Origin of the sequence: Paucibacter sp. KCTC 42545, from assembly GCF_001477625.1 — a bacterium.
Taxonomy (GTDB): domain Bacteria; phylum Pseudomonadota; class Gammaproteobacteria; order Burkholderiales; family Burkholderiaceae_C; genus Paucibacter_A.
This window is the reverse complement of sequence record NZ_CP013692.1, coordinates 2,281,035-2,511,720: the sequence shown is the minus strand read 5'-3', so window position 1 is coordinate 2,511,720 and position 230,686 is coordinate 2,281,035. Positions and strand designations below refer to the sequence as shown.

The window sequence follows — 230,686 nt, the reverse complement described above, 5'->3', positions numbered from 1 at the left end:
GCCTGATGTTCGCCCGCAGCCGCGCCGACTTGTTGGCCACGCTGCCCCCCGCCTTGCTGCAGCTGCGCAAGGTGAGCATGAGCGCGCAGCAGCAAGATGCGCAGGCCAGCCTGTGGCAAGGCCTGCGCCGTGCGGTGCAGCGCTGGCAGCGCAGCGACTATGTGTCTGACGCCGAGTTGCTGCAGATCACCCTGCAGCTGCAAGCCCTGCGCCGCGTGGCGATCAGCCCGCTTTTGCTGGCTGGCGCTGTTGCTGATGCCTCTGCTGTTGCCTCTGCTGATGGCGCTGATTTGGCTAGCCCCAAGCTGGCGGCGGTGGTCGAGGTGGCGCGCGAACTGCTGGGCCGCGCCGCGGCGCGCTTGGTCGTGTTCTGCCAGTGGGACGATGCCTTGGCTTTGGCAGTGGCGCCTTTGCAAGCGGCCGGCTTCAAGCTGCTGCATCTGCAGGATGGCCAGAGCCTGGTGCAGCGCCAACATCAAGCCCGCCGCTGGCGCGATGACGCCAGCCTGCAAATCCTGCTGTGCAGCGATGCCGCAGCGGCCGGTCTGGACCTCCATATTGATGCAGCAGGAGAGGGCGCTGCGGCGGACCTCGGCCTGGGCTTGATCAATCTGGAACTGCCCTGGGGCGAAGCCTTGCTGGAGCAGCGCCTGGCCAGCGTCAGCCGCGAAGACTCGGCTGGCTTGCCGATGATTCAGCTGATTGCGCAGCCGGGCCTGGAGCAGCAAATGCTGCTGGCGCTGGATCGTCTGCCCGAGCTGCCCCCATGCAGCCTGGACGGCGATATCGCCCGCCGCTTGATGCAAGGCGAGGAGTTGCGCGCCTTCATGCAGGCGCTGGCTTTGATGCTGCCCGAGGCTCAGTAAACCGCATTGGGTCTGATGGCCGCCAAGCCCGCCTTGGCCAGCCAAACAGGCCAAGGGCAGCAGCAAGCCCCAAGGCCCCCGAGCGTGCAGAAATGCGCGCTCGGGGGCCTTGTCGTCATCTGCTTGTAAAAAAGTCTCCCGTGGAAACCCTAGTGTGCTATAGTTGCGGTCTTGCCTGGGGGTCATGACACCCGCTCTGTTCCAGGTAATTCGTACGTCTCCTCTGACCTATGTTCAGGCCGCTGCCCAAGTTCTTCATTTAAGAAGCTTGTGCGCAGTGACAGCAAACACATTCATATTGAATGCTTTGCTGAGCACCCTCACCGGGTGATGCGCTGAGCGCCCTTCGGGTTCGGTCGGCGGCGATGCCGTCGCTTTGACTGTTCCCCCGGCGCCGCCCCAGGCACCCATCGGCCAAGCTTTGCTTTGCCGATCTCGCAAGACCTGGCGCACGACGCGAGCTTTCTCCCAGCGACATTATTGGCTTGATGCGCCTCCATCATTGGCGTACTCAAGCATGTGCGCTCGTCTGCAATATTGGCAGGCAGGGCACAGCCATGTTGAAAGAAGTTATGACATTTGAAAATCTAGGCCTGCACGAGTCCATTCTGCGTGCCGTCAAGGATTCCGGTTACGAAACCGCGACTGAAGTTCAAACCCTGGCCATCCCCGCTGGCATCGCTGGCAAGGACCTGATGGTTTCCGCCCGCACCGGTAGCGGCAAGACTGCAGCTTTCACGCTGCCCGCCCTGAGCAAGATCATTGCCAGCCGTGCCGTTCAGCAAGAGCGTGTGCGTGGCAAGAACTACGGCCCCCGCGTGCTGGTGCTGTGCCCCACCCGTGAGTTGGCCATGCAAGTCGCCAAGGCTGCTCAGACCTACGGCCGTCATGTGCCCGGCCTGAAGATCGCCACCGTCTTGGGCGGCATGCCTTACGCCCTGCAGATCCGCCAATTGAGCGGCCCGCTGGACATCCTGATCGCCACCCCTGGCCGTCTGATGGACCACCTGCAATCCGGCAAGTGCGTGCTGGACAACGTCGAGACCCTGGTGCTGGACGAAGCTGACCGCATGCTGGACATGGGCTTCATCGACGACATCAAGTTCGTGGCTGACCGCATCCCGGCCGAGCGCCAAACCGTCATGTTCAGCGCCACCTTCGCTGGCCATGTGGGCCGCTTGGCTCAAGACCTGATGCGTGACCCGCAGCGCATCGACGTGGCTTCGCACACCGACACCCACGAGAACATCACCCAGCGTCTGCACTGGGCTGACAACAACAACCACAAGGACCAGCTGCTTGAGCATCTGCTGGCCGACAAGGATGTTGACCAAGCCCTGGTCTTCACCAGCACCCAGCGTGACGCTGACTGGCTGGCCGAGCGCCTGCAAGAGCTGGGTCATGCCGTGGCCCCGCTGCACGGTGGCATGCCGCAAGGCCGCCGCAACCGCGTGCTGATGGCTCTGCGCCGTCACGAAGTGCGCGTGCTGGTTGCCACCGACGTGGCCGCCCGCGGTATCGACGTGCCCACCATCAGCCACGTGATCAACTACGGTCTGCCGATGAAGGCTGAGGACTATGTTCACCGCATCGGCCGTACCGGCCGTGCTGGCCGCTCCGGCCTGGCCGTGACCCTGGCCACGCGTGATGACGTGTCCATGATCCGTCGCATTCAGCAGTTCACGACTCAGACCATTCCTTCGGCACAAATCGAAGGCCTGGAGCCTAAGACGCAAGAACCGCGTATCTTCCCGCCTCGGCCCGCTGGCGCCGGTGGTTTTGAAGACCGTGGTCCCCGTCCTGGCTGGGGCAACAAGCCTGCCTTCGGCGGTAACAAGTTTGGCGGCGGCGGTGGTAACAAGTTCGGCGGCAAGCCCAGCTTCCATCGCGATGGCGGCAAGCCTTTTGTGCGTGAAGGCGGCCCGCGTCCGGAGGGCTTTGCTCCCCGTGGCGGCGACTTCCGTCAAGATGCCCGCCCGGCCTTCGGTAACGACCGTCCTGCCTTTGGCAATGACCGTCCTGCGTTCGACCGTGGCAATGACCGTGGCGGCTACGACAACCGTGGCGGCCAAGGCGACAACCGTGGTTTCGCACCCCGTAACGATCGTCCTGCCTTCGGCGACAAGCCGGCCTTTGCTCCCCGCAATGACCGTCCTGCCTTCGGCGACAAGCCCAGCTTCGGCGGCGATCGTCGCCCAGGTGGCTTCGATTCGCGCGGCCCCAAGCGCGCCGGCCCGCCGAGCGGCGCCCCGCGTCGCAGCGGCTTCGGTCGCTGATAAGATTGCCTCCTGAAGGTTGAGAAAAGCCCGCGCAAGCGGGCTTTTTTTCGTTGGAGGATGGCACTCTTGTTGAGTGAATTGAGGCGATGCGAGGCGTGGCAATGCGATTTGAAGGACTGCTGAGTCAATGGGACGATGCCAAAGGCTATGGCTTTATCACCCCCCGGGACGGTGCGCCCAAGCTCTTCGTCCATATCAAGGCCTTCGCCCTGCAGCAAGAGCGGCCCCGGCAGGGCATGGCCCTGAGTTTTGAGGTCGGCCACGATGCCCAAGGCAAGAAGCGCGCGCTCAAAGTCCGGCCCTTTTCCACCAAGGCGCAGGCGCCCAAGCCTGTAGCGGCGCGGCGCAGCGCCAATCATTTGTGGTTGGTGCCGGTTTTTGCTGCGTTTTATTTGGCCTGCCACATCGCCTGGGGCCTGCGGCCCGGCGTGTGGGGTTTGTATATGGCGCTGAGCATGGCCACTTTCATCGTCTATTTCGGTGACAAGCGAGCCGCTGCGCGTAACCAATGGCGGGTGGCGGAAAACACCTTGCATCTGCTGGCCCTGGCCGGCGGCTGGCCCGGGGCCTTGCTGGCTCAGCATCTGCTGCGGCACAAGTCCGCCAAGCCGGGCTTTCGGCGGGTTTTCTGGTTCACCGTGGTGGCCAATTGGCTCTTGTTCGTCTTGATCTGCTCGCCATGGCTGCGGGCCTGGTGGGAGCGGGGATAATCCAATCTATGCGGGAGCCCAACCACCCAGCGAGCGAAGACGAAGCTCGCTTTGAAGATTTTTTTCGCGATGCCGCTGCGCCCAATGAGGCGCAGCTCCTTTGGCAACTAGAACGGCAAGACGCCTTGACGGCAGCGCTGCGCGCGCTGTTTCACGGCCCGGCCAGCTTGGTCAAGCTGCGGGTGTGGGTGTTCATGGAAGTGATGGCCATGCCGGCCTCGCGCATCAGCCGCGAAACCTTCAATCTGCACTTCCACATGCTGCGCGACGAGCCGCTCGAATTGGTGCTCAAGCGCCTGCGCGAGGCCGAGCTGCTGCTGTGGGATGCCTCCAATCAGCAATACGGCGTCACGCCCCTGGCCCAGCAGTTGCTGGGCGTGCTGACGCCCCTGGTCACGGCCAGCGCGCAAGACGCCGACCTCAGCGCCTTGCTGACCAATGTCACCGGCGCCCACCAGCTGGGTACCCTGGACGCGGCGCAGCTGCAGCATTTGCAGGCCCAGCTCTCGCGCTTGTACGACGAGTTTGCCGACGCCATCGCCAGCGGTTCCGAGTTCCATCTGCGCCGTGCCCGCCAGCGTTTCGGGCGGGCGCTCAGCTTGGTGGAAAAGGCCAGCGAAGCGCTTTCGGCCATCATGGTGCAGGCGCAAGAGCAAGGCAATGCCAAGCTGGAGCGGCTGGCGCGCGAATTGGGCCTGGCGCAGGCGCGCTTGTTGGCCATGGCCAGCCAGTTCAACCGTGCGCTGCAGCAGGCCGATCGCCAGCGCGTCACGCTAGGCTCCACCGGCATCACCACCACCGATGTGCGGCGCTGGTTGCAGGGTGTGCACTTCTTGGAAAACCTCAGCTTGGGCGCTTTGTCGCGCCCGGTGCATCCGATCTTTGTGGCCCAGCATGAGTTGCTGGACACCACCGAGGCCGAGTTCGAGCGCGACCGACCCAAGCCGCCCGTGCCCGAAGCCTTGCCCAGTGCGCAGGCCGCCGCCTTGGGCGAGCTTGCGGTGATGAGCCTGCCGCCCGAGATGGGCTTGATGCAGGCCTTGCTGGCGCGCTGGAGCGAGGCCGGTGAGGTCGAGCAAGACCTGGCCCCCGCCGTGCTGGGGGGCAGTTATGCCCGCGCTTCCTACCGCGCCCAGCTGCTGCCTTTGCTGGGTGACCCGCAGGCCCAGCATTTGAGCGGCGCCACCGGCGATATGGCGCGCCAACCTTGGCGCGTGCACTGGTCGGCCGAGCAGGGTGAGATTGACGACGAGCACATCGCCTGGATGAGTACCGGCGTGCTGCGCAGCACCGCCGCTGCTGCCGACCTGGCGCTGCAAGAGAAGAACGAGGACAAATCCGAATGAGTAGTAGTTCAGCCCTGGACGATGCCGCCGCCTTGGCGGCGCAGTTACTGGCGCGCCGCTGGCTGCCGCGCAGCCACCCGCTGGTGCGCCGTGCCTTGATCGACACCGATATCTGGACCGCTTTGGGTGAGCGCCTAGCCGCCGTGGGCCTGCGGGTGATCGACAACCTCTACGCCGACCACATCAGCCTGGCCATGCTGCGCCCGGCGGAAGCCGCCGTGTTCGGCGAAACCGGCCTGGCCGCCAACAACAATCTGGACTTGCCGCGCGACGGCGTGGCCTTGCTGGTGGTGCTGTGGTCGCTGATTGTGTTGCCCAAGCGTCAGCGCCAGGTGGCTCGCGCCGAGGCCAAGGAAGAAGGGCAGGGCGAGTTCTTTGCCACCGACAAGCCGGTGCCCATGGCCATCAGCGTCAGCCCGACGATTTCCTACCGCAGCCTGCTGGCCGACTTCGGCAACCAGCTGGGCAAGAAGATGCGCCTGGACTCCAACCTCAAGCTGCTGGAGCGCAACGGCTTCATCACCCGGCGCGGGGAAGACATTGCCGAAGGCCCGCTGCTGGACTTGCTGCTGGACTACGACACCCTGGCGCCGCGCATCCTTGATGGCGCGCTGGGCGATGTGCTGGCGCGCAGCACCGACCCGCTGGTGGCGCCGGCCCTGGCCACGCTGCGCCAGCCGGAAGAAGTAGAAATCCAACCAGAATCCGATAGCGAGTCCTGATCGATGTTTCACCTGCAATCTCTCGAACTGCTGCATTGGGACTACATCCAGCGCGTCACCATGCCGCTGGACGGCGCCATCATCACCATCGCCGGCCCGAACGGCTCGGGCAAGACCACGCTGCTGGATGCGATGCGTACCTTGCTGGGTCTGGAATGCTCGGGCGGGCGCACCTACAAAACCTATGCCCGCCACGCTAACGCCGAAACCGCTTGGCTGCGCGCCTTGGTGGACAACCGCCCGCGTGGGCGCCAGAACAGCTCGCGGCCCTTTGCCAGCTCGCTGCTGTATGCCGATCAGGTGACCCTGGTCTGCCGCATCGAGCGCCATGGCGGCGACTGGCAGCGCCGCTACATGATGCTGGACGGCGTGGCCGAGGTGGAGGCCGTGGCCGAGAAGGGCGAGAAAGACTGGATGGGCATCGAAGCCTGGCGCCGCCGCCTGGAAGCTGCCGGCCTGACCCGCGCCATCGGCCGCGTGCTGGCTCTGGAGCAGGGCCAGACCGACCGCCTGTGCGAGCTGAGCCCGAAGGAATTGCTGCGCCTGGTGTTCGAGGTGTTTGGCGACCAAGAAGTGCTGGACCGCTACGACCAAGCCCGCAGCCATCAGCAGCATCTGCTCAAGGAAGTGGAGCAGGCGACGCATGAGCTGTCGCATACGCAAGCGCAGCTGTCTGATTTATCTAACCGCGTCACCAGCTACCAGCAGTACCAGCTGCGCCTGCGCGAGCGCGAGCGCCTGGCCACCGAGGTGCTGCCGGTGCTGCAGTGGAGCGAAGCCCGCCAGCGCACCGCCCAGGGCCTGCGCGAGTTGCATCGCCAGCGCTTGTTCGCGCGCGCCGACGAGAACACGCTGGCGCAGCGCCGCGCCGATCTGCTCAAGCTGTTTGAAAGCTCGGCCCAGGCCAAGACACGCCTGAGCGAGATCGAGCAAGAGCGCAAGCAAAATCGCCTGGCCTTCGACGCCGCCCGCGAGGCCGAGCGGCCGATGGAACTGCTGGCCAAGCGCGAGGAAGAGCTGCGCACCCTGGCCGCCGTGGAAGCCGATGCGCAGGAGTTGGCCCAGCGCGTGCAGGACTTGAGCGGTCGCCAGCACAGCCTGCGTGAAAGCTTCACCCGCGCCAACGACCAAAGCAAAAAGGCTCAGGCCGCGCTGGAAGCCCTGAGCGGCCAGCGCCTGCCGCCGCCGCCGGTGGAAGTGACACGCTTCCGCCGTGCGCTGGACGATGCCGGCATTCACCACCATGTGCTGGCCGATTGCATCGACATTGCTGACGAGGCCTGGCGTGCCGCTGCTGAGGGCATGTTGCGGCCCTCACGCTGGGTGGTGGTGCTGCAAAACGCCAAGGACGAAGCACACGCTTTCGCCCTGGCCTCGCGTGAGCGCTACCGGCATTACGTGGTGGCCGAAGCTGAAAGCTTGCCCAGCTCGGTGCCGCCGGACTCGCTGCTGGCCGCGCTGAAGATCAATGCCAAGCTGCCGGCCTGGTTGCTGCGCCAGCTCGGCGCCATTCGCCGCGTGAAGGACACCGAGGCCGGCGCCAAGGCCGGCGGCGAGTGGATCACGCCCGACGCCTACTACCGCGACGGCCGTGGCGGCCGCAGCCTTTGGGTGGAGCCGCGTGAGTTCCAGTTCGGCGTCTCCGCGCTGGAATCGCGCCGCAAAGCGCTGGAAAGCGAGCTGGCCCGTTACGACGCCGAGCTGACCCGCCTGGCCAAGGAACAGGCCGAGGTGGAGCGCCAGTTCAAGGACGCGCAACGCGCCGCCCAAGGCCACAAAGCTGCCCAAGAGCTGGGTGAACGGGCGGATGAATTCGCCGCCTGCCGCGAGCGCCTGCCCGCGCTCAAGCAGGCCCGCATCGAGGCTGCTACCCGCATGTCGGCCTTGGAAGCCGAGCATGACCGCGCGCTCACTCAGCACACCCGCAGCGAACGCGATTACGAGTCCGCCCAGGCCTCGCTGAAAGCCAGCGAAGACAATGTCGGCCGTGTGCAGCGCGAGCATGGCGCCCGCCGCGCCGAATTGGCCCAGGCGGCCAAGGCCTCGAAAGTGGCGCGGGCCAACTTCCCCGCCAGCTGGGTGCAGGCGGCCACCGTGCAAGCCTTGCGCGATGAGTTTGAAAACGCCAAGCAGGCCGAAATTGCCGGCCGCCATGTGCAGGCCGAGCTGGACAATGGCGTGTGGGAAACCGACCCGCAGGTGCAAGACCGCCACGCCCGCATGAGCGTGGCCGTGCTGGAACAAACTGCCCAGCTCGACGACCGACGCGCCAGCAATGAGATGGCCCGCATCGCCGCCTTCAATGCCCGCGAGCGCTATATCGACGTGCTGCGCGCCACCGTGCGCCGCTACAAAAAGAATGTGCAGGAGCTGGGCGAGCTGGCCGGTGTGATCGCTGTGGCCGAGTTGCCGCATCTGGACAACGACGATATGGTCTTGGCGCAAGCCGGCCTGCAAGTGCGCTTCAACTTCGACGGCAAGGGTGAGGTTGGCCTCAACGACGGCGAAGCCTCGGGCGGCCAGCAGGTGCTCAAGAGCTTGATCTTGTTGGTGGGCCTGATGAAGGACGATGACAGCGCCGGCGGCTTCGTCTTCATCGACGAACCCTTTGCCCACCTGGATGTGCGCAATATTCAGCTGGTGGGTCACTTCCTGCGCTCCACCCGTGCCCAGTATTTGCTGACCACGCCCATCACCCACAACGTGGAAGTGTTTGAGCCCTCCGAGATCACCTTGGTGACCAGCAAAAAGGCGCGCGGCGAGCGCTGGGCGCCGCCCATCGCGGTCTTGGCGCGCCGGGCGGAGAAGTCGGTTTACGACTGAGCCGCGGCTCAGTCCTTTCGCCTCCCTTCGCCACACCTCGCCTCGCCCCGCATGTCCCGCGCCGCCCGTTTACTGGAGCTGATGCAAGCGCTGCGCCGCCACCGCCAGCCCGTTGCCGGGGCGGCGCTGGCGCAGCAGTTGGGCATCAGCCTGCGCACCCTGTATCGCGACATCGCCACCTTGCAGGCGCAGGGTGCGCAGATCGAGGGTGAGGCAGGGCTGGGCTATGTGCTCAAGCCCGGCTTTGTGCTGCCGCCGCTGATGTTCAGCGCCGATGAGCTGGAGGCCTTGGTCTTGGGCTCGCGCTGGGTGGCGGGCCGCGCTGACGATGCCGCCTTGGCCGAGGCGGCCCGCAACGCCTTGTCCAAGATCTCCGCGGTCTTGCCGCCCGAATTGCGTTTTGAGCTGGACAGCGCCGCCTTGCTGGTGGGGCCGGGCGAGGCCTTGCCCGGTGGTGATTCCGTGCAGGCGGGCTTGCGCTCGGCGCTGCGCAATGAGCGCAAGGTGTCGCTGAGTTATCGCGACCTGCAGGGCGCGGCCAGCGAGCGCATCGTCTGGCCGTTTGCCTTGGGCTTCTTTGATTCGGTGCGGGTGCTGGTGGCCTGGTGTGAGTTGCGGCAGGCCACGCGGCACTTCCGGCTGGACCGCATCGCCGCCATGCAGGTCTTGCCGGAGCGCTACCCCCGCCCGCGCCAGGCCTTACTGGCCGAATGGCGCGCGCAAGAAGGCATTGCGCCGCAGTAGTGGCCTGATGGGCTCAGCCCGCCCACTCAAATCGTCGTGCGCTGCTGTCAGAAATTGACAGTGCTGGTTTTTACGATGCATGCAGGTCCACAAGCTGTGGTCGCTTCCACATCCCCATCAGGAGTGCATCGCATGAATCAGCAGCCCAATTTCGTTCTGCTCTACGTCGCCAGCCCGGCCGAGAGCGCCGCCTTTTACGCCCGCCTGTTGGGCCGCGCGCCCGTCGAGGTCTCGCCAGGCTTCGCCCTGTTTGCGCTTGATACAGGCCTGAAACTAGGCCTGTGGGCGCGCCAGGAGGTGGCGCCCGCTGTGGAGGGCGCCGCGGGCCATGCCATCGGGGAGTTGGCCTTCGCCCAAGCCTCAATCGCCGACGTTGATGCCATGCACACCACGTGGCGCCAGCAGGGCATTGCCATCATTCAGTCGCCCACGGCGATGGACTTCGGCTACACCTTCACCGCCATCGACCCCGACGGCCACCGCTTGCGCGTGTACGCGCCGGGTGGGCAATGAGGATGGCGGCGCGGCAATTGCCCCAAAGCGCTTGTCTGCCGGGTTTTGAGTTGCCGGTGATGGACGCTAAGCCGGTAGCGGTTCAGCCGCTGGCACCTGCGCACACGCCAACGCCCAGTTCACCGCGCTGCTGGATTGCTGTCGCCAGCGCCGAACATGTGCGGCTGGGACGGGCTCAGGGCTTTATGCAGGTCTGCCACGGCAAAGCCGCGCCGCTGCGGCGTTTGCGCGCTGGCGACCGGGTGGCCTATTACTCGCCCAGCCGCCAGTTCGGCGGCAAGGACAAGCTGCAGTCCTTCACCGCCCTGGGCCGGGTGCTTGAGCGCCCGCCCTATGCCTTTGATATGGGCGGCGGCTTTGTGCCGTTTCGCCGTGATGTGGTTTGGCAAGAGGTACGGGTGGCGCCCATTCAGCCCTTGCTCGACCGGCTTGCGTTTTCACGGGGGCAAAAGACTTGGGGCTATCAACTGCGCTTTGGTCTCTTCGAAGTTAGCGCGCAGGATATGGACTTGATTGCTGAGGCGATGGCGGCTGCGGTAAATGGGCCATTCGCGTCCATGGCGGGCCGACATACGGGATTCGGCTGAACACCTGCTGCCGGCTCGTCTGCGCGGTCAGGGCTATGCGATCAGGGGCTGCCCAGGCTGCTGTTCAGCAGTTCGGCCAGGCGCCGCGCGGACTGGGCGAGTCTTTGAACCACCGTCGTCCTCCATTGCGCGGGATAGCTCGCATCCATGTCGTGGCCTTCCGGATAGAAGCCAGGGCTGCGCATCAGGCGGCAAGACTCTTCTGCCCAGTCTTTGGGTGCACCGCCGCCGAGCGGGGTCTCCGCCCGCACGGCTGACCGCAGCGCGGCGCGGCCCCCCGGCCAATTGCGAATAAGCCCTGAGTCCCACAGTGCGTGCATATCGGTGTCTTGCCCAAATGCTTGCACGGCATACAGCCTGCCGCGCTTGTCATCGGCATAGCCGCCGTGCAATGGCTGGTGGATGTCTCCCACAAAGTGAACCAGGTATTTCAGCGCCACCAGTCGCTGGGCGTCAGGCGCCTTTGAGTGCAGGATGGCGGTCTGGCGTTCGATGGCCGAGACAACGCATTGCCCCTCGGGGCACAAAAACGCTGCCTCATAGCGGCAGTCATTGCCGCGTGGAAAGCTGACGGTGTGCCACTTGGTGTCTGCCGACGACCGCACCTCATCGGCCCAGTTCGCCACCGAGGCCAGCGTGGCGCCTGGCTCGCGTGCGAGTAAGCGGGCGGCCTCCGCCATGGCCTCAGGGCTCAGCTGAGACTCTGCGAGGCTGGCGACCAATTTGTGCCCTTCAACACCCCAGGCGCGTGCCTGCAGCGAAGTCATGGCCGCAGCCCAAAGCACGAGATGGGCGAGGGCCTTGGCGAGCGTGTGGGCGCCGCGCCATGCCTGTTGGCGCACATCCGCGGCCAGGCCAATCCGCATTGCCTGGCCGTCATTGCCCAGGCTGATGGCCGCCTTGCGCACGCTGGGCTTGTCTGCATTGAGAAAATGGCGGCCTTCTCGCGAGAGCAGGGTCCGCTTGATCTCTCGTGCTGAGTTGGCAAGCTTGTAGTGCCAGAAGTGCCCGGTGCGCAGATGCTTGCCCAAAGTGTCAGTGACCCGATCAAGTGCTGAGGGTTCGTCGAGTCGAGGCTTGTTCATCTTCTTGAAGCAGTTTTGGGGCGAGGGACGGTGTGCGCGCGGCAAAAAGGGTGCGGCGGTTTGAGTCAGCGGGACATTAGACTCATGCGCGATTAGGACACTGGCGGCGCATGCCCCGCCACGGCCGCTCGACTCAATCGAATCATTTTCCAACACACTCTTCCTATCAGGAGCCCACAACATGCCTTTGCCGTCCAACCAGGCCGACGCGAGCAACACGAACGAGCCGGCCGGCAGTGGCTTATCCACTGGGTTTGGCCGTTGGGCTGCGGCCTTGTCCTCGCCGATCGAGGGCAAGATCGTGCTGGGCCCCAACTGGTTTGCGTCCGTCATGGGCACGGGGATCATTGCCGTGGCTGCGGCCCTCTTGCCCGTGAAGTTTCCTGGCTTGTTCCTCATCGCCTCGGTCGCCTGGGCGCTGTCCTTGCTGCTCTTGCTGGTCTTGCTGGTGGTGATTCCCGTGCATTGGATTCGGCAGCCCCAGACCTTCAAGGCCATTGCCAACGACCCCATCTCGATCCAGTTTTTCGGCGCGCCTCCAATGGCCTTGATGACCGTGGGCTCAGCCACCTTGCTGGTGGGCTCGCACTATCTGGGCAAAGAAGTCGCGCTGGCCATCGATGCCGTGCTGTGGACCGTAGGTACGCTGCTGGGCTTCATCACTGCGGTGTCCGTGCCTTACCGGCTGTTTACGCAGTTAGGGGTCAGCAATGATGCGGCATTTGGCGGTTGGCTGATGCCGGTCGTTCCGCCCATGGTGTCGGCGGCCGCTGGCGCCTTGCTCATACCCTTTGTGGAGTACGGGGTCTGGCGCGAAAGCATGCTGGTGGTTTGTTACGGGCTGTTCGGCATGAGCTTGATGGCGTCATTGATCATCATCACCATGATCTGGAGTCGATTGGCCCATTTCGGATCCTCCGGCTCGGCGCGGGTGCCCACGCTTTGGATCGTGCTGGGCCCGGTGGGGCAGTCCATCACGGCGGCGAGTGGCTTGGGCATGGTCGCTACCATCGCCATCCCTGAACCCTTTGCCATGGGCTTCAAGGCCTTCGCGCTGGTGTACGGGATACCCATGTGGGGCTTTATCTGGCTCTGGTTGCCGATTGCCCTATTGCTCACCCTTCGCGCCCGCAAGAAGCAAATGCGCTTTGCCCTGACCTGGTGGTCCTTCACCTTTCCCATCGGCACCTGTGTGACGGGAACTAGCCAGCTGGCGCACAACACGGGCTTGCCGCTGTTCCAGTGGGCGGCAGTCGTGCTGTTTGCCTTTTTGCTGTCGGCTTGGCTTTTGGTGCTGATCAAAACCGCCCAGGGCTCCATCAGTGGGAAATTGCTGACCCCGCCCATCGCCAGCCCGTCGCCCAAAGCCATCAAGGGCTAGCGGCGCTGTCAGGGAAGTGGCGGCTTGAAGCTGCGCTTGCGCACAGCGGCACCTGCGCCGCTGCCGCTGTCGGCGGCGACGGCGTCTTCCGTCACCAGCGTGCGCTCGGGCGTGCAGCGCAGTGAGGCAAAAGTGGCGGCCAGTTCGGTCTTGAGCTGCTGCAGTTGCGAGATGTGGGTATCGATCTGCGCCATCTTGGTCTGCAGCTGTTGCTCGATCTCGGCACGGTCCAGCTTGCCCTGCGCCAACAGGGGCAAGATGGCGCGAATCTCTTGCAGCGAAAAACCCAGGGCCTGGGCGCCGCGTATGAAGCGCAGCTGCTCGACCTGGGCGGGCGCATAGCTGCGATAGCCGTTTTCCTGCCGCGCCGCTGCCGCCAGCAAACCCTGCTTCTCGTAGTAGCGCACGGTGTCGGTGGAAGTCTGGCAGGCCCGGGCCAGCTGGCTGATGTTCATGGCGGTGATGAAAAAAGTGCGGGGGCGACTTGACCTTGGAGCATAGACCAATCTTTAAGCTTGGAATTCGTCGTCTCCAACAGACGTCTCCGACAGCTTTTAGGCAAGCCGCCCATGCGAACAATCCTCTTCTTCCTCGTGCACCTATTGATGGCCACAACGGCGCTGCTCAGCCCGGCAAACGCCGCATCAAACCAGGCGCAACGGCCCCCCGAGATCGGCTTTGCCATCGTCAAAACCTCGCGCGTCGCGGTGATGGAGGGGCTGCTGGTGCCGGGCGGCAGTTTCAGCAAACAGATCGACTCCAACTTCTCTGCTTTTTTGATCAAGCACAGGGACGAGTACTTGCTGTTCGACACCGGCATGGGGCGGCAGATTGAGCCGCAGTACCGTGCCGATATGCCGCTGTGGTGGCGGCCATTTTTCAAGTACGAGGCGCCTGTGCTGCCGGCCCGCGAGCAACTTGAACGCGCCGGCATCCCGCCCTTGAGCCGGGTCATTCTGAGCCACAGCCATTGGGACCATGCCGGCGGCATCTTGGACTTTCCGGAGGCGAAGATTGGCGTGGCCGCCGCTGAGATGGACGTGATCAAGCACCCGACGCGCGGCCCCGGCGGCAGCTGGGCCTCGCAGATCGGCAGCGCGTCCATTCAATGGGAATTGCTGAAATTCCAGCCGCAGCCCTATCGCGGCTATGCGCAAAGCCTCGACCTGTTTGGCGATGGCACGGTGGTTCTGGTGCCCATGCCCGGCCACACGCCGGGTTCAATCGGCATGTTCTTGACGGTGGACAGCGGCCAGGTCTACTTCTTCATCGGTGACGTGGCCTGGACGGTCGACGCCGTCAAGGCCGGCGCGCCGAAGTTCTGGGCCGCCGCCGCCCTGGTGGACTGCCATGCCCAGCAAACGCAGAGCAGCCTTGAGCATTTGCGGGACTTGATGCTCAAAGACCCGGCGTTGGTGCTGCTGCCGGCGCACGACAGCGCCACGCAAGATCGCTTGGGCTATTTCCCGCAGTGGATCAAATAGACGCAGCGACGATGGCGTAACGCCGGGCGGGCTCAGGTCCGCCGCGCCTCAAACAGTTCTAGTTGCTCGAACGAAAACTCAGCAGGAATTTGAGGGCTTCGCTTTTGGGATTCACGATCTTGGAGGCGTCGTAGTTGGGGCTAAAAAAGGGGATGCACTCGGGATGCTCCGTCAGCTGGCTGTGGCTCAGGATGCGCAGGCCCATTTTCCAGGCGGAGAAGTCGCGCTCGGCGATGGGCTCACGGAACAACACCATCACATCGTGGTGTCTTCGGTCCCTGTGGATGCGTGCCATCGTCTCGTCCAGCGCGGCGGGGCTGCCTTCCAGAATCTGCAGAAAATTGCCGTCGCTGTACAGCAGCATGCCCGTCACCCCATGGGCGCCGTTGAGGCGGGCGGCTGACTCAAGCAAGCTCTTCAAGGCTTGCTCGCTCAGCAGGCCAGTCGCAGAACTGACATAGGCCAGGTGTTCCAGGGACATGGCAATGACTCCTGTTGAACTCGCGTCGCCACCAACTGGTGAAGACCTGCAGGCAAGACGATCTGGCATGTGGCCAGGTGCAGCGCTCTGTTGGACTCAGTCCGCGAGTCGCTCAATATACCCATGCATCAAACAGCGCCTGCAAGCTGCGGCCGGCCTTGGCTTCCATCGCTGCTTGCAGATCGCTGGTGCGCACCTGGCGGCCGGCATGGCTTTGGGTGTAGTGCTTGAGGCCGGCCCAGAAGGTGGCCTCGCCCAGGTCTTGGCGCAGGGCATGCATGAAGAGCGCGCCCTTGCTGTAGTGGATGGCGCGTTTGAGGCTGAGGTGGGGATAGTCGCCGGGCCAGCTCAGGGGCTTGTCGAAACCGGCGTCCTTGGCGCGTTGCCAGCCGCGGGTGGCGATGTCCATCTCGCGTTGGTAGGCGGCTTCGCCCCAACGTTGCTGCTTCCAGGCGGCGGTCATGAAGACGGTGATGCCCTCGTTGAGCCAGAACCCGCTCCAGCGCTCGCAGCTGATCAGCGTGCCCCACCACTGATGTGCCAACTCATGGGCAATGACCCAGTCCTCCTGCTCGGTTTCCAGAATCGGATCCAGCATGCGGCGGCCGATCAAGGCATAGCTGCTGGCCTCCTGGGCCACGCCGCCGGGCAGCAGCAACTGGCTGTAGCTGGCGTGCGGCAGCGGCAGGCCGGCCTTGGCGCTGAAGAAGGCCAGCATGGCGGGCGTGCTTTTGAACTTGGCCAGCAAGGATGATGCGGGTTGATCGGCCAGGCCCAGGTAGTGCAGGGTGGTTTCGCGCGGTGCTAGGCCTTCTTCGCCATCTCTGCCATCGCGAGCCGGGCTGACTTGCTGGGCATGGGTGAAGTGACCGGCCGCAAACCCCAGGGTGTAGAGCGGATAAGGCTGCGTTTGCTGCCAGCGTTGCAGGCTTGGCGCACTGGGCGCGTGGGTCGGCGTGATTGCTTGGCCGCTGGCCAGGGAACTCATGCCTTCGGGCAAATCCAGCGCCACACTCAGCGAGGCGCGGCCGAGGTCTGAGCCCACGCAGGGCAGCCAGCGGCAGGTGTGGAAGGCGGTGTAGACATAGTCGGCGCCGAACACCAGGCCTTCGCCCGCCCGTGCGCTGTAGTCCAGCGTCAGGGTCAGGTCTTGCCTGGCGGCCAGATCGGGCGGTAGCGTGATCGTCCACGCGCCGTCTTGCTTGTTGGCGGGCAGGGGCTGGCCGTTGACCGAGGCGGATTGGATGTCGAGTTCGGGCGCGTTGAGCCGCAGCAGTGTGTTGGTTTCGGAGCTGGCGTCGGGGGCGCGCTGCAAGCGGACTTTGGCTTGCGCGCTGACGGTTTGCTGCTTGAAGTCGGGGCGCAGCTGCAAGTCATAGCCATGGGCTTGCCATTGAGATTGGGCGTGGGCTTGGGCGGAGGTGGCGAGAAGAAGAACTGCGCTCAGACAGCTGAAATAGGGGGCAAGGAACTTGGGGGCGCGTGGCGTCATCGGCAGCTTGTTGTTGGCGGGGTGGTGAGGTGCAGGTCGTTTCAGTTTCTCGCATGCGTGACGCGGAATTCGGCCACGCCGGGGATTTCGTGCACCCGGCTGGCGAAGCGGGTCAGGGTCTCGCCACCAAAATTGCGTTTGGCGGTGCAGACAAAACGCCATTCTTCGCGCCCGCCCGTCAGTTCGATGCTGAGCGAGCCCGGCGCGAAGCGGAAGCCCAGATCGTTGGAGAACTTGATCAACTCAGCCTGCTGAAACTTGCGCTGCGGCTCGCCCCTGAGCATCACCGCAATGGCCGGGTGCGACGGCAGCAGGGCTTCCAGTTTGGCGCCCCACATCATCAGGCTGGCGCAGAGCAGGGTCAGCATGATGGCGGCGAAGTAAAAGCCCATGCCCAGCAAAATGCCGATCGAGGAGGCGGCCCAGAGCGAGGCGGCGGTGGTCAGGCCGCTGATATTCATGCCCTCCTTCATGATGACGCCGGCGCACAGAAAGCCGATGCCCGTGACCACGCCCTGGATCACCCTTGTGGGGTCTGCCAGCGGCGGCGGCAGGCTGCCGCCTTGCAAGCCGCCGTACCACTGAAGCGGATAGGCCAGCAGGATGATCACGCCGGTGGAGGCCATGCAGACCAGTGCATAGGTGCGCATGCCGGCGGCGCGGCCGTGGTAGGCGCGCTCGTAGCCGAGCACCAGGCCCAGCACCATCGCGCCGACAAGATGGAAGAGCATCAGCACATTGGCCTGCCATTGCTCGGCGGTCCAAAAACGCATCAGGTGCTCAAGGTCGAGCAGGTTCATCAAAGGCCTCCTGCGTTGGCTGCATTAGCTGCACTAGCGGCTTTGATGCTACGCCCGTGCGGGGCCTGAGCGGGCAGAAAAAAGGCCCCAAATGGGGCCTGTTGTGCATGTTGCAGTGCGTGCTGTCATGCGCGCACCGTGTGCCCTGCCGACTTAGACGGCCAGCAAGTCCACTTCGAACAGCAGTGTGGCGTTCGGGGGGATCACGCCGCCGGCGCCGCGGGCGCCATAGCCCAGCTCGGCCGGGATCACCAACATGCGGGTGCCGCCAACCTTCATGCCTTGCACGCCCAGGTCCCAGCCCTGGATGACTTCGCCTTCGCCCAGGCCGAAGCGGAATGGGTCGCCACGGTCTTTGCTGGAGTCGAACTTCTTGCCGCGTGCGCCGTCTTTGTAGAGCCAGCCGGTGTAGTGCACGGTGACGCGCTGGCCGGCCTTGGCCTCGGCGCCTTCGCCCAGTTTCGTATCTTCGAGTTGCAGGCCGCTGTCCAGCGTGGTCAGGTTCAGCGTGATGGGCTCATTGCCACCGCTCACGCCCAGCAGTTCCACTTCAAAAATCAGCGTGGCATTGGGTGGGATCACGCCGCCAGCGCCGCGCGCGCCATAGCCCAGCTCGGGCGGGATCACCAGGGTGCGCGCGCCACCGATCTTCATGCCTTGCACGCCTTCGTCCCAGCCGCGGATGACCATGCCGCCGTCTAACTCGAAGTTGAAGGGCTGCTTGCGGTCCTTGCTGGAGTCGAACTTGGCGCCCTTGACACCGTCTTTGTACAGCCAGCCGGTGTAGTGCACGCTGACGTCATGGCCAGACTTTGCTTCTTTACCGTCGCCGACCACGGTGTCTTCGAATTGCAGGCCGCTGGGGCTGGTGTTCATCGCTATTCCTTTAATGCGGAGCCATCCCGAGGAAGGAGGGATGGCGAGGCGGGCATCATAAATCCTCGCCAGGCATTGAGGGCCTGGGCCAGCACATCGCCCAGCTCGGTGGCGTGCACTTGCAGGCCCAAGTGACCGGCGGCGGTGCGCAGGGCGGCGGCCGGGTCACGCAGATCCAGGGCGGCGGCGCCGTTTTGTTTGGACAGCTTTTCGCCGTTCTCGCCCAGCACCAGAGGCGTGTGCAGATAGCGCGGCCGGGGCAGGCCCAAGAGCTCTTGCAGGCGGATCTGGCGCGGGGTGTTGTCGGCCAGGTCCTGGCCGCGCACGACATCGGTGATGCCTTGCTCGGCATCGTCCACCACCACGGCCAGCTGGTAGGCCCAGAGCCCGTCGGCGCGTTTGAGCACGAAGTCGCCCACTGCCTGGCTCAGGTTTTGGGTTTGCGCGCCCAGGCGACGGTCGAACCAGTCAATCTGCAAATCCTGGCAGGCTTGCTGATCGGCCGTGCTGAGCAAGCGCCAGGCGCGCGCCGGGCGGCCTTGCAGGCCGTGGCGGCAGCGGCCGGGGTAGACCAGCTCGCCATGGCGCTGCGGGCTTTGCTTTTGCATCTGGGCGATCTCGGCCCGGGTGCAGGCGCAGGGGTAGGCCCAGCCGGCTTGCTGCAGGCGGCTCAGGGCTTGCGCATACAAGTCGCCGCGCTGCGATTGCCACAGTGGCGGCGCGTCGGCCAACAAGCCGCATTGGCTCAGCTGCTGCTGGATCAGCTCGGCGGCGCCGGGTGGGCAGCGCGGGCCATCTACATCCTCGATGCGCAGCAACCAACGCCCACCGTGGGCGCGCGCATCCAACCAACTGGCCAGCGCCGCGACCAGGGAGCCGGCATGCAAGGGGCCGGTGGGCGAGGGCGCAAAGCGGCCGACGTAGGGCATGGCGTTCGGTAAAGCTGCAGTGAAAGCGGTAGTCAATGCGGCAGGCCGGCTCAGAGAATCAGCCCTTCGTGCTGTTCCAGCAGCGCCCGTCGGGTAGTGGGGCTGGCCAGCTGTTGCAGCCACCAGCTCAGCGCCCGGCCCGGGGCTTGGCCGCCATTGGCATTGCTGCGCCAGGCGTAATGGGAGGGGAAGCTGCGCCGGCCCTGGTCGGTGGCCATCTGCACCAAGCGGCCAGCTTCCAGATGGCGGCGCACCATGGTGGCGGGCAGATTGCCGCAGCCCAGGCCGCGCAGCAGCGCCTCGAGCTTGGCGGCCATGCTGGGCATGGTCAGCACATCTTGGCCCGGCATGACGTTGAAGGTCATCGGCGCCAGGCTGCGCGCGGTGTCGGCCACGGTGATGACGCGGTGGGCCGCAATCACCTCGGCCGTCAGCGGCTGCGCGGCTTTGGCCAATGGGTGATGGGGGGCGACGCAAAACGCCATTTCCAGATCACCAATCAACTCGCACTGCACGCCGGCGGTGGGTGGCTGCGAGGAGGTGCCAATGGCCAGATCGGCCTGGCCGGAGGTCAGTGCCTCCCAGGTGCCCGACAAAACCTCGGTGCGCAGCTTCAGGCGTGTGGGCGGCGCGGTGCGCTCGCCGGTGGCGCTTTCGCAAGGCAGTTGGTAGAAGGCGTCAATCAGGTCGAACAAGGCGCGTTTGGCGATGGCGTCATCCACCGCAATGGTCAGCTCGCTTTCCCAGCCGGTGGCGATGCGGCGCACCCGGTTGGCCACAGCGTCCATTTCACCGAGCAGGCGGCGGCCTTCGATCAGCAGTTCCTGGCCCGCGGCGGTCAGCACCGCTTGGCGCGAGCTGCGGTCGAACAGCAGCACATCCAGGGCGTCTTCCAACTGCCGCACGCTATAGGTCAGGGCCGAGGGCACTTTGCCCATCTCGCGGGCGGCGGCCGCAAAGCTGCCGTTTCGCGCGATGCTGTCCATCATGGCCAAGGCTTCCGGCGAGAGGGCGCGGCTCTTGGGGGTTTGTGAAAGGCTGTGGGACATGGAGGTGCTGCTGGAGGCCATACCTTCATCTTATTTGAATGTAGTCATCAAGCGGCTGCAGCCGCCACCCGGGTGCGCAAACCTACAGTGAGTTCATCGCAACACGCGCTGACAAGCAAGCAAGCGCAACAAGCTGGAGGCCACAAGCCATGATCGAACTCATCAAATCATCTGAACGCGGCTACGCCGATCACGGCTGGCTGAAGTCGCACCACAGCTTTTCCTTCGCCGACTATCACCACCCCCGGCGCATGGGCTTCGGCGCTTTGCGTGTGATCAACGAAGACCGCATCGCGGCCGGCACCGGTTTTGGCACGCACGGTCACCGCGATATGGAAATCATCAGCTATGTGCTGGCCGGCGAGTTGGCGCACAAGGACAGCATGGGCAATGGCCAGGCGAATGCCCAAGGCGCAGGCCATGCCGACGGTGTGATCCGCCCCGGTGATGTGCAGCGCATGAGTGCCGGCACCGGCGTGATGCACAGCGAGTTCAACCACGCGAAAGGTCAGGAAACGCATTTCCTGCAAATCTGGATTCAGCCCGACCAGCGCGGCATCAAGCCCAGCTACGAGCAAAAGCACTTCCCTGTGGAGCAAAAACGTGGCGCGCTGCGCCTCGTGGCCTCACCGGACGGTGCCCAGGGCTCCGTGCAGATCAATAGCGATGCCCGCCTGTACGCCGCCTTGGTGGATGGCGCCGAGCAGCTGAGCCTGCCCTTGGCCTCCGGCCGCCTGAGCTATGTGCACCTGGTGCGCGGCAGCTTGCAAGTCAATGGCCAGAGCCTGAGCGCTGGTGATGCCGTGCAACTCAGCCAAGAAGCTGAAGTGCAACTGAGCCAGGGCGTTGACGCCGAGGTGCTGGTGTTCGACCTGGCAGCGTGATCAAGGTACTTCCCCTTCAACCCAACCCAACTCACTCTGAGAGTAGAACCATGAGCAAAATCGTTGTTGTGTTTCACAGTGGCTACGGCCACACCAAGAAGATCGCTGAAGCCGTGGCGCAGGGCGCCGATGCCAGCTTGGCGGCCATCGACGCAGAAGGCAATTTGAGCGAAGCGGACTGGGCCAGCCTGGCCGCCGCCGACGGCATCATCTTCGGCACGCCCACTTATATGGGTGGCCCGTCCTGGCAGTTCAAGAAGTTTGCCGACGCCTCCAGCAAGGTCTGGTTCGGCCAAGGCTGGAAGGACAAGATGACGGCCGGCTTCACCAACTCGGCTTCGCTCAACGGTGACAAGTTCAATACCGTGCAGTACTTGTTCACCCTGTCGCAGCAGCATGGTGCAGTCTGGGTTGGCGCGGGTGTGTTGCCCTCCAACAGCAAGGCCGCGACCCGCGACCTGCCCAATAGCCTGGGCTACAGCACCGGCTTGCTGACGAGCACACCTTCGGACGCTTCGGTGGACGAAATGGTGCCCGGTGACTTGGTCAATGCCCATGCCTTCGGCCAACGTGTGGCCGCGGCCGTGGCGCGCTGGGCGAAGTGATTTAAATAGTGCTGTAACAGGCACTGTGAGAGACGTCTTGAGCAGCGTCTGCGCGCTGCCTCAGCCTGTTGGCGCCAGCAGGCCTTGATGCGTGGCAACGCTATTCAACAAGGCCTGCCCAAGGCGCTCAGTTTTGCAGGGCGCAGCCGTTCTCGCAGCCTTCGCCGAAATAGTTCAGGCTAGGTACTTTGGACTTGGCCTTTGACGTTGATGGCTTATGGACGTCTGACTTCATGTTCTTGCGCTTGAAGGCGGAGCAGTCATAGAGCGAGCCATCGGCGCCGGGCGCGTCCATGCAGTTCGCGTAATTGATGTCGCCAGCGCTGGCCATGCCGGCGGAGGGCGGATGACGCTCCATTTGCCGTTGTATCGCGAGGCCGGCCGCGTCGCTGGGCGGTTTTGCTTGGGCGATCGGCGCGTTGCCGACAAGCAGGGCAAGGGCGGTGAGGGAGTGAATTGCAAGGCGTACGACTGACATGGCAATCTCCTGATTCAAAAGCACTCGCCGACAAGCGGGGGCTTTGAACAAGGAGAATTCTTAAAAGTTCAGCTGCCGCCGTACAGGGAACTAGTTACGCCCGATTGTTCTTGAATTCCACGGATGTTCACTCGTCAAGCCCTAACGAGCGCCTTATGCGGGCCGGCAAAGCCGTGCTGGTTTTGGCCCAATGCGGGCAGGCCTAGCTGAGCACTGTGGCCATGCCGGCGCATTCATCTCGCCAGCCATTTGGATCTCACCTCAAGTTCAATTTGAGCGAATACGCCGCTAGTAAAGTTGAGGGCATGAAAGCATTGCTCACTGTCCTGAATTTTTTGCCCGCCGTTGACTGGCTGGCCCTGCTGGTGTTTTTTGTCGGCTGGATTGGCTACGCCGCATTTGCCAAGCGGCAGAGCCAGTTCGAAGGCACTTTGCTGGCCGCCACCAATCGGGAACGCCGCCGCTGGATGCTGCAAACCACCTACCGTGAGGTGCGGGTGATCGACGGCGTGGTGGTGCAGAACCTGTCCACCAGCCCTTCGTTTTTTGCCTCCACCACGATTCTGATCATCGGCGGCTTGCTGGCCAGTTTGGGCGCGAGTGAGAAGGCGACCGAGCTGGTGCATGAGCTGCCATTTGCGGCCCGCACCTCTAACCTGGTGTTCGACCTCAAGCTGGTGCTGTTGATCGGCATTTTTGTCTATGCCTTTTTTCGCTTCACCTGGAGCATGCGCCAGTACACCTTCGGCGCCTTGCTGGTGGCGGCTGCGCCGTCATCTGAGGCCTTCATCGAGCAAAACCTGTCCCGCGAAGATTTCGCCGACCGCGCCGGCCGCCTGATGGGCATGGCCGCCGAGACCTTCAATGACGGCCTGCGCGCTTACTACCTGGCCTTTGCCGCCATTGCCTGGTTCTTCTCGCCCTGGGCCTTCATGGCCGGCACCTTGGGCGTGCTCTTCGTGCTGTATCAGCGCGAGTTCCGCTCCGATGTGCTGGCGGTTTTGCAGAGCGACGAGCCGCGCAGCCAGAAATGAAAACTGCCCGCCTGGTTGAACAGGCGGGCAGTGGTGGTGAGTTGGCAGGGGCTTCAGCTTTACTTGACCGATCCGAGCTGCTCCAGCTTTTGTTGGCGCAGTGCTTCACGCGCAAATTCCTGGTCAGCCGGCGTGACGGGCTGCGCGCCCTTGCGCGGCAGGCGCGAGCCGGTGACATAGGACTTGTCGTCAAGATTGCTGTCGCTGTTCACGGCGACAGCGGTGCTGCTGCAAGCCGACATCGCGGCCGTGAAAACGGCCAGCAGGCTCAGGCCGATAGCCCGGTGCTTGAGAATGTTCATATTCATTACCCTCGATGAATGCAGTCTGCGCCCTTGGATTTCGGCAAGTGGGGCTGACAGACTCTGACTGGGACCTTGCTGATTGTTCGTGGATTTTGTCCGCGAACACAGGGCCCCGTCAGCACGGGTAAACCTAGGCCACAGCCTAGGGATTTACTTCAAACCACCGCTCAAAAACTGCTGCAAACGCTGACTTTTCGGCTTGAGCAAGACTTCGCGCGGATTGCCTTCTTCTTCGACCCGGCCCTGGTGCAGGAACAAGGTGTAGTTGGAGACTTCACGGGCAAAGCCCATTTCGTGGGTGACCACAATCATGGTGCGGCCTTCCGCGGCCAGGTCACGCATGACCTTGAGCACCTCGCCCACCAATTCGGGGTCCAGTGCCGAGGTGGGCTCATCAAACAGCATCACCTCGGGGTCCACGGCCAGGGCGCGGGCAATGGCCACGCGTTGCTGCTCGCCACCGGAGAGCTGCGCGGGGTAGACATCTTTGCGATGCGACACGCCCACCCGCGCCAGCAAGGCCTCGGCCTTGGCAATCGCCTCGGCGCGCGGCTGGCCCAGCACGTAGATGGGGGCCTCAATCACGTTCTCCAGCACCGTGCGGTGACCCCAGAGGTTGAAGTTCTGGAACACCATGGCCAGGCGCGAGCGCCAGTGCTGCAATTGCTTGGCATCGGTGGCTTTGAGGCTGCCGTCGCGGTCGCGCGCGAGCTTGAGTACTTCGCCATTGAGCGAGAGCTTGCCCTCAAAGGGTTGCTCCAGCAAATTCAGGCAGCGCAAGAAGGTGCTCTTGCCCGAGCCGCTGGAGCCGATCAAGGTGATCACATCGCCTTTTTTGGCCGACAGGGAAACGCCCTTGAGCACCTCGCGCTCACCGTAGCGCTTGTGCAGGTCCTCAACAATCAAACTGGCAGTCATGGTTTTGCTTCTCGTTCTTTCAAGCACTCAGCAGCTTGCCGGTGCGCGTGGCTTCTTTGCCGGCCACCTTGGCCACGTTCATGCCGGCCGTGGCAAAACGCAGGAAGTCGCGGGCGAAGAAGAGGCCGTCCACCGGGCTCTTCAGCTCGGTCACGGTGGCCGAAATGGGGCAGATCACATGGGCCAGCACATCGCCGGCCTGCACCGTTTCACCGACCTCACGCAAAAAGCTCAGCACGCCGGTCGTCGTGGCCTTGATGGGCATGCTGCCGGCCAGGGGGCGGGCGTCGCCCACGGCTTCGGGAAGAGCCGGGCTGTCACCACTGATCAGGCCGCGATGGGCCAGGAAGTCGATGATGTTCTGGGCATCTTGCTCGGCCAGCGTGTGCGTCACATCGACGGCGCCGCGCAGTTCAACCGTGACCGACAAGCAGGCTTGCGGAATGGCAAAGCGCTCGCCGAACTTGGCTTTGAGCTTCCACCAGATTTGCGAGCAGGCTTCGTCAAAGGGGTTGTCGCCTGAATCCTGGGCCAGCAGGGTGACGCGTGAGCGGAGGAAGCGCGCCAGCGCATCGCACTCGGGCCAGCAAGGCGTTTCGGTGTAGAGGTGCATGACGGCCTGAGCGTCGCAATGCAGATCGAGCACGATGTCGGCATCGCAGCTCAAGCTCATCAAGATGCGGCGCTGTGACTGCAACTCGGTGTGGGCCGGCGAGGCGTCCACGGCTTTTTTTAGCTCACGCCGTATCACTTTGACGTTATGCGCGGCGTCACCGTTCAACTCGGCTTCGACAGCTGCCGCCACCGCTTCGGTTTGCTCGGGGTAGTGGCGGTTGAAGTTCTCGCCCGTCTGGGTCTCGAAGCGGCCCATATGCATGTACAGCAGATGCTGGGACAAGCCGATGGGGTTGGCCATGGGCACCAGAATCACTTCGCCGCTGATGCGGCCAGCGGCCTGCAGGGCGTCGAGCTTTTTGCGCAGGTGGTAAGCCACCAGCATGCCGGGCAATTCGTCGGCATGCAGCGAGGCCTGGATATAGGCTTTTTGCCCGCCTGTTTGACCGTAGTGCAGCGAGATCAGCTCGCGTTGCGTGCCGGGGGCGGGGGATATCAGGCGATGGGTTTGGATGGCCATTTTCGTTTTCAACGGGGCATCAGGGGCTTGAGCCATTTGGCCTCGGCCTTGTGGAACAGCGCCACCAGGACCAGGGTCAGCAGGAAGTAGAAGCAAGCCGCGGTGATGAAAGCTTCGAAGGGGATGTAGTGGGTGGCGTTGACGCGCCGTGCCGCACCGGTGAGGTCAAGAATCGTCACGATGCTGGCCAGCGCCGTGCCGTGCAGCATGAAGATGGCCTCATTGCTATAGGCCGGCAGGGCGCGGCGCAGGGCCGAGGGCAGCACGATGCGGCGGAACATCACCCAGCGGCTCATGCCGATGGACTTGGCCGCTTCGATCTCGCCCGCGGGCAATGCGCGGATGCTGCCGGCAATGATCTCGGTGGTGTAGGCGGCGGTGTTGAGCACAAAGCTCAGGCAGGCGCAGAACCAGGCCGAGCTCAGATAGGGCCAAAACACGCTCTCGCGCACCGCCTCGAACTGGGCCAGGCCGTAGTAAATCAGGAAGAGCTGTACCAGCATTGGGGTGCCGCGGAACACATAGGTGTAGACCCAGATCAGGCGCGAGATCCAGCTGCCCTGCAGGCTGCGTAGCACGGCCAGCGGAACGGCCAACAGCAGGCCCAGGCCCAGGCTGATCAGCAGCAGCTGCAGCGTGGCCCAGGCGCCGCTGAGGTAGAGCGGCAGGTTGTCGATGATGGTGTCGAAGGCAATCACAGCACACCTCGGCGCACGCCAGTGGAAAAGCGCTTTTGCAGCCAGTTGAACAGCAGTTCCGACAAGCTGGTGAAGGCCAGATAGATCAGCGCGACTGCCAAGTAGAAGACGAAAGGCTCGCGGGTGGCGCCGGCCGCTTGCTGGCCGCGCGTCATCAAGTCATGCAGGCCGATCACCGAGACGATGGCCGTGCTTTTGATCAGCACCAGCCAGTTGTTCGACAAGCCCGGCAAGGCATGGCGGAACATCTGCGGGAAGGTGATGCGCCGGGCGATCTGCCAGTTGCTCAGGCCAAAGGCCAGGCCAGCCTCGCGCTGCCCGGGCGGCACGGCCAAGAAGGCGCCGCGGAAGGCTTCGGTCAGGTAGGCGCCGAAGATGAAGCCGATGGTCAGCACACCGGCCACATAGGGATTGATGTCGATGTAATCCTCATGCCCCATGGCCATGGCGATGCTGTTCACCGCGACTTGGCCGCCGTAGAAGATCAGCAGCATCAGCACCAGGTCCGGCACGCCGCGGATCAGCGTCGTGTAGAGCTGGGCGACGCCGCGCGCCAGCCGCCACTTCGACAGTTTGGCCAGGGCGCCCAGCAGCCCCAGAATCATTGCCATCGCCAAAGAGGCCAGGGCCACGCTCAGCGTGACCCCAGCGCCCTCAAGCAGGCTGGGTAAAAAGCCATGCAGCATGTTTAAACGGAATTACTTCTTCTTGATGGAGATGTCGTAGTCGAAGTACTTGTCGTTCAACTTCTTGAAAGTGCCATTGGCTTGCGCGGCAGCGATGGCCGCGTTGAACTTCTTGGCCAGCGTGGCTTCATCAGCCTTGCGCATGCCGACGCCGGAGCCAACGCCGAAGTACTTCACATCGTCGTAGTCAGGTCCGATGAAGGCGAAACCCTTGCCTTCGGGCTTCTTCAGGAAACCAAAGTCGGCGGCCGGGGTGTCGGCCAGGGTCATGTCAATGCGGCCGGACTTCAGGTCCAGAAACACCTGGTCCTGGGTTTGGTAGCGCACGATTTCGCTTTGCTTGAAGATGGCGGCGGCATAGGCCTCGTGGATGGTGGCGCTTTGCACACCAATCTTCTTGCCCTTCAGGCCGGCGGGGCTGAGGTCGAACTTGGCACCGGCCTTGGCAACGAAGCGGCCGGGCGTGTTGTAGTAGGGGTTGGAGAAGGCGATGGCCTTCTTGCGCTCGTCGGTGATGGACACCGAGGCGAAGATGGCGTCAACCTTGCGCGCTTGCAGGGCCGGGATCAGGCCGTCGAAGTCTTGCTGCACCAGGGTGCACTCGGCCTTCATCTCGGCGCAATAGGCCTGCACCAATTCGATCTCGAAGCCTTTGAGCTTGCCGTCGGCGCCCACTTCGGAGAAGGGCGGGTAAGCGCCTTCGACACCGATGCGGATTTTCTTCCAGTCCGGCGCTTGGGCCTGGACGCTGAAAGCGCTGCAGGCCAGCGCGGCGATTGCGGTAAGGGCGATCAAGGTACGGCTTTGCATGGGATTTCCTTTTGGGAACATGAGGAACATGGGGAACACAAGTATCTACGCAAGTCAGGGCAAGATCTTGCAACGGTGACGCGCGATTTCCCTTAGGGTTTGAGCGTAGTCAGGAAGGAAAGTACGGGTGCCAAGCTGGCTTGCGGGTCTTCTTGCTGGGGCGTGTGGCCCAAGCCGGGCAGCAGGGCGAGGCGGGCGCCAGGAATGTCTTGCACAAAGTCCTGGGCGAATCGCGGCGGAATGAGCCGGTCTTGCTCGCCCCAGAGAATCAGCGTGGGCATGCGCAAGCCCTTGATCTCCGCGCTGCGGCTGCCGGGCGTCATCTGGCTCAGCCGCTGCCGCAAGGCTTCGCGGTTGCCGCTGCGCAGGGTCAGTTCGAAAAAGCGGTCGATCACCTCAGGATTGGCGCGGTTGGGATCACCGTAAACGGCACGCACGCTGCGCGCCACCAGGGCGCGTGGCAACACCACATCACCTAGGCGATTCAGCACCGGCGTGCGCGCCAGGGCAAAGCCCAGGGGCACGTCCAGCGGCGCCATGGCGTAGCCGGCGGCATCCACCAGAATCAGCGCGCGCACTTGCGTGGGGTGATCCAGGGCATATTGCCAGGCCAGCTCACCGCCCAGCGAATTGCCGGCCAGCACCACCTCGTTGACGCCGAGTTTTTTCAGCAGACGCTGCAAAAAGGCCAAATAGGCCTCGTTGCGATAGTCTTCCTGCGCGGACGGGCCCGTCAGGCCGAAGCCTGGCAGATCAACCGTGATCACGCGCCGTTCGGGCAGTTGCTTTTGCAGGCGCTCGACCCAGCCGGCCCAGGTGTGCAGGCTGTCCGAGGTGCCGTGCAGCAAGAGCAAGGGCGTGGGGTCACTGCGCGGGCCAACATCGCGCAGATGCACCAGTTGGCCTTGCAACTCGATGAATTCCGAGGGCGGCAGCGCCCAGCGCTGGACCAGGGTTTCCAGCGGACGGTCCGGGGCTTTGGTGGCGGCAAAAGCCAGGGCTGCCAGCATCAAGGCGATGCCCAGCAAGCGCCAGCCACGGCCTTCGTTGGCGGGCGCCTGTCGCGGTTCAGCGTCGGGGTGGTTCGGCACCGGGTCAGTGGGCCGAGTCAGCGGCCTTGGCGCGGTGCGCTTCCGAGGCCGGGCGGGCAATTTCGGTGGCCGGCGCCAAGCCAGCGTCCAGCGCTTCGCGTTGGTCGAAGACAAAACAGCTGCCCTGGTAATGCGGGCCGCCGGTCTCTTCGAAATACTTCAGGATGCCGCCTTCGAGCTGATAGACCGGGCCGTCCAAATCTTGCTGCTGCAAGTAGATGGCCGCCTTCTCGCAGCGGATGCCTCCGGTGCAAAAGCTCACGATGGTCTTGCCCAGCAAGTCTTCGCGGTGCGCTTGCACGGCGGCGGGGAACTCGCTGAATTTGTCGATGCGCCAGTCGATGGCGTTCTCGAAAGTGCCGTAATCCACTTCGAAAGCATTGCGGGTGTCCAGCGTCACCACCGGCCGGCCTTCATCGTCGTGGCCTTGATCCAGCCAGCGCGCCAAGGTGGCGGCCGGCAGGGCGGGCGCGCGCGGCAGGGCGTCGGGCCGGATGGCGGGGTGGTTCATGCGGATGATCTCGCCCTTGACCTTGACCAGCAGCTTTTTGAAGGGCACGGCCGCGCTCCAGCTTTCCTTGGGCGCCAGGTCGGCGAAGCGCTCGTCTTGCTTGAGGGCATCCACCCAGGCGCGCACCTTCTCGCCGGGGCCGGCCAGAAACAGGTTGATGCCTTCCTCGGCCAGCAGCACGGTGCCTTTGAGCTCCAGCGCCTGGGCGTGGGCCAGCAAAGTCTCACGCAGGGCGTGGCAATCCGGCAGGCCCACGAACTTGTAGGACGAGATGTTCAGAACGGGGAGGGAGGCGCTGTTGTTTTCCATGGTCAGGGGTGGGATTGTAGGCAAGCCCCCGCGCTCTGCTTTGGAGCGGCGGCCCAAATATCGCGTCCAATACGGCGATGGACGCACAAGACATCAACGAAAAACGCCTGACCGAACTCGAAATCAAGGCCAGCTACGCCGAAGACTTGCTGGAACAGCTCAACGAGGTCGTGGTGCGGCAACAGCAGCAAATCGAGGCCTTGACGCGCGAACTGCTGCAGCTGCGCGAGCAGCGCAATCACAGCGGCGATGGCGGCGCGCCGGGCTTTCGCAGCCTGCGCGACGAGCTGCCCCCGCATTACTGAGCGGGGGTATGGGTCGGCGTATTCGTCAGGCTTTCGCGGGCGGGCGAGCCAGATACACGCCCAGCACCGCCAAGCCCATGCCCAGCAAAGCTTGGCCGCTGAGCGTTTCGCCAAATAGCAGCCAGGCGAATACCGCCGTGAAGGGCGGCACCAAATAGAACCAGCTGGCGGTGTTGACGGCGCTGCCGCGGCGCACCAGCCAGTTCAGCAAGCTGATCGCCCCCAGCGACAACACCAGGGTCAACCAGCCCAGCGCGAAGATGAATTCGCCCTGCCAGTCCACCCGCATATCTTCCGTGGCCCAGGCCAGCAGGCCGGTCAGCAGCGCCGTGGGAATGAACTGCGCCACCGCGCCGCTGCGCCAGTCGAAGCTGGCGCAAAACGACTTCTGATAAATCAACCCGAGCGTGATGCCCAGCAGCGCCGCCAGCGCGGCCAGCAATGCCGGCAGGCCAAAGCCGGTGCCGATCTTGCCCGCCACCACCATGGCCACGCCCACAAAGCCCAGCATCAGGCCCAGCCATTGGTTGCGGCTAACCCGCTCTTTGAGCAGCAGGCCGGCGGTTACGGCCGTCAGCAAGGGCTGCAAGCCCACCACCAGGCTGGTGACACCCGCCGGCAAGCCGCGCGAGATGGCGATGAAAACGCCACCGAGGTAGACCCCGTGAATCAGCAGTCCGGCAATGCCCAGGTGCAGCCATTGGCGGCCCGTGCGCGGCCAGGGCGCGCCGGTGGCCAGCGCGAGCAGGGTCATCAGCAGGACAACCGCCAGGTAGCGCAGCAGAAGAAAGGTCAGCGGCGGCGCATGCGGCAGGCCTAAGCGCGCACCGATGAAGCCGGTGGACCACAGCAGCACAAAGCCTAGCGGGAGTAGGGTGGTGGTTCGGTTTGTCGTCATGGTTGCGCTGACTTTGCTCAGCTCCTGCCGCTTGGTTCGGGGTGCCTGACTTGCTGGCCTCGCGGCTTGGTGCGAGGTGTGTGTGGCCTTTGGGGGCGCTAGGGTGACGCGGCGGCTTACTTCACCACCAGCTTGTGAATCAACTCCGGCGTCGAGGCGGCGCCGTACTTCTTCATCAAGCGGGCGCGGTAGACATCCACCGTGCGCGGGCTGATTTCCAGCTTCTTGCCGATGGATTTGCTGGTCAGCCCTTCGATCAGCAGGGCGGCAATTTCGCGCTCGCGCGCCGTCAGCTCGGCCTTGATTTGGCGGTGGGCCGACAAATCTTCAAAGCTCCAGATGCCTTCAGCATGTGGGTCGGCCGGGTTGATGGCCCGACCCGAAACATGGCACCAGAAGAGCTGGCCCGCTTGTGGGCCGGCCACGCGTTTCATCACCCGGTCGTCGGCGTAGAAGCCCTGCGCATCCAGGCTGGCAACGATGCGCTCCCCGGTGCGCTGGAACTCCATCAGGCTGGGGTAGAGCACCTCGAAACTCTGGCCAATCAGCTGCTCGCGTTCGGCGCCGAACATGGCCAGCAGCTGGCGGTTGCAGTCTTTGATCAGGCGTTTTGCGGAGAGAACCAGGCCGATGGGCGCGTGGTCAAAAGCGGTGCGGTAGTCCAGCGGCATGGGGCGTAATCAAAGCAGGGCGTAGGTGGTGGTGGATTGGGCGGCCAGGCGGCCGTCCGGGTTGGCAATATCGATGCTGCCAAAAGCCAGGCTTTTACCACTGCGCAAGACGCGCGCCGTGACGATGCAGTGATCCGCGCTGACCGGGCGCAAAAAACTGGTCTGCAACTGCACCGTGGTCATGGGCCTGAATTCGCCCAGCTGCGCCATCATCGCCAACACCATGGCCGTGTCAGCGGCCGCCATCGCCGCCTGTCCGCACATCACCCCGCCCACATGCACCAGCGCTGGGCCGACGGGCAGCCGCAGCTGAATGCCCTCGGCATCGACACTGATCACCTCCAGGCCTAAGTCCACGATCCAGGGCGCGAAGATTTTGGGGATGGCATCTTGCAGGTCTTGGGGGTTCAAGCTCATGGGGCGGTCCAATTGAAGGCGGTACAAAACAGGGGGCAAGGCCTTGCACCTTGTTGTGCGCCAGCATCTTGCCAGCAGATTGGGCGCCTCGTTTCGCTGTGGCGAGTTTTGTTTCCTGCGCGGTGCTGCGAGCGCGACGGCCGACCGTGCCAACGCTCATGCTGCTGAGCCCGCAACCGTCCCCGCATCCCGGCCCTAAAGCCCGCACTCGGCGGGGCCTGGGCTGAGTGTGGCGGTCGCAGTGTGTGCGCATATCGCACGAGGTTTGGGCTGAGCTGGCGGCTGGCGGTTGTCTGTGTCGAACCTTTTCGCTCGGCCTGGGAATGGCCAGGACATTCACAAAACCGTCTTAATTAAGGCGTGTGTGCAGCCAAATCTTTGCTGAAACGACGAGCGGTTTTTCTAATCGGAAGGTTCGGCTCTGGGTGGAGTTTGATCGCAAGGCCATGCGAGTTTGCGAGGCTTGGTCAAGGTGGCGTGAGGAATCAAATTCATTTCGCGAAAAGGAACAATAAAGCACGTGTTTCATCACCGAGTTGCAGGGCTTGCACAACAGGGGCTCAGTTAACATCCCAAGGGGAATATTCCATAGATTTGGCAGCTCAAAACGGCTGCTGAGGGTGTGGATGAAGGCGAGGCTTCGATTTTGAATTGCCGCGAACGCCGAGCTCGGGCAATGTAGGGGCTTGGTATTGACCTGGAGCGTGAGTTTTCAAGTTCTGAGAATTAAAAGAATGTTCGTGCGTTGCTGGCTTGAAGCCCGGAACGAGGGCTAAAAAAATACTGTGCCGAACTCGAATATGAGTTCGGCCTATGTTGGGAGGGCGCGCCTGGCTGGGTGCGCAACTGCAGATATGAATAAGCGTTTGGCCCTTGCGGCCGTTCAATGGTCGGTGGCTGCTTGTGTTGTTGCCGCTCCGATGTGGGCCTTTGGCCTCCCCGCCGCTTACACGGCCTCCTCCCAGTCGGTGGCCAATGGCAGTGCCGTCTTGCAGCTGACCTTGCCGCAGGGGCGTTTGACCCAGATGCTGCCCTCAAAGAATGGCGGCGGTGTGCGTTTGACGCTCAAGCAAGTGGAACGTGCCGATCTGGACGGCATGGTGCGCCAGCTGCTTGCCGTACCGGCTTTGGTGAAATCGGCGCGTGCCGATGTGCTGCCGAACCAGGATGCGGTGCTCTGGGTCGAGTTCGCGCCGACCTATCAATTGATCGACCAGACGCTGACCACGTCGGCCGCGGGGCTGTCGCGCTGGGACTTGCAGCTGCAGGCTCAGGCGCCTTTGAGTGTCGCTGTTGCCGCCGCCCCTGTTGAGCTGCGCGAGCTGCGTTTGGCCGCGCGTGATGATTTGCTGGATATTCATCTCTCTGGCAGCGCTGAGCTGGCGGCCGAGGTGTCCGTGCTGGACCAGCCTGGACGCTTGGTGCTGGAGTTCCCTGGGGCCAGCATGGCCTCGGTCGAGCGGCTCGCCAGCCAATTCCAAGCGCCGGCCGTGCCACTCTTTGCACGCGTCAGTGCGGCTCAGCAGGGCGGTGTTCCGCGCTTGGAGTTCACCTTCCACGAAGACGTCGATTTGGTGGATAGCCTGGGTGAGGTGCGCGACGGCAAGGGCCTGATTCGCATCAGCTTGGCGGCAGACCGTGCCGTGGCTCAGGCCCGGCTGGGGGCCGGTGGCGCTGCTAACGATGTGCAACTGCGCAGCATTGATGCCAAGCTGTCAGGCCGTGCCATTGAGCTGAGTTTGCCCGGAGTGCCGGTCTCGCGCCTGCAGTCCTATGCGCTGGACGAGCCGCCGCGCTTGGTGGTGGATGTGCTGGGCTGGCGGCCTGACCAAGTGCGCGACGCCGCCGCCCGCTTTGTCTCGCCGCATGCCAGCATTGGCGCGCTGCGGGTGGAATCCAGCCGTTTGGGTTCGGCCCGCCTGGTGTTTGATTTGACCGCCGCCGCGCCCTTGCTCTCGCACGGTGCCGCTGGCGCGGACCGTTACGCGCTGGCCCTGCGTTTGCCGAGTGCTGCCGCCCCCGCGTTTGATGCCGGCAAAGCGCGCCCGGCAACGTCCTTCGCGCGCCGAGACGAGCGCCTGGATCCCAAGGCGCCGGTGGTGGTGGTGCGCCCCTTGCTGCTGCTGCCGCCTGAGCAGCGTGCGCCAAGTGCTGAAGACAATAATGGCTTGAGCCGCTTGTACTGCTCTGCCCTGGACCGGGATCCCAAATACCTCAGCGCCAAAGCAGACTTCGACATTGCCCAGCAGGCCGTGCCCCAGGCCCGTGCCGCCTTGCTGCCGACGGCGTCGATCGACTATCAAAAGTCCTATCTGCGTCAGGATATTCAGCAGGCTTCGAACATCACCTTCCCCACTGGGGTGACGCGTTATCCCAGCGCCAATTTGTCCTTGACCATCACCCAGCCGCTGCTGCGTTTGCCGGCGGCGATCAAGTACAGCCAGGCGGGCCTGTCTATCGATCAGTCTCGCTTCAATCTGCTGGCGGCCGAGCAAGAGCTGATCTTGCGTGTGGCCAGCGCCTATCTGAATGTCCTGGCCGGCACCGACGGTGTGGATCTGGCACAGGCCGAGCGTGACAGTACCGAACGTCAGTTCGAGCTGGCCAAAGCCCGCAAGTCCACGGGCCTGGGCAATGTGCCCCAGCTCTTTGAAGCCGAGGCTCGGTTTGCGCAGGCGCGGGCGCGTGAGCGTGAAGCGCGCAACCGCTTGGAAGACGCAAGGCTGGCGCTGAAGGAAATTGTGGGCGATGAACCTGGCGAGTTGCGCGGCTTCAAGGGCGACTTTGCGCCGACGGAGCCCATGCCTGCCGAAGTCGGCCCCTGGGTCGGCGCGGCGCTGGAGCAAAACCTGGCCTTGCAGGCGCGACGCCTGTCCGTCGAGATTGCTGCTTTGGAAATCCGCCGTCAGCAAGCCGGCTATGCGCCCAGCATCAACTTGGTGGCATCGACAGCCAATCAAGACACGGGTGGCTCGCTGTTCGGTCGCGGTCAGCGCTACAACAACTCCGAGATCGGCGTGCGCGTCAACGTCCCGCTGTTCGAAGGCGGCATGACCAACTCCTTGGTGCGTGAGGCCGTGGCCCGCAAGGAAAAAGCCCTTAACGAGCAAGAGCAGGAACTGCGCCGCAGCGACCGCCTGGCTCGAACCGCGTTCAACGGCGTGCTGGCCAGTGTTGACTCGGTTGAGGCGCTGCGCAAGGCCGTGCTGGCGCAGCAAAGCGCGCTGGAAGCGCGTGAGGAAGGGCTGAAGTCCGGCCTGTTCAATCCCATCCAGTTGATGGATGCCAACCGCCTGTTCTTCACCGCCAAGCGTGAGTTCTTGCAGGCCCGTTACGACTACTTGCTGAACCGCTTGAAGCTCAAGCAGGCGGTGGGTGTGCTGAGTCGTAACGACTTGGATGATTTGGGTGCCTTGCTGCAAGTGCAGTGACCACCTGATGGCGCCGCCCACGTCAGGGCGGGCAAGATCAGTCGCGGTGGCCTCATGCCACTGGGACGCTAGGGATAAGAGAGCGGCGCCACACCAGCTGGCCGGTGCGGCGACTTCAAACAAGATTCAGCGGGATTGACCAGTGAACAACTCCTCCACCAAGTCCAAGCGCAAGTTCAATGCAGCCCAACTCTTGCGCCAAGCGCTGGGCGTCAGCCGCCTGAGTGTGCCGGCGCCTAGCCGCCAGCGCCGTCTGCATATCGAGGCGCTGGAGCCGCGCCACTTGCTCTCGGGGGAGGGCTTGATCCTGCCGCCAACGCCAGAACGCTCGGCGCTGGAGGCCCAGCAGCTGCAACTGCCCATCGAGCACTTGCTCCAGCAAGTGGCAGCCAGCACGCCCGGCTTCACCGGCGATGCCTGGCGGCCCGGCCAGGGCGCGGTGCACGCCGCGCAAAATGTGCAGAGGGCCGATGAGGTGGTGTTTGTCGACCCGTCGGTGCAGGGCTATGAGGCCTTGCTGCAAGACGCGCTGGGCCAGCGCAAACCGGGTCAAGCGGCCAAGGTTGAAGTGGTGGTGCTCGACCCCCAGCAAGACGGCGTGCAGCAGATCAGCCAATGGCTGTCGCAGCGGCAGGGCTTGGCGGCGATTCACCTGATTTCGCACGGCGAAGACGGCCGCATTGGCCTGGGCCGCGGTGAACTCAATGCCGACAATTTGGCGGCGCAAGCGGACTCGCTGCAGCAGTGGCGCTCCGCCTTGGCGGCGGATGCCGACATCTTGGTCTATGGCTGCGATGTCGCGGCCAGCGCACGCGGTCAGGCTTTCATTGAGCAATTGGCGGCGCTGACTGGCGCCGATGTGGCGGCGTCCAGCAATATCACCGGCGATAAGAACCATGGCGGCGACTGGCTGCTTGAGCGCCAAACCGGCCAGATCGACGCTCAAGCACTGTTCAGCGCGGGGCAAACCTACGCCGGCCGCCTGCAACTGAGCGCGGCGACGCTGACCCTGAACGCCGGTGTGCAAGCGCAGATGCTGGCGGTGCTGGCGCAGGTGGATGCCAATGGCACTCAGGCCCTCAAGCACAGCTTGATCAACACGGCCTTGCCGGGCTTGAGTGAGAGCGTCAACCAGTTCATTGGCCTCAGCAGCCAGAGTGGCGCAGGTGCCACCACCACGCTGTTCGGTCTGCAGACCGCGGCGCAAAGCTATTTCAGCAGCCAGGGCGCAGCGTCGACGCTGGACGGGCTGAGCACCGCCCTGCAAGCCGCCGTCAAGGCCAAGACCAATGCGATTCAAGCCGGCAAGAGCGGGCAAGCCTGGTCGGTGACGCTCACCCCCACATTTGATGCCGCTGCACCCGAGGTGGTGGCCGGCTTCAAGCTGGCGATTGACCTGGACTGGACCCGAAGCAATCAGAACTTCACGCTCAACTGGAAGTTGGGCGCCGTTGACAAGAGCGAGGCCTGGACCGGCACTGCGCAAGCTGGCGTGCACATTGCCCTGAGTGCCGGCTTGGTGCTGGACGGTGTCAATGTCAACACTCAGCCCGCGGCCTTGCCTGGCTTGGCTGCGCCCAGTGCGGCGCAAAGCTTCTTCAAACTGGAGCGTTGCGAAGTCAGCCTGGAGCTGACACCGACGGGTGCCAATACTTTCCATTTGCAGGCGGGCGTGCAGACCGCGCTGCGCGATCCGGACAATAGCGACAACAAGGGCCGCCTGACCCTGGCCGACATCGGCGGCCAAACAGCCGCGCAGCTGCAATTGCCGCAGATCACCGCCAGCATCGATGGCGCAGCCTCGGGCTCGGGTTTCTTCGGCAAGGTGGTGGGCGGCGCGCTGACCCTGCAAGCCTTCAGCGACAGCAATCTGGACGCGACCGGCAATGGCTTGAAGGACGTGTTCGACGCCGGCAAGCTGCTCGGCGGTCAGCTCGATTTGCAAGACAGCCTGAGCCAAGTGCTGCCCTTTGCCGACACCGGCATGGCCAGTTTGCTGAAAACCTCCGACGGCCGCAGCCTCGGCGATGTGCTGGCTTTCAAGACCCTGCAGGGCACGACCGTGCTGGACGACTATCTGGCCGAGGCGGGCAGTAAGACGCTCAGCGGCTTGCTGTCCCGGCTGCGTGACTATCTGACCGCGCAAGGCCGTTACAGCCAGCTCGAGGCCTTGGTGGCGCCGGACTTCAGCACCGACTTCATGGACATCCTGGGCAGCGGTGCGCGCTCCGGCAGCAAGGTGATGCTGGAGCTGGGCTTGACGCTGTCGCGCGATTTCACGCGGCGCTTCACCTTCAAAGACAAGCTCCAACCGCTGGGTCTGGACTTCCTGCCCGGCAGCGCCGTGCCACTGAACGCCACCGTCCGCCTGGGCTTGCGTTATGACACCAGCGCAGCCAATTCGCTGGAAATCACCCAGCTCGACGCGCGTGTGCGCAGCACCGGTGCGCTGGATGCGGCCATGTCCCTGGGCATGCTGGAGGCGCGCGCCCGTGGCAGCCTGAATTTTGATACCGGCACCCTGGAGATGCGTGCTGGCCACAGCCTGGCTTCAAACCCCTTCTTTTCGGTGCAAGGCGGCATTGCCTCGGCCTTGGCGCCGAGCGAGATCTTGTCCGTCAGCAGCGCGAATTTCGACCCCAACAGCCAGGGCAATTGGGCAGTCAAGACGGCGGCCCAGGTCACGGCCTCGGCCAGCTTTGATATTGAAGGCGTGATCGGCGCGGGCGCCAACGGCAGCACCAGTTTCAGCACGCTGGAAGGCGGCACGCCCCACGTGGACATCAGCTTCAACGGCGGCAATGCGGCGCTCTGGTCTGAGGTTAAGAGCAAGCCCTTGCAAGTCAGCAGCAGCAACTTCGTCAAGCTGCAGGCCTTTGCCGCGCTCGATGCCAAGGCACTGACGCAAATGATGCAGGACCTGGGCACTTATTTGCGCCAGCTGCGCGATGCCGGCCCCTTCGATGCCGTGCTGCCCTTTACCGACAAGCGCTTGGGCGAGGTGCTGGACTTCAGCAAGCTCTTCAACCAGGTCTTGAACGAGAAGCTGCAGAACAATGGTGGCGCCACCCTCGTCGGTGGCCGTCTGATCTCGCCGGTGTTGCCGGCCGACACCAGTTTCGATCTGCAGATCCAGCGCCCCGGCGACACCGCGCCGACCTTGGTGAGCGTGGGCGTGCGCGCCTCCGAGACCAGCGGCTTCACCCATATCAATCAGCTCGCCGAGCTGATCAACCGCAAGCTGGCCGCGGCGCTGGACGGCAATCTGCGCTGGCAGGCCGACCAGGCAACGGCGCAAGCCATCGTCACCCAAAGCCTGGCCGGCGGCCTGGCGCTCAACAGCGCTTTGCGTAGCAACGAAGAGCAGCGCATCGACCTGCTGGTGGCGGGCGGTAATTTCAGCCTCAAGCTCGGCAATGGCACGGCAACGTCTATGTTGTCGGTGCTGTCCAGCAGCATCGAGGTGCAGCAAGCGCTGGAGTCTTTGCCCGAAATCGGCAAGGGCAATGTGCTGGTCAGCGGTGGACCTAAGCACTACATCGTTTCATTCGTGCGCGAGAAGGCCGGGCAGGCGATGGACTTGCTGCAGGCCAGCCTCAGCGACACCAGTGCGGCCAATGCCGGTGGCTTGGTCGATGTGATCAGCAGCAATCTGGGCACGGGCAGCGACGGCAATGTCTGGGGCCGCCTGAACATTGTTCAGGCCCGCCCGGGTGTGGATCTTGACTTGCGGGTTTCGGCCACGGCCGGTGCCAGCGTCAGCGAAGTCACCGCCGGCAAAGACACTGCCGATGCTGTCCAGCGCCTGACCTTGGTGCATGCGGGCGATGGCAGCTCCTTCATTCTGGGCGGCAAGAAAGCCGATGGCAGTCCGTTCACGACCGCCGCGATCAGCCGGCCCGGCAATGCCGGCACCTGGAGCCAGCCGATTGCGGATGCGCTCAATGCGGTTTTGGGCGCCGGCTCGGTCAGCGTCAACCCGGTGGCCAGCGACACCATCAGCGTCAATCAAGGCGTGCAGGTGTTTGACATTGTTTTCAGTGGCGCGGCCGTGGCCAAGAAGGCGCAGGCGCTGCTGGCCGTTGATGGCCGCGGCATCCTGGCCAAGCTGGAGGCGCAGGGCGCTTTGACCGTTTTGAGCCCGGCGCATTTGGCGGTGGGCAATACGCCGGCGGGCAATGAAGTCCAGCGCCTGATGCTGGATCAGGCCACGGCGGGCAGCCTGGGCTTTGGCGTCACGGTGGGTGGCAAGGTGTATGAGTCCAACCCCGTCAGCTGGAGCGTGCTGCAAGGCGCCGGTAGCGAGGCCGCGTTGAAGACCGCGCTGGTGGACATGTTCCGCCAATGGGACGCCAATTTCTCGGCTGACAGCCTGCAGGTCAGCCAAGTGGCCGGTCGTACATCGACCTGGGACATCCAGTTCGCCGGCCCCTGGGCCGGTGGCGCCGGGCCCGCGCTCAAGCTCAATCTGAGCGGCCTGGTCGGGCCGGCCAGCAGCGGCTTCAAGGCCCTGGACAGTCTGGGCTTCTCGCTGGCCGGACAGGACAGCCAGGACAACCGCAGCAGCAGCTTCCGCAGCTTCAATGAGCTGATGCAGCGCTTCCAGCAGGCTGTCAATGAGAGCCTGGCCGGCACCGGCACCAGCTTCTCGGTCAATCCGCGCTTCGATCCCACGAGCACCAGCCTGCTCTTCGATCTGGACTTGCGTCCGGCCAGCAGCACCGAAGCTGTGCGCCTGCAGCTGCAAAGCGCTTTGGGCAATCTCTCGGGCATCAGCACTCAAGCCGCGCTGGAACTCAGCAGCAAGAGCTATTTCAAGACGACGGTGGGCATTGATCTGCGCCAGGTCAACGGCTTCTCGCTGCGGGCCGGCGGTGCTTATCAAACCACGATCAAGTCCACGGCCGATGCCCCGGCGCAGCTGCCTATCGTTCTTGGAAATCCCGACGCCCATTTTGGCCTGAGCTTTGACGGTGAGCGTTACGACTTCACCTTGGCTTGGGCCGATACCACGGGCAATGCCACTGCGGAGGATATGCGCGCGCAGCTGCAGACGCTTCTGAACGGCCGCGCGGTCGCAGGGGGTGGCGTCCTCGCCAGCCTGGGCTTTGCCAAGGTGGGTGATGCAGTCAAGGTGCGCCTGGATGGCAAGAAGCTGACCCTTGTGAGCCTGGCCGGCAGCGATGCCTTCCAGCTGAGCATCCCCTCGGACACCGATCCGATGAGCGCCGCCTTGGGCTTCAAGCCCACGACCATGTACACCCAGGTCAAAGCGGTCAAGCTGCCCGAGACCGGGCGCCTGAGCGCCAATGCCAATTTCGAGCTGGTCTTTGACCAGTCCGGCCCGGTGTCGGTGACGGTGCTGCGTGACAGCGGCAACGGCACGCTCAAGGATTTGCTGGACGACATCAACGCGAGCCTTGCGCAGACCGACGTCAGCGGCCACACCTATCTTGGCGCGGGTGGCAAGGGCTTCAGCAATCTGGGCCAGTTTGTGCGCGCGGCCCTGGTGAACAACCAGATTGAGCTCATCAGCACCAGCCGCAGCATCGCCTCGCTGCAGATTCGCGCCAGCGGCGCTGATCCGGCAACAACCGAGTTGGGCTTCACGCCCGGCCAGTTCGCCCGCACCGGCGGGGCCGAAGTGTTCTTGCAAAACGCCAGCCTGGGTGGCCAGTACAGCGCCGTCGTTCACGGCCAGCTGGGCAATAACGCCGCCGTGCTGGACCAGGCCGGCCGCGCCCGTCTGGGTCTGCTGGACCTCACGTTCGGCGCGCTCAAGGCCGACTACCAAGGCAGCCTGAGCTTCCAGCTGCGCAATGGCGTCAATGGCCAGCCGGCTGATCGAATCAGCCTGAACAGCTTGTTTGATGCCGTCGCCGCGCAAGACATCCAGCTCGGCCTGGGCAGTTCTTTGAGCACCAATGACACCAGCGCCGGCTTGGCCGCCACGCTGACCCCGGCCTCGGCCGATGGCCGTCTGCTGCGCGATGTGGGTCTGCAAGTCACCATTGGCGCCTTGCGCCTGGATGTGGTGGTTCGCCAAGCCGATGCCGCTGGCAATACCAGCCTGGCCGACTTGGCCGCCGATGTCGATGCGGCCATCCATGCCGCCGTGCTGGCCAAGCTGGGCAACGATCCTTATGCTGGCCATGCCTTCGTCGGCGTGGACAGCGCGAGCAAGAACAAGCTGAGCTTTATTGCCGCCACCTCCACCCTGAGCTTGGCGCAGAACGCCGCGCAGATGCTGGACGCCAGCACCGGTCGCCTGCTGGTGGACTTGCCCTTGACGCTCACCCAGGGCAGCACTCAGCTGAACCTGCTGGTGAATGCGGCCAGCACCGCGGGCAATAGCACGATGGCGCAGCTGCTTGACAGCATCCGCACGGCCGTGGCCGAGGCCGCACGCCTGAAGATCGCCAACACCAGCGATGCGCAAACCCTGCGTGATCTCAACATCATCCTGGCCCGCACGGTCCAGCCGATGGCGGTGGCCGATGGTCTGCTGCTGACCGGCAGTTCCGGCCTGCTCAGCATCTCGCGCAATGAGAGCGGCTTGGCCGCGACGGCTCCCTCCCTGGAGCGCAATCCCGAGAAGTTCTACAACAGCGCCAATGGCCAGTTATTGCAGGACTTGACGCTGGAGGCCGTGTACGACGGCGCCAAAGTCAGCTTCACGCTGAGCGTGGCGGAAAGCCAGTCGCATCAGTCGATGGACGACCTGCTGGCCTCGCTCAATACCAAGCTGCGCGCCGCCCTGGTGGCCGCCAAGACAGCGGCTCAGGGCGATGTGGCGCTAACAGCTAAATTGGACGGCATGCAGGCGGCGCTGGACGGCCTGCCCATGCAAGTCAGCGGCAATCAGCTGCAATTGCAGAGCGACCGCGGCCTGAGCCTGGCCAGCGGCACGCTGACGCTCACCAATCTCGACATTGTCGGCCGCGCCTTGCTGGCCGATTTCATGAGCAGCCCGGTCTTCGCCAATGGCGCTGGAACGCCCGGCAGCAGCCCGGTCGCGTCCCTGACCCTGGGCAATCTGGCGGTGCTCACCCCCGCTGGTGTGAACACCACGGTCACAGCCGGCACCACGCTGGGCGTGACGGTCAACAATCTGGTGGCCGCCCTCAGCGGCGAGGCCAATCGCGCGGACACCGTGCTGGTGCCGACCGACGGCCTGGGCCAGCTGACGGCCTTGAGCCAGATGAATTGGGGCAATCTGGTGGGCGACCTGAGCCTGCTGCCGCACTTCATCGGCGACCTCGCAGGCATGGGCAAGTTCGGTGAGTTGGGCCGCCTGGTGCCGCTGCTGGGCAGCAGTCTGGGTGACTTGTTCGGTCTGAAAGATCTGTTCGCCAAAGTGGTGTCGCAGTTGCAAAAGCAAAGCAGCGGCAGCCTGCAGGACATGCAGGCCTTGCTGGCCGCTGCCTTCGGCGCCAGCGCTGGCGATATCCAACTGGGGCTCGATAACGCGGCCGGCGCCGAGGCGCTGACCATCCGCCTGCCCCTGACGCTGAACATCAACCAAAAGCTGCCGCTCAAGCTGCTGCTCAAGGACCCCGATCTGCTCAAGCTGCTGAGCCCGGCGCAGCAAACCGCGCTGGCGAATCTGGCTGGCAACTTCAATCAGCTCAGCGATGTGGATGGCTCGGCGCTGATGACCGTCAGCGGTAGCTTCCGCCTGAATTTGGCGCTAGGCGTGGACCTGTCCAGCGGCGCCAATCGCGGCAAGCTCTTCCTCTACGACCATCGCGCCGACGCGGCCAAGACGGCCACGCTGGATGATGACAGCGGCACCTTCGCTACCTTCAGCCTGACGGCGGTTGGCGAGAAGATGGCTTTCGACAGCAACCAGGGCCTGTACTCCCTGGCTGTGCGCGACGGCTCCGCCTCGGTGGTGGAGAACGCGAACTGGCAACTCAATGCCGGCGACAAGGCGAGTGATGCCGATCGCCTCTATCTGAGCCCCAGCACGCCTTTGAGCGCTGACAGTCTGGCCAGCATCAAGAAGGACGCTTTCGACGTCTGGGTGGACAGCGCGAGCAATGCCAAGGCCAAGCTGCCGATGCAGCTCTTGCTGTCCGATGATCTGGGCCAGTTGGCGATCCAGAACATTGAGGGTTTCGTCAACCCCATGCCGCTGGGCACCCTGGAGTTGAACTTTGCCAATCTGGCCAAGGGCTTCGCCTTCATCGGTGGCGACACCTCCCAAGGCCTGATCAACGCCCAGGTGCTCGAAGCGGCCAAGCCGCCGCGTCCGCCCAGCACCGGCAATGGCTCGGGCAACACCACGCCCGAAGGCGCGCCGGTGGATACGGCCGATGCCCGGCCGCCCGGCAGCAACCTCAACCCTTACCAGGACAGCACGGCTGGGCAGGGCAGCAGCACCTCGGGTGCACTGCCAGGCGGCCAAGCGCCGGGTAACACCTCGCCTTGGGGCTCGGGCGGCAGCAATCCCAGCTCGGCCGGTTTTGATCTCAGTCTGGTGCTGCCGAATCTGAAGAACTGGCAGAGCGTGATCACCAGCGTGATCGAGAAGGCCGGCGGCGGTGCGTCCACCGACGACAAGCCGATCAACTACTCGCTGATCTTCCTGCTGCGCGACCCGACCATCATCGTCAACACGGTCGACACCTTGCTGGGCACGGTGCAAAAAGGCCTGGACGCTTTCAGCTCGGTGCTGAATCTGCCCATCATCGGCGACAAGCTCAGGGATGCGACGCAATTCATTGCCGACCTGCGTGGCAATCTGATCGATGCTTTGAAGGACGCGCTGAGCTCCGCCGTGGCGGAGTACGGTGGCCTGGACAATGCTCTGCGCATGTTCTTGTTCAAGCAGCTGACGCTGGACACCAACGCGGACGGCATGATCAATGCGATCGATCTGGCCGCCAACCCCTTCCGCAACTTCTTGCAGGACTACAACGGCGACGGCAAGGTCACGGCCGACGATGTGGTGGTGGAGTACATCGCCGGGCCGCAGCGCCCGCTGGACCCGCGCTTGGCCAAGTATCTGGGCGTGGAGCAGGGCAATACCCAGCTGGTGATCCCGGCCATTTTGCCGGGCCAGCGCACGGCCTGGGTGACGGCCGGCGTCAACACACCGGTTTGGGAAACCGACAGCAACGGCACGCCCTTGCTGGACGGCAATGGCGCCAAGATCCCCAAGCTCAATGCCGATGGCTCGCAGGTTTACACCCAGACCGCCGGCAATGTGGTGATGGACGCCAGCCTGCGCAAAATCGTCGACGATGTGGTGGGCGCCATGACCAGCTCCGGCGCCACGCTGGAGGCCCTGTTCAACAAACTCAAGGCCACGAACGAGGACTTCAAGAAGAACGGCTACCCCGACACCATCGAGAAGATTGCCGAGTTCGTGGTGAAGGCGGCGGCGGACGTCAACAAGTCGGGCTACAACTACGACGCGCTGCTGCGCGACCTGTTCGGTGGCAGTGTGGCCATGGCCGCGGCCAAAGAGGTGGCGAAGAAGTTCAAGCCCAGCGATGCCGCCAAGCAGGACGCGGCCGACACGCTCAAGCGCGACTTCGCCAACGGCAGCTACGACATTCCCGCCACCTTGCTCAATGAGTTCAAGCAAGCGGTGTTCAAGCGCGCCAGCACCATGGCCACCAATGTGGCCCTGGGGCAGAGCAGTGCCATCCAGTTCCGCATGAAGCTGGGGCAGACCTACACGCCCAAGCTGGATCTTGGCTTTGACATCGGCATGCCCGGGCTCAACCTCAAGCTCGACGGCGGCCTGGATGTGCGCCTGGGCTGGACCTTCTATCTGGGCTTCGGCGTTGATATCAACGACGGCTTCTACGTCGTCACCAATATGCCTGGCACGGCCGGCATCGGCGAGCTGACCAATCTGAAGAATGACGGCACGGTGGATGCCAGCCGCCCCTTCGTCAGCAATCCGCTGGACGCGCACATCAACAACCTCTGGCTGGTGGGCAAGCCCACGCAGGCCAATGCGGTCAAGGAGTTGTAGTTCACGCTGGACGCCTACCTGAAGGGCGGCAATAACGGCGGCCCGGCCTCTTTGAATGCCGAGGTGCTGACGCTCAACGGCACGCTGACCGACAACTGGGACGGCTGGATCCGCGACAACGACGGCGGCATCTGGGGCTCGGGCGTCAACAGTGTGACCGGCCAGCAAATGCAGGCCAACTATGGCCGCACCGAAGAACTGTTCCGCGGCCAAACGGGCAAAGACGGTTCGCGCACCCAGTTCCACGGCGCCTTCTCGGTGGACTTGAAGGATAGAGGCCTCTTCGGTGTGGCGGCGCTAAGCACGCTGACCAATGGCCGGCTGACCTATTCCGACCTGCGCGCTGGCAAGCTCAGCGACCTGGTGAAGGTGGACTGGGCCGCGCAAGCCCAGGTCAATATGCATATGAAGCTCGGCAGCTCGCTGGGCGAAAAGGGCTATCTGCCCGAGGTCAAGGGTGATCTGCATCTGACCTGGCAAGACAGCAGCAAGAGCGCGGTGGCCAAGAAGATCGATGGCTTCTTCGCCGAAGGCTACGACAAGCTGATTCACTACCAGCCCAGTGTCTGGATGACAGACATGTATCTGGACGCGGGTACTTTCTTCTCGCAGTTCCTGCAGCCGATTGTGGGTGTCGTCAATCAGGTCACCGGCCCCATCATGCCGGTGATCGATGCGCTGACCACACCGATCCCGGGCCTGAGCGAATTCATGGGCCGAGACTACAGCGCGCTGGATCTGGCCTCGGACATGGCCAAGATCTCGGGCGGCAATGCCAAGGTCGACTTCGTCATTGCGATGGCGAACATGATCAAAGTGCTGCAAAACCTGCCGAACTCCGACGGCCTGCTGTTGCCGGTGGCCAAGTCCATGATCATCATTGGTCAGCAGGATCGCAAGCTGAACTTCGGCGCCAAGCTGCCGGTGCCTGATGTCACGGTCAAGCTGCCTTACAAGGAACTGCCTTCGGTGCATGTTGATGCCGGCGACGGCAGCACGCATTTCGACCTGGACTGGGGCGTGGGCTTTGACAAGGACCTCAAGCTCAGCGAGGCCATCAAGGGCAATCTGCCCAACTTCAGCTTTGACTTCAAGCTCAGCGCCGATGCCAAGGTGCCCGCACCTTACGAGACCTGGAAGGTCATCGACTTCACCATTCCTGGCCTCAAGGACACCACCGGTGCCGATGCCAAGTTCAAGATGGAGATCGGGGTTGGCTGGCAGAACCTGAAGGTGTCCGACATCTTGAGCGGCAATATTGCGCCGCAGTTCGACGTCAAGGTCACTTGCTCTGACATCAACTTCAATCTGCGCACGCTGCCGCCGCTGCAGATCAAGGTGCCCAAGATCACCGCTCGCGTGCTGGGGCAGGACTATGAGTGGACCATCGCCGGCGCTGACGCTAACGGGTACTTGAATGTGGAATGGGCCGGCCCGCTCAAGCTGCTGCAAGACAATAACTTGCCGCGCTATCAGATCGCGGATCTGAGCGGCGCCTCGATTGCGCTGCCGGAGATCAAGCCCTTCTTGCTGCCGGTGGAATTCAAGCCGATGACGGTCCATTGGGACTTGATGGGCAAGGAGCATGTCTGGAATGCCTTCGACCTGAGCGCCGCGGCGACCAAGTTCAACACCACCTATGCGCGCCTGATCGACTTCAGCTCGGGCCAGAAGATCAGTGTGGCTCTGCCTGATGTCTGGTTGCCGACGCTGAATCTGCCGGACTTCCTGCCGGACTTTGACTTCAACCTCCCGGATTTGAGCTTCCTGAAGAACCTGATCCCCAGCATCTCGGTGCCGGATCTGCCTGGCCAGGTCTCCATCGGCCCGGCTCAAGGTATGGCCAACTTCAAGGCAGCCTTGAAGAAGCCAGGCAGCGCGCTGAAGTTCCCGGTGCTCGACGATCCGCTGGGCGCAGTGATCAATATGCTGAGCGGCAAGCCAGCGGACTTGATGACCTTCACCCCGCCCAAGCTCGAGGTGGACGTTGGCTTCCGCCAGCAGTTCCCGATCTACCCGCCGCTGTTCGGCGGGCTCAAGGGCGAGATCAATCTGAAGGCCAATCTGACCTTTGGTTTCGATACCTTCGGTATTGCCCAGTTCCTCGATAGCCACAAGATTACCGACATCTTCAACGGCTTCTATGTCGGCGACAACATCGTGCGCGGCAAGGACATGCCCGAAGTGGTGCTGCAGATGAAGCTGGCCGCTTTTGCCGAACTCAACGGCGGCATCATCCGCGGCGGTGTCGAAGGCGGTATCCGCATGATCGGCACGGTTGACCTCTACGATGAGAACCGGGACAACAAGTTCCGCGCCTCGGAGATCATTGCGGCGGCCTCCGACGATCCCTTCGATGTGGTCGAGATGCATCTGAAGGGCACGGCCTATATCGCGGCCTACCTCGACGTCTTCGCTTTGGTGAAGTATGTGCGGGTGTTTGAGTACACCTTTGTCGAAGCCACGCTGTTCGAGTGGGAGCATGACCCTGCGTCCAAGAAGCCCGTGCTGGGCTCCATGGACGGCGATGTGCTGACCCTGCATATGGGTTCGGGCACGGCCGGTATCGACGGCAATGCGGCCATCGACAAGAGCGCGGCCGACCGCAAGCGTCGCGACACCACCGACGGTAACGAAGAATTCACGCTGACCGAACAGGGCGGCCTGAAGGTGTCCGCCAAGCTGCCGAATGGCAAAACCTATGACAAGACCTTCGCCGGCGTGCGCAAGGTCAAGGCCTATACCGGCGCGGGCGACGACAAGATCGATGCCTCGGCCCTGTCTGCCAGTGTTTCCGTGCTGTTCGTGGCGGGCGGTGGCAAGGACGTGCTGATGGGCGGCGCGGGTGACGATGTGCTGATTGGCTCTCTGGATGGTCAGGCCACCTTGTACGGCGGCGGCGGCAATGACCGCCTGATCGCCCGCGGTGGCGTCACCCAGATGGAAGGGGGTGACGGCAACGACACCTACCGCTTCCTTAATGGCTGGGGCCAGGCCACGGTCAGCGATGCCAGCGGCGCCAATGTGCTGGACTTCAGCGCCCAAACCCAGGGCGTGGTACTGAACGACGGCCTGCATCAGGTCAGCCAAGGTGCCAACAATGCCAGCTTCAGTGCCAGCGATCGCATCGATCTGGTCAAGGGCGGGCAGGGCGCCGATTTGGTGGACTTCTCAGCCGACCAGGCCGATCTGCTGATCACGCTCACCGGCATGAATGCGGGCTGGGTCAAGAACTCGGCCAGCGGCATGGTGCAGACCGGCCTTGTGGCCGGCCAGGCGCAGACGCTGGCCGGTGATAACGCCGGCTTCGGCTACAAGTTCGAGGGCATGGAGCACATCATCGGCGGCCGCGGCAGCGATGTCTTCCGCGTTCGCGATGGCGCAGGCGTCAGCGGCAGCCTGACTGGCGAGTCCACGCAGGGCGATCTGCCCAATCAGCGCAATACCTTGGATTTCTCCGAGTACCAGCGCGGTGTCACCGTCAATCTGGAGGGCAATAGCGCCTTCGGCAGCGGTGGCCTCACCAATATCACGGTGCGTGGCTTCCACAATGTGTTTGGCGGCGCTGGCAATGACCGCCTGACCGGTGACGGCCGCAACAATCTGCTGGTCGGCAATGGTGGTGCCGATGTGCTGGAGGGCCAGGCGGGCAACGACTTGCTGATCGCCGACAACTTCCTCAGCTACAAGAACGAGGCGGCCAAGCCCAATGGGTTGGTAGCGATCAGCGACTATCTGAGCCTGCAAACCGCCGGCGGCCTGGCAGGCTTTGGCATGGCCGGGCAGAGCGTCAACCGCACCTGGATCTGGAAGGGCCAGACGCTGGAGAACCTCAGCCTGAGCAGTTCAACGCAGACGCTCAAGGGCGGCAGCGGCGACGACATCCTGATGGGCGCTCTGGGCTCAGACACCTTCAATATCGGCGGCACCGGCGAAGGCAATGACACCATCATGGGTGACCTGGGCCAGATCGTGGTCGACTTCGAGTCACGTCAGGCCTTGTTCGCCAAGACCTTTGGTGGCCTAGGCGGCAGCGCCGACACCATTTACTTGGGTGGCGGCAGCAATCTGGTGCTGGCGGGCAATGGTGGCGACACCATCGTCGGCGCAGACACGGCCAGCAGCAGCAACATCATCCTGGCCGATAGCGGCGAGGTCAGCTTCAAGCGCGCCCTCAATGCCAAGGGCAAATGGACCTTCACCGAAATGGACGGCTTCCAGCACATGCTGGACTACGCCACCAGCGTGGTGGGCGAAACCGGCGGCAATGACACCATTACCTTGGCCAATGGTTCGGCCCTGGTGATCGGCGGCGCGGGCAAGGACCAGATCGGCTTCTCGGCCGGATCTTCGACCGCCAAGAACTTCCGCTTCATCGCCGGTGACCACGCCCGTGTGGAGACCGACGCCCGCGGTGGCGTCAAGGCCTTCTACAGCCTGGATACGCAAGCCTCGACCGGCGGCGACGACCTGATCATGGTGGGCGACCCGCGCGACGCCTCCGACCGTTTCCTGGGCAGCAATTTCATCATTGCAGGCGTGGGCAGCGACACGGTGCTGATCAGCGCCGGGCTTGACGCCGCGACCGGTGCCTACACCTATGGCCGCGCCCAAAGCAGCGATGTGATCATTGGCGACAACGGCCGCATCGAGCGCTATGACAGCGTTCCAGCGGCCGGCGGTGTGGCGGCTCTTGGGAACCAACTCAAGAGCGTGCAGTCCACGGACTTTGCCGACGCCAGCATCCCTGCCAAGGACCTGATCGTCACCGGCAATGGCGACAAGACCATCATCGGTGGCGCAGGCGAAGACACCATCACGGTGGCGGCCTATGGTGCCGACGCAGTGGTGGGCTCGCCGCAGTCTCAGGCCATGCGCTTGATCGCGGGCGACAACGCACGCTTCAGCTTCGATACCGCGGGCGGCATGACCGAGATGGTCTCCACTGATTTGCGCGCCGAGACCGGCGGCAATGATGTGATTCGCATCGGCAAGGTCGGCAGCAGCACGGCGCTGGGCCTGAACTTTGTGATCGGCGGCATGGGCAGCGACGATATCTTCATCGCTGGAGAGATAGACGCCAACACCGGCCGGGTCATGACCGGCACCGGCCTGAGCGAAGACGTGCTGATCGGTGATAACGGCCTGATTCAGCGGGCCGCGTTGAGCAACAAGATGCTGCTGGTGCGCTCCACCGAAACCGACAAGGGCGGCAACGACCGCATCGTGACCGGCAACGGCGCGCAGGTGATGTTGGGCGGCTTCGGTAGTGACTTGCTGCAAGGCGGCAGCGGCACCGCGATTGCCATCGGCGATAACGGCGAACTCATCTACGACCAACTGGCCAAGAACGGCGTGCTGCGTCAGGCGCGCAGCATCGATGAAGCCATTGGCGGCAATGACACCCTGGGCTTTGGCGAAGGCTATAAGCTCTTGATCGGCGGCTTTGGCCGCGACTCGGTCGAGGTCAGCGCCACTGGCCAAGGTGTGGCGGCCGACTTGGCCTTCGTCACCGGCATTGCGGGTCTCATCAACACCACGGGTCTGAATGGTGCCGCCTTGAAGGCCGCGCAAACCGAGAACCGTGGCCGCACCGGCCGCTTCGTGGCCGGCGACAACGCGCGGGCCTTGTTCGATGCCAAGGGCGGTTTGATCGAGTTCGGCGCCACGGATGCCATCAGCGCTACCGGCAGCGACGATGAAATCATTCTCGGCGCGCGCGACACCACGGCCGACCTTGGCCTGCAAGTGGTGATGGGCGGCATGGGCAGCGACCAGATCAGCGTGCGCTCGGGTAGCCGCAGCGAGGACGTGATCTTCGGTGACTCGGGCGAGTACAAGCGCCAAGCGCTTGGCTACGGTGTGCTGGCCATCAACAGCCTGGCGGCGGACAAGGGCGGCGACGACCGCATCAGCACCGGCGCCGGTCAGAAGATCGTGCTCGGCGGCATGGGCGGCGACCGCATCGATGTGGCGACGCGTGAGCGCAGCGACAACAGCATCGTGCTCGGCGACAGCGGCGCGCTGGCCTATGACCCCACCGGCAATGGCAATCTGCAAACCGTCAGCAGCCGAGAGCTGGGCTTCGGCGGCGACGACCTGATCACCTTGGGCGCCGGTGAGATCGTGGTGCTGGGCGGCTATGGCCGTGACAGCATCAAGATCAATGCCGACAGCCGCAATATGCGGGTGGTGGTGGGCGATAACGCCGACCTGCGCTTCTATGCTGGTGCCACACCGGACGAGCGCAGCCTGGCCGATTTGGTTAGCTCCGACGCCAGCATCTCCACCGGTGACGGCGACCTGATCCAGGTCGGCGTGGCCGGTGCTGACCAGGCCGATATGGGCGAGGCCATTCTGGTTGGCGGCATGGGTGCGGACCTGATCAATGTCAGCGGCCGCAGCGCCAAGGTGGTGATGGCCGGCGATAACGTCGAGTTGCATCGCCATGCCAATGGTCAGTTGCTTTCCATTAGCAGCTTGGGCCTGGACCAGGGCGCAGGGGACATCCTCAGCACCGTGGCAGGAGATGTGGTGATGATTGGCGGCGTCGGTGGCGACACCATCCGCGCCGGCAGCGGCAATAGCCTGGTGCTGGGCGACTCGGGCCGTTTCGTTTTCGACGCCTCCGGCTCCGGTGCTTTGCGCCAGGCCATCAGCCTGGGTCTGGCCCTGGGTGGCAATGACGATATCGCCTTGGGCAATAGTGGCGCCACTCAAGACGGTGACAAGGTGGTGATCGGCGGCGGTGGTGCCGACACCATCCTGATCCAGTCGGTGCGTGGCTCCGGCAATTTGGCCGAACCGCGCCCCAGCGCGGCGGCCAGCCCCGAGCGTGCGGTGGCCGGCGATAACGCCGCGTTGCAGTTCGACAGCGCCGGCCGCTTGACCGACTTCATCACCCTGGATGCCGACCCCGCAACGGGCGGCAATGACGACATCCAGATCGTCATGAGTGGCTCGGCCCTCAACCCCACGGCCTTGACCGATGTGAACATCGTGGCCGGTGGTGTGGGCAATGACCGCATCACCGTCACCGGCGCCAGCCGCAGCCGCGATGTGATCAGTGGCGATAACCTCGAATTCCATCGCACCGATGGCAGCGCGGCCGACCCGGCGCGGCGCTATCAAAACCTCTACGCCGAGGCCATTTACGGCGCGGTGGGCGGCGATGACGAGATCCGCATCGGCGCGGGCGAAAAGATCGTGCTGGGCGGCGCCGGCAATGACAAGCTGGAAACGCAGACCCAAGGCGGAGATGACTACAGCGTCATGCTCGGCGATGCCGGCAGCGTGGTGTTTGAGTCTGACGGTTCCGGCCGCCTCAAGCAGATCTTCTCCACCCAGCCGCTGGTGGGCGGCAATGACCGCCTGCAAGTCGGCGGTGGGCGCAGCTATGTGCTGGGCGGCCGCGGCAGCGATGTGATCACAGTCAACGCCAGCGATGCGCAACGCCGCATTCTGGTGGGCGACAACGGTCAGATCGACTTCCTGGCCGGTCAGCCCAGCTTTGTGCAGAGCACCGGGCCGGATGTGGCCGACATCACGCTGAACGTCGACACCTTTGTGCTGCCGGCCACCGGCAGCCAGGTCTTGCTGGGCGGCAATGGCCTGGATCAACGCCTGGGCGGTGTGGCCGCGCGCGACATCCAGTTGCCAGGCAATGGCAGCATCGATTTGCGCGACCCGCTCAACACGGTCATCAGCGTGACGGTGTTGGGTGAGTACGGCGAGCTTGGCCTCTTCGGCCGGCCGCTGACCAAGCCCGATCCGAACAGTGGCGGCAGCAATACCGACCCCATCACCGGCAGCCCCAGCGGCGAAGGGCAGGTGGGCGAGGACGACCAACTCAGCGCCAGCGGCAAGCTCGGCCTGGAGGCCTTGGGCGGTGGCGCAGCCACCTTCCCGGTGCAGACTTTGGTGGGCCAGTACGGCCGCCTGAGCTTGCTGGCCGATGGCAGCTGGACCTATGTGCTGGACAACGCCAGTGCGCAAGTCCAGGCGCTCAAGAGCGGCGAAAGCCGCCTGGACAGCTTCATCGTGCAAACCCTGGACGGCAGCAGCACGGTGGTGAGCATCACCGTCAAGGGTCAGGATGACGAGACCCTGTTCGGCGGCGACTTGCAGGCAGGCCTGAGCGAAAACCAGGCCGCGGCCTTGTCGGGCCTGATCAGCTTCAGCAATGCAGACGCTGGCTTGCTGCTCTTGCAGATGCAGCAACGCCGCACGGCTTACGGCCAGTTCTCGCTGACCGAGGGTGGCGCCTGGACTTATGTGCTCGACACCGCATCCGCGAGCGTGCAGGCCTTGTTGGCAGGGCAGCAGGTCGAAGACACGATCGAGTTGCGTGCCAGCAATGGGACGGTCAGCGTGCTGCGCATTCGCATCACCGGCGTCAACAACACGCCAGTGATTGGCGGCAGCCGGGATGCCGTGGCCGTGGATGGCAGCACCCAGCCGGTGGGCGGGCAGCTCACCGTGCTGGATGCCGACGCGGGTCAAAGCCTGTTTGTGGCCAAGCGCCAGAACAGCGCCTTCGGCCAGTTCAGCTTGGCGGCTGACGGCAGCTGGCAGTACCAGCTGGACGCCAACTCCACAGCACTGCAAGCCTTGGCCGAGGGTGAGGAGCAACTTGACCGCTTCGACGTCTTCAGTGCCGATGGCGCCAAGACCCAGGTCGTGATCACGGTGCGTGGCATCAACAATGCCGCCCTGATAGGTGGCGACACCAGCGCGGGGCTCAAGGAAGACAGCCGTGAGGCGGCGCGCGGCCAACTCAGTATTGCCGATGCCGACACGGCTCAGAGCCGCTTTGTGGCGAGCCAGCAGCGCAGTGCTTATGGCCAGCTCAGCTTGCAAGCTGACGGACGCTGGGTGTATCAGCTGGATGCGCAGTCGCCCGCGCTGCAAGCCCTGATTGAGGGCCAGCAGCAAGTCGATCGCTTCGAGGTTCGCAGTGTCGATGGCAGCGTCGTGGCGATCAGCATCAGCTTGACCGGCGTGAACAACGCCGCGCAGATAGGTGGCAGCCAGACCGGTGTGGCATTGCAGGGCGACAGCCAGGCGGTGCGCGGCCAGCTGAGCGTGGTGGATGCGGATGCTGCGCAGTCAGCCTTCCGCGCCAGCCAACAGCAGGGCGTGTATGGCCAGCTGCGCCTGGCGGCGGATGGGCAGTGGCAATACGTGCTGAATGCCGAGTCCAGCGCCGTTCAGGCCTTGCGCGAAGGCGATCTGAAGCAGGAGCGCTTTGAGTTGTTCAGCCTGGACGGCAGCGCTGTGTCGGTTGCTATCGATGTGCGTGGCACCGTGTCGCGTCAAGTCGATGTGATCGCCCGCGAACTGGAGCAAGCGCGCAATGAGGCGGGTGATGCGGCGAGTTTGCTGCAGGCCGGCTCGTCCAGCGCGCAGCGCGGTGGCACTGTGAGTGGTGCTGCTGTAAGCGGTTCACCGAGCCAGGCCGCCCAGCAACTGAATCAGGAGATGGGCAGCTTGCTCGGCAATCAGGCCGCGGCGCAGCCCGGCGCGGGCGCTGCTGTGGCGCTGGACTTGTTCCAGGCCTCCAGCGCGAACGCGATGGGCCAGGCTTCCCCGACCGCGTTTGAGCGCGTGCAGCAAACACTGCGCGCCGCCGAACTCAGCAGTCCGCTGCAAGAGCGTGGCGAGCAGAGCGTCTTGGGTCTGTCCGCGAGCGAGTCGTCTGAGCTGGCGTCTGCGGTGGCTTCGGTCGGTGCAAACGCGCCCCTGGTGACGAGCTATGCCTTGGGCGCGCAGCTGTTCTGGAATGCTCAGACCGCGGCTCAGTCGGGTGCTCGTGTCAGCCTGGATGCTTTGCGCGCTCACGCCTTCGAAGGCGCTTACCAGGCCGCGACGGCTGGGACGGCTGGGCTGGACGAGTTGCAAACCGCGACGGGCGGGGCCACTGCCGAACTGCTTGGTGATAATGCGCAGCCGCTGCGGGACGGGGCGGCTGAGTCAAGCTCGCCCGAGACCGATGCAGCTGCCCTTGGCCCAGCTGCGGCTTTGCCGAAAGGTAGCAAGGGCGACGCCGCCGCGGCACCGCGGGCAGCGGCCGATACGCAAGCCTTGCTGGCTGCGGGCTTTGGCCTGGCTGCACTGGCGCGGCCGGCTTCCGCCGCAGCAAGCACCACACCGAAAGTGCGCTGGGATGTCATGCCCGGCGGCGCCTCAGCCGGGCAGCGCAAACCCAGTGCAAACAGCCGTTTTGGCAAGTAAGGCGCGGCAGAGCAGCGCCAGGCTTGATCACTTTTATTACCGAAGAAACGAGAATTTTTGATGAGTAACGAGAACAAATCTCCCGTCGAAGCCATGCCCCAAATCACCTGGGACGATTCCAAGATGGAGACCACCTACGCCAATGTCTGCAATGTGCTGGGCACGCGCGAAGAAATCATGCTGCTGTTCGGGGCCAATCAAGCCTGGCAGACGCAGCAGTCCGAGGTCAAGGTCGCTTTGTCCAACCGCATCGTGCTGAACCCCTATGCCGCCAAGCGCCTGATGACCTTGCTGGAGCTGGGCTTGCGCGAATACGAAACCCGCTACGGCGAACTCAAGCTCTGAAGACGCAGATGGCTAGCCCAAGGGCACTCGCGCAGGCGAGCGCCCGCGGCGGCCGATTTCCCTTTCTTTTCTGACGGTCTTCATGCTCGCGTCCTCTTCCTTCGTCGCCGCACCGGTCTGGCAATTGCTGCTGGACGGCCCTCGTGCGGGCGATCGCCAGGCCTTTCACGCGGCCTGGCTCCACACCCTGGTGCAAGGCCTGCAGCCGGGTGTCAGCGAGGCCGTGCTGGTGCTCGACGGGCGCCATCTGGACGCGAACCCGGGTGAGCTGCAGCCCGCCGCGCTGTGGCCTTTGCAACAAGCCCCCAGCCCGGCGCTGACCAGTTTGTGCGAAGAGGCCCTGGCCGTTCGCATGCCGCTGAATCGTCAAGGCATGTTGGCCATGCCGCTGCTGGATCAAGTGGGCGTGCAGGCGCGAGAGCCGGGCGCCGCTGTGCCGGTCTTGCACGGCGTGGTTGGCTTGGTCTTCCCGGCCGGGCAGGTGCCGCGTCATGCGCAAGACTGGTTGCGCTGGGGCTTTGGCTGGCTATTGGGTCAGGGTCAGGGGCTTGCAGGATCTGGCGAACGTGCAGACCTTGGCGAGCACGAGCAGGACGCCTTGCGCGAGCGCATGCTGCTGGCCCTGGAGTTGCTGGTGGCGGTGCTGAGTTGCAGCGACCCCCAGGCCGCCTGCAACACCGCCGTGAACGAAGCCGCGCAGCGCCTGGGCTGCGACCGCGTCTCCATCGGCTTTGGCAACGGCCGACGCGTGCGTCTGCAAGCCCTGTCCAACGCGGCGGACTTTTCCCGCCGGCTGGACCTGGCCCATGCCATTGAGGCCGCCATGGATGAGGCTTGCGATCAAGCCTGCCCGGTTCTCTGGCGTGGCGAGCAGGTGGGCCAAAGCGACCCTATTTCTCAAGCCGCGCCGGATCAAGCCACCGCCGTTGTGCACCGCGAGCATCAACAACTGGGCCGCGGTTTCGGCACGGACACGCTGCTGTCGGTGCCCTTTTTCCAGCCCAAGGAAGCCGAGTTGGGCCGTCACGCTTATGGCGTGATCTTGTTTGAATGGGCGGGCAAGACGCCCGATCCCCTGAGTTTGCAAATGGCCGAGGGCCTGCCGCCTTTGCTGGGCCGGCTCTTGCTGGAAAAGCGCCATGCCCGGCGCGCCTGGTATTTGCGCTGGCGCGATGGCATCGAGTCGCAGGCGCGTGCCCTGTTTGGCCCGCGCCATGCCTTGCGCAAGCTGGGTGCTTTGGGCTTGGCGGTGGCGGCGCTGTTCCTCGCCACGGCCACCGGTCCTTTCCGCGTGGCGTCCCATGCGGCGCTGGAAGGGCAAGTCCGCCGCGTGGTGGCCGCGCCCTTTGACGGTTTTGTGGCCAGCTCCCTGGTGCGTGCCGGTGATGTGGTGCGGCAGGGCCAGGTGATGGCCTCGCTGGATGATCGCGATATGCGCCTGGAGGCTGAGAAGTGGAGCAGCCAGCAAACCCAGTACGCCAAGCAGGCGCAAGAGGCGCAGGCGCAGCACAGCCTGGCGCAGATTCAAATTTCGATGGCGCAGATTGCTCAGGCCGCTGCGCAGCGCCGCTTGTCCGAGGCCATGGCCGCACGCAGCGCCATTCGCGCGCCGCTGGACGGCTTGGTGGTCAGCGGCGACCTTTCGCAAAGCCTGGGTGCGGCGCTGAAGAAAGGGCAAAGCCTGTTCGAGATCTCGCCGCTGGACGCCTACCGCGTGATCTTGCTGGTGGATGAGGCCGATGTGGACTTGGTCGCTGTGGGGCAGCGGGGCGAGTTGATGCTGACCGCCATGCCCGGCCGCACCTACCCCTTCACCGTGCGCTTGCTGACGCCGGTTGCCCAGGCCAAGGACGGCCATAACCAGTTCCGCGTCGAAGCCGTGCTGGACTTGCCGCCCGAAGCGGTGCGCCAAGCCCAGCTGCGGCCCGGCATGGAAGGCTTGGGCAAGATCGATATGGGTGAGCGCCGTTTGGTTTGGATTTGGACCCACCGCATGTCGGACTGGTTACGTCTGAAGCTGTGGCAATGGTTGGGCCTGTGAGCAAAGCATGAGCTCAAGCCTGTTTTCATCCGCCTGGTATCGCGTGGCCGAGATGCGGCCGCAGCTGCGCGGCCATGCCCGTCTGACCCGGCATCACTACCGCGGCAAGCGCTGGTATGTGCTGCAAGACCAGGCCAGCGGGCGCTTCATGCGCCTCAACCCCGAGGCGCATCGAATTGTTGCGCTGATGGACGGGCAGCGCACCCTGGCGCAGATCTGGGCGCTGTGCTGCGAGAACCTGGGGGATGCGGCGCCGACGCAAGACGAAGTCCTGCAGCTCTTGACCCAGCTGCATCAGGCCAATGTGCTGCTGAGCGAGCGCAAGCCCGATTTGGAGGATTTGGACACGCGCCGGCGCAAGCTCGGCTGGGCGCGGCTGAAGCAATACCTGGGCAATCCGCTCTCGCTGAAATTGCCGCTCTGGGATCCGGATCGTTTCTTGAGTGCCGTGGCCCGCTGCCTGCCGGCCGGGCTGCTGCCCTGGCTGGGCCTGGCGTGGTTGGCCCTGGTGGGCTCGGGCCTGGTGGGCGCGGCCTTGCACTGGGAAGAACTCAGTGCCGACATCAGCACCCGCATCTTCACCAGCGAAAACATATTGCTGCTGGCCGTGGCCTTCCCGGTGCTGAAGATCATTCACGAGCTGGGTCATGGCCTGGCGCTCAAGCTCTTCGGCAACAGTTGCCATGAAATGGGGCTGATGTTTCTGGTGGCCGTGCCTGTGCCCTATGTGGACGCCAGCCAGTCGACGGCCTTGGTGTCCAAGCGCCAGCGCATGATCGTGGGCTTGGCCGGCATGATGGCCGAAATGGCGGTGGCCTCGCTGGCCTTGTGGCTGTGGGCGCAGGCGCAACCGGGTGTGGGCAAAGCCTTTTTGCATCAGGTGTTGGTGGCCGCCGGCGTCAGCACGGTGATCTTCAACGCCAATCCCTTGCTGCGCTTTGACGGCTATTACGTGCTGGCGGACTGGTTGGAGATCCCCAACCTCGGCCAGCGCGCCAATCAATACCTCGGCCATTTGATCAAGCGCCACTTGTTCCGCATCGGTGCGGATCAACCCGCCACCCAGTTCCATCCCCCGCTGACGCAGCGCGAGGCGCCTTGGTTGCTGAGCTATTGCCTGGGCTCTTTCGTCTACCGCATGACGGTGGCCGTGGCCATTGTGCTGATGGTGGCCCAGCAGTTCTTTTTTATCGGCGTGCTGCTGGCGATTTGGTCGGCCTGGGGCACGGTGGGCGCACCGCTGGTCAAGCACCTCAAATACCTCTGGGCCCATCCTTCCTTGGACGGGCGGCGCGGCTGGGCCTGGACGCTGAGCCTGGGTTTGACTTCCGGCTTGGCGGCGATCGTTTTCCTGGTGCCCGTGCCGTCATGGACCAATACCGAGGGCGTGATCTGGATGCCCGAGCAATCCCGCGCCCGCGCCAGCCATGCATGTTTTGGCACCGAGCTTTTGGTGGCGCCCGGCGCCCAGGTGGCTGCCGGGCAGGCGCTGCTGGGCTGCAGTGATCCTGAGTTGGACGCACAGCTGGCGCAGGCCGATGCCAAGCGCCGGGAGATCGAGGCCCGCCTGGCCCAGGCGCAGGCCATGGATCGCCTGCAAGCCCAGGTGCAAGAAGCCGAGTTGCGCCATGTGCGCCAGCGCCTGGCTGATTTGCGCCAGCGCCGCGAGCAGCTGGCCATTACCAGCCCGGTGGCCGGGCAGTTTGTGATGGCTTCGCCGCAGGACTATCCAGGCCGCTTCTTTGAGCGGGGCGAGCAACTCGCCTATGTGCTGCAGCCGCGCAGCTTCAGCTTGCTGGCCGTGGTGGGGCAGGGCGATGTGGATCAGGTGCGCACCCGCACCAGCCGCGTGGAGCTGCGCAGTGTTGAGAATGTCGGCCGTTTATTGGCCGCCAGCCTGGACCGCGAGGTCCCTGCGGCCACCAACCAGCTGCCCAGCATGGCCCTGGCTTTGCAGGGCGGCGGCAGCATTGGTCTTGACCCGGCCAAGGATCAGGCGGGCCAGGGCCCGCAAACCTTGAACAGCCTGTTCCAGTTTGAATTGCGCTTGCTGGGCAATGAATTGCCCAGTGCGGTGGGGCAGCGCGTGCATGTGCAGTTCGTGCATCCGCATGAGCCGCTGGCGCGTCAGTGGTACCGCCCGCTGCGTCAACTCTTCCTTCGTAGTTTCGCCACCTGATGCAGCGCACCCAGCCTTTTGCGCTCGGCTTCCGGGCCGATCCTTATGCACAGCGCCGCGACTGGGGTGAGATCTCCGTCTGGGACCGTACGGCCGACTGGTGCGCCCGACATCTGCTGCGCCGCGATCAGTTGTCGGCACGCAGCTTGAACCGTTTTGTTGCCGCCGTTCATCGCGCCTCGGCAGAACTCGAAGGACTGCCCGCTGAAGCTTGGCGCGCACAGATCGCGGAGTTGCGCCTGGCCCTGGGGCGCCAAGGCTTTACGCCGGCGCTGTGCGCCAAGGCGTTTGCGCTGATTCGCCTGCAGTCCCAGCGCAGCCTGGGCCTGGCGCATTTCGACACCCAGCTCAAGGGCGCTTACGTCATGCTGCGCGCCCGCGTGCTGGAGATGGACACGGGTGAGGGCAAGACGCTCACCGCCAGCCTGGCCGCCGCAGCCGCCGCCTTGGGTGGCTTGGCGGTGCATGTGATCACGGTGAACGACTACCTGGCCGAGCGCGACCGTGACAGTTTGCGCCCGCTGTACGAGGCCTTGGGCTTGAGCAGCGATGTGGTGCTGGAGGCCATGGACGAGTCCGCACGCCGCCTCGCCTACCGCGCCGACATCGTCTACTGCAGCAACAAGACCGTGGTGTTCGACTATTTGCGCGACCGCCAGCATCTGGAAGAGCGCATGCAGGCTCTGCCCATGGCGCTGGCGCGCATGCTGAACCTGCAAGGCCAGCGCCCCACCACCTTGCGCGGCCTGCACTTCGCCATCGTCGACGAGGCGGACAGCATCTTCATCGACGAGGCGCGCACGCCGCTGATTCTGTCGGCCCAGCGTGCCGACCCTGCCGCTCAGGCCTATGCCATTCAGGCCATGGCGCTGGCCGAACAGCTGCGCCTGCCTGAGCATGCGTTTTTGGAGGCCGGGCAGGTCCGCTTGACGCCGGCCGGTCGCGATCACTTGCGCGCCTGCCTGCCGGTCTTGCCGCCGGTCTGGCATGCGCCGCTGCGCAGCGAAGAGGCGGTGCTGCAAGCGCTCACCGCGCTGCATGTCTATCAACGCGATGTGCATTACATCGTGCATGAGGGCAAGGTGCAGATCGTTGACGAGAACACCGGCCGGGTGATGGCGGATCGCTCCTGGGAGCGCGGCCTGCATCAGATGGTGGAGGTCAAGGAAGGCGTGGACCAGTCTGCCGCGCGCGAGACCCTGGCGCGCATCAGCTATCAGCTCTTCTTCCGCCGCTATCTGCGTTTGGCCGGCATGACCGGCACATGCCGCGAAGTGGCGGCCGAGATCGAAGCGGTGTTCGGCCCGGCCGTCACCCGGGTGCCGCCACGCAAGCCCTCTTTGCGCCAGGCGCAAGGCGAGCAGCTGTTGGCGACGATGGCGCTGAAGTGGGAAGCCGTGGCGCAAGCGCTGCGGCGGCGCCTGGCGCTGGGTCAGCCGGTACTGGTGGGCACACGCTCGATCGCTGCCTCGGAGGCACTCAGCGCCGTTTTGCATGCGCATGGTCTGCCGCATGTGGTGCTCAATGCCAAACAGGATGCCGACGAGGCCGCCATCGTCGAGGCTGCCGGCCAGGCCGGGCGCATCACCATTGCCACCAATATGGCCGGGCGCGGCACGGATGTGCCGCTCAGCGAAGCCGCACGCGCAGCGGGTGGCTTGCACACCATCCTGACTGAGCGTCATGACAATGCCCGCGTTGATCGCCAGCTGATCGGTCGCTGTGCCCGCCAGGGCGATCCCGGCAGCTGGGAGGCCTTGCTCAGCTTGGACGATGAGTTGCTGGCGCAGCGCCCCAGCCGCTTGCTGGACACGCTGCGCCAGGTGCTTTTGAAGCACCCGGGTCAGCGCCAGGCGCAGCGCCTTGGCTTGTGGCTGTATCGCCGCGCCCAGGCGCGCAAGGAACGTGAACATGGCCGCGTGCGGCGCAATCTTTTGAAGACCGACTTCCAGACCCGGCAGTCGCTGTCGTTCAGTGGACAAATGGAGTAGTGATGATGAATTTGCCGACCCCTCAGGGTCATGCTTCCGCCAGTGCGCTGGCACCAGCTTTGCCGGGCGCTCAAGTGCTTTCGCGCAGCCTGGCGCTGCTGGCACTGGCTGTGGGTTTGTCTTTTGGACCTACGCCGGATTCGCAGGCGCAGCCGATGTTGAGCCCGGCGGATCTGGCCCGGCTGAATGCGGCCGGGGTTGCAGCGCCTATGCCTATTGCAGAGACCTTGTGCCTGATCGAGCCCTCGCAAGAGGTCAATGTGGGCACGCCGGTCGATGGGGTGCTGGAGGGCATTTATGCCGACCGCGGCGATATGGTTCGTGTCGGCCAGGTCTTGGCGCGCTTGAGCTCCGGCGTGGAGCAGGCGGCCGCCGATTTGCAAGCGGCCAAGGCCGAGTTTGGCGCCCGCAAGCGCGCCCGTAACGAGGAATTGCATCGCAAGGAGCTGATCTCTCAGCATGAGCTCGATGAGCTCAGCACCGAGTTGCAAATCGCCGAGCTGGAACTCAAAGAACGCCAAGAGCAGCTCAAGCTGCGCGCGGTGGTCAGCCCCATCAACGGCGTCATCGTGGACCGCCTGCGCAACCGTGGCGATTTGGTCAAACAAGAGCGGATTTTCCGCATCGCCCAGATTGATCCCTTGCATGTGGAAGCCGTGGTGCCGGCGAGCCGTTTTGGCCGTATCCAGGTCGGCCAAAGCTACGATGTGCAGCTGCTGCTCGCCGGTGGGCGTGTACGCGCTCAAGCGACCCAGGTGGACCGGGTCATTGATGCCGCCAGCAACACCTTTCGCGTGCGCCTGAAGCTCGCCAATCCCAATCATCTGATTCCTCCTGGCCAGCGTTGCCAGATCCAGTTCGGCGCCCCGCGCAGCTGAGCCTGACATAGATAAGCGCTTTTGACCCTAAAAACTATGAAAACAATGAACCGTCCAACGGGAGTACAAGCTAACTCGCAGGCCAAGCTGACTTGCGCCTTGCTGATGTTTGCACCGGTGCTGGCGCCGGCAGCCAATCCGGAAGGGGAGCGTCCGGATGTGGGCGTGGTGGCAGAGAGCTTGCGCCGCGCCGATGAGCGCCCGGCTCTGCCGCGCCCGGCCGCCAAGACCGTGATCCGCGCCAATCAGCCGCGTGTGCAAACGGGGCTGAGTGGCCTGCGCATGTCCCTGGGTGAGTTGCGCTTTGAGGGGGATTCGGGCGTTTCCAGCACGGAGCTGAACAAGGTGCTGGCGCCCTGGGCCGGGCGTGAGCTGAGCTTTGCGGAGTACGAGTCCGCCGTGCATGCGGTGGCGCAGTACCTGCGTGAAAACGGCCACCCGCAGGCCGAGGTGCGAGTCTCGACGGCGCAGGTGCAGGGCGGTCAAGTGGCCATCGCCATTCAAGGCCTGTCGCCAGCGCCTTCATCGACCCGGCTCGCGCAAGCGCCCGCCGCTCCCGAGGCGCCGCCGCAACAAGCCGAGCCACGCGTTTTCGTCAAGACTTTCAAGGTGGACGGCGTGGTGCAAGTCGCGGCCGCCGAGATTCAAGCCAAGCTGGAGCCTTTTGCCGAACGCGCCCTGACCCTGCAGCAACTGGACCAAGCCACGGCAGCCGTGGCCGGCCTGCTGCAAGAAAAGGGCTATGGCCTGGCCCAAGCCTATTTGCCGCCGCAGCGCATCGACAGCGGCGAGGTCACGATTGCCGTGCAGCAAGGCCTGGTGGATGCCACGCCGGGCCAGCGCGGGCTCAAGATCGAGGGTGCTGGCGAGCGTGTGCAGGCCAAGGTGATTGAAGAGCTGCTGGCGCCGGCGGTGCGCCCAGGTGAACCGCTGAACACGCTGGAGCTGGACCGCGCCCTGCGCCTGGCGGCCGAGGTGCCGGGCATCAAGTCCGCACGCGCCGCTTTGAGCCCGGGCGAGCAGCCCGGCAGCACACAGGCCGTGGCCACGGTGGAAGAGGCACGATTGGTCAGTGGCTCGGTATGGGCGGACAACCATGGCAGCCCGTACGTCGGCACCGGCCGCAGCAATGCCCTGGTCAACCTGAACAGCCCGGCCGGGCTGGGCGAACAGTACAGCCTGAATTTGAGCCATTCCTCGGGCATGGACAGCGTCAAGCTGGCCTCGCAGCTGCTGGTGGGCCCGCAAGGCGGCAAGCTCGGTGCCTCTTGGTCGAATATGCGCATGAACCTGGGCCAGGACGTGACGGCCCTGGACCTGAACAGCCGCAGCACCATCTTCTCGCTGTTCGGCAGCCAGCCCTTAGAGCGCTCGGTGCGCCGCAACAGCACGCTGCTGGCCAATCTGGACATCAAGCGGCTCGACAACAGCGTGGTCGGCACGCTGCGCCAGACACGCTCGCTCGACGTGGGCAGCCTGACATGGATGGGCGATGCCTTGGATGGCAGCGGCGCCCAGTGGGCCTGGAATGGCACGGCCTCGCTGGGACGTTTGAGCGTGCCTGAGGGCTCGGATCTGGCCGCGATGGACCGCCAGACCGCGCGCAGCATCGGCTCCTTCGGCAAGCTCAATGCGGGCTTCAGCCGCCTGGCCCGCTTGGCGGCGGATCCGGCCTGGTCTTTCTACGCCAGCTTGTCTGCGCAATTGGCGAGCCGCAATCTCGACGGCGCCGAGAAGTTCCAGCTCGGCGGCCCGACCGGCGTGCGCGCCTACCCTGTGGGTGAGGGCTTGGGCGACGAGGGCTGGTTGGGCACGGCCGAGTTGCGCTACAGCTTCCCCCTGCCTCAAGGCCAGATGCAGCTGTTCGCCTTCTACGATGCGGGCGGCCTACGCCAGTACAAGGATCTCTGGCAGAACGCGCTGCCCGCAGGCCGCCCCAATTACTTCACCCTCAATGGCGCAGGCTTTGGCGCTCAAGTCAGCTATTTGGATCAAGGCAGCGTCAGGCTGGTCTATGCCAACAAGCTGGGCAGCAACCCCAATCCCACGGCAGCGAACACAGACAGCGATGGTCAGTCCAAGAACAGCCGCATCTGGGTCATCGGCAACATCGCCTTCTGAAGCAGCTTCGCGCGAGACAAGAACAATGAGCAAGAATTCTCACCCCACGCAAATGGCCTGCCGCAAGGCGCTGGCCTATTTCCCCCATCCGCTGAGCAGCTTGTCGGTGGCCGTGTCCCTGGCTTTCCAGCCGCTGTGGCTGCTGTCGGCCCAGGCCGCACCGCCGGCACCTAACGCCTTGCCTGTGGGTGGCCAGGTGGTTGCCGGCCAAGCGCTGATCACGCAAACCGGCCAGCAAATGCTGGTGCAGCAAAACAGCCCCAAGCTGATCACGAACTGGCAGAGCTTCAATGTGGGCAGCCAGGCCGCCGTGGTGTTCCAGCAGCCGGGCAATGCCTCGGTGGCGCTGAACCGCGTTCTGGCGGGCGATGCCTCGCAAATCATGGGCAAGCTCAGCAGCAATGGGCAGGTCTTTCTGATCAATCCGCAAGGCGTGGTCTTTGGCAACACGGCGCGGGTCGATGTTGGCGGCTTGATGGTGTCCTCGCTGCCGATGGCGGACAAAGACTTCCTGATTGGCAATTACCAGTTCGGTGGCAGCGCCATCGATGCCGCACAGGCCGGCCTGATCCGCAATGAAGGCCAGATCCAGGGCCGCTATGTGGTGCTGGTCGCCCCGGAGATCGAGAACAGCGGCCGCATCGAGGCAGCGCAGGGCCAAGTCGGCTTGCTGGCCGGCAGCGGCGCCAAATTGCAGCTGGATGCCCAGGGCTTGGTGTCGGTGCAAATGGATGCGTCGACGCGCGCCCGCATTGACAACAGCGGTGCTATCTTGGCCGACGGCGGCCGCGTGCTGATGAGCGCGCAGGCGGCAGCACCCGGACTGGCTGCGGCGATCAATCAAAGCGGCACGGTGCGGGCAGACAGCCTGCAGCAGCGCAATGGTGAGATTTGGCTGGACGGCGGCCGCGGTCGCGTTGAGCTGCAAGGCCAGACCCTCGCCCAGGGCGGCGCCGGCCTGAGCGGCGGCAAGATCGTCGCCACGGCGGCGCAAGTGGCGGTGGACGGGCGTGTGGATGCCTCCGGCCAGCAGGGCGGCGGTACGGTGCTGCTCGGCGGCGGTGTGCAGGGCAAAGACGCCAGCGTGCGCGAAGCCGGCACGATTGGTTTGAGTACGAACAGTGTGGTGGCGGCCGATGCACTGAGCAGCGGGCAGGGCGGCCAAGTGGTGGTGTGGTCCGCCGAGCGCAGCAGCTTGGCCGGACAGATCAGCGCCAAGGGGGCGGGCGGCGCCAAGGGCGGCTTCATCGAAACCTCCAGCCGTGGCCAGCTCGATGTGGGCGGCCGGGTGCAGACCGGTGCCGGCGGCACTTGGCTGCTGGATCCGGCATCGCTGACCATCGACTCCAGCAACAAGGCGGTCTATGAAGGCCAGCTCAATGCGGGCGGCAATGTGCTGGTGCAGGCCGACAACACCATCAACATCAACGACGACCTGTCCAAGACCGCCGGTGGCGACGCCACGCTGCAGTTCAAGGCCGATGGCGTCGTTAGCCTGGCCAGCGGCAAAGCCATTTCCTCCCTGGTCGGCAAGCTCAATATCGACTTCTGCGGCAGCGCCACTGGGGCTTGCAGCACGGTGGGCGGCGGCAGTGTCAATCTGGCCGGCCAGCTGGCGACCAATGGCGGCAATGTGCACTTCTACAAGGACACCACCCTGGCCAGCTCGGCGCCGATCTCGACCAAGCTGCTGGGCGTGAGCTCCGGCGCTTCGGGCGATGTCGTCTTTCACAAGGATGTGACCCTGGCCTCCTCGACCCTGGGGGTGAACATCAGCAGCCAGGGCGCGCAAAGCGGCTCGACCTATGTGGGCACGGGCGGCCTGATCGATTTCCAAGGCAAGATCAAGTCCGGCGTGGTCGCCGGCATCGGCAGCCTGGTGCCGCAAGGCCTGACCCTGGACACCACCGGCACCGTGCCGGGCGCCATCACCCTGGGCGATAGCGTGGGCACGGTGGCCGCACCACTGGGCAAGCTGGTGCTGGCCGGGCCCACCGAAGTGGCGCTGAATGCGGCCGAAGTCAATCTGCGCGCCACTTCCGGTGATGTGCTGACCGCTTCCTCCGCCTTGGGCACGCCCAAGCTGGTGCTGGGTGCGGCGACCACCGATATCCGGGTCACCGGCGGCACGGTCAATGGCGTGACGGGTTATGCCGACTACAAGCAGGAGACCTTTGACATTGGCGTCAAGGACGCCACGGCGCGCACCTTGACCATCACCTCGGATCGCTCGATCAAGATCAAGAACCGCAGCATTGACGGCGAAACCAATGCCGGCGCTAGTGCGCTGACGCTGAACCTGAAGTCTTACCAGGCCGATGCGGCTGGCGGTGGCGCGATTCACTTGAACAACGCCACCCTCAAGACCAATGGCGGTGCCTTGCAGCTGGGCGGCAGTGGCACAGCGGCCAATGGCGCGGCCGTGGGCACGGCCAATGACCCGGATGGCAATACCGACGGCATCCAGATCTTCAACAGCCAAATCGCCTCCAAGGGCGGGAATATCAGCCTGAACGCGCGTGCGCCGGATAGCTTGGCCGGCGGCGCCGGCGTGCATATCTTCGGCCTCAGCACCCTGGACAGTGGCAGCGCTTCCCTGAGCATTCAGGGCGCTGTGAATCAAGCCTCCAGTGCCGGTAATAAAGATGCCGTCTTGATCGGCGAAGGCAGCTCTTCGCAGGTGTCGCTGCTGGCCAGCGGCAATGGTGCGATCAGCATTCAAGGCGATGCCAGCGGTGTCGGCAGCAATGTCACTTCCGGCTCGCGCTATGACGGCGTGATCATTTCTCAAGGCGCTTTGGTGCAGACGGCGGCGGGCAATATCCGCGTCATCGGCAAGGGCGGTGGCGGCAATGATTACGTCTCCGACCAGAACCACGGTGTGCGCCTGGACACGCTCAACACCCGCGTGCTGTCCGGCAGCGGCAACATCCTGATCGGCGGTGTGGCCGGCGGCAAGATGGGCAGTTACGGCGTGTTCGCCGCAGGCAATGCCATGTGGCTGGGCCGCCTGGATGGCGGCAGCGCCACCGGCAATATTGATCTGGTGGCCGATAGCCTCTTCCTCACCAATAGCAGTTCGGCGCGCCTGAAGGCCGCCAGCAGCGGTGAGCTTCGCCTGCGCACTTGGACCGATAGCCGCGACATCCTGCTCGGCAGCGCGGACAGCAATGGCTGGGGCAGCGCCCTGGGCCTGTCCAGCAGCTGGTTCAGCGGCAGCAATGCCATCTTCCAAGGCGGCTTCAGCCATGTCACCGTGGGCGGCGCGGCCGAAACCCCGGTGGCCGGCAAGGGCACGCTGACGGTGGACGCGGCCACCACCGTGCGCGACAACCTGAATCTGGCCATGCAGGGCAGCGGCGGCAAGGTGCAAGTCAATGCCGCGCTGACGGTGCAAGGCGCCAGCGGCGTGGCCAATGCCGACAAGCGCACGGTCTCGCTGCGCGTGGACCAGGGCGCGACCGGTGCCGGCCTGCTGAGCGTGGACAAGCTGCAGCTGATCGGCGAGGGCGACTTTGTGCTCAGCGGCCCCAATTTGGTGGGCACCTTGGCCGGCAATGGCCTGGACGGGCAGGTGGCCTTCAACAACGCCCAGGCGCTGAGCGTGGGCAGCGTGGGCTCGACCAGCTATGGCGTCGCCAATGGCCCGGCCGTGGGCCTGAGCACCATCAACGACAAGTCCGTAACGCTGAGCACCAGTGCCGGCAATCTGAGCCTGGATCAGTCCATTCAAGTGGGCCAAGGGCGGGTGAGCCTGCAATCGCTGGCCGGTGCCGTCAATGAGACCGGCAGCGCCATCGTCAGCGCCGATCAACTGGCGGTGCAGGCGCTCAATGGCGGCAGCTTGATGAATGCGAACACGGTGCGCGGCTTGGCGGCCCGCGTCAACGGCAGCAACCAGGACTTGAGCTTCAAGAATCAAGGCGCACTGACGCTGGAAACCGTGGCGGCCACGCCTGCCATCAATGTGGCAGCGGTCAGCGGTGTCAGCGTCAGCGGCACGGCCTGGCTGGAGAGCCAGACCGGCGGCATCACCCAGACCGAGGCGGTGCAAGCCAGCAAGCTTGGCCTGCAAACCCAAGGCGACATCGCCCTGGACTTGCAGCGCAATGGCGCGGCCCCGAACCGGGTGGGCACCGTTGCTGCTCGCACCACTAACGGTGAATTCAAGCTGCTCAACGGCCAGGCTTTGACCATCGGTGCGGTGGGCACGACGGCTGCCGGCAGCACCTTGGCGGGCATTGACACGAGCAGCGCTGCCCGTGGCGTGCGCGTTGACGTGGCCAATGGCAATCTGGTGCTGGCCAATAGCGTCAATGCCGGCAGCGCCGGCGTCAGCTTGAGCGCCACCACCGGTGGTATCAACGAGTTGCATGTGGCCAATGGCCCCGAAACCGCGGCCCCCATCATCACAGCCGGGCGTTTGCAGGTGTCCGCCCAGGACCACGCCGACCTCAGCAATGACAACGCGGTGGGCGTGCTGGCGGTGAATATGGTCGGTGCAGCGAAAGACTTCACTTTCGTGGCCAAGGACGGCCTGGTCATCGATAGCGTCAGCGATATCGGCGGGCGCCAGGTGGACGGCCTCAATGTCAGCGGCAATGCTTGGCTGCAAGCTAAGAACGGCACCATCACCCAGACCCAGGCGGTCAAGGCTGGCGGCCTGGCGGCCAAGGCCAGTGGCGCCATCACGCTTGATCTGGGCGCGGGCGCCACGCCGTCCAACCTCATCGGCAAGCTGGCCGCGGCCAGCGCGGGCGGCACAGTCAATGTGCTGAACAATGCGGCGCTGCAGGTCAGCAGCGTGGGCACGGCCGCAGGCAATGCGCTTGCGGGCGCGCCGCTGCAAGGCGTCAGTACCAATAACCAAGACATCACCCTGCGCACGGCGCAAGGCCGCATCGGCCTGGATCAGTCCATCACCGCCGGCTCGGCAGTGCTGAGCTTGGAGGCAGCCGCTGGTGTTCAGCAAAGCGGCGGCAGCCTGAACGCCGACCGCCTGCGCGTGCTGGCAACGGGCAGCGGTGCCATCGACCTGCAGCAAGCGAGCAACCGTGTGCGCGTGCTGGCCGCTTCGGCTGCCGATGGCAGCATCGCCTACCGCGACGCGGACGCTTTGGAAGTCGGCAGCGTGACGGTGGCTCTGGGTGGCCTGGCTGGCAGCACGGTGGGCGTCAGTAGCGCTGCGACCGGCAAAGACCAGTTGATCAAGACCGGCGGCGCTTTGACGCTGAGCCAGAACCTGGCGGCAGGCCGTGGGGTGGTGAATCTGGAGAGCGCGACCGGCGGCATTGCCCAAGTCGGCGGCGTCATTCAGGCGGACAAATTGCGTGTGCTGGCCGAAGGCAGCGGCGCGGTGGATCTGCAGAATGCCAATACGGTGGGTGTGTTGGCGGCACGGGTGCAAAACGGCACTTTGGCCTTCAATAACGCCGCTGCCTTGACGGTGGGCAGCGTCAGCCGCAGCCTCGGCGTGCCGAGCAGCGATGCAACGATTGCCGGCGTCAACACCGCCGCAGGCAACCAGCAACAATTGATCAAGAGCGCAGGCAAGCTGAGCCTGGAGCAAGGCCTCGCGGCCGGCACGGCCATGGTCAATCTGGAGGCGGCCAACGGCGGCATCCAGCAGACCGGTGGCGTGATCAGCGCCGACAGCCTGCGCGTGCTGGCCGGTGGCAGCGGTGCGGTGGATCTGCAAAAGGCCAATGCCGTCAATGTGCTGGCCGCCAAGGTGCAGGGCGGCACATTGGCCTTCAACAACGCGCAAGCCCTCAGCGTGGGTAGCTTGACCCGCACCGTGGGTCAGGGCGCTGGCGTGGCCGTGGCCGGTGTGGATACCTCGGCCGGCAATGGCGAGCAATTGATCAAGAGCGCCGGCAAGCTGAACCTGGCGCAAAGCTTGAGCGCCGGTAGCGCCACGGTCAGCCTGGAAGTCGCCAACGGCGGCGTTCAGCAAAGCGCTGGCGTGATCAGCGCCGACAAGCTGCGCATCCTGAGCACAGGTAGCGGCGATGTGACGCTGCAGCAGGCCAATCAGGTCGCCAACTTGGCCGCTCAAGTCAATGGCGGCAAGCTGGCATTCAACAATGCCCAAGCCCTGACGATTGCGGCGCTGGCGCGCACTGTCGGTGCCGATGCGGGCGTGAGCCTGGCCGGCCTGGACACCAGCGCGGCCAATAAGGACCAACGCATTCAGAGCAGTGGCGCGCTGACCTTGGCCCAAGGCCTGAAGGCCGGCAAAGGCACGGTTGAGCTGGTGGCCAGCAATGGCGGTATCAGCCAAACCGGCGGCATTGTGTCCGCGGCGCAACTGAAGCTGACGGCCGATGGCCGCGGCAATGTCGATCTGCAACAGGCCAATGCCGTGGGCACGCTCAGCGCCAAGGTCAATGCGGGCGAGCTGGACTTCGTCAACGCCGGGGCCCTGACCCTGGCGGCGGTGGACACGGCCGCCGGCAATAAGGCGCAGCGCATCCGTTCCGGCGGCAAGCTGACGCTGACCGAGCAGCTGCAAGCCGGCAGCGGCAGCATCAGCCTGGAAAGCGCCACTGGCGGCATCGCCCAAACGGCGGGCAGTCTCCAGGCGGGCCAGTTGAACCTGCGCGCGCAAGGCAGCGGTGATGCGGATCTGCAGCAGGCCAACCGCGTTGGCACGCTGGCCGCCAATGTGGCGGGTGGCAGCCTCAACTTCCGCAATGCGGCTGAGCTGAACCTGGCGGCCATCGACACCTCGGCGGCCAACAAAGATCAGCGCATCGTCAGCGCCGGTCGCCTGAGCCTGAGCGATGCCGTCAACGCCGGCAGCGGCGCGGTGAATCTGGAAAGTGCCGCTGGCGGCATCACCCAGAGCGCGGGCCTCGTGAAGGCTGGCAAGCTCAATGTGGCGGTGCAGGGCACGGGCAATGTCGATATGCAGCAAGCCAACCGCGTGGGCACGCTGAGCGCGGTGCTCGCCGACGGCGCGCTGTCTTTCGCGAACGCGCAGGCCTTGACGGTCGGTGTGGTCAACACCGCGGCGGGCAATAAGGATCAGTTGATCAAGGCCACAGGTGGCCTGACCTTGACCGATCAGTTGCTGGCGGGCAAGGGTGCTGTGAACCTGGACGTGCAGGGCGGCGGCATCCGTCAGACCGGCGGCGTCTTGAATGCAGACAAGCTGCGCGTCCAGGCCACGGGTGCCGAGGCAGTGGAACTGCGTCAGGCCAACCGTCTGGCCGGCGTGGCCGCACGTACCGAAGGCGCTTTCGCGCTGGAGAACGCGCAGAGCCTGAACGTGGCCGAGGTGGGCAATACCAAGGGCGTGCAAGCCGGTGGTGAGGTCTACATCCGTGCAGCGGGTGATCTGGGTCTGGATGCAGCCGTGCGCAGCACAGCGGCCTCGCAACAGGCGGTTGTTTTGGCCGCGACCCAGGCCTTCCGCAACCGCGCAGGCGCGCAAGCGGTTCAGGCTGCTGCGGGTCGTTGGCTGATTTATGACGACAACCCGGCGCTGGACCTGAGCCGTCTGGGCGGCCTGCCATTCGCCTTCATGCAAACCGGCGTGACGCTGGCCAGCCTGCCGCCGCAAGAGGTGCTGGGCCAAGGCTCGGGCTACCTGACTACGGCCAAGCTCTTGCCGCCGGAGCAGTTCGCGCGCTTGGTGGGTGGCACGACGCAGGCCGAGAACTCGGGCAATCTGGCCACGCACATCGGCGCTTCGCGTCCGCTGTCGGCATCGCTCAGTGGCCCGGCATGGTCGCAAACGGACGCTGCTCAAGAGCTGGCGCCCAAGCCTCTGGTGCAAGACGGCAGCCGCCTGCAAAGCGCCTGGTCGGTGAAGTTGCAAGCCGGGCAGCGCTTTGTCAGCGATGTGGCCGCCTTGCTGGGGCAGACACCCGCCGGCCTTGAAAAGCTGCAAGTGAGCGATGGCGCTAACTTGCCTGCCTGGCTGCATTACGACGCCGACAAGCGTCAATTTGCCGGGCTGGTGCCGCCCGATCTGGCCAAGCCCATCCGGGTTCGGGTGCAGCTGCAGGCGGCCAAGGACCAAGCGCCCCAGGCCTTTGAGCTGGACTTCGTGCCCTGAAATGAATGCCGGCTTGGTCCGGCATTTCACGCGGGCTCGAAAGGCGGCTTGGCGGCGCTGAACCTGCGGGGTGCAACGCCGCCCTTGCCGCTCAGTGTGGCCAGTCCGGTCTAAAAAAATGGCGCCGCAAGCCCAATCCAGCCTGACTTGCCTCAGGCTGGATTGGGCTTGCGGCGCCATGCTGTTCTGGCCGCTGGCCGGCGCAAACTCAGCCGGTCAGCGTCACGATCAAGGCCTACTCGATGTTTTGCACCTGCTCCCGCAGTTGCTCCACCGCCACCTTCATCTCCACGGAGATATTGGTCAGTTCCAGCGCCGCGGCCTTGGAGCCCAGGGTGTTGGCTTCGCGGTGCAGTTCCTGGATCAGGAAGTCCAGGCGCTTGCCGATCTCACCACCCTTTTTCAGCAGGCGGGCGATTTCTTCGAGGTGGGCGCGCAGACGGGCCAGCTCTTCCGCCACATCGATACGGATGGCGTAGGCGGCCGCTTCGTTGAGGGCGCGCTCACGCAGGTTTTCTTCGGGGATGGTCTGGCCGGCGCCGGTTGTCACCAGGGCTTCTTGCCAGCGCTCCAAAAAGCGCTGCTGCTGGCGCTGCACGATGGCGGGCAGCATGGGCTCGGCTGCGTCGGCGAGTTGGCGCAGATGCTGGATGCGCTCCAACAGAATTGCCACCAGCTTTTCGCCTTCGCGCTCGCGGGCTTCCAGCAGGCCTTGAATGCAGGCGCGGGCGGCCTCCATGGCGGGTTCGTCCAGCTTCTCGCTGGCATTGCCGCCACCCTTGCACCACTGCAAGGCTTCGTGTACCGACAGGGCTTGGGCTTTGGGCAGCCAGCTTTGCACCGTGTCTTGCAGGCGCGAGAGCTTGTTGAGCTGATCCGGCTGCGGCTGCGGCCAATGGCTGTCGCCCTCGCGCTGGGTGTTGATGCGCAGCTCGACTTTGCCGCGCTTGAGCTTGGCGGTCAGCAGCTCGCGCAGGGCGGGCTCCAGGCCGCGCAAGTCCTCGGGCATGCGAAAGCCCAGGTCGAGGAAGCGCCCGTTGACAGAGCGAATCTCCACGCTGACCGAGGCGTTGGCCGTGGTCTGCGGGGCTTGATTGTCACTGGGCGAACCCGTGGGTTTGGACTGCGAGCTGGCGCTGGCATATCCGGTCATGCTGTAGACTGGCATCTAGCGTCCGGTGTGGAAATAAAAGTCGATTATGTCAAAGCCGAAACCGGCCCCACTGCCCGCAGGAACTGTGGTGGGGGGCTACCAGATCATCAAGCGATTGGCTGCCGGTGGATTCGGCGTCGTCTACTTGGCAGAAGACCCCGAGCGTCACTTGGTGGCCCTGAAGGAATACCTGCCTTCCAGCTTGGCGGAACGCTCGCCGGGTGAGTTGACGCCGCGCGTCAAACCCGAGAAGCAGCCGCTCTACCGCCTGGGTCTGAAGAGCTTCTTCGAAGAAGGCCGCTCGCTGGCGCAGATCTCGCACCCCAGCGTGGTCTCGGTGCTGAACTTCCTGCGCGAGAACGAAACCGTTTACATGGTGATGAACTATCTGCAGGGCGACACGCTGCAGGATTTCATCGTCACCGCGCGTGACTTGAAACGCGACAAGGTCTTCCGCGAGTCCACCATCCGCAGCCTGTTCGACGAGATCCTGCGCGGCTTGCGCATCGTGCATCAGCACAAGATGCTGCACCTGGACATCAAGCCGGCCAATATCTTCATCACCAATGAGAACAAAGCGGTCTTGCTGGACTTCGGCGCTGCGCGCGAGGTGCTGAGCAAGGAAGGCAATTTCATCCGCCCCATGTACACCCCCGGTTTTGCCGCGCCCGAGATGTATCGGCGCGACGGCGCCCTGGGGCCGTGGACGGACATCTACGCCATTGGCGCTTGCATCTACGCCTGCATGCAGGGCTACCCGCCTAACGACGCACCTCAGCGGCTTGAGAAAGACCGGCTGGCGCTGAGCTTGTCGCGCTTGCGCAATGTCTATTCCGACAATCTGATCGAAGTCACCGAATGGTGCATGTCGCTGGACCCGCTGGCGCGGCCGCAAAGCGTTTTTGCTTTGCAAAAAGAGCTGGCGCGTGAAACCGAGCGGCGCTACACCAAGCTCAGCTTCAGCGAGCGCCTCAAGTTGCAACTGGAGAACTTGAAGACCGGGGCCAAGGCGTGAGGTTCAGCACCTATCAGGTGAGCCGACGCGGCGGGCGCGAGAAGAACGAAGATCGCATGGGGTATTGCTATACCCGTGATGCCGGCTTGTTCGCCCTGGCCGATGGCATGGGGGGCCACCCGGAAGGCGAAGTGGCGGCGCAGCTGGCCCTGCAAACCCTGGCCGCGATGTTTCAGCGCGAAGCCAAGCCCATGCTGGCCGACCCCGAGAAGTTCCTGCAAGACGCGGTGCAAATCGCGCATCAGCAAATTCTGCGCTACAGCGCCGACAAAGGTCTGAGCGATACCCCGCGCACCACCATCGTGGCCTGCATTCTGCAAGGCAGCACAGCGCATTGGGCGCATTGCGGCGACTCGCGGCTTTATATGCTGCGCGCCGGGCGCTTGGTGGCGCGCACCCGGGACCATTCCTATTTGGAGCTGCAAGCGGCCTTGGGCCGCTCGCCGCAAGCGGGCGAGAATTTCAACCGCAATGTCTTGTTTACCTGCCTGGGCAGCCCGGGGCGGCCGATGGTGGACTGCTCCGGCCCGATGCAGCTCGAACCAGGTGACCGCCTGATGCTGTGCTCGGATGGTTTGTGGGGCACGGTGTCGGACGAAACCATCACCATCCAGCTGGCGACCCTCCCGGTCACCGACGCGGTGCCGGAACTGGTGGAACAGGCCCTGCGCAACGGCGGCCCGCGCTGCGACAATGTCACGGTGCTGGCGGTGGAGTGGGAGGGTGTGGGCGAGGCCGGCGTGGATTCCACCCAGGACCTGAGCGACCAGGGCTATTCCTCCACCATCCAGAGCCTGGACCTGGGTAACGAGCGCCGCTTCGAGATGGATGAGGCCGAGATCGAGCGCTCGGTGCGCGAGATCAACGACGCCATCAAGCTGGCTGGCAGCCGCAATAGCGCGGCCAGTGTCCAGGCTGCCCAAGCAGCACAGGCCAACGCCGCGCCCGCCCAGGCCCTGCGATCCGCCATGCCGGGTCTGCGCCGCAAGAAACCCTGAAGAGAGAGTTGTCCATGTCTGTTGAATTTGCCCGCTCGGGCGCACGCGCTGCCAATGCGCTGCGCCCGGTCACCATCACGCGCCGCTACACCTGCCACGCCGAAGGCTCGGTACTGATCGAGTTCGGTGGCACCAAGGTCTTGTGCACCGCCTCGGTGGAAGAGAAAGTGCCGCCGCACAAACGCGGCTCGGGCGAGGGCTGGGTGACGGCCGAATACGGCATGCTGCCGCGCGCCACCCACACCCGTAGCGACCGCGAAGCCGCGCGCGGCAAGCAGTCGGGTCGCACGCAGGAGATTCAGCGCCTCATCGGCCGCTCACTGCGCTGTGTGTTTGATTTGAAGCTGCTGGGCGAGCGCACCATCGCGCTGGACTGCGATGTGCTGCAGGCCGATGGCGGCACCCGCACCGCCGCCATCACCGGCGCTTATGTGGCCGCGCATGATGCGGTGAGCTGGTTGCTGGCGCAGGGCAAGATCAGCCAGAGCCCGATCAAGGATGCGGTGGCCGCGATCTCGGTGGGCATCGTCGAGGGCACGCCCTTGCTGGATCTGGAATACACCGAAGACGCCGGCTGCGACACCGATATGAATGTGGTCATGACCGCCGCTGGCGGCATGGTTGAGTTGCAAGGCACGGCCGAAGGTGTGGCCTTCACCCGCGCCGAAATGAATGCCTTGCTGGACTTGGCCGAGAAGGGTGTTGGCGAGTTGTTGGCCGCCCAGCGCCAGGCCCTGAGCTTGTGAGTTTGCCGATGTCTAGCGCAATGCCGACTCGATTGGTTCTGGCCTCCAACAATGCCAAAAAACTGGCCGAGTTGCAGGCCTTGTTCGCGCCCCTGGGCGTTGAGCTGGTGACTCAAGGCTCTCTGGGCATCCCGGAGGCCGAAGAGCCGTTTGACAGCTTTGTTGAGAACGCCCTGGTCAAGGCGCGCCATGCCGCGCGCCTGAGTGGTTTGCCTGCGCTGGCCGATGACTCCGGCCTGGCGGTGGAAGCCTTGAAGGGCGCGCCGGGCGTGCTGTCGGCGCGTTATGCCGGCCTGTTTGCGCCGGCTGCGCCTGAAGGGCAGGTGACGCCCCGGCCGACCGATGCCGACAACAACCGCGTCTTGCTCGAGCAAATGGCCGCGTTCCCGCTGGCTGAGCAGCGCGGCGCCCGCTTTGTTTGCGCCCTGGTGGCCGTGCAAACTGCGGCAGACCCCGAGCCCTTGATCGCCATGGGCCGCTGGCAGGGTCAGATCTTGCCCGCCTTGAGCGGCGAGGGTGGCTTCGGCTATGACCCCTTGCTCTTCATCCCAAGGCTTGGCCGCAGTGTGGCGCAATTGAGCGCCGCGGAAAAGAACGCGCTCAGCCACCGCGCCCTGGCTGCTGTCGACCTGGCCCGTCAAATGCGCGAGGTCTGGCATCTTGGCTGATTTGCAGCATCTGATGCGCCCAGGCACGCTGAGCCTGGCGGCCTTGCCACCGCTCTCGCTGTATGTGCACCTGCCTTGGTGCCTGCGCAAATGCCCGTACTGCGACTTCAACTCGCATGAGTTGCCGGCGGCCCTCCAGCCGCAGCTGCCTAGCCAACGTGTTGAGGCAGCAGTGGCTGAGTCAGCCGGCGCCTCCAAGCAATTGCCGCTGGCTACCGCGCGTGCTTATCTGGCCGCCTTGCGGGCCGATCTGGAAGCGGCGCTGCCGCTGATCTGGGGCCGGCCGGTGGTCAGCATCTTCATCGGCGGGGGCACGCCCAGCTTGTTCGCGCCGGAGCAGATTGCCGAGTTGATCTCCGACCTGCGCGCCCGCCTGCCGCTGGAGGCGGGCTGCGAGATCACGCTCGAAGCCAACCCCGGCACTTTCGAGCGCGAGCGCTTCAAAGGCTTTCGCAGCGCCGGCGTGACCCGTTTGTCCATCGGTGTTCAGAGCTTTGATGACAGCAAGCTGCAGGCCTTGGGCCGCGTGCACAGCGGCGCACAGGCCCGCGCCGCCATCGAGGAAGCGGCTCAGGCCTTCGACACCTTCAACCTCGACCTGATGTACGCCTTGCCGCAGCAAAGCCTGGCCGAGTTGGATCAAGAGTTGCAGACTGCGCTGAGCTTCAAGCCGCCGCATCTGTCGGTCTATCACCTGACGATCGAGCCCAATACCCGCTTCGCCATTGCGCCGCCGGCGAATTTGCCCGATGGCGATCTGGCCAGCGAGATGCTGGACCTGATCACCGCGCGCACTGCCGAGCAAGGCCTGTCGCGCTACGAGGTTTCGGCCTTCGCGCGTGAAGGGCACCGCTGCGCCCACAACCAGAACTACTGGCAGTTTGGCGACTATCTGGGCATTGGCGCTGGCGCGCATACCAAGCTCTCATTCCCGCACCGGGTCTTGCGCCAGGTGCGCTGGCGCGAGCCGGCCAGCTATATGGCCAAGGCCGGCGAGGGCGCGGCGGTGTCGAATGAGAACGAGGTCAGCCGTGCCGAGCTGCCCTTCGAGTTCATGCTGAACGCTCTGCGCCTGCGTGAAGGCGTGCCGCTGACGCATTTTCTGGAGCGCACCGGCCTGCCACCCTCGAGCATCGCCAAGGCGATGGCGCAGGGGCGCCAAAAGGGCTTGCTGGAAGCCGACTCGGCGCGCATTGCCGCCACGCCGCTGGGCTTTGACTTCCTGAACGATCTGCAGTCGCTGTTTCTGGCGGACTGAAACCCTGCTCCTCAGTTCTCGGCTACGCGCCAGGGGCTTTCCGCGGCGTAGCGCCGATCAGGCGGCCATCACGTAAACACTCAGCTGCTCATGCTTGGCATGGCGCTTGGCGGTGGCTGCGGCGGTGGCCACTTCCTCGGCGCGCTGCAAGGAACCGGGGCGGATGCGCACCGCACCAATGCTCAAGGTGGTGCAGGGGTGGAAACGCAGATCGCCGTGGCGGTCTTCGGCCATGATGCCGCCGGCCTCCAGAGCTGCCGCGTCGAAGAGGTTGCGTGCCAACTCGTTGAAGCGCTCGACGATTTGCTCGCAGCGATGCTCCCAGTCGTCGCTCTGGAACAGGATGACGAAGTCATCGCCGCCGACATGGCCAAGGAAGTCCCGCTGGCTATCGCAATGCTGGCTGGCCACGCGGGCTACCAGGCGGATCATTTCGTCGCCGCGCCAGTAGCCGTATTCATCGTTGAAGGGCTTGAAGTGGTTCAGGTCGGCATAGGCCGCGACGAACTCGCGCCCGCTGGAGATCAAGCGGCCGATGTGTTGGCTGATCGGAATATTGCCGGGCAAAAAGGTCAGCGGGTTGGCATGGCGGGCCGCTTCGATGCGGGCCTCGGTGACCGAGCGCACCAGCTGCTCGCCCGTGCCCAGGCCCAGGTAGCGGCCCTCGCGGGTGATGATGAAACCCTCGCGCAGATAGCGCTGGTCGGCTGAGGTCAGCACCGTGGTGAGTGCCTCGATGCCGGTATCGGCGTCCACGATCAGCGGCGTCGGGTTGGCGAACAGGGTGCAGGGGCGGCGGCCGTAGAGGTCCAGGAAGAAGGGCTTGGCCCAACGATTGAGGAATTGCGAACGGTCCACCAGGGCCACCGGCACGCCCTGCGCATCCAACACGGCGATGGCTTGCATCTGCTCTTGCTCGTTGAAGAGGCGGAACAGCTGCTCGTGGGTGGTCTCCTCGGTGACGGCGATGGCGTCCTTCATCAGATGCTCGGCCGTCACGCCGTTGCTGGACGCGCGGCGCAGCTCGGGCAGCACGGCGATGTCATTGCTGGCCAGCACCGCGCGCGCCGCCGGCAGGGCCTCGGCCGCGGCCTGGCGGGCCGGGCGGCCGATGAACCAACCCTGACCGTAGCGCACGCCCAGATCGCGCAGCACGCGCAATTCCTCGGCGTTCTCGATGCCTTCGGCCACCAACTGGGCGCCGAAGGTTTCGGCCAGTTGCAGCAGGGCGCGAAAGGTCTGCAGCTTTTCGGCGTGGGCGGGCAGATCGTGGGTGAAGTATTTGTCGATCTTGACCAGATCGGGCTGGATTTCGGACCACAGACGCAGGGAGGAGCGGCCGTCGCCGAAGTCGTCCAGCGCAATGCCCACACCCTGGCGGCGCAGATGGCTGATGGCATTGCGCAGGCTGCCGATGTCGGTGACGCGCTCATGCTCGGTCAGCTCGATCACGATGTCGGAGGGCTTGAGTCCCAACTGGCCGCAGAACTTCAGGCTGCGCTCGCCCTGGTCTTGGCCGACGGCGCTGGCCAGTGCGGCGGCACTCATATTGATCAGCAATTTGCCGGGCAGCTTTTGCGCGCTCCAGTCCTTCAGCGCCTGGCTGGCGCAGCGCACTTCCAGGGCGACGCTGAGGCCTTCACGGCGCCCGGCGGCAAACAAGGCGTCGGGGTATTCCAGCGCGCTGCCGGCGGGGCCGCGCACCAGGGCCTCGTAGCCGTAGATCAGGCCCGAGTCCATCTGGGTGACCGGCTGAAACAAGGTGCTCAGCAGGTCTTCATTGATCAGGGTCTGCACCCGCAGGAGGGCGGGGCGCTCAGTACCGCGGCTGGGCGCGCTGGAACTGTGGGAGTGGGCAAGCGTGATCGTCATGCCGCCATGCTGCCCGGCCAAAGTGACAGGGTGTTGAAGCTGCCGGCCGAGGGGAGAAAAACAGCGCAGGCGTGAAGAAGTGCCGTGGCGCTGTGGTGATCTTGTGACGTTCTGGCTAGGAGGGATCGCTGGGCGCAGCGCCCAGCTCTCCGTATTCTCTGGTTCTCCCGGGTTTGCCGGCGTTCCCGGATTTAGACCCGGTGGGTCAGGCCCGAGCTACGCAGCTTCTCGATCAAGCGCGGGGCGATCTGGTTCAGCGGCAGCACCTCGTCGGCGGCGCCGGCGGCGATGGCTTCACGCGGCATGCCGAACACCACGCAAGTGGCTTCGTCTTGGACCAGGTTGTAGGAGCCCGCGTCCTTCATCACCTTCATGGCCTTGGCACCGTCCGCGCCCATGCCGGTCAGCATGATGCCCAGGGCATTGGGGCCCACCACGCGCGCGGCGGAATGGAATAGCACCTCGACCGAGGGCTTGTGGCGGTTCACCGGTTCACCGTCTTGCACCCGGGCGATGTAGTTGGCGCCGGAACGCTCGACGCTGAGGTGGAAGCCGCCCGGGGCGATATAGCCGTGGCCCGGCAGGATACGTTCGCCGTCTTGCGCTTCTTTGACGCGGATGCGGCACAGCCCGTCCAGGCGTGCCGCATAGCTCTTGGTGAAGCCGGGCGGCATGTGCTGGGTGATGACCACGGCCGGGCAGTCGGCCGGCAGGTTCACCAGCACGTCTTTGGTGGCCTCGGTGCCGCCGGTGGAGGCGCCGATGAAGATGATTTTCTCGGTCGACAAACGGCCCAGGCTGGCCATGCTCACCGGCTTGTGGGGCGCGGCTGGCGGGGCGCCTGGCGCTGCGGCGGCGGCTGGGCCGGGTGGGGCGCGGCGGATATGGGCTTTGCTGGCGATGCGGATTTTGTCGGTGATGTCATCGGCCAGCAGGCGGATACCATCAGCCACGCCGATCTTGGGCTTGGCGACGAAGTCCACCGCGCCGAGTTCCAGCGCCTTCAGCGTCACTTCGGCGCCGCGCTCGGTCAGCGTGGATACCATCACCACCGGCATGGGCCGCAAGCGCATCAAGCGCGAGAGGAAGTCCAGCCCGTCCATGCGCGGCATTTCAATGTCCAGCGTGATCACGTCGGGGTTGAGCGTGCGGATCATCTCGCGCGCCAGCAAGGGGTCGGCGGCCGCGCCAATGCATTCCATATCGGGCTGCCGGTTGATGATCTCGGTGAGGATGCTGCGCACCAGCGCGGAATCGTCGACCACCACTACTTTTGTTTTTGCCATTTCGTTTCTTTCCGATTCCTGCTGGGTCAGAACAGGTCGACCGAGCCGCCTGTGGCGACCACGGGTTGCGCCTTTTGCGCGGCCAGGCGGTCTTGTTGGACCAGGGCTTCCGTGCTGGCCGGTGCCAGACGCTTGACCATGGCCTTACCGCTGTGAGGCAGGAAGCAGACCTTGCGCGGGTAGATGTCCATCACGTCTTTGGAGACGATGGGGATGCGCTCGGTCTTGAGGTAGTCGATGACGAAGTTGGTATTGCGTTCACCGACGTTGATGGTGTTCATGCCGGCGATCACAGCGCCGCCGCCAAAAATCTTGGCTTCCATGCGGCTCTTGGCCGCACCGCGCTTCATCATCTCGTTGATCAACAATTCCATCGCGAAGGAGCCGTAGCGGCCCGAGTCGCCGGCGCCGTCGGGCAGCATGAAGTGGTTCATGCCGCCGATCTGGGCGTGGCGGTCCCACAGGCAGGCGGCGATGCAAGAACCCAGCGTGGTCATGACCAGCAGGTCTTCGTTGTCAACGTAGTACTCGCCGGGCAGGATCTTGACGGCGGCGTTTTTGAAGTGGGCGTCGTAGAAGAAGAAGGAGGCTTCGCCGGCTTTGCGCTGCACCGACTTGAGCTGCGCCACGCGCGCCGCCCCCGCCGAACTGGACGACATCGCGCTCGCGTACGCACCTGCTCTTGCAGCGGCACCAACTCCGGAAGAGACGGGGGGATTACTCATGGATGTCTATCGGCCTTGAGGTTGAAGTCTTTAGGCGGGCGTCTTGACGTGGCTGCTTGAAGCCAGCGTTCAGACGCGTTCGTAGATGGTTTTGCCTCGCAGGCGGAATAAGTCCTTGGACTCGGTGAAATTCTCCGAATGGCCCACGAACAGCAGGCCGTGGGGACGCATTTCACGGTGAATGCCTTCCAGCACCTTGCGCTGGGTGGGTGCGTCGAAATAAATCATCACATTGCGGCAGAACACCATGTGGAAGGGTTCGCCCAAGTTCCACTGGCGGTCCATCAGATTGAGGGTGCGGAAGTCGATCCACTTCTGCAACTCAGGCTTGACGCGGATGCGCCCGGCGTTGCCGCCCGTGCCCTTCATGAAGAAGTTCCGCAGCCGGGTTTGGTCAAGACCGCGGGCGTCGGCGTTGTAGACGCCACGGCGGCAGGTGTTCAAGACATTGGTGTCGATGTCGCTGGCGGTGATGGAGACGTTGGCGTTGCTGCCCAGCGACTCGCTGCAGGTCATGGCGATGGAGTAGGGCTCCTCGCCGGTGGAGGCGGCGCAACACCAGATCCGCACCGGCTTGCCGGCCAGGGGCTTGAGGTCGTCCTTGAGGGCGTGGAAATGATGCTCCTCGCGGAAGAAGGAGGTCAGATTGGTGGTCAGGCAATTGACGAATTCTTGCCACTCGCTGGTGGCCTGGGTGCCTGTGGTGGATTCCAACCACTGCAGATAGTCCGCAAATGATTTGTGACCGGTGTCACGCAAGCGGCGTGACAAGCGGCTGTAGACCATGGCGTGCTTGCCCTCATGCAGGCTGATGCCCGCATGTTTGTAGATCAGGGCGCGGACGCGGTCAAAGTCGCTTTTGCTGAAACTGAATTCATGGTCAATCGAATCGCCACCAGCGGCATTGGGTACTGCGGACATGGATTGAGCTCGGTTGGTCTCTCTGGCTATCAATTCGGATCAAGGCGCAAAAAACACATCACGATCAAATGACGCCCGTGGGGCGCACAGCGCTTTGCGGGCAAATTGCCTGAGTTCTGGCCTGGATCCGGCTCCGTCACATAGTTTGCATTTGATTCGAGCCAAGCATAGAGCAAACAAGGCCGGCAATGGGCCCTTGTTCACGCCTGGGCCGTGCCTGTGCCGCTGCTAGACTGCTGACGCACAAGCTTGGAACCCCTTTGGAACCTACCCCTCTCACGACATTGCTGGACACCCGCCATTTGCGGCTGGACATGGCTTTGAAGCTGCTGCAGCAGGCCGGTGCCTTGCTGCCCGACAGCGAGCCTTACAGCCAAGCGTGGCTGCAAGACGTCATTGACGCGCTTTGCGACCTCTCGAGCAAAGATGCCTTGACCGGCCTGGTCAACCGCCGCAGCTTCGAAATGGCGCTGTCGCGCGAGGTCGACCGGGTGGCCCGCTCCGGCGAGTCGGCCCTGTTGCTGATGGTGGACATTGATCACTTCAAGGCGGTCAACGACACCTACGGCCACGCCGCCGGTGACATGGTGCTGCGTGCCGTGGCGCAGGCGCTCAACCAAGGTGTCCGTCCCATGGACACCGTGGCCCGGGTGGGGGGTGAGGAATTTGCCATCGTGCTGCCCAGCTGCGCCGCCAGCTTCGGCGCCATGGTGGCCGAGCGCATGCGCGAGCGGGTGTCTGAATTGCAGGTGGAAGTCGCACCTGGACAAAATCTTGCTGTGACGATCAGCCTGGGTGGTGCGTTTGCGCCGCAATGGGTGCGTTCGTCATCGCTGCTATGGATGGAAAGAGCCGACCGCCAGCTGTACCGAGCCAAGGCGGAAGGTCGTAACCGCGCTTGCCTGGAGACCCAAGTCGAGTCCCTGGTCAGCGCCGAGGAAAAGGGCATGTTGTTTGCCGTCACGCAACAGGAAAGCGAATGAGTACGAGCATGGATCCTGCTGCAAGCCCAGTGCCGGTGAACCCCGCCACATCTGTGACCCGCAAACCGGCGCCCCGTGGCCCTGGCGCCCGCACCGTGGCCGTGACCAGTGGCAAGGGCGGTGTTGGCAAAACCTTTGTGACGGCCAATTTGGCCGCCGCCCTGGCTGCACGCGGCGAGCGGGTGCTGGTGCTGGACGCCGACCTGGGCCTGGCTAATTTGGATGTGGTGCTGAATCTGCATCCCAAGCTGACGCTGCACGATGTCTTCACCGAAAAAGCCACGCTGGAGCAGGCGATTTTGCCGGCGCCGGGCGGCTTCCATGTGCTGCTGGCTGGATCCGGCATGGTGGAATATTCGCGCCTGACGCCCGAGGTGCGCGACAAGCTGCTGGACATTGTGGAGGCCGTGCGCCCGCGTTTCGATTGGATCTTGCTGGATACCGGCGCGGGCATCTCGGATGTGGTGCTGTTTGCCGTGTCCATGGCCACGCAAGTGCTGGTGGTCGCCACGCCGGAGCCAACCTCGCTGACCGATGCCTACGCCACCATCAAGGTGCTGGCGACGCAGCAAGACCGCCGCGAGGTGGGTTTGGTGGTGAACCAGACCAACCGGGTCGGCGAAGGTCGCTTGATTTGCGGCCAGCTGCAGCAGGTTTTGCAACGCTTTGTCGGCCCCAAGCCGGGCCAGACCTTCAAGCTGGAGCTGATGGGCGAGGTCAAGATGGATGTGGCAGTGCGCCAGGCCGTGCTCAAACGCCAGCTGGTGTTGGAGCATTTCCCCGGGTCCGACGCGGCGCAGTGCATCAAGGCGTTGGCCGCCAAGCTGCTTGAAAAATGAGCCAGGACAGCACTGAAGCGGCCAATACCGCATTCGCCTGGATCGGTGGCGAGGCCGCCGTGCGCGGCTTGGTTGACCGCTTCTACGACCTGATGGATCTGGAGCCCGGCTACGCCCAGTTGCGCAGCCTGCACCCCACGACGCTGGAAGGTTCGCGCGACAAGCTGCACTGGTTTTTGTGCGGCTGGTTGGGCGGGCCCGACTATTTCGTGGAGCGTTTCGGCCACCCGCGCCTGCGCGCGCGCCACATGCCCTTCAAAATTGGCCCGCTTGAGCGGGACCAATGGATGAGCTGCATGCGGCAGGCGATGGCGGAATGCGCCCTCGACCCGGCCTTGCAGCAGCGCCTGGGTGAGTCCTTCCAGGGCACGGCGGACTGGATGGTCAACCAGCCCGGCGTTAGCAGGGTCGTTTAGCGCCCCGAGAAGCGCCCGGGCCGCAAGGGCTTCAAGTCCAGGCTGGTGCTGCGCCCGGCCACCAACTCCGCCACCAGCTTGGCCGTGGCCGCACTTTGGGTCAGGCCCAGATGGCCGTGGCCAAAGGCGTAGATCACGCGCTGATCTGCCGGGGCATAACCGATGGCCGGCAAAGAGTCGGGCAGCGAGGGCCGAAAGCCCATCCACTGCTTGCCGCCCTGCGCGTTCAAGCCTGGCATGAAGGCCTGGGCCTTGGCCAGCAAGGCGTCGGCGCGCGCAAAGTTGGGTGGCGCCCGCAAGCCGCCCAGTTCCACTGCGCCACCGACCCGAATGCCGCAGCTCAGCGGCGTCACCACAAAGCCGTGGGCGCCGAAGGTGAGTTGGCGGCGCAGCTCAAAGCCCGGCTCGGGCAGGGTGGTGTTGTAGCCGCGTTCAGTTTCCAGCGGAATCTTGTCGCCCAAGCTGGCTGCCAGCTGGTGGGACCAAGCGCCGCCGCACAACACCAGCTGCTGAGCTTGCAGGCTGCCGCCGCCTTGAAGCTGCACGGACACGGCGCGTGGGCCGGCACGCAGACTCAGGGCTTGAGCCTGGCGCAAACGCCCGCCGGCCGCTTGCACGGCCTGGGCCAGGTGCAGGCAGAGCTGCAGCGGGTCGGCAATGGTTTTCCAGCCCGGCACAAAGGTGCCGGCCACCAAACGATCGCTCAAACCCGGTTGCAAGCGCGCCAGCGCGGCCTGGCCATGCAGGTGTTCGAACGCGATACCGTGCGCTTGCCGCAGGGCCCAGCCGGCGGCGCTAGCTTGCCATTCGGCTTCGCTTTCGTAGAGATGCAAGGCGCCGTCTTCGCGCAGCAGGGCCGAGGCCCCTGCCGCGGCCAGCATGGCCGGCGTCTCCTGGGCCGACAAGCGCAGCAGCGCGGCCTGGGCCGTGGTGCTGGCCGCCACTTGGCTGGGCTGGCTAGCGCGCCAGAAGCGCCATAGCCAGGGCGCGATGCGTGGCAGATAGCTGGGCCGCAGGGACAAAGGCCCGAGGGGATCCAGCAGCCATTTGGGCGCCTGCCGCAGGATGCCCGGCGAGGCGAGCGGCAGCACGTCCGAGAAAGCAAAGGCCCCGGCATTGCCCCGGCTGGCCTCGGCGGCCACGCCGCTGCGGTCAATCACCGTGACCTGATGCCCCTCTTGCAGCAAGCGCAAGGCGGTGGCCAGGCCGATGATGCCCGCGCCGATCACCAGCACTTGGGCCGTGTTTTCCTGCGCCGCCAAGGGTGGCGGGGCTGATTCGTTCAGTGCCGGCGAGGGCGGTGTCATCAGGCGCGTCAGCCAATCCCGGTCCCGGGCTTCAAGCCGAGACATAACTGGTCTTCACCGTGGTGTAGAACTCGGCCGCATAACGGCCTTGCTCGCGCGAACCGAAGCTGCTGCCCTTGCGGCCGCCGAAGGGCACGTGATAGTCCACGCCAGCCGTCGGCAGGTTGACCATCACCATGCCCGCCTGGGCATTGGCCTTGAAGTGATTGGCCAGCTTGAGGGAGTTGGTGCAGATGCCTGCCGCCAAGCCGAACTCGGTGTCATTGGCCATGGCCAGTGCGGCCTCGTAGTCCTTGACGCGGCACACGCTGGCCACCGGGCCAAACACTTCCTCGCGGTTGATGCGCATCTCGGGGCTGGTGTCGGTGATCAGGGCCGGGCTCATGTAGAAGCCGGTGGTCGCGCGCTGCAAGCGCTCGCCGCCGCAAAGCAGGCGCCCACCTTGATCTTGGGCGATGGCCACATAGGCCAGGTCCAGTTCAAGCTGGGTCGCGTCGACCACCGGGCCGATCTGCGTGCCGGCTTCCAGCGCATGGCCGACCTTCAAGGCCGCCAGCGCTTCGCCGCAGGCGTTCACGAAACGGTCGTGAATGCCTTCGGTGACGATGAAGCGGCTGGACGCGGTGCAGCGCTGGCCGGTGGAGTAGAACGCGCCTTGCACCGCGGCATTGACGGCCAGACCCAGGTCGGCATCGTCCAGCACGACCAGGGGGTTCTTGCCGCCCATCTCCAGCTGCAGCTTTTTCAGCTTGGCCCCGCAGGCCGCCGCCAGGCCGCGCCCGGTGGCGACCGAGCCGGTGAAGCTGATGGCGTTGACCAGCGGGCTGTCGACCAGGCGCGGGCCCACGACCGAGCCGCGCGCGAACACGAGGTTGAACACGCCGGCGGGCAGGCCCGAGCGCGAAATGATCTCGGCCAAGGCCCAGCTGCTGCCCGGCACCAGATCGGCGGGCTTGAACACCACCGCATTGCCATACGCCAGGGCCGGGGCGATCTTCCAGGCGGGGATGGCGATGGGGAAGTTCCAGGGCGCGATCAGCCCCACCACGCCCACTGGCTCGCGCCGGACATCGATTTCAATGCCGGGCCGCACCGAAGCCAGCAACTCGCCGGCCTGGCGCAGTGCCTCGCCAGCGAAGAACTTGAAGATGTGGCCGGCCCGAGTGACCTCGCCAATGCCCTCGGGCAAGGTTTTGCCTTCTTCCCGCGAGAGCAGCCGGCCCAATTCCTCGCGGCGCGCCAGGATCTCGCTGCCGATCTGGTCCAGCACATCAAAGCGCTGCTGTGGCGTGCTGCGCGCCCAGGCTGGCGCGGCGGCGGCCGCGGCGGCGATGGCCTGGTCCACCGCACCCTCGCCTACATGATGGGCATGCCCGATCAGGTCGCTGGTGTCCGAGGGGTTGATATTGGGCTGGGCGAAAGTGGCTTGGGCTGTGGCCAGCCATTCGCCACCGATGAAGCTATTGAAATCCATGCTGCGCTCGCGGGTCAAAACATCAGGCCAGGGTAGGCAGGGTGGGGCGCTTGGCCAAAGCCTGGCGCACCAGGGCTTCGACGCGGGCGCGCTGCTCACCGGCCAGCGGCAGGCGCGGGGCGCGGACGCGGTCGTTGGAATCGATCACCAGCGCTTCCACCAGCTTGAGGTTCTGCACCAAATAGCTGGACACATCCAGATCCAGCAGCGGGCGGAACCAGCGGTAGATGGCCAGGGCCTCGTCGTAACGCTTGGCTTGCATCAGCTTGTAGATGGCTACGGTTTCCTTGGGGAAGGCCACCACCAGGCCGGCCACCCAGCCCACGGCGCCGACGGCCAGGGCTTCGAAAGCCAGGTTGTCCACGCCGGTGAAGACGTCGTAGCGCGAGCCCAGGCGGTTGATGATTTCGGTGCTGCGGCGGATGTCGTCGCTGCTTTCCTTGACGGCGACGAAACGCGGGTCATCGGCCAGCTCTTCCAGGATGTCGGTGGTGACATCCACGCGGTAGGCCACGCGGTTGCTGTAGATCATGATGGGCAGATCACCGGCGGCGGCAATGGCGCGCAGGTTCGCCACGGTCTCGCGGTGGTCGGTGTGATAGATGGTGCTGGGCACCACCATCAGGCCATCGGCGCCGGCTTCGGCCGCTTTGCGCGCCAGGGCGCATGCGTCGCGGGTAGAGGCTTCGGCCACGGTCAGGATGGCGGGCTTGCTGCCGCTGATTTGCTTGGCCGTCTTCAGCACGGCCACGCGCTCTTCGTGCGAAAGCATCGGGCCCTCGCCCAAGGAGCCGCAGGCGATCAGGCCGTCACAGCCAGCGTCCATCTGCAGCTGGAAGCAGCGCTCCATTTCGGGGAAGTCGAGTGAACCGTCAGCGTGGAATTTGCTGGTTACTGCGGGGATGACGCCTTGCCACATGGGGAATCCTTGTTGGGAGTGGATGAAAGTGAGAGACAGAGACAGAGAGAGGTCAGAGGAACTCAGGGAGAAGTAGGTACAAAGCTCGCGGGATCAGTGCGCGGGCTTGGCTTGCGCGTTGTCGGCGCCGGCCGCGCCTGCAGATGTCGCGCCGGGCTGAATCTGCTGCAGCCATTGGCTGAACTCGCCATCGAAGCGGCTGCCCCAGCCGCGCAGCAGGGCCTGGTAGCGCGGATAGTCGCCGCGGCGGGTGAAGCTCAGCATCTGTTCCAGCTCGGCCCGGTGGCGCTCCATCATGAAACGCACGGCCAGATAGCCCCAGCTGTAGACGCGCGGCGAGCCGCCATTGCTGATGTAGCCGGTGTCGAATAGCTCGCTCAGCGCATAGCGCTTTTCATCGAGGGCCAGGGCCACCGCCTTGGGGTTCTTGTCGCCGTGAGCGATGTATTCGGCGATGCCTTCGGTCCACCAGACCAGATAGGGCGTCAAGGGCGCTGGCTTGGAGCAGTTCTCGGGTGCGTCGTGGGAGTCGTGCAGATTGGCGCAGAAGTCGCCGTAGAGGTTGTAGCGCCCGTCCAGATAGTGCACAAATTCGTGGCCCAGATTGAGCACCGTGCCGTCCTTGTTCTGGTTGGCCACAAACTCGGCCTGATTGCCGGCGCGGTCGGGCAGACCTTCCAGATACATGCCGCCGTTATTGGTGGGCATATTGAAATGCGCACCGGCGTGGCGTTTGAAGGCATCGCTGGAGGCGTAGATATTGGCGCGCAGCGAGTCATTCAGGTCATGCGCAACGGGCTTGCCTGCTGTTTGAAACAGCTGGTGAAAGCGCAGCTCGATGGCGGCCAGGTCCTGGCAGATGGTGGCCTCTTGCGCGGGCAGCAAGGCTTGCGAGCGCAGGCTCAGGCTGGCGCTGCAACGGTGTTGGCGGCTCAGGATTTGCTCGACCGGCGCAACGCCGCTCTCGCTGGCTGCCGGGTTGCTCACTGGGTTCGTCGCGGGCGCGATGCCGGCGCAGCCCGCCAGCCATGTGGCGCCTAGCAGGGCCAGAAATCGATGGGTGAGTTGCATATTCAAAATCAGCGGCTCCTGGGCAAACAGCGGCCGGGCTCAGGTGTTGCGGGTATGGGTCAGCGCCACGATCAGGCGGTTGCGGATGCCGATGTACGAGCCCGGAATAGCGGCGCCTTCGCGCAGCACAAACTCGGTGATCATCTGCTGGCGCTGGTGCTGATCTTTTGGTGCAGGCATGGCCTGCAGCTGCGCATCCAGCGCCTGCCAGCGCGCATGCAGCTCGGCCTCGTAAGGGTCGCGGATCGCCTTGAGCAGCGGCAGCGCTTTTTGGTAGGCCAGCTGCATCAGGTTGTCGACGAAGTCGATGCACCAGCGGGCCGAGGTGTCGCTGTACTGCGCCGGGTCGTACTCGCAAAAGCTGTCCGGCATGCTCAGGGTGCCGATGGGGCAGGGCAGCCAGGTGCTGACATGCGGGTTGTGCAGCGCCACCCAGTAAACCCCGGCCATGTCCTCAGGCAAGCCGCTGCGCAGCTGGCAGATCACGGCATAGAAACCGAAGTGTCGCGCCACCGTGCGCCGGGGCGTCAGCTTAAGCAAGCGCCGCAGCTCCGGTGTGGGGAAGGGCGTGGCCAGCGGGCTTTTCTCCAGCCCGCCTTGCTCATTCATCACATACCACTGCGGCTGTTCGCTGATGTCGTAGATGGTCTGCTCGAAGGTCGAGCGGTGGAAGGCCATGAGGTCCTGCAAGGACAGCGGCTTCTCTGGCCGAACCGACAGCGGGTAAATGGACAGCGGCTCCACCACTTGCGAGTACGCGTCCAAGGTGCGATAGCGGTTCTCACCCAGTTGGCGCTCGGGCCAGGCGCGCAGCGAGGGCGCGACCTGGCTGTAGAACAACCACAGGCGCGCTGTGGCCCATTCGCGCGGCAGGGGGATATAGGCTTCTTGCCAGTCGAAAGGCCGGCCGGCTTGTGGATCGAACCAACCGCGATCCGCGGCAAAGCGCTCGACATGGGCGCAGGCCAGGGTATCTTCGCGATCGTCCAGCTTGAGATCGCGCAACACGCTCCAGTTGGCGGCCACCATCACATGGTCATCAGGCATGCGGCGGGCGGCCCAGATGGCGCCGGGCTCGCCGCTGGCGCGGGTCCAGCCCTTGCCTACGCCCAGCACCTCCATCACCCAGATCTCCTCGGTGTCGCCGATGCACAGCAACTCACTGCCTTCGCCGCAGGAACACAAAAAGCCGTAGCGCTCCATTAGCTCGCCAATCAGCGCAATCGCTTCGCGCGGGTGGCGGCAGCGTTGCAAGGCGAACACCATCGCTTGCTCGATGGTCATGATCTGCTCACCCTCGCCGCGCAGGCAGCGCAGCTCGGGCCGTTGCGAGGTGGTGCTCTCGACGATGGCCAGCTGATGCTCGTTGATGTGCGAGTAGGCGGAGTGGAAATAAGCGTAGGTGTGGGCCACCTGCTCGATCTCGCCGATCACCTCGCCGTAATGCGTCAGGTCAGCGGAGAAGCTGTCTTGGATGCCGAAGTAGACGGGCGCCTTGGCACCCGGCGCATGGTCGGCCGCAGGCACTTTGCGGATGCGCGAATCGCGCCCGGTGTCTGAATGGCTGAGCAAGGTGCTGCCATCCGCACTGGCGAGTCGTCCGACGGCGATGACGGTACACATCAATAAACCTTGCGCTTTCTGGTGCTGCTGAGGCGAGCCGCGTCGGTCGCGGGCCGCTGTCGAAAATTTGTATACCGATAATATATTAAGAAATTGGGCGCAGTCAAACGTCGACATGCGGCAGTGGCCGTGATGCCGTCAACCCGTTGTTGAGTTTGGGGTCGAGGAGGGCGACAAGCGCTGTCAGATCTAGCTGAAGCGTAGGCGGCTCAAGCTGCTATCAGCCTGCGCCTCGCGCTTCTGATTGCTCGTTGCAGGCGTGGGCGACTCAGCCCTTGCTCTGGCTGCTGCCTTGCAGCAAGACCATCAGCGCGCCGCAGCCGCCATCGCTGGCGCGAGCCTGCACAAAGGCCAGCACCTGTTCTTTTTGCACCAGCCAGCGCCTGACCTTGGTTTTGAGCACCGGCTCGCGGCCGGGCGAGCCATTGCCCTTGCCGTGCACCACGCGGACGCAGCGCAGGCCGCGGCGGGCGCTGTCTTGCACGAAAGTGCCCAGGGCTTCGCGCGCCTGGTCGCGGCGCAGGCCGTGCAGGTCCAACTGGGCTTGCAGGCTCCAGTGGCCGCGCCGCAGCTTGTTGAGCACCTCGGGCGGGATCTCGGGGCGGCGGAAGGACAGGGTGTCGTCGGTCTCCAGCAACGAGTCCACATCAAAGTCGTCCGACAAGGCCTGCAGCAAGGCCTGGCGTTCATCGGCCTCTCGCTGCAAGGGCAGGGCCTCGGGCTTGGCCAAGCCGTGCTCGGCGCGGCTGGCATGGTTCAGCGGGGTGACTTGGCCCACACTCAGCTCGAAGATGCGCCGCTCCTGCTCGGCCAAGCGGCGGGCGGCCGCCAAGCGTTCGCGCCGTTCTTCTTCGAGCTTGCGGGCCAGCGCCAATTCACGCTGCAGCTGTTTGAGGTCTTGCAGGCTGTGCCAACTGTTGGGGGCTTTGTGGCTCATATCAGGCCCCGCTCGGCCAGGGAAATCACCTCGCCGCAGCCCACCACCAAATGATCCAGCACCCGCATGTCCACCAGGGCCAGGGCATTCTTGAGTGCCTGGGTCAGCAACTCGTCGGCGCGCGAGGGTTCGGCGGCACCCGAGGGGTGGTTGTGCGCCAGGATGACCGCGGCGCAGCCCAGATCGAGCCCGCGCTTGACCACCTCGCGTGGGTAAACAGAGGTTTGTGTGAGTGTGCCTCTGAACATTTCTTCCATGGCGATGAGGCGGTGCTGGGCATCCAGAAACAGCACGCAAAACACCTCGTGCGAGAGGCCGGCCAGCTTGAGTCGCAGGAATTGTTTGACCGCATCTGGCGCATCAAACACCGGGCGCTGGGCCAATTCCTGCAGCAGCGAGCGGCGGGCGATCTCCAGCACCGCGGCAATCTCGGCCCGTTTGGCCGGCCCCAGACCCTTGACGCGGGCCAGATCAGCCACCTTGGCGTGCAGCAAACCATGCCAGCCGCCGAACTGATCCAGCAGGCTTTGGGCCAGCTGCAGCACCGGCAAACCCTGGATGCCGGTGCGCAGCAGCAGGGCCAGCAACTCGGCATCTGCCAGGGCTTGGGGGCCACGGGCCAGGAGCTTTTCACGCGGTCGGGCGTCGGGAGGGAGGTCGCTAAGAGGCATGTTGCGGCAGTGCGCAGAAAGAGTGGGGCGAGCTGGCCCTAAAATCCGTTCAGTCTAGCCAATATTCTCCCAATGAATCCCACCGTTCAAGCCGCCTCCTTTCTGACCTTGCATTACCGCTTGGCCGGCCCCGATGGGGGCGATGTGATCAATACCTTTGCTGACAAGCCCGCCACGCTGACGCTGGGCACGGGCGAGTTGTCGCCGGCCATTGAGGCGCGCTTGCTCGGCCTGGCCGAAGGCACGCGCACCCAATTTGAGCTGGCGGCGGGCGAGGCCTTTGGCGACCGCAATCCCGAGCTGCTTCAGCGCGTCAAGCTGAGCCTGCTGCGTGAGCTGGGCGCTGCCGACGAGGACTACAAGGTCGGCGATGTGGTGCAGTTCCCCACGCCCGACGGCCAAGCCAGTTATGCCGGCGTGGTGCGTGAGGTCGACGCGGAAGCCTTGCTGTTTGACTTCAATCACCCGCTGGCTGGCCAGCCGGTGAGCTTTGAAGTCCATGTCATCGGGGTGCTGTGAGATGAGCCAAGAGATGAATCAAGACTTGCAGCCTCAAGAAGTCATCCTGGCCGAACCGCGCGGCTTTTGCGCCGGTGTGGACCGGGCGATCGAGATCGTTGAGCGTGCCTTGCTCAAGTTCGGCCGCCCGATCTATGTGCGTCACGAGATCGTGCACAACACCTATGTCGTCAATGATTTGAAGGCGCGCGGCGCCATCTTCATCGAAGACTTGGCCGAGGTGCCGCCTGGCGCCACCCTGGTGTTCAGCGCCCACGGCGTCAGCCAGGCGGTGCGGCAGGAAGCGGCGCAGCGCGGCTTCCAGGTGTTCGACGCCACTTGCCCGCTGGTCACCAAGGTGCATGTGGAAGTGGCCAAGCTGCACCGCGAGGGTTATGAGTTCATCATGATCGGCCACAAGGGCCACCCCGAGGTGGAAGGCACCATGGGCCAGCTCAGCGAAGGCATCTATCTGGTCGAAGAGGTGGGTGACGTGGCCCATGTGCGCGTTAACAATCCCGCCAAGCTGGCCGTGGTGACGCAAACCACCTTGAGCGTGGACGACGCGGCCGAAATTCTGGCGGCCGTGAAGCAGCATTTCCCGCTGGTGCGCGAGCCCAAAAAACAAGACATCTGCTACGCCACGCAGAACCGCCAAGACGCCGTCAAGGTGATGGCGCCGCAAGTGGACGTGGTGATCGTGGTGGGCAGCCCCACCAGCTCCAACAGCAACCGCCTGCGCGAATTGGCGCAGCGCCTGGGCACACCCGGCTATATGGTGGACAGCGCGGAAGAAGTGCAGGCCGAGTGGCTGGAAGGCCGTGCCAAAGTGGGCCTGACCGCTGGGGCCTCGGCGCCCGATGTGCTGGTGCAGGCCGTCATCAAGCGCCTGCGTGAGCTGGGCGCCACAACGGTGCGCAGCCTGCCGGGCGTGGAAGAGCATGTGCGCTTCCCCCTGCCCATGGGCCTGGGCGACAAGTCGATGGCCGAGGTGAGTGCCTCCCGCTCCTGAGCCAAGCGCTGCATTCATCAGCGGCGCCAAAGCTTAGGCGCCGTTTTGCATTCATAGAATCGATCAAGTTTCAAGGAATCCTCATGTTAGACATCTCCCTGCTGCGCAAAGACCTGGACGGCGTCGTTGCGCGCCTGAATGCCCGCAAGAGCCCGCAAACCTTTCTGGACGTCACGCGCTACAGCGCGCTCGAGACCGAACGCAAGGGCTTGCAGGTGCGTACCGAAGAACTGCAGAGCAAGCGCAACAGCTTGTCCAAGCAGATCGGTCAATTGAAAGGCAAGGGTGAAGACGCCTCGGCCCAGATGGCCGAAGTGGGCAGCATTGCTGATGAGCTGAAGGCCAGCGCCGAGCGCCTGGACGTGATCCAGCAAGAGCTCACCACGCTCTTGATGAGCGTGCCCAATCTGCCGCACGAGAGCGTGCCGGTGGGCAGCGATGAAACTGGCAATGTGGAAGTGCGCCGCTGGGGCACGCCGCGCCAGTTCGAGTTCGAGCCGCGTGACCATGTCGACCTTGGCGCACCGCTGGGCCTCGATTTTGAAACCGGCGCCAAGCTGAGCGGTTCACGCTTCACCTTCATGCGCGGCCAAGTTGCCAAGCTGCACCGCGCGCTGGCGCAGTTCATGCTGGATGTGCAGACCGAAGAGCATGGCTACACCGAGTGCTACACGCCCTACATCGTCAATCGCGAGGTGCTGGAAGGCACGGGCCAATTGCCCAAGTTCAAGGAAGACATGTTCTGGGTCTTGCGCGGCGGCGACGATGAAGCGGCCGAGCAATACCTGATTTCCACCTCGGAAATCTCGCTGACCAATTCGGTGCGCGAGCAGGTGCTCGATCTGGCTAACTTGCCCATCAAGCTGACTGCCCACAGCCCTTGCTTCCGCTCGGAAGCCGGCAGCGCCGGCCGCGACACCCGCGGCCTGATCCGCCAGCACCAGTTCGACAAGGTCGAGATGGTGCAGATCGTGCATCCGGAAAAGAGCTACGAGGCGCTGGAAGAGATGGTCGGCCATGCCGAAGCCATCCTGCAAAAGCTTGAGCTGCCTTACCGCGTGTTGACCTTGTGCACGGGCGATATGGGCTTTGGTTCCACCAAGACCTATGACCTGGAAGTGTGGGTGCCCGCGCAAGGCGTGTACCGCGAGATCAGCTCTTGCTCCAACTGCGAGGGCTTCCAGGCCCGCCGCATGCAAGCGCGCTTCAAAAACGCCGCTGGCAAGAACGAACTGGTGCACACGCTCAACGGCTCCGGCCTGGCCGTGGGCCGCACCTTGGTGGCCGTGCTCGAGAACTACCAGAACGCCGACGGCAGCATCACCGTGCCGGCCGCACTTCGCCCCTATCTGAAGGGCGCCGAGGTGCTGCGCGGCTGAACCTGCAGCCGCTGAAGCAAAAAAAGCCCGCTTGGCATAGGCGGGCTTTTTTGTTGGCGCCGGTGCAAGCGGGGCTGGACTTGTTTGCTTTCGGGCGATCTTGATCGCTGTTTTGGCTATTGCCCGGCGCTAAGGCTTTCAGGTGCCGCCTCGATGGCTAGAGTGAACTCGTACCTTTCTCACCGCACGCTTGGATGAGGAAAACAAAATGAAATCGGGATTCTTGCAAATTCCTAAATATTTGCGCTAGAATCTATGGCTTCACTCGATGACAAGTTGAAACGCTTTTCACGAGTTGCCGAATACCGGAGAGGTGGCAGAGTGGTTGAATGTACCTGACTCGAAATCAGGCGGACCGAAAGGTCTCGGGGGTTCGAATCCCCCCCTCTCCTCCAGTTAGAAAGCCCCAAGCGACTGTGTCGCTTGGGGCTTTTCTTATTTCTGCGCCGCATTGTTGGGATGGCATCTGCGTTGCCGCCGACCTTGTTGGTTTGGGCTGATTGAGCGGACGAGTCGCGGGCTCGCCGGCTCCTTAGGGCGCAACATCTCGGCCCACATGCAGTCTGGCACTGCTCCTCAGCCTCAATAGGCCGGGCCTAGGGTCAGGTAAAAGCTGCCAGGCCCGTCCACCGCGCGGCCGTAGCCGAAGTAGACCGGGCCGATCGGGGTGTCCATGCCGACGAAAGCGGCATAGGACTTGCGCCAGCCTTCACTCATATTGGGGATCAGGGGCTGACGCATGCGGCCGAGTTCTAGGCTGAAGCCCGCGTACTTGCCGGCCAGCAAAAGGCCGGGGGCGACGCGCCAGTAATACATCAAGCGGCCGAAGTCGAGTTGCTGGCCCAGCAGTTGATTGTTGGCATAGCCGGATTGTTTGAGGAAGCCGCCCCACTGGGTGTGTTCATAGCTGGGCAGCGCGTTGTTGCCCAACCGGCCGGTGGATTGCAGGGTCAGGTTGACGGTGCTGTCCCCCAGGGAATAGACCGCGCTGGTGTTGGCATCCCATTTGCCGTAGCTGGCGTCGGCGCCCAAGCCTTGCCGCGAGTTGTAGACCTCGCCCTTGAAGGTCCAGCCTGAACGTGGGAAGTAGGCATTGTCCAAGCGGTCAAGCAAGAGACTGGCGCGCACACCGCCGAGGCGAGCCTTGCCAGGGTCGGGACGCACATGCTCCAAACCGGTGTTGACGATTTGCTTGATGTGGCCGGATTGCAGGCCTAGGCGAAATTCGCCGTACTGGTAGAAGTAGCGGCCCAGGTCTAGGCCCAGGCGTGAGATATCTTGCTGAAAAATCGCCAGCCTTTGGGTCTCCGAGTAGACCGAAACGGCGCGTCGGCCCAGGCTCACGTAGGGCGATGCGAACCAGTCGCCTTGGCTGGTGAAAGGCTGATAGAACTCGCTGTGCAGGCTCATATCGGAGCCCAGTTGCAAGTCATTGCGCCATTCGGCACCCAAAGCATTCAACCAGGTTCGGCGGTAGGTGGCGTGCAGCCCGGCGCTGACGCCGTTGCCGAAGTCGGAGGCGATGTTCAGGCCGATGCGCAAGTAGTCGGGGCCCCAGGACTTTTCTGCCGCTTCCACCACCAGCACGCGTTCTTCGGCGCTGTCTTCGACGCGGTAGCCCACATGTTCGAAGTCGCCGGTGCCGTAGAGGCGGCGCATATCGGCGTCGAGTGCGGCCTGGTCGATGGGCTTGCCCGGTTCGGTGGTCATGACCGCTTGTGCGGCGGCGGCGTTGACCCGTGCCATCGGCGCGAAAGTGATCTTGTCGATGATGCGCGGGTCGGCCGCCAGCGGTGCTTGCTGGCGCAAGCGCAAGGCCTGGTATTCGTCAGCGGGCAAGGACAGCTGGCTCAGGCGATCGGCCACGGCGCGGGCGGCGGCTTCGCCCAGCGGCGAGATCTTGGCCAGGCTGTTGAAGTCGCTGGTGGCGTAGTTGCCCAGCGCGGGCAAGATCAAGATGTCGGTCGGCTTGAGTGAGGCCAGCGAGGCCTGCACATTTTGTTCGGTCAGGATGCTGAGCATCTGCCCGGCCACACCGACGATGCTGTTGAGTTCCTCGCGCTTGAGCAAGGGCGTGCCCACATTGACGGCGATGACGATGTCGGCACCCATGGCCCGCGCGGCGTCCACCGGCAGGTTATTGGTCAGCATGCCGTCCACCAGCAACAGGCCATTGATTTCGGCCGGCGCCACCGCACCCGGCACCGACATGCTGGCCCGCATCACATTGGCCATATCCCCGGCATTGAAAACCACCGCCTTGCCGGTCACCAAATCGGTGGCCACGGCGCGAAAGGGGATGGGCAAATTGTCAAAGCGGCGGTAACCATGCACTTTGGAGAGCTGGCGCAGCACTGTCTCCAACTGCACGCCGGTGGCCAGGCCTTTACCCAGGACGGTGGCCTCGGCGCCGAGGCCGATCTCGGGGCCGATCAGGTTGAGGTAGTCGTCGGCCTTGCGGCGCATGGTCAGCTCTTGGCGCGGCGGGCTTTCCTTGAAGAGCTTTTCCACCGTGATGTCGGCGTTGATGGCCTCCATCTCGGCCACGCTCATGCCTGTGGCGTAGGCACCGCCCACCAGCGCGCCCATGCTGGTGCCTGCGATGCAGTCGATGGGCACGCGCAACTCTTCCAGCACTTTGAGCACGCCGGTGTGGGCCGCGCCGCGCGCGCCACCGCCGGACAAGGCCAGGCAGATCTTGGGGCGGCTCGGGCGCGGCTTTGCTTCGGCAGCTTGCGCGGGCGCGGGCGGGGGCGCTGCCAGCGTGGTCGCAGCCGCACTGTCTGCTGCCGTGGCCGAGCCATCCGCTAAAGCCGGCGCGGCGCCCAAAGCCAAATTGACGGCCACGGCCAGCAGGCTCAGGGCTGAGGCGGCGGGCCAGGGGCGAGGCAGGACTGCGGGCATCACTGAAGGCATGGCTAAGGGCAAGAGTGAACGGGCCAGTGGGGCCGGCAGCCCTTGGGCTGGGCTGCCGGCCAACAGGCCGCAAGCTTACCGTCAACTCATGCCTAGCCGGATGTCAGAACGCCTCTTCTTGAGTCCCAGCTTGCGTCTGGTCGAGCAGTCGCTCGGTCGGCTTGCGGCCGATCAGCCAGAACAGCGCGGGGGTCAGGAAGGTGTCCAGCAAAGTCGCACTGATCAAGCCCGAGAAGATCACCACCGCGACGGGATGCAAGATCTCGGTGCCCGGCCGTTCGGCCTCGAAGAGCAAAGGAGCCAGCGCAAACGCCGTCACCAAGGCCGTCATCAAGACGGGGCTGAGGCGCTCGATCGAGCCGCGCACAATCATGGCGTGATCAAAGCGTTCGCCCTCGAAACGCATCAGATTGATGTAGTGGCTGAGCTTGAGAATGCCGTTGCGCACCGCAATGCCGGCCAGGGTGATGAAGCCCACCAGCGCGGCAATTGAGAGCGGCTGCCCCGACAACCACAGGCCCAGCACCGCACCGACCAGAGCCAGCGGGATGTTGAGCATGATCAGCGCGGCCAAGCGGTAGCTGCGGTAGCGGCTGTACAGCAGCACAAACATCAGCATCGCCGAAACGATGGACAGCAAACCCACCCAGCGTGCGGCTTCTTCCTGCGCCTGGAACTGCCCGCCCAGGGTGATGAAGCTGCCGTCGGGCAGTTTCGTATCGGCCAGCACGGCGCGGATGTCGGTGACCACGTCCGAGAGGGCGCGGCCCTGCACATTGGCGGCCAGCACGATGCGGCGCTTGCCGTCGTCACGGCTGATCTGGTTGGGCCCGTCGGCGTCCTCGATCTGGGCCAGCTGGGACAGTGGCACCGCGCCCATCGGCGTCTCGATCAGCATGCGCGCCAGGCCCTCCGTGCCGCGCGCGTTATCAGGCAGGCGCAGCAGCAGCGGGAAGCGGCGGCCTTGTTCCACGATCTGGCTCAGCGGCTCGCCCACCAGCAGGCTTTGCAAGCTGGCCACCAGCTGCGGCACCGGCACGCCGTAGCGGGCGGCGGCAGCGTAGTCGATCCGGATCTTCAGCTGCGGTGCCAGCACTTGTTTTTCCACCTCCAAGTCAGCAATGCCGGGAATCGTGGCCAAGCGCGCGCGCAGGCTTTCGGCCTGGCCGCGCAAGGCGTCCAGGTCTTCGCCGAAGATGCGGATGGCGATTTGCGAGCGCACGCCCGAGAGCATGTGGTCGATGCGGTGCGAGATCGGCTGGCCGATGCTGATGGCGGCCGGCAAGAGGCTCAGCCTGCTGCGGATATCGGCCTTGACCTCATCCAGTGTCCGCTTCATCTGCGCCGGTGGCAGCAGGCCAAGGTCCAGCTCGCTCACGTGCACGCCTTCGGCATGTTCGTCCAACTCAGCGCGGCCGCTGCGCCGGCCCACATGGGTCACTTCCGGCACTTGGGACACCAGTTGTTCGGCCTGCGCCGCCACAGCTGAGCTCTGGGCCAGAGTGACGCCGGGGTTCAGGCGCAAGCCCACCAGCAAGGTGCCCTCATTGAAGGGCGGCAAAAAGCTGCTGGCGAAGAAGGGCAGGGCGCCTAAAGCCATCAAGACCGCGACGGTGCCTGCCGCCAAAGCCGCACGCGGCCGCGCCAGCGTGGCTTGCAAGGCCGGGCGGTAGAGGCGCTTGAGCCAGGCCAGCAAGCGGGTATCGCCGTGGTCCAGCGAGCGCATGCGCGGCAGCAGGTAGAGGCTCAGCACCGGGGTCAGCGTGACCGACACGAGCAAGCTGGCCAGGGTGGAGACGATGAAGGCAATGCCCAGCGGCACGAACAAACGCCCCTCCATGCCCGGCAGCGCAAACAGCGGCAGGAACACCAGCACCACGATGGCGGTGGCGTACAAGATGCCCGAACGCACCTCCATGCTGGCCTTGGCCACCAAGGCCATGGGGGCCATGCGCTGGTCGGCCGGCTTGGCGCGGTCCAGCTTGAGGCGGCGCAAGATGTTCTCGATGTCCACCACCGCGTCATCCACCAGGCCGCCGATGGCAATCGCCAAGCCGCCCAAGGTCATGGTGTTGATGGACATGCCGAAGTAACGGAATACCAGCGCGGTCACGCAGATCGACACCGGAATCGCCACCAGCGCAATCAGCGTGATGCGCAGATTACCCAGGAACAGCATCAGGATCACCGCCACGCACAGCGAGGCCGCCACCAGCTTGCCTTGCAAAGTGTTGATGGAGGCCTCGATGAAGCTGGCCTGGCGGAAGGTGACGCGAGGCTCGGCCATGCCCTTGGGCAGGGCGGGGCGCAATTCCTGCAGCGCCGCTTCAATGCCGCGGGTCAGCGCCAAGGTGTCGGCGCCGGCTTGCTTTTGCACCCCCAGAATCACCGCCGGCTGGCCTTCGAAGCCTGCATCGCCGCGTTTGACGGCGGGTGCGAAGGTGATCTCGGCCACCTGGCGCAGCAGCAAGGGCTGACCCTTGTTGGCGCCGAGGGCCAGGTTTTGCAGATCGGCCAGGCTGTCAGCAGCATTGGCGCCGCTGCGGCCGATCTGGCGGATCAAGAGCTCGCGGCCATTGAGCTCCAAAAAGCCGCCGGCCCCATTGGCCGAGAAACCGCGCAAGGCGCCCACCAGCTGAGCCTGGGTGACGCCCAGCTCGGCCATGCGGGCCAGGTCCGGCTGAACCTGGAACTGCCGCACTTCGCCGCCGATGGGGATCACCTGGGCCACGCCCGGAATGGCCAGCAGGCGCGGGCGCAAGACCCAGTCGGCGTATTCGCGCACGACCATGGCGCCATTCACGCCATTCTCGCCGGTGGTCTTGTCGTTCTGCGCCGTGATGGGGATGGCGATCTGCATGATCTCGCCCATGATGGAGCTGATCGGCCCCATATGCGGCGTGATGCCGGGCGGCAGGCTGTCGCCCACGCTGGAGAGGCGCTCGGCCACCATCTGGCGGGCGCGGTAGATCTCCACCTGCCAGTCAAAAGTGATGGTGATGAAGGACAGCCCGGCGCTGGAATTGGATCGCACCGACTCCACGCCGGGCAGGCCGTTCATCAGCGTTTCCACCGGGAAGGTGATCAACTGCTCCACCTCCTCGGCGGCCATGCCGCCCGCTTCGGTCATCAAGATGACGGTGGGCTTGTTGAGGTCGGGGAAAACATCGACCGGGGTGCGAGAGAGGGTGAACACGCCATACGCCATCACCAGCAAGGCGGCGATGATGACGGGCAGGCGATTCGCCAGGCTGGTATTAAGAAGCCAATTGAACATGATGTGAGGCCTCGGCTGTTTAGCGAATCTGGTTGAGCAAGGCAGCGGCCTGGCTCACCACCCGCTCACCCGGTTGCAGGCCGGCGGTAACGGCGATCGAGCTTGCGTCCAGCGCTTGCCAACTCACCACGCGCGGCTCGAACTGTTCGGCCCCGGTTTTGACCCAGACCTGGCTTTGATTCGCCGCGTTCTTCACCAAAGCAGATGCCGGCACGGCCATGCCGCTGATCTTGCTGCGGGTCTGCACCACTACCTTGACGCTTTGCCCCAGCGCCAGCTGGTTCATCAAGCCAGTGCCTTGGGCCTGGAAGTGCAGGGGCAGGGCTTGCTCGCGCAGGCTGCGGGCGGCGCCCAGAAAGCGCAGCTCGATCTGGCTCTTGCCCACGGCCACAAAGGCCTTGGCCACATCCTGGGCCACGGCAGGGTCATAGGCCAAGGCCTCGATTTGCAAGCGGCCGGGGGCGACGATCTCGAACAGCCGCTCGCGCGCTTCCAGCACCTGGCCGGCCACCGCATAGCTGGCGGCGATCACGCCGCTGACCGGCGCGCGCAAGGGTTCGCGCTCGGTCAAACCGGCGCGCAAGGCTTGGTCGCGGCCGCTCAGACTGGCCAGCTCGCTCTCGGCCGCTTCAATGTCTTTGCGCGGCACGGTGTCGGCCAATTCGCGCAAGCGCGCCAGGCGCTTTTGGGCCAGTGACTGGGCTGCCTGCAGCTCGGCGATTTGCGCCTGCTTGTCGGCCCGGTCCAGGCTGGCGCTGGCGGGCAGCACATAGCCCAGCAGCTCGCCTTGCTGAACGTGCTGGCCCAGCGTCGGCAGGCCGCGCGGGCCCGGCTGCAAGCGGCCGGCTTGCAAGGCTTGCACCAAGCCACCGGCATTGGGGTCCATGCTGACGCGGGCGTTCAAACTCAGGCTGCGCGGCAGTTCTGCCTGCGTCACCACCAGGGTGCGCAGATCCAGCTGGCGCTGGGCCGGCTTGGGCAAAAAGATGCCGCCGTCGGCCTGACGCTTTGGCGTGCTGGCCGCCTTGCTTGCGTTTGCTGGCTGGCTGATGCCAGGCTTCGCGGCGGGCTTCTCATCATCACCCTCATGGGCCAGGCTCAGGCTTGGCCACATCAGGGCCAGCACTTGGGCCAAGACCAGAGCTTTGAAGGGGGTGTGTAGGCGGGATGGTGTGGTGATGTTTTTCATGCGCTGGCTCCCAGGCGAGCGGCGGCCATGCGGCGGCGCCGGGTGAAGATGAAGGCGATCAGAGCGCTGAGGCCCAGTGCTGTGGCAAATGCGGCCGGGGGTGACTTCCAGCGCGGGCCGTCGGCTGCATGGGCATCGCCTTGCGCGTCAAGCACTGGCGGACTGAGTTCGACTTGCAGGGTTTCGCTGCTGCCGCCGCTGTTCACAACCACGCTGAGCGCCAGCGGGCCAGCCGCGGGCTCGGCGTCGAGTTCCGCATGGAACTCCCCCTCGCCATGGGGCTTCACGCCAATGGGGTGCCCGTTCAAGGTGGCCGTCAGGGTGGCCGAATGCACCGGGCGGTTGTCGGCCACATGGTCGACGTAAAGCGTCAGCTCACGCCCTTGCAGCACGCTCACCAGCTCAAACAGCTTGGCGCTGCTGCTGGCGCGAGCTTGGGGCTCGCTGCTGAGCGCGTGAATCGGCGCTGATGCTTCTTCGTCGTGGTCGTGGCCAGGGCCGGCTGCGGCAGGCAAGGCCAGCAAGCAGAGCGCCAGGACGGCGGTGTTGGAGATCTTTTTCATGGTCGGAAAATTGTTTGTGTGGGTCGCAAAGGCGCGAGGCGTACCGCGCATCAAGGCAGCAAGCCCTGGGCCTGGCGCAGGGCCGAGACGGCTTGCGCCGCTTGCAGCCGGGCGCGGGCGCTGAGGCGCTGCGCCTCAAAGGCTTCTTGCTCGACCCGCAACCGGGTCGGCAGATCGCTCTGGCCCAGGGCGAAGGACTTGGCGTAGAAGCCGCGCGTGGCCGCCAGCAGTTCGGCGCGGCGCTGGGCCGCCTCTGCTGCCAGGCCGCTGGCTGTTAGCTGGGCCTCGGCGCTGCGCAGCTCGGCTTGCAGGGCCAGGCTTTGCTGGCTCAGCTGGGCTTGCGCTTCCAGTTGCTCGGCCAGGGCCGTGGCTTGCTTGCTCTGCGAGGCTGCCGATTTGCCCAGCGGCAGGCGCAGGCCCACGGTGATGCTTTGCGCGTAGGGCTCGGCAAAGCTGGCGCGCTCACGCGTGCTGCTCAGGCGCAACTCCGGGTTGGCGCGCGTCTGGGTGGCGGCCAGCTCGGCATTGCGCTGGGCCAGGGCGGCGCGGTCTCGCAGGGCCAGCAAGGCCGGATGCTCGGGCGCGAGTTCCGCCATTGCCGCGGGGCGGGCTTCGGTCAGAGCCTCCGCCTCAAGTTCAGCAGCACCATTTGCCAAGATGTCGCTCAGCCCCAGGGCCGCCAGCGCTTGCTCGGCTTGCAGGCGCTGGACGGCGGCCTGGGCCAGCTCGGCCTGCGCGGCGGCCTCAGCGGCCTGCGCTTGATGCTGGTCGGCGCGGGTGAGGTCGCCCGCTTGCAGGCGCTTGGCGACATCTTGTGCCAACTGGGCGGCGGCAGCGTGGCGCGCTTGGGCGATGCGCTGATCCTGCTTGCTCAGCTGCCAGGCCCACCAGGCTTGGCGCAAGCTGCCAGCCAGGCGCAAACGCTCGGCCGCCAGCTGGCTTTCCAGCGCATTGAGTTCGGCGCCGGCCAAGGCCTGGCTGCGCGCACGCTCACCTGGCAGCCACAGCGGCAGGCTCAGCCCGGCCTCGTAGTCGCGGCTGCCACCGTTGCGGTTGAGCCTGTCGGTCTTGGCGGACAGGTCCAGCGCAGGGGCGTCGGCCAGCCACTGTTGCGCGGCTTGCTGGCGGCCTTGCGCGGCATTGCGCCACTGCGGTGCGGCTTGAGCCGCGGCCTGTTGGGCCCAGGCTTGCTCAAACGCCTGGGCCAACGTGGCGGCAGGCGGGCTGGTGTTGCTGTTTGGGGTGGTAGGGATGTTGGGCGGGTCGGCCATGACTGGCCCAGCCAGACCCAGGCTCAAGCCCATGGCCAAGCTCAGTCGCGCCCAGGCATTGGCCTGGCGCGACGGCGATTTCTTGCTCATAAATTTCCTCGTCGCAGCGCCCGTGCTTGAGCGGCTGCGTGCAGCGTGAAGGCGGCTCCGCGAGGGAGCCGGGCGTCAGGCGAGGAAGTGGCGTGGGGGGCGGATCAGGCGCTCGGGCTGACCCTGGGTGACGCTGCGCAGATAGGGCGTGTCGACCCGGCTGCTGGGCAACTGCAGGCTGGCCGCGGCAGCGGTTTGAACCAGCACGCCGCAGCTGACATGGCAGGTGGCGCAGTCAGCGTGCTGACCGGGCTGCTGCTTGGCTTTGGCATTGCGGCCCTCATCATCGTCCGCCTGCTGCGCATGCTCATGCGCATGGTGGCCCAGATGGGTCGCGGCGCGCGCGTCCACCTCATGCAGGCACAAGCCAGCCACAGCCGCCCAGCTGGACTGGAGGCCCAGGGTCAGCATGAGCAGGATGAGCAGGATGCGGCGGATGGCGATCATGGTTGGCGCGCAGTGTAGCGGGATTTGTGGCCCGCCCGGGCCAGCCCGCGCCTTGGGGCCGAGGCTTGGGCGGGCGGAGTTGGCAGATGGCGCAACTAGATGCTTGTTTGTTTACTTTTCCGGCATGGCCGAAGAGTGGTGGCTGGTGATCAGCCATTGCGTGCCGTTCCACCGGTAGGTGTAGGTGTAGCGGGCTTTGACCGTGGCGCCGGTCTTGCCGAAGGCAAAGGTGTAGAGCCCGGCATCCACGGCCGTGTTGCAGCCCAGTTCAATCGTGCGCGAGTCGATCATGCCCCTGGGCTTGTTCTCCAAGAAATGTTCGAAGTAGTCCTGTTTTTGTGCCGCGTCCAGCCTGGGGGTGTTGGACACCGTGGCCAGCAGCACCGATTTGGGCGCGTAGTTCGCCACCACCTTCTTGGCGTCGCCGGTTTGCAGCGACTGGTTCCAGCGATCAAACAAGCCGGCAATCTCTGCCTCGCTACTGGCCTTGCACACCTCCGTGCGAGTGGCGACAGTTTCAGGCGGGCTGGAGGCACAGCCGGCCAGAACAAGCAAGCAAATCGGGGCGCAAACACGAAACGTCTTCACAGCTGACATGGTGGCTCCTGATCAGGTTGGTGGAGCGCTGACTATAGGGTTTGGCCCGTTTTTGCGGCAGTGTTTTCTGGGCCGGCTGCAGACCCTGCCCTCCGGTCAGAGCGCGCGTGGCGAGGTCCAAGGCTGTTCTGTTCACCGTAATGGATGCGCCTGGGAACCCGGCGCCGCCAGGTTTTTAAACCAGCGGGCAGCAAGGCCGACTTCGCAAATCCCTCTTTCGGGTGCCCTCCAATGGGTGGGATGCTTGCGCGCCCGCGAACGCGGATAGTGGGCACCGCAGGCGGCCGCTGTTGGGTCGCCAGGGAGTGATCATGCAGTTCGACGAAGTGGATGCTGGGGATTTTCGGATCTATGCGGGGGCCTTGGATCGCCCCAATCGCTACGGCTATGTGGCGGCGGTGGTGGTGATGCGGGTGCGCGGCGATGCCCAGCGCCAGGAGGCCTTTCGGGACGAAAACCTGGCCGGCGGCTTCGCCTGGGCCACGGCGGCCGAGGCCTTGCGTTTTGCCATCAATGCCGGGCGTGAGGTGGTGATGTGCCGGGTTGGGGCGCTGGCCTAAGCCTTCACCCAAGCTGATTGGCGGCGTGCCTGCAGCCTGTGCTTGTTGTTTGAAGGTCTGATGAGCGGGCCGTGGGCAGCCATTTGACGCCGCCAAACCGTTGTTCGTCGCTTTGCCTCCCGCCTAGGCTTCTGTGACGAGGGTGCTGCCGTTACCCTTGCGGCATGTCTAGCAATTCTTCACTTTCGGCGCCCGCCTTGCCCAGCCATGCTGAGGCCTGGCGGCAGTTCATTGCCTATCTGACCCTGCCGCGGGTGGGGCTGGCGCTGGTCTTGTCTGCCCTGGCGGCCATGGCCTTGGAAGGCATTTTCATCACGCCCTTCTCGGTCTTGCTGGGACGCACCTTGGTGGTCGGCCTGTTGGGGCTGCTGGCCTTCTCGGCCGCGGGGCAATGGCCGCGCCGGCTGCCCAGTTGGATCGCGCGCTGGCTGTTGCAGGTGGTGGCGGTGGTGTTGACCGTGCCGCTGGCCACCTTGCTGGTTTATGTGGTGGCGGTGGGCGGCGATCTGGAATCCCTGCTCAACAGCCAGGGCAAGGTCATGGGCATGATCTTCATTTCTGGCTCAGGCCTGGTGGTGGCGCCCTTGTTGGCCATGGCCTCGCTCTATCGCCAACGAGATGCCGAGGCGCGCAGCCAGGCCCTGCGTTTTGATCTGGAGCGCAGCGAGCTGGAGCGCCAAACCCTGGACGCCCAGCTGCGTCTGCTGCAAGCCCAGGTGGAGCCGCATTTCCTCTTCAACACCTTGGCCAATGTGCGCGCCTTGGTGGAAACGGGTTCGCCCCAGGCCGCACCGGTCTTGCGCAGCCTGATCGCCTATCTGCGCGCCGCCATGCCGCGCTTGCAGAACGAGGCCGCCAGCCTGGGCGACGAGCTGAGCCTGGTGCAGGCCTATCTGGAGCTGATGCATCTGCGCATGCCTGATCGCTTGAGTTTTGACATCACCGTGCCGGTTGATTTGCATGCCCTGCGTTTCCCGCCCATGGCCTTGCTGACCTTGGTGGAGAACGCCATCCGGCATGGCATCGACCCCGGCGAGGAGGGGGGCTGCATTGTGGTGTCGGCGTCGCAGGATGCCGGCAAGGTCCGCGTCTGGGTCAGCGATAGCGGCGTGGGCCTGACCCAGAGCAGCGGTTCGGGCACCGGCCTGCGCAATTTGCGCGAGCGCCTGAAGATCTTTTTCGGCCCCGGGGCGCGCCTGGACCTGAGTGAGAATTTGCCCTATGGCCTGCGCGCCGAGATTGAGTTTCCCCTGCCATGACTAGCTTCTTGCCCAGGCCGCCCACGGCCCTGATCGCCGATGACGAACCGCTGCTGCGCGACAGCTTGGCACGCGCCCTGAAGGCCGCCTGGCCCGAGTTGGAAGTGCTGGGCCAGGCCCGCAACGGGCGCGAGGCGCTGGAACTGTTTGAGGAGCTTCAGCCCGACATCGTCTTTCTGGATGTGCATATGCCGGGCTTGAATGGCATCGAGGCGGCGCGCCAGTTGGCGCGGCGCGCCCAGATTGTTTTCGTTACCGCCTTCGACCAGTACGCGGTGCAAGCCTTTGAGCAGGGCGCCTTGGACTATCTCGTCAAACCGCTGGAAGACAAGCGCCTGGCCGACACGGTGCAGCGCTTGCAGGAGCGTCTACGGGAGCGCGTAGCGTCGGCGGCGACACCGGCCACGGCCAATGCCGCTCAAGCGACGACCCAAGCCTTGGAAGACCGCATCGAGCGCTTGCTGGCGCAACTGGCCCGCAACAGCGAGGGCGCGCCGGTGGCCGCCGGAGGCAGCGCCCAGCCCAAGCCTTATCTGCAATGGATTCGCGCCTCGGTCGGCGCCACGCTGAAGCTGATCCCGGTGGACGACATCATTTATCTGCGCTCCGACGAGAAATACACCTTGGTGGTTTGGAGCGAGGGCGAGGCACTGATCCGCACGCCCATCCGTGAGCTGATGGAGCAACTCGACCCGCAGAAGTTCGTGCAGGTACACCGCTCGGTGGTGGTCAATCTGCACGCCATCAGCCATGTCACCCGCGGCGCGAATGAGACCGCCGATGTGCATCTGCGCGGCCGCAGCGAGGTGCTGCCGGTGAGCCGCAGCTATTTGCACCTGTTCCGGCAGATGTGAGGGCACGGCGCGCTTGTCCGCACGCCGCTCACAAGCAGACTAAGCGCTGTTGCCAACTTGACTAGCGAGCCCCGCCGGTAAGGCGGGGCTAGCGCAAAGTGGCAGCTCAGCGGCGGCTCAGATCGCCTCTGTACGCGCCATCAGCCATGCCAGCGCTGCGCCGCTCACCAGCGGCTGCAGGCGCGCACGCACCTCGGCGTGATAGCTGTTCAGCCAAGCGCAGTCTTCGGCCGACATCAGGCTCATATCGATGCAGCGGGTGTCGATCGGGCACAGGGTCAGGGTTTCGAACGCCAGCATCTGGCCGAAGGCACCGTTTTCGTTGGTGGGCTTGGCGACATTGAGCACCAAGTTCTCGATCCGCACGCCCCACAGGCCCGGCCGATAGTGGCCCGGCTCGATCGAGGTGATCATGCCCGGCTCCATCGCCATATTGGCGTCAGGAATGGCCTTGGAGATGCTTTGCGGGCCCTCGTGCACATTCATGAAATAGCCCACGCCGTGGCCGGTGCCGTGGCCGTAGTCCAGGCCATGGGCCCACAGCGGCGCGCGCGCCAGCGCGTCCAGCATGGGGCTCAGCGTGCCTTGCGGGAAGACCGCGCGCGACAGATTCAACGTGCCCTTGAGCACCAAGGTGTAGTCGCGCTTTTGCGCGGCGCTGACTTCACCGATGGGCCAGACTCGGGTGATGTCGGTGGTGCCGCCCAGATATTGCGCACCGGAGTCAATCAGCAGCAGGCCGTTGCCTTCGATCACCGCATGTGATTCGGCCGTGGCGCGGTAATGCGGCATGGCGCCATTGGCATTGAAGCCGGCGATGGTGGGGAAGGACAGGCCGACAAAGCCGGGGCGCTTGGCGCGGGCGGCGGTGAGCTGCTCGTCGATGGTGATTTCGGTGATGCGCTCTTTGCCTTGGGCTTGTTCAAACCAGGCGTAGAACTCGCACATCGCGGCGCCGTCCTGCGCCATGGCTTCGCGCACAAAGGCGGCGTCGGCTGCGCTCTTGCGGCTCTTGGCCAGGGTGCTGGGGTTGATGGCTTCGCGCACGCTGGCGTGGGCCGGCACGGCCTCACGCAGGCCCAGGGTGACGCGCTTGGGGTCCATCAGCACGCGGGCACCGGCGGGCAGGGCGGCCAGCGCCGGGGCAGCGTCGGCGTAAGCGGCCAGGCGCACGCCATCGGCGGCCAGGCGAGCTTGCAGCGCGGCATCAATCTTGCCGGCGCCGACGAACAGGGTCAGGTCTTGCTCGCTGAGCAGGGCGTGGGCCATGAAGACCGGGTTGTAGTCCACATCCGCGCCGCGCAGATTGAGCAGCCAGGCCACATCGTCCACGCTGGAGATGAAGTGATGGCTTTGGCCCAGGGCCGCCATGGCCGCGCGTACCTGCGCCAGCTTGTCGGCGCGGCTGCTGGTGGCGTGCGGGGCCAGGTGTTCGTAGATGGGCGCCAGCGGCAGGCTGGCGCGCTCGGTCCACACGGCGTCGATCAGGTCGACATCGGTGCGCAGTTGCAGGCCGGCCTTGGCCATGGCCGCGCGCAAGGTGTGGGCCAGGGCCAGGCTCAGCACCTGGCCGTCGACAGCCAGGGTTTGGCCGGGCTTGATTTGGGCAATGATCCAGTCGATGAACTGGGGCGACATGGCGCTAGAGATTTTTTCCAGCGTGATGCCGGTGCCGGCCAGCTCGGCCTCGGCTTGGGTCCAGTAGCGGGTGTCGGCAAAGATGGCGGCGCGGTCCAGCGTCACCACCAGGGTGCCCATCGAGCCGGTGAAGCCAGACAGCCATTGCCGGCTCTGCCAGCGCTCGGGCAGGTACTCAGACAGATGCGGGTCGCTGGAGGGCACCAGCACGGCGTGCACGCCTTGCGATTTCATGGCGTCGCGCAGCTTCTCGATGCGCAGCGTGATGGTGGATGTGCGGGAATCCATGGCAGCAAATCTCCAGCGATTTTGTGACGCCGTCCCGGTGCTGACTGGGTTCAGTCAGCGAGGATGCGGCGGGGCTCGGGTCTGAGCCGCGAAAAAGATCGGCGGATTGTAGGCCGCAGCAAAAAAGGCTTCTTGTGCATCGCCAGTGCCTCATCCGCGTGCCGCCCGTGCTGTGAAGCTGCGACTGGGCACGCGTTCAGCCCGGCGGCAAGCGCAGCTCGAACAAGGCACCACCTTCGCGGTGATTGTGGGCGGTGATGCTGCCGCCATGCGCGTTCATGATCTTGCGGCAGATTGCCAGCCCTAAGCCAGTGCCGCCGCTGCTGCCGCTGCTGCCGGAGGCATCCTTGCTGAGCGAGCCTTGGACGAAGGGCGCAAAAATGCTTTCCATCTCGGCCTCCGGGATGCCCGGGCCCTGGTCGCGCACGCTGATGCGCAGGCCCTGGGTGTCGCTGTGGGCCTTGAGCTCAATGCGGCTGTCCGCCGGGGAGAAGCGCAAGGCGTTGTCCAGCATATTGCGCAGCACTTGCTGCAGGCGGGCCGCGTCCACCGAGGCCATCAGGGGCTGCTCGGGCAACTGGGCTTGCAGATTGATCTTGCGCTCGGCAGCCAGCGACAGATACTCGTTCAGCAGCTGGTCGATCAGAGGACGGCAGTCTTGCTTGAGCAAGCTGAGATGACCGACCGGGCTTTCCAGCCGAGACAAGTCGAGCAGATTGTTGACCAGCTCCAGCATGCGGTGCCCGGCGCTGAAAATGCGCTGGAACATGCCTTGTAGACGCGGGGACTCGTGGCTGCGTTCCTGCCCGAGCTCAGAGAAGCCGATGATGCTTTGCAGCGGCGCCCGCAGCTCATGGCTCATATTGGCGACGAATTCGGTCTTGATCCGGTTGGCCTGCTCGGCGGCGTCGCGGGCCTCGCGGATTTGCTCCTCCGCTTCGATGAAGCGGCTGATGTCTACCGCGCTGCCCACCACGCCAGCGACCTTGCCATGACCGTCAGCGAAGACGGTTTTGTGGGTCAGCAAGGTGCGTTGGTTGTCATGAATTTCTTTGTGCTCGCTGCCGCCGTTGTTCAGCAGCCAGTTGTCGCGCTCTTCCACCGGGCCCGCGATGGAGGGCGGCTTGAGTTCGCTGAAGCGACGCCCCATGGCGATGTTCTTGTCGATGCCGGTGATCTCGCTCCAGGCCTGATTGACCATCACGTAACGCAGTGAGGCATCTTTGGCATAGAGCGGGACGGGGCAGACGTCGATCATGCGCGCGGTGAACTCAAGCTGGGCTTGCAAGCGGGTTCGGGCTTCTTCACGCTCGGTCACATCGATGGCGAAGCCGACATAGCCGGCCAACTGGCCTTCGGTGTCTCGAAACGGGGTCACGCTGACTTCCAGCACCCGCTGGCGACCGTTCTGCGCCAACATGCGCAGGGCGATGGGCAGCTTGAGGAAACCGCTGGCACTGCGGAACAGGTTGCGGACCTTGGCTTGGTCGCGTGCGTCCACCAGGGTTTCGAAAGCTGCCCCCAACACGGGCGCGCCATCCTTGCCGGCCAGGAAATTCGCGTGGTTGATGAACTGCAACACGCCCTGGGTGTCGGTGCGGAACATCAGCTCCTGCACGTTCTCGATCAGCAGGCTTTGCTCGCGCTCGCGGGCCGCCAGGCTGTGGTGCATTTGCGCCAACTCGATATGGGCTTGGTCATAGGCCGACAAGGCCCGCCAAGCGAAGATACCCAAGACCAGCATCAGGGCCAGGCTGCCGAGATAGGCCAGTAGCACGGCTTGCACCTCGGCTTGGACATGCGACCAGACCAGGCTTCTGGGCACCTCCACGATGATCACCCAGGGGTAGTTATGCGTCAGACGGTAGCTGCCCAAACTGCTTTGGCCGAGCAGGCCCCGGTCCTTGTAATTGCCTTCTTCCTGGGTTGGCAGTTTTTGCTTGAACACCAGATGCTCGCTCAGCAGAGTGCCGGTGTTGAGCTTGAGGTCCTCGCTGCCGGCGATCAATTGGCCATTCAGGCCGACCAAGGCGGCGACATGGCCGCTGTGTCCGAGCTGGCTCTCGAACACATTCGAAAAATAGTCGGGGTTGAGTGTGGCCACCACATAGCCGCGGGCGGCTTGCACACCCAGCTGCAGGCTGAGCGGCACGTAAAACGGCCCATGGCTGCGGGCCGGGCCTGGACTAGCGCGCTGTTCGCCTTCCGCGAGTCGTGTTGGGTCAATCCGTTCACCCAGATCGCGCCCGGCCAGCAAGCGGCCCAAGCCATCGGGGCGGCTGTGGATGGGCTGGGCAGAGCCTCGCAGCTGCGCCAGGGGCAGGCTGGCACCAATATTGGCCGGATTGCTGCTGGCCAGCACCATGCCTTGCGCATTGAGCAGCGAGAAGCTGCGCACAAAGGGCCGCGTGGCCAGGGCTTGATGCAGCAACTGATTGCGAAGCTCCAAGCTGCGCGCGGCGCTCAAGGCCGGCGCTTTGGCGGGAGGGGCGGGCTTGTCATCGCCCTCATTACCGTCCAGTTCGCGGGCTAGGCTGCGCAGGGTCAGCTCGGTGGCCGCCAAGGTCTGGTTGGTATGCCATTCCAGGCTTTTGGCGAATAGTTCGGCCTGTTCCTGCTCGGCCAGCCGCTCTTGCGCGTAGCTCAGCCACAGCATGCCCATGGCCAGCGCGCTCAGCAGTAGTGCCACCGCAGCCGTGCCCCAGAGTGCCAGCGTGGCGTTCAGCCAGCTGGGCAGCGGGCGCTTGAGTTTGGGCTGCAGAGTACCTTGGGCGGAAAAAGGCATGGCAGCCCCAGAGGCAGTGCTTGGCCGCGCCGTTTGGCTGGGGTCAGGAGTGCCGGGGCTCAATGGCGCACCATGATTTCTGTGAGGCCGTTCTTACCCGCAGCGGCGGCGAGTCGGCCATCGCGCTTGATGGCGCTGACAAACTGATTCAGGCGCTGCAGCCAGGCCTCGTCGCCCGGCTTTACCGCATAGGCGTAAGGCATGGCGGCCAGTGGCTTGGGCGGGCTCAGGCGCCGAATCCAGTCGGTATTGGCCAGCAGGTATTGGCTGAAGGGAAAGTCCACCATGAAGACATCGACCCGGCCCGACTCCAATTCCAGCTCGTAGTTCTGTTCCATCTGCAGAGGAACCGACTGCGCCTGGCGCAGCCAGCCGGCCATGACGGGCGCGATAAAGCTGGTGGCGGGCACGGCCACGCGCACGCCGGGCTGATCGATATCGGCCCAGGTCTTGACGACGCGGCTGCTGCGTGACACCAGGGCGTAGATGCCGCTTTGCAAATAAGCGGCGGAGAAATCCAGCTTGGCTTGCCGCTCGGGCGTGACGCCGATGCCGAACATGGCCACATCGCAGCGGTCATGCCGCAGGTCATCGATCAGCCGGGTATAGGTCGTTTCGACAAATTCCAGCGTCACGCCCAGGTCTTGGGCAAAAGCCTTGGCCAGGTCGATATCGATGCCGCTGAGTTGCTGCGTTCGGGGGCTGCGGTAGCTGATGCTGTAGTAGCCCGGCCAGATGCAGGCGCGCAGCTTGTGGGATTGCAGCACCCGCTGCATCACTTCGCCGGCTTGTGCGGTGCCTGGCGTGAGCGCGCAGGCAAGGAGCAGGCCGCAACTCAAGCCGAGTTGGCTGACAAACTTGCGCCACGGGTCGCGTCGAACCATGTCCACAAACTCCTTGAGCCGAGATCGCTCGGCTCAAGGGTTTATAGCAGAAGGCAGGGCCTGCGCGTTGGGGTTTAGCTACCGAAAGCGGGTCTGGCAGGCGCTGTAGCGCTTGCTTAAAGCTCGGTGCGCAAGGCCCACAGCTCGGGGAAGAGCACCACATCCAGCATCTTGCGCAGATAGCCCACGCCCGAGGTGCCGCCGGTGCCGCGCTTGAAGCCGATGACACGCTCCACCGTGGTGACGTGGCGGAAGCGCCAAAGGCGGAAGGCGTCTTCCAGATCGACCAGCTCTTCACCCATCTGGTAGAGATCCCAATGCGCTTGAGGTTGGCGGTAGACCTCCAACCAGGCGGCCTTGACGCCCTCGCTGGCGGCATAGGGCTGGGTCCAGTCGCGGTTCAAGGCTTCGGCCGGGACCTGAATGCCGCGCCGCGCCATCAGGCGCAGGGTCTCGTCATACAGCGAAGGCGCACGCCAGGCGGCTTCCACCCCGGCCAGCAAGTCGGGCCGGTGGGCGTGGGGCTTGAGCATGGCGGCATTCTTATTGCCCAGCATGAACTCGATGCGGCGGTACTGCGCGCTTTGGAAGCCGCTGCTGTTGGAGAGATAGGGCCGGATGGCCGAGTACTCCGGCGGCGTCATCGTGGCCAGCACGTCCCAGGCATGCACCAGCTGCTCCATGATGCGCGAAACCCGGGCCAGCATCTTGAAGGATTCCGGCAGCTGGTCCGCGGCCAGCTTGGCCACGGCAGCCTCCATCTCGTGCAGCATCAGCTTCATCCACAGCTCCGAGGTCTGGTGCTGGACGATGAAGAGCATCTCGTTGTGCTCGGGCGAAAGCGGCTTCTGGGCGCCCAGAATTTGGTCCAGATGCAGATAGTCGCCGTAGCTCATATCTTTCGAGAAATCGAGCTGCGCGCCTTCTTGCTGAACGATTTGCTCGGTGTGGCCAGGCGTGCTTTGGGCGGGCAGGCTTTGGTTGTCTTGCGGGTCTTGCGAGTGATAGGGGCAGCTCATGTGACCTTGCCTTTCTGGGCGAAGCGGGGTTCTTGCCATTGCTGGGTGCTGAGCACCTCGCGCAGATGTTCGATCGCGTCAAACACATCGGTGAAGCCGATATAGGCCGGCGTGAAGCCAAAGCGCAAGATGTGCGGCACGGCGTCCAGGCGCTGCGGGTCGCCGGCGCGGAAGTCGCCGATCACGCCGCGCGCGATCAAGGCTTGCACCACGGCGTAGCCGGCATGTTCCAGCGGCGCGTCCAGGCTCAGGCACACCTGGCTGCCGCGCAGCTGGGCTTCGCGCGGCGAGGCCGGGCGCACGCCCAGCTCGCCGCAGCGCGCTTCGGCCAGTGCGATGAACAGCTCGGTAAGTGCGACGGACTTGCTGCGCAGTGCCGCCATGCCGCCGAACTGCTCGGCAGCCAGCAAGGTGTCCACCCCGCATTCCAGTGCCGACATGGACAAGAGCGCAGGCGTGCCACAGACAAAGCGCTTGATGCCGGCAGCAGGCTGGTAATCGGTGCTGAACTGGAAGGGCGCGGCATGGCCCAGCCAGCCGACCAAGGGCTGCTGCGCCTGATCGGCCCAGCGTGGGTTGACCCAGGCAAAGGAGGGCGCGCCTGGGCCGCCGTTGAGGTATTTGTAGCCGCAGCCAATGGCGAAGTCGGCGTCCGCCGCATTCAGGTCTACCGGCACGGCGCCGGCCGAATGCGCCAGATCCCACACTGCCAGGCCGCCCGCCGCATGGGTAGCGGCAGTCAGCGTGGCCATATCGTGCTGATAGCCAGTGCGGTAGTTCACATGCGTGAGCATCAGCACGGCCAGTTCTTGGTTCAGCAGGCCGGGAATCTCCGCCACATCGTCGACCAGGTGCAGGCGAGCGCCATGCTGCTGGGCCAGGCTTTGGGCGATATAGAGATCGGTGGGGAAGTTGCTGCGCTCGGACACGATCACCGTGCGCGCCGGGTCGGCCTGGCGCTGCAGGGTCAGCGCGGCGGACAGCACCTTGTACAGATTCAGCGAGGTGGAGTCGGCCACGATGGTCTCGCCCGGCTTGGCGCCGATCAGGCGGCCGATCTTGTTGCCGATGCGCTCTGGCAGGTCGATCCAGCCGGCATCATTCCAGCTCTTGATCAAGCCCTGACCCCATTCCTGGCTGATCACCTCTTGCACCCGGCCCAGTGTGGCGCGCGGCAGCACGCCCAGGGAGTTGCCGTCCAGATAGATCACGCCGGCGGGCAAGTCGAACTGGTCTTTGAGCCCGCGCAAGGCGTCGGCTTGGTCCAGCGCCAGGCAGTCTTGCCGGCTGATGTTGGTCGCGTTCATGTTCATTCCTTTTGGTCAAAGTTCGCGCAAGACGGCGCGTACCGGCGAGGCGCAGGCCCCGGCCAGTTTGAGGGGGAGGGCAATCAATTCGTAGTCGCCTTCGGCGACTTCGTCCAGCACCAGGTTCTCCAGCACCCGCAGATTCAGGGCCAGCAGTTGCTGGTGGCTGTCCAGGCTCTTGCTGCTGGCAGGGTCTACCGAGGGCGTGTCCAGGCCAATCAGCTGCACGCCCTGCGCGGCCAGCCAGGCCACGGTCTCGGGGGCGAAGGCGCTGAACTCGGGGTTCCATTGCGTATCGGCGCGCTCGCAGCAGCGCACCAGCACGCGTGAGGGCAGATCTGCAGCTGCATGCTGCAAATGCTCGATGCGAATCAAGGGGCCGCAATCAATGGCGTGGATGACCCGGCATGGGCCCAGATAGGCCGCCAGATCCACCTCGGCCGCGCTGGCCGCGCCGTTTGCATAGTGCAGCGGCGCATCCGCATGCGCGCCCACGTGAGGCGACATGGTGAGGGCGCTGAGGTTGACCGGGCACTCGGGCGAGAGCCGGGCGGTCCAGCGCAGTGAGTAGGGCTCGTCACCCGGAAAGATCGGCGACTGCGGTGACACCAGGGGCGAAATATCCCAGAGGCGTTGTGGCCTTGTTGGCGCTGCTGGTGTGGTCATCATCCTAGCTCCGGCAGTTGGACGCGCCCGGAGGGGTCGCTAGGGGGCGCGCGGGCAAGGCGCGCCGACGAAGTGGGCTAATGCCCACGAGGAGAAGCAACGCAGACTGCGTGCCTCCTAGCGAGCCAGGCGGGTGCGTAGCGCTGTCACCCGAATGGTGAGGGGACTTGAACGAAACAAAGGTAGTAGGCATTGAGGTTCCCAAGTCAAGACAAGCGGTCAACTGTCGGATCTAGGATCAGTCTCCCTTGGCTTGAACGGTCGGCACCTTAACAAGGCGTGGCGGGGCGTGGTGTCGGTTAATCCCAACAAGCAAGCAACAAGTGTGCGACGCATTTTCGCTGCGGGAAAGTCCCATGCACAAGTGCGATTATTTGATTGACACCTCAACTATCCATGCCTAAAGTGCGATCAACCCGAGGAGATTTGATATGCGCATTTGCTGCATTGGTGGAGGCCCGGCTGGCCTGTATTTCGCCCTGCTGATGAAGCAGCAAAACCCTAGCCATCACATCACTGTGCTGGAGCGCAACAAGCCCGGTGACACCTTCGGTTGGGGCGTGGTGTTCTCGGATCAAACACTCGGCGCCATGCGTGAGGCCGACGCCAAAACGGCCGATGCGATTCTGCAGGCTTTCAACCATTGGGACGATATCGAGGTGCATGTTCAGGGGCGCACGATGCGCTCCGGCGGCCACGGTTTTTGCGGCATCGGGCGCATGCAATTGCTGCAGATTCTGCAAGCGCGCTGCGTGGAGCTGGGTGTGGATCTGCGCTTCGAGTCCGATGTGCCGGACGACGGCGAAATTGAGGCTGATCTCATCATCGCCGCCGACGGCCTGAACAGCCGCCTGCGCCAGAAATACGCCGCCACCTATCAGCCTGACATCGACCTGCGCCAATGTCGCTTTGTCTGGCTGGGCACCAGCCGCTTGTTCGAGGCTTTTACCTTCGATTTCCAGCAAACCGAATGGGGCTGGTTTCAGGCCCATGCTTATCGCTTTGACGAGCACACCTCAACCTTCATCGTCGAGGCGCCGGAGGCGGTCTGGCAGGCCGCCGGCATCGAGGCCATGAGCAAGGAAGAGGGCATTGCCTTTTGCGAGCGCTTGTTTGCCAAGGTGCTGGACGGCCACTCGCTGCGCTCCAATGCCGCCCATCTGCGCGGCTCGGCCCAGTGGATACGCTTCCCGCGCGTGGTGTGCAAGCAGTGGGTGCATGTCAACGCCCAAGGCACGCCAGTGGTGTTGATGGGCGATGCGGCGCACACGGCGCATTTCTCCATTGGATCGGGCACCAAGCTGGCGCTGGAAGATGCGATTGCGCTGGCGCAAGACATCGCCGCCCATGCGTCCGATTTGCCCACTGCCTTGGCGCAGTACCAGGCCAGCCGCAGCATCGAGGTGCTGCGCATCCAGAATGCGGCGCGCAATTCCACCGAGTGGTTTGAGAACGTGGCTCGCCATGCGCACCTGGCCCCGGAGCAATTTGCCTATTCCTTGCTGACCCGCTCGCAACGCATCTCGCACGAGAACCTGCGCCAGCGTGATCCCGCCTATGTGCGTGGCTTTGAGCAATGGTTGGGTGAGCGGGCAGGCCTGGCGCCCGAGCATGCAGCAGTTCCGCCCATGTTCACTCCCTTCACCTTGCGCGGCCTGACGCTGAAAAACCGCGTGGTGGTGTCGCCGATGGCGCAATACAGCTGCGTGGACGGCCTGCCCGGCGACTACCACCTGGCCCATTTGGGCGCGCGCGCCTTGGGCGGCGCCGGCCTGGTGTTTGCCGAGATGACTTGCACCTCGGCAGATGCCCGCATCACCCCCGGCTGCCCCGGCCTCTACACCGATGCGCAAGGCGAGGCCTGGGCGCGCATCGTCAGTTTTGTGCACCAGCACAGCAGCGCCAAGATTGCGATGCAGCTGGGCCATGCTGGACCCAAGGGCTCGACCCGTGTCGGCTGGGAGGGGACCGATCAGCCACTGGCCGATGGCAATTGGCCGCTGGTGTCGGCCTCCAGCCAGCAGTATTTGGCGGGCGTGAGCCAGACCGCGCGCGCCATCAGCCTGGCCGAAATGGCCCAAGTCAAGGCCGACTTCTGTGCCGCCACCCGCCGCGCCGCCGCCGCTGGTTTCGACTGGCTTGAGCTGCATTGCGCCCACGGCTATTTGCTCTCGAGCTTCATCTCGCCCCTGACCAATCAGCGTCAGGACGATTACGGCGGCAGCCTGGCCAATCGCCTGCGCTTCCCGCTCGAAGTGTTTGCGGCCATGCGGGCTCTGTGGCCGGCGGAGCGGCCCATGTCGGTGCGCATCTCCGCGAATGACTGGGTGGCCGGTGGCACCACGCCCGAAGATGCGGTGGAGATCGCAGCAGCCTTTAAGGCCGCTGGGGCGGACCTGATCGATGTGTCCTCCGGCCAGGTCAGCAAGCAGGAAAGGCCGGTCTACGGCCGCATGTGGCAAACCCCTTTCGCCGAGAGCATTCGCAACCGCGTCGGCATCCCGACCATGGCGGTGGGCGGCATCTCCGAGGCCGACCATGTCAACAGCATCATTGCGGCCGGCCGGGCGGACTTGTGCGCCGTGGCCCGCCCACATCTGGCCAACCCGGCATGGACGCTGACCGAAGCCGCGCGCATTGGCTACACCGGCCCGGTCGGGCTGGCTTGGCCGCAGCCCTATCTGGCGGGCAAGCAGCAGCTGGAGCGCGAGTTTGAGCGCCAGCGCACCCAGGGCGCGGCGGCACAGGCGCAGGATTTGAAGGCGCTGGGCGTATGAGCAAGGAAGGAATTAGCGAGCTTGTTCTGCACGGCAAGCACGCCGTCGTCACCGGCGGCGGCAGCGGCATCGGGGCGGCCATCGCTCAGGCCTTGCTGGCTGCCGGCGCCAATGTCACTTTGATGGGCCGCAGCCTGGAGCGCCTGCAAGCGCAAGCCGCTGCTTTGCAAGCACCCGGCCGCTTGGCCCTACAAACCGTGGATGTGAGCGAGGAGGCCAGCGTGCAGCAGGCCTTCGGTGCAGTGAGCCAAGGGGCTTTCGGGCCAGCAGCCATTTTGGTCAATAACGCCGGCCAGGTTCAAACCGCGCCTCTGCACCGCAGTAGTTTGGACATGTGGCAGACCATGCTGGGTGTCAACCTGACCGGCACTTTTTTGTGCAGCCGTGAAGTCTTGCCCGCGATGCTGGAGCAGGGCTTTGGCCGCATCATCAATGTCGCCAGCACGGCCGCGCTGACGGGCTACCCCTATGTGGCAGCCTACTGTGCCGCCAAGCATGGCGTGCTGGGCTTGACCCGTGCCTTGGCGTTGGAAGTAGCGCGGCGCGGCATCACCGTCAATGCGGTATGCCCGGGCTATACCGAAACCGACATCATCAGCCGCGCCGTCGACACCCTGGTGCAAAAGACCGGCCGCACGCCCGAGCAGGCCCTAGCCGGCTTTGCGGCCAGCAACCCGCAGGGCCGCCTGGTGCAGCCTGCCGAAGTTGCCGATGCCGTGCTGTGGCTGGCCCGCCCGGCCGCTGGCGCGATGAATGGTCAGTCGATTGCCGTGTGCGGTGGGGAGCTGATGTGAGCACCGTGGCCGCCACCGAAACGCCCGATCTGGAGTCGCGCCTGCAGGGGCAGGACCACCAAACCCATCAAGCCCTCAGGCTCTGGCTGCGCATGCTCGCCTGCACCACCCGGGTCGAGGCGGTGATTCGCAAGCGCTTGGCGCAAGACTTTGCGACCACCTTGCCGCGCTTTGACTTGCTGGCCCAACTGGAGCGCCACCCGCAGGGCCTGAGCATGCGCGAGTTGTCGCAGCGCCTGATGGTGACCGGCGGCAATATCACGGGCATCACTGATCAGCTGGAAGCCGAAGGCCTGGTGCTGCGCGCCCCGCACCCCAGCGACCGGCGCAGCTTTTCCGTCAAACTCACGCCCCAGGGCCGGCGCCAGTTCAAGCGCATGGCCAGCACCCATGAGCAATGGGTGCTGGAATTGTTGGGCGGCTGGAATGCCGAGCAGCAAGCGCAAGTCCACGGCTTGCTGGCCGAATTGAAAACACATTTGGGCGCGCTGGACGCCGCGGGGCAAGACCTGACCCCGCCCAAACCACGCGCCAAGGATAGGACGAGCAAGCGATGAGCGACACACCAATGAAGAAGCCGATGGACAGCCACCTCCTGGCCGGTAACCAGCGCAGCCTGCAGGGCTTCGCGCCCCAGCATTTCGCCTGGGAGCAGCGCGGCATGGTGGGTGTGATCACCCTGAACCGGCCCGAGCGCAAGAACCCGCTCACCTTCGAGAGCTATGCCGAGCTGCGCGATCTGTTTCGCACGCTGAGCTATGTGGACGAGGTGCGCGCCATCGTCGTACAGGGCGCCGGCGAGAACTTTTGCTCCGGCGGCGATGTGCATGAAATCATCGGTCCGCTGACCCAGATGAGCATGCCCGATTTGCTGGCCTTCACCCGCATGACGGGCGACTTGGTCAAGGCCATGCGGGCCTGCCCGCAGCCTGTCATCTCGGCCATTGACGGCGTTTGCGCCGGCGCCGGCGCCATCATCGCCATGGCCTCGGACCTGCGTGTGGGCACCGCCCGCAGCAAGACCGCCTTTTTGTTCAGCCGCGTCGGCCTGGCCGGTTGCGATATGGGTGCGTGCAGCCTCTTGCCGCGCATCATCGGCCAGGGCCGCGCTTCTGACTTGCTTTACAGCGGCCGCAATCTGGGCGGCGACGAGGCCTTGAGCTGGGGCTTTCTGAACCGCCTGGTCGAACCCGCTGAGGTCTTGAGTAGCGCCGTGGCCTGGGCAGAGCAAATTGCTGGCGGCCCCAGCTTTGGCCATGCCATGACCAAAAAGATGCTGCATCAGGAATGGGCCATGGGCGTGGACGAGGCCATCGAGTCCGAAGCGCAGGCACAGGCCATCTGCATGATGACGCAAGACTTTCAACGCGCCTATCACGCCTTCGTCGCCAAGCAGCGGCCGGCATTCAAGGGAGATTGAGCCATGCCCCATCTGAAACATCTGGAATGGCCTTTCTTCGACGCGCGTCACCGCGAATTGGCGGCCGAGTTGGACGCCTGGTGTGGCGCCCATCTGCACGCCGGCCATGCGGCGGATGTGGATGCCGAGTGCCAGTCGCTGGTCAAACAGCTGGGCGAGGCAGGTTGGCTGCGCCACGCGATCGCCGGCCAGGCCTTGGGCGGCGCGGCCGAGGTGATCGATACCCGCGCCATCTGCCTGCTGCGCGAAACTCTGGCCCGCCACAACGGCCTGGCCGACTTTGCCTTTGCTATGCAAGGCCTGGGTTCGGGCGCAATTTCGCTGGCCGGCAGCGCCGCGCAGCGGGAGCGTTATCTGCCGCGGGTGGCCCGCGGTGAAGTTCTGGCGGCCTTCGCCTTGTCAGAGCCCGAGGCGGGCTCTGACGTGGCGGCGATGCAATGCAGCGCGGTGGAAGACGGCGACTGCTATGTGCTCAACGGCGAGAAGACCTGGATCTCCAACGGCGGCATCGCGGGCTTTTACACCGTGTTCGCGCGGACCGGGGAGGGCGAACAGCCCGCGGGGGCTGTTCGCGGTTCGAGAGGCATCAGTGCCTTCATCGTCGATGCCGACACGCCCGGCTTTGAGATTGCCGAGCGCATTCAGGTGATCGCACCGCACCCGCTGGCGCGTCTGCGTTTTGTGAATTGCCGGGTGCCCAAGAGCCAGCTGATTGGCACGGCGGGCGAGGGCTTCAAGATCGCGATGCGCACGCTCGATGTGTTCCGCACTTCGGTGGCCGCCGCCGCCCTGGGCTTTGCGCGCCGGGCCTTGCAAGAGGGTTTGGCGCAGGCCAAGAGCCGGGCCATGTTTGGCGCGCGGCTGGCAGATTTGCCGCTGACGCAGGCCAAGCTGGCCACCATGGCCTGCACAGTGGATAGCTCGGCGCTGCTGGTCTACCGCGCCGCCTGGCAGCGTGACCAGGGCCAGAACGTGACCCGCGAAGCCGCCATGGCCAAACTGATGGCCACCGAAGGCGCACAGCAGGTGATCGACGCCGCCGTGCAGATCTTTGGCGGCCGGGGTGTGCGCAGCGGCGAGATGGTGGAGCAGCTCTATCGCGAAATTCGCGCTTTGCGGATCTACGAAGGGGCCAGCGAGGTGCAGCAGCTCATCATTGGGCGGGACTTGCTGCGATGAATGCGCTCGGCCCATTTTGCGATGCGCTTGTGGCCGGGCCCATGCCGGGATTGCGGCCCGGCAGCCGCCTCACTTTCTTTGCTTCGCCAAAGAAAGTAAGCAAAGAAAGGCGACCCAGATGTCTGGCCCCTGCGGGGTCCGCTGCGGTGCTCAAATTCCAGGGCTCGCGCAGAACTCACTTCGCTCGCTGGCGCTCGCTGCGTTCAGACAGCTGCGCGAAGCTAGAGCTTGAAGGCGCTGGCGCGCCTGCCCTGGAATTCTCCGCTCCTCACCCAGACATATGGGACCGAACACGGTCACGGCTCGCTGCGCATCGCCTCGGTTTAATTCAGGCGGCGAGTGCGCAGCGCAGGCCGCTACTCGAGGCGATGCGTAGCGAGCCGAGACCTGAGTCTCCCCTTCTGCATGGGCGAGGAGCGGAGGATTCGCCTGGCGTCGCGCAGCGACTGCAAGAACTGACTTCGCGCAGCTGTCTGAGCGCAGTGAGCGTTAGCGAACGAAGCGAGTTCTGCGCGGCCAGGCGAAGCCGAGTACCGCAGCGAACCCCGCAGGGGCCATGCGGCAGGGGCGGCTTCTTTGCCTTCTTTCTTGGGCGCCCAAGAAAGAAGGTCGCCTGCGGGGGCGAAATCCCCGCTGGGCCGTCGAGCTCGCGCAGCCCTCGCCAAGTCGGCCGGAAGTTAAAACCTTGAGTGCCAAGCCATGACCTACACCGCCCACCTCGACACCTTCGCCCGCGATCACCTGCCGCCCCCCGAGCAATGGCCCGAATTGATCTTCGAGCTGCCCGAGCTGAAGTTCCCCGAACGCCTGAACTGCGCCAGCGAATTGCTGGACCGCTGGGTGAGCGAAGGCCAGGGCGAGCGCCTGTGCTTGCAAGGGGATCGCGGTGAGCGCTGGACTTATGCCGATCTGCAGGCCAAGGCCAACCGCATCGCCCATGTGCTGGTGCAAGACATGGGCCTGGTGCCTGGCAACCGGGTGCTGCTGCGCGGCGCCAATACGCCGCAGCTGGCGGCCTGCTGGTTTGCGGTGCAAAAGGCCGGCGGGATTGCGGTCGCCACCATGCCCATGTTGCGCGGCGGTGAGTTGAGCCAGGTGATTCAAAAAGCCGAGGTCAGCCATGCCCTGTGCGATGCACGCCTGATCGATGACCTGTGCGCGGCGCAAGCGCAATGCCCAACGCTGCGCGAGATCCGGCTGTTCAACTGCGGCGGTGCCGATGGGGCGGATAACTTGGAAGCCATCGCCGCCACCAAGCCCGCCGAATTCAACAATGTGGACACCGCCGCCGATGACTGCTGCCTGATTGCCTTCACCTCCGGCACCACCGGCAAGCCCAAGGGCTGCATGCATTTCCATCGCGATGTGATGGCGATCTGCCGCTGCTGGCCGCCGCATGTGCTGAAACCCCAGGCGGACGATATCTTCATCGGTAGCCCACCCTTGGCCTTCACCTTCGGCCTGGGCGGCTTGCTGCTCTTTCCGATGACGGTGGGGGCTTCCGCTGTGCTGCTGGAAAAGGCCACGCCGGACGCCTTGTTGCCCGCCATTGCCAAGTACCGCGCCACCGTGTGCTTCACCGCGCCCACCTCTTACCGCGTGATGGCGCCGCAACTGCCCCAGCACGACGTCAGCAGCTTGCGCAAATGTGTCAGCGCTGGCGAGGCGCTACCAGCGGCCACCCGGGCATTGTGGAAGGACGCCAGCGGCATCGAGCTGATCGATGGCATCGGCGCCACCGAGTTGCTGCACATCTTCATCTCGCATGACGAGTCCACGGCCAAGCCGGGCGCGACCGGCAAGCCGGTGCCGGGCTACCGGGCTTGCGTACTGGACGATGAGGGTCAGGTCTTGCCTGCGGGCCAAATCGGCCGCTTGGCGATCAAGGGGCCGACGGGTTGCCGCTACCTGGCCGACCCGCGCCAAGCTAGTTATGTTCTGAAGGGTTGGAACCTGACCGGGGACGCGTATTTGGTCGACGATGAGGGTTACTTCGTCTACCAGTCGCGCACCGATGACATGATCATCTCCGGGGGCTACAACATCGCCGGGCCGGAGGTGGAAGCAGCCCTCTTATTGCACCCGGCCGTGGCGGAATGCGGAGTGGTGGGGCAGGCAGATGAAGCACGGGGGCAGATCGTCAAAGCCTTTGTGGTCTTGCGGTCAGGCCAGGCGGCCAGCGCCGAGATGGTCAAGACCTTGCAGGACTTTGTGAAGGCGCAACTGGCGCCCTACAAATACCCGCGCGCCATCGAGTTCACCAGCCAACTGCCACGCACCGAAACGGGCAAATTGCAGCGCTTTCGCTTGCGCAGCGATGCGGCGGTGAAATCGTCCTGAAGCCGATCCACAGCCTGTGGGTCAGCGTGATTCCTATTCAAATCAAGGAGAGCTCGATGATGAAGTTGGCAGCAAAGAACAGTCAGCGTTTGAACCTCAGCCTGTTGGCACTCTGCATGGCGCTGGGTGCCACTCAGGCCCAGGCGGCTGACAAGGTCAAGGTCGGCTTGCTCAGCACCTTGTCGGGCCCGGGCGCAGGTTTGGGCGTGGACATTCGCGATGGCTTTGCCCTGGCGCTCAAGCACAGCGGCGGCAAGTTCGGCGGCCTGCCTGTTGAGCTGATCACGGCCGATGACCAGCAAAATCCCGAAGTCGCCAAGCAGACCTCGGACCGTCTGATCAAGCGCGACAAGGTCGACTTCATGACCGGCATCGTGTTCTCCAATCTGATGCTGGCCGTGGGCCCCAGCGTCTTCGCCAGCAAGACGCCTTACATCAGCGCCAATGCCGGCCCCTCGCAGTACGCGGGAGAGCAGTGCAACCCATTCTTCTTCAATGTGGCTTGGCAGAACGACAACGTCCACGAAGCCATTGGCAAGACCATGACGGACAAGGGCTTCAAAAAGGTGGTGATCTTGGCGCCCAACTACCCGGCGGGCAAGGACGCAGCCGCCGGCTTCAAGCGCTTCTACAAGGGCGAGGTGGTGGAAGAGATCTTCACCAAGCTCGGACAGTTGGACTATGCGGCCGAACTGGCGCAGGCCCGTGCGGCCAAGCCCGACAGCATGTACATCTTCCTGCCCGGTGGCATGGGCATCAATTTCATCAAGCAGTTTGTGGGTGCAGGCTTGTCGAAAGACATCACCTTGTTCGGCCCCGGCACCTCGGCTGACGAGGATGTGATCAAGGCCGTGGGCGAGCCCATGCTGGGCATGTTCAACAGCTCGCAATGGGCGCATGACATGGACAACGCCGGCAACAAGAAGTTTGTGGCCGACTTCCAGAAAGACTACGGTCGCCTGCCGTCGATGTTCGCCGCCCAAGGCTATGACGCCGCCTTGCTGATGGACGCCGCGGTGCGTGATGTCAAAGGCAAGATCGAAGACAAGCCCGCACTCTTGAAGGCCTTGAAGGCCGCCAAGTTCAACTCCATCCGAGGCGGCTTCAAGTTCAATAACAACCAGTTCCCGATCCAGGACTACTACCTGCGCGTGATCACCAAGGACGCGCAAGGCCGCGTCACCAACAAGACCCTGGGCAAGATCTTCAGTAATCATGCGGATGCCTACGCGGCATCTTGCAAGATGCAGTGAACTTGAAAGGCGCCGCAACACAGCCGGCTGCCCAAGGGGAACAGGCGGGCGCTGCGGCGAAGTAAAGGAGGAGGCCGCGGCCGCAGGCCGTGGACGGGGGACATGAGCGGCAGCGCCCGTCTGTTCCCCTGAGTTCGCGTCAGAGATGGTGCGGGGTGGCGTGCTTGCTTGTTTGCCTACTTCGCGCCGCTCATGTCCCCCGGCTCCGGCCTGCGGCCTTCGCCTCCTCCTTGACTTCGCTATGCGAAGCAGCCAAACAAGCGGCATGTCTGTATGCACGGCGAAAACAGCAAGCGATCTTCAATTGAATAGGACGCAATGGACTGGATTTTGATCACCGAGCAGGCCCTCAACGGCCTGCAGTTTGGCCTGATGTTGTTCTTGCTGGCTGCCGGCCTGACGCTGGTGTTCGGCATCATGGACATGATCAATCTGGCCCATGGCTCGCTCTATATGGTGGGAGCCTATCTGGCCGCCGCCACGGCGCAGGCTACCGGCTCTTTTGCGCTAGCGGTGCTGGCGGCTCTGGTGGGCACGGCGCTGTTTGGCATGTTGCTGGAGTTGACGCTTTTGCGTCGGCTCTATCAGCGCGACCACCTGTCCCAAGTCTTGGCCACTTTCGCCTTGATCCTGATCTGCAATGAAGGCGTGCGCATGATCTGGGGTGAACAGCCCATGATGCTCAACACGCCGGCGGCTTTGTCTGGCCCGGTGGAATTGTTACCCGGTCTGCTGTATCCCGCCTACCGCTTACTCATCATCGGCGTCGGCCTCGCGGTGGCTTTGCTGCTGTTTGTGTTGGTGACGCGAACCCGCATTGGCATGTGGGTGAGGGCGGGGGCATCGAACCGGCCCATGGCCATGGCCATGGGTGTCAATACCGGCCGTTTGTTCACCCTGGTGTTTGGCTTTGGCGCGGCACTGTGTGCTTTGGCCGGCTCGTTGCTGGGGCCTTTGTTGGCAGTTCAGGTGGGTATGGGTGAGAGCATTCTGATCCTGGCTTTTGTGGTGATCGTCATCGGCGGCATCGGCTCTATCCGCGGTGCGTTGGTGGGGGCTTTGGCTGTTGGCCTGGTAGATACCTGCAGCCGCGCTTTGCTGCCGGCCTTGCTGCGCCAGGTGGCGTCGGCCGAGGTCGCCAGCAATCTGGGCCCGGCGCTGGCGTCCATCCTGATCTATGTGCTGATGGCGGCGGTCTTGTTTTGGAAACCGGCGGGCTTGTTCCCGGCGCGGGGATGAGCGCCATGAGTCAATCGCTTCATCATCGCGGCCTGGGTGTTTGGGCTTATGGCCTTTTGCTCTTGCTGGCCGCTTTGCCGCCGCTACTCACCGCCCTGGGCATGGAGTTCTACCTGGGCGTGATGAGCAGGGTGCTGATCTTCGCCATCGCTGCTTCCAGCCTGAACCTGATCTTGGGATTCGGCGGCATGGTCAGCTTTGGCCATGCGGCTTTTGTGGGCCTTGGGGCCTACACCGTGGGCATCTTGGCCGAGGCGGGCGTGGTGCAGGCCTGGATCGCCTGGCCGCTGGCCATGGCGGTCAGCGCGCTGGCGGCGGCCTTGATCGGCGCCATCAGTCTGCGTACCCGGGGCGTGTACTTCATCATGATCACCCTGGCATTCGCCCAGATGTTTTACTACCTCATGGTCTCCCTAAAGGCTTATGGCGGCGAAGACGGCATGCCGCTGCCGCAGCGCTCCCTGGCCCCAGGCTTGGATTTGCAAAACGATGCGCAGTTCTACTGGCTGATTTTGGCTTTGGGCGCGTTGGTGATGGCGGCCTTGCAGCGCTGGGTCAATTCGCCCTTCGGTCAACTCTTGCAAGGCATCAAGGAGAACGAACAGCGCATGGCCGCCGTCGGCAGCCCGGTGTTCGCCGTGCAGTGGCAGGCCTTTGTGCTGGCGGGTGCCTTGGCTGGCTTGGCGGGTGCATTGCTGGCCAATCTGAACGGTCTGGTTACGCCGCATATGCTGCATTGGTCGCAGTCGGGGCAGTTGCTCATCATGCTGATCCTCGGCGGCGCCGGGGCTTTGTGGGGCGGGGTCTTGGGTGCGGCGGTGTTGTTGCTGCTGGAAGAAGTGCTTTCTGGCTACACCTTGCACTGGCAGATGGTGCTGGGGCTCTTGCTCTTGTTGGTGGTCTTGTTTGCGCCCAAGGGCCTGGCCGGCAGCTTCGCTCGGCCGCGGAAGGAAGAGAAATGACTGACGCGCAGCCGCTGCTGAAGGTGGAGGGCTTGGTCAAGCGCTTCGGCGCCCTGGCGGCCACCGACCACGCCAGCTTCGAGGTCAAGGCCGGCGAGGTGCATGCCTTGATCGGACCAAATGGTGCCGGCAAAACCACTTTGATCCATCAAATCTCAGGGGCGCTCAAGCCCGATGCTGGCCGCATTCTCTTCGCCGGGCAAGACCTGACCCTCATGCCCATGGCCGCGCGGGTGCGGGCCGGCCTTGTGCGCTCTTATCAGATCACCAGCATCTTCAAAAGCTTCAGCGTGTTGGACAACCTCTGCCTGGCCGTTCAGGCGCGCCGGCCCGGCTGGCCCATCTTGTGGCGCAAAGCCGCGGCCGACAAGGCGCTGCGCGCCGAAGCCCAGGACTTGCTGGTGCGCATCGGCCTGGCCGCACAGGCGCAGCGCCAAGCCGGCTCTCTTGGGCACGGCGAGCAGCGGCAGCTGGAGCTAGGCCTGGCCCTGGCGGCACGGCCGCGCTTGCTCTTGCTGGACGAGCCCATGGCCGGCATGGGGCCGGACGAGTCGGAGCGCATGGTCGTGCTGCTGCAATCGCTGCGGCAAGAGGTGACCCTGCTGCTGGTGGAACACGATATGGACGCGGTGTTCCGTCTGGCCGATCGCATCTCTACCCTGGTGTTCGGCCGGGTCATTGCCAGCGGCACGCCGGATGAAATTCGCGCCCACCCCGAGGTCAAAAAAGCCTATCTGGGCGATGAAGAGATGGAGGCGGCGCTGTGAGCAGCTTGCTGGAAGTCAGCGGCCTGGAGGCCGCCTACGGTAGCAGCCAGGTTTTGTTCGGCCTTGACTTGTCCGTGCAGGCCGGCGAGGTGGTGACGCTGCTGGGTCGCAACGGCATGGGCAAAAGCACCACGCTGCGCTGCCTGACCGGATGGATGAAGCCGCAGGCCGGGCAGATCCGCTTTTGCGGTGAAGTCATCAACGGCTGGTCGGCCGACCGCATCGCGCGCTTAGGCCTGGCCATCGTGCCAGAAGGCCGGCAGGTGTTTCCCAATCTTTCGGTGCGTGAGCATTTGCAGGCTTTTGCGGCCAATCGCAGTGGCGCAGCTGAACCTTGGGGCGTGGAGCGGGTGTTCGAGTTGTTCCCGCGCCTGCGCGAGCGCGCGTCGAATATGGGCAATCAGCTCTCGGGCGGTGAGCAGCAAATGCTGGCCATCGGCCGGGCCTTGGTGACCAATCCGCGCCTGATGATTCTCGATGAGGCCACCGAAGGCTTGGCGCCGCTGATTCGCGAGGAAATTTGGCGCTGCCTTCAGGTTTTGCGTGAAGCCGGGCAGACAATTCTGGTGGTGGACAAATACGTCAAGCGCCTGATTCGCCTGGCGGATCGGCATCACATTCTGGAGCGTGGGCAAATGGTGTGGCAGGGGGACTCGGCCGCGCTGGATGCCGACCACGCGCTGTGGCACCGATACCTTGGAGTATGACGCTGGTGACTAACTTTGTTTTTGAGCGGCGTGAGTTGGTGCGCTTCGGTCATTGCGACCCGGCCGGCATCGTCTTCTACCCGCGCTACTTTGAAATGCTCAATGCCCTGGTTGAAGACTGGTTCACCCAAGGCCTGCAGGTCGACTATGCGCAGCTGCTGGGCCCGCGCCGTGTCGGCATGCCCAGCGTGCATTTGAGTGCGGACTTTCAGCGCGTCAGCCGCATGGGCGATTGGTTGACGCAGCGCATTCAAATCGTCAAATTGGGCCGCACCTCGCTGAGCCTGGCGATTGAATTCGCCGGCACCGATGGCCTGCGGGTACGCTTCGCGCAGGTGCTGGTCTGCACCTCCTTGCTGACCCACAAACCCACCCCCTTTCCCGATGATTTGCGCGAGGCCTTGAGCCGCGCGCTAGGAGCAGTAAACACATGACAACAAACACGCACAAACAAGTCTTGCAGCCGGCTGGTTGGGCTGCACCGCGCGGCTATGCCAATGGCGTGGTGGCCAGCGGGCGGCAGATTTTCGTGGCCGGCCAGATCGGCTGGAATGCCGCTTGCCAGTTCGAGAGCGATGACTTCATTGCGCAGGTGCGCCAGGCCTTGCTGAACATTCGCGCCGTGCTGGCCGAGGCCGGCGCCTTGCCCGCACACATCACCCGCATGACCTGGTATGTGATCGACAAGCGCGAGTACCTGGCGCGCGGCCGCGAGCTGGGCCAGGTCTACCGCGAGGTTTTGGGCAGCGACTACCAAATCGCCATGAGCGCGGTGCAGGTGGTGGCGCTGATGGAGGATCGCGCCAAAGTGGAAGTCGAGGTCACGGCGGTGGCGCCGGCGCTCGACGCGGCCTGAATTACGATGCAGATTCTTGGAGACAAAAAATGAGCAAAGCTTCTTTTCACTGGGACGACCCGCTGCTCTTGAATGAGCAGCTGAGCGACGACGAACGCATGATCCGCGATGCCGCGGCTGCTTATTGCCAGGAACGCCTGGCGCCGCGCGTGCTGGAGGCCTTCCGCCACGAGCGCACCGATCTGGCCATCTTCCGCGAGATGGGTGAGATCGGCCTGCTGGGCCCCACCATCGCGCCCGAGTACGGCGGCCCCGGTCTCAACTATGTGGCCTACGGCCTGATCGCCCGCGAGGTAGAGCGGGTGGACTCCGGCTACCGCTCGATGATGAGCGTGCAAAGCTCGCTGGTGATGGTGCCCATCAACGACTTCGGCAACGAAGCGACCAAGCAGAAGTATTTGCCCAAGCTGGCCACGGGTGAGTGGATTGGCTGCTTCGGCCTGACCGAACCCAATCACGGCTCCGACCCCGGCTCCATGGTCACGCGGGCCAAGAAGGTGGCGGGCGGCTACAGCCTCACCGGCAGCAAGATGTGGATCACCAACAGCCCGGTGGCCGATGTGTTTGTGGTCTGGGCCAAGGACGATGAAGGCGCCATCCGCGGCTTCGTGCTGGAGAAGGGCTGGAAGGGCCTGAGCGCCCCGGCCATCCACGGCAAGGTGGGCTTGCGTGCCTCCATCACCGGCGAAATCGTCATGGACGAGGTGTTCTGCCCCGAGGAAAACGCCTTCCCCGAGGTGCGTGGTTTGAAAGGCCCTTTCACCTGCTTGAACAGCGCGCGCTATGGCATCGCTTGGGGCGCGCTGGGTGCGGCTGAAGACTGCTGGCACAAGGCTCGCCAATACACCCTGGACCGCAAGCAATTCGGCAAGCCCCTGGCTGCGAACCAGTTGGTGCAGAAGAAGCTGGCCGATATGCAGACCGAGATCACCCTGGGCCTGCAGGGCTGCTTGCGCCTGGGCCGCATGAAGGACGAAGGCACGGCCGCGGTGGAGATCACCTCCATCATGAAGCGCAATAGCTGCGGCAAGAGCCTGGACATCGCCCGCACCGCGCGCGACATGCTGGGTGGCAATGGCATCAGCGACGAGTTCGGCATCGCCCGCCATCTGGTCAACCTGGAGGTGGTCAACACCTACGAGGGCACCCACGACATTCACGCCCTGATTTTGGGCCGCGCGATGACGGGGATTGCTGCGTTTTAAGCGACTGAGGGGCCGTGTTTTGCCTGCCGAGCTGCAGGCAAGTACGGCCGCCAGGTGGATTGAGTTGCTTTTTGTGTGTGCAAAAAGTATCGAATAATGATTTTGTGCCCGGCCGATGCGGTGAAATACCCTTGGCAGCGCGCAAGATCGGAGCTTCGATTTTTGGAAGGCTTTTCAAGCTTTGCTTGAGGCCTCGCCGCAGCGCAAATTTGTGAATTCAGCTCATGTGGCAGCGTCGTAGTTTTTGTGGGGTCCTTGGTGCCACGGCCTTGTCCGGCGCTGCGCCAGCATGGGCGGCAGACAAAAAGCGTCTGCGCGTGCTGGCATGGCCCGGCTATGTCGATCCTGAGGTCATGCGCAGCTTTGAGCGGCGCAGCGGCGTGCAGGTCGTGCTGACGGTGATCGATTCCGACGTCGATTTGTGGCAGAAGATGAATGCCAACAGGGGCCGGGATTTCGATGTTTTTGCGGTCAATACCGCAGAGCTCAGGCGCTACCGGCGCGCCGGGCTGGTGCAGCCCATCAGCCCTGATTTGATCCCGAATCTTGCGCGGCAACTGCCGCGTTTTCGTCAGAACAATGCCCTGCCTGGCTTGAGCGTCAACGGCGCGTTCTTCGGTGTGCCCTTCGCATATGCGGAAATGGGTCTCATCTATGACCGCAGCCAGGTTCAGCGCGCGCCAGATTCCATCGCTGACCTGTGGGATGCGCGTTACCGGGGTCGTGTCATTGCCTATAACGGCGGCACCCATAACTTCAGTTTGGCCGCGCTGCGCTTAGGGCTGGGCAATCCTTTTACCTTGAGCACAGCGAATTGGGCGCCGGCGGTTGAGCAATTGATCGCCTTGCGCCGCAATGCGGGCGGCTTTTATACCCAGCCGGATGAATCGGTGGCGCTGTTCAAGCGCCGCCAAGCTGCGCTGATGTTTGCCAATTTTGGGCGCCAGCAATTGTTGGAGTTGCAAGAAGCTGGCGTGGATGCGGCCTATGTGATTCCGAAGGAAGGGGCCTTGGCCTGGCTGGACTGCTGGGTTGTCAGTGCCGGGGTGCCAGATAGCAAACTCGCGCATGCCTGGATCAACCATATGCTGGAAGACGAAACCAGCCGCATGCTGGGCAGCAGCCAAGGCCTGGGCAGCGCCATGATGGCGTCCAAGGACTATCGGGCGGATGACAAGCTCTTGTGGCTGGAGCCGGTGGAAAGCGAAGAGCGGCGCAATCAGCTGTGGGCTCGCATCATCTCGGGCGATCGCCTGGCCAAGGTGCTGGAGCCATGAAAGTCTGGGCGCAAGGCATCGCCGTCAAGCTGGGCTTGTTGCTGGCCGCCGTGGGCGTGCTGGCCGCCGGCCTGACGGGCTTTTATGCCTATGAAGCCAGCCGCGATATGTTGGTCAACACGGCCAAGCAAGAACTGCTGACATCGACCCGGGTGCTATCACGCCGCATCGCGGTGAGTCGCGAGGAAATCAGCCGCCACCTTTTGGTGATGAGCAGCCACCCGGCCGCGGTGCAGGCCTTGCTCAAGCCGGGTGACTTGGCGGCGGCAGATCAGGTGGCCACTTTGTTCGCGCAGTTCATGGGCGCCAACCCCGCTTACTTCCAGCTGCGCCTGATCTCGGCCAATGACTACGGCCTGGAGCGGGTGCGGGTGGACCGGCGAGACGGCAGCTTGCAGCGTGTGCAGGGCCCTGATTTGCAGGAAAAGGGCCACTACGACTATGTGGCCGACACCTTGAAGCTCGCCGCTGGCGAGACCTATTTGTCACGCATCAGCATCAATCACGAGCGCGGTGCCAATGCGGGTCAGGACAAGCCCACTTTGCAGCTGGCCATGCCGGTGCGGGTGGCAGGCAATGCCGACAACAACGCAGCCGCTGCCTTAGGCCTGGTGGTGGTGAATCTAGACCTGAACGGCATGTTCTCCATGCTCAAGGCCGACTTGCCTCCCAGCTACCAAGTCTTTTTGGCCAACGGCGAGGGTGACATCTTGATTCACCCGGACGCGCAAAAAACCTTTGGTTTTGATCGCGGCCAGCGTCAATTGATTCAAGATGAAATGCCCAGGCTGACCGAGCTGATCTCTGACGCCAGCATCCAGGCGGTGTTCGAGGCCAGTGAGGGCGCGCATGCGCTGGAACCCATCGTCGCGGCCTTCATCGTCCATGATATTCGGGTGCGTTCCAGTGACGGGCGCATGGTTCTGGGCCTGGCCCAGCCGCTGGATGATGTGCTGGGCCGGACCCGGGAGCTGGCGCTGAGCACCCTGCAAATCGTGGCGGTGCTGTGCCTGCTCTGCCTGCTGCTGGCGATCGGCCTGGCGCGCGCCTTCACCCGCCCGATCAATGCGGTCAGCGCTGCCGCACAGCGCTTTGCGCTTGGATTGCCGGCCGGTGCTTTGCCCTTGACCCGCAAAGATGAGATCGGCAGCCTGGCGCGCAACTTTGCGCAGATGCAAGAGCAGATCAAGGAGCAACTGGCCGATTTGATGCGTAAGCAAGAGGCCTTGGAGCACCTTGCTCAGCATGACATGCTGACCGGCCTGCCCAATCGGCGTTTGCTGGAAGACCGGCTCGACACCGCCTGCGCACATGCCCGGCGGCATGGTGGGCGGGTCTGCGTGCTCTTCATCGACCTGGATCGTTTCAAGCAGCTGAACGATCGCTTCGGCCATGATGCCGGCGACGCGGTCTTGAAGATCGTGGCCGGGCGATTGCTCGGCATGATGCGCGAGGCTGACACCGTGGCGCGCCTGGGCGGTGATGAGTTTGTGGTGCTGCTGGACTCGCAGACCCAGATGGAGCATGTGGCGGCCATTGCGGAAAAGCTGCTGGCTTGCCTGACCGCGCCCATCGCCTACGAAGGCCATCAGCTGCAATTGGGTGCCAGCATCGGCATCGGCCGCTTCCCGGAGGACGGCCAGACCCGTGCGGAGATCATGGCCAAGGCCGACAAGGCCATGTACGAGGCCAAGGCCGTGGGGCAGGGCGGGGTGAGGTTCTATTCCCCCAGCCAAGTCTGAGTGGCTAGACCGGGCCTGGGCCTGTGTTCATTGCCTGCATGGGCATGATCCCCAACTGCCCAACTGCCCAACTGCCCAACTGCCCAACTGCCGGGCTGAATCAGTCGTCCAGCGCGTCGTCCGCTTCGCCACCGTTGCGCGGGATCAGGGTAGGGGCTTGGCGCGGGCGGCGCTGCGCCGGCTTGGCCGTCAACGCAATGTAGAAGGACGTGGCGCCGGTTTTGACAACGTCGTCAATGGCGGGGTTGATCTCGGCCGGATGGGTCACCTGGGCCGAGGATTCGTCGGCGCCGATGTGGCAATCAAAGTCCCAGATGTCAAAGCCTTTGGGCAGGGCCTTGCCTTGTTCGCGCTTGATGTATTTGCGGATCTCGAACTTGATGGCTTCGAGGAGGCGGTCGGGGTTTTTGCCTTCGATGCGCAGCTGATAAGTCTTTTTCAAGGCGAGCTTTCCAATAAGAGAGTAATGCAGGTAAGGGGCTGATTGTCCCCGCATTCCGGGTTTTGTGGCGAGGCGACTGCGTCGGCCGGGCTTCTCGGGGAGAATGCGCCCTCGAATTGCTCCCCTTTCCATGCGCTTTCGCGCTTGTTGACCAGAGGCGTGCTGCCTGCCATGCCCCACCGAACGCCTCATCGACCGACCCATCCCGCCCCACGCCTTTTCCCTCTGGCTTGGCCCTTGTTCATGGAGCTGTGGCTAGGCATCGCCGTGGGCATGGTGTGTACGGCCCTGGCGGGGCGGGTGTCGGACGCGGCGGGCGGCGCCTTTGCGCTGGCCAATCAGCTCTCGGCAACCTTGTTCATCTTGTTTCGCATCATTGGCGCGGGCGTCAGCGTGGTGATCACGCAAAGCCTGGGCGCCGGGCAACGCGCCGAAGCCGACCGGGTGGCACGTGCCGTGCTCGGTGCCGGTACTTGGATGGGGGTGCCCGTCTCCTTGGCTGCCTTGCTGTTTGCCGAGCCGCTGCTGCGTTTGCTGCAAGCGCCGGCCGAAGTATTGCCTTTGGCCACCGTCTTTTTGCAGTGTTTGGCACCCGCGATGTTGCTGGACGCTTGGCTGGCCTCGATGAGCAGTGTTTTGCGCGCGCATCTGCACAGCCGTGCGGCCTTGGCGGTGATCGTGCTGATGCAGTCCAGCCATCTGGCCCTGGCTGTGCCCTTGATGTCGGGCTGGGGGCCTGTGCCGGCGCTGGGCCTGCCCGGCTTTGCCCTGGCTTTGCTGATCAGCCGCTTGCTGGGCCTGGGTTTGCTGCTGTGGTTGTGGCGGGCGCATCTGGGGCTGCGGCCGCAGTTGTCGGATTGGTGGCGTTTGCCGCGTGCGCCGCTGGCGGCGGTGCTACACATCGGCCTGCCGGCAGCGGCCGAGAACATCGCCTATCGCCTGAGCTTTCTGGTGACCGTTGGCGTGGCGGCGACGATGGGCGCAGCCGCCTTGGCCACCCAAGCGTATACCTTGCAGCTGATGTATGGCGTGCTGATGTTTGGCTTGGCCACGGGCTTTGCGGCCGAGATCGTGGTGGGGCACATGATCGGCGCGGGCGCTCTGCACGAAGCGCATCGACTGGTGCGCAAGGCCTTGGCGCGTGGCTTGGTGGTCAGCACCCTGGTGGCGCTGGCGGCGGCCTTGAGCGGGCGCTGGCTGCTCGGCTTTTTTACCCAGGACGCGACCATCATCGATCTGGGCGTGAGCTTGTTGTGGATCACCGTGCTGCTGGAGCCGGGCCGCACCTTCAACTTGGTGGTGATCAACGCTTTGCGGGCCACGGGCGATGCGCGTTACCCGGTTATGGCCGGGGCGGCGTCCATGGTGCTGGTCTTGGCAGGGGGCAGTTGGCTGCTGGGCTCCTATTTCGGCCTGGGTTTACCGGGCTTGTGGATCGCCTACGCGGCGGATGAGTGGCTGCGTGGGCTGCTGATGTGGCGGCGCTGGGCCACCCTGGCGTGGGTGCCGCATGCCAGGGCGGTGCATAGCCGACTGCGGGCCGCGCGGGGGTGAACCCCGTTCAGCCCGCCGCCAAAGCTGCTTTACAGACTAGGCCAAGCCCCGGGTTGAATGTCCATGCGCGCATACCAGTCCGAGGGCAGGGTGCCGGCCCAGGTGTGGTTGTGGTGCGGCAGCAGGCGCTTCTTGGCGAAGGTCATGCGCGTATCGGCCAGCGAGAGCAGGCCGCGTGCGGTCCAGTTATTGCCAGCGGGGCTGGCGGCCACGCCGAGTGAAATGGTCAGCGGCGTAGGGCTGTCCAGCCCGGCCAATTCGGCTTGCACGGCCAGGCGCAAGGTTTCGGCGCACTCCAGGGCAGCGGCGATATCGCGGCCCGGCAGCACCAGCACAAAGGCGTCGGCCCCCAGATGGGCCAAGGTGGCGCCGCTGGGCAGCTGGGTTTGCAGGAATTTGGCCAGGTTCAGCAGCGTGGCTTCGGCCTGGGGCAGGCCCTTGGCGTCTTGGTAGTCCTTGAAATGATCCACATCGATGGTCAGCACGGCCAGGGCTTGGGCATCGGCAATGGCTTTGCTCGCCGCCCGCTCCAGCGTACTCTGCAGGGCGGCGCGGTCCAACAGACCGCTCAGTTCAATCTTCTCGGCAACAAGCTTGGGCATCGAGGTCTCCGCTGAGAGTGTTTGTGTCCGTAGTATGCAGCTTGGCCAGCAGGAAATGGTGAGCTTGCTCTACTCCTTTTCCCGGGCTTATTACTCCTTGCGACAAGTCAAACAGAGGGCTCATTGCGCCTGGTATTCGGCCAGAAAACTCGCGATCAACCGGGCGTTGCGGCGGTCTTTCAGGCAGTACAGATATTCCGGCAGCACCGGCGCCGGCTCAACGAAGGGCCGACTACACAGCAGCGGGTGCGTGCTGACCTCGCTGCGGGCGAAGATGCTGACGCCCATCTGCCGCAGCACGGCTTCCCGCAAGGCCTCGCGGCTGGCGATTTCCATGCTGGCGCGGGGCTGCACACCGGCCTCGCTGAGCATCTGCTCGCTCATCTGCCGGGTGGTTGAACCGCGTTCACGCGTCAGCAGCATGCAGTCGGCCAGGGCCGCCAGCGGCACCGCGTCCATCTGGGCCAGCGGGTGCTGCGCGTGCAGCAGCAGCACCAAGGGGTCGGCGCCCAGCTCCAGGCGGAACAGCCGTGGGTCGGTTTCCAGCTGGGAAGAGGTGGCCAGATCAACCTGGTACTCCAGCAAGGTGGCGATCATCTGCCGCGAGTTGCCGGCGGCCACGCTGATTTCCACCTGCGGGAAGCGCTGGTGATAGCGCTGCACGATGTCCAGCAAATAGTAGGGCGCGGTGGCGCCCAGGCGCAGGCTGCCGTGCTGCGGCTCGCCGGCATTGCGCAGGGCGAATTCCACATCGATTTCTTGCTGCAGCAACTGGTCCACCAGGGGTAGTAGGCGCACGCCGGCATCGCTGATCACCAAGCGGCCGCTGCTGCGGTGAAACAGCTCGATGCCGTAATGCTCTTCCAGGGCGCGGATCTGCGTCGTCACCGTGGGTTGGCTCAGGCCGAGCTGCTTGGCGGCCAGAGTGACGCTGCCCAGGCGGGCGACGATGAAAAAGGACTTGAGCTGAGTCACCAGCATGGCAAGACCCGCCGCCACAAGTTTGCCAATACCGGCTTTGTCATATTTGCGCCCGTTGACGCGGTGCTTTCATGTGCCATCTCTACAGTTTCGCCTATTCGTCCCCCTCACTACCGGAGTCAAGATGCGCAAACTGTTGATCAAGCCCCTGATGTTGACCGTGCTGAGCCTGCTGAGCTTGGCTGGCGGCACGGCCCAGGCCCAGGGCAAAACCGAGCTGCTGGTGTACTCGGCCCTGGAAGCTGACCAGATCAAGGCCTACAAGACCGCCTTCGAGCAAGACAACCCCAGCATCGAGCTGAAGTTTGTGCGCGATAGCACCGGCATCATCACCGCCCGCCTGCTGGCCGAGAAGGCCAACCCGCAAGCCGATGCGGTGTGGGGCCTGGCCGCCACTTCGCTGATGCTGCTGGACAAAGAGGGCCTGCTGCAGCCCTATGCCCCCAAGGGCCTGGCCCAGGTGCGCGCCAATATGCGTGACCCGCAAATCCATCCAACGTGGGTGGGCATGGACTTGTGGTCCTCGGCCGTCTGCTTCAATACCGTCGAAGCCGACAAGCGCAAGCTGCCCAAGCCTGTTAGCTGGCAAGACCTGACCCTGCCGGCCTATAAGGGCACGATCACCATGCCCCATCCCGCCTCCAGCGGCACCGGATTTTTGATGGTGTCGGCTTGGCTGCAAAGCATGGGCGAGGCCAAGGGCTGGGCCTTCATGGATGCGCTGCACCAAAACGTGGGTGTCTACACCCACAGCGGCTCCAAGCCTTGCCGCCAAGCCGGCGCGGGCGAATTCCCGGTCGGCCTGTCCTTCGACTACCGCGCCAACAAGACCAAGAAAGATGGCGCCCCCATCGACATCATCTTCCCCAAGGAAGGCTTGGGCTGGGATGTGGAGGCTACTGCCATCTTCAAGAGCAGCAAGAAGCAAGACGCCGCCAAGGCCTTGGCCGATTGGGCCGTGACCCGCAAGGCCAATGAGCTCTACGCCGCCAACTTTGCCGTGCTGGCCCTGCCGCAAGTGCAAGAGCGCCTGGAGTATGTGCCGGCCGACATCGAGAAGCTGCTGGTGAAGAACGACTTTGTCTGGGCCGCCAATAACCGCGAACGCATCCTGACCGAGTGGGCGCGCCGGTACGAAGCCAAGGCAGAACCGAAAAGGTAATGACCTGGGGTTGGACCTCGCTGTATTCAGCGAGCTCCGACCCCACTGGCTGGAGACTTGGGCTTGGACCTGCTGAACTCGGCCAGCTCAGCCCCCACTGACTGAATGAAGAGCTGGGCTTGGGCCTCGCTATACCCCGGCCATCTCGGACCCCTCTGACCCATATGCTCTCAATCAAACACATCAGCAAGCGCTACGGCGCGCAGCCCGTGCTGCGCGGCATCGCGCTGGACGTGGCCGCTGGCGAGTTCATCAGCTTGCTGGGACCATCGGGCTGCGGCAAGACCACGCTCTTGCGCATCTTGTGCGGCATCGAGACGCCGGACACCGGCAGCATCAGCCTGGGCGGCCAAGACATCACCCAACAAGCCGCTTCGCAGCGCCGCTTTGGCGTGGTGTTTCAGAGCTATGCCCTGTTCCCCAATTTGAGCGTGGCGCAGAACGTGGCTTACGGTTTGCAGGATTTGGCGCGGCGTGATCGCCAGGCCCGCGCGCTTGAGATGCTGGATCTGGTCGGCCTGGCCGAGCAGGCCAATAAGTTCCCGGCCCAGCTGTCGGGCGGGCAGCAGCAGCGCGTCGCCTTGGCGCGGGCGCTGGCGCCCAAGCCAGCACTCTTGCTGCTGGACGAGCCGCTGTCGGCCCTGGACGCCCAGGTGCGCGTCGGCTTGCGCAGCGAGATCCGGCGCCTGCAAAAGCAGTTGGGCATCACCACCTTGATGGTGACGCATGACCAGGATGAGGCCTTGTCCATGTCTGACCGGGTGGTGCTGATGCACCAGGGCCAGGTCGAGCAGCAGGGCAGCCCGCAAGCGCTGTATGCGCGCCCGGTCAGCCCGTTTGCGGCCGGTTTCGTTGGCCGCATGAATCTGCTGCAAGCCCTGGTGGTGGCGGCGGGCCGGGCGCGGGTGGGCACGCAGGAACTGCAGTGCGACACCCATGAATTCAAGACTGGCAGCCCGGTGCTGCTGGGTTTGCGGCCTGAGGCGATCACGCTGCGGCCTGCTGAGCTGCACGGCTCCGTGGGCATCGCCAGTGATGCCGTGAACACCTTGCGTGCCAAGGTGCTGGAAACCGTCTTCCTCGGCCCTTGCACCCTCGTGCGTTTGCACTGCGAGGCTTGCGGAGCGGACGATGTGATCGAGGCCGAGTTGGCCACGCCGCGCGACGCCACGCTGCCCGCCTGGCTGCAGGGTCACGTCTTGCTGGACATTCCGGCGGCGGCGATTCATGCCCTGGCTCAACCCTTGTCGATGCGGCGGGTGGCATGAGCAGCGATGCGGTGGCGAAACTGAGTTTTGGGGCCGTGGCTGCACCACGAACTTCAAGCTGGTCAGGAGGCTCGTTTGAGCGCCTGCTGCTGCGTGTGCTGCTGGCCCTCAGTTTGCTCAGTTTGCTGGTGGCCGTGGGCTTGCCGGTGGCCGCCCTGGGCGGCATGAGCTTCTTTGATGACAAAGGCCAGTTCAGCGGCTTGGCCAATCATCTGGCCTACCTCAGCAGCCCGAATGTGGGCCGTTCCTTGTTCAACAGCTTGTGGCTGTCTGTGCTGAGTGCGCTGATTTGCGTGAGCTTGGCCTATGGCTATGCCTTTGCCTTGACGCAGACCTGCATGCCAGGGCGGCGCTTCTTTCGTGCGGTGGCCTTGGTGCCGGTGCTGGCGCCCTCGCTGCTGATGGCCATCAGCCTGATTTACCTGTTCGGCAACCAGGGCTTGCTCAAAGGCTGGCTGCCGGGCCTGAGTGCTTACGGGCCTTTTGGCATCGTCACCGGCTCGGTGTTGTGGACATTTCCGCACGCCTTGCTGGTCTTGTTGACGGCCTTGGCCAGCAGCGACGGGCGCTTGTACGAGGCCGCTGCCAGCCTGGGTGCCAGCCCCTGGCGGGTGTTCCGCACGGTGACGCTGCCGGCCAGCCGCTACGGCCTGGTGATGGCCTTCATGCTGGTGTTTGTGCTGGTGATCACCGACTTTGGCGTGCCCAAGGTGATTGGCGGTAACACCCAGGTGCTGGCCACCGACATCTACAAACAGGTGATCGGTCAGCAAAAGCTGCAAATGGGCGCGGTGGTGGCCTTGGTGCTGCTGCTGCCCGCCCTGCTGGCTTTCTGGGTGGAGCAGCGCCTGCGCGCCTCGCAAAGCGCCAGCCTGGGCCTGCGCGCCGTGCCGTATTCGCCTAAGCCTGCGCCCTTGCTGGACCGCGCCATGCTGCTGTACTGCAGCTTGGTGGCCGGCGCGCTGCTCTTGGTGATGGGCGTGGCGGTGTTTGCCTCGCTGGCCACCTATTGGCCCTATCAGCTGCAGCCTTCGCTGCGTAACTACCAGTTTGATCTGATGGACGGCGGTGGTTGGGCCAGCTACTTCAATTCGCTCAAACTGGCCTTGGGAACCGCGCTGCTGGGCACGGGCTTGAGTTTCTTGAGTGCCTATCTGGTGGAAAAGCCGCGCCAGTTTGCCGCCGCGCGCGGCCTGTTGGCCGGGCTGGCTGGCTTGCCAATGGCAGTACCGGGCTTGGCGCTTGGCCTGGGCTATATCTTGTTTTTCAACGCGGCCTGGAACCCACTGCACTTCCTCTACGGTTCGCTGGGTTTGCTGGTGATCTGCACCACGGCGCATTTCTTTTCGGTGGCGCATCTGACCCAGCTAACGGCGCTGCGCTCGCTGGACCGCGAGTACGAACTGGTGGCCGAGAGCATGGGTGTGCCTTTCTGGAAGACCTTGTTGCGGGTGCATCTGCCGGTCAGCCTGCCGACGTTGGTGCAGGTGGCGGGCTACTTCTTCGTCAATGCGCTGACCACGGTCTCGGCGGTGGTGTTTTTGTATTCGCCAGAAACCACTTTGGCCTCGGTGGCCGTGCTGGCCATGGATGACGCGGGCGATATCGGACCGGCGGCCGCGATGGCGGTGCTGATCTTCGCAACTGCGGCCTTGGGCCGCCTGGTGTTGGCGGGCCTGGAGCGGCTGCTGATCAACAAGACGCAGCGCTGGCGGGCGCGCTGAATCGGCTGAACGGGCGGAGTGGGCAGGTCGGCATTTGCAGCCCGCCCATCCCTTGAGCCTGCGCGTTTGTCGCGCCGACGGAGCGCAATCTTTTCTTTTGGAGTTGAGAACTGGAATGAGCAAGACATGTGACTTACTGGTGGTCGGCGCCGGCATCGTTGGCCTGGCCCATGCTTATGCCGCCGCCAAGCGCGGGCTCAAGGTGGTGGTGCTGGAGCGGGATGCCGCGTGCATCGGCGCCTCGATCCGCAACTTCGGCTTTGTCACGGTGACCGGGCAAAAGGCCGGCGCCAGCTGGGCGCGTGCCATGCGTTCGCGCCAGGTTTGGGCGGATGTGGCGCCGCTGGCGGGCATTGAGGTACAGCACCGCGGCCTGTATCTGGCCGCGCAAAGGCCCGAGGCGCAAGCCGTGCAGGAAGCGTTCATGCGCACCGAGATGGCCCAGCAATGCGAGCTTTTGAGCGAGGCGGAAGCCTGCGCACGCGCGCCGGCACTGCGCTTGGGGAATGGTTCGGGCCAGGTGCCTGGGCGGGTGCTCTACAGCCCGCATGAATTGCGGGTCGAGTCGCGCGAGGCGATTCCGCTCTTGGCCCGCTGGTTGGCCAGCACTTACGGCGTGGAGTTCCGCTTTGGCGAAAGCGTGCTGGCGCTGCAGACCCCGCATGTGCAAAGCTCGCGGGGCGAGTACCGCGCCGAGCGGGTGGTGGTGTGCACGGGCGCCGAACTCCACGGCTTGTTTGCCGAGCGCTGGGTTCCGCACCAACTGCGCCTGTGCCAGCTGCAAATGCTGCGGGTGCGGCCCGAAGCGGGCTTCAAGCTGCCGGCGTCGGTGATGGGTGAGCTGAGCCTGGTGCGTTATGAAGGCTATTCCGAGCTGCCCGAGGCGCAAGCCCTGCGGGCGCGCTTGCAAGCGGAGGAGGGCGAGAGCCTGGCCCATGGCATCCACTTGATCGTGGTGCAAAGCGCTGACGGCAGTTTGGTGGTGGGGGATTCGCACCACTACGGCCCGGTGCTGCCGCCCTTCGCTAACGAAGCGGTGGACGATTTGATCCTGCGCCATCTGCGTGAGGCCTTGCATCTGCGCGAAGCCCAGGTGATCGAGCGCTGGGTGGGCACCTACCCCTCCTCGGCCACCGAGCCCTGCCTGGTGGAAGCGCCCGATGCACTGACCCGCGCCGTCACCATCAGCAGCGGCACCGGGGCCAGCACGGCTTTTGGTTTGGCCGAAGAGGTTTTTGCGGCCTGGTAACTTTTGGAGCGAACAAGATGAGCAACAAACTACAAGCAGTGGTGTTCGACTGGGCCGGCACCATGCTGGACTACGGCAGCCAAGCGCCCATGGGCGCTTTTGTGCAGCTGTTCGCGCGCTATGGCGTGAACATCAGCATTGATGAAGCCCGCGTGCCCATGGGGTTGGCCAAGTGGGACCACATCCATGCCCTGGGTAATGCCCCGCGCATTGCGGCGGAATGGGCCCGCGTGCACGGCCGAGCTTTCAGCGACGCCGATTGCGACGAGCTCTACGAGGTCTTCACGCCCATGAATATGGCCAGCGTCAGCCAGCATGCCACGCTGATTCCGGGCGCGTTGGAGGTGGTGCAAGCCTTGCGCGAGCAGGGGCTCAAGATCGGCTCAACCACGGGCTACAACCGCCCCATCATGGAGGTGCTGGCACCGTTGGCGGCGGCGCAGGGCTATGTGCCAGACAACCTGGTCTGCGCCGGCGATATGCCCTCGGCAAGACCTGGCCCTCTGATGATGGTCAAGACCCTGGCCGATCTGGGCGTGTGGCCGCCAGCCAGCGTGGTGAAGGTGGATGACACGGTGCCCGGCTTGCAAGAGGGCCGCGCCATCGGCTGCTGGGTGGTGGGCCTGGCGGTGACCGGCAATACGCTGGGCTTGAGCGAAGCGCAGTGGCAGGCATTGACGGAGCATGAGCAAGCCGAATTGCGCGCCCGGGCCAGCGCTGAGCTGTACGCCGGCGGCGCCCATTTCGTCATCGACGGGGTGAGCCAGTTGCCTGGCGTGCTGGCGCAGATTGCCGGCTTGGCGGCCGGTGGCGTCAAGCCAGCTTGATCCGCTGGATCAGCTGAATCAGGTGAATGACCTGATCAGCGGCTGTGCGAAGTCAGCTTGGCCAGCGGTGAGGCCAGGGTGACGCCCGGCGCGGTGCGCTGGGCGCGTGGGCTCTGGCCGGCGGGTCGTGCCGAGTCTTTCTCGTCCAGCGCATCCTGCGCCAGGCGCGAGAGCATTTCCACGCCCTCGGGGTTGCGGCGCATGGCCACACCGACGGCCAGGATGTCGATCACCAGCAGGTGCAAGATTCGGCTGATCATGGGCAGATGGGTGGCCACGTCTTCGACATGATCCACGATCAAGGCCGCATCCGCCTTGCGTGCCAGTGGGGACTGGCTGGCGGTGATGGCCACCACATAGGCCCCGCGCTCATGCGCTTTGTCGGCCACTTCCAGCAACTCCTGCAGGCGCCCGCCGTTGCTGATGATGACCACCACATCGCGCGGTTTGAGCACATTGACCGCCAGGGCTTGCAAGCGGGTGTCGGTGTAGGCCGCGCTGGACATGCCAAAGCGCAGGAACTTGAACTGCGCGTCCTGTGCCACCACGCCGTAATGGCCGACGGCATAGAACTCGATATGGCCAGCGCCCAGCAGCAGGTCGATGGCGCGGTCGATCATCTCGCGGTTGAGTTGGCTGCGCACTTGCAAAATCGCCGAGGCGGTATTGCCCAGCACCTTGGCGCCCAGCTCCACCATCGAGTCATCCAGATTGACCTGGGTGTGGGTGACAGGCACGGTGCCGGTCAGCCCCGAGGCCAGGCGCAGCTTGAAGTCCGACAAGCCTTCGCAACCGAGCGAGCGGCAAAAGCGGATCACCGTGGGTTGGCTGACTTCTGCCGCGCGGGCGATCTCCACAATCGGCGCGCCCAGCACATCGCGCGGATGGGCCAGCACATGCTCGGCCACCCGCAATTCGGCCGGTGACAACTCGGCGCAGGCGCGCCGGATCTGGCCCAGAATCGCCGAGCCCGGCGTGGCCTCCAGGGTCTTCAGCTGCGCTTGCAGAATCGCCGAGGCTCCCTTGAAGGTGGCGTGCTCCGCCGTGATCACAAAGGTGGGGATGGCGGCCACATAGTCGTGGAAGCGGCCTTTGTCCTCGAAGCGGGCGCGGAATAGGGACTTGTCGAAATACTCGCCCAAGCGCGGCACGATGCCGCCGCCGATATAGACGCCGCCCAGCGCGCCCAAGGTTACTGCAAGGTTGGAGGCGGCCGTGCCCAGCAGGGCGCAAAACACATCCAGGGTTTCAGCGCACAGCGGGTCTTGGTGGTCCAGGGCACGTTGGGTGATTTCGGGGGCTTGCAAATCTTCTGCCGCCACGCCGCCATGCTCGGCCAGGGCGCGGTAAATCAACTCGATGCCGGGGCCCGACAGCAAGCGCTCAAAAGAGACATGCTCGAACTGCCGCCAAGCGTGGCGCAGGATGGCGATTTCACGCTCGTCACGTGGGGCGAAATTGGTGTGGCCGCCTTCGGTGCCCAGGGCGATCCAGCCTTCTGCCGCCGGGATCAGGCCCGACACACCCAGGCCCGAGCCCGAGCCCAGCAGGCCGATCACGCTGGGCATGCGGGCCTCGCCGCCGCCGATCTGGCGCACATCGGCCGGGCCCAGCTTGGGCAGGGCCATGGCCAGGGCAGTGAAGTCATTCACCACCACCAGGGTTTCCAGGCCTAGGCGCTGGCGCATTTCCTCGATGGAGAACTGCCAGTGGTAATTGGTCATGCGCACCTGATCGCCTTCAACCGGGTAGGCGATGGCGATGGCTGCATGCAGGATGCCGTGCTGGCTATGGCTGGCATTTACTCCCGTCGAGCCAGCCGCGCCCACGGGTGTCAAGCCATTCAGATAAGTGCTGACCGCCGCATAGAAGTCGGCAAAGTCGGCGCAACGCAAGGAAGCGATCTGGCTGAAATTGCCCGGGGCTAGCTCCACCGCGAAGCGCGCATAGGTGCCGCCGATATCGGCAATCAAGCGTGGGCTGTCAAAGTTTGACTTGAGCGACATGTCTGTGTCTGGCAATGGGCGCGAGGTGGAAAAAGAGAGCAAGCCCGGGCAAGCTTGAGCGTTTGGCGCTGCATTATGCGGCGCGCTTGTGGCGGCCCTCCCGCCTAGCCGAGCCTGTAGCCAAGCTTGCCACGACCTGAGCATTGCCCGCAAGTGCGTCTAGGCATGTAAATGATGTAGCTTGACTACAGTTGTACTTGGCGATCTGGGGCGCTTCGTTGGCCGCTGGCGACCCTTTTTTACGCCGATCCGAGCGCCCACCTCCTCAAGTTTTGTCACTGTTTCAGAGAAATTGCCCGCCAGTGGGCAGTTCAGGCCTGATATCGGCCGGCCATATTGGCGCAAGACCTTGGGAACTATCTATTGCGTTGAGCGTGTAGTTTTGCTACCTTCTGGCCCTGTTGCGGCCCTAGGCGCCCGCGGAAGGTGTGGCGAGCGAACTGGTGCTTGCTGGCTGGCTACTCGCTGTCGCTTGATTTAAGGCTGATCTTGGTGGCTGGCCTGCCATCCGGTCTTGCGCCTAGCGACCGAGCCCTGGGAACTTTGGAAAAGATAAGAAAAGAACGTGCAAGCCCTACAACGACTATTGTTTGAATCACTGCCTCAGCTGCCGCGGGGTGGTGGTGGGTGGGTGCGTGGCGGGAGCTTGGCTTGGTGAGCGGCGCCCTCTACCCCTGCTTGGTGGCCGATATCGGCGGCACCAATGCGCGCTTCGGCTGGCTTGCGGCGCGGCATGCGCCAGTCAGCCATGTCACGGTCTTGCCGGTGCGCGAGCATAGTGGCCCGGTGGCAGCGGCGAATGCCTATCTGCATGGCCTGCGGCAGCAGCTTGGCGATGCGTCACTGCGCCCGAGTTCGGCGGCTTTTGCGGTGGCCACGGCCGTCGCTGGCGATCAGGTGGAGCTGACCAATAGCCACTGGAGTTTCTCGCGGCGCCAGGTGCAGCAGGATTTGCGTGTGTCGCCCTTGCTGGTCTTGAACGACTTTGAGGCCCTGGCCTTGTCCTTGCCGCACTTGGGTGATGGGCAGTTGCGTGCGTGGGTGGCGGGTGATGCGGTTCAGCCTTATTTGCCGGCCTCGGCTGCCGCGACCATGGCGGTGATCGGCCCGGGCACCGGCCTGGGCGTGGCCGGAGTGACGCCGACGCCCCAGGGCTGGATTGCTTTGCCTTGCGAAGGTGGGCATGCCAGTTTGTCGGCTGCGGATGACTTTGAAAGCGCCTTGCTGGCGCATGTGCGCACGCAGTATGCGCATGTGTCGGCCGAACGCTTGTTGTCGGGCATCGGCTTGCCGGTGCTTCATGCGGCAGTGGTGGCTGTGATGAGTGTGCAGGGTGCGCAAGGCAAGCAAGGCGAACAGGCCCACGTGCCGCTGGCCTTGAGTTCGGAGCAGATTGTGGCGCGCGGCTTGTCTGGCGAGGATCCCCTGTGCGCACAAACGCTGGACAGCTTTTGCGCCTTGCTCGGCAGCTTTGCCGGTAATGTGGCGCTGATCCTGGGGGCGCGTGGCGGCGTCTATATCGGCGGCGGCATCGTGCCGCGCCTGGGTGAGCGATTTTTTGCCTCGCGCTTTCGTGAGCGCTTTGAGGCCAAGGGGCGTTTCCAGACTTATCTGGCTGCGATCCCGACAGCCTTGATCACCGATACCCTGGCGGCACTGACCGGCGCTGCGGCGGCGATTGAGCAGCTGGGTGACTGAGTGATTGAGTGAATGACTAGTTCGGGCTGCCGGAAGTTGATCCGCGTGCGGCTCGTGTTGTTAAACCTGCTGAGGCAGCCGTAGCCGCCTAGGCTGCCAAAGCCGCCCAAGCCGTTAAATCCATCAAAGCCGCCGAACTCCCCAAGGTTCGGCGGCTTTGTCTTTTTGTGGGGCTGGGAGGCTTGGCTTTGCCTTGTACTTCATGTCAAATTTGACTGTAGTTGAAGTACATAGCTTTTGGCTGAAATTGGTCTTGAAGTGGTTTTATTGCTTGAAAAATGCGCAAATTCTACGTATTAACCCTGATAAAACGAGTGAACTATGACGAAATTTGGTCGTAGTAATGCAACGTCTAGGGTTTACGTTTGCACGAAGAATATCTAGTTTTGGTACAAATGCGCTTGAGACATTGAGTTCTCAACCCCCTAGCGACCGGTAGTGGCTGCTTGCGTGGGCCACCTTGTTGTTCCAGAGAGAGCTTGAGGAGACATTGAACATGAATACTTCCACAGAGAAGCGAATGCAGGCCAAGGCCCAGCAGCGCGAAACCTTCCAAGTCAAGCAAGTCGCCATTGGCTGCGCCGTCTTGATGATGGCCGCGGGCGCATTTGCCCAGCAAGCCGCCAGCTCCGAAAAGCTGGAAACCGTCACCGTCACCGGCATCCGCAAGGGTATCGAAGCGGCCATCTCGGTGAAGAAGAACTCCGACTCCATCGTCGAAGCCGTTTCCGCCGAAGACATCGGCAAGTTGCCCGACAACAGCATCGCTGAGTCCATCGCCCGTTTGCCAGGCCTGTCGGCCCAGCGCGCGGCGGGTCGCGCCCAAGTGATCAGCGTGCGCGGCTTGTCGCCCGACTTCGCCACCAGCTTGCTGAACGGCCGCGAGATGGTCAGCACCGGTGACAACCGCAGCGTCGAGTTCGACCAGTTTCCGTCCGAGCTGCTGAGCGGCGTGACCGTTTACAAGACGCCCGACGCAGGCTTGATCGGCCAAGGCTTGTCCGGCACGCTGGACATGCAAACCGTTCGCCCGCTGAACTTCGGCAGCCGCGTGGTTTCCATCGGCGCCCGCGTGTCGCAGAACTCCCTGGGCAAGGCGGCGAATTCCTCGGACCGCGGCAATCGTTTGAGCGCCAGCTATATCGACCAGTTTGCCAACCGCACCATCGGCGTCGTGCTGGGCTATGCCCACCTTGAGACCCCGGTGCAGGAAAACCAGGTCGGCCTGTACGAGCCCTGGCAGCAGATCAAGACCGGCTGGCGTCCTGGCGTGGCCGACGGCACCTATTACTCGGACGGTATCAAGGCCCTGCGCCGCACCGGCGTGACCAAGCGTGATGGCTTGATGGCCACGATCGAGTTCCGCCCTTCGGCCGACTGGAGCAGTGTGATTGATCTGTATCACACCCAGGCCAAGCAAGAAGACACGGCCAACCAATTCGAAGTCAACCTGAGCGGCTACAACGGCGGCTTTACGCCGGGCCTGAACGTGACTTCGCCGATCATCAATGCCAACGGCACTTTCGGCGGCGGCACGATCAGCGGCCTCTACCCGCTGGTGCGCGGCATGTACAACAAGCGCGAGGACAAGATCAACGCGCTGGGCTGGAACAATAAGTTCAAGGCCGCTGGCGTGAACTGGCTGGCCGATGCCAGCTACTCCAAGGCCACGCGTGAAGAGCTGAATCTCGAAAACAATTTGCAACTGCCGCCGAGCAATGCGACAACGGCACCGCTGGACACCCTCAAGCTCAATGTGGTGAGCGGTGGCTTCTCCACCCTGAACCCCAGCCTGAGCTATTCGGATCCGAGCAAGCTGCTGCTGCGCGGCACGATTTACGGCTCCGGCTACGGCAAGACGCCCAGCGTGGAAGACGAGCTCAAGAGCCTGAAGTTCGGTGGCAGCCTGCCGGCACCGGCCTTCGCCAGCTCCTTCTTGTCCGAAGTGCAATTCGGCCTGAACTACGCCGACCGTTCCAAGAAAAAGCGCCAGCCTGAAGGCAATATCAATCTCGGCGCGCAAGGCGAAACCGCCGTCGGCTCCGAGTTCCAGTACGGTCAGGTTGACCTCGGCTTTGCCGGCGTTGGCAACATCCCTGCTTGGAATGTGCCTGGCGCGGTTGATAAATACATGACGTTCAAGCCCAGCGCTACCGCCTTCCCCTATCTGGTGGCCAAGGCCTGGGACGTCAACGAGAAGATCACCACCGGCTACCTGAAGGGTGACATCGACACCAACTGGGGCGGCATCTCGGTGCGCGGCAATGTGGGCGTGCAAGTTCAGCACACTGACCAATCTTCCACCGCCATTCGCTTGACCGATGGCGCCAACCCCAAGCCGGTGACTGATGGCAAGACCTACACCGATGCGCTGCCCAGCATGAACTTGGTGTTTGGCCTGAGTGATGATCAGACCGTGCGCATGGCCCTGGCCAAGCAGGTGGCACGTCCGCGTGTCGATCAGCTGCGCTCGGCCCTGGAGTTCGGCGTGGGCGACAACCCCGATGTCAACGGTGTGCGCAAGCCCGGTGCCAGCGGTGGTAACTCGCGCCTGGACCCCTGGCGTGCGGTGGCTTTCGACATGTCTTACGAGAAGTACTTCGGCACCAAGGCTTATGTGGCTGCCGCTTATTTCTACAAAGACCTGCAGAGCTATATCTACACCCAGACCAACCCGAACTACGACTTCTCGGCCTATATCGCCGATGCCAAGCCGATTCCGGGCACCACCATCGCCAGCAAGGGTGACTACACCGCGCCTTACAACGGCAATGGTGGCCGTCTGCAAGGTATCGAGCTGTCAGCCTCGCTGCCTCTGCAAATGGTCAGCCCAGTGCTGAAGGGCTTTGGCATCGTGGCCAGCGCCAGCTTCACCGACAGCAATATCGCGATCAAGGATCCGGATAGCGCCAGCAGCGTGGGTTCGGGCAACATCACCCTGCCGGGCCTGTCCAAGCAGGTCTACAACCTGACGGCCTACTACGAGGCCGACGGCTTCGAGTTCCGCATCAGCCAGCGCAAGCGTTCCGACTTCATCGGTGAAATCGGCAACTTCAACGGCAACCGCACCCTGCGCTATGTGGTGGGTGAAAGCATCGTCGACGCGCAAATCGGCTACAGCTTCAATACCGGCGCGATGAAGGGCTTGGGCTTGCAATTGCAAGTGAATAATCTGGGCGACACGGCGTACCAGACCTACGCCGGCACCAAGGATCGTCCGTTGGAATACCTGAAGTGGGGCCGCTCCGTGATGCTGGGCGCCAGCTACAAGTTCTAAGTTCCGCAAGTTCGAAACCCCTGCCGGCTGCTCCAGCCCGCAGGGGTTTTTTCTTTGTGCCTTCCTTCCTCCCCTTTGTCGAGCCTCACAGGCGAATCTCACATGACTCTCTCGCTCACAACATTGAAGCGCCGCACGCTCTTGGCCGCCTCGCTCGCTGCCGCATGGCCTTGGGCGCAGGCGCAAACGTCGGCTGAAGCCACTGCTTCGCCCCTCAGGCCGAGCGCAGATAAATTCTTCCGCGCGGCGCAGATGGATGCGGCCAGCCTCTCGCCCGACGGCCGGCGCTTGGCCATGCGCAGCATGGGGCCGGCCGGCCGCATGATGCTCACGGTGCTGACGCTGGAGAGCATGACGCCCAAGGTGGTTTACAGCTCAGACGCCGCCGATGTGGGCAATTTCGTCTGGGTCAATAACGAGCGCTTGGCGTTTGACTTGAACGACCGCGAAACCCCGCAGGGCAAGATCGATGCGGCGCCGGGCTTGTTTGCGGTGCAGCACGATGGCTCTGAGTTCAAGCAGCTGGTGGAGCGCCAGCGTGTGTGGGCGCGCAATGGCAGTGACTCGCTGTCGCTGCAGCCCTGGAACACCTTTTTGCTCAATGGCTCCGCCCAGCGTGTGGGTGATGAGGTCTTGGTGGTCCGGCCCGAGAGCTATGACAGCAAGAGCGTGGGCTATATCAAGCTGCTGCGCCTGAATACCCGCACGGGGCGCAGCGTTGAGGTAGACGGGCCGCTGCACTCGGTCGGATGGTGGGCCGACCCGCAGGGCGAGTTACGCGTCGCTCAGACGCTGGAGGCAGAGAAGGGCGCCTTGCGCTGGCGCAACCCCGCGACGGGGCAGTGGCAGGTCTTGGCAGAGTTCAATGCTTTCACCGAAGGCGGTGAGCTGGCCGTGCGCCAAATCGGCGCCGACGGCAAGTTGTTCGTCACCGCCCAGCGTGGCCGCGACAAGCAAGCCTGCTGGCTGCTTGACCCCGCCACCGGTGAGTGGTCGGCCGAGCCCCTGGCTCAATCGCCCCAGTTCGATGTGGATGCCGAGGTGATTGCGCGCCGGGACAAGGTGCTGGGCCTGCGTTTCACCATCGATGCTGAGGTCACCCAGTGGCTGGATACGGATATGCAGACCCTGCAAAAACAGATCGACAAGGTCTTGCCGCGCACCGTCAATCGTCTCAGCGTGCCCTGGACGGGCGATGCGCCCTGGGTCTTGATCGAAGCCTTTGTCGACATTCAGCCGACGCAGTACTTTTTGTTCAACCGCGAGACCCGCAAGTTCAGCCGCTTGGGTGGCGAGCGACCGGACATCAATGCCAAGGCCATGGCCGAGATGGACATGGTGCGCATCAAGGCGCGTGATGGCCTGGAGTTGCCGGCCTGGCTGACCTTGCCGCCCGGTGCTGCCGGCACGAAGAATCTGCCCATGGTGGTCTTGGTGCATGGCGGGCCTTTTGTGCGTGGCCCGGCCTGGCGTTGGGATGCGGAAGTGCAGTTCCTGGCGGCGCGCGGCTTTGCGGTCTTGCAGCCCCAGTTCCGGGGCAGCAAAGGCTTCGGCGCGGCGCATCACCAAGCCGGCTGGCGCCAGTGGGGCAAGGCCATGCAGACTGACTTGGCGGACGCCGCTGCCTGGGCAATCGCGCAAGGCATTGCCGATCCCAAGCGTATCGCCATCGCCGGCGGCAGCTATGGCGGTTATGCGGCTTTGATGGGTTTGGTGCGCGATCCGGCGCTATTCCGCTGCGCTGTAGCCTGGGTGGGTGTGACCGACCTGGATATGTTGCATTCGGTCAGCTGGGACGATGTGTCCGATGCCTACAAAAAGCACGGCATGCCCAAGCTGCTGGGCGACCGGGTCAAGGACGCCGCCGAGCTCAAAGCGAATTCACCCTTGACGCATGCCGCCAGCATCAAGCAACCGGTGCTGCTGGCCTATGGCAGCGCCGATAAGCGCGTGCCCCTGGTGCATGGCGAGGCCTTCAGCAAAGCGCTCAAAGCCAGCAACGAGCAAGTCGAGTATGTGGTCTATGCCGATGAAGGCCATGGCTGGCGTGTACCGGCGAATCAGATCGATTTTTGGAATCGCGTTGCGGGGTTTCTGGATAAGCAGCTGGCGCCCTGAGTTTTTTCGTGGGTGATCCCTGCTTGGGGCTTGGCTTGTCTTGTGCCCTTACACGGAAAAGCGAGTCGCTTCAAGCAGGCACCCTGGAACACTTTGATCGACCATTGCAAGCTCGTGTACGAAATGCGCACAATGTGACTACTCAAGCCGAACGGATCTTAAAAAGTTGCGTAACTAAAATTCGCGCTCACTTTCAAGAGCCCGCCTTTTTTGCCGAAATGACTTGGCAGCTAGGCGGGTACCAAATGACTAGGGGATAAACATGGTTTCGCGTTCCACAAGCAGCTTCGCGTCTTTGAAGAATATCGTTGCACGCCCGCTGCCTTTGCTGGCTGGGCTTGGTGCTGCGCTCGTTTTGAGCGCCTGCGGCGGTGGCGGCGGTGGTGGCGACACCACACCGCCCCCCCCCACCGCCGCCGGTGGATACGCCTGAGTTGATGGTCACCATGGGCTTGCCCGGACCGGACGTGCCTTCGGGCTTTTCGCAGACGGTGGCCACGGTCAAAGTCTCGAATATCGGCAAAGCGGCAGCGGCGTCTACCGATGTCAGCATCAGCGCCGACGCGCTGCTGGAGCGCTTCCAGGTCTCTGCGTGCAAGTCCGATAGCGCCGCGACCGCTTGCCCGACCCTGGGCTCGCGCATGACCATCAGCAATCTGGCGCCCGGCGCGAGCTTGGTCTTTGATGTCTCCGGCACCGTCAAGCTCGGCACCAGCGGCCCAGTCAATGTGTCCGCCGAAGCCAGCACGAATAGCGGCACCAGCTTGTCGAGCAGCAAGCAGTCGGTGGGTTTCAAGGCCTATACCAACGACGTGAGCATCAAGCTCGACGGGCCGACTGCCTCCGTGCCGGCTGGCGGCAGTTTCCAATATGTGGTGACCGTGGCCAATAGCGGCCCTGACGCCGCTAAGAGAGTGACCCTGACCTTGAACCAGATCTCTTCCAAGACGCCGGTGCTGGGGGCGATGACTTGCGTGGCCGCAGGCGGCGCCGAGTGCCCGAGCTCGCTCAATGACAAATCCATGGGCGTGCTCCTGCTGCCCAAGGATGGCTCCTTGGTGTTCACCTTGCCTTACACCTTCAATCCGGGCGAGACGGCAGGCCTCATTTTTTCTGGCAAGGTGGAAGCCCGAGGCGACGCCGATACCCGAAATGACGAGGCGTCCTTGATCACGCCTTGATGTCGTTTTGATCTTGAACTAACGCCAGCGCCCTGCAAGGCATCACAACGCTGATGCCTTGCAGGCTTGGTCCTTGCATCCGCAGTCGGGGAGGGGCGCGAGTTCCGCGCGCCGACTCCCGGCATTCGCGCCCTGACTCGCCTAGCCCTTCACGCCGCCGGCCGTCAGGCCTGAGACGATCCAACGCTGCGCGGCTAAGAACACCAGCGTGATCGGCAGGCCCGAGAGCACGGCGGCGGCGGCGAAGTCGCCCCACAAAAAGCGCTGGGTGTTGAGGTAGTACTTGACGCCCACGGCCAGGGTCAGATTGGCCTCTTCACGCAGCAGCACCGAGGCCACCGGGTACTCGATGATGGTGCCGATGAAGGCCAGCACGAAGACCACCATCAAAATGGGCACGGCCATGGGCAGCAGCACATATCGGAAAGCCTGCCAATGGGTGGCGCCGTCCACCTTGGCGCATTCCTCGATCTCCACGGGGATGGTTTCGAAGTAGCCGCGTATGGTCCAGATATGCATGGCCACGCCGCCCATATAGCTCAGCACCAGGCCGGCATGGGTTTCGATGCCCAGGCCAGGCAGGTACTGGCCGATGGTTTCGAAGATGGCATAAATCGCCACCAGGGCCAGCACGGCCGGGAACATTTGCAGCAACAGCATGCTGTTGAGGATGGGCGTTTTGAAGCGGAACTTCAGGCGCGCAAACGCATAGGCGGCGGTGGTGGAGATGGCCACGATCAGCAGCGCCGAGATGGTGGCAATCTTGATTGAATTCCAGAGCCAGCGCAGCACAGGGAAGGGCGGCTGAATCAGGCTGCCATCGGCGCTTTGGTAGGGAATGCCGAGTGCGAGCTTCCAATGCTCCAGGCTGATCTCCGACGGGATCAAGCTGCCGGTGGAGAAGTTGCCTGGCCGCAGCGAGATCGAGATCACCGCCAGCAGCGGGAAGATGGTGATGCCGATCAGCGCCCACAGCAGGGCATGGGCGCCGAGGACGCGCCACTTTTGGGTTTTACTGGTGACGATGGCCATGCTTGCTTTCTACTCGGTTGCTGACAGAGCTACTCACTCGCGTTGCTCGTTCGGGCGGTCTGTCACACAAGTCAAAAAATTGGTTGGTGACAGAGCTACTCAATCGCTGCGCGCGCTCGGGCGGTCTGTCACGCAAATCTCTAATCAGTTGGTGACAGAGCTACTCGTTCGCTTCGCTCACTCGGGCGGTCTGTCACGCAATACCTTTACCTTGAGTTCGCGCGCATCAAGCGCAGATTGATCAGTGACATTGCTGCCACCATCAGGAAGATCACGGTCGATACCGCCGCTGCCAGCCCGAAGTCCTGGCCGGAATCTTGGAAGGCGATGCGGTAGGTGTAGCTGACCAGAATGTCGGTCTGCCCGGCGGGAACCTTGGTGTTGAGGTAGTCAGGCCGGCCATCGGTCAGCAAGGCGATCAGCACGAAATTGTTGAAGTTGAAGGCAAAGATGCCAATCAGCAAAGGCGTGAGCGGCTTGGCGATCAAGGGCGCGGTGATCTTGAAGAAGTTGGTCAGCGGCCCGGCGCCGGCAATTGCCGAGGCCTCATACAGGTCCGCAGGAATCGCTTTCAGCAAGCCGGTGCACAGCACCATGATGTAGGGGTAGCCCAGCCAGGTGTTGACGATCAGCAGCATGCTGCGAGCCAGCGCGGGGTCGGCAAACCAGGCCGGTTTGATGCCAAACAAGCTGTCCAGAATGGCGTTGATCTCGCCGAAGTTCTGGTTGAACAAACCCTTGAACACCAGAATAGAAATGAAGCCCGGCACCGCATAGGGCAAGAACAAAAGCGTGCGGTAAGTGGTGCGAAAACGCAAAGCTTCCCAGTTCAGCAGCACCGCCAGGGCCATGCCGATCAGCAGGGTGAAGAGCACGGTCAGCGCCGAGAAGCTGACCGTCCACAAGAAGATCGAAAAGAAGGGGCCGCGGAAGTCCGGGTCCATCACCATGCGCTGGTAATGCTTGAGGCCGGCAAACACCTTGAAGCCGGGCTGCAGGCGCTCACCCGTGGCGGCGTTTTCGAAAAAGCCGGTCTCGCCATTGGTGTGGTAGATGGCGCCATCGGACGCCTGCGTGAGTGAGCCGTCCGGGTTGGTTTGCCAGAGCCGGTTTAGCGGACCGAATTCGCTAACGCCCAGGTAGTGCAGGTCGGTGCCATGAGACGCCGCGCCCTCGGGCAGGCTCAGCACCAAGCTCATCAGTACATCGCGGTGCTTGAGCACCTCTTTCAGCGGCAGGGCAGGTGCCAAATGGGTAGAGGCAGTGGGCGCGCTCATGCTCACCCGCACGGGAGCCTGGGTGTTCATCAAGGCCAATGGGCCGGACACAAAAGTCACCTCGCCCAGCTCACCCATGGGGCTGAGCGGGCGCAGCGCCAGCAGGTATTGCGGCCCGTCGGCGTGCAGGGAGTAACTCATCAGGTGAGCGTCATCCGGTGCTGTTTGCTCCAACAGATAGCTGCGCACCCGCTCCTGGCTGAGCAGATTGCTGGAGGAGTAATTGGTGAAGCCAATCTGCACCGTGTACAGCAGCGGGAAGGCCACAAAAATCGCCATGCCTGCCAAGCCCGGATAGAGGTAGCGATAGGCAAAAGAGATCTTGGCCAGATAGACAAAGATGGCGCTGCCCAAGAGCACAAGCAGCCCCAGCGCCCACCAGAGTTGGCCGGCGGCGTAAATATTGAAAACTAGGTAGAGCCCGGCCAAGGCCAGGGTCGCCACCAGCGGCCATTTCAGCAAGTTGCTGGTGCTGTTACTGCTACCGGCCTGGCTTGAGTTGCTATTGCTTGTCCGCGTCATATCACTTGCCCACCGTCATGCGTGCGGCCGCGCCGTCCAGCGCGTCCTTGGGGGATTGCAGGCCGTTGCTGATGGCTTCCATCGCCGCGTCCATGGCGGTCCAGAAGCGGCCCACCTCGGGGATATTGGGAATGGCCTGGCCCAGGCGGGCGTTCTCCATCGAGGCGCGAATAGCCGGGTCGGCTGCCAGCTCGGCGTAGAAGGCCTTGTTGGCCGGCACGCCCAGGGGCACATCGGCATTGATGGTCTTCAGGCTGTCGACTCGCATCAAGTGGTTTTCGATGAATTCGCGCGCCACGTCCTTGACCTTGCTGGGCGCGGCAATCATGCAGCCCAGCACGCCCACAAAAGGCCGGCTGGGTTGGCCGGGGACGACCGCGGGAATGGGTGCCACGCCGAAATCAATCTTGGCGCGGCGCGCGTTGTCCCAGGCGAAGGGGCCGGAGATCATCATGGCCACATCGCCGCGGGCAAAGCCGCCTTCCATCTCGGCATAGCGGGCGCCCTTGGGCATCACGCCACTGCGGATGAGTTGATCCAGCATTTGCCCGGCGCGCACCGCACCGGCGTTGTTGACGCCCACTTTGGCCGTGTCGTACTCACCCTGCGCATCTTTGGGGAAGATCTGCCCGCCTGCGCCGGCGAACAAGGGCCAGCTGAAAAAGCTCTTGTTGTAGTCCCACAAAATCGCCTTCTTGCCTTGCTTGACCAAGCGCTGGTCCAGGGCGATCACTTCGTCAAAAGTACTGGGCGGCGTCTTCACCAGGGCTTTGTTGTAGATCAGGCCGATGGCCTCGATGGCGATGGGGTAGCCCCAGGTCTTGCCGCGATAGGCGAAGGCTTGCCAGGCCGAGGCTTCCACTTCGCTGCTGATGCGCTGGTTCGGGCGCACCGGTGCGATCAGGCCGCTCTTGGCCCATTCACCCACGCGGTCATGCGGCCAGCAAAAAATGTCTGGTCCCTTGCCAGCCCCGGCGGCTTGGCTGAATTTGTCGGGCGCGTCGACGGGATGCTCCACCGTGACCTTGACGCCGGACTTCTCGGCAAAAGCGTCGCCCACTTTTTGCAGCCCGTTGTAGCCCTTGTCGCTATTGATCCAGACCACCAGTTTCAGGTCGGACTGCGCGCCGGCCGTGGCCGCCTGGGCAGGTAAGCCCAAGGCCAGGGTCAGTGCCGATGTCAGTGCTGGAACGAAACAAGCGGTTCGCGCTCTCGCGTGCATCGCCCTCTTCATGCGGCCACCTCGGCGGACCAGCCCTGGCGGCGCAAGGCCTGACCCTGGGCATTGAAGACATAGCAGGCCTCGGCCGGCAGGCTCAGGCTCAGCGTGTCGCCGGTGCGGATCTTGGTGCGGCCGTCGAATTCGCAGGTCAGCGCGTCTTCCACGCCGGGGAAGGCGCAGTAGGCATGGGTGGCGCTGCCCAGGGACTCCACAAAGGTGACGGTGGCCTGGATCACATTCTCAGTGGCGCCCACCATAAAGTGCTCGGGGCGGATGCCTAAGCTGACCTTGTCGCCAGGCTTGGCGCTGCTGCCATCCACCAGGGCGCGGATGGATGCGCCACCGGCCAGGCGCAGCAGCACCTCGTCTGCCTGGCCTTGCACGACTTCCGCCTCGATGAAATTCATCTTGGGTGAGCCAATGAAGCCGGCCACAAAAAGGTTGTCGGGGTGCTCGTACAGCTCCAGCGGCGTGCCGACTTGCTCGATGCGCCCGGCCGACAGCACCACGATGCGATCCGCCAGCGTCATCGCTTCCACCTGATCGTGGGTGACGTAGACCATGGTGGTCTTCAGGTCTTCATGCAGCTTGGCGAACTCGTAACGCATGCGCACGCGCAGGGCGGCGTCGAGGTTGGAGAGCGGTTCGTCAAACAAGAATACATCGGGCTTTTGCACGATGGCGCGGCCAATGGCCACGCGCTGGCGCTGGCCGCCCGACAAGTCCTTGGGCTTGCGATCCAGCAAATGCTCGATGTGCAAAATTTTGGCGGCATTGCGCACGGCGCTTTCGATCTCTGGCTTGGGCACCTTGGCCAGTTTGAGTCCGAAGGCCATGTTGTCAAACAAGTTCATATGCGGGTAGAGCGCATAGGACTGGAACACCATGGCGATGCCGCGCTCGGCCGGCGGCACATCGTTGACGACGCGCCCGCCGATGCGCAACTCACCGCCGGTGATTTCTTCCAGCCCCGCGATGGAGCGCAGCAAAGTGGACTTGCCGCAGCCCGAGGGGCCGACGAAAACCATGAACTCACCGTCCCGGATATGCAGGTCGATGCCCTGAAAAATCGTCACATCGCCGAAAGCCTTGGCCACGCCTTGAAGCTGAACATCTGCCACGCTGCTGTCTCCAGTCATTGTTCTCTTTGGCTCGAATATAACGTTTGCTTTGTAGTTGAACAACAGCAATTACCCGGCAGATTTGAACTGTGCATAAATAAGATCAAGGGCCTGTTGCTGGGATTTGTTGTTTTGCATGTAGTGAAACTACACAAATCTTCTGCCGTCAGCGATACTGGCTACAAAGCTTCCAGCCGGAGGCTGTGAGGCCTTGCCTCGCCAGGCGGCGAGGGCCGGGATTAAGCATGATTCTCAAGACCAGGGTTTTGACCACGATGGATGCCATGACTTCAGCAACACCAGCCCAACAGACCCAAGCCCAAGCACGCGCCGCGCTGCGCGCCGCCTTTGCCAGTGCTTTTGAGCGCGAGATGAGCCTGTCCGGTGGCACGGCCAGCGCGCAGACCGCTTTGCGCGCCGCCGCCACCGCCACCCGCGATGTGCTGGCCCTGCGCTGGGCGCAGACCCAATTGGCTGACGCCAAGCGTGGCGCCGATGCGCCGGTGCGCCGGGTGCATTACCTGTCGATGGAATTCCTGATGGGCCGTGCGCTTTCCAACGCCCTGGCTGCGTTGGGTCTGGACGGCGATCTGCGCGAACTGCTGGCCGCCCAAGGCCTGCAGTACAGCGATGTGCTGGAACGCGAGCCCGATATGGCGCTGGGCAATGGTGGCCTCGGCCGCCTGGCGGCTTGCTTCTTGGATTCTTTCGCCGAGCTGGGCTTGCCCTCATTCGGTTACGGCCTGCGCTACCAGTACGGCATGTTCGCCCAGGGCATTCAAGACGGCCGCCAGATTGAAATGCCGGACGACTGGATGCGCTTGGGTCAGCCCTGGGAAGTGCCGCGCCCTGAACTGCGCTATCACGTCGGTTTCGGCGGCCGGGTGGTGGTGGAAGACGGCGGCGCGCGCCGCTGGCAGCCGGCCGAGGTGCTGGAGGCGCAAGCCTATGACTTCATCGTGCCGGCCCACCACAGCGAGCGGGTCTCGACCCTACGCCAGTGGCATGCCAGTGCCGCTGCACCGATCAACTTCGCCACCTTCTGCGAAGGTGACTTCATGGGCGCCGCCCGCCACCGCGTCGCCGCCGACGCGCTGAACTGGGTGCTGTACCCGGACGACAGCACCGAGGCCGGGCGCGAGTTGCGCCTCAAGCAAGAGGCCTTCTTGACCAGCGCCTCTTTGCAAGACCTGATCGCCCGCCATCTGCGCGAGGGCGCTCCCTTGCATGAGCTGGGCCTGCGCAATGCCGTCCATTTGAACGACACCCATCCGGCGCTGGCCCCGGCCGAGCTGATGCGCTTGCTGGTCGATGAGCATGCCCTGGGCTGGGATCAGGCCTGGGCCATCACCCGCCAGGCCGTGTCCTACACCAACCACACCCTGATGCCGGAGGCGCTTGAAACCTGGCCGGTGCAGATGTTCGAGCAACTGCTGCCGCGCCATCTGGAAATCATTTATGAGATCAATCAACGCTTCCTGACCGAGGTGGCCCAGCGCTTCCCCGGCGACACCGGCTTGCTGCAGCGGGTCTCGCTGATCGACGAAGGCCATGGCGCCGGTTCGGGTGGCCAGCGCCGCGTGCGCATGGCAGCCTTGTCCATCGTGGCCTCGCACCGCGTCAACGGCGTGGCGGCCCTGCATTCAGAGCTGATGGTGCAAACCATTTTTTCCGACTTCCATCGCCTCTTCCCCGACCGCTTCCATAACGTCACCAATGGTGTGACGCCGCGCCGCTGGCTGCAGCAATGCAACCCCAGCTTGTCGGCCCTGATCGATGGCCGCTTCGGCAGCACTTGGCGCCAAGACCTGATGGCACTGCAGCAGCTCAAGCCCTTGGCGGCTGATGTGGGCTTTGGCGCGCAGTTCCTGGCCGTCAAGCGCGCCAACAAGCAGCGCCTGGCCGATCTGGTGCGCAGCCAGCTGGGCGTGGCGCTGAACCCGGACAGTTTGTTTGACGTGCAGATCAAGCGCATCCACGAGTACAAGCGTCAGCTGCTCAATATCTTGCATGTGATCGCGCGTTACCAGGCGATTGTTGCCAACCCGCAGGCCGACTGGACCCCGCGCACCGTGGTCATCGCCGGCAAGGCGGCCTCGGCCTATCACATGGCCAAGTCCATCATCCAGCTGGCGCACGATGTGGGCCGCGTCATCAATAGCGACCCGCGCGTGGGTGACAAGCTCAAGCTGGTCTTCCTGCCCAATTACGGCGTTAGCTTGGCCGAGATCATCATCCCGGCGGCCGATTTGTCGGAGCAAATTTCCACTGCCGGCACCGAAGCCTCGGGCACCGGCAATATGAAGTTCGCCCTCAACGGCGCGCTGACCATCGGCACCTGGGACGGCGCCAATATCGAAATGGCCCAGGCCATGGGCGTGGAGAATATGTTTGTCTTCGGCCTGCGCACCGAGGCGGTGGCCCAGCTCAAGCAGCAGGGCTATGAGCCGCGCAAGTATGTGGAGAGCAATGCGCAACTGAAGGCCGTCATCGAGGCCATCGCCAACGGCGCCTTCTCTTTCGGCGACCGCGATCGCTACCGCGTGCTGGTCGACAAGCTGCTGGGCCAGGATGTCTATATGCTGATGGCCGACTTTGCCGACTACCTGGCCAAGCAGGCCGAGGTGGATGCCTTGTTCAAACAGCCTGCCGCCTGGAGCCAGCGCGCCATCCTCAATGTGGCCGGCATGGGCGCCTTCTCGTCGGACCGCACGATCGAGGAGTATGTGGCGCGGGTGTGGTCGCGTGAGAGTTTGGCTTGATGATGGGCGGATTTTTGGCCTGCTTTTTGGCCTGATTTTTGGCCAGCCTGCACTTGCTCGGCTGGCCGCCTTGCGGTGAAGATGACGGCGCCGCATTGAGGGCGACAAGAAGCAAAAGAGAAGGGACAGACCGCGCGATGCTTGCCTCCACCGATCTCCAGGCCTTGCTGAACGGCCAACATGCCGACCCTTTCAGCGTGCTGGGTCTGCACGCCGATGCGCAGGGCCGGCTGTGGCTGCGCGCCTTGCTGCCCGGCGCGCAGGCGGTGACGGTGCTGGACGCGAAGACCGGCCGCCGCATCGCGAGCTCGACCCAGCGCGATGCGGCCGGTTTCTTCGAGGGCCAGGCCTTGCGCCGCAAGCAGCGCTTTGACTACCGGCTGCAAGTGCAGTGGGCGGACGGGCATAGCGAGGTCTATGCCGATGCCTACGGCTTCGGCCCCCAGCTCAGCGATGAGGATCTGGCCTTGCTGGCGCGCGGCGAGCATCCGCGCCCCTACACCGTGCTGGGCGCCCATGTATTGAGTCTGGGTTCGGTCAGCGGCGTGCGCTTCGCCGTCTGGGCGCCCAATGCGCGGCGGGTCAGCGTGGTGGGTTCGTTCAATAACTGGGACGGCCGCCGCCACGCCATGCGCTTGCGCCACACCGCCGGCGTGTGGGAGATCTTCGTGCCCCATGCGGCGCCCGGGGACTTCTACAAATTCGAGTTGCTGGATGCCCAGGGCGGCTTGCTGCCGCTGAAGGCCGACCCGTTTGCTTTTGCCGCCCAGCTGCGGCCGGACAATGCCAGCGTGGTGGGCACGCTGCCGGCCCCCACCGCTTTGCCGGCTGGCCGTGCCGCTGCCAACGCGCGCCAGGCCCCCATCAGCATCTACGAGGTGCATGCCGCCTCCTGGCGCCAAGGCAGTGCGGCCGACGGTGGCCCACGCTTCCCCAGCTGGGATGAGCTGGCCGAGCAGTTGCCAAGTTACGCCGCCGAGCTGGGCTTCACCCATGTGCAGCTGATGCCCATCAGCGAGCATCCCTTCGATGGCTCCTGGGGCTATCAAACCTTGGGGCTTTATGCCCCAACGGCCCGCTTCGGCCCGCCCGAGGGTTTTGCGCGCTTTGTGGCGGCTTGCCATGCGCGTGGCCTGGGGCTGCTGCTGGACTGGGTGCCGGCGCATTTCCCGATCGATGCGCATGGCCTGGCCCAGTTCGACGGCACGCATCTGTACGAGTACGCCGACCCCAAGGAAGGTTTCCACCAAGACTGGAACACCCTGATCTACAACTTCGGCCGTGCCGAGGTGCGCCAGTTCCTGGTCGGCAATGCCTTGTACTGGATTGAGCGTTGGGGCGTGGACGGTTTGCGGGTGGATGCGGTGGCCTCCATGCTCTACCGCGACTATTCACGCCAGCCCGGTGAATGGGTTCCCAATGCCCTGGGCGGCCGCGAGAACCTGGAGGCGATCGCGCTGCTGAAAAAAATGAACGAAGTGCTCGGCAGCGAGACCCCGGGCGCCATCACCGTGGCCGAGGAAAGCACCAGCTTCCCCGGCGTGTCGGCGCCCACCTATGCCGGCGGCCTGGGTTTTCACTACAAGTGGAATATGGGCTGGATGAACGACACCTTGCGCTATATGCAGGAAGACCCGATTCATCGGCGCTGGCATCACGAGAAGATGAGCTTCGGCCTGGTCTACGCCTTCAGCGAGAACTTTGTTCTGCCGATCTCGCACGACGAAGTGGTGCATGGCAAGGGCAGCATGCTGGGCAAGATGCCTGGCGACGCCAGCGACTCCAGCGCCTGGCAGAAGTTCGCCAATCTGCGCGCCTACTACGGCTTTATGTGGGGCCACCCGGGTAAGAAGCTGCTCTTCATGGGCCAGGAATTTGCCCAGAGCAGCGAGTGGAACGAGGCCAAGTCCTTGCCCTGGGAATTGTTGGAAGACCCGCGCCATGCCGGCGTGCAGCGCCTGATCCGCGACTTGAATCAGCTTTACCGCAACACGCCTGCGCTGCACCGCCTGGACTGCGAGGCGGCTGGCTTTGAGTGGCTGCAGGCCGAGGACCGCGAGCAGTCTGTGCTGGCCTGGGCAAGGCATGAGGAGGGCGCGGTGGAAGCCGGTGCTGGGGCCGGCGCCACGGTCCTGGTGGTCTGCAATTTCACGCCGCTGCCACGCCCAGGCTACCGCCTGCCATTACCCAAAGGCTTTGATTCATCACAGGCTTGGCGGGAGCTTCTCAACACCGATTCCGCACATTACGGCGGCAGCAATCTGGGCAATCTCGATGCACAGCTGCTCGCGCGTGACGGCTATCTTGAGCTGACTCTGCCGCCGCTGGCGACCTTGTTTTTGGCGGCGGTGCCCAAGGGTCCAACTGCCCTTGAAGGACTTGCATCCCAATGATTACTCGACGCGATTGCTGCGTGCTTGCCGCCTCGGCGCTGGCAGGAGGCATGGCACTGGGCGCCGCTAGCGTGGCGCCCACAGCGCCCGGTGCCAGCGAGCAGCAGGTGCAATCGGGCCGGCTGGAGCGCTGGTCGGCATTCCCTTCTCAGTTTGTGCCGGCGCGCCCGGTCGAAGTCTGGCTGCCACCGAGCTATGACGGCCGCCGTCCGCATGCCGTGCTCTATATGCATGACGGCCAGATGCTGTTCGATCCGCGCAGCACCTGGAACGGCCAGGCATGGTGTGTGGACCAGATCGCCGCGCCCATGATCGCAGCGGGCCAGTTGCGCGACTTCATCGTCGTGGGCATCTGGAACCGCCCCGAGCATCGCCATGCGGAGTTCTTCCCCAAGGCCTATGCCGACGCTTTGCCTGACTCGCCCGTCACGCAGCACTACCGGGCCGAGCGGCTGAAATCGGAAGTCCTGTCTGATGCCTATCTGCGTTTCATCGTGGAAGAACTCAAGCCCGCTGTGGATGCGCGTTGTGCCACCGAGCGTGGGCGTGATGCCACCTTTTTGATGGGTTCCAGCATGGGCGGCATGATCAGTATTTATGGCTTGTGCGAGTACCCGCAAGTCTTTGGTGCTGCCGCGGCGCTCAGCACCCACTGGATTGGCGGCCATGAACGCAATGCCGAGATTCCGGCTGCGGCTTTGGCCTATCTGCGGCGCAAGCTGCCTCCGCCCGGCCAATGCCGGCTGTATATGGATCGCGGCACGGTGGAACTTGATGCGCTCTACGATCAGGCGCAGGCCCAGGTTGATGCGTTGATGGTGGAACTGGGGCACAAACCGCCTCGGGTCCTGAGTCGGGTTTTCGAGGGTCAGGGGCACAACGAGCGCGCCTGGTCTAGCCGTTTGGCGCAGCCGCTACGTTTTTTGTTGGAGCCTCGCGCATGAGTCGCCATTTGCCTGAATGTTTGCAAGCCGGCCGTCATGAGCCGCTGGGCGCCACGCCGCGCGACGGCGGTGTCAACTTCGCTGTCTTCTCCGAATCGGCCACGGCCATTGAGTTGTGTATCTTTGATGGCGCTGGTCAGCGCGAGTTGCGCCGCTACGCCTTGCTGGGGCCCGATGACGGGGTCTTCCACGGCTTTTTGCCGGGCTTGGGTGCAGGTCTCGTTTACGGTCTGCGCGCCCATGGACCTTATTGCCCCGAGCAGGGTCACCGCTTCAATGCCCACAAGCTCTTGCTGGACCCTTATGCCCGCGAGATCGTCGGCCACTTCGCCTTGGCGCCGGAGCAGCATGGTTATGAGCTGGGCCACCCGGACGGCCCGCGCTCCTTCGACACCCGCGACAACGCCTTGCAAGCGCTGAAGGCGAGGGTGGCGCAGGCCTTGCCGGCTGTGAGCAGCCCGCGCCTGAACGCGCCGCGCCATGCGACAGCCGACTTGGTGCTGTACGAAGTGCATGTGAAGGGCTTCTCGCAGCAGCTGCAAGCGGTGCCCGAGGCCCTGCGTGGCAGCTATGCCGGCTTGGCGCATCCCACCTCGGTGGCGCATCTGAAAGCCCTGGGTGTCACCACCTTGTCTTTGCTTCCGGTGCACTTTCATATCGATGAGCCGCACCTGGCCGATTTGGGCAAACCGAATTACTGGGGCTACAACACCCTCGGATTTTTCAGCCCCGACCCGCGCCTGGCGCAGCGCGCCCATCGCGATGACCCGGCCGCCGTGCGGGAGGAGTTCCGCGCCATGGTGCGCGAGCTGCATGCGCAAGGCCTGGAGGTGGTGCTGGATGTGGTCTACAACCACACGCCCGAGGGCAATGAGTTCGGCCCGACCTTGAGTTTGAGAGGGCTGGACAACCGCAGCTACTACCGCTTGGTGTCAGATGACAAGAGCCGTTATGAAAACGTCAGCGCCTGCGGCAATACCTTGAACTGCGCTCACCCACGCGTGGCCCAGTTGGTGCTGGACTCGCTGCGCTACTGGGTGACGGAGATGGGCGTGGATGGCTTCCGCTTCGATCTGGCGCCGGTGCTGGGGCGCACGCACCATGGCTTTGACCCGCAAGCCGCCTTCTTCACCGCCTTGCGCCAGGACCCGGTGCTGGCCCAGGTGCATTTGATCTCCGAGCCCTGGGATGCCGGGCATGAGGGCTATCAGGTCGGCCGCTTCCCCGGGCGCTTTCTGGACTGGAACGACAAGTTCCGCGATGCGGTGCGCGGCTATTGGCTGCGCTCGCAGCAGCCCAGCGTTGGCCGGGGCGAGTTGGCGCGGCGCTTCATGGCCTCCAGCGATTTGTTCCACCATGGCGCGCGCCGACCCACCGCTTCGGTGAATTTTGTCTCTGTGCATGACGGTTATGTGCTGGCCGATGTGGTGAGTTATTCGCACAAGCACAACCACGCCAATGGCGAGAACAACCGCGATGGCCGCGATGGCGAACTCTGCGCCAATTTCGGCCATGAGGGGCCGAGCGAGGACGCCGCCATTCACGCCACGCGCTTGCGGGTGCGCCGCGCCATGTTGGCCACTTTGCTGCTGGCCCAGGGCACGCCCATGCTTTGCGCCGGGGACGAAATCGGCAACAGCCAGGGCGGCAATAACAATGCCTACTGCCAAGACAATGCCATCACTTGGCTGGACTGGGCGCAGGCTGAGAGCGACACGCAAGCCTTTGTCGCCGCGCTGCTGGCCCTTCGCCGCGCCGAGCCCTTGCTGCGGCATGAGCAGTGGTTCGCCGCGGCTTCTGCAGATGCAACTCAGGCCTCGGCCCCCAGCTTGCGCTGGTTCTCGCCACGCGGTGCGGAGATGCAGCAGCACGATTGGTTCGATGCTTCACAGTCCGCTTTTGCAGCCGTGTTTTTTGAGGCGCGCAAGGCGGCAGAGGCTGCGGCTGCACCGCGACTAATGGTCTTGTTCAACCCCGAGCCCGAGCCGCAGGCTTTTGCCTTTGGCCTGGGGGCGTGGCGCCTGGTTCTGGATAGCAGTGGCGAGTTGCCGTTGGATGAGACGACCATGCCAATATCGGCTGTTCAGACCAGCCCTCAGCTCACAGCTCAGCCCATAGCTCAGCCCATCACCCACCTGAATGTTCCCGCGCGCAGCCTCCTGGTGCTGCGCCATGTTTGAGAAGAAAGCCCTGAGACCATGAACCTCAATCAACGCTCCGCCGGTGTGCTGCTGCACATCACCTCGCTGCCCGGCCCGCATGGCATGGGGGACTTCGGCCTGGCGGCCTTTCATTTCGTCGACTGGCTGGCTTCGGCCGGTCAAAAAATTTGGCAGCTGCTGCCCACCACGCCCATCGGCCCGGGCGACAGCCCTTACCAAGGCGTCTCGGCCTTCGCTGGCAGCCAGTGGATGGTGGCTTTGGAGCCCTTGGTCGCCAAGGGCTGGTTGGCCCAGCCTAGCCTGCCTGCGGCCGGCTTTGACCCGCTGCATGTGCATTACGGCGATGTGCTGCCCTGGCGTGAACAGCAGCTGCGTGCGGCGGCGGCCGGCTTTGCGGCCCGCGCCAGCGCGGCCGACCGGCAAGCCTTCACGCAGTGGTGTGCCGAGCAGCAAAGCTGGCTGGATGACTATGCGCTCTTCATGGCCATCCGCGCTCCGCTGGGTGGCCAGCCTTGGTGGGAATGGCAGCCTGCGCTGGCGCGGCGCGAGCCCGCCGCCATTGCCCAAGTGCGTAAGGACTATGCGGCCGAGCTCGAATTCTGGTGCTTTGTGCAGTGGCAGTTCGATTTGCAGAGCGCTGAATTGAAGCGTTATGCCAATAGCAAGGGCGTGTTCATCATGGGCGACTTGCCCATTTTTGTGGCGCATGACAGCGCGGACTGCTGGTCACGGCCCGATCTCTACTGGCTGGATGAGAATTTCCAGACCACCGTCGTGGCCGGCGTGCCGCCCGATGATCTAGGCCCGCAGGGTCAGCGCTGGGGCAACCCGCTGTACCGCTGGGATCGCATGGCAGCCGAGGACTATGCCTGGTGGACGGCACGAGTGCGCCGGGCTTTGAGCCAGGCCGATGTGTTCCGCATTGATCACTTCCGTGGCTTTGCCGGCTATTACGAGATTCCCGCCAGCAGCCCAGATGCCAAGCAGGGTCGCTGGTTGCCAGGGCCAGGTCGGGCGCTGTTTGAAGCCATCGAGAAGGCCTTGGGCACTTTGCCCATCGTGGCCGAAGACCTGGGCTTCATCACCGAGGATGTGCACGCTCTGCGCCTGGGCTGTGGCTTCCCTGGCATGAAGATTTTGCAGTTCGGCTTTGGCGGCGATGGCCAACATGAGTTCTTGCCGCAGATGTGGCCGCGTGAATGTGTGGCCTACACCGGCACGCATGACAACGACACGGTGCGCGGCTGGTGGGACAAGGCCAACCCGCGTGAGCGCGCTTTCGCTGGCGCCTACCTGGCTTGCGGCGCCCATGATGTGCACTGGGCGATGATCCGCGCCTGCTGCAATTCGGTCGCCAATATGGCGGTGTTCCCGATGCAGGATGTGCTGGGCCTGGACAGCGCGCACCGCATGAATGTGCCCGGCGTGCTGGGTGGCAACTGGGGCTGGCGCTTCACCTGGCAGATGGTCAGTAGCGAGTCGGCTCGCGTGCTGGGCTTGATCAGTGCGGCCAGCGGGCGTGCACCGCTGGCTTTGCTGAACTTGCCGGCCTGATCCTTGCTGGGCTGAGTTCAGCCGGGCCGGGCCTGTTTTCAGGCCCGGCCTTTTTGTTTAGTTGTCCACCTCCAGCAGCAGGCCGCTGCGCGCGGGCACTTGCAAAGTCTGACCCAGGGCATGGCGCGCGCCACTGAGTACATCGGTGCCGCTCGATTGTGGCGTTAGCATCTCGGCAAAGCGACGGGTGTCCAGGCTGATGGGGGCCGTGTTTTTGTTGAACACCAGCATCAGCTTGCGGCTCTGCCCGGGCAGATGGCGGAACAGCACATAGCTGCCGTCCTTGGGGGTGTAGTGCATCAACTCACCGCGCTGTGCCAGCGTGGACTGCTTGCGCCAGTTCATCAGCCGGCGCACCAGGTCCTGCGCCTCGCGCTGGGCGGGGTTGAGGCCTTGGCCGGTGAAGGCATTGACCACGTCGCCCGCCCAGCCACCGGGGAAGTCGGCCCGCACGGCACCGTCATCGCGCTGGGCCGGGCTGGTTTGCAGCAACTCGTCCCCGGCGAAGAACTGCGGAATGCGCTGCACCGAGGCCAAGTAGAGCATCGCCATCTTGAACAGCGCCGGGTCGGACTTGAGTGCGGTGAACAGGCGCGGCGTGTCGTGATTGCCGGTGAACAGCATCAGCTGGGCCGGGTCGGGGTAGAGGAAGTCGTGAGCCAGGGCGTCGTAGAGCTTGTTGAGGCCGCCTTCCCAGGACACGTCTTGCGTCAGCCCGGCCAGCAAGGCGCCGTGCAGGGGGAAGTCCATCATGCTGGGCATGGCGGTCTGATAACCATCGTGATTGCGTTTGCCGCGCTGCCAGTAGGCCACGATGGCGGGCGAGGGGCTCCATTCCTCACCGACCAAATTGAAGTTCGGATACTCCTGCATCAGCCGGGCCGACCAGCGCGCCAGGAATTGCTTGTCGGAGTAAGAGAAGGTGTCAACCCGCAGCCCAGACAGGCCCGCTTGCTCCACCCACCAAACGCTCATCTGCGTCAGGTAGTTGGCCAGCAGGGGATGGCGCTGGTTGAGGTCGGGCATCTCGGGCACGAACCAGCCGTTCGTGAACAAGCGGCGATCACTCGGCGCGGCATGGCTGTCCAGCAAGGTGCTTCTGGCATGTTGCGTCTGGGTATACGCAGGCCATTGGTTGAGCCAGTCGGGCGCGGGCAAGTCGGCCATCCACCAGTGATTGCTGCCGATGTGATTGAGCACGATGTCTTGGATCACGCCCAGGCCGCGCTCGCGAGCCTCGCTCACCAAGGCCAGGTAGTCGGCTTGGCTGCCAAAGCGCGGGTCGATGCGGTAGAAATCAGTCGCGCCATAGCCGTGATAGCTGGCCTTGGGCGAATTGTTTTCGATCAGCGGGGTAGGCCAGATCTGCGTGAAGCCCAGGCCGGCGATGTAGTCCAGATGCTGGCGCAGGCCCGCCAGATTGCCGCCGTGGCGCCCGTTCGGATCGCTGCGCTGCTCGGCCTCGCGCATGCCGGCCGGGGCGGTGCTGGCGCCTGCTTTGGCAAAGCGGTCCGGCACCAGCAGGTAGACGGCGTCCTTGGGGCCAAAGCCCAAGCGCTGGGCCGAGCCTGGGGTGCGGGGGCGCAGTGAATAGTTGATTCGCAATGGCGCTTGGCTGCCTTGCGCAGCCTGCAGCAAGAGCGGCAATTCACCCGGCCGGGCCTGGGGCGAGATATCCAAATCCACAAACAGATAGTTCGGGCTGGCCACCGTTTGAACGGCGGCAATGCGCACGCCGGGGTAGTCCAGCGCCGGGCGCAAGGCGCTGACGCCGGGGCCGTGGATCATCAGCTGCAGGCGTGGCTCGGCCATGCCAACCCACCAGGATGGCGGCTCAATGCGGTCGGCGCGCGGGGCAGTGGCGGCAGGGTCCTGCGCACTGGCGCTGAGGGCGGCGCTGGCGCCCAGGCTCAGCAGCAGCGCCGGCAGCACAGCGCTGCGCAAGCGGCGCAGGAATAAAGCAAATAGACGTGGCATGGCGTATCAGTGCTTGGGGGTTTGAAGGCGATAGACCTGCAGCGACAAAGGCGCCAGCGTCAGGGGCTTGGCGCTCAGCCACGCAGCGCCTGCCGGGTAAAGCGGCGCCAGCCGGGTGCCTGGCTTCAGCTCGCGCAGGCTGAGTGTGGCTTTTTGCTCGCCATAGTTGATGGCCACCAGCACGCGCTCGGCGCCGTGCTTCCGCTCAAAGCGCAAGACCTGACCCTGGACCCGCGGCTGGGCATAGCTACCCTGTGTCAGCGCGGGGTGCTGATTGCGCAGCTGCAGCATGGCTTTGTAGAAGTTGAGGATGGAGTCGGGGTCTTGTGCCTGGGTTTGGGCATTGTGGCTGAGGCGGTTGGGGGCCAGCGGGCGGAAGGGCGGGCTGCTGCTACTGCTGTCCGGCGGGCTGAAGCCACCCTTGGCATCCGCCGTCCAACTCATGGGCGCACGCAAGGGCTCGTCACCCTCCAGGCCCGGAACACCGGCCATGCCGATCTCTTCGCCGTAGTAAATGAAAGGAATGCCGGGTTGCAGCAGATAGGTAGCCGCCGCCAGTTTGTAGCGCTTGGCCGGCTGAGTTTGCCCCTGCATTTGGTCCCACAGACGCTGGCCGGCAAAGATGTCGTGGTTGCTGAGCATGGTGGCCATGCTCAGCGGTGCGGTCTTGAAATAGTCGGCTACCGCCTGAATCGCCTTGGGCTCACCTTTGGCGGCCTTGATCACCTCGTATTGCAGGCCAAAGGCGAAGGCGCTGCCGCAGACCTTGGCGTCGGCATAGGCTTGCGGGTTGGCGGTGGCTTCGCACACGCTGTAGCGCCGCGGGGCGGACTTGATCAGCTGCTGGAATTCCAGGGTGAGTTGGCGGCTCTCGGGCTGGTCGTTCCAGCGCACGGCGTCGTTTTCGATCATGTGCGGCACGGCGTCGAGGCGGAAGCCGTCCAGGCCCTTGTCCAGCCAGAAGCGCATGCTGGCGCGGTGATAGTCCACCACGGCCGGGTTGCGCAGATTGAAGTCCGGCATCGGCGCACCAAAGGTCGCGAAGTAGTGGCCGCCGGCTGCGTTGGCATACCAGGGGTTCTTGCCCCAGATGTCCCAGCCGGTGGGTGCCGGGTCTTGCCACACAAACCAGTCGCGGTAGGGGCTGTTGCGGTCGGCTGCGGCCTCTTGAAAGAAGGGGTGCTCGGCGGCGCTGTGGTTGATGACGTAGTCGACGATCACGCCGATGCCGCGCCGGTGGGCTTGGCGCAGCAGTTCTTCAAAGTCGGCCATGCTGCCGTACTGGGCTTCGATGCCGCGATAGTCTGTGGTGGCGTAGCCATGGTCGCGGTCGGCGCTGGGGGTGATGGGCATCAACCAAATGCCGCTGATGCCCAGGTCTTGCAAGTAATCGAGGCGCTGGGTCAGGCCGCGCAGGTCGCCGATGCCGTCGCCGTCGCTGTCCTGGTAGCCGCGCACGAAGATTTCCATGAAGCTGCCTTGGCGCCAGTCGCGCTTGGCTTGGATGCGGCCAGCGGGCGAGGCTGGCGCTGCGGCGGCCTTGCTGTGCGCAACTGCAGCTGCCTTGCTGGTTTCTGCCTGCGCCTGTGAAGCGAGGCCGCTCAAGCTCAGCAGGCTGGCGGCCAAGGCGGCAGCTGGCCAGCGCGGCATGAGGCTGGGGGCTGTGGGCGGGCAGCAAACTGGCATGACATTCCTTCTTGGATAAGTAGGTAAATTACTTGCAAATGGATTTTGCCTATGGGGCTGTTTGCCATGCAAAATCCAATCTTCTGGAGTGTATGTAGTTTTGCTACTTTATGGTGCTTGCAATGATGGCCTCTGGTTTGTCCCCACATCTGTCCCGATCGTTGTCGCTCATCGGCTCGGGCCTGAGCTTGGCCCTCATGCTGCAGGCAGGCCTGGCTCAGGCGCAGGCTAAAGCGGAGGCCATGTGCGATGGCCCGCTGATGCAGTTGCTGCAGCCGCAGTTGCAAACTCGGTCAGGCCTTGCAGAGCCCATCCCCGCCCGTGCCTATTGGCTGGATCGCAGCCAGTTGCAATGGCCGGGGCAGGGCGAGCCCGCTGGCAGCCGCTTCAAACTCTATCGCTCGGCCGTGGGCGCCTTGCAAGTGCGGGTGGGCGAGCCGGTGCAGGGGGCCGATGAGGTCGTAGCCCTGCAGCGCAGCGAAGCGCCTTTGGCCCAGGACTTGGCCGAACGCTTCAAGTTCATCGCGGCCGGCCCGCGCCTGAGCGTGGCAGTAGATGGGCTTGACGCTCAATCGACCTCAGCCAAGCTGGCCGCCTTGCTGCAAGCGCAAGTCTTGCTGGTGCAAGAAGACGCGGCGGGCCGCGTGCTGGCCTATACCGCACTGCAGACCCCGGGCGCGCTGGATGACCTCTATGCCAGCGCTGCCGATCTGCCTGATTTGGGCCTTAGCGTGGGCGCAGCCCAGACCCAGTTCAAACTCTGGGCGCCCACAGCGCAGGCGGTCAGCTTATGCCGCTACGCCAATGGCAGCGCCAAAGCCATGGCGGTGCAGGCCATGCGCTGGGAGGGTGGCACGGGGACTTGGTCGCTGAGCCTGCCCGCCGATTTGAGCGGACAGTACTACCGCTACGCCGTGCAGGTTTGGGTGCCGGGCCTTGGCCTGGTGCGTAATTTGGTGACTGACCCCTATTCGCTGAGCCTCAGCCAAGATTCCGCGCGCAGCCTGGTGGTTGATTTGCAGTCGCCCCGGCTCAAGCCCGCAGGCTGGGACGCGCAAGCCCACGCCAGCGCCCGAGTCAAAAACGCCACCGATATGGTGGTGTATGAGCTGCATGTGCGCGACTTCTCCATTGGCGACCGCACAGTGCCGCGGGCTAAGCGGGGCAAGTATTTGGCCTTCACCGAGGGTGAATCGAATGGCATGCGCCACCTGCGAGCCTTGGCCGATGCGGGCCTCACGGATGTGCATCTGCTGCCGGTGTTCGACATTGCCACCATCCCCGAAGCCGGCTGCAAGACGCCCCAGGTGCCCAAAGCCGCCGCCGATAGCCCGGCCCAGCAAGCGGCGGTGATGGCGCTGGCCGGCCAGGACTGCTTCAACTGGGGCTATGACCCCTGGCATTACAGCGCGCCCGAGGGCAGCTATGCCAGCAGTGCGATGCAGGGCGAGCGCCGCATCATTGAGTTCCGGCAGATGGTGCAGGCCCTGCACAAAATGGGTCTGCGGGTGGGCATGGATGTGGTCTACAACCACACCGCTGCATCCGGCCAAAATGCGCGTTCGGTGCTCGACCGCATCGTGCCCGGCTACTACCAGCGCCTGAACGCCAGCGGCGAGGTGGAGCAGTCCACCTGCTGCGCCAATACCGCCACCGAGCACCGCATGATGGCCAAGCTGATGTTGGACTCGGTCGCGCTGTGGGCGCGTGAGTACCGCATCGACTCCTTCCGCTTTGACCTGATGGCCCACCAGCCGCGTGCGGTGATGGAGGCGCTGCAAGCGCGGGTCAACGCCGCGGCTGGCCGCCCGGTGCAGCTGATGGGCGAGGGATGGAATTTTGGTGAGGTGGCGGACGGCGCGCGCTTTGTGCAGGCCTCGCAGCTCTCGCTCAACGGCAGCGGCATTGCCACCTTCAGCGACCGCGCGCGGGATGCGGCCCGCGGTGGCAGCGCGGGTGATGGGGGCGTGGCGGTGCTGCAGAACCAGGGTTGGCTCAACGGCCTGCTCACGGCGCCGAATGCGCAAGCTGCGAAAGCGCCAGCCCGCCCGACCAGTGATTTGCTCAAGGCGGCCGATCTGCTGCGCGTTGGGCTGGCCGGCTCGCTGCGCGACTATCGCCTGCAGACCTGGCAGGACCAAACCCTGCGCCTGGACGAGATCGACTATGCCGGCCAGCCTGCCGGTTATGTGGCCCAGCCCGGCGAGGTGGTGAACTATGTGGAGAACCACGACAACCAGACCCTCTTTGACATCCATGCGCTCAAGCTGCCTCAAGCCACCAGCAGCGTCGAGCGTGCCCGCGTGCAAGTGCTGGGCGCGGCGTTGACGGCCTTCAGCCAAGGCATTGCCTACTTTCATGCCGGCATCGATGTCTTGCGCTCCAAATCGCTGGATCGCAATAGCTACGACTCCGGCGATTGGTTCAATCGCCTGGATTGGACCTATCGCGACAACGGCTTTGGCGCGGGCTTGCCGCCCCAGGCTGACAACGGCGCCATGTTCGAGTGGATGAAGCCCTTGCTGGCTGACCCCGCCATCAAGCCGCGCCCGCAAGACATCGCCTGGACCCGCGATGCCTTTCGCGATTTGCTGAAGATCCGCGCCAGCTCCAGCCTGTTCCGCCTGCCCACGGCCGCGGCGGTGCAGCAGCGCCTGGTGTTTCACAACACCGGCTCGGCCCAGAACCCCTTGGTGCTGGCTGCCAGCCTCGACGGCCAGGGCTGGCCGGGCGCGGGCTTCAAAGGCCTGCTGTACTTCATCAACGCCGCCGAACAGGCTCAGACCTTGAGCCTGCCGGCATTGGCCGGCCGCGCCTACGGCCTGCACCCAGTGCATCTGGCGCCCGCCGCGGCCGATTCGCGCCCGGCCGCGCAAGCCCGCTATGAGCGCGCCAGCGGCCAGTTCACGCTGCCGGCCAGGACGGCGCTGGTGTTTGTGGAGGCGCTTGACTAGGCGCATGGCCCGGCCCATGACGAGGGCCTAACTTCCGGCAGCAATGCGGGGCTTGCACTAATATTGAAGCAGGCTTGTCCCGGTCTGCGAGGTCCATCATGACGCCGAGGTCTGTGCTGTTTCCCGTCTGGCAGCGTCTGTGCCAGTGTCTGTTTTTTGTGGCGAGCTTGAGCTTGCTTGGATGCGCCAGCGCGCCGCCCGCGCGGGTGCAGCCGCAGCTCTTTCACGACGCGCTGTTCAAGCCGTTGGCCGAGCCGATTCAGCCCGAGCAAGTGTTCGCGCTCAGCCCGGCCATGCGGCGCTATCTGGATGAGGACATCGCCGCGCAACTGCGCAGCAAGGGCAGCCGCCAGGGCTTGCTGGATGCCCTCTACCTCAAGTCAGAGCTGATGCTGGAATATGACTCCAGCTACACCCGCAATGCGGCGGAAGCCTTTGAGGCCAAGCGTGGCAACTGCTTGTCTCTGGTGATCATGACGGCGGCGCTGGCCAAGCAGCTGGACCTTCCCCTGAGCTACCACAGCGTGTTTGTGGATGAGTTCTGGACCCGCAGCGAGGGCATTTTTGTGCTCAGCGGCCACGTCAATCTGAGCCTGGGCAAGCGCTTGGGTGAGCAGCACCGCAGCCATGGCGATGCGGACTTGCTGACGGTGGACTTCCTACCGGCCGAGCAGCGCCGCTTTCAGCGCACCCGGGTGATCGACGAGAACACCATCGTCGCCATGTATATGAATAACCGCGCGGCCGAGGCGCTGATTGCCAATCAGATGGACGAGGCTTACTGGTGGGCGCGTGAAGCCATGGTGCAAGACCCCAAGCTGATGGCGGCCTACAACACCTTATCGGTGATTTACCGGCGCGCCGGTCAGTCGGCGCTAGCCGAGGCGCCGCTGCGTTATGTGCTGGCCCAGGAGCCGGGTAATGCACAAGCCATGTCCAATCTGGTGCTGGTCCTGAATGATCTTGGCAAGGTGCAGGAAAGCGAAGCCCTGGCCTTGCAGCTCAAGACCTTGCAACCCTATCCGCCTTATCGCTATTTCGACCTGGGTGTGCTGGCCATGCACGGGGCTGACTTCAAGGCCGCCAGAGATTATTTCGACAAGGAGATTGCGCGCTCCGCCTTTGTGGCCGAGTTCCATTTCTGGGCCGCCTTGGCCAGCTATGGCTTGGGCGATCTGGCCTTGGCTCGCCAGCAACTGGGCCAGGCCGTGGCCAATAGCAATACGCCCAAGGACAAGGCCAGCTACACCGCCAAGCTGGAGTGGCTGAACACGCAGCGCCAGAGCGCGGAGCAGCGCACGCGCATTTTGCGGTGAAGCAGTCCTTGGGCAAAGCCGTGGGGCAGGGCGGTCACCCTCAGTCCAGCGGCGCCAAGCCGTGGCGGGTGCGCGCCCTGGCGCAAGCCTCATCGCCGCGGCCCATGGGCGCGCACAGGCCGAACTCGCGGCAAGGGGCAGGGCGCCATTCGTAAATGCCGCAGCTGGCCTTGACGCCCACCGTGCCCACCAGCGCGGCGCAGCGCGGGCGCACATGGTCGGTGCCGCGCATGCGCGCGAGGCTGTCGTTGACTGTCACGGTTAGGCCATCGGGCACGCAGCCGCCTTCGCTTTGCAGCTCTTGTTGGGCGAAGTCCACGGTGAAGCTGGCGCAGCAGGCACCGCAGCTGATGCAGGGGTTGTCGGTACTCATGCCGCGAGCTTAGCGTGCTTGGCCCGTTGATCTGGCTTAGCGCCCAGCTGGCGCTGCTTCGCGCACCACGGTGACGCTGCAGTCCGACTGTGTCACCACCTGGGCCGAGACGCTGCCCAGATAACGCCGCAAGGCCGAGGCACCGCGGGCGCCCATGACGATGTGGTCGGCACCATTCTTGGCCGCAAAGTCGATGATGGCGGTGGCCGCATCGGGCGCTTCCAGCACATGAAAAGTCAGGCGCCCGTCTTCCAGATTGAGCGCCTTGCTGATTGGCCGGGCCCAATGCTTGAGGGCAATCAGCTGTTTGACGTGCACGCTTTTGCCCTCCTTATCGGTCAGCTCATCCATGCCGATGCGGGCCACCTTCATCACGCTGACGCAGGCCAGGCGCGCGCCGGGCTCGGTCTGCACGATGCGGCGCACCGTTTCGCGTAACTGCTCCAGCAGGGCCGAGGTGGCGTTCTCAATATCCACCGCGGCCATGATGATGGGGCTGCGGGAGACTTGCACGCTGGTGCTGATCTGGACACTGGGCTCGGCGCCCAGGGCAAAGAACCAACGTTTGAGCGTCTTGATGCTGCTGCTGGTGTTCACCCGCTCGGCGCGCTTGGTCAGCACAATGCCTTCCGGGTGCTGCAGGTCCAGCGCCAACTGTGCAGCACTTTGATAGCGCCGCTCGGCCTTGACCTCCAGGCAGTGCAGCACCAGTTCCTGAAACCACGCCGGCAAATCGGGGTTGATGGCGCGTGGCGGCACCGGCTCCACGTAAAGCCGGCGGCGCAGGCCGCGTACCGAGTTGGGCTGGCCGAAGGGCCGCTCGCCGGTGGCCAGGTGATAGAGCATCACGCCCAGGGCGAACAGGTCGCTGCGCGGGTCGTTGCGCACAAACTGCACTTGCTCGGGCGACATATAGGGCCCGGTGCCCATAGGCAGTGCGAACTCTTCTTCGAGCAAATCGGGCAGATGCTCGTGACGCGAGAGGCCGAAGTCCACCAGCACCGCATCGCCATTGGCCTTGATGAGAATATTGCTGGGCTTGATGTCCAGATGCACCACATGCTGGCGATGCAAGTCTTGCAAAGCGGTGGCCACCTGAATGCCGATGGTGATGACTTCTTCCAGCGGCAGCGGCGCCTCGTCCAGGCGTGGCCGCAGGGATTCGCCCTCGATGCGCTCCATCACGATATAGGCTTGGCGCGTCCAGTCGCCACGCGCCACAAAGCGCGGCACATGGCGGCCTTTGAGGGCGGGCATCAACATCTGCTCGACCTCGAAGCCGACGATGGTGGCCGGATCTTCCCCGCCCTTGATGCGCGGCACTTTCATCATCAGCGGGAAGTCTTCGCCGGCAACCGGGCTGAGTCGGGTCACGCTCCAGAGATTGGCCATGCCGCCTTGGTGCAGGCGCTCTTCGAGCCGGAAACCGTCCAGCACCAGTCCGGGTTCCAAAGGCCCGATGGGCGGGAGTTGGCTGACGGGTCCGCTGGGGCTGTTTGGCATGGCTGTGTGGCAGGCTGATGGCGGGCTGATGGCGGGCTGATGGCGGATTTACTGGCCCTGGCTCAGGCGATGAGCCAGGCGCTCGGGCAGGCCGGCTTTGAGGATGCGCTGGGCAGCCGTTTCAAAGTCGTAAGGCACGCGTTGGAAGTTCAGCTCGCCGCTGATGGTGTCAAAAATGGCGTAGCAAGCCGCCGGGTTGCCATCGCGGGGTTGACCGCAGGAGCCGGGGATGACCAGCCACTGGCGATTGGGCAGCAGGGGAATGGCGGTGCCCGGCGCTGGCGTGAACTCGCCCGCCTTGCCGGTGCCCGAGAGGTGGTAGAGCATGGGCTCATGCATATGGCCGCAAAAGGTGTAGCGGCAGCTCGTGGCTTGCAAGCTTTGCATGGCTTCCATGCGGCCCTGGATATAGGCCCAGCCGCCGGGGGCATAGGCGTTGGCGTGCACATAGAGCCGGTCTTGCTGCGTCACGCTGAGCGGCAGCTGGGCCAGAAACGCCAGCTGCTCATCGTTCAGTTGATCGTGGGTCCAGGCCACGGCAGCGCGGGCCTCTTCGTTCATCGTGGGGGCCACGCCTTGCACGGCACCTTGATCGTGATTGCCCAGCACAGCCACGGCGCCCTTGTCGACCAGCTCGCGGACGCGGTCCACGACCCAGGCGGGGTCGCCGCCGTAGCCCACAAAATCGCCCAGCAGGGCATAGTCGCTCACGCCCTGGGCTTGGGCATGATCCAGCACGGCGCTGAAAGCTTCACGGTTGGCATGGACGTCGGATATCAGCGCAATTTTCATGGGCAGAGCTTGCCATGAAACGCTGACACCCGCCTGATGGATCACCCGAGTTGGGGGCGGCCAATTTTGCCTTTGCAGGGGCCGCCCCTGGGGCGAGGCTGGGCGGCTGAGCCGCCCGGACCTGGGTCGATACGTCAGCCGATGCGTCAGCCGATGCGGCCGAGCAAAAGGTACTCCATCAGTGCCTTTTGCACATGCATGCGGTTCTCAGCTTCGTCCCACACGACGGATTGGGGACCGTCGATGACTTCTGCAGTGACTTCCTCATCACGGTGGGCCGGCAGGCAGTGCATGAAAAGGGCATCCGGCTTGGCCACGCCCATCATCTCGGCATCCACACACCAGTCGGCAAAAGCGGCGCGGCGGGCGTCGTTCTCGGCCTCATAGCCCATGCTGGTCCACACATCGGTGGTGACCAGATCGGCCCCGCGGCAGGCGTCCAGCGGGTTCTTGAAAACCTTGTAGCAGTCGCTGTTCTGGATGCCGGCCACCTTGGCATCGACCTCATAGCCGCTGGGCGTGCTGACATGGACGGTGAAGCCCAGAATCTCCGCCGCCTGCAACCAGGTGTTGGCCATATTGTTGCCGTCACCCACCCAGGCCACCACGCGGCCCTTGAGGCAGTCCACATCCACGATGCCACGGCGGTTCATGCCGTGCGCTTCGATGAAGGTGAACAAGTCGGCCAGGATCTGGCAGGGGTGGAACTCGTTGGTCAGGCCGTTGATGACGGGCACGCGCGAGTGCGCCGCGAAGCGCTCGATCTTGGTCTGCTCGAAGGTGCGGATCATGACGATGTCCACCATGCGGCTGATCACCCGCGCGCTGTCTTCGATCGGCTCGGCGCGGCCCAACTGGCTGTCGCCGGTGGTCAGGTGCACCACCGAGCCGCCCATCTGGTACATGCCGGCTTCGAAGCTGACGCGGGTGCGGGTGCTGGCCTTCTCGAAAATCATCGCCAGCGTGCGGTCAGCCAGGGGCTGATAGCGCTCGTAGTTCTTGAAGCGGCGCTTGATGATGGCGACGCGTTCGAACAGATGCGCGTACTCCTCGGCGCGCAAATCCTTGAACTGCAAGTAATGGCGAATCAGTGTGGATCCGGGCTTCATGCTTGCGGCTCCGCGAGGAAGGTTTTGATCAGGGGCACCAAAATGGCGGCGATCTGTGCGGCTTCATCGCTGCTCAGAATCAGGGCCGGCACCAGGCGCACGACGCGGTCGGCGGTGACGCTGATCATTAGCCCGGCTTCGGCCGCGCGGGCGAGCAGGGCGCCGCAGGGGCGGGCCAACTCAATGCCCAGCATCAGACCTTGGCCGCGCACTTCCACCACGCCATCCACGCCAGCCAAGCCTTGGCTCAGGGCGGCCTTCAGCTCGGCGCCGACCTTGGCGGCATTGGCCAGCAAATCGTCTTCGACCATGATCTTCAGCGTTTCGACGCCGGCGCGCATCGCCAGCGGGTTGCCGCCAAAGGTGGTGCCGTGATTGCCCGGCTGCATCACCTTGGCCGCGCGCGGTCCGCAGACCACGGCGCCCACCGGCACGCCCGAGCCCAGGCCCTTGGCCAGCGGCATCACATCCGGCTTGATGCCGGCCCATTGGTGAGCAAACCACTTGCCGGTGCGGCCGATGCCGCATTGCACTTCGTCCAGCATCAGCAAGATGTCATGGGCGTCGCAAACGCGGCGCAGGTCTTGCAAGAACTCGATGCGCGCCGGGTTCACGCCGCCTTCGCCCTGAATGGTTTCCAGGAAGATGCCGGTGATGTTCGGGTGCGCCTTCAGGGCGGCTTCCACTGCGGCAATATCGTTCAAGGGCACGCGCACAAAGCCTTCCACCAGCGGGCCGAAGCCGGCGTGGATCTTGGGGTTGGCGGTGGCCGACAAGGTGGCGATGGAGCGGCCGTGGAAGGCGCCGTCAAACACCAGCAGTTCGGGCTGGTGATTGCCGCGGTCATGACCAAATTTGCGCGCGATCTTCAGCGCGGCTTCATTCGCTTCCAGGCCGCTATTGCAGAAAAAGGCCACGTCCAGGCCGGAGTATTCGCACAGCTTGGCGGCCAGCTGCTCTTGCAGCGGCACATGGTAGTAGTTGCTGCAGTGCATCATCTTGGCGATTTGCTCTTGCAGCGCCGGCACTAGGCGCGGGTGGCCGTGGCCCAAGGTGTTGACGGCGATGCCACCCAGCCCGTCCAGGTATCGTCGGCCATTCACGTCCCAGACCCAGCAGCCTTGGCCATGCGACAGGGCAAGGGCTAAGCGGCCATAGGTTTGCATGACATGAGGCTCAGACGGTGCAGACGGTGCGGCGACAGGCGCGTTCATCAACTCTCCAAATGGAAAAACAAAAGGTTGGAAAAATGACCTGGGGTCAGGTCTTGTGGCCATGGCTTCGGGCTGAAGTCAATTCGAGCTTGCCAGGCCAGACTGATTCTAAGGTGCAGTGCTGAATGCGCTGCGGCGGGGGCCGATTCATGTGCCCCTTTCATGCGCCTTACTCGGCCCGCTTTTGATGCCTCGGTGTGACTTTGTCGGGTCACTTTGGGCGTGGCGCGTGCTGCAACGCAGCACATCCAAGGCACAATACGGGCCGTCATCCATCCGTTGTATCCGCGCCGGCCAGCTCCTACCGAAGCTGGCAGCCCCGCCGCCAAATCCATGAGCCAGCCCCTGAAGCCGATTGAAAAGCCGAGAGAAGTCTTCATCCAAGGCCTGACCGCGGATGGCAAGACCTTTCGCCCTAGCGATTGGGCCGAGCGTTTGGCGGGTGCCATGTCCTGCTTTCGCCCTGGTGGCGTGCGTGGCGGCATTGGGGATTACATCGGCTACTCGCCGCTGTGCGTGCCGCGCGTCATCAATGGCGTGAAGTGCGTGATCGTGAACGAAGAACTCCGTGGCCTGGAGCCCATGGCCTGGGATTTCGTCATGAACTTTGCCCGCGACAACAATCTGCAAGTCGCCGAGGCTTGTCTCTTGCCTGATAACGCGCTGAGCCGGCCGACTTCGCGCTGACTGCGTCTGATGCGTCTACTGCGCTAATTGCGCAGCGCTTGTGGCAGCACCGCCTCCCTGCGCATGACTCAATCTGCTTGCCCGGTTCTGCCGCTCCGTCTGAGGTGTCCTAGCGCGACGAACTCCAGCGCGCCCGCAGCAGCGCCAAAGCTTCCACCAAACCACTGAGCATTTCGCGCGTCAAGGCCCAGAGCTGCGAACGCTTGTGGGGGCGATTGATCGGTGTTTGATGCATGGCGTGGCTGTCTCGGTGGTTCCGTCGATGTCTGGCAGGCTAGGCGCCATCGATGACGGTTTCATGTCACAGCGTTGGGAATGTGCGCTTGGGCGCTGGCCTCTGGCGCGCTATGCTGCTAGCCGCCTTGCCGCCGGCATGGCTCGTCACCACCTTTCATGCCCTTGCCCGGCATTTCCGTGTGAGCCCAGCCGTCACCGCCTTGCCAGAACTGCAACTCTTGGAGCGCTTGTGTGAGCAAGGTGCTGCGCATGTGCAGCGCCAACATCTGGGTGATGTGCAGGTCGGTGGGCGGACTTTTCCTTTGCTAGCGCTGTGCCTGGGCAACCCCAGCCCGCAGGTGCCAGCCATCGGTTTTTTTGGTGGTGTGCATGGCCTGGAGCGCATCGGCGCGGAGTTGGTGATGGCCTTTCTGGCCAGCCTGGTATCGCGCCTGCGCTGGGACAGCAGCCTGCATCAGCTGCTGGAATCGGTGCGCATTGTCTTCATGCCGCTCGTCAACCCCGGTGGTTTGTGGCGCGGCACGCGGGCCAATCCGGCGGGCGTGGATTTGATGCGCAATGCGCCGCTTGAATCGGCGGCCCAGGTGCCCTTGTTTGTTGGTGGCCAGCGCCTGAGCGCCAAGCTGCCCTGGTATCGCGGCCCGGCCGGGGCGGCGATGGAGCAGGAAAGCCAAGCCTTGTGCGATTGCGTGCGGCGCGAATTGCTCACGCATGAGCATGTGCTGACGGTGGATTGCCATTCCGGCTTTGGCTTGGCGGACCGGATTTGGTTTCCCTTCGCGCACACGGCCCAGCCGATCGCGCACTTGGCCGAGATGCATGCCTTGTGCGAAATTCTCGATCAGACCCATGCCCAACATGCTTACGTCTTCGAGCCGCAGAGCCGGCAATACCTGACCCATGGCGATCTCTGGGACTATCTCTACACCGAGGCCAGTGCCCGCGCCGAGCAAGTTTTTCTGCCGCTCACGCTGGAGATGGGTTCCTGGTTGTGGGTCAAGAAAAACCCGCGCCAACTATTCACCAAGCACGGCATGTTCAATCCGCAGATTGGGCATCGGCACCGCCGGGTTTTGCGGCGCCACTTGGCTTGGTTAGACTTTCTTTTGCGTGCCGCAGCTGGCATGCCGCGCTGGTTGCCGCAGCCGGAGCAGCGCGCCGAGCAGGAGCGGCGCGCCTTGTTGCGCTGGTATCAACGCGGAGATCAACCTGGAGTGAAGGTCTGATGAGCATGAATGCAGACGAATCCGCGCCGGTCTGGGTCTTGCTGCGCGGCTTGGCGCGCGAGAGCGGGCATTGGGGTGCGTTTCCGAATGTGCTGGAGCCGGCTCTGCAATCGCAGCAGCCGGGCGCTCGCCTGCTGATGTTGGATCTGCCCGGCAACGGGGTGCTGAACCAAGTGGCCAGCCCTTTGCGGGTGTCGGACATGGTGGAGTTTTGCCGCCAGGAGTTGCGCGGGCGCGGCGTGTTGGGTCCTGTGCATGTGCTGGCGATGTCGCTCGGTGCGATGGTGGCCAGCGAGTGGGCGCGGCGCTACCCGGAAGAGATTCGTGCCGGCGTGCTGATCAATACCAGCTTCAGGCCCTTCAGCCCGTTTTACCGGCGCTTGCGGCCGCTGAACTATCTGAGCTTTTTTCTGCTCAGCTTGAGTCGCTTGAGCAATCGCCAGCGTGAGGCCAAAGTGCTGGGCATGACCACGCGACTGCAGCGTGAGCCCGAGGTGGTGCTGGATCAGTGGGTGGCTTTGCGCAATCAGCGCCCGGTGGGCTTGCGCAATACGGCGCGACAGCTATGGGCGGCGATGCAATTCGAAGCAAGTGGCTTGCAGCCCGTGCCGCCCATGTTGCTGCTGTGCAGCAAGGCCGATGGCCTGGTGGACTGGCGCTGCTCGCAGGCCATCAGCCGCGCTTGGGGTGCGCCTTTGCGTCTTCATGCCCAGGCGGGCCATGATTTACCTCTGGACGATGGGCCGTGGGTGGCGCAGGCGGTACAGGATTGGCTGGAGTGGCGGCGCCTGAACGGCGTGGCCGACGGCAGCTGGCACTAGCCAGAGGGCATGGGCCTCAGGGCCTTAGCCTGATGGCAGTCGCCAGAGCGGGGCCGCGGGCTTGCCGAAGCAGGGTGCAGGTCTGGGCAATGCATGAAAAAAGCCCGCTGGATTCGCATCCAGCGAGCCTTTATTCCTTTGCACCAGAACTGGTTCTTAGGCGGCCAAAGCCTTGATCTTCGCCGACAGACGGCTCTTGTGACGAGCAGCCTTGTTCTTGTGGAAGATGCCCTTGTCAGCGACCGAGTCGATCACGCTTTGAGCGATCACGAACAGCTCAGCTGCCTTGGCCTTGTCGCCAGTGACGACGGCTTTTTGCACGTTCTTGATGACCGTGCGGAATTTGGAACGCAGGGCCGTGTTGGCTGCGTTGAGCTTGATGTCCTGGCGGGCGCGCTTGAGGCCCGATGCCGAACGGACAGTCTTCTTAACTTTGGAGCTAGTTGCCATGCTGTGATTCTACCCAGTTGGTGCAAAGACCGCGAGTGTAGCACTGAATTCAATGCTTATCAAGAATTGCCGCGCTGAATTGACGCGCGTCCTCCAGACTCGAGGTGCAAGCCGCCATGATAATGCGTCGCTTGCTGGCCCGTAAATCAATCATTTAGCGCCTATTCAGTCGCAGTCAATCCGCTGCGCCAAGTTTTGATCTGGTCACGTCTATTTTCTTTTGAGCTGGCTGCCCCGGGGCCAAGGCAACAATATTTCATCCATGAATCTGCTGCGCACCGCTTCCCTGATTTCCTTGTTGACGCTGGCTTCGCGCATAACTGGTTTGGTCCGTGAGCAGATGACGGCGGCCTTGTTCGGCGCCTCGGTCTATTCGGACGCTTTTTTGGTGGCGTTTCGCATCCCCAATATGTTGCGACGCCTGTTCGCCGAAGGTGCGTTCTCGCAAGCATTCGTGCCGCTCTTGGCGGCCACGCGGGCCAAGGACGGCGACGGCGTCACCCATGCCCTGATCGATGCGGTGGCCACCGTGCTCTTGTGGGCGCTGCTGGCGACTTGTGTGCTGGGCGTCGTCGGCGCGCCGGTGCTGGTGTGGCTCTTGGGTTCGGGCATGCCGGCCGATGGCGAAGCGGCGGCGGTGGTGATGACGCGCTGGATGTTTCCCTATATCGGCTGCATGTCCCTGGTTGCCTTGTCCGCCGGCATTCTCAATACCTGGGGGCGCTATCTGGTGCCGGCGGCCACACCGGTGCTGCTCAATTTGTCGATGATTGGCATGGGCTACTGGTTGGCGCCGGTGATGCGTGAGCATGGTTTTCCGGCCATTTACTCGATGGCGCTGGGCGTGGTGCTGGGTGGTGTCTTGCAAATGGCGGTGCAATTACCGGCACTCAAGCGCATCGGCGTGGTGCCACGCTTTGGTTTGTCCTTGCGCAAGCTGCGTGATGCGGCGGCGCATCCGGGTGTGGGCGCGGTGCTGCGCAAGATGGGGCCGGCCTTGCTGGGGGTGGGGGTGGCTCAGTTGTCTTTGGTGATCAATACGCAGATTTCCAGCCATATCGGTGTGGGCGCCACGTCCTGGCTGAACTATGCCGATCGGCTGATGGAGTTCCCCATGGCCTTGCTCGGCGTGGCGCTGGGTGCCTTGCTGACGCCGCAGCTCTCGGCGGCACAGGCGGTGGGTGATCACGCCAAGTACTCCGGCATGATGGATTGGGGCCTGCGCCTGGTGCTGGTGTTCGGCCTGCCTTGCGCCGTGGCTTTGCTGGTGTTTGCCGATCCGTTGGTGGCGGTGCTTTATCACCGCAAGGCTTTTTTGGCGGCTGACGTGGCGCAAACCGCGCGTGCCGTGATGGGTTGGGGCGTGGGCCTGATGGGTTTGCTGGCCGTCAAGGTGCTGGCGCCCGGTTTTTATGCCCGCCAGGACATGCGCACGCCGGTGCGCATTGCCGTGGGCGTGTTGATCTTGACGCAGTTGTTCAACCTCGTGCTGGTGCCCTGGGTGGGCGTGGCGGGTCTGGCCCTGTCGATTGGCCTGGGTGCCATCGTCAATGCGCTGTGGCTGATGCATGGTTTGCGCAAGCTGGGCTGCTATGCGCCCGAGGCGGGTTGGCTGGTTTTGACGGCCAAGGTGCTGTTGGCCTGCGCTGCCATGGGGGGCTTGCAGTACTACCTGGCCTGGCGCCTGGACTGGATTGCCTTGGGCCAGACGGAAGGCTTGCGTGCCCTGTGGATGGCGGCGAGCTTGGGTGCTTCGGCCGTGGTTTATTTTGCGGTGCTGACTTTGTTTGGCCTGCGTCTGCGTCAATTCATGCGGCGGGCTTGAGCCTAGACTAAGCAAACCATGCCACATCGACTGCGCCTGGACGCGCCTTCTCCCCTGGACTATTTCCGCAGCCTCGTTGCCGAGGATGCGGGGCTGAACCTGCTCGAAGCGGCGGCCTCCATTGCACAAGATGATGAGCCTGGCTTGGATGTGCAAGCGGTATTGGCCGAAGTGGATGAGCTGGCCAGACGCTTGCGCGAACGCCTGCCGCCCGATGCTTCGGCGCGGCACAAGCTGCAGCTCTTGTGCCTGTATTTTCATCAGGAACTGGGCTTCGCCGGCAACGTCAACAACTACTACGAATGCGGCAATAGCTATATCCACCGGGTGTTGGCGAGCCGGCGTGGGATCCCGATCAGCCTGGCGGTGATCTTCATCGAAATCGCCTCGCAACTGGGCTTGCGGGCGCAGGGCCTGGCGTTTCCGGGACATTTCCTGGTCAAAGTGTTGTTGGGCAATGGGGAGGTGGTGTTGGATCCCTTCACCGGCAACACCTTGTCGCGCAACAAGCTGGATGAGTTTTTGCAGACTTTTCGCCAGGCCGCCGGCATGGAAGGCGAGGTGGATTTGCCGGTCGAGCTCTTCATGCAAGCGGCGACGCCGCGCGAAATCTTGGCGCGCATGTTGCGTAATTTGAAAGAAATCCACCGCGCTGCCGAAGATTGGCCGCGTCTGTTGGCCGTGCAGCAGCGCTTGGTCGTGCTTTTGCCCGAAGTGGCCGCGGAGCGGCGCGACCGGGGCCTGGCGCTGGAGGCCTTGGGCCATTGGCAGGCTGCGGTGTTAGATCTGCAGGACTATCTGCAGCAAGAACCCCAGGCTCAGGACAGGGTGGCCATGGCGCAGCGTTTGCAGAATTTGCAGCGCTTGCAGACGGGTGGGGCGCGTGGAGCGCCGCCCTTGCACTGAAGACCGGGCGTTCGCCCACTAGAATCGCCGCCGCTGCACCACCACATGTGGGCTTTGTGGCGCGGCCCTTGAGGATTTTTTTGATTGAAGCAGATACCGCTAGCCATCGGCCCTGAGCCGGTCTTCACCTTTGATAACTTCTTGCCCGGCGCCAATGCGGTGGCTTTGGCGCAGTTGGAGGCACTTCGGCCCGGCATGGTGGTGGGGGCGGGCGTGCCGCCCGTGTTCGTCTGGGGCCGGCCGGGTTGCGGCAAAACCCATCTGCTCAAGGCCTTGGCCGAGAGTTGGCAGGCTGCCGGCCTGCAGGTCGGCTGGTACGACGCCGATACGCCCTTGCCCTGGGAGTTGCCCAGCCAGCCCAGCCTGCTGCTGCTGGATGATTGCGAGCGTTTTGACGCCGGCCAGCAGCATGCGGCGTTTGCCTTGTTTGTTGAGGCCGCCAGTTACGGCCTGACCCTGGTGGCCACCGGCAGCGCGCCGCCCGTTGATCTGGATTTGCGTGAGGACTTGCGCACGCGCCTGGGCTGGGGTCCAACCTACGAGTTGCTGCCGCTGTCCGAAGAGGAAATGCGCGCCGCTCTGCATCTGGAAGCCGGACGCCGTGGCATTCAGGTCTCTGACGATGTGATTGATTATTTGCTGACCCGCTTTGCGCGCGATCTCAAGCAGCTGATGCGCCTGCTGACGCGTTTGGACGAATTCGCCATGTCGACCAAGCGGGCGGTCACCGTGCCTCTGCTGCGCCAGATGCTGGCCGACGAAGGCATGAACGGTTAAGGATGAATACGCTTGTGAATGCGAAGAATTTGACCCTGTTTGACCTTGACGGCACGCTGATCCCGACCGATTCCGACCATGCATTTGGCGGCTTCATGGTCGATATCGGCTGGGCCAATGGCGAGGAATGGCGCCGCCGCAATGATGAGTTCTACGCGCAATATCAAGCCGGGCAGCTCGACTTACCGGCCTATATCGACTTTGCCACCTCGGTCTGGCGCAGCCGGCCCCTGGCCGAGGCCCACGCTGCGCGTGAGCGCTTCATGGCCGAAGTGATGCTGCCGGAGATTCAGCCGCAGGCGCTGGCACTGGTGCGCCAGCATCAGCAGGCCGGTGATCTGGTGGCCATCGTCACGGCCACCAATGAATTCGTCACGACGCCGATTGCCGCCGCGTTCGGCGTCGAGTACCTGATCGCGGTGCAGTTGCAGCGCGACGAGCAGGGCCGCTACACCGGCGCCATCCAGGGCGTGCCATCCTTCCAAGCCGGCAAGATCAGCCGCGTTCGCGACTGGTTGGCCGGCTTGGGGCGACAATGGTCGGATTTCGAGCGCGTGACGTTTTACAGTGACTCGATGAATGATCTGCCCTTGCTGGACTTGGTCAGCCATCCGGTGGCCACCAATCCCACGCCAGCCTTGGCCGAGCTTGCCTCGGCCCGCGCATGGACTACCTTGAAATTGTTCGCATGATCAAAAAATTCTTAGACAAGCTGCTGGGCAAGCCCTCGGCTGCAAAAAGTGCCAAACCCGCTGCGGCCGCCGGCCATGCCGTGAAAACGGACAAAGCGGCCAAGGCCAGCAAGCCCGGCGCTGGCGCCAGCGGCAATTTGGGCAAGCGGGTCGAAGTGCCCGTCAGCGAGCATCGCATCGACCCCAGCTTGCTGGACGAGCGCGCGGTGCGCGTGGTGCAGACCCTCAGTGATGCTGGCTTTGAGGCCTATATCGTCGGCGGCGCGGTGCGCGATCTGCTGCTGGGCATGCGCCCCAAAGACTTTGACGTGGCGACGAATGCCACGCCCGAGCAGGTCAAGGGCTTGTTCCGCCGCGCCTTCATCATCGGCCGGCGCTTTCGCATCGTTCACGTCGTGTATGGCCGTGGCCGCGAGCATGAGGTGATCGAGGTCTCGACCTTCCGTGCCTTGCTGGTCAATGACGATGCCGATCAGGTGGCCGGTAACGAGAAAACCTCCAAGGCCGAGCTGGCTGGCAAAAGCCATGTGGTGGATGCCGAGGGTCGGGTCTTGCGCGACAACGTCTGGGGTCCGCAAATTGAAGATGCAGCCCGCCGTGACTTCACCGTCAACGCCCTGTACTACGACCCGCAGCGCGAGCTGGTGGTGGACTATCACGGCGGCTTGGCTGACGCCAAAAAGCGCGTACTGCGAATGATTGGCGACCCGGAGACCCGCTACAAAGAAGACCCGGTGCGCATCGTGCGTGCGGTGCGCTTCGCCGCCAAGCTCGGGTTTGAGCTGGAAGCCAAGACGCGTGCGCCGGTCAAGGCTTGCGCGCAGCTGCTGGCCAATGTGCCGAGCTCGCGTTTGTTTGACGAGATGATCAAGCTCCTGCAGACCGGCCACTCCCTGGCCAGCCTGGAAGAGTTGCGCAAGCAGGGCCTGGGCCGCGGCGTGTTCCCCATCCTGGACGCCATGCTCAACGAGCAAGGCGAGCTGGCAGATGGCGTGCGCGGTAAGTTCATTCGCATGGCGTTCGAAGATACCGATCTGCGTGTTTCCGAAGGCCGCGGCGTTTCGCCCAGCTTCATGCTGGCTTGCATGTTGTGGTTCGAGGTGCTGGAGCGCTGGAATCGCATCCGCGAGAGCGGCGAGGGCGCTGTGCCGGCCCTGGCTCAAGCGGTGGACGCGGTGTTCGATGCCCGCATTGGTGACATCTCGGGCCGCGGCAAGCTGGCCACCGATATGCGCGAGATCTGGATGATGCAGCCGCGCTTTGAGCGTCGCAGCGGCAGCGGGGTCTACACCTTGGTGGAGCAGCCGCGTTACCGCGCTGGCTTCGATTTCCTGCGCCTGCGCGCTGACGCGGGTGAGATTGAACCGGCCCTGGCCGATTGGTGGGAAGACTTCGCACTGGGCAGCGACGATGAGCGCGCTGCCTTGATCGAAGAAGTGCGCGAAGCCGAGAAGAGCACGCGCCGCAGCAGCAAAGTGCATCAGCTGCCGCGCAAGCCAGCCGCCGAGGGTGCGGAGCAAGCTGCTGCTCCGGACACTTTCCAGGAAGAGGCTGCGCCCGCCAAAAAGCGCCGCCGCCGCCGCAAGCCGGGCGCTAAGTCTGCTGGCGGCAATGCGGCCGCGCAGAGCGCTGGCGCGCCGGAGTCGGCCAATCGTGAACCCAGGGATGACTCAGCGTCCTGAGTCGGGTACGAGTCAGCCGCCGATCGCTGAATCGGCGGCTGAGTTGAATCCTCCGGTGATCGCCTATATCGGCCTGGGCGCCAATCTGGGTGATCTGCCCCGCACCTTGCGCGAGGCGCTGGCGGCCATGGCGGCCTTGCCTGGCACGCGCTTGCTGGCGGTGTCGGGGGCCTACCGCAGTGCGCCGGTGGAGGCGGGCGGGCCGGACTTCCTCAATGCCGTGGCTCAGCTGGAAACCAGCTTGCCGCCCTTGGATTTGCTGGATGCCTTGCAAGCGATTGAGCTGGCCCATGGGCGCGAGCGCCCCTATCTGAATGCGCCGCGTACGCTGGATCTGGATGTGCTGGCCTATGGCGAAATGCGCTTCGAATCGCCGCGCCTGAATCTGCCGCATCCGCGCCTGCACCAGCGGGCTTTCACCTTGCTGCCCTTGCTGGAATTTCAGCCCAACCTGCAATTGCCGGGCCTGGCGAACTTGCGCGACTACCTGCCTGGCGTGGCCTCGCAAACCATTCAACGCCTGGATTTGTCGCTGCATTCGGCCTGATTCCGCACTAGTCCAGGGCGGCCGCCTCATGGCTCTCCGCAGCGGTTGAGCGAGCCCGGGATTGCGCCCGCGACCCCATCGGCACATGAGCTTTGCGGTCCCCAAGAGCCTGCAAATACGCATGGATAGGCGCTGTATTCACGTGAATTTGGGTGCTGCGGCTTACGAAATGGGCCTGCTCCAACTACACTGCGCGCCTGCCATGTGTGACATGGTGATGAATTTCTTATGAGTTTTGTGCCAATTTCTATCCTTTTTGGTAGTTTGGCGAGATCGGAGTTGGCGTGTCTTTCTTTTCAAAATTACTGCCCCGTGAGGGCAATTTTTTCGAGCTTTTCAACGAGCATGCGGCTCAAATCACTGAAGGCGCGCGCGCCTTCATGTTGATGATCCAGAACTACAACGATCCGGTGCTGCGCGAGAAATACGCCGAAGAGGTCAACAAGGCCGAGCACCATGCCGACCGGGTGACGGCCGAAGTCAACCGCATGCTGCATCGCACCTTCATCACGCCGATCGATCGCGAGCAGATCCATGGCTTGATCAATGCGATGGACGACATCCTGGACCTGCTGCAAGACGTCACCGAGACCCTGTCGCTCTACGACGTGCGCAGCATCCCCGAGGAAGTCTTGCGTTTGGGCGAGCTGAGCGCACGCTGCTGCGAGCGGGTGCAGCACGCGGTGTCCCTGCTGCCTAAGCTGCGCGAGCCCGAGGCGGGCGAAGCTGCCATCAAGGTCTGCGAAGAGATCGACCGCTTGGAGTCGGATGCCGACCGTGTGATGCGCACCGCCATGTCGCGCCTGTTCCGCGAGCAAGAAGATGTGCGTGAACTGATCAAGCTCAAGACCATTTACGAGCAGCTGGAGTCCGTCTCCGACCGCTGCGAGGATGTGGCGAACTTGATCGAGGGCATCGTCCTCGAAAACGCCTGAGTCCGTCGCATGGATGCAGTGCAAGTTTCTTTTTGGGTAGTCGTCTTGCTGGTCGTGTTGGCGGTGCTGTTCGATTTCATGAACGGTTTCCACGATGCGGCCAACTCGATTGCCACGGTGGTGTCGACCGGGGTCTTGAAGCCCCAGCAGGCGGTTTTGTTCGCCGCATTCTTCAATGTGCTGGCGATCTCTATTTTTCACTTGCAGGTGGCCAAGACCATCGGCAAGGGCATTGTTGACCCCGGTGTGGTTGACCACCATGTGATTTTCGGCGCCTTGATCGGCGCGATTGCCTGGAATGTGATCACCTGGTGGTACGGCATTCCGTCGAGCTCCTCGCACGCCTTGATCGGCGGCATTTGCGGCGCGGTGTTGGCTAAAGCCGGCTTCGGTGCTTTGCAGATGGGTGGCATTCTGAAGACGGTGGCTTTCATCTTCGTCTCGCCTTTGCTGGGCTTTTTGCTTGGCTCGGCCATGATGGTGGTGGTGGCCTGGTTATTCAGGCGCAGCTCACCGATCCGGGTCGATGGCTGGTTCAGGCGTATGCAACTGGTGTCTGCCGGCCTGTACAGCCTGGGTCATGGTGGCAATGATGCGCAAAAAACCATCGGCCTGATCTGGATGTTGCTGGTGGCTTCGGGCTTTATGTCAGCCCAGGCCAGCGCGCCACCTGACTGGGTGATCGTGGTCTGCTACCTGGCCATCGGCATGGGCACCATGTTCGGTGGCTGGCGCATTGTTCGGACCATGGGCCAGAAGATCACCAAGCTCAAGCCGGTGGGCGGCTTTTGCGCCGAAACGGGCGGGGCCATCACCTTGTTCCTGGCCACCGGCCTCGGTATTCCGGTATCGACCACACACACCATCACCGGCGCCATCGTCGGCGTGGGCTCGGTGCAGCGCGCTTCGGGCGTGCGCTGGGGCGTGGCGGGCAATATCGTCTGGGCCTGGATCTTCACCATCCCGGCTTCGGCCTTGGTGGCGGGCTTGTTCTACTGGGTCAGCCTGGGCTTGTTCTGAGTCTGTTGGCTGCAATGAAAAAGGCGACCCGAGGGTCGCCTTTTTTGTGCCTGCCGGCTCTTACTGGCTGATGGCTTGCGCCGCCTCCACCTGGGTTTCGAAATAGCGCTGGGCGCTGAAAGCGATGGTGCTCATCAGGCAAGTGCCGCCGATCAGCAGGCACAGCACCACGCCGATGACAGCGCCCCAGCCGCTGGCGGGGGAGGCCTTGCCGGCGTTGTGCTCGCTGTCCCATTTCTCGTCAGGGGTGAGGCCGTAGACGATGCCGCTGATCATGGCAATCACCAGCATCACGCCCAGCACGGGCATCAAAAACCAGGACAGGCGATCGTCCTGCCCCAACTCGCCCATGCGGCGCACGCCGTAGAGGCCGATCAGCGTGGGCAGCGGGAAGGCCCAGGCCAGCTTGTCGCCAAGGCCGTAGAGGTAGATGCGGTGCAGGCCCAGGCTGCCCAGCAGCAGAGAGAGCCAGGTGGCGACGGTCTTGGACTTGGCGCCGTTCATGCGCGGGCCTCGGGCTCGCTTTGATCGCCCAGGCCCAGTTGGCGCTGCATCATCACCACATCCAGCCAGCGGCCGAACTTCCAGCCTGCACTTTCCAGCACGCCCTTAGGGGTGAAGCCCAGCGCTTTGTGTAGGCCCACCGACCCGGCATTGGCCGAATCGCCGATAACGGCCAGCATCTGCCGCGCCCCGGCTTGCTCGCAGCGCGCGATCAACTCGGCCAGCAAGAGTCGGCCCAAGCCCTTGCCTTGGGCGCTAGGTGCCAGATAGATCGAATCCTCCACGCAAAAGCGATAGGCCAGGCGAGGGCGGAAGTAGTTGGCATAGGCATAGCCTTGCACCTCGCCGCCCACTTCGGCCACCAGCCAGGGCAGCTGGCGCGACAGCACTTCGGCGCGGCGGCGCTGCATTTCCGCCTGATCGGGGACTTCGGTCTCAAAAGTGCCGGTGCCATGGAGCACGGCAGTGGCGTAAATGGCCTGGATGGCGGCGAGATCGGCCTCGGTGCTGGGTCGAATCGTGATGTTGCTGAGGATAATTGGGTTTTCTGTGCTCATATTCTTTGTCTGCCGCTCAGTCGAGTTTATAATGCTGGGTTTTGGCGCTGGTCGGATTGACTTCGAGATTTTCGAGTTTGTTCGGCGTATCTACAGGGCCAACAACGGTGTTTCGGAAGGAAAAGCTTGCCGCCAGATGCGGCCGCTGAGTGAGAGGTTCAACCTTGGTTGAGCGCCACCCAGAGGCATTGTCAGGCACAAGACTCGTTCGAAGCGCTACCCCGATCTGCTCGCCCTGAGTGTCTCCTGGTGCGGTGGACAACAAAATTCATCATTAAGGAAACATCATGGTTGTTATTCGTCTGGCTCGTGGCGGTTCTAAAAAGCGTCCTTTCTACAACATCGTCGTTGCTAACAGCCAGCAGCGTCGTGACGGCCGCTTCATCGAGAAGGTCGGCTTCTACAACCCCGTGGCTTCCGGCGCTGCCGAGCCGCTGCGCGTTGCTGTTGACCGCGTGAACTACTGGGTTGGCGTTGGCGCCCAGCTGTCGCCTACCGTCGAGCGTCTGGTGATCCAGGCCAAGAAGGCTGTTGTTGCTGCCTGATTGACCAAGAAATGACAAGAGCACCCACCGATTCCCGTCAACCTTCGCCCGCTGCCGACGAGGCGGCTTGGCCCGAGGATGCGATTGAGGTCGGGTGCATTCTTGATGCCTGGGGCGTCAAGGGCTGGTTCAAGGTGCAAGCCTATTCCAGCGATGCCCAGGCACTTTTTTCCTCGCGCCGCTGGTTTCTCAAGCGGCCCGAGGTCGCTGGCCAAGCTGGCCCGGTTGTGGCGGGTGCGAAAGCGCTGCCGCGACTGCTGAAAATTCTGTCGATCCGCGAGCATGGCGAGGGCCTGGTGGCCAACGCTCAAGATTGCGCGGATCGCAACGCGGCTGAGAGCTTGCGCGGGGCGCGCATCTTCATCTCGCGTTCGGCTTTTCCGGTCTCGGATCCGGATGAGTATTACTGGGTTGATCTGATCGGTTTGACTGTGGTCAACCGTCAGGGCGAAACCTTGGGCCAGGTCGAAGGCCTGATCGATGCCGGCCCGCACAGCGTGCTGCGCATCATTCCGCCGGGCCTGGTGGCACCGGTCAAGCCTGATCAAGAGCGCCTGGTGCCTTTTGTGGCGAAGTTTGTCGACGATGTCGACCTTGAGCAGCGCGTGATCACCGTGGATTGGGGTCTGGACTTCTAAGTTCAGGGCCGGCGCTAAGCCATGCGCTTCGACATCATTACTTTGTTCCCCGAGTTATTCGGGCCGCATCTCAGCCAGGGCGTGACACGCCGTGCCTTCGAGAGCGGTCAGGTCGACACACGCCTGTGGCAGTTGCGCGATTTCGCTGATGACAACTACCGCCGTGTCGATGATCGCCCCTACGGTGGCGGCCCGGGCATGGTGATGTTGGTGGAGCCGCTGGAGCGTGCCATCGCTGCCGCTAAGGCGCAGCGCCTGGAGGCGGGCGCCGATGCGGGTCAGCCGCCCGCGGTGATTCATTTCAGCCCCACCGGCCGGCGCATCGATCAGGCTCTGGTGCAGGAGCTGGCACAAGGGCAGGGCGGCGTGCTGCTGTGCGGTCGCTACGAGGGCATGGATCAGCGCTTTCTGGATCGTCATGTCACGCTGGAACTGAGTCTGGGTGACTTTGTGCTGTCGGGCGGCGAGCTGCCGGCCTTGGCCTTGCTGGATGCCATCGCCCGCTTGCAGGATGGCGTGCTCAATGATGCGCAAAGCCATCTGCAAGACAGTTTTTCCGATGGCCTGCTGGATTGCCCGCACTACAGCCGGCCGGAGGTCTTGACCGGCTTGCCGGGGCAAGACGAGGCCTTGCCGGTGCCGGCAGTCTTGATGTCGGGTCATCACGCGCACATCGCCCGTTGGCGGCGCGAGCGCTCGCTGGAAATCACCTGGCGCCGGCGTCCTGATTTGATTCAGGCGGCTCGTGCGGCCGGGCGCCTGAGCAAGCTCGACGAGCGATTTCTCGCCCAACTTGCCCATATCCCTTAATGCACGCTATACTAGTAGGCTGTTCGATCCTCTGGTGGGCCGAATCGGTTGAGGTTCTAAGCGGGGTTGTTTACCCAGCCGCGCGGGCCGCAGCCAAATTTTTTAGTCACTTTGGCCGTCTTTTGACGAGTTCGAAGGTCGGCGCCGCCATGATCACTAGGAGAACTCCATGGACTTGATCCAAACCCTTGAGCAAGAAGAAATTGCTCGTCTGAACAAGACCTTCCCGGTCTACTGCCCTGGCGACACGGTCATCGTGAGCGTCAACGTCGTTGAAGGCACACGCAAGCGCGTGCAGGCTTTTGAAGGCGTGGTCATTGCCAAGCGCAATCGCGGTCTGAATTCGAGCTTCATCGTTCGCAAGATCTCGAACGGCGAAGGCGTTGAGCGTACGTTCCAGCTGTACAGCCCTTTGATCGCTTCGATCGAAGTCAAGCGCCGCGGTGATGTCCGTCGCGCCAAGCTGTACTACCTGCGCGATCGTTCGGGCAAGTCGGCTCGTATCAAGGAAAAATTGGGCTGAATCGCGGATCTTTGATCCCGAGTCAAACCAGGGGAAAACCGCCCGAAGCTTGCTTCCGGCGGTTTTTTCTTTGCCTGAGGTTTTTGCATGTCCCGACCCCCTTTGCTGAATCCGCAAGCCGTGCCCGCGCTGGGCTTTGACAGCCATTTACCGGCCGTTGAAGCGGCTCGCCTGCGCCCTGCGGCCCTGCGTGAACGTCTGGCCGCGCCGCCGCTCTGGCAGCCTGAATTCAAGGGGGATGGTGGCAGCTTGGATGCCCGCCCGCCCGCCAATGCCGCGGTCTTGATTCCCCTAGTGATGCGCGAGGAGGGCGTGCAAGTGTTGCTGACGCGCCGCACCGAGCATTTGCGTTCGCATGCCGGCCAGATCAGCTTTCCGGGTGGGCGCATGGAGCCAGGCGATGCCTCGCCTGAAGCCGCAGCCTTGCGCGAAACCAAGGAAGAGATCGGCTTGGGCGCCGACTACATCGAGGTCATCGGCCAGTTGCCCATTTACGCGACGGTGACCTCCTTCCAGGTTCACCCCGTTGTGGCCCTGGTGCGGCCCGGCTTCGAGCTGCAATTGGATGCGTTTGAAGTAGCCGAGGCCTTTGAAGTGCCCTTGAGCTTTTTGATGACGCCGGCCCAGCATCAACGCCACCGCTTTGTGTTCGATGGCGGCGAGCGCCATTTCTACTCGATGCCTTGGACGCCCGCGGGTGCTCAAACCGAGCCGTCGCCGTACTTTATTTGGGGCGCCACCGCGGCGATCTTGCGCAACTTCTACCGCTTGCTTTCGGCATGAGGCGAAGCGCCCGCTATCATCTCCGGCCATGAACTTCTTCGCGGTCCTTTTGGCTTTGCTGTGTGAACAGCTCAAACCCCTTCGCCATGGCAATGGCATCCACCGCGCCGTGATCGGCTGGGTCCGCTGGACCGGCAGAAACTTCGATGCCGGGCGCGAACATCACTCCACCATCGTCTGGGCCATCACCGTGCTGGGCCCGGCATTGGCCGTGGCCATCGTGTATCTAGCGGTGCGCCATTTCAGCTTGCTCTTGGCTCTGGCACTGGATGTGGCGGTCTTGTATCTGACCCTGGGCTTTCGCCAGTTCAGCCACTACTTCACTGATATCCGCGATGCGCTGGAGCGCGCTGACGACAACGAGGCGCGCCGCTTGTTGTCGGAGTGGCGCCATCTCGATGCCAGCGAGTTGCCTCGCACCGAACTCGTCCGCCATGCCATCGAGCATTCGTTGTTGGCTGCGCACCGCCATGTCTTTGGCGTGTTCTTCTGCTTCATCTTGTTCTCGACCCTGGGTCTGGGCCCGGCCGGCGCGGTGCTCTACCGCATGGCCGAGTTTGCCGGGCGCTACTGGGCGTTTAAGAGCCGTACCCTGGATGCGCCTACCAATGAGCGCCTGATGCAGCTCTCGCGCCGCTTGTTCGGTTTGATCGACTATATGCCGGCCCGTTTTACCGCTGCAGGCTTCACCATCGTGGGCAATTTCGAGGAGGCGGTGAACGGCTGGCGACGCGATGCCCGGCTGTGGCTGCACCCCAATGAAGGCATCATCTTGGCCTCGGCGGCCGGTGCGCTGGGTTTGCAACTCGGTGGCGTGGCCGCCCCGGGCGTGACGCCGGACCGCAGCAAGACCTTCAGCTCCGGCGTGGATGCTGATGCCACCGGGGCTGACGGCTCCACCCCTGGCCAGATTCCCCAACTGGGCCATTTGCAAAGCGTGGTCGGCCTGATCTGGCGGTCGGTTGTGCTTTGGATGCTCTTGCTGGCCTTGCTGACCCTGGCAAATCTGTTGGGTTGAGGCCAGCTGTCAAGGCCCCAAACAGCCTCGATGTTTGGGATTGACCGGCAAGCGAGGCACAATGGCGGTGTCGGCTGACTCAGTGCGACTAAAGTTTTCTGTGGTCCGGCCGAAAACTGAGCGAGAACCATCTTTTTTCGATCGCTTCTCTTGTCTAGAGCGCTCAATTCTGGGTGGCTTCGTCAAGTCTTCCTCGCGGAGGTTTGCCATGATTGCATCAATATCGAATTCATCCGATTCCGTCGGATTGGCCCAGCGGCCAGCACTTGAAGAACTCAGCAAACGGCGAGAGCTGCAGGCGAGCCCGCCTGCGCCCGCCCCAGCTGCCGCGAGTGCAGCAGATGCCGGCTCGGCCGTGGTGGAGATTTCCCGCGAAGGTGCCCGCCGCGCTGCCCAGGCCGATGCCGAGCCAGCAGCTAAGCCGCGCAAGCCGCCGCCGGAGCCTGCCTTCAGTGAGACGCCGGTGTCAACGGCCGTGGCCAATGCCATCAATGCAGCACCTGCCCCCGCGCCCAGCGCCGTCGATAGCACCAGCACCACCGGCTCGGTGAAGCGTTTCAAGGATGCCGATTCCAACCAAGACGGCCGGGTCAGCAATTTGGAGGCTCGCGCCTACGACTTCAAGCATCCCAGCATTCCAGCGCCGCAACTCGATGGCGATGTGGCTGTGAATCGTTCGGCCAGCGCTGACGTCAAGGCCTACGAGGCGGTGGCGCGTTCCGGTAAGAGCGGCGCCTGACTGGCGCTTGCTGATGACTCAGCGGCCCGCCGGCCGCAGCCAATAAAAAAGCCCGCGCTAGCGGGCTTTTTGCTGTCCGTGTGAACGGTGGCAGATCAGGCGCGGGCTTGAATCCCGGCGATGGCCCATTCGCGGCTTTCGTCCAGCGGGCGAACCAAGTGCCAGACCTCGTCGAAGTTCTCGGCAGCGGCTTCGCTTTGTTCGCGGATCAGGCCCCAGAAACGCACGCTGACAATTTGCTGGCCATTCTCTTGGGCGCGCTCGATCACCTGGGCATCGAGTTGCAGCACGTCCGTGCGTTGCGCGGCGCCCTTGCGGTCCAGCAATTCTTGTTGCACCACACCGAACATCTCGGGCGTGGTGAAGCGTCGCAGATCGGTTTGATCGCCGCTGTCGTTGGCGGCCTGCAGGCGGATGAAGACGCGTTTGGCCAGCTGCTCGAAACCAGCGGTGTCAAAGCCATCGTTCAGGGCAGGGGCGACAGGGGCCGTTGCTGTAGCGGCAGCCGTCGCCGCTGGGGCAACGGAGCTGCCGGTGAAAGCGGTTTGGCTGGGCTGCACCGGGGCGGCTTGCAAAGGTGTCGGCTGTGAGGCTGCTGGCTGCACAGGCGCTGGCGAAGGCTGGAAGGGCGCGCCAGCACCGGCAAACTGCATGCCCTGACCATCAGGCTTGGGCGTGGCGAATTTGCGCATCAAGAAGCGGATCAGGAAAAAGGCCGCGCCGGCCAGCAGCAACATAGTCATCATATTGGCGAGCGCGCCGCCCATGCCGAAGTGGCTGGCCAAGGCGGCGATGCCCAGACCGGCAGCCAGGCCGGCGAGCGGGCCCATCCAGCTGCTCTTGGGCTTGGCGGCAGCAGCGGCTGCCGGAGCGCCGGGGGCGGCCGGGGCCGCTTGCTGCGGAGCCGGTGTGGCTTGCTGGGCCGGGGCGCCCTTGCTGGCGTCGTGAGGCTGGGTCGGGGTGGCACGTTTCATGCCCGAGGAGCCGCCGCCACCCAAGCGCTTGGCATGGGCGTCAAACGAGGCCACGCCAAGGGCGCAAACCGCAATCAGTGCAGACAGAACAACACGTTTCACAAAATCTCCTCAAAGCCGTCTTGGGCTGAATATGGGCTGAAATGGGCTGGATGCCGGCCGGCGTTGGCCTTGCTGGCTCAGGTCAGAAAAGCCCGCTGACACAAGGTGGGGCCTAGGGTAGCCTTCTTCAAGCTCGCTTTGTTCGGTGCGCGCCCTTTGCGTAAAAAATTGCAAAGTTGCTCACACCTGTTCACGCCTCTCGCACATCGGCCAGCACTTGGCTGCCGAAATCCTCGCGCTGCAGCATGGTCAAAACCTTTGCCGCAGCTTGCTCGGGGCTCATCAACTGCCCGCTGGCCTTGAAATTGGCGAACACCGCCACATCGGGGAACTTGGCCGGGTCGCCGCTGCGCAAGGCCACTTGCATATCGGTGTCGATGATGCCGGGCGCCAGTGAAACGATGCGCGCGCCGGCCGGCTTGGCGGCTTCATCCAGGGCCATGGCGCGCGACAAATTGTCCATGCCCGCCTTGGCGGCGCAGTAAGAGGCCGAGCCAGCCATGGCGCGGCGCCCCAGGCCCGAGGAGATATTGAGAATGCGCCGCGCCGCGCCCAGCTGGGTGGTGGCTCGCAGGAAAGCGCTACTCAGCAGCAAGCAGGCTTCCAGACCGACGCGCAAGGCATTCGATAGTTCTTCCAGGCTGGCCTCGTCCACCGGTCCGGGCGTAGCGACTACGCCGGCGTTATTGATCAGGGTGGCTTCAGAAAAGCGGGCCGGGTCTTGCGCTTGCAGCCAGGCCTGCAAATGCTGGGCCGCCGCCAAGGGCTGATTCAAATCCAGCTCCCACTGTTCCAGCGCCAGGCCCTGCGCGAGGGCGAGTTCCTGCAGAGCCGCACTGCGCTTGCGGGCGATGCCAATCACCAGATGGCCGGGGGCCAGCAATTGGCGCGCAATCGCTTCGCCCATGCCGCGCGAACTGCCGGTAACGATGTAGAGCGCGGTTTGAGGCTGGCTTGTCATGCTTGTGCTTTCTTCGGGTTACTGGGCTGGCGGCTGAACACCAGCAGCAGATTATTGGCCGGCATGGCCTGGATGTCGTGCAATTCAAGCCCAGCTTCAAGGGCTTCGGCCTTGACCGCATCCAACTCGCGCAAGCCCCAGCGGGCATCACGCGCGCGCAGGTCGGCGTCAAAAGCCAGATTGCTGGGGGCGGTGTCTTGATCGCTGAGGATGAAGGGGCCGTAGACCACCAGCAGGCCGCCCGCTTTCAAGTGGCGGCCTGCTCCTTGCATCAAGCCCTGGCAGCTGGCCCAGGGAGAGATGTGCAGCATATTGGCGCAGAACACCAGGTCCAGGCTTTGGTGGCTGGCGGGTAGCGCCCAGTCGGGTTGGCAGACATCCAGCTGCAGCGGCGGCAAGCCTGTGGGATTCCAGGCGGTGATGGAGGCCAAGGCTTGCGCGTCTGGATCGGAGGTCTGCCAGAGCCAGCCCGGCAGCAGGGCGCTGAAATGCGCTGCATGCTGGCCACTGCCGCTGGCGATTTCCAGCGCCAGGCCGGTGGGCGGCAGCAGGCGCAGCAGCGCTTCGCCGATGGGCGTTTGATTGCGTTCGGCGGCCGGGGAGTGGCGGGCAGCCGGGTGGTTTGGAATTGGCGTAGGCAGGGTCATGGTTCAGAACTCCGGTGGGCAGTCAAAGTGCAGGCCCAGTTCGGGCAAGCTGAGTGAGCAGGCATGCAAACACATGGCGCCGCCGGTGGCTTGGCCGTAGAGGGCGTCGCCAACGATGGGGTGGCCCAGGGCCAGCATGTGCACGCGTAATTGATGGGTGCGGCCGGTGACAGGCTCCAACTCGACGCGGCTTTGCGCCTCGTTGGCGCTCAGCACCCGGTAGCGGGTCAGCGAGGGCTTGCCGGTCTCGAAATCGATTTTCTGGCGTGGGCGATTGGGCCAGTCGGTCAGCAGGGGCAGATTGACTTCCTGCCACTCAGGCTCTGCGGCAAGCCGGCCCGTCACCAAGGCGATGTAGCGCTTGTGCACCTTGCGGGCGGCGAAGTCCATGCTCAGGCGGCGCTGCATCTCGGCCCCGCGCGCCATCAGCAAGAGGCCCGAGGTGGCCATGTCCAGGCGGTGCACGATCAAGGCATCGGGGTACTGCGCCTGCGCGCGGTGGATGGCGCAGTCCTGCTTGTCCTCACCCCGGCCGGGCACCGACAGCAGGCCGCTGGGCTTGTTGATCAGCAGCAGTTGTTCGTTGACGAAAAGAATCTGCAATTTAGAACCGGTCGATCCAACCGGACTGCAGCGCCGACTGCGGGTTGGAGCCGGCTGCCCGAACGGCAGCCAGCGCCTGTTCAGTGCTCAGGCCCAAATGCTTGAGGACGCAAGCGGCCACCGTGCCGGTGCGGCCAATGCCTGCCGCGCAATGCAGCAGCACTTGCTCGCCCAGGCGCATGCTGTGGGCGATTTGCTCGACGCCTTGGGTGAATGCGGCCGGGTCGGCGCCTAGGCCGAAATCGCGCATCGGCAGGTGCTGCCATCGAAAAGGCAAGCGCCCTTCGGCGATGGCTTTGTGATAGCTGGGCGAGAGCTGCGCCACCTCTTCCAGAGGGTTCAGGCACACCACCAGATTGAGCTGGCGCAGCCTGGCCTCATCCAGAAAGGCCCCCCAAGATTCCAGCCGGCCGGGCATGGATTGCAACCAGAGTTGTCCGCTCACGGTCAGGGCGGGGGCAAGGGTGACACTGCGAAATGGCATGGCAATAAGAGGGGAGCTTGGGGCGGATTGGGTGGTGAACTGAACACCAAGCGCCGCATTGTGCCTCTCCGCGGCTTGCTTCTTTGGCATGCCTCTTGGGCCTGACTTGCATGGGGTTAATCAACAAAAAGTTGATTAACTATCCGGGCCTGCGAAGATGGCGGCATGACGTCAACGCAATCACCGCCGCACACCGGCCAGCTGGCCGCTTCCTCATCCGCCCACATGCCAGCGCCTACATCCGCCAGTTCGCCAGAAGCATCAAGCAGTGCGCCTGCTGCACCCTGCGCAGCCGCAGCCATGCCGCCTTTGAAACACCCCATGTGGGTCTTGCTGGCGATCTGCGCTTTGGGGCTAATGAGCACGATTGGCGTGTCCATGCCCTATCCGATCCTGGCGCCCATCTTTGTCGGCGGGCCGGTCGATAACTTCACCCATTTCGCCGGCCTGGACCCCAAATTGTTGATGGGTCTGGCCTTGGCCGCCAATCCGCTGGGCATCTTGCTAGGCAGCTTGTTCATCGGCCCCTTGTCCGATCGCTACGGCCGGCGTGCTGTGTTGGCCGTGACGCTGAGCGCCACCTTGGTGAGCTATTTGCTGAGTGCCTTGGCGCTGGCGCAACGCGACTATCTGCTCTTTGTGTTGGCCCGCTTCGTCACCGGCCTGACCGAAAGCAATGTGGCTGTGGCGCGGGCCTTGCTGGCGGATATGCACCAGCAAATCGACCGCACCCGCGCGTTTGCCTGGTTGAATTCCTGCTTGTACATGGGCTGGCTCTTGGGCCCCTTGGTGGGTGGGCTGACGCTGCCGCTGGGTGAAGCCGTTCCCTTTGTGCTGGCTGGTCTGGCCATGCTGCCTTGCCTGGCGGTGCTGACTTTGTGGGTACCCGCTGCGGCGGGTGCGCAGGCCGCCGCACCTTGGTCATGGCGGGACTTGTGGGCGCAGCAAGCGCTGGGCCTGTTGGCTCGCGACAAGCTGCTGGCGGCCTTGTTCGTGATGCAGCTTTTCTACACCATGGGCATCAACGCTCTGTACGAATTCGCGCCACTGTGGATGGTGGAAAACTTGGGGCTGGACAGCCGCGGCATCGCCTGGGTCACCGCCGCCCAATGCGCCACCATGACCTTGGCTTCGGTGCTTGCCGGCAAGTTCAGTCGCGGCGGCCATGGCCGGGCACTGCAAGGCGCGGCACTGTTGGCACTGTGCGCGGCGCTGGGCTTGAGCTTGCTGGCGGTTTTGCCGGGGCATTTGGGCGTGTTCGTCATCATCGCCCTGGGCGCGCCGCTGGCACTTTACAACGCGGTCTTGCCGGCCTGGGTGTCTGAGCGCTTTGCGAGTTATGGTCAGGGTCGGGTGATGGGCTTGCTGTCCACCATTTTCTGCATTGCCAACGTCACGGTGGCGCTGGCGGGTGGCTTGATCTCATTGTTGTCGACGCGCTGGATCATGGGCCTGGGAGGGCTGTGCTGCGTGCTGGCCGCGCTGGCCTTGCTGCGCTTGGCGCGTCGACAGGCGCAGGCATGAGCAAGCTCGCCGAGCAATTGCTCTACCAGCTCAAAAGCCGCGGGCCGCAGGCGGCGGCGACCTTGGCTGCCGCCTGTGCCATCACGCCCATGGGGGCGCACAAGCAGTTGCAGGCCTTGCTGCAGCAGGGTTTGTTGACCGCAGAGGATGAGGTGCGCGGCGCCGGGCGGCCGACACGGATTTGGTCGCTCAGCGCAGCCGGCCATGCCCGCTTCCCGGATCGGCATGGCGACCTGGCCGTGCAACTGATCCGTCAAGCCGCGCAAGTGCTGGGGCCGCAGGCGCTTGAGCAATTGATTGAGGCCAGGGAGCGTGAAACCCTAGCCCTCTACCAAGCCAGGCTGCTTGGCAAGCCCAGCTTGGCGGCGAAAGTGCGTGCGCTGGCCGCGCTGCGGGCCGAAGAAGGTTATATGGCCCGGGTGGAAGTGCAAGGGCAAGGGCAAGGGCGCGGCGCGAGCCAGGTGCTGCTGTTGATTGAAGACCACTGCCCCATCTGCGCCGCCGCGACCCAGTGCCAGGGCTTTTGCCGCTCCGAGCTTGCCTTGTTCCAAGCATGCTTGGGCGAGGGCGCGCAGGTGGCGCGGGTGGAGCACCAACTCAGCGGCGGGCGGCGCTGCGCGTATGAAATTCAGGCGCGGGTGTGACGCGCGCTTGGGCGAGTCGTCGGCAGTCATTTGCTTAACCGCTGGCCTTTTGACCCGCCAAGCCGCCGGCCTACAGCTCGCGACCTTGCCGCCGCATCCAGCGCCGCACCAGCGCCATGGCCACACCCAGCAGCAGCAGGGCCCCGGCCAACACGGCCCAGGTCAGCGGCCCTGGGTGTTGGACGGCCTGCAGAATGGTGTCCAGAAAAAAGGCCATCACCAGGGTGGAGGGCAGGATGCCGATCAAGGTGCCCAGCAGCATATCGATCAAGCGAATATGGGTGGCGCCGGCCACCATATTCACCACCGCAAAAGGCGCCACGGGCAGCAGGCGCAAGGTGATGACGGCCAGCAAGCCGCGCTCACCCAGGCTTTGGCTGAGTTGCTGCACACGCGGCCCGGCCAGGCGGCACAGCGCCTCGTGGCCCAGCAGGCTGCCGGCGCCGTGGCTCAGCGCCGCGCCGATCAAGGCGCCCGCCACACTGGCCAGCGCGCCTTGCAGCGGCCCAAGCGCGGCAATCATCAGCAAGGTCAGCAAGCTCAATGGCACGGCCAGGCTCACGGCGAGCGAAAAGAATGCAATCGTCAGCAGCGGGCCCATGGCTTGACCGCGTGCTTGCAGCTGGGCCAATAGCTTTGCCGGGTCAAGGGCTTCGCGCAGCGGCGTGCTGCTCCATGCCAAGGCCAGGCCCAGCAAGGCCAGCAGGCACAGGCCGAGCAGAATCAGCCGGCGCTGCAAGCGCCGTTTGTGCATCGAGGGGCTCATGCGGGCAAGCCTGAGTGCAGAGCTTGACCTGCGGCATCGCTCAGCGTGCCCATGGGCTCGGCATCGCTGGCGTCGTCGCTGCGGCCTTCCAGCGCTTCACAGGCCTGCAGAAACTCCCGCAACTCATTGGCCAGTTGGTCCACATGCTGGGGCTCGAAAATCGAGCCGTGCAAGCCGCTGACTTCGCGCGTGACCATGCTTTTGGGCATGAGGCGTTGCCAAGGTTTGAAGAGCAAGCGGTTCCAGCTGGCCAGGCCGGTGGATTTGATCAGCAGCACCGGCCCCTCAAAACCCGCGCTGCGGTAACCACGCAAGGCCAGCACCTGGCTGATCAGGCCGGGGTCGCTGAACATGGCGCCCAGGCGGCGGCCGTTCATGCTGAGGTCTTGAACATGCAGTTTTTGCACCAGCCAGCCCAGCGTGCGCCAGGAGCCGGCGCCGCCAAACATGGCGTCGGGGTGGATGGAGTCGAGCAGGATCAGGCCGCGCACCGCATGGCCGCGCCGTGCCAGTTCATTCGCGGTTTCGATGGCGGTGATGCCGCCCACCGAGAAGCCGGCCAACCAGCCGGGCGGGTTGTTCTGGGCCAGGATGCTGTCGGCATAGAGGCTGGCGAATTCCGCCATGGTGGCGGGCGCCGGGTCAAGCGGCGCTTGCAGCATGAAGAGATTGACCTCGCCCTTCAGGGCTGAGGCGAGGTTTTGCAAACGCATCACATCACCATGGCCGGAAGAGGCCAGATAGAGCGGAGCGGCACCGGGGCTGTAGTTCATGGCGCGCAGGATACCGGGCCGAGCTTGCGGTTTTGTGAGCGTTTGGGCCAGTTGGGCGATGGTGGGGTTGTCGGTGATCAATTGCAGCGGCAATCGGCGGCCCAGAACCTGCTCCATCGCATCCAGAATGCTCAAGGCCGCGAGTGAATCGCCGCCCAGGTCGAAGAAGTTGTCGTGCAGGCCCACCAGGGGCAAGGGCGCTTCGGCCGTGTGCTCTTCGGACGCTGCAGGCTTGGGCAGCGGTGCGCGCAAGGCCAGCGACCATTGTTTTTGCAGCTCACGCTCCAGCTCGGTATTGGCTTCGCGGTGCTCAGCTTTGACGCCGGCTAGCAGCGGCGCAGGCAGGGCTTTGTGGTCGATCTTGCCATTGCTGCTCAGCGGCAGCTCGGCCATCAAGGAGTAGCTGCTCGGGCGCATGTAGTCGGGCAGGCGCGCGCGCAGGCCGGCTTGCACCTCGGGCAGGCCCAGCGGCAGCTCCAGCGCCAGCCAGGCGTGCAGCAAGGCTTTGCCCTCGTGATCAATTTTCTGCACCACGGCCTGTTTGACCCCGGGCACGGCGCAGCAGGCCGCCTCCACATCGCCCAGCTCAATGCGGTAGCCGCGCAGCTTGATCTGGCGGTCATTGCGGCCGCTGAAATGCAGATTACCGAGGGTGTCCAGCCAGCCGCGGTCGCCGCTGCGATACATGCGTTGCGGCGGTACGCTAGCTTCGACAAAAGGGTCTGGCACAAAGGCCAGCGCATTCAGGTCGGGGCGGCCCAGGTAGCCGCGCGCCACCGCTTTGCCGCCGATGAAGATATCGCCCGGCACGCCGAAGGGCTGGGGCTCCAGGTCTGGGCTGAGCACGTAGATGCGGGTGTCGTCGATGGGGCGGCCGATGGGGATGTCGCCGCTGGGCTCCAACGTCTGCATGCCAGGCTCTGCATCGCCATTGGCATCCTGGCTGCCCTGGCACAGCCAGGCGGTGGCGAAGATGGCCGTCTCGGTAGGACCGTAGACGTTGTAGAGCCGCACGCCGGTTTCATCGACAAAGCGCTGCGCCAGCTCGGGCGCCAGCACCTCGCCGCCACAGCAGGCCACGCGCAGCTTGAGCTGCTTGCTCTTGCTGTTCTTGCCGCGCCAGCCGGCCAGCAGGCCGCCAAGCGTGGTCGGCACAAAAGCGCTGAAGGTGGCCTCATGCTTGAGGATGAAGGCCGCCAGCTTTTGCGGGTGCAGCCGGCCTGGGGGCGGCAGAGCGATGCTGGCGCCCTGGGTCAGCGGCAGCAAGAGTTCGATCAGCGCGGGGTCAAAGCCCAGCTGCGTGCCCTGGGCCGATCGGTCACCGGCATTGATGGCCCAGGCGCGCGACAACCAAGCCAGGCGGCGCGACAAGGTGTCATGTTCAATCATCACCCCCTTGGGCCGGCCGGTGGAGCCGGAGGTGAAGAGCACATAGGCCAGATCCTCGGGCCTGGCCTTGGCCCAGGTCCACAAAGATTCGGCATGCACCGCCTCGGCAGGCTCGGGCGCGGGAATGGGTTCGCTCAGCTTGGGGATGCGCAGGCAGCGTGAATGCAGTGGCGGCAGCTCGGCCGACAAATGGCTGTCCACCAATAAGGCCACGGCCTCGCTGTCAAGCAAGATGCTGGCCAAGCGGGCGTGCGGCAACTGCGGGTCCAGCGGCAAAAAGGCTGCCCCGGCGCGGCCGATGGCCAATAAGGCCACCACCATCTCGGGCGAACGCTCGGCGGCCAGGGCCACCACCTTGTTGCGGGTCGCGCCGAGCTGGCGCAACTGCCCCGCCAAGGACTCGACCCGACGCGCCAGCGCCGAGTAGCTCAGCTGGCAGGTGGTTCCTTCCTGGCCTTGGCCCTCGGTTTGCTCCCAGATCAGCGCGCAGGCCTCGGGGCGCAAGGCGGCCTGGTGCTCGAACAAGTCGATATAGGGCTGCGGGGCATCGAGCTGGGCCAGATCCTTGTGCAAGCCTTCCAGCAGCGCCCAGCGTTCCTCGCCAGGGACAATTTCGAACTGGCTCAAGCGATCGCGCGGTTCTTGCACCAGGGTTTGGGCCAAGTGCCAGATGCGCCGGCCCAGCATGGCGGTTTCGGCGGCACTGAAGGCCAGGCTGCTACTTTCCAGCACCATCTCGGTGTCGGCCGCACCGGCGAATTCACACACCGTCACGGCCAGCGGGTAGCGCGCCAGGCCGGCAAAAAGCTGGCGCGAGTCCTGCAGCTCCGCCGCGCCGAACTCCAAGGCATAGTCTTGCCGCTCGAAGGACAGCAGCACGTCCAGCAAGCTGTCGCGCCCCTCCCGCAGCAGCTGCAATTGGTGGCTCAAATCGCTCAGCGGGTAGCGCGGGTGGCGCAGTGCGCCTTGCACTTGTTGGGCCACATGGGCGAGCAGCTCGGCCGCGCTGCTTTGCGGGTCGAGCTGGATCTTGATGGCCAGAATGCCCACAAACATGCCTGGCGTCTGGCGAAAGCGCCGGCCAGAGCGGTTCAGGCTGGGCACCCCAATCAGCACCGACTGGCGCTCCTGGACGCGGGCGAAGTACAGCGCCAGGGCGGCCAGAAAACAAGTGAAGGGCGTTGCCCCCAGGGCCAGTGCGGCATTGCTCAACGCCGCGTAGTCGGCCTGATCCAACTGCTGGGTCACGACATGGGCGGGCGGCAGTGACTTGGCGCCGCTGCTTGCTGCGGTGCCGCCATCGGGCTCGGCGGCCAAGCGCCGGCGTGGCTCGATCAAGGGTTTGGGTAATTCATGCAGATGCTGGCGCCAATAATTGGCGTCACGCTCGAACAGGGCGGAGGCTTGGTATTGCGTGGACTCTTCGATGAAGTCCAGGTAGCTGGCCGCGGGGGCGGATGCGGCGGGTGGCGAGCCAGGGGGCGCCGCTTGGGGCTGATTGCCCGCCCCGCGTACTTGCATCAGTTGATGCAGCTCGGCGAATTCCTCGCCGGGTCTGGCTTCCTGGCCCAAGGCTTGGTAGATCTCGGCCCATTCGCGCATCACCTGGGTGGTGCCCCAGCCGTCCATCACCAGATGGTGGAACTGAATCGTTAGGCCATGCAGCTCATCATTGGCGCGCAGCAGGGCGAAGCGCCAGGGCGGCTGGCCGCCCAGCACAAAGGGCTCGCGGATGCGGGCATTCCACCAATCGCGCATGGCTTGCTTGGCGGCCGAGGCGTCAAGTGGCTGGGCATGGCCGTGTCCAGTGGCCATGTCCACCAGCTCTAGCCGGGGCTCAAAAAAGGGCAGTAGCTGTTGCGTGCCATCGGCCAGCGGGGCCAGGCGCAGGGCGTCGCAGCGGTTCACCAGCAGGCGCAAGGCGTGCTCGAAGCGTGCGAGATCCAGCCGGCCGACCAGGAATGCGCCACCACCAATATTGAGGTGGGCGCTGCCCGGCCAGGCCCGCTGATCCAGCCAGACCTCGCGCTGGCTCAGCGAGAGTGGCAGGGTTAGCGCTGGGGCGTTCAGTGGCCGGTCTGGTGATGATCCCATTGACTGATTTTTTCCATGGCGTAGCGATAGCCAACTTCGGCGATATCGGCTCCCTTGGCATAGGCCATGAGGGAAAAATCGGCCACCGGTGGCTCCAAATAGTGGTCGGCCTGGGCGATGGTGCGAAAGCGCTGATTCAGGCCGCCAACATGGCCGGCGCTGTAAAGGATGTCGGCAATGCTTGGCGATGAGGGCGCCTTGGCGGAGAGCATGCGTTTGAGGGTACTCATCACCGTCAGGCGCTGCAGGCCGGGGTCGGCGCTGAGGTTCTCACGCACATCCACATCGATGGCGATGATGCGGCCGTTCCCTCGCCGCCGCTCCAGCGGCGTGCCCAGGCGCATGCGCATGGCTTGCACCGGCACGTTCTCCAGAATTGCGCCGTCCACCAGCAGCTGGCCATCCAACAACACCGGCGGAAAGAGGCCGGCGGGCGAGTTGCTGGCCAGCACCGCGCGCCACAGCGGGCCCTGGTCTTGCACGGTGGTATTGCCCAGGGTGAGGTTGCAGGCGGCGGCGAAATAGGGCCGCCACAGGCCCTCGATCAAGCGCTCACCAAACATGCGCTTGAGGTCGCGCTCGACCCGGCGGCCGCCAACGATGGAAATCAAGGGCAGGGTAGGGCGCTCGCCGCCTGCGGCAAACTTTTGCGTGTTGCGCAGGATCTCGGGCAGGCAGAGGTCGCAAGCCACCTGGGCCCCGATCAGTGCGCCCATGCTGTTGCCGCCAATCAGGTCGACGGGAATATGGCATTCCTGCAAGGCGCGCAGCACGCCCAGATGCGCAAAACCACGCGCGCCGCCGCCGCCTAGCACCAGGCCAACGGCGCGGCCGGTGAGAAAGCGGGCCAGGCGCTCGGCATCATCACGCCGCTCGCGCCGCAGCGGGTAGATGCGCTCCAGGTCGCGGCCCTGGTGCCAGGGGGCGGGCGGCACCGGTTCGGCTTGATCGCTGGGGTGCAGCAGCACCAGATGATGGCGCTTGAAAGCGTAGCCGGTCTCGCCCATCAGGCTTTGCTCCACCGCGGTCAGGGCGGGGGATTGATTCGCGGCAGAAACGTAAATCAGCTGGTCGGCCTGGCGCAGGGCGAAGCGGCTCCAGTCGCAATCGCGATCCGGGGTTTCGTAGAGGATGAATTCATGCTCATCCTCCAGCCGAGCCCAATCCTGACCAGTGAAAAGTTCGCCATTGAGCAGCAGTTGCTGGCCGTCCGGGCTTTGGCAGAGATGGGCGGTGCGGCCAAGCTTGGACAGCGCCAGGCTCAGCTCCTGCGCCAGTGGCCCGACGCCGGGATCCGCATGCAAGGGCACCAGGGCGAAGGTTTGTGCCAGGCCTTGAACGGCGACCGCGTCCGTGGCATTGCGCATGCGGTCGTAGACGGCCTTGAGAAAGACCTGGCTCAGTTCGAGCGGGAAACGCTGCAAGAGTTGCTCGTAGGCTTGGCGGCTCAGCAGCGCCAGGCGCGAGTCGCGCAAGGCCGTTACATGTTGGGCGCGTGGCTGCTGGAGAATCATGCCCAGCTCGCCCACACTCTGGCCGGGTTGGACTTGGTTGTAGAGCAGCACGCGACCGTTCCGGTCGCGGCGCCAGACCCGCAGGCCGCCGCTGATGACGAAGAGAATGCTGTCGGATTCCGCGCCCTCGCGGATCAGCTCTTCGCCGCCATGCACCCGCCACTCGTCCATCACGCCCACCAGGGCCTGCAGCACGATTTCGCTCAGTGAGCCGAAGACGGCGCTGGCACGCAGCACCTCGGCGACGCGAACGCGAAAACTCAGCGAATGCTCCATGCGCTGAGTCTAGGGCGGCGGGTGAATCGCCGGCTTGATTAAATGGCGCCGAAAAGCAAGCCATTCAAGGCTTGCGAGCTCGGCGCGGCGTTCATGACGCGCTTCAGTCGTGCAGCAGGGCGGTGCGCACGGCGTCCATGCTGTCGCTCAGCTTGGCTTTGGCCAGGGCCTTGCATTGCTCGACTGTGGCGTTGGCTTGCACACCAAAAGTGGTGGCCGACTTGGCGGGCCGCAAGACCAAGGTGTCCACCTTCACGCCGCGTGGCAGCATGGTGGTGCGGGCGGTGATGATGCAGTTTTTGTCAGCATCGAAGCCACCTTCCACGTCCGTGGCAAAGCCCCACTTCTTGACCGGGTAGAACTTGTAGAACTTGGCCGGGCCCTTGCTGGCCCAGACTTCTTGGGCCGTAGTCTTGTCCATCAGCGACGCGTTGGAGTGATCGACCAGCAGATAGCTCGGGTCAGCAGCAAAAGCCTGGGTGGCGCTCGTCAACAACAGGGCGGCGAGCAGTCGGGAAACTTGCATGGTGGTCTTTCCAAGAAACACAGGATGGCTTGATCGGGTCAAGATTCAGCTGGGCATTGTATGGACAGCTTTGCCCCGCTCAAGCCCTTGCTTGAGGCCTCTGGCATCAACGTAAACACCTAGTTAGGCGTCGTAGTTTGAGGCTGAGCGCATACTCGTGTTCATGGCCATTCCACATGCACTCCCCGGACAGGTGGTCGACGTCTTGCCGCCGGGAGCGAACCTTTGCGATGCAAAGACCGTGGCATTGTTCAAGTCCCAAGACCTTGAGGTGATGCGCTTGGTGCTTCAGGCAGGCAAGTCGCTGCCGCCGCACAAGGTACCGGGAGAGATCACGATTCACTGTGTAGCCGGCGCGATGTCGGTCACAGCCGAAGGCGCTGAACACATCCTTCGCAGCGGACAGCTTTTATACCTACGGGGCTGTGCGCTTCATGACGTCAAGGCTCTGGAGGACATGTGCGCGATAGTGACCGTGGCCTTGGTGACCTAGTGGAGTTGCCGCAACTGCGTGCAGAGGGTCGGCTGGACATACCACCACCAGCGACGCCAACCCCCTCGATTGAGGCAAGGCCTGTCGGTCCCGCCTCAACGCGATCGTTAAACGGCGAGTGTCAGCCCAGCAGCATGCTGCTGAGCCGGAAGGTGATGAAGGCCGCGGCATAGGCCAGGCCGAAGAGATAGGCTGCCATCACCAGCGGCCACTTCAGGCTGCCAGTTTCGCGCCGCGTGGCGGCCAAGGTGGCCATGCACTGCGGGGCAAACACAAACCAGGCCAGCAGCGACAAGGCGGTGGGCAAAGACCAACTCTTGGCGATCAGCGGGGCCAGGGCTTGCGCGGCATCGGTGCCGCTGGCCGAGAGGGCGTAGACCGTGCCCAGCGCGCTGATGACCACCTCGCGGGCGGCAAGACCTGGCACCAGGGCCAGGCTGATCTGCCAGTTGAAGCCCAGGGGCTCAAACAAGACGGCCAAGCCGCGGCCCAGGTAGCCGGCGATGCTGTACTCGATGGCACTGCCGGTGGCGCCCGGTGGCGGCGCGGGGAAGCTGGCCAGGGCCCAGAGAATGATGGTCAGGCTCAAGATGATGCCGCCGACCCGTTTGACGAAGATTTGCGCGCGCTGCCACAGGCCGATCAGCACATTGCGTGGGCTGGGCCAGTGGTAGCTGGGCAACTCCATCATCAAGGGCCGCACCTGGGCGCGGCTGGTGAATTGCTTGAGCACCCAGGCCACCGCCATGGCGCCGACGATGCCTGCCAGGTAGAGACCGAACAGCACCAGGCCCTGCAATTCCAGCCCGCCCCAGATCTGCTGTTGCGGAATGAAGGCGCCGATCAACAAGGCATAGACCGGCAGCCGAGCGGAGCAGGTCATCAGCGGCGCGATCATGATGGTGACCAGGCGGTCGCGCGGGTTGGCGATGCTGCGCGTGGCCATGATGCCGGGAATGGCGCAGGCAAAGCTCGACAGCAGCGGAATGAAGCTGCGGCCCGACAGGCCGACGCTGCCCATCAAGCGGTCCAGCAAAAACGCGGCGCGCGGCAGATAGCCCGACTCTTCGAGCACCAGGATGAAGAAGAACAAGATCAGGATCTGCGGTAAAAAGGCCAGCACACTTCCCGCGCCGGCCAGCACGCCGTCCACCAGCAAGCTTTGCAAATAGCCGGCCGGCATGGCTTGGGTCAGCTGCGCACCGAGCCAGGCGATGCCGGCTTCGATCCAGTCCTTGGGCGCCTCGGCCCAGGAGAAAACCGCCTGGAACAGCAAGAAAAGCACTGCGCCCAGAATCAGCAAGCCGGCCACCGGGTGCAGCAAGACCCGGTCGGCCTTGTCGCTGAGCAGGTCGGGCAATTGCACGTCTAGGCCCAGGTCCTGCAGGATCTGGCGCACTACGGCATGGTCGGCTTCGGCGCTGAGCTCAGCTTGGGCGCCGGGGGGCGGACCTTGCCAAACCTGGGTTTGATCGAGCAGGGCCTTGAGTTCGTCAATGCCCTGGCCGTGGGTGGCCACGGTGCTGATCACCGGCACGCCCAGGGCTTGTGACAGCGCCTTGGCATCGATGTGCAAGCCGCGCTTGGCGGCCAGGTCGCTCATATTCAAGGCCGCCACACAGGGCAGGCCCAGGCGTTTGACGGCCAGCAGCAGGCGCAGATTGCGGCGCAGGTTCGTGGCGTCGAGCACACAGATGACCAGATCGGGGCGCTTTTCGCCTTGGGCGCGGCCGCTCAGCACATCGCAGGTGACGCGCTCATCGGGTGAGCGCGCGTGCAAGCTGTAGGTGCCCGGCAGGTCCAGCAGGCGCAGGGCGCGGCCGGCGGCGCTGAGCAGGCGGCCTTCTTTGCGCTCCACCGTCACGCCGGCGTAATTGGCGACCTTTTGGTGGCTGCCGGTCAGGCGGTTGAAGAGGGCGGTTTTGCCGCAATTCGGATTGCCCACCAGGGCCAGCAAGGGGCCGCCGCGATGGACGTGGATGACGGATTCAACGGACATGAGCGGCGATCTTGGCGGAATTCATGGGGCGGCTGACCAGCACGCATTCGGCCTCGGCCCGGCGCAAGGCGAAGGTTGAGGTGCCTATGCGCACCACCAGCGGATCGGAACCGGGCAAGCCGCGTGCCATCACCCGAACTGCCTCACCCGGCAAAAAACCGATCTCCTCCAACCATTGCGCCCATTCCGGCGCGTGGGTGGGGGCGCTGACATGCTGGACCAGCAAAGGCTCACCAATGGAAGCTAGCGCGAGGTTGGCGGGCGGTGCTTGAGTCATGGGGCATCCTGGCTGTGCGGTGCCTGCGCAACAGCGTGAGTAGTGCGAAAATGAATCGAATCGCGAATGATTCTTATTGTAGGCCGTCGCGGGCGAATGGCGTTTTGATCCTACTCAAGCCCAAAGGCCTTATGGCACGGGCTTGTTTGCCAGCCGTCGCGGGCTGATGTGCTCAAAAATTGGTCATTTCTGAGCCCAAATTCGGCCTGCAAGCGATCCGCGAGAAGCCTTTGTTGATGCGGGCGCAAACGTTTTAGTGTTTCTACTCCGCTGTCGATACACTGGCGCTTCTTACAATGTGCCGCGCGTGAAAGTGAGGCTGGTGTTTTTGCCTGCCTGACAACCACGCTTCTTGCCCTTTACTTCATCTCAGCCAGCTCTTGCCACCGCCATGATTGCACCCCATCCGCTTTTTCGCGCCGCTGTGACTCTCACGCTGATGGCTGCGGCCGGCCTCTGCCAGGCCCAAGCCCAGACCCAACCCGCCGTCATCTTTGATATGGGCGGCAAGTTCGACAAGAGTTTCAACGAGTCGGCCTACCGGGGCATCGAGCGCTGGAAGAAGGAAACCGGCAAGACATATCTCGAATTCGAGATCAGCAACGACACCCAGCGTGCCCAGGCCATCCGCCGCATGGCCGAGCGCGGTGCCAGCCCCATCATCAGCGTTGGCTTTGCGCAAGCCTCGGCCTTGGAGCAAGTGGCCAAAGATTTCCCCAAGACCCAGTTCGCCATCATCGATGCGCGGGTCAATCGCCCCAATGTGCAGTCCCTGCTCTTCAAGGAGCATGAAGGCAGCTATCTGGTCGGCGCCATGGCCGTGCTGGCCAGCAAGACCGGCAAGGTCGGCTTTGTCGGCGGCATGGACATCCCGCTGATCCGCAAATTCCAGTGCGGCTACGAGCAGGGCGCCAAGGCCACCAATCCCAAGGCCGAGGTGTTTTCCAATATGACCGGCACCACCTCTACCGCCTGGAATGACCCCACGCGGGGCGGTGAATTGGCCAAGGCCCAGTTCGCCAAGGGCTCGGACGTGGTGTTCGCCGCGGCTGGCGGCACTGGCACTGGTGTTTATCAAGCCGCCAAAGATGCCGGCAAGCTGGCCATCGGCGTGGATAGCAATCAGAACCATCTGCAGCCCGGCACCATGCTGACCTCCATGGTCAAGCGGGTGGATGTTGCGGTTTACAACGTGCTCAAGGGCTGGCAGCCCGGCGTCAGCGATCTGGGCCTCAAAGAAGGCGGCGTGGACTACGCCCTGGACGAGCACAACGCCAAGCTGATCACCCCCGCGCTGAAGACCCGGGTTGAGGCCATCAAGGCCGACATCATTTCCGGCAAGATCAAGGTCGTGGACTTCATGGCCACCGGCGGCTGCAAATACTGATGACTTCCTTGGAGCGGGGCGTGGCCCCTGGGGCTGCGATGCCCGCCGTGCCTGCAGCGGCCGCCGTGCGTTTGCATCAAATCAGCAAACGCTTTGGCGCGGTGCAGGCCAATCGAGCCGTCAGCTTGGAGATTGCCCCGGCCAGCGTGCATGGCCTGGTGGGCGAGAACGGCGCCGGCAAAAGCACCTTGATGGCGATTCTGTACGGCTACTACCAGGCCGATTCGGGTCATATCGAGGTCAACGGCCGGGCAGTGCAGATCGCTAACTCGCATCAGGCGATTGAGCTGGGCTTAGGGATGGTGCATCAGCATTTCATGCTGGTGGACACGCTGACTTGCCTGGACAACATCATGCTGGGCGCCGAGCCCGGCTTCTTCCTGCAGCGCGGTAAACGCAGCGTGCGCCAGCGCTTGGAAGCCTTGATGGCCGAGACCGGCCTGCATGTGCATCTGGACGCCCTGGTGGGCGACTTGCCGGTGGGCGAGTTGCAGCGCCTCGAGATTTTGAAAGCCCTGTACCGTGGCGCCAAGGTCTTGATCCTGGACGAGCCCACCGCGGTGCTGACCCCGCAAGAAACGACGCAGCTGTTTGAAACCCTGCGCCGTCTGCGGGACAAGAGCGGCACCACCATCATCTTGATCACCCACAAGCTCAAGGAAGTGATGGCCTTGTGTGACACGGTCACCGTGATGCGCGCCGGCCAGGTGATTCAAACCCGCGCCATCGCCGACACCTCCGAGGCCGATCTGGCCGAGGCCATGGTCGGGCGCAAGGTCAATTTGGGCCGGGTGGCCGGCCTCAAGCCCAGTGGCGAGGCCCTGCGCCTGCAAGCGCAAGGCTTGAGCGTGCGGGCCGCCAATGGCGTGCATGCGCTCAGCGAGGTCAGCCTCAGCCTGCATGCGGGTGAAATCGTCGGCGTGGCTGGCGTTTCGGGCAATGGCCAGAGTGAGTTGCTGGAAGTGCTGTCCGGCATGCTGTCGCCGCAAGGCGGCCGCATGCAAGTCGGCGAGCGGGCCTTTGACGCGGCCAGCGGTGATTGGCTCACGCCCGGCCTGGCACGCGAGCTCAAGCTCGCCCATGTGCCGGAAGACCGCCTGGCCTGCGCCATGGTGCTGAGCTTCCCGGCCTGGGAAACGGCGGCGCTGGGTTATCAGCATCGCCCCGAATATCAGCAAGGCTTGGGCTTGAATCACGGTGCCATGCGCGCTGCAACGCAAGCCATGCAAGAGCGCTTTGATGTACGGCCGCGCGATGTCAATCTGGGTTCCTCCAAGTTCTCCGGCGGCAATCAGCAAAAGCTGGTGCTGGCGCGTGAAATCGGCCAGGCGCCCACGGTTTTGCTGGTGGGCCAGCCCACCCGCGGGGTCGATATCGGCGCCATCGAGTTCATCCACAAGCAGCTGCGTGCTCTGCGTGACGCGGGCTGCGCGGTGCTGCTGGTCAGCAGCGAGTTGGACGAAATCCTGGCCCTGGCGGATCGGGTGCTGGTGATGAACAGTGGTCGCATCACCGGTGAGTTGGCGATTGAAGACTGTGATGAAAAACGATTGGGCTTGTTGATGGCGGCACAACATCAGGAGGTGGCCGCGTGAGCCAGTCCCTCAAACCTTTGCCGCGCTGGATCGATGTCGGTCTGCTGCCGCTGTGGAATTTGGCCGTGGCCTTGGGCGTCGCCGGCCTGGTGCTGCTGCTGATCGGCCAAAGCCCTGCGCAAGCACTCGGTGTCTTGCTCAACGGAGCCCTGGGCAGTGCCCGCGGCATCGGCTACACGCTTTACTACACCACCACCTTCATCTTCACCGGCCTGGCCGTGGCGGTGGCTTTTCACGCCGGCTTGTTCAATATCGGTGGTGAAGGCCAAGCCACTTTCGGTGGCCTGGGCCTGGCGCTGCTGGCCTTGCTGCTGGGGCCGCATTTGCCGGCGCTTGTGCTGTTGCCACTGCTGGTGCTGGCGGCTGCGCTGTTCGGCATGGCTTGGGCGGCGGTGCCGGGCTATTTGCAGGCCTGGCGCGGCAGCCACATCGTCATCACCACCATCATGTTCAACTTTCTGGCCAGCAGCCTGAATGTCTATTTGCTGGTCAACTGGCTGCGGCCGGGCGACAGCATGGCGGTGGAAAGCCAGGCTTTTGCCGACAGCGCGCGCATGCCCAGCTTGCACAGCTTGGCTGAAATGGTGGGTTGGGAGTTGCCATCCTCGCCGCTGAATCTGAGCTTGTTGCTGGCGCTGCTGGCCTGCGTGTTCGTGCAATGGTTTTTGTGGAAGAGCGGCCCGGGCTATGCCTTGCGCGCCGTCGGTTCCTCGCCGCGCGCCGCGCATTACGCCGGCATTGCGCCCAAGCGCCAGGTGCTGTTGGCCATGGGCTTGTCGGGCGCTTTGGCCGGCCTGGTGGCGGTGAATGAAATCTCCGGCGTGCAGGGCAAGCTGACGCTGGACTTTGTGGCCGGCGCCGGTTTCACCGGCATCGCGGTGGCGCTGATGGGGCGCAACCATCCGGTGGGCATCGTGCTGGCCTCTTTGCTGTTTGGCATGCTTTATCAAGGCGGGGTGGAGTTGAGCTTCGAGATTCCCGGTTTCAGCCGCGATATGGTGGTGACGGCCCAAGGCCTGATCGTGCTGTTCGCCGGCGCCATGGCCACCGTGAGCGTGCCGCTGTTTGGCCGCGTGCTGGCCGCGTTCGAGAAGAAAGAGAAGGAGCCGGCTCATGGATGAGTTGATGCTGGGCTCGCTGCTGGCCTCGACCTTGCGGCTGTCGGTGCCGCTGCTGCTGTGCGCCTTGGCCGGTTTGATCTGTGAACGCTCCGGCGTGGTGGACATCGGCCTGGAGGGCAAGATGCTGTTCGCCGCCTTTGCCGCTGCGGCCGTGGGCACGGTGACGCATTCGACGGGGCTGGCGCTGTTGGCCGCCATCGCCGTGGCGAGTTTCATGTCCATGATTCACGGCTTTGCCTGTGTCAGCCATCGCGGCGACCAAGTGGTGTCGGGCGTGGCCCTGAATATGGTGGCGGCAGGCTTGACCGCCGTGCTGGGCATTGCCTGGTTCGCCCAGGGCGGCCAGACCCCACCCATCGACCCCAGCGTGCGCTTGACCGGCCTGGTGCCGGCCTGGAGCGAGCCCAGCGGCGCGCAAGCCGATCTGGGCAACTGGTTGGGTGCCATCGTCGGCCACGGCTTGCTGAGCCATAACGTGCTGGTCTATCTGGCTTTTGCCCTGGTGGCGGGCGTGTGGTTTTTCATGGAACGCACGCGGCCTGGCCTGCGCTTGCGCGCCGTGGGTGAGAACCCCGCCATGGTTGATGCGGCCGGGGTGTCAGTCGCCAAACTGCGTTATGCCGCGCTGCTGATCAACGGCGTTTTGTGCGGCCTGGCGGGCAGCTATCTGACGCTGGCACAGAATGCTTCCTTCTCGCCCAATATGACGGCCGGGCGTGGCTTCATCGCCCTGGCGGCGCTGATTTTCGGCAAGTGGAAGCCGGTGCCCACGCTGTTCGCCTGCCTGCTGTTTGGCTTTCTGGACGCCTTGGCGATCCGCATGCAGGGCGTTGCCATCCCCGGCGTGGGTGAGGTGCCGGTGCAGCTGATTCAAGCGCTGCCCTATTTGTTGACGGTCATTTTGCTGGCCGGCTTCATCGGCCAGGCCCTGGCGCCCAAGGCCCTGGGCACACCGTATGTGAAGGAGCGTTGAGCATGTTTGAACTCACGCCCGAATTGAAAGAGCGCCTGCTGGCTGCCTCCCTGGCCGCACGCGCGCATTCGCATTCGCCCTATTCGCGCTACCAAGTGGGGGCGGCGATTCTGGACGAGCAAGGCCGCATCCATGTGGGCGCGAATATTGAAAACGCCGCCTACCCGCAGGGCTGGTGCGCCGAAGCCACGGCACTCGGTGCGATGGTGATGGCCGGTGGCCGCGAGGCCAAAGCGGTCTTGGTCAGTGGCCCCGGGCCAAACGTGATCACACCCTGCGGTGGCTGCCGGCAAAAGCTGCGCGAGTTCGCGATGCCGGAGTTGCTCATCCTCGCGGCCGACCCCGGCGGCATCCGCCAGCAATGGACTCTGGACGAACTGCTGCCGCACAGTTTCGGCCCCGACCATCTCAAATTTTGAAAGCAGTAGACCATCATGATTGATAACAAAACACTGGACCTCCAGATCGCCGACTCCGTCGCCAAGCTCAACAGCCTGTTTGGCGCAGCCCCGGCCGTGGCCGTGGTGCTGGGCTCGGGCTGGTCGGGTGCCGTGAGCCTGGTGGAAGACGCCAAGCATCTGAGCTATGCCGAGCTGGCCGCCTTCCCTCAGCCCAAGGTGGAAGGCCATGTCAACGAAATCGTGGTTGGCCGCATCGGCGCACAACGTGTGGTGATGCTGCGTGGCCGTGCCCACACTTATGAAAGCGGCAACTGCACCGGCATGGCCGGCGCGCTGCGCACGCTCAAGCGCTGGGGCGTCAAGGCGGTCTTGCAGACCAATGCCTCGGGCTCGCTGCGCAGCGATCTGCCGCCCGGCAGCCTGATGCTGATCACCGACCACATCAACGCCCCGCAGCGCTCCCCCTTGGTGGGCGAGCCCGGCAGCGAGCGTTTTGTCGACATGAGCACCGCTTACGACGCCGAGCTGCGCGCCAATGCCCTGGCTGTGGCCAAGGCACAAGGCCAGGCCTTGGGTGAGGGTGTGTACATCTGGGCCCTGGGCCCACAGTTTGAAACCCCGGCCGAGATCCGCATGTTTGCTGCCTGGGGCGCTTCGGCCGTCGGCATGAGCACCGTGCCCGAGACCATTCTGGCCCGCCATTGCGGCCTGCGCGTGATGGGCCTGGCCTTGATGACGAATATGGCCGCCGGCCTGTCCGACGAGGCGCTGACGCATGCGTTGACCCTGCAGCAAGCGCAGTCTTCCGCCGAAGTGGCCGCCAAGTATCTGGCCGCCGTGGTGGCCAGCTTGGCCGAACTGCCCTCGATGCAATGAGCACGCTCGCGGCTGCTGATGCCGCCCGCCTGGCCCTGCAATGCCTGGACTTGACCAGCCTGAATGAGGCCGATAGCGCCGCCGACATCGCGGCCCTGTGCCAGCGCGCCCAAACGCCTTTCGGCCCCGTGGCCGCTGTGTGCGTGTGGCCGCGTTTTGTGGCCCAGGCACGCGCGGCCTTGCCTGCGGCGATCAAGGTCGCCGCGGTGGCCAACTTCCCCGCCGGTGACTTGAACCTGCCCCTGGCCTTGGCGGATGTGGCCGATATTCGCGCGGCCGGTGGCGATGAGGTGGATGTTGTCTTGCCTTATCGCCAACTGGATCAGGCGCCTGAGTTTCTGGCCGCCGTGCGCGCGGCCTGCGGCCCGCTGACCTTGAAGGTCATCATTGAAAGCGGTGAGTTGCAAACGCCCGAGCTGATCGCACGCGCGACCCAGCTGGCCGTTGCCGCCGGCGCTGACTTCGTCAAGACCAGCACCGGCAAGACGCCGGTGTCGGCCACGCCGCAAGCTGCCCAGGTGATGTTGGCTGAGATTGCTGCCCATCCCGGTGTGGGCTTCAAGGCCTCCGGCGGCATCCGCACGGTGGCGGAGGCGCAAGGCTATCTCGCGCTGGCACAGGCCGCGCTGGGCGAGCAGGCGCTGAACGCCCGGCGCTTGCGCTTCGGTGCCAGCGGTTTGCTGAACGACATCTTGGCGGTCTTGGGCGGTCAAGGCTCAGCAGCAGGTGCGCCGACTGGCTACTGAGGCCCTAAACTTCAGCCCCATTCCTTCGCACTTCGTCGCATTCCTTCGCATCTCTTCGCACCTCGCGCGAAGCCCGCCTCATTTTTCGAGCAGTAGCATGTCCGTCACCCCAGAATTGCCCGAGCAGCCTCAGTCACCCGACGTCGCGGCTGCCGCCCCAGATGCCAAGGCCGAGCATCGCCCCATCAAGAGCTTTGTGGTGCGTGCCGGCCGCATGGGTTCGGGCCAGGTCAAGGCTTTGGCCGAATTGGGGCCGCGCTTTGTGTTGCCCTTCACACCGGGTCAGACCTTCAATCCTGCGGCCGTGTTTGGCCGCGAGGCACCGGTGGTGTTTGAGATTGGCTTCGGCATGGGTGACGCGACTGCCAAGATCGCCCAGACCCTGGCCGACCATGACTTCATCGGCTGCGAAGTGCATGAGCCCGGCGTCGGCGCCTTGCTCAAGCACATCGATGAGCGCCAACTCAGCAATATCCGCATCTTCCAGCACGACGCCGTGGAAGTGCTGGAGCAGATGATTGCCCCCGCCTCACTGGCCGGTGTGCACATCTTCTTCCCCGACCCCTGGCACAAAAAGCGCCACAACAAGCGCCGCCTGATTCAGCCCGAGTTCGTGGCGAAGTTGGTCAAGCACATTCGCCCCGGCGGCTATCTGCATTGCGCCACCGACTGGGAGCCCTATGCCCAGCAGATGCTGGAGGTGCTCAGCGCCGAGCCAACGCTGGAAAACACGGCCGAGGCCTATGCGCCCACGCCGGCCTACCGCCCACTGACCAAGTTCGAGAACCGCGGCATCAAGCTGGGCCACGGCGTTTGGGATTTGGTGTTCCGTCGCAAAGCCTAACTGTCGGCGCCGTCTGACTGCCAACCGCGCAGCAAGCTGGCCAAGGCCAGCACCAGCAGCGCGTCGGCCAAGGGCAGGGTGGCGATGAAGCCGGCGTGCTTGAAGCCCAAGGCGCCGGACAGGCCGCCCACAAAAAAGGCCAGCACCAGGGTGGCGTGAATGCGCAGGCGGCGCCGGTCGGCGCGTACCTGTTCCAACTGCGGCCCCAAGTTCCAGTACAGCAAACGTCCCAGCTCCAGGCCCAGATCGGTCAGCAAGCCGGTGACGTGGGTGGTGCGAATCTCGGCCTTGGAGATCTTGGTGATGAGGGCGTTTTGCAAGCCCATCACAAAGCACAGCAGCAAGGTGGTCAGCGAGACCCGCTCGATCTGCTGCGGCAGCATCGCGCTGCCGATCAGGCCAAATGCCAGCAGCAGTGCGGCCTCCAGCAATAGCGTGGGCACATAGGTCCAGGCCGGGAAGTTGCGGCGGCTGAAGTTCACCATCACGGCGGTGCTGACCGCCCCGATCACAAAAGCCGCCACCGCCACCAGCGCGCTGATCGCCAGGCCAATATGGCCGAGCGCGAATTCATCTGCAGCGCCCGACACCAGGCCCGTCATGTGCGAGGTGTACTGGCCCACCGCCAGAAAGCCGCCCGCGTTCAGCGCCCCGGCCACAAAGGCCAGGCCGGCGCCCAGGTGCAGATTAGCGCGCGGGCTGCGCACCGGGGCGGTGAGCTCAGCAAGATAGTTGACGGGCATGCGCTGAGCATACGGGATGCGCCATGCGCCAACTGTCACTTGCTGTCTGCTGCCAGCCGCACTGCACGCCCGCTGCGGCGCGGTCAGCCTGCTAGAGTGCTGCCCATGTCTGAAACCTCTTCTCTTCAACTGGCTGGCAAGCATGTCTTGCTGGGCCTCTCAGGTGGCATTGCCTGCTACAAAACGGTCGAGCTGATCCGCTTACTGACCAAATCCGGCGCATCGGTGCAGGTCATGATGACCGAGGCGGCCGAGCAGTTCATCACCGCCGTGACCCTGCAAGCCCTGTCGGGCCGGCCTGTGCTCAGCAGCCAATGGGACGCGCGCGAGCCCAACAATATGGCCCACATCAATCTGAGCCGCGAGGCCGATCTGATGCTGATCGCCCCGGCCAGCGCGGACTTCATCGCCAAGCTGGCGCAAGGCCGGGCCGATGAGTTGCTGAGTTTGACGGCGCTGGCCAGGCCCATGGGCACTTGCCCCCTGGCCGTGGCGCCAGCCATGAACCGCGAGATGTGGGCGCACCCGGCCACGCAGCGCAATGTGGCGCAGTTGATCGCCGACGGCACACAAATCCTCGGCCCCGGCGCCGGTGAGCAAGCCTGCGGCGAAGTTGGCGATGGCCGCATGCTCGAAGCTGCCGAGTTGTTCGAGGACATCTGCGCCTTGCTGGCGCCCAAGCTCTTGGCCGGCAAAAAGCTGTTGATCACCGCCGGCCCCACGTTTGAGCCCATCGACCCGGTGCGCGGCATAACCAATCATTCGAGCGGCAAGATGGGTTTTGCCATCGCCCGCGCGGCCCGTGAAGCCGGTGCCGAGGTGACCCTGGTGGCCGGCCCGGTGCACCTGGCCACGCCGCGTGGCGTGCGCCGCATCGATGTGCAAAGCGCGCAGCAGATGTTTGACGCGGTGCTGCCGCTGGCCCCGCAGAACGAGGTGTTCATCGCCACAGCTGCGGTGGCCGACTGGCGGCCCGCCAGCCATGCCCGGCAAAAAATCAAGAAAGATGGCAGCGGCGCCGCGCCCATGATTGCCATGTGCGAGAACCCCGACATCCTGGCCAGCGTCGCGGCTCTGAACCCGCCGCCTTTCTGCGTCGGCTTTGCGGCTGAGAGCGAGAGGCTGCAGGAACACGCCCGCGCCAAGCGCTTGCGCAAAAACGTGCCCCTGCTGGTCGGCAATATTGGCCCGGCCACTTTTGGCCAAGACCACAACGCTTTGCTGCTGGTTGATGCCAGCGGCGAGCGCGAGATTCCTCACAACGACAAAGCGAGCCTGGCTCGTCAGCTGGTGCAAGACATTGCCCAGCGTCTGCATCAAACCGAGCCACAAGCATGACCCAAACCACGGTAGACCTCAAAGTGCTCGACGCCCGCATGGCCGAGCAAATCCCTAGTTATGCCACCCCCGGCAGCGCCGGCCTGGACCTGCGCGCTTCCCTGGATGCGCCCGTCACGCTGGAGCCCGGCCAGACCTTTCTGGTGCCAACCGGGCTGGCCATTCATATCAATGACCCAAGCCTCGCGGCCATCATCCTGCCGCGCTCCGGCCTGGGCCATAAGCATGGCATCGTGCTCGGCAATCTGGTCGGCTTGATCGATTCCGACTACCAAGGCCAGTTGATGGTCAGCTGCTGGAACCGTGGCCAAACGGCTTTTGTGATCCAACCCATGGAGCGCATTGCCCAGTTGGTGCTGGTGCCCGTGGTGCAGGCCGCATTCCGCCGCGTTGATGATTTCGCCGATGCCTCGCAGCGCGGCGAGGGCGGCTTTGGATCGACCGGCAAAGCCTGATGGCTTCGCGCAGCTCTTGAGATCCCCCGCGCATGGTGAGGCGCGGCATGGAGGGTGTGGTGTTTGCCTTGCTAGGGCAAAGCCACGCCCCTTCTTTTTCTATCGCTCGGCCAACGGCTAGCGCTTGTCCAGATTTTGTGCGCTGGGTTTGAAGTCAGTTTTCAGGACTGGGAATTTGAAAACTTTGGACCGAGCTGCTTTTGCCCCCTAATTTTAGGGGGTGGCTGGTTTAAGGGTCCACCCTAGCTTGAAATAGAATTTTCTGTCCCATGAGTTGCTGAATTATTTTTTTTCCAACTCATTTTTATGGATGTGATGCTTCTGGGATGGCCTGAATTTTTCTTGCCGGCGGCCCGATGGTCGTGAATATTGATTCGATTGGATTGATGTTTCAGGAAATTGAAGTGCCCTGTCATGATTTTAAGTTGGAGTAATTGATATGCGGCATCAATTCCTGGTTTCAGGTCTTGTCGGGGCGCTTGGGGTAATTGGGCTTGGTTTGGCGCAGCCAGCGTCGGCGCAAGTGCAAACGGATCCGGTTTCCGGCCAGAGAATTGAGTCAATTCAAATTCTCATCAAAAATCCGAGTGCGGATACTGCGTTTAACAGTCGTGTCGAAGATTTGGTCCGGCGCACGATTGCCGTTTTTCCGAGTGATGTTTATTCGGAATTGCGCTTGCTGTCCTCGCTGGCACGTATCTCGCTCATGCCTGAGATTCAGCAGGCCAAGCATGAAGCCACACCCGGCGCGACCGGCGGAGTGCTGCTGGCCATTGAGGTGACTTTGGCCGAGCGGGGCGCCGCCGGCAAAGAAACACCGGCTGCGCAGGTGTTGCCCGCATTTCCCACTTTGTATGAATCCAATGGGACGGTCGTGCGCGCCAAGCTGGAAACCTTGGCCATGTATTACGGCAACAATAATGCGTGGTTTGGCCGTAATGATGTCATGCTCAATGGCAACCCATTTGCGGTCGGCCAATCCGCTGGTAAGGGTTATAGCGACTGGCTCGAGGGCTTTGTGCATTTGGGCCTGTACGGCATTACGCCCATTTCGCCTTCAATTTATACCTATGGCGGTATCAGCGCGCTGGCGAGCGGCTCGGTCGGTCAAGAGTTGTTCACCGATAAAACCCGCAGCCAC

The 230,686-nt window shown here is 64.1% G+C and carries 181 protein-coding genes, 1 tRNA gene and 1 pseudogene (2 of these 183 only partly in view); 105 read left to right on the top strand and 78 right to left on the bottom strand.

Annotated elements, in window-relative coordinates:
- From AT984_RS23240 to AT984_RS10890, 9 genes are all read left to right on the top strand, one after another.
- Positions 1–866, top strand: partial view of an SNF2-related protein gene (locus tag AT984_RS23240; protein ID WP_197418304.1) — the end only. It extends 2,149 nt beyond the left edge of the window; the window shows 866 of its 3,015 coding nt (coding positions 2,150–3,015); its start codon lies beyond the left edge, outside the window; its stop codon occupies positions 864–866.
- 572 nt (positions 867–1,438) lie between these two features.
- Entirely contained in the window at positions 1,439–3,142 is a 1,704-nt protein-coding gene (locus tag AT984_RS10925) for a DEAD/DEAH box helicase (RefSeq protein ID WP_058720119.1), read from the top strand.
- A gap of 104 nt (positions 3,143–3,246) precedes the next feature.
- Complete coding sequence (locus AT984_RS10920) at positions 3,247–3,855, top strand: DUF1294 domain-containing protein (protein ID WP_058720118.1); 609 nt, start codon at positions 3,247–3,249, stop codon at positions 3,853–3,855.
- Positions 3,856–3,863: 8 nt separating this feature from the next.
- Positions 3,864–5,201, top strand: coding sequence for a hypothetical protein (locus AT984_RS10915; RefSeq protein ID WP_082679953.1), 1,338 nt, complete (start codon positions 3,864–3,866; stop codon positions 5,199–5,201).
- Complete coding sequence (locus AT984_RS10910; protein ID WP_058720117.1) at positions 5,198–5,923, top strand: hypothetical protein; 726 nt, start codon at positions 5,198–5,200, stop codon at positions 5,921–5,923. The genes AT984_RS10915 and AT984_RS10910 overlap by 4 nt, the downstream gene beginning before the upstream one ends.
- A 3-nt stretch (positions 5,924–5,926) precedes the next feature.
- A complete protein-coding gene (locus AT984_RS10905; protein ID WP_058720116.1) occupies positions 5,927–8,746 on the top strand; it encodes an ATP-binding protein in 2,820 nt (939 codons plus the stop codon).
- 51 nt (positions 8,747–8,797) lie between these two features.
- Positions 8,798–9,490, top strand: a complete 693-nt coding sequence (locus AT984_RS10900) for a helix-turn-helix transcriptional regulator (protein WP_058720115.1) — start codon at positions 8,798–8,800, stop codon at positions 9,488–9,490.
- A gap of 132 nt (positions 9,491–9,622) precedes the next feature.
- Positions 9,623–10,003, top strand: a complete 381-nt coding sequence (locus AT984_RS10895) for a VOC family protein (protein ID WP_058720114.1) — start codon at positions 9,623–9,625, stop codon at positions 10,001–10,003.
- A 59-nt stretch (positions 10,004–10,062) separates the two neighbouring features.
- Positions 10,063–10,590: an EVE domain-containing protein gene (locus AT984_RS10890; protein ID WP_082680331.1), complete on the top strand. Its 528-nt coding sequence runs from the start codon at positions 10,063–10,065 to the stop codon at positions 10,588–10,590.
- Positions 10,591–10,631: 41 nt separating this feature from the next.
- Here the strand turns inward: AT984_RS10890 and AT984_RS10885 are convergent, their stop codons facing one another.
- Complete coding sequence (locus AT984_RS10885; protein ID WP_082679952.1) at positions 10,632–11,873, bottom strand: S1/P1 nuclease; 1,242 nt, start codon at positions 11,871–11,873, stop codon at positions 10,632–10,634.
- On the opposite strand from AT984_RS10885, the gene AT984_RS10880 reads away from it, so the two are divergent.
- Positions 11,857–13,056 (top strand): TDT family transporter, encoded by a 1,200-nt coding sequence (locus AT984_RS10880; RefSeq protein ID WP_082679951.1) that lies wholly within the window; start codon positions 11,857–11,859, stop codon positions 13,054–13,056. The genes AT984_RS10885 and AT984_RS10880 overlap by 17 nt on opposite strands.
- Positions 13,057–13,064: 8 nt before the next feature.
- On the opposite strand, the gene AT984_RS10875 is transcribed toward AT984_RS10880, so the two are convergent.
- A complete protein-coding gene (locus AT984_RS10875; protein ID WP_058720112.1) occupies positions 13,065–13,511 on the bottom strand; it encodes a MerR family transcriptional regulator in 447 nt (148 codons plus the stop codon).
- Between the two features lie 114 nt (positions 13,512–13,625).
- Between AT984_RS10875 and AT984_RS10870 the strand changes: the two genes are divergently transcribed.
- Positions 13,626–14,540: an MBL fold metallo-hydrolase gene (locus tag AT984_RS10870; protein WP_082679950.1), complete on the top strand. Its 915-nt coding sequence runs from the start codon at positions 13,626–13,628 to the stop codon at positions 14,538–14,540.
- Between the two features lie 58 nt (positions 14,541–14,598).
- On the opposite strand, the gene AT984_RS10865 is transcribed toward AT984_RS10870, so the two are convergent.
- From AT984_RS10865 to AT984_RS10840, 7 genes and pseudogenes are all read right to left on the bottom strand, one after another.
- A complete protein-coding gene (locus tag AT984_RS10865; RefSeq protein ID WP_058720110.1) occupies positions 14,599–15,021 on the bottom strand; it encodes a BLUF domain-containing protein in 423 nt (140 codons plus the stop codon).
- A gap of 112 nt (positions 15,022–15,133) precedes the next feature.
- Positions 15,134–16,513 (bottom strand): M1 family metallopeptidase, encoded by a 1,380-nt coding sequence (locus AT984_RS10860; protein WP_058720109.1) that lies wholly within the window; start codon positions 16,511–16,513, stop codon positions 15,134–15,136.
- Positions 16,514–16,554: 41 nt separating this feature from the next.
- Positions 16,555–17,313: an MgtC/SapB family protein gene (locus tag AT984_RS10855; protein WP_058720108.1), complete on the bottom strand. Its 759-nt coding sequence runs from the start codon at positions 17,311–17,313 to the stop codon at positions 16,555–16,557.
- A gap of 153 nt (positions 17,314–17,466) precedes the next feature.
- Positions 17,467–17,814, bottom strand: coding sequence for an FKBP-type peptidyl-prolyl cis-trans isomerase (locus AT984_RS23510; RefSeq protein ID WP_370454859.1), 348 nt, complete (start codon positions 17,812–17,814; stop codon positions 17,467–17,469).
- A 30-nt stretch (positions 17,815–17,844) separates the two neighbouring features.
- Positions 17,845–18,189: pseudogene (locus AT984_RS23505) on the bottom strand (FKBP-type peptidyl-prolyl cis-trans isomerase); the annotation flags it as partial.
- 2 nt (positions 18,190–18,191) lie between these two features.
- On the bottom strand, positions 18,192–19,118 hold the full coding sequence (gene gluQRS / locus AT984_RS10845) for a tRNA glutamyl-Q(34) synthetase GluQRS (RefSeq protein ID WP_058720106.1): 927 nt from the start codon (positions 19,116–19,118) through the stop codon (positions 18,192–18,194).
- Between the two features lie 50 nt (positions 19,119–19,168).
- Positions 19,169–20,167: a LysR family transcriptional regulator gene (locus tag AT984_RS10840; RefSeq protein ID WP_058722244.1), complete on the bottom strand. Its 999-nt coding sequence runs from the start codon at positions 20,165–20,167 to the stop codon at positions 19,169–19,171.
- A 149-nt stretch (positions 20,168–20,316) separates the two neighbouring features.
- Here AT984_RS10840 and AT984_RS10835 point away from each other — a divergent pair, with 149 nt between their 5' ends.
- Together AT984_RS10835 and AT984_RS10830 are read left to right on the top strand one after the other, a co-directional pair.
- Positions 20,317–21,051, top strand: a complete 735-nt coding sequence (locus AT984_RS10835) for a pirin family protein (protein WP_058720105.1) — start codon at positions 20,317–20,319, stop codon at positions 21,049–21,051.
- A 50-nt stretch (positions 21,052–21,101) separates the two neighbouring features.
- Complete coding sequence (locus AT984_RS10830) at positions 21,102–21,656, top strand: flavodoxin family protein (protein WP_058720104.1); 555 nt, start codon at positions 21,102–21,104, stop codon at positions 21,654–21,656.
- 127 nt (positions 21,657–21,783) lie between these two features.
- Here the strand turns inward: AT984_RS10830 and AT984_RS22955 are convergent, their stop codons facing one another.
- On the bottom strand, positions 21,784–22,134 hold the full coding sequence (locus AT984_RS22955; RefSeq protein WP_156421987.1) for a hypothetical protein: 351 nt from the start codon (positions 22,132–22,134) through the stop codon (positions 21,784–21,786).
- A 305-nt stretch (positions 22,135–22,439) separates the two neighbouring features.
- On the opposite strand from AT984_RS22955, the gene AT984_RS10820 reads away from it, so the two are divergent.
- Complete coding sequence (locus AT984_RS10820; RefSeq protein ID WP_058720102.1) at positions 22,440–23,168, top strand: DUF599 domain-containing protein; 729 nt, start codon at positions 22,440–22,442, stop codon at positions 23,166–23,168.
- 59 nt (positions 23,169–23,227) lie between these two features.
- On the opposite strand, the gene AT984_RS10815 is transcribed toward AT984_RS10820, so the two are convergent.
- From AT984_RS10815 to AT984_RS10780, 8 genes are all read right to left on the bottom strand, one after another.
- A complete protein-coding gene (locus tag AT984_RS10815; protein ID WP_156421986.1) occupies positions 23,228–23,470 on the bottom strand; it encodes a hypothetical protein in 243 nt (80 codons plus the stop codon).
- Between the two features lie 153 nt (positions 23,471–23,623).
- Positions 23,624–24,391 (bottom strand): ABC transporter ATP-binding protein, encoded by a 768-nt coding sequence (locus tag AT984_RS10810; RefSeq protein ID WP_058720100.1) that lies wholly within the window; start codon positions 24,389–24,391, stop codon positions 23,624–23,626.
- A gap of 19 nt (positions 24,392–24,410) precedes the next feature.
- Positions 24,411–25,526: a succinylglutamate desuccinylase/aspartoacylase family protein gene (locus AT984_RS10805; RefSeq protein ID WP_058720099.1), complete on the bottom strand. Its 1,116-nt coding sequence runs from the start codon at positions 25,524–25,526 to the stop codon at positions 24,411–24,413.
- Positions 25,527–25,534: 8 nt separating this feature from the next.
- Positions 25,535–26,221, bottom strand: coding sequence for an ABC transporter permease (locus tag AT984_RS10800; protein WP_082680330.1), 687 nt, complete (start codon positions 26,219–26,221; stop codon positions 25,535–25,537).
- Positions 26,221–26,910 carry an ABC transporter permease gene (locus AT984_RS10795; protein WP_058720097.1) on the bottom strand — a complete coding sequence of 230 codons (690 nt, stop codon included), beginning with the start codon at positions 26,908–26,910 and terminating at the stop codon, positions 26,221–26,223. Before AT984_RS10795 ends, AT984_RS10800 begins: the two co-directional genes overlap by 1 nt.
- A 12-nt stretch (positions 26,911–26,922) precedes the next feature.
- Complete coding sequence (locus tag AT984_RS10790; protein ID WP_058720096.1) at positions 26,923–27,720, bottom strand: lysine/arginine/ornithine ABC transporter substrate-binding protein; 798 nt, start codon at positions 27,718–27,720, stop codon at positions 26,923–26,925.
- Positions 27,721–27,812: 92 nt separating this feature from the next.
- Positions 27,813–28,811 carry an alpha/beta fold hydrolase gene (locus tag AT984_RS10785; RefSeq protein ID WP_231741659.1) on the bottom strand — a complete coding sequence of 333 codons (999 nt, stop codon included), beginning with the start codon at positions 28,809–28,811 and terminating at the stop codon, positions 27,813–27,815.
- 4 nt (positions 28,812–28,815) lie between these two features.
- Positions 28,816–29,631, bottom strand: a complete 816-nt coding sequence (locus tag AT984_RS10780) for a sulfurtransferase (protein WP_058720095.1) — start codon at positions 29,629–29,631, stop codon at positions 28,816–28,818.
- Positions 29,632–29,708: 77 nt separating this feature from the next.
- On the opposite strand from AT984_RS10780, the gene AT984_RS10775 reads away from it, so the two are divergent.
- A complete protein-coding gene (locus AT984_RS10775) occupies positions 29,709–29,936 on the top strand; it encodes a SlyX family protein (protein ID WP_058720094.1) in 228 nt (75 codons plus the stop codon).
- Positions 29,937–29,961: 25 nt separating this feature from the next.
- Here the strand turns inward: AT984_RS10775 and AT984_RS10770 are convergent, their stop codons facing one another.
- The 3 genes from AT984_RS10770 to AT984_RS10760 form a co-directional block, all read right to left on the bottom strand.
- Positions 29,962–30,834 (bottom strand): DMT family transporter, encoded by an 873-nt coding sequence (locus AT984_RS10770; protein ID WP_058720093.1) that lies wholly within the window; start codon positions 30,832–30,834, stop codon positions 29,962–29,964.
- Positions 30,835–30,950: 116 nt separating this feature from the next.
- Positions 30,951–31,505: a LuxR C-terminal-related transcriptional regulator gene (locus AT984_RS10765; RefSeq protein WP_058720092.1), complete on the bottom strand. Its 555-nt coding sequence runs from the start codon at positions 31,503–31,505 to the stop codon at positions 30,951–30,953.
- A 9-nt stretch (positions 31,506–31,514) separates the two neighbouring features.
- The gene (locus tag AT984_RS10760; protein WP_197418303.1) at positions 31,515–31,922 is read right to left on the bottom strand and encodes a PaaI family thioesterase; all 408 of its coding nucleotides are present in this window, start codon (positions 31,920–31,922) and stop codon (positions 31,515–31,517) included.
- An 854-nt stretch (positions 31,923–32,776) separates the two neighbouring features.
- Between AT984_RS10760 and AT984_RS10755 the strand changes: the two genes are divergently transcribed.
- The 10 genes from AT984_RS10755 to AT984_RS10710 all read left to right on the top strand — a co-directional run bounded on the left by AT984_RS10755 (position 32,777) and on the right by AT984_RS10710 (position 73,197).
- The gene (locus AT984_RS10755; protein ID WP_197418302.1) at positions 32,777–35,353 is read left to right on the top strand and encodes a TolC family outer membrane protein; all 2,577 of its coding nucleotides are present in this window, start codon (positions 32,777–32,779) and stop codon (positions 35,351–35,353) included.
- A 142-nt stretch (positions 35,354–35,495) separates the two neighbouring features.
- A complete protein-coding gene (locus AT984_RS10750) occupies positions 35,496–45,344 on the top strand; it encodes a DUF4347 domain-containing protein (protein ID WP_058720090.1) in 9,849 nt (3,282 codons plus the stop codon).
- A 63-nt stretch (positions 45,345–45,407) separates the two neighbouring features.
- Positions 45,408–55,577, top strand: a complete 10,170-nt coding sequence (locus AT984_RS10745; protein WP_156421985.1) for a VCBS domain-containing protein — start codon at positions 45,408–45,410, stop codon at positions 55,575–55,577.
- A gap of 60 nt (positions 55,578–55,637) precedes the next feature.
- Entirely contained in the window at positions 55,638–55,922 is a 285-nt protein-coding gene (locus tag AT984_RS10740) for a DUF3467 domain-containing protein (protein ID WP_058720088.1), read from the top strand.
- 82 nt (positions 55,923–56,004) lie between these two features.
- Entirely contained in the window at positions 56,005–57,963 is a 1,959-nt protein-coding gene (locus AT984_RS10735; protein ID WP_058720087.1) for an efflux RND transporter periplasmic adaptor subunit, read from the top strand.
- Between the two features lie 7 nt (positions 57,964–57,970).
- Positions 57,971–60,142: a PqqD family peptide modification chaperone gene (locus AT984_RS10730; protein ID WP_058720086.1), complete on the top strand. Its 2,172-nt coding sequence runs from the start codon at positions 57,971–57,973 to the stop codon at positions 60,140–60,142.
- Positions 60,142–62,133 carry a preprotein translocase subunit SecA gene (locus AT984_RS10725; RefSeq protein ID WP_058720085.1) on the top strand — a complete coding sequence of 664 codons (1,992 nt, stop codon included), beginning with the start codon at positions 60,142–60,144 and terminating at the stop codon, positions 62,131–62,133. The genes AT984_RS10730 and AT984_RS10725 overlap by 1 nt, the downstream gene beginning before the upstream one ends.
- Before the next feature lie 5 nt (positions 62,134–62,138).
- Positions 62,139–63,011: an efflux RND transporter periplasmic adaptor subunit gene (locus AT984_RS10720; protein ID WP_197418301.1), complete on the top strand. Its 873-nt coding sequence runs from the start codon at positions 62,139–62,141 to the stop codon at positions 63,009–63,011.
- 45 nt (positions 63,012–63,056) lie between these two features.
- Positions 63,057–65,132 (top strand): POTRA domain-containing protein, encoded by a 2,076-nt coding sequence (locus AT984_RS10715; RefSeq protein WP_197418300.1) that lies wholly within the window; start codon positions 63,057–63,059, stop codon positions 65,130–65,132.
- Positions 65,133–65,157: 25 nt separating this feature from the next.
- Entirely contained in the window at positions 65,158–73,197 is an 8,040-nt protein-coding gene (locus AT984_RS10710; RefSeq protein ID WP_058720082.1) for a two-partner secretion domain-containing protein, read from the top strand.
- A 235-nt stretch (positions 73,198–73,432) separates the two neighbouring features.
- Here the strand turns inward: AT984_RS10710 and AT984_RS10705 are convergent, their stop codons facing one another.
- A complete protein-coding gene (locus AT984_RS10705; RefSeq protein WP_335338590.1) occupies positions 73,433–74,350 on the bottom strand; it encodes a YicC/YloC family endoribonuclease in 918 nt (305 codons plus the stop codon).
- Positions 74,351–74,396: 46 nt separating this feature from the next.
- Here AT984_RS10705 and AT984_RS10700 point away from each other — a divergent pair, with 46 nt between their 5' ends.
- From AT984_RS10700 to hemW, 5 genes are read left to right on the top strand one after another with little or no spacing between them, the layout of a single operon-like run.
- Entirely contained in the window at positions 74,397–75,365 is a 969-nt protein-coding gene (locus AT984_RS10700) for a serine/threonine protein kinase (protein ID WP_058720080.1), read from the top strand.
- Positions 75,362–76,363: a PP2C family protein-serine/threonine phosphatase gene (locus AT984_RS10695; protein ID WP_082679945.1), complete on the top strand. Its 1,002-nt coding sequence runs from the start codon at positions 75,362–75,364 to the stop codon at positions 76,361–76,363. The genes AT984_RS10700 and AT984_RS10695 overlap by 4 nt, the downstream gene beginning before the upstream one ends.
- Before the next feature lie 14 nt (positions 76,364–76,377).
- Positions 76,378–77,109 carry a ribonuclease PH gene (gene rph, locus AT984_RS10690; protein ID WP_058720079.1) on the top strand — a complete coding sequence of 244 codons (732 nt, stop codon included), beginning with the start codon at positions 76,378–76,380 and terminating at the stop codon, positions 77,107–77,109.
- An 8-nt stretch (positions 77,110–77,117) separates the two neighbouring features.
- Positions 77,118–77,777, top strand: a complete 660-nt coding sequence (gene rdgB, locus AT984_RS10685; RefSeq protein WP_197418299.1) for an RdgB/HAM1 family non-canonical purine NTP pyrophosphatase — start codon at positions 77,118–77,120, stop codon at positions 77,775–77,777.
- A gap of 13 nt (positions 77,778–77,790) precedes the next feature.
- The gene (hemW, locus tag AT984_RS10680; RefSeq protein ID WP_082680328.1) at positions 77,791–79,035 is read left to right on the top strand and encodes a radical SAM family heme chaperone HemW; all 1,245 of its coding nucleotides are present in this window, start codon (positions 77,791–77,793) and stop codon (positions 79,033–79,035) included.
- Between the two features lie 57 nt (positions 79,036–79,092).
- Here hemW and AT984_RS10675 read toward each other — a convergent pair whose 3' ends face one another.
- The 4 genes from AT984_RS10675 to AT984_RS10660 form a co-directional block, all read right to left on the bottom strand.
- Complete coding sequence (locus tag AT984_RS10675; protein ID WP_156421984.1) at positions 79,093–80,907, bottom strand: EAL domain-containing protein; 1,815 nt, start codon at positions 80,905–80,907, stop codon at positions 79,093–79,095.
- 191 nt (positions 80,908–81,098) lie between these two features.
- On the bottom strand, positions 81,099–82,193 hold the full coding sequence (locus AT984_RS10670) for a protein-glutamate methylesterase/protein-glutamine glutaminase (RefSeq protein WP_058720075.1): 1,095 nt from the start codon (positions 82,191–82,193) through the stop codon (positions 81,099–81,101).
- A gap of 26 nt (positions 82,194–82,219) precedes the next feature.
- On the bottom strand, positions 82,220–82,852 hold the full coding sequence (gene cheD, locus AT984_RS10665; RefSeq protein WP_058720074.1) for a chemoreceptor glutamine deamidase CheD: 633 nt from the start codon (positions 82,850–82,852) through the stop codon (positions 82,220–82,222).
- A gap of 135 nt (positions 82,853–82,987) precedes the next feature.
- Complete coding sequence (locus AT984_RS10660; protein WP_058720073.1) at positions 82,988–83,839, bottom strand: CheR family methyltransferase; 852 nt, start codon at positions 83,837–83,839, stop codon at positions 82,988–82,990.
- A gap of 314 nt (positions 83,840–84,153) precedes the next feature.
- Here AT984_RS10660 and AT984_RS10655 point away from each other — a divergent pair, with 314 nt between their 5' ends.
- From AT984_RS10655 to AT984_RS10645, 3 genes are read left to right on the top strand one after another with little or no spacing between them, the layout of a single operon-like run.
- Positions 84,154–84,822 carry a GGDEF domain-containing protein gene (locus tag AT984_RS10655; protein WP_058722241.1) on the top strand — a complete coding sequence of 223 codons (669 nt, stop codon included), beginning with the start codon at positions 84,154–84,156 and terminating at the stop codon, positions 84,820–84,822.
- The gene (locus AT984_RS10650; RefSeq protein ID WP_058720072.1) at positions 84,819–85,661 is read left to right on the top strand and encodes a MinD/ParA family protein; all 843 of its coding nucleotides are present in this window, start codon (positions 84,819–84,821) and stop codon (positions 85,659–85,661) included. Before AT984_RS10655 ends, AT984_RS10650 begins: the two co-directional genes overlap by 4 nt.
- Complete coding sequence (locus AT984_RS10645; RefSeq protein ID WP_058720071.1) at positions 85,658–86,077, top strand: group II truncated hemoglobin; 420 nt, start codon at positions 85,658–85,660, stop codon at positions 86,075–86,077. Before AT984_RS10650 ends, AT984_RS10645 begins: the two co-directional genes overlap by 4 nt.
- Here AT984_RS10645 and AT984_RS10640 read toward each other — a convergent pair.
- From AT984_RS10640 to radC, 7 genes are all read right to left on the bottom strand, one after another.
- Entirely contained in the window at positions 86,074–87,429 is a 1,356-nt protein-coding gene (locus AT984_RS10640; protein ID WP_197418298.1) for an NAD(P)/FAD-dependent oxidoreductase, read from the bottom strand. The two genes, AT984_RS10645 and AT984_RS10640, sit on opposite strands and share 4 nt — an antisense overlap.
- Positions 87,416–88,858 carry an aldehyde dehydrogenase family protein gene (locus AT984_RS10635; RefSeq protein WP_058720070.1) on the bottom strand — a complete coding sequence of 481 codons (1,443 nt, stop codon included), beginning with the start codon at positions 88,856–88,858 and terminating at the stop codon, positions 87,416–87,418. Before AT984_RS10635 ends, AT984_RS10640 begins: the two co-directional genes overlap by 14 nt.
- Positions 88,859–88,880: 22 nt before the next feature.
- Entirely contained in the window at positions 88,881–89,777 is an 897-nt protein-coding gene (locus AT984_RS10630; RefSeq protein WP_058720069.1) for a dihydrodipicolinate synthase family protein, read from the bottom strand.
- Positions 89,778–89,870: 93 nt separating this feature from the next.
- Complete coding sequence (locus AT984_RS10625; protein ID WP_082679941.1) at positions 89,871–90,848, bottom strand: collagenase; 978 nt, start codon at positions 90,846–90,848, stop codon at positions 89,871–89,873.
- A gap of 39 nt (positions 90,849–90,887) precedes the next feature.
- Positions 90,888–92,471 carry a dipeptidase gene (locus AT984_RS10620; protein ID WP_058720068.1) on the bottom strand — a complete coding sequence of 528 codons (1,584 nt, stop codon included), beginning with the start codon at positions 92,469–92,471 and terminating at the stop codon, positions 90,888–90,890.
- Positions 92,472–92,739: 268 nt separating this feature from the next.
- A complete protein-coding gene (locus AT984_RS10615) occupies positions 92,740–93,408 on the bottom strand; it encodes a Smr/MutS family protein (RefSeq protein ID WP_058720067.1) in 669 nt (222 codons plus the stop codon).
- A complete protein-coding gene (gene radC, locus AT984_RS10610; protein ID WP_058720066.1) occupies positions 93,405–94,079 on the bottom strand; it encodes a RadC family protein in 675 nt (224 codons plus the stop codon). The genes AT984_RS10615 and radC overlap by 4 nt, the downstream gene beginning before the upstream one ends.
- A 72-nt stretch (positions 94,080–94,151) precedes the next feature.
- Between radC and AT984_RS10605 the strand changes: the two genes are divergently transcribed.
- The 4 genes from AT984_RS10605 (at position 94,152) to AT984_RS10590 (ending at position 97,363) form a co-directional block, all read left to right on the top strand.
- Positions 94,152–94,598, top strand: a complete 447-nt coding sequence (locus AT984_RS10605; protein ID WP_058720065.1) for an FKBP-type peptidyl-prolyl cis-trans isomerase — start codon at positions 94,152–94,154, stop codon at positions 94,596–94,598.
- A gap of 13 nt (positions 94,599–94,611) precedes the next feature.
- The gene (gene ispH / locus AT984_RS10600) at positions 94,612–95,589 is read left to right on the top strand and encodes a 4-hydroxy-3-methylbut-2-enyl diphosphate reductase (protein ID WP_058722239.1); all 978 of its coding nucleotides are present in this window, start codon (positions 94,612–94,614) and stop codon (positions 95,587–95,589) included.
- 83 nt (positions 95,590–95,672) lie between these two features.
- Complete coding sequence (serS, locus tag AT984_RS10595) at positions 95,673–96,968, top strand: serine--tRNA ligase (RefSeq protein WP_058720064.1); 1,296 nt, start codon at positions 95,673–95,675, stop codon at positions 96,966–96,968.
- 307 nt (positions 96,969–97,275) lie between these two features.
- Positions 97,276–97,363, top strand: a tRNA-Ser gene (locus tag AT984_RS10590).
- Positions 97,364–97,550: 187 nt separating this feature from the next.
- Here the strand turns inward: AT984_RS10590 and AT984_RS10585 are convergent.
- From AT984_RS10585 to AT984_RS10555, 7 genes are all read right to left on the bottom strand, one after another.
- Positions 97,551–99,872 carry a patatin-like phospholipase family protein gene (locus tag AT984_RS10585; protein ID WP_082680327.1) on the bottom strand — a complete coding sequence of 774 codons (2,322 nt, stop codon included), beginning with the start codon at positions 99,870–99,872 and terminating at the stop codon, positions 97,551–97,553.
- 115 nt (positions 99,873–99,987) lie between these two features.
- Positions 99,988–103,161, bottom strand: a complete 3,174-nt coding sequence (locus tag AT984_RS10580) for an efflux RND transporter permease subunit (RefSeq protein ID WP_058720063.1) — start codon at positions 103,159–103,161, stop codon at positions 99,988–99,990.
- Positions 103,162–103,180: 19 nt separating this feature from the next.
- On the bottom strand, positions 103,181–104,350 hold the full coding sequence (locus tag AT984_RS10575) for an efflux RND transporter periplasmic adaptor subunit (protein ID WP_058720062.1): 1,170 nt from the start codon (positions 104,348–104,350) through the stop codon (positions 103,181–103,183).
- Complete coding sequence (locus AT984_RS10570; protein WP_058720061.1) at positions 104,347–104,913, bottom strand: hypothetical protein; 567 nt, start codon at positions 104,911–104,913, stop codon at positions 104,347–104,349. The genes AT984_RS10575 and AT984_RS10570 overlap by 4 nt, the downstream gene beginning before the upstream one ends.
- A gap of 50 nt (positions 104,914–104,963) precedes the next feature.
- Entirely contained in the window at positions 104,964–106,274 is a 1,311-nt protein-coding gene (locus AT984_RS10565) for a TolC family protein (RefSeq protein ID WP_058720060.1), read from the bottom strand.
- Positions 106,275–106,349: 75 nt separating this feature from the next.
- Positions 106,350–106,721 carry a hypothetical protein gene (locus tag AT984_RS10560; RefSeq protein ID WP_058720059.1) on the bottom strand — a complete coding sequence of 124 codons (372 nt, stop codon included), beginning with the start codon at positions 106,719–106,721 and terminating at the stop codon, positions 106,350–106,352.
- A gap of 111 nt (positions 106,722–106,832) precedes the next feature.
- On the bottom strand, positions 106,833–107,318 hold the full coding sequence (locus AT984_RS10555; protein WP_058720058.1) for an SgcJ/EcaC family oxidoreductase: 486 nt from the start codon (positions 107,316–107,318) through the stop codon (positions 106,833–106,835).
- 311 nt (positions 107,319–107,629) lie between these two features.
- On the opposite strand from AT984_RS10555, the gene AT984_RS10550 reads away from it, so the two are divergent.
- The 3 genes from AT984_RS10550 to AT984_RS10540 all read left to right on the top strand — a co-directional run bounded on the left by AT984_RS10550 (position 107,630) and on the right by AT984_RS10540 (position 109,991).
- Positions 107,630–107,878: a hypothetical protein gene (locus AT984_RS10550; protein WP_058720057.1), complete on the top strand. Its 249-nt coding sequence runs from the start codon at positions 107,630–107,632 to the stop codon at positions 107,876–107,878.
- 197 nt (positions 107,879–108,075) lie between these two features.
- A complete protein-coding gene (locus AT984_RS10545; RefSeq protein WP_058720056.1) occupies positions 108,076–109,137 on the top strand; it encodes a sensor histidine kinase in 1,062 nt (353 codons plus the stop codon).
- Complete coding sequence (locus AT984_RS10540; RefSeq protein WP_058720055.1) at positions 109,134–109,991, top strand: LytR/AlgR family response regulator transcription factor; 858 nt, start codon at positions 109,134–109,136, stop codon at positions 109,989–109,991. Before AT984_RS10545 ends, AT984_RS10540 begins: the two co-directional genes overlap by 4 nt.
- A gap of 117 nt (positions 109,992–110,108) precedes the next feature.
- On the opposite strand, the gene AT984_RS10535 is transcribed toward AT984_RS10540, so the two are convergent.
- From AT984_RS10535 to kynB, 6 genes are all read right to left on the bottom strand, one after another.
- Positions 110,109–111,917: an aminopeptidase P family protein gene (locus AT984_RS10535; RefSeq protein ID WP_058720054.1), complete on the bottom strand. Its 1,809-nt coding sequence runs from the start codon at positions 111,915–111,917 to the stop codon at positions 110,109–110,111.
- 196 nt (positions 111,918–112,113) lie between these two features.
- The gene (locus AT984_RS10530) at positions 112,114–114,702 is read right to left on the bottom strand and encodes an ATP-binding protein (RefSeq protein ID WP_058720053.1); all 2,589 of its coding nucleotides are present in this window, start codon (positions 114,700–114,702) and stop codon (positions 112,114–112,116) included.
- Positions 114,703–114,761: 59 nt separating this feature from the next.
- Entirely contained in the window at positions 114,762–115,586 is an 825-nt protein-coding gene (locus tag AT984_RS10525) for a substrate-binding periplasmic protein (RefSeq protein ID WP_058720052.1), read from the bottom strand.
- 116 nt (positions 115,587–115,702) lie between these two features.
- A complete protein-coding gene (gene kynA, locus AT984_RS10520) occupies positions 115,703–116,605 on the bottom strand; it encodes a tryptophan 2,3-dioxygenase (RefSeq protein WP_082679938.1) in 903 nt (300 codons plus the stop codon).
- Positions 116,602–117,912, bottom strand: a complete 1,311-nt coding sequence (kynU, locus tag AT984_RS10515) for a kynureninase (RefSeq protein ID WP_058722236.1) — start codon at positions 117,910–117,912, stop codon at positions 116,602–116,604. The genes kynA and kynU overlap by 4 nt, the downstream gene beginning before the upstream one ends.
- 15 nt (positions 117,913–117,927) lie before the next feature.
- Positions 117,928–118,578, bottom strand: coding sequence for an arylformamidase (gene kynB, locus AT984_RS10510; RefSeq protein ID WP_058722235.1), 651 nt, complete (start codon positions 118,576–118,578; stop codon positions 117,928–117,930).
- 431 nt (positions 118,579–119,009) lie between these two features.
- Between kynB and AT984_RS10505 the strand changes: the two genes are divergently transcribed.
- The 16 genes from AT984_RS10505 to AT984_RS10430 all read left to right on the top strand — a co-directional run bounded on the left by AT984_RS10505 (position 119,010) and on the right by AT984_RS10430 (position 137,096).
- The gene (locus AT984_RS10505) at positions 119,010–121,355 is read left to right on the top strand and encodes a bifunctional salicylyl-CoA 5-hydroxylase/oxidoreductase (RefSeq protein ID WP_058720051.1); all 2,346 of its coding nucleotides are present in this window, start codon (positions 119,010–119,012) and stop codon (positions 121,353–121,355) included.
- On the top strand, positions 121,352–122,149 hold the full coding sequence (locus AT984_RS10500) for an SDR family NAD(P)-dependent oxidoreductase (protein WP_058720050.1): 798 nt from the start codon (positions 121,352–121,354) through the stop codon (positions 122,147–122,149). The genes AT984_RS10505 and AT984_RS10500 overlap by 4 nt, the downstream gene beginning before the upstream one ends.
- Positions 122,150–122,154: 5 nt before the next feature.
- On the top strand, positions 122,155–122,706 hold the full coding sequence (locus AT984_RS10495) for a MarR family winged helix-turn-helix transcriptional regulator (RefSeq protein ID WP_058722234.1): 552 nt from the start codon (positions 122,155–122,157) through the stop codon (positions 122,704–122,706).
- 11 nt (positions 122,707–122,717) lie between these two features.
- Complete coding sequence (locus AT984_RS10490; protein WP_058720049.1) at positions 122,718–123,569, top strand: enoyl-CoA hydratase family protein; 852 nt, start codon at positions 122,718–122,720, stop codon at positions 123,567–123,569.
- Positions 123,570–123,572: 3 nt separating this feature from the next.
- Entirely contained in the window at positions 123,573–124,748 is a 1,176-nt protein-coding gene (locus tag AT984_RS10485; protein ID WP_058720048.1) for an acyl-CoA dehydrogenase family protein, read from the top strand.
- 699 nt (positions 124,749–125,447) lie between these two features.
- Entirely contained in the window at positions 125,448–127,088 is a 1,641-nt protein-coding gene (locus AT984_RS10480) for an AMP-binding protein (protein WP_058720047.1), read from the top strand.
- 59 nt (positions 127,089–127,147) lie between these two features.
- Entirely contained in the window at positions 127,148–128,341 is a 1,194-nt protein-coding gene (locus tag AT984_RS10475; RefSeq protein ID WP_058722233.1) for an ABC transporter substrate-binding protein, read from the top strand.
- A 318-nt stretch (positions 128,342–128,659) separates the two neighbouring features.
- Complete coding sequence (locus AT984_RS10470) at positions 128,660–129,580, top strand: branched-chain amino acid ABC transporter permease (RefSeq protein ID WP_058720046.1); 921 nt, start codon at positions 128,660–128,662, stop codon at positions 129,578–129,580.
- Positions 129,581–129,585: 5 nt separating this feature from the next.
- Positions 129,586–130,542, top strand: a complete 957-nt coding sequence (locus AT984_RS10465; RefSeq protein WP_058722232.1) for a branched-chain amino acid ABC transporter permease — start codon at positions 129,586–129,588, stop codon at positions 130,540–130,542.
- Positions 130,539–131,309, top strand: coding sequence for an ABC transporter ATP-binding protein (locus tag AT984_RS10460; RefSeq protein WP_058720045.1), 771 nt, complete (start codon positions 130,539–130,541; stop codon positions 131,307–131,309). Before AT984_RS10465 ends, AT984_RS10460 begins: the two co-directional genes overlap by 4 nt.
- Positions 131,306–132,016 carry an ABC transporter ATP-binding protein gene (locus AT984_RS10455; RefSeq protein WP_442952177.1) on the top strand — a complete coding sequence of 237 codons (711 nt, stop codon included), beginning with the start codon at positions 131,306–131,308 and terminating at the stop codon, positions 132,014–132,016. The genes AT984_RS10460 and AT984_RS10455 overlap by 4 nt, the downstream gene beginning before the upstream one ends.
- 5 nt (positions 132,017–132,021) lie before the next feature.
- Positions 132,022–132,450 carry an acyl-CoA thioesterase gene (locus AT984_RS10450; RefSeq protein WP_058722230.1) on the top strand — a complete coding sequence of 143 codons (429 nt, stop codon included), beginning with the start codon at positions 132,022–132,024 and terminating at the stop codon, positions 132,448–132,450.
- Positions 132,447–132,872: a RidA family protein gene (locus tag AT984_RS10445; RefSeq protein WP_058720044.1), complete on the top strand. Its 426-nt coding sequence runs from the start codon at positions 132,447–132,449 to the stop codon at positions 132,870–132,872. Before AT984_RS10450 ends, AT984_RS10445 begins: the two co-directional genes overlap by 4 nt.
- 29 nt (positions 132,873–132,901) lie before the next feature.
- Positions 132,902–134,077 (top strand): acyl-CoA dehydrogenase, encoded by a 1,176-nt coding sequence (locus AT984_RS10440; RefSeq protein WP_058720043.1) that lies wholly within the window; start codon positions 132,902–132,904, stop codon positions 134,075–134,077.
- A 317-nt stretch (positions 134,078–134,394) separates the two neighbouring features.
- Entirely contained in the window at positions 134,395–135,354 is a 960-nt protein-coding gene (locus AT984_RS10435) for an extracellular solute-binding protein (protein ID WP_197418297.1), read from the top strand.
- Positions 135,351–137,096 (top strand): diguanylate cyclase domain-containing protein, encoded by a 1,746-nt coding sequence (locus AT984_RS10430; RefSeq protein ID WP_058720041.1) that lies wholly within the window; start codon positions 135,351–135,353, stop codon positions 137,094–137,096. Before AT984_RS10435 ends, AT984_RS10430 begins: the two co-directional genes overlap by 4 nt.
- A gap of 100 nt (positions 137,097–137,196) precedes the next feature.
- Here the strand turns inward: AT984_RS10430 and AT984_RS10425 are convergent, their stop codons facing one another.
- Positions 137,197–137,538 carry a DUF6172 family protein gene (locus AT984_RS10425; RefSeq protein ID WP_058720040.1) on the bottom strand — a complete coding sequence of 114 codons (342 nt, stop codon included), beginning with the start codon at positions 137,536–137,538 and terminating at the stop codon, positions 137,197–137,199.
- A gap of 243 nt (positions 137,539–137,781) precedes the next feature.
- Here AT984_RS10425 and AT984_RS10420 point away from each other — a divergent pair, with 243 nt between their 5' ends.
- A complete protein-coding gene (locus AT984_RS10420) occupies positions 137,782–139,092 on the top strand; it encodes an MATE family efflux transporter (protein ID WP_231741756.1) in 1,311 nt (436 codons plus the stop codon).
- A gap of 29 nt (positions 139,093–139,121) precedes the next feature.
- Here the strand turns inward: AT984_RS10420 and AT984_RS10415 are convergent, their stop codons facing one another.
- Together AT984_RS10415 and AT984_RS10410 are read right to left on the bottom strand one after the other, a co-directional pair.
- Positions 139,122–139,694, bottom strand: a complete 573-nt coding sequence (locus tag AT984_RS10415) for a GGDEF domain-containing protein (protein WP_058720039.1) — start codon at positions 139,692–139,694, stop codon at positions 139,122–139,124.
- Positions 139,695–139,814: 120 nt separating this feature from the next.
- A complete protein-coding gene (locus AT984_RS10410) occupies positions 139,815–140,675 on the bottom strand; it encodes a LysR substrate-binding domain-containing protein (RefSeq protein ID WP_058720038.1) in 861 nt (286 codons plus the stop codon).
- A 151-nt stretch (positions 140,676–140,826) separates the two neighbouring features.
- On the opposite strand from AT984_RS10410, the gene AT984_RS10405 reads away from it, so the two are divergent.
- The 5 genes from AT984_RS10405 (at position 140,827) to phnX (ending at position 146,905) form a co-directional block, all read left to right on the top strand.
- Positions 140,827–141,837, top strand: coding sequence for a putative 2-aminoethylphosphonate ABC transporter substrate-binding protein (locus tag AT984_RS10405; protein WP_231741755.1), 1,011 nt, complete (start codon positions 140,827–140,829; stop codon positions 141,835–141,837).
- Between the two features lie 164 nt (positions 141,838–142,001).
- On the top strand, positions 142,002–143,105 hold the full coding sequence (locus AT984_RS10400) for an ABC transporter ATP-binding protein (protein ID WP_058720036.1): 1,104 nt from the start codon (positions 142,002–142,004) through the stop codon (positions 143,103–143,105).
- Positions 143,102–144,829: a putative 2-aminoethylphosphonate ABC transporter permease subunit gene (locus AT984_RS10395; protein WP_082679936.1), complete on the top strand. Its 1,728-nt coding sequence runs from the start codon at positions 143,102–143,104 to the stop codon at positions 144,827–144,829. The genes AT984_RS10400 and AT984_RS10395 overlap by 4 nt, the downstream gene beginning before the upstream one ends.
- 115 nt (positions 144,830–144,944) lie before the next feature.
- Positions 144,945–146,078 carry a TIGR03364 family FAD-dependent oxidoreductase gene (locus tag AT984_RS10390; protein ID WP_058720035.1) on the top strand — a complete coding sequence of 378 codons (1,134 nt, stop codon included), beginning with the start codon at positions 144,945–144,947 and terminating at the stop codon, positions 146,076–146,078.
- Positions 146,079–146,095: 17 nt separating this feature from the next.
- Complete coding sequence (gene phnX, locus AT984_RS10385) at positions 146,096–146,905, top strand: phosphonoacetaldehyde hydrolase (protein ID WP_058720034.1); 810 nt, start codon at positions 146,096–146,098, stop codon at positions 146,903–146,905.
- A 35-nt stretch (positions 146,906–146,940) separates the two neighbouring features.
- Here phnX and AT984_RS10380 read toward each other — a convergent pair whose 3' ends face one another.
- Positions 146,941–148,911 carry a glucokinase gene (locus tag AT984_RS10380; RefSeq protein WP_058720033.1) on the bottom strand — a complete coding sequence of 657 codons (1,971 nt, stop codon included), beginning with the start codon at positions 148,909–148,911 and terminating at the stop codon, positions 146,941–146,943.
- A 654-nt stretch (positions 148,912–149,565) separates the two neighbouring features.
- Here AT984_RS10380 and glk point away from each other — a divergent pair.
- The 4 genes from glk to AT984_RS10360 all read left to right on the top strand — a co-directional run bounded on the left by glk (position 149,566) and on the right by AT984_RS10360 (position 157,185).
- On the top strand, positions 149,566–150,609 hold the full coding sequence (gene glk / locus AT984_RS10375; protein ID WP_231741654.1) for a glucokinase: 1,044 nt from the start codon (positions 149,566–149,568) through the stop codon (positions 150,607–150,609).
- 496 nt (positions 150,610–151,105) lie between these two features.
- Positions 151,106–153,886 (top strand): TonB-dependent receptor, encoded by a 2,781-nt coding sequence (locus tag AT984_RS10370; protein ID WP_231741651.1) that lies wholly within the window; start codon positions 151,106–151,108, stop codon positions 153,884–153,886.
- A gap of 102 nt (positions 153,887–153,988) precedes the next feature.
- Positions 153,989–156,004 carry an alpha/beta hydrolase family protein gene (locus AT984_RS10365; RefSeq protein ID WP_082679935.1) on the top strand — a complete coding sequence of 672 codons (2,016 nt, stop codon included), beginning with the start codon at positions 153,989–153,991 and terminating at the stop codon, positions 156,002–156,004.
- A 419-nt stretch (positions 156,005–156,423) separates the two neighbouring features.
- Positions 156,424–157,185, top strand: a complete 762-nt coding sequence (locus tag AT984_RS10360) for a hypothetical protein (protein WP_156421981.1) — start codon at positions 156,424–156,426, stop codon at positions 157,183–157,185.
- Between the two features lie 141 nt (positions 157,186–157,326).
- Here the strand turns inward: AT984_RS10360 and malG are convergent, their stop codons facing one another.
- From malG to AT984_RS10340, 4 genes are all read right to left on the bottom strand, one after another.
- Positions 157,327–158,217, bottom strand: a complete 891-nt coding sequence (gene malG, locus AT984_RS10355; RefSeq protein WP_058720029.1) for a maltose ABC transporter permease MalG — start codon at positions 158,215–158,217, stop codon at positions 157,327–157,329.
- Between the two features lie 206 nt (positions 158,218–158,423).
- Positions 158,424–160,016 (bottom strand): maltose ABC transporter permease MalF, encoded by a 1,593-nt coding sequence (gene malF / locus AT984_RS10350; protein ID WP_058720028.1) that lies wholly within the window; start codon positions 160,014–160,016, stop codon positions 158,424–158,426.
- Between the two features lies 1 nt (position 160,017).
- Entirely contained in the window at positions 160,018–161,238 is a 1,221-nt protein-coding gene (gene malE, locus AT984_RS10345; protein WP_058720027.1) for a maltose/maltodextrin ABC transporter substrate-binding protein MalE, read from the bottom strand.
- Between the two features lie 8 nt (positions 161,239–161,246).
- A complete protein-coding gene (locus tag AT984_RS10340; protein ID WP_058722226.1) occupies positions 161,247–162,359 on the bottom strand; it encodes an ABC transporter ATP-binding protein in 1,113 nt (370 codons plus the stop codon).
- Positions 162,360–162,643: 284 nt separating this feature from the next.
- Here AT984_RS10340 and AT984_RS10335 point away from each other — a divergent pair, with 284 nt between their 5' ends.
- The 5 genes from AT984_RS10335 (at position 162,644) to malQ (ending at position 172,174) form a co-directional block, all read left to right on the top strand.
- Positions 162,644–165,121 carry a glycogen/starch/alpha-glucan phosphorylase gene (locus tag AT984_RS10335; RefSeq protein ID WP_058722225.1) on the top strand — a complete coding sequence of 826 codons (2,478 nt, stop codon included), beginning with the start codon at positions 162,644–162,646 and terminating at the stop codon, positions 165,119–165,121.
- A gap of 137 nt (positions 165,122–165,258) precedes the next feature.
- Entirely contained in the window at positions 165,259–167,514 is a 2,256-nt protein-coding gene (gene glgB, locus AT984_RS10330) for a 1,4-alpha-glucan branching protein GlgB (protein WP_058720026.1), read from the top strand.
- Positions 167,511–168,458: an alpha/beta hydrolase gene (locus tag AT984_RS10325; protein WP_082679934.1), complete on the top strand. Its 948-nt coding sequence runs from the start codon at positions 167,511–167,513 to the stop codon at positions 168,456–168,458. Before glgB ends, AT984_RS10325 begins: the two co-directional genes overlap by 4 nt.
- Positions 168,455–170,638 carry a glycogen debranching protein GlgX gene (glgX, locus tag AT984_RS10320; protein ID WP_082679933.1) on the top strand — a complete coding sequence of 728 codons (2,184 nt, stop codon included), beginning with the start codon at positions 168,455–168,457 and terminating at the stop codon, positions 170,636–170,638. Before AT984_RS10325 ends, glgX begins: the two co-directional genes overlap by 4 nt.
- 18 nt (positions 170,639–170,656) lie before the next feature.
- A complete protein-coding gene (malQ, locus tag AT984_RS10315) occupies positions 170,657–172,174 on the top strand; it encodes a 4-alpha-glucanotransferase (protein WP_058720024.1) in 1,518 nt (505 codons plus the stop codon).
- A 57-nt stretch (positions 172,175–172,231) separates the two neighbouring features.
- Here malQ and AT984_RS10310 read toward each other — a convergent pair whose 3' ends face one another.
- Positions 172,232–174,151 carry a glycoside hydrolase family 13 protein gene (locus AT984_RS10310; RefSeq protein WP_058720023.1) on the bottom strand — a complete coding sequence of 640 codons (1,920 nt, stop codon included), beginning with the start codon at positions 174,149–174,151 and terminating at the stop codon, positions 172,232–172,234.
- A 6-nt stretch (positions 174,152–174,157) separates the two neighbouring features.
- Entirely contained in the window at positions 174,158–175,801 is a 1,644-nt protein-coding gene (locus AT984_RS10305) for an alpha-amylase family glycosyl hydrolase (RefSeq protein ID WP_058720022.1), read from the bottom strand.
- A 197-nt stretch (positions 175,802–175,998) separates the two neighbouring features.
- On the opposite strand from AT984_RS10305, the gene pulA reads away from it, so the two are divergent.
- Positions 175,999–178,791 (top strand): pullulanase-type alpha-1,6-glucosidase, encoded by a 2,793-nt coding sequence (gene pulA, locus AT984_RS10300; RefSeq protein ID WP_335338589.1) that lies wholly within the window; start codon positions 175,999–176,001, stop codon positions 178,789–178,791.
- Between the two features lie 98 nt (positions 178,792–178,889).
- Positions 178,890–180,107, top strand: coding sequence for a tetratricopeptide repeat protein (locus tag AT984_RS10295; protein ID WP_058720021.1), 1,218 nt, complete (start codon positions 178,890–178,892; stop codon positions 180,105–180,107).
- Positions 180,108–180,147: 40 nt separating this feature from the next.
- On the opposite strand, the gene AT984_RS10290 is transcribed toward AT984_RS10295, so the two are convergent.
- The 5 genes from AT984_RS10290 to AT984_RS10270 all read right to left on the bottom strand — a co-directional run bounded on the left by AT984_RS10290 (position 180,148) and on the right by AT984_RS10270 (position 185,098).
- Positions 180,148–180,480 (bottom strand): YkgJ family cysteine cluster protein, encoded by a 333-nt coding sequence (locus AT984_RS10290; protein WP_058720020.1) that lies wholly within the window; start codon positions 180,478–180,480, stop codon positions 180,148–180,150.
- Positions 180,481–180,516: 36 nt separating this feature from the next.
- Complete coding sequence (locus AT984_RS10285; protein WP_058720019.1) at positions 180,517–181,983, bottom strand: serine/threonine protein kinase; 1,467 nt, start codon at positions 181,981–181,983, stop codon at positions 180,517–180,519.
- 48 nt (positions 181,984–182,031) lie between these two features.
- Positions 182,032–182,775: a metallophosphoesterase family protein gene (locus AT984_RS10280; RefSeq protein ID WP_058720018.1), complete on the bottom strand. Its 744-nt coding sequence runs from the start codon at positions 182,773–182,775 to the stop codon at positions 182,032–182,034.
- Between the two features lie 146 nt (positions 182,776–182,921).
- Positions 182,922–183,884 (bottom strand): ornithine carbamoyltransferase, encoded by a 963-nt coding sequence (gene argF, locus AT984_RS10275; protein WP_058720017.1) that lies wholly within the window; start codon positions 183,882–183,884, stop codon positions 182,922–182,924.
- Positions 183,881–185,098 (bottom strand): aspartate aminotransferase family protein, encoded by a 1,218-nt coding sequence (locus AT984_RS10270; protein ID WP_058720016.1) that lies wholly within the window; start codon positions 185,096–185,098, stop codon positions 183,881–183,883. Before AT984_RS10270 ends, argF begins: the two co-directional genes overlap by 4 nt.
- 333 nt (positions 185,099–185,431) lie before the next feature.
- Between AT984_RS10270 and AT984_RS10265 the strand changes: the two genes are divergently transcribed.
- Positions 185,432–185,785 (top strand): DUF3579 domain-containing protein, encoded by a 354-nt coding sequence (locus AT984_RS10265; RefSeq protein ID WP_058720015.1) that lies wholly within the window; start codon positions 185,432–185,434, stop codon positions 185,783–185,785.
- Positions 185,786–185,894: 109 nt separating this feature from the next.
- Here AT984_RS10265 and AT984_RS23780 read toward each other — a convergent pair whose 3' ends face one another.
- Complete coding sequence (locus tag AT984_RS23780; protein WP_257721178.1) at positions 185,895–186,020, bottom strand: hypothetical protein; 126 nt, start codon at positions 186,018–186,020, stop codon at positions 185,895–185,897.
- 181 nt (positions 186,021–186,201) lie between these two features.
- On the opposite strand from AT984_RS23780, the gene AT984_RS10260 reads away from it, so the two are divergent.
- Together AT984_RS10260 and AT984_RS10255 are read left to right on the top strand one after the other, a co-directional pair.
- Positions 186,202–187,248: a M14 family zinc carboxypeptidase gene (locus AT984_RS10260; protein ID WP_058722223.1), complete on the top strand. Its 1,047-nt coding sequence runs from the start codon at positions 186,202–186,204 to the stop codon at positions 187,246–187,248.
- Entirely contained in the window at positions 187,248–188,069 is an 822-nt protein-coding gene (locus tag AT984_RS10255) for an alpha/beta fold hydrolase (protein WP_231741644.1), read from the top strand. Before AT984_RS10260 ends, AT984_RS10255 begins: the two co-directional genes overlap by 1 nt.
- Before the next feature lie 156 nt (positions 188,070–188,225).
- On the opposite strand, the gene rpsT is transcribed toward AT984_RS10255, so the two are convergent.
- Entirely contained in the window at positions 188,226–188,519 is a 294-nt protein-coding gene (gene rpsT / locus AT984_RS10250; protein WP_058720014.1) for a 30S ribosomal protein S20, read from the bottom strand.
- 262 nt (positions 188,520–188,781) lie between these two features.
- Between rpsT and murJ the strand changes: the two genes are divergently transcribed.
- The 8 genes from murJ (at position 188,782) to AT984_RS10210 (ending at position 196,903) form a co-directional block, all read left to right on the top strand.
- Positions 188,782–190,344, top strand: coding sequence for a murein biosynthesis integral membrane protein MurJ (gene murJ, locus AT984_RS10245; protein ID WP_058722221.1), 1,563 nt, complete (start codon positions 188,782–188,784; stop codon positions 190,342–190,344).
- Between the two features lie 18 nt (positions 190,345–190,362).
- Complete coding sequence (locus tag AT984_RS10240) at positions 190,363–191,250, top strand: SirB1 family protein (protein WP_058720013.1); 888 nt, start codon at positions 190,363–190,365, stop codon at positions 191,248–191,250.
- A gap of 84 nt (positions 191,251–191,334) precedes the next feature.
- A complete protein-coding gene (gene hda / locus AT984_RS10235; protein ID WP_058720012.1) occupies positions 191,335–192,027 on the top strand; it encodes a DnaA regulatory inactivator Hda in 693 nt (230 codons plus the stop codon).
- 2 nt (positions 192,028–192,029) lie between these two features.
- A complete protein-coding gene (locus tag AT984_RS10230; protein ID WP_058720011.1) occupies positions 192,030–192,719 on the top strand; it encodes an HAD family hydrolase in 690 nt (229 codons plus the stop codon).
- The gene (gene pcnB, locus AT984_RS10225) at positions 192,716–194,401 is read left to right on the top strand and encodes a polynucleotide adenylyltransferase PcnB (protein WP_082679931.1); all 1,686 of its coding nucleotides are present in this window, start codon (positions 192,716–192,718) and stop codon (positions 194,399–194,401) included. Before AT984_RS10230 ends, pcnB begins: the two co-directional genes overlap by 4 nt.
- Positions 194,385–194,948, top strand: a complete 564-nt coding sequence (gene folK / locus AT984_RS10220; RefSeq protein ID WP_082679930.1) for a 2-amino-4-hydroxy-6-hydroxymethyldihydropteridine diphosphokinase — start codon at positions 194,385–194,387, stop codon at positions 194,946–194,948. Before pcnB ends, folK begins: the two co-directional genes overlap by 17 nt.
- Positions 194,949–195,232: 284 nt before the next feature.
- Complete coding sequence (locus AT984_RS10215) at positions 195,233–195,883, top strand: DUF47 domain-containing protein (protein WP_058720009.1); 651 nt, start codon at positions 195,233–195,235, stop codon at positions 195,881–195,883.
- A gap of 9 nt (positions 195,884–195,892) precedes the next feature.
- Positions 195,893–196,903, top strand: a complete 1,011-nt coding sequence (locus tag AT984_RS10210) for an inorganic phosphate transporter (RefSeq protein WP_058720008.1) — start codon at positions 195,893–195,895, stop codon at positions 196,901–196,903.
- A 60-nt stretch (positions 196,904–196,963) separates the two neighbouring features.
- Here AT984_RS10210 and AT984_RS10205 read toward each other — a convergent pair whose 3' ends face one another.
- Positions 196,964–197,407, bottom strand: coding sequence for an NINE protein (locus AT984_RS10205; protein WP_058720007.1), 444 nt, complete (start codon positions 197,405–197,407; stop codon positions 196,964–196,966).
- A complete protein-coding gene (locus AT984_RS10200; RefSeq protein ID WP_058720006.1) occupies positions 197,404–197,964 on the bottom strand; it encodes a GNAT family N-acetyltransferase in 561 nt (186 codons plus the stop codon). Before AT984_RS10200 ends, AT984_RS10205 begins: the two co-directional genes overlap by 4 nt.
- Positions 197,965–198,251: 287 nt before the next feature.
- Between AT984_RS10200 and rpsP the strand changes: the two genes are divergently transcribed.
- From rpsP to AT984_RS10160, 7 genes are all read left to right on the top strand, one after another.
- Positions 198,252–198,509 (top strand): 30S ribosomal protein S16, encoded by a 258-nt coding sequence (gene rpsP / locus AT984_RS10190; RefSeq protein ID WP_058720004.1) that lies wholly within the window; start codon positions 198,252–198,254, stop codon positions 198,507–198,509.
- An 11-nt stretch (positions 198,510–198,520) separates the two neighbouring features.
- Complete coding sequence (rimM, locus tag AT984_RS10185) at positions 198,521–199,147, top strand: ribosome maturation factor RimM (protein WP_058720003.1); 627 nt, start codon at positions 198,521–198,523, stop codon at positions 199,145–199,147.
- Between the two features lie 21 nt (positions 199,148–199,168).
- Complete coding sequence (trmD, locus tag AT984_RS10180; RefSeq protein WP_058720002.1) at positions 199,169–199,957, top strand: tRNA (guanosine(37)-N1)-methyltransferase TrmD; 789 nt, start codon at positions 199,169–199,171, stop codon at positions 199,955–199,957.
- Positions 199,958–200,126: 169 nt separating this feature from the next.
- Positions 200,127–200,480, top strand: a complete 354-nt coding sequence (rplS, locus tag AT984_RS10175; RefSeq protein ID WP_058720001.1) for a 50S ribosomal protein L19 — start codon at positions 200,127–200,129, stop codon at positions 200,478–200,480.
- Between the two features lie 87 nt (positions 200,481–200,567).
- Positions 200,568–201,263, top strand: a complete 696-nt coding sequence (locus AT984_RS10170) for an NUDIX hydrolase (RefSeq protein WP_058720000.1) — start codon at positions 200,568–200,570, stop codon at positions 201,261–201,263.
- Between the two features lie 28 nt (positions 201,264–201,291).
- Positions 201,292–202,281, top strand: a complete 990-nt coding sequence (locus tag AT984_RS10165; RefSeq protein ID WP_058719999.1) for a CobD/CbiB family protein — start codon at positions 201,292–201,294, stop codon at positions 202,279–202,281.
- A gap of 208 nt (positions 202,282–202,489) precedes the next feature.
- Positions 202,490–203,020: a hypothetical protein gene (locus AT984_RS10160; protein ID WP_156421980.1), complete on the top strand. Its 531-nt coding sequence runs from the start codon at positions 202,490–202,492 to the stop codon at positions 203,018–203,020.
- A gap of 95 nt (positions 203,021–203,115) precedes the next feature.
- On the opposite strand, the gene AT984_RS10155 is transcribed toward AT984_RS10160, so the two are convergent.
- From AT984_RS10155 to AT984_RS23235, 6 genes are all read right to left on the bottom strand, one after another.
- A complete protein-coding gene (locus AT984_RS10155; protein WP_058719997.1) occupies positions 203,116–204,096 on the bottom strand; it encodes a Tim44 domain-containing protein in 981 nt (326 codons plus the stop codon).
- Between the two features lie 190 nt (positions 204,097–204,286).
- Positions 204,287–205,057 carry an SDR family NAD(P)-dependent oxidoreductase gene (locus AT984_RS10150; RefSeq protein ID WP_058719996.1) on the bottom strand — a complete coding sequence of 257 codons (771 nt, stop codon included), beginning with the start codon at positions 205,055–205,057 and terminating at the stop codon, positions 204,287–204,289.
- The gene (locus AT984_RS10145; RefSeq protein WP_058719995.1) at positions 205,054–205,704 is read right to left on the bottom strand and encodes a DUF938 domain-containing protein; all 651 of its coding nucleotides are present in this window, start codon (positions 205,702–205,704) and stop codon (positions 205,054–205,056) included. Before AT984_RS10145 ends, AT984_RS10150 begins: the two co-directional genes overlap by 4 nt.
- Before the next feature lie 3 nt (positions 205,705–205,707).
- Positions 205,708–206,307, bottom strand: a complete 600-nt coding sequence (locus AT984_RS10140) for an RluA family pseudouridine synthase (protein WP_058719994.1) — start codon at positions 206,305–206,307, stop codon at positions 205,708–205,710.
- Between the two features lies 1 nt (position 206,308).
- Positions 206,309–206,752: a protein-tyrosine phosphatase family protein gene (locus AT984_RS10135; protein ID WP_231741642.1), complete on the bottom strand. Its 444-nt coding sequence runs from the start codon at positions 206,750–206,752 to the stop codon at positions 206,309–206,311.
- Between the two features lie 155 nt (positions 206,753–206,907).
- A complete protein-coding gene (locus tag AT984_RS23235) occupies positions 206,908–207,171 on the bottom strand; it encodes a hypothetical protein (protein ID WP_197418295.1) in 264 nt (87 codons plus the stop codon).
- Between AT984_RS23235 and AT984_RS10130 the strand changes: the two genes are divergently transcribed.
- Together AT984_RS10130 and AT984_RS10125 are read left to right on the top strand one after the other, a co-directional pair.
- The gene (locus AT984_RS10130; RefSeq protein WP_231741641.1) at positions 207,170–208,315 is read left to right on the top strand and encodes an MFS transporter; all 1,146 of its coding nucleotides are present in this window, start codon (positions 207,170–207,172) and stop codon (positions 208,313–208,315) included. The two genes, AT984_RS23235 and AT984_RS10130, sit on opposite strands and share 2 nt — an antisense overlap.
- Positions 208,312–208,959, top strand: a complete 648-nt coding sequence (locus AT984_RS10125; RefSeq protein ID WP_058719991.1) for a helix-turn-helix transcriptional regulator — start codon at positions 208,312–208,314, stop codon at positions 208,957–208,959. The genes AT984_RS10130 and AT984_RS10125 overlap by 4 nt, the downstream gene beginning before the upstream one ends.
- Before the next feature lie 70 nt (positions 208,960–209,029).
- On the opposite strand, the gene AT984_RS10120 is transcribed toward AT984_RS10125, so the two are convergent.
- The 4 genes from AT984_RS10120 to AT984_RS10105 all read right to left on the bottom strand — a co-directional run bounded on the left by AT984_RS10120 (position 209,030) and on the right by AT984_RS10105 (position 216,297).
- Positions 209,030–209,725: a TVP38/TMEM64 family protein gene (locus AT984_RS10120; protein ID WP_058719990.1), complete on the bottom strand. Its 696-nt coding sequence runs from the start codon at positions 209,723–209,725 to the stop codon at positions 209,030–209,032.
- Complete coding sequence (locus AT984_RS10115) at positions 209,722–213,981, bottom strand: non-ribosomal peptide synthetase (protein ID WP_058719989.1); 4,260 nt, start codon at positions 213,979–213,981, stop codon at positions 209,722–209,724. The genes AT984_RS10120 and AT984_RS10115 overlap by 4 nt, the downstream gene beginning before the upstream one ends.
- The gene (locus AT984_RS10110) at positions 213,954–215,771 is read right to left on the bottom strand and encodes a cyclic nucleotide-binding and patatin-like phospholipase domain-containing protein (protein ID WP_058719988.1); all 1,818 of its coding nucleotides are present in this window, start codon (positions 215,769–215,771) and stop codon (positions 213,954–213,956) included. Before AT984_RS10110 ends, AT984_RS10115 begins: the two co-directional genes overlap by 28 nt.
- 103 nt (positions 215,772–215,874) lie before the next feature.
- The gene (locus AT984_RS10105) at positions 215,875–216,297 is read right to left on the bottom strand and encodes a hypothetical protein (RefSeq protein ID WP_058719987.1); all 423 of its coding nucleotides are present in this window, start codon (positions 216,295–216,297) and stop codon (positions 215,875–215,877) included.
- Between the two features lie 163 nt (positions 216,298–216,460).
- On the opposite strand from AT984_RS10105, the gene AT984_RS10100 reads away from it, so the two are divergent.
- The gene (locus AT984_RS10100) at positions 216,461–216,790 is read left to right on the top strand and encodes a cupin domain-containing protein (RefSeq protein ID WP_058719986.1); all 330 of its coding nucleotides are present in this window, start codon (positions 216,461–216,463) and stop codon (positions 216,788–216,790) included.
- A 121-nt stretch (positions 216,791–216,911) separates the two neighbouring features.
- Here AT984_RS10100 and feoB read toward each other — a convergent pair whose 3' ends face one another.
- Positions 216,912–218,789: a ferrous iron transporter B gene (gene feoB, locus AT984_RS10095; protein ID WP_058719985.1), complete on the bottom strand. Its 1,878-nt coding sequence runs from the start codon at positions 218,787–218,789 to the stop codon at positions 216,912–216,914.
- Positions 218,779–219,066 (bottom strand): FeoA family protein, encoded by a 288-nt coding sequence (locus AT984_RS10090; protein ID WP_082679928.1) that lies wholly within the window; start codon positions 219,064–219,066, stop codon positions 218,779–218,781. Before AT984_RS10090 ends, feoB begins: the two co-directional genes overlap by 11 nt.
- Positions 219,067–219,457: 391 nt before the next feature.
- On the opposite strand from AT984_RS10090, the gene AT984_RS10085 reads away from it, so the two are divergent.
- The 8 genes from AT984_RS10085 to trmB all read left to right on the top strand — a co-directional run bounded on the left by AT984_RS10085 (position 219,458) and on the right by trmB (position 227,009).
- Positions 219,458–220,453 carry a BMP family lipoprotein gene (locus AT984_RS10085; RefSeq protein ID WP_058719984.1) on the top strand — a complete coding sequence of 332 codons (996 nt, stop codon included), beginning with the start codon at positions 219,458–219,460 and terminating at the stop codon, positions 220,451–220,453.
- Complete coding sequence (locus AT984_RS10080; protein WP_231741639.1) at positions 220,453–222,048, top strand: ABC transporter ATP-binding protein; 1,596 nt, start codon at positions 220,453–220,455, stop codon at positions 222,046–222,048. The genes AT984_RS10085 and AT984_RS10080 overlap by 1 nt, the downstream gene beginning before the upstream one ends.
- Positions 222,045–223,169 carry an ABC transporter permease gene (locus tag AT984_RS10075; RefSeq protein ID WP_058719983.1) on the top strand — a complete coding sequence of 375 codons (1,125 nt, stop codon included), beginning with the start codon at positions 222,045–222,047 and terminating at the stop codon, positions 223,167–223,169. The genes AT984_RS10080 and AT984_RS10075 overlap by 4 nt, the downstream gene beginning before the upstream one ends.
- The gene (locus AT984_RS10070) at positions 223,162–224,142 is read left to right on the top strand and encodes an ABC transporter permease (RefSeq protein WP_058719982.1); all 981 of its coding nucleotides are present in this window, start codon (positions 223,162–223,164) and stop codon (positions 224,140–224,142) included. The genes AT984_RS10075 and AT984_RS10070 overlap by 8 nt, the downstream gene beginning before the upstream one ends.
- 2 nt (positions 224,143–224,144) lie before the next feature.
- Positions 224,145–224,561, top strand: coding sequence for a cytidine deaminase (gene cdd, locus AT984_RS10065; RefSeq protein WP_058719981.1), 417 nt, complete (start codon positions 224,145–224,147; stop codon positions 224,559–224,561).
- A gap of 15 nt (positions 224,562–224,576) precedes the next feature.
- Positions 224,577–225,419 carry a purine-nucleoside phosphorylase gene (locus AT984_RS10060; protein ID WP_231741637.1) on the top strand — a complete coding sequence of 281 codons (843 nt, stop codon included), beginning with the start codon at positions 224,577–224,579 and terminating at the stop codon, positions 225,417–225,419.
- Complete coding sequence (deoC, locus tag AT984_RS10055) at positions 225,416–226,165, top strand: deoxyribose-phosphate aldolase (protein ID WP_058719980.1); 750 nt, start codon at positions 225,416–225,418, stop codon at positions 226,163–226,165. Before AT984_RS10060 ends, deoC begins: the two co-directional genes overlap by 4 nt.
- A 97-nt stretch (positions 226,166–226,262) precedes the next feature.
- Positions 226,263–227,009 (top strand): tRNA (guanosine(46)-N7)-methyltransferase TrmB, encoded by a 747-nt coding sequence (gene trmB, locus AT984_RS10050; protein WP_058719979.1) that lies wholly within the window; start codon positions 226,263–226,265, stop codon positions 227,007–227,009.
- On the opposite strand, the gene AT984_RS10045 is transcribed toward trmB, so the two are convergent.
- Positions 227,006–227,752, bottom strand: a complete 747-nt coding sequence (locus AT984_RS10045) for a YoaK family protein (protein ID WP_058719978.1) — start codon at positions 227,750–227,752, stop codon at positions 227,006–227,008. The genes trmB and AT984_RS10045 overlap by 4 nt on opposite strands.
- Positions 227,753–227,857: 105 nt before the next feature.
- On the opposite strand from AT984_RS10045, the gene coaBC reads away from it, so the two are divergent.
- The 3 genes from coaBC to AT984_RS10030 form a co-directional block, all read left to right on the top strand.
- Positions 227,858–229,090, top strand: coding sequence for a bifunctional phosphopantothenoylcysteine decarboxylase/phosphopantothenate--cysteine ligase CoaBC (gene coaBC / locus AT984_RS10040; protein WP_058722216.1), 1,233 nt, complete (start codon positions 227,858–227,860; stop codon positions 229,088–229,090).
- Entirely contained in the window at positions 229,087–229,545 is a 459-nt protein-coding gene (gene dut / locus AT984_RS10035) for a dUTP diphosphatase (RefSeq protein ID WP_058719977.1), read from the top strand. The genes coaBC and dut overlap by 4 nt, the downstream gene beginning before the upstream one ends.
- A gap of 439 nt (positions 229,546–229,984) precedes the next feature.
- On the top strand, positions 229,985–230,686 hold the 5' portion of the coding sequence (locus tag AT984_RS10030) for an alginate export family protein (protein ID WP_082679927.1). 1,023 nt of this gene lie beyond the right edge of the window; the window shows 702 of its 1,725 coding nt (coding positions 1–702); it begins with the start codon at positions 229,985–229,987; its stop codon lies beyond the right edge, outside the window.

Bases quoted from the DNA above. Each gene is read 5' to 3' on its own strand.
- AT984_RS10925 (WP_058720119.1), top strand. From the start codon at position 1,439: ATGACATTTGAAAATCTAGGCCTGCACGAGTCCATTCTGCGTGCCGTC.
- AT984_RS10920 (WP_058720118.1), top strand. From the start codon at position 3,247: ATGCGATTTGAAGGACTGCTGAGTCAATGGGACGATGCCAAAGGCTAT.
- AT984_RS10915 (WP_082679953.1), top strand. From the start codon at position 3,864: ATGCGGGAGCCCAACCACCCAGCGAGCGAAGACGAAGCTCGCTTTGAA.
- AT984_RS10910 (WP_058720117.1), top strand. From the start codon at position 5,198: ATGAGTAGTAGTTCAGCCCTGGACGATGCCGCCGCCTTGGCGGCGCAG.
- AT984_RS10905 (WP_058720116.1), top strand. From the start codon at position 5,927: ATGTTTCACCTGCAATCTCTCGAACTGCTGCATTGGGACTACATCCAG.
- AT984_RS10900 (WP_058720115.1), top strand. From the start codon at position 8,798: ATGTCCCGCGCCGCCCGTTTACTGGAGCTGATGCAAGCGCTGCGCCGC.
- AT984_RS10895 (WP_058720114.1), top strand. From the start codon at position 9,623: ATGAATCAGCAGCCCAATTTCGTTCTGCTCTACGTCGCCAGCCCGGCC.
- AT984_RS10890 (WP_082680331.1), top strand. From the start codon at position 10,063: ATGGACGCTAAGCCGGTAGCGGTTCAGCCGCTGGCACCTGCGCACACG.
- AT984_RS10880 (WP_082679951.1), top strand. From the start codon at position 11,857: ATGCCTTTGCCGTCCAACCAGGCCGACGCGAGCAACACGAACGAGCCG.
- AT984_RS10875 (WP_058720112.1), bottom strand. From the start codon at position 13,511: ATGAACATCAGCCAGCTGGCCCGGGCCTGCCAGACTTCCACCGACACC.
- AT984_RS10870 (WP_082679950.1), top strand. From the start codon at position 13,626: ATGCGAACAATCCTCTTCTTCCTCGTGCACCTATTGATGGCCACAACG.
- AT984_RS10865 (WP_058720110.1), bottom strand. From the start codon at position 15,021: ATGTCCCTGGAACACCTGGCCTATGTCAGTTCTGCGACTGGCCTGCTG.
- AT984_RS10860 (WP_058720109.1), bottom strand. From the start codon at position 16,513: ATGACGCCACGCGCCCCCAAGTTCCTTGCCCCCTATTTCAGCTGTCTG.
- AT984_RS10855 (WP_058720108.1), bottom strand. From the start codon at position 17,313: ATGAACCTGCTCGACCTTGAGCACCTGATGCGTTTTTGGACCGCCGAG.
- gluQRS (WP_058720106.1), bottom strand. From the start codon at position 19,118: ATGCCCTACGTCGGCCGCTTTGCGCCCTCGCCCACCGGCCCCTTGCAT.
- AT984_RS10840 (WP_058722244.1), bottom strand. From the start codon at position 20,167: ATGTCCCACAGCCTTTCACAAACCCCCAAGAGCCGCGCCCTCTCGCCG.
- AT984_RS10835 (WP_058720105.1), top strand. From the start codon at position 20,317: ATGATCGAACTCATCAAATCATCTGAACGCGGCTACGCCGATCACGGC.
- AT984_RS10830 (WP_058720104.1), top strand. From the start codon at position 21,102: ATGAGCAAAATCGTTGTTGTGTTTCACAGTGGCTACGGCCACACCAAG.
- AT984_RS22955 (WP_156421987.1), bottom strand. From the start codon at position 22,134: ATGTCAGTCGTACGCCTTGCAATTCACTCCCTCACCGCCCTTGCCCTG.
- AT984_RS10820 (WP_058720102.1), top strand. From the start codon at position 22,440: ATGAAAGCATTGCTCACTGTCCTGAATTTTTTGCCCGCCGTTGACTGG.
- AT984_RS10815 (WP_156421986.1), bottom strand. From the start codon at position 23,470: ATGAACATTCTCAAGCACCGGGCTATCGGCCTGAGCCTGCTGGCCGTT.
- AT984_RS10810 (WP_058720100.1), bottom strand. From the start codon at position 24,391: ATGACTGCCAGTTTGATTGTTGAGGACCTGCACAAGCGCTACGGTGAG.
- AT984_RS10805 (WP_058720099.1), bottom strand. From the start codon at position 25,526: ATGGCCATCCAAACCCATCGCCTGATATCCCCCGCCCCCGGCACGCAA.
- AT984_RS10795 (WP_058720097.1), bottom strand. From the start codon at position 26,910: ATGCTGCATGGCTTTTTACCCAGCCTGCTTGAGGGCGCTGGGGTCACG.
- AT984_RS10790 (WP_058720096.1), bottom strand. From the start codon at position 27,720: ATGCAAAGCCGTACCTTGATCGCCCTTACCGCAATCGCCGCGCTGGCC.
- AT984_RS10780 (WP_058720095.1), bottom strand. From the start codon at position 29,631: ATGGAAAACAACAGCGCCTCCCTCCCCGTTCTGAACATCTCGTCCTAC.
- AT984_RS10775 (WP_058720094.1), top strand. From the start codon at position 29,709: ATGGACGCACAAGACATCAACGAAAAACGCCTGACCGAACTCGAAATC.
- AT984_RS10770 (WP_058720093.1), bottom strand. From the start codon at position 30,834: ATGACGACAAACCGAACCACCACCCTACTCCCGCTAGGCTTTGTGCTG.
- AT984_RS10765 (WP_058720092.1), bottom strand. From the start codon at position 31,505: ATGCCGCTGGACTACCGCACCGCTTTTGACCACGCGCCCATCGGCCTG.
- AT984_RS10760 (WP_197418303.1), bottom strand. From the start codon at position 31,922: ATGAGCTTGAACCCCCAAGACCTGCAAGATGCCATCCCCAAAATCTTC.
- AT984_RS10755 (WP_197418302.1), top strand. From the start codon at position 32,777: ATGAATAAGCGTTTGGCCCTTGCGGCCGTTCAATGGTCGGTGGCTGCT.
- AT984_RS10740 (WP_058720088.1), top strand. From the start codon at position 55,638: ATGAGTAACGAGAACAAATCTCCCGTCGAAGCCATGCCCCAAATCACC.
- AT984_RS10735 (WP_058720087.1), top strand. From the start codon at position 56,005: ATGCTCGCGTCCTCTTCCTTCGTCGCCGCACCGGTCTGGCAATTGCTG.
- AT984_RS10730 (WP_058720086.1), top strand. From the start codon at position 57,971: ATGAGCTCAAGCCTGTTTTCATCCGCCTGGTATCGCGTGGCCGAGATG.
- AT984_RS10725 (WP_058720085.1), top strand. From the start codon at position 60,142: ATGCAGCGCACCCAGCCTTTTGCGCTCGGCTTCCGGGCCGATCCTTAT.
- AT984_RS10720 (WP_197418301.1), top strand. From the start codon at position 62,139: ATGAATTTGCCGACCCCTCAGGGTCATGCTTCCGCCAGTGCGCTGGCA.
- AT984_RS10715 (WP_197418300.1), top strand. From the start codon at position 63,057: ATGAACCGTCCAACGGGAGTACAAGCTAACTCGCAGGCCAAGCTGACT.
- AT984_RS10710 (WP_058720082.1), top strand. From the start codon at position 65,158: ATGAGCAAGAATTCTCACCCCACGCAAATGGCCTGCCGCAAGGCGCTG.
- AT984_RS10705 (WP_335338590.1), bottom strand. From the start codon at position 74,350: ATGACCGGATATGCCAGCGCCAGCTCGCAGTCCAAACCCACGGGTTCG.
- AT984_RS10700 (WP_058720080.1), top strand. From the start codon at position 74,397: ATGTCAAAGCCGAAACCGGCCCCACTGCCCGCAGGAACTGTGGTGGGG.
- rph (WP_058720079.1), top strand. From the start codon at position 76,378: ATGTCTGTTGAATTTGCCCGCTCGGGCGCACGCGCTGCCAATGCGCTG.
- rdgB (WP_197418299.1), top strand. From the start codon at position 77,118: ATGTCTAGCGCAATGCCGACTCGATTGGTTCTGGCCTCCAACAATGCC.
- hemW (WP_082680328.1), top strand. From the start codon at position 77,791: ATGCGCCCAGGCACGCTGAGCCTGGCGGCCTTGCCACCGCTCTCGCTG.
- AT984_RS10675 (WP_156421984.1), bottom strand. From the start codon at position 80,907: ATGACGATCACGCTTGCCCACTCCCACAGTTCCAGCGCGCCCAGCCGC.
- AT984_RS10670 (WP_058720075.1), bottom strand. From the start codon at position 82,193: ATGGCAAAAACAAAAGTAGTGGTGGTCGACGATTCCGCGCTGGTGCGC.
- cheD (WP_058720074.1), bottom strand. From the start codon at position 82,852: ATGTCGTCCAGTTCGGCGGGGGCGGCGCGCGTGGCGCAGCTCAAGTCG.
- AT984_RS10660 (WP_058720073.1), bottom strand. From the start codon at position 83,839: ATGTCCGCAGTACCCAATGCCGCTGGTGGCGATTCGATTGACCATGAA.
- AT984_RS10655 (WP_058722241.1), top strand. From the start codon at position 84,154: ATGGCTTTGAAGCTGCTGCAGCAGGCCGGTGCCTTGCTGCCCGACAGC.
- AT984_RS10650 (WP_058720072.1), top strand. From the start codon at position 84,819: ATGAGTACGAGCATGGATCCTGCTGCAAGCCCAGTGCCGGTGAACCCC.
- AT984_RS10645 (WP_058720071.1), top strand. From the start codon at position 85,658: ATGAGCCAGGACAGCACTGAAGCGGCCAATACCGCATTCGCCTGGATC.
- AT984_RS10640 (WP_197418298.1), bottom strand. From the start codon at position 87,429: ATGTCTCGGCTTGAAGCCCGGGACCGGGATTGGCTGACGCGCCTGATG.
- AT984_RS10635 (WP_058720070.1), bottom strand. From the start codon at position 88,858: ATGGATTTCAATAGCTTCATCGGTGGCGAATGGCTGGCCACAGCCCAA.
- AT984_RS10630 (WP_058720069.1), bottom strand. From the start codon at position 89,777: ATGTGGCAAGGCGTCATCCCCGCAGTAACCAGCAAATTCCACGCTGAC.
- AT984_RS10625 (WP_082679941.1), bottom strand. From the start codon at position 90,848: ATGCAACTCACCCATCGATTTCTGGCCCTGCTAGGCGCCACATGGCTG.
- AT984_RS10620 (WP_058720068.1), bottom strand. From the start codon at position 92,471: ATGTGTACCGTCATCGCCGTCGGACGACTCGCCAGTGCGGATGGCAGC.
- AT984_RS10615 (WP_058720067.1), bottom strand. From the start codon at position 93,408: ATGAGCCACAAAGCCCCCAACAGTTGGCACAGCCTGCAAGACCTCAAA.
- radC (WP_058720066.1), bottom strand. From the start codon at position 94,079: ATGCCTCTTAGCGACCTCCCTCCCGACGCCCGACCGCGTGAAAAGCTC.
- AT984_RS10605 (WP_058720065.1), top strand. From the start codon at position 94,152: ATGAATCCCACCGTTCAAGCCGCCTCCTTTCTGACCTTGCATTACCGC.
- ispH (WP_058722239.1), top strand. From the start codon at position 94,612: ATGAATCAAGACTTGCAGCCTCAAGAAGTCATCCTGGCCGAACCGCGC.
- serS (WP_058720064.1), top strand. From the start codon at position 95,673: ATGTTAGACATCTCCCTGCTGCGCAAAGACCTGGACGGCGTCGTTGCG.
- AT984_RS10585 (WP_082680327.1), bottom strand. From the start codon at position 99,872: ATGCCCGCAGTCCTGCCTCGCCCCTGGCCCGCCGCCTCAGCCCTGAGC.
- AT984_RS10580 (WP_058720063.1), bottom strand. From the start codon at position 103,161: ATGTTCAATTGGCTTCTTAATACCAGCCTGGCGAATCGCCTGCCCGTC.
- AT984_RS10575 (WP_058720062.1), bottom strand. From the start codon at position 104,350: ATGAAAAACATCACCACACCATCCCGCCTACACACCCCCTTCAAAGCT.
- AT984_RS10570 (WP_058720061.1), bottom strand. From the start codon at position 104,913: ATGAAAAAGATCTCCAACACCGCCGTCCTGGCGCTCTGCTTGCTGGCC.
- AT984_RS10565 (WP_058720060.1), bottom strand. From the start codon at position 106,274: ATGAGCAAGAAATCGCCGTCGCGCCAGGCCAATGCCTGGGCGCGACTG.
- AT984_RS10560 (WP_058720059.1), bottom strand. From the start codon at position 106,721: ATGATCGCCATCCGCCGCATCCTGCTCATCCTGCTCATGCTGACCCTG.
- AT984_RS10555 (WP_058720058.1), bottom strand. From the start codon at position 107,318: ATGTCAGCTGTGAAGACGTTTCGTGTTTGCGCCCCGATTTGCTTGCTT.
- AT984_RS10550 (WP_058720057.1), top strand. From the start codon at position 107,630: ATGCAGTTCGACGAAGTGGATGCTGGGGATTTTCGGATCTATGCGGGG.
- AT984_RS10540 (WP_058720055.1), top strand. From the start codon at position 109,134: ATGACTAGCTTCTTGCCCAGGCCGCCCACGGCCCTGATCGCCGATGAC.
- AT984_RS10535 (WP_058720054.1), bottom strand. From the start codon at position 111,917: ATGGATTCCCGCACATCCACCATCACGCTGCGCATCGAGAAGCTGCGC.
- AT984_RS10530 (WP_058720053.1), bottom strand. From the start codon at position 114,702: ATGCCTTTTTCCGCCCAAGGTACTCTGCAGCCCAAACTCAAGCGCCCG.
- AT984_RS10525 (WP_058720052.1), bottom strand. From the start codon at position 115,586: ATGGTTCGACGCGACCCGTGGCGCAAGTTTGTCAGCCAACTCGGCTTG.
- kynA (WP_082679938.1), bottom strand. From the start codon at position 116,605: ATGAGCTGCCCCTATCACTCGCAAGACCCGCAAGACAACCAAAGCCTG.
- kynU (WP_058722236.1), bottom strand. From the start codon at position 117,912: ATGAACGCGACCAACATCAGCCGGCAAGACTGCCTGGCGCTGGACCAA.
- kynB (WP_058722235.1), bottom strand. From the start codon at position 118,578: ATGACCACACCAGCAGCGCCAACAAGGCCACAACGCCTCTGGGATATT.
- AT984_RS10505 (WP_058720051.1), top strand. From the start codon at position 119,010: ATGCGCATTTGCTGCATTGGTGGAGGCCCGGCTGGCCTGTATTTCGCC.
- AT984_RS10500 (WP_058720050.1), top strand. From the start codon at position 121,352: ATGAGCAAGGAAGGAATTAGCGAGCTTGTTCTGCACGGCAAGCACGCC.
- AT984_RS10490 (WP_058720049.1), top strand. From the start codon at position 122,718: ATGAAGAAGCCGATGGACAGCCACCTCCTGGCCGGTAACCAGCGCAGC.
- AT984_RS10485 (WP_058720048.1), top strand. From the start codon at position 123,573: ATGCCCCATCTGAAACATCTGGAATGGCCTTTCTTCGACGCGCGTCAC.
- AT984_RS10480 (WP_058720047.1), top strand. From the start codon at position 125,448: ATGACCTACACCGCCCACCTCGACACCTTCGCCCGCGATCACCTGCCG.
- AT984_RS10475 (WP_058722233.1), top strand. From the start codon at position 127,148: ATGAAGTTGGCAGCAAAGAACAGTCAGCGTTTGAACCTCAGCCTGTTG.
- AT984_RS10470 (WP_058720046.1), top strand. From the start codon at position 128,660: ATGGACTGGATTTTGATCACCGAGCAGGCCCTCAACGGCCTGCAGTTT.
- AT984_RS10465 (WP_058722232.1), top strand. From the start codon at position 129,586: ATGAGTCAATCGCTTCATCATCGCGGCCTGGGTGTTTGGGCTTATGGC.
- AT984_RS10460 (WP_058720045.1), top strand. From the start codon at position 130,539: ATGACTGACGCGCAGCCGCTGCTGAAGGTGGAGGGCTTGGTCAAGCGC.
- AT984_RS10445 (WP_058720044.1), top strand. From the start codon at position 132,447: ATGACAACAAACACGCACAAACAAGTCTTGCAGCCGGCTGGTTGGGCT.
- AT984_RS10440 (WP_058720043.1), top strand. From the start codon at position 132,902: ATGAGCAAAGCTTCTTTTCACTGGGACGACCCGCTGCTCTTGAATGAG.
- AT984_RS10430 (WP_058720041.1), top strand. From the start codon at position 135,351: ATGAAAGTCTGGGCGCAAGGCATCGCCGTCAAGCTGGGCTTGTTGCTG.
- AT984_RS10420 (WP_231741756.1), top strand. From the start codon at position 137,782: ATGGAGCTGTGGCTAGGCATCGCCGTGGGCATGGTGTGTACGGCCCTG.
- AT984_RS10415 (WP_058720039.1), bottom strand. From the start codon at position 139,694: ATGCCCAAGCTTGTTGCCGAGAAGATTGAACTGAGCGGTCTGTTGGAC.
- AT984_RS10410 (WP_058720038.1), bottom strand. From the start codon at position 140,675: ATGCTGGTGACTCAGCTCAAGTCCTTTTTCATCGTCGCCCGCCTGGGC.
- AT984_RS10405 (WP_231741755.1), top strand. From the start codon at position 140,827: ATGTTGACCGTGCTGAGCCTGCTGAGCTTGGCTGGCGGCACGGCCCAG.
- AT984_RS10400 (WP_058720036.1), top strand. From the start codon at position 142,002: ATGCTCTCAATCAAACACATCAGCAAGCGCTACGGCGCGCAGCCCGTG.
- AT984_RS10395 (WP_082679936.1), top strand. From the start codon at position 143,102: ATGAGCAGCGATGCGGTGGCGAAACTGAGTTTTGGGGCCGTGGCTGCA.
- AT984_RS10390 (WP_058720035.1), top strand. From the start codon at position 144,945: ATGAGCAAGACATGTGACTTACTGGTGGTCGGCGCCGGCATCGTTGGC.
- phnX (WP_058720034.1), top strand. From the start codon at position 146,096: ATGAGCAACAAACTACAAGCAGTGGTGTTCGACTGGGCCGGCACCATG.
- AT984_RS10380 (WP_058720033.1), bottom strand. From the start codon at position 148,911: ATGTCGCTCAAGTCAAACTTTGACAGCCCACGCTTGATTGCCGATATC.
- AT984_RS10370 (WP_231741651.1), top strand. From the start codon at position 151,106: ATGAATACTTCCACAGAGAAGCGAATGCAGGCCAAGGCCCAGCAGCGC.
- AT984_RS10365 (WP_082679935.1), top strand. From the start codon at position 153,989: ATGACTCTCTCGCTCACAACATTGAAGCGCCGCACGCTCTTGGCCGCC.
- malG (WP_058720029.1), bottom strand. From the start codon at position 158,217: ATGGCCATCGTCACCAGTAAAACCCAAAAGTGGCGCGTCCTCGGCGCC.
- malF (WP_058720028.1), bottom strand. From the start codon at position 160,016: ATGACGCGGACAAGCAATAGCAACTCAAGCCAGGCCGGTAGCAGTAAC.
- malE (WP_058720027.1), bottom strand. From the start codon at position 161,238: ATGCACGCGAGAGCGCGAACCGCTTGTTTCGTTCCAGCACTGACATCG.
- AT984_RS10335 (WP_058722225.1), top strand. From the start codon at position 162,644: ATGACTTCAGCAACACCAGCCCAACAGACCCAAGCCCAAGCACGCGCC.
- glgB (WP_058720026.1), top strand. From the start codon at position 165,259: ATGCTTGCCTCCACCGATCTCCAGGCCTTGCTGAACGGCCAACATGCC.
- AT984_RS10325 (WP_082679934.1), top strand. From the start codon at position 167,511: ATGATTACTCGACGCGATTGCTGCGTGCTTGCCGCCTCGGCGCTGGCA.
- glgX (WP_082679933.1), top strand. From the start codon at position 168,455: ATGAGTCGCCATTTGCCTGAATGTTTGCAAGCCGGCCGTCATGAGCCG.
- malQ (WP_058720024.1), top strand. From the start codon at position 170,657: ATGAACCTCAATCAACGCTCCGCCGGTGTGCTGCTGCACATCACCTCG.
- AT984_RS10310 (WP_058720023.1), bottom strand. From the start codon at position 174,151: ATGCCACGTCTATTTGCTTTATTCCTGCGCCGCTTGCGCAGCGCTGTG.
- AT984_RS10305 (WP_058720022.1), bottom strand. From the start codon at position 175,801: ATGCCGCGCTGGCCAGCTGCCGCCTTGGCCGCCAGCCTGCTGAGCTTG.
- AT984_RS10295 (WP_058720021.1), top strand. From the start codon at position 178,890: ATGACGCCGAGGTCTGTGCTGTTTCCCGTCTGGCAGCGTCTGTGCCAG.
- AT984_RS10290 (WP_058720020.1), bottom strand. From the start codon at position 180,480: ATGAGTACCGACAACCCCTGCATCAGCTGCGGTGCCTGCTGCGCCAGC.
- AT984_RS10285 (WP_058720019.1), bottom strand. From the start codon at position 181,983: ATGCCAAACAGCCCCAGCGGACCCGTCAGCCAACTCCCGCCCATCGGG.
- AT984_RS10280 (WP_058720018.1), bottom strand. From the start codon at position 182,775: ATGAAAATTGCGCTGATATCCGACGTCCATGCCAACCGTGAAGCTTTC.
- argF (WP_058720017.1), bottom strand. From the start codon at position 183,884: ATGAAGCCCGGATCCACACTGATTCGCCATTACTTGCAGTTCAAGGAT.
- AT984_RS10270 (WP_058720016.1), bottom strand. From the start codon at position 185,098: ATGAACGCGCCTGTCGCCGCACCGTCTGCACCGTCTGAGCCTCATGTC.
- AT984_RS10265 (WP_058720015.1), top strand. From the start codon at position 185,432: ATGAGCCAGCCCCTGAAGCCGATTGAAAAGCCGAGAGAAGTCTTCATC.
- AT984_RS23780 (WP_257721178.1), bottom strand. From the start codon at position 186,020: ATGCATCAAACACCGATCAATCGCCCCCACAAGCGTTCGCAGCTCTGG.
- AT984_RS10255 (WP_231741644.1), top strand. From the start codon at position 187,248: ATGAGCATGAATGCAGACGAATCCGCGCCGGTCTGGGTCTTGCTGCGC.
- rpsT (WP_058720014.1), bottom strand. From the start codon at position 188,519: ATGGCAACTAGCTCCAAAGTTAAGAAGACTGTCCGTTCGGCATCGGGC.
- murJ (WP_058722221.1), top strand. From the start codon at position 188,782: ATGAATCTGCTGCGCACCGCTTCCCTGATTTCCTTGTTGACGCTGGCT.
- AT984_RS10240 (WP_058720013.1), top strand. From the start codon at position 190,363: ATGCCACATCGACTGCGCCTGGACGCGCCTTCTCCCCTGGACTATTTC.
- AT984_RS10230 (WP_058720011.1), top strand. From the start codon at position 192,030: ATGAATACGCTTGTGAATGCGAAGAATTTGACCCTGTTTGACCTTGAC.
- pcnB (WP_082679931.1), top strand. From the start codon at position 192,716: ATGATCAAAAAATTCTTAGACAAGCTGCTGGGCAAGCCCTCGGCTGCA.
- folK (WP_082679930.1), top strand. From the start codon at position 194,385: ATGACTCAGCGTCCTGAGTCGGGTACGAGTCAGCCGCCGATCGCTGAA.
- AT984_RS10210 (WP_058720008.1), top strand. From the start codon at position 195,893: ATGGATGCAGTGCAAGTTTCTTTTTGGGTAGTCGTCTTGCTGGTCGTG.
- AT984_RS10205 (WP_058720007.1), bottom strand. From the start codon at position 197,407: ATGAACGGCGCCAAGTCCAAGACCGTCGCCACCTGGCTCTCTCTGCTG.
- AT984_RS10200 (WP_058720006.1), bottom strand. From the start codon at position 197,964: ATGAGCACAGAAAACCCAATTATCCTCAGCAACATCACGATTCGACCC.
- rpsP (WP_058720004.1), top strand. From the start codon at position 198,252: ATGGTTGTTATTCGTCTGGCTCGTGGCGGTTCTAAAAAGCGTCCTTTC.
- rimM (WP_058720003.1), top strand. From the start codon at position 198,521: ATGACAAGAGCACCCACCGATTCCCGTCAACCTTCGCCCGCTGCCGAC.
- trmD (WP_058720002.1), top strand. From the start codon at position 199,169: ATGCGCTTCGACATCATTACTTTGTTCCCCGAGTTATTCGGGCCGCAT.
- rplS (WP_058720001.1), top strand. From the start codon at position 200,127: ATGGACTTGATCCAAACCCTTGAGCAAGAAGAAATTGCTCGTCTGAAC.
- AT984_RS10170 (WP_058720000.1), top strand. From the start codon at position 200,568: ATGTCCCGACCCCCTTTGCTGAATCCGCAAGCCGTGCCCGCGCTGGGC.
- AT984_RS10165 (WP_058719999.1), top strand. From the start codon at position 201,292: ATGAACTTCTTCGCGGTCCTTTTGGCTTTGCTGTGTGAACAGCTCAAA.
- AT984_RS10160 (WP_156421980.1), top strand. From the start codon at position 202,490: ATGATTGCATCAATATCGAATTCATCCGATTCCGTCGGATTGGCCCAG.
- AT984_RS10150 (WP_058719996.1), bottom strand. From the start codon at position 205,057: ATGACAAGCCAGCCTCAAACCGCGCTCTACATCGTTACCGGCAGTTCG.
- AT984_RS10145 (WP_058719995.1), bottom strand. From the start codon at position 205,704: ATGACCCTGCCTACGCCAATTCCAAACCACCCGGCTGCCCGCCACTCC.
- AT984_RS10130 (WP_231741641.1), top strand. From the start codon at position 207,170: ATGCCCTATCCGATCCTGGCGCCCATCTTTGTCGGCGGGCCGGTCGAT.
- AT984_RS23235 (WP_197418295.1), bottom strand. From the start codon at position 207,171: ATGGACACGCCAATCGTGCTCATTAGCCCCAAAGCGCAGATCGCCAGC.
- AT984_RS10125 (WP_058719991.1), top strand. From the start codon at position 208,312: ATGAGCAAGCTCGCCGAGCAATTGCTCTACCAGCTCAAAAGCCGCGGG.
- AT984_RS10120 (WP_058719990.1), bottom strand. From the start codon at position 209,725: ATGAGCCCCTCGATGCACAAACGGCGCTTGCAGCGCCGGCTGATTCTG.
- AT984_RS10115 (WP_058719989.1), bottom strand. From the start codon at position 213,981: ATGGGATCATCACCAGACCGGCCACTGAACGCCCCAGCGCTAACCCTG.
- AT984_RS10110 (WP_058719988.1), bottom strand. From the start codon at position 215,771: ATGGAGCATTCGCTGAGTTTTCGCGTTCGCGTCGCCGAGGTGCTGCGT.
- AT984_RS10105 (WP_058719987.1), bottom strand. From the start codon at position 216,297: ATGCAAGTTTCCCGACTGCTCGCCGCCCTGTTGTTGACGAGCGCCACC.
- AT984_RS10100 (WP_058719986.1), top strand. From the start codon at position 216,461: ATGGCCATTCCACATGCACTCCCCGGACAGGTGGTCGACGTCTTGCCG.
- feoB (WP_058719985.1), bottom strand. From the start codon at position 218,789: ATGTCCGTTGAATCCGTCATCCACGTCCATCGCGGCGGCCCCTTGCTG.
- AT984_RS10090 (WP_082679928.1), bottom strand. From the start codon at position 219,066: ATGACTCAAGCACCGCCCGCCAACCTCGCGCTAGCTTCCATTGGTGAG.
- AT984_RS10085 (WP_058719984.1), top strand. From the start codon at position 219,458: ATGATTGCACCCCATCCGCTTTTTCGCGCCGCTGTGACTCTCACGCTG.
- AT984_RS10080 (WP_231741639.1), top strand. From the start codon at position 220,453: ATGACTTCCTTGGAGCGGGGCGTGGCCCCTGGGGCTGCGATGCCCGCC.
- AT984_RS10070 (WP_058719982.1), top strand. From the start codon at position 223,162: ATGGATGAGTTGATGCTGGGCTCGCTGCTGGCCTCGACCTTGCGGCTG.
- cdd (WP_058719981.1), top strand. From the start codon at position 224,145: ATGTTTGAACTCACGCCCGAATTGAAAGAGCGCCTGCTGGCTGCCTCC.
- AT984_RS10060 (WP_231741637.1), top strand. From the start codon at position 224,577: ATGATTGATAACAAAACACTGGACCTCCAGATCGCCGACTCCGTCGCC.
- deoC (WP_058719980.1), top strand. From the start codon at position 225,416: ATGAGCACGCTCGCGGCTGCTGATGCCGCCCGCCTGGCCCTGCAATGC.
- trmB (WP_058719979.1), top strand. From the start codon at position 226,263: ATGTCCGTCACCCCAGAATTGCCCGAGCAGCCTCAGTCACCCGACGTC.
- AT984_RS10045 (WP_058719978.1), bottom strand. From the start codon at position 227,752: ATGCCCGTCAACTATCTTGCTGAGCTCACCGCCCCGGTGCGCAGCCCG.
- coaBC (WP_058722216.1), top strand. From the start codon at position 227,858: ATGTCTGAAACCTCTTCTCTTCAACTGGCTGGCAAGCATGTCTTGCTG.
- dut (WP_058719977.1), top strand. From the start codon at position 229,087: ATGACCCAAACCACGGTAGACCTCAAAGTGCTCGACGCCCGCATGGCC.